We start from the raw sequence: 210,203 nt of genomic DNA, 5'->3' as shown, positions 1-210,203 counted from the left end.
CTTCAGCCTCGCGAAGAATACTGATGATCTGTTCGTCGGAAAAACGCTTCTTCATGGGGATGTCCTCATGTGGCTTATGAAGACATTACTAACATCGTGGTGTATTAATCAACGGGGGGCAGGTCACGTGAACTCTACTTTCGTGTACTCACGGGCGAACAGGGCAACGCCATGCGTGCCGCGCTGGCCATGCAGGGGCAGTTCAGCAAAATTGGCAGGGTCGTTAAGCATATCCACGCCACGTATGCAGAGCCGTTGACCCTGACTCAGCTGGCAGGGGAAGCGGGCATGAGCGTCCCGACCTTTCATCTTCACTTCAAAGCCATTATCAGGATGCCGCCGATGCAGTATGTGAAATCGGTACGCCTGCATCAGGCGCGCATGCTGATGGTACGCCAGCAAATGACCGCTGCCGCGGCAGGCTACGCTGTGGGTTATGAAAGCTCCTCGCAGTTTAATCGTGAATTTAAACGTCTGTTTGGCCTGCCCCCGGCTGAGGAAATAAAGCGTATGCAGCGTCACTTCTCTGTTCCGCCTGTGCAGCAAACGCCGGTATTTGTATCATCACATTAGTCAGGAGAGTGGAATCTGAGGCCATTTTTGGGATAACAAAACGAAAATCCGCTTTGCGCCAGATGTGAGCATAACGATTCCAGGCATCTGATTTTCATCTATTGTTAAAAGTCAAAGTCTGGTGAGAGGGTGTGAAAATTGAGCCGCGATATTGGTGTTTATATAGTTAAAGAAAAATTACCACCGACTGATGTTCTCAGAGATGTCATCATCCGGGCCGGATTCCCGTGCGTACTGGATGATGAATTTGATCCTCTGACGTTCAACGGCTTTTTACTCTGTCCTGTCAATGGGGCTCCTTCAGGCTTCACTTATTTCTCACGCGAGTTAGATGAGAATGAACTTAAAGAGTTAAATGCCGACTTCGTACCGGACTTAGTGATTGTGTTATCCGCGGGGAGATATGAATCTGAATGGATTTCTGCAGCAGCAACAGCGGGCAGTCTCGCGAGTTTTACTGAAGGGCTATTAGTAGATTATTTAACTGGCAGTCAGTTTTTTGCTAACGATGCAGTTAAATGGGCTAAATCTCAGATGCCGATTCGGCAATGATAACCCGGGGAAGCAAGTGATGATTACCCGGGTTATAACAATGCAAAATCTCTTTCTATGTCAGGCTGATTGGTCAGAAACAGGAGTTGACAGAGCCTGCTTTTCGCTTCTGGCGGACCTCATCTACATGGCGGGACTTATGACGTTCATGCCCTTTTCGCCACAATCCGCATTTCCACCAGTGCATTTTCCGGGATGAACTCGGACACGCCTATAGCAGACCATGCCGGATAGGGCGCTTTTATATATTCATCCTTTACATTAGAAAACAGCGCGCTATGTTTTTTCAGGTCAATATGAAACGTCGTCATCTCAAGAATGTTTTCATAGTCTAAACCGGCGGCTTTTAAATAAACGCCCAGCTTATAAAAGGCATCGTGAAATTGTTCCTCTGGATCCTTACTGATAGGTTTATCCTTTCGCGCTGCAGTTACGCCTGACAGATACACCGTGCCATCAGCATCGATGACGGGAGAGAAGTGCCAGTCATCGAAATAATGCTGAAAGTCTTCAGGAACGATCGATTTTATCATGATTACCTCAGGTTGATGATTTCGTCCTATGCCGGTGCTATTCAGCGCCTTCATAACCCGTAAAGCGCCGCTGGCTTACTGGTTTTCTTCTCTTATTTGTCTACCTTAATCTAAACGTACCGCCAGAACTTCTCCTTTTGCGCCTGGAGCACTAGCTGACTAAAGTCATTCAGACTAAACAGAAGATAAGGCAGAGCGGAAAAGTTTTTCTGACGCTCAGGAAGCAGTTGAAAAGAATGAGATTCTTATCGACTATGTTCAGATGACATTCGGGAATGGTATCTGCTTAGTCTCCGTCACTCAGCGACACGATGAGTCAGCTTCCGGGAAACTCTTTGCCATGCCTGACTTTACCAAAGACAGTGTTGATTTCAGCCAGAAGTGATTTCTGGCCTGTTAGAAGCCTGTAAATAATATCAGGCGCATTCGCGCGGGGCTTAATGAATCCATAAAACCTGCACGCCAATAAAAACAGGCTCAGATTAAACAATATTATCAGTCCACTACGAAACAGACTGCAGCGGCATCGAGAAGTTTAGCGTGTGAAAGGTGATACAGGAAGACGATAGTTAATATCAGGGCGACGGTAAGTCAGCTGCATGTTTATACTGTTGCTAACGAGCGCCAGTTGCAGCTTTATATTTAACAGTGTGATACAGGGTGTTATATCTTTAACATACAGCAAGTGATGAGAAAAATAGTATTGCAGGCTAAACATAAAAAATACCGACCACCCCTGACGCAAGATCGATGGCGAATCCTGCACAATATAATGTGCAGGATGCGGAGTGATTAACTTTGTAATTTATCACACAGCAGAGTAATACGAGCGTCTTTGGGAAATGAGAGGGGGATTTTGCTCAAAAAAGCATAACTACACCAGCCTGTATAGGGTCGTTACGGCCAGCTAAACGATTTGCAACTACGGTCGGGCTTTTTATACATAGCGGGTGGGTTTGTTAAAGTTCTTCGTCTAAAATTGCCTCAAAAGCAGAGTGTTAATCTCACTGAGCCTGCGTCATCGCCGACAACGCAGGCGAGGTCATCAGATGTCGGTATCGTCAGGTGTGCGGCCTACTACAATTTCCAGCGTTCTGCGCAACACATCCAGTCTGATCACGTCGGAAGTACATTCCAGTTCGGCAATCAGATAAAGAATTATCGCTTTGTTGGTCACCCGTCCATGATCAGCCACGATGTCACGAATTACTGCGCCCAGCAGTTCTGTTTCCGGTGCCAGCAAATCGCCTTCACTACGAAAATAGTCAATGATGGATAAATCTGATGAAGAGTGTTGCATGATTTTTCTTTCTCTGAGGAAAATTCGTTATACGCAATGGGTGACGTCAAAACGAGTGTAGACGCTGTTTTCGTTTTGCCCAGCCAGCCAATTAAATTTCACTTAAAGGCTGCCGCTTCGCTTATCGTTAGCCGTGTGTAACAGGCACGCAATACCCTTTATCAGTGCTTTTTAGACCCATCTGGTGGGCCATCGCTGTTCATACGATGCGTCGTCTTATCACGTTCAGCACCATCACCCTGCACACGTTTACGCGCGGTGACCATGCCGTTTCGAACTTCAGTGATGGCTTTGCGAATCACAGACACTTTAGTGTCGTCATCGGCATTAGCAGCCATGAGTTCAAGCTGTGCGATTAAGGCGTTACTCGACACCGGTTTGTCTGACTTAAGTAATGTCAGGACGGCCTCACCGATCATGACATCTGTCAGTTTCTCATCTTCACTTCTGTACATACTTGCTTCTCTGATTACGAATCAATGGCCATGCTGCGGGTCCGTATACGTCAGCGGGTGCAACGTAGTGCACCAGATACGGCAAGGCAGTACCGGGCTTCATTCCTGTGGGTAAATCTTCCTGATGTTAGCTAAGAGCAGGCGTCATGAATACTCTCTGAAGCCGTGAGCGAGCATTAATCTTCACGACGGAAAAGCATCGCGATTAATTCATGCAGATGGCTCTCTTCTTCTGGTGTCGCAGCCAGTTCAAGGCGGCGCAACAGTTTACTGCAAATGGCTTTACGGCTAAGGCTATGACCTGCGCGCAGAATTTCAACCACAACCGAACCCAGTGTTTCCTGTTGAGAAGGTGAGCTGGCCTGATTGAAGTAACGGGCAATATCGCTGATCGTTGCCGGGGCTTGTCCGTTCTGACGCATGTTTATTTCCTCAGATGGTGAAAGTGTATAACATTAATGGTGCGCAAGTTATACATCTTTTCAAAACTTGTACAGAATTTTGGATTTTTGGAATAATTTTTTTTGTGCAAAAAGTGCTATAGCTTTAAAAACAGGGTGTTACGAGGAGGTGGTGGAGCGGAGAAAATTGTACCATTATCTTGTACAGGAACAAGCCCTCCGGTGTTCCGACCTGATTATTCAGGCCGGCAGAAGGTAAGCAGTCAGGTTAACGCTTGAAGAGAATATCGTCAGCTGAGGCGCTGGTGGCCGGTTCGATACCCACATTTCTGGATAACCAGGTTGACGGACCCGTGGTACGTGAACCAATTGTTTTAAATCCCGTCAGCCATTGACGTGCAGTTTGCATCTGCTCAAGGCGATACTCATTCACTTCTGAGTCAGCCATAACCTGCAATTCTTTAATCAGCAATTCAACGTTCACTTCCTGACCAGCATTAAACAGGTTCATTGCAGCTTCGCCAATGATGACATTCGCTTTTTCGTCGCTGGAAAAATACAAAATATCCTCCTGGTTGATTGCGGTAAGTAACATTAACTGTAGCAAAAAAATTCACCGGGCTTAATTAATTCGGCCTATCAATAAGATAATTTTAATTGTGAAATTGCAGCGCCTGTTATGAGAGTGTCATCCGGTAATGCGACGTCCTTTTGTCAGTGGCAAAGCGTAGATAAACCCTTTTCTTCATATCAGTCACCCCTTTCCCACTGTGTGTTACTGAAGCAGGCGGTAGCGAAATCCGCCTGTCGCGAAGCCATAAACCTGTTCAATGCCGCGCATCATAAAAAATATTCTTAATTATATCATAGGTTAATCGGGTTGATTTACAAAAGCTGACATCTGGGCCTGAATGCTGAAGAAACTTCACATCTCCCTGCTGGTCGAGAGATATAGCCTATGCTATAAAAAATAGCCTATGCTAATTGTGTTCTGTTTTTAATCATCTCTGGAGCCCGCCCAATGGTCCCGATAAAAAAGATCACCACGCTGTTATTAAGTGCGCTGCTCACAACCCTGATGGTGAGCAGCAGCTATGCAGCAGAAAAATTTAAGATAGTGACGACGTTTACGGTAATAGCTGACATGGCTGAGAACGTGGCTGGCGATGCCGCGGAGGTCACCTCTATTACTAAGCCCGGTGCTGAAATACACGAATATCAGCCCACGCCCGGCGACATCAGGCGGGCGCAGGGTGCGCAGTTAATTATGGCGAACGGGCTTAATCTCGAACGCTGGTTTCAGCGCTTTTATCAGCATCTGGACGGCGTCCCGGAAGTGGTCGTTTCTGCTGGTGTCACGCCGATGGGTATTGGCGAAGGGCCTTATAACGGTAAACCGAATCCCCATGCCTGGATGTCACCGGACAATGCGCTGATCTATGTCGATAACATCCGCGATGCGCTGGTGAAATATGACCCGGTGAACGCAGAGACCTACCGTCAGAACGCTGCCGCTTATAAGCAAAAAATTACCGCTGCACTGGATCCGCTGCGCCAGCAGATTGCCGCTATTCCCGAGCAGAAACGCTGGATGGTGACCAGTGAAGGTGCGTTCTCCTATCTGGCGCGTGACCTGGGCATGAAAGAGCTCTACCTGTGGCCGATCAATGCTGACCAGCAGGGTACGCCGCAGCAGGTGAGAAAGGTGATTGACCTGGTGAAAAAAAATGCCATTCCGGCGGTGTTCAGTGAAAGCACCGTATCAGATAAGCCCGCCCGCCAGGTCGCCCGGGAAACCGGTGCCCATTACGGTGGTGTGCTTTACGTCGACTCCTTAAGTAACGCGCAGGGACCGGTGCCAACCTATCTTGATCTGCTCAAAGTCACGACTGAGACACTGGTGCAGGGCATTAAAGCGGGAGAGAAAGCGCAATGACAGACACCATTGTGGTTTCAGGCGTCACGGTAACCTATCGCAACGGACATACTGCGCTACATGATGCCAGCTTCAGCGTGCCAGGCGGATCGATCGCCGCGCTGGTGGGCGTTAATGGCTCCGGCAAGTCAACCCTGTTCAAAGCGCTAATGGGATTTGTGCGGCTCGCCAGCGGCAGCATCTCGGTGCTGGGGATGCCGACCCGCCAGGCGCTGCGCCAGAGTCTGGTCGCCTATGTGCCACAGTCGGAAGAGGTGGACTGGTCATTTCCGGTGCTGGTGGAGGATGTGGTGATGATGGGGCGCTACGGTCATATGGGTCTGCTGCGCAGGTCAAAGCCGCATGACCAGCAGATTGTCAGTGAGGCACTCGCGCGGGTCGATATGCTGGATTATCGCCATCGTCAGATCGGCGAACTCTCTGGCGGCCAGAAGAAGAGGGTATTTCTGGCACGCGCGATTGCGCAGCAGGGTAGCGTAATCCTGCTGGATGAACCCTTTACGGGCGTAGATGTGCAGACCGAGGCCCGAATCATCAGCCTGCTGGGGGAACTGCGCGATGAAGGTAAAACCATGCTGGTTTCCACCCATAATCTGGGCTCGGTTACGGAATTCTGCGATTACACCGTGATGGTAAAAGGCACGGTTCTGGCCAGCGGCCCGACCCGGACCACTTTTACCACCGCTAATCTTGAGCGCGCGTTTAGCGGGGTATTGCGTCATGTGATGGTGAAGGGGCTGGACGATCAGATCATCACCGATGATGAACGCCCCTTTATTGCACCTCATGCCGCACGGGAAGAGGGGAGCTGAACATGGCGCTGTTACTGGAACCTTTTGGTTATCACTACATGCTTAACGCGATGTGGGTTTCCGCGATGGTAGGCGGACTCTGCGCGTTTCTCTCCTGCTATCTGATGCTCAAGGGCTGGTCGCTGATAGGTGACGCGCTGTCACACTCTATTGTTCCTGGCGTAGCGGGCGCTTATATGCTGGGACTGCCGTTTGCGCTGGGGGCATTTCTCTCCGGCGGGCTGGCAGCGGGCAGTATGCTGTTACTTAATCAGCGCACCCGTTTAAAAGAAGATGCGATTATTGGCCTGATATTTTCCTCTTTCTTTGGTCTGGGTCTGTTTATGGTGTCGCTCAATCCGACTGCCGTGAACATACAGACCATTGTGCTGGGCAACATACTGGCGATTGCACCAGCCGATATTCTCCAGCTGGCGCTGATTGGCGGGCTGTCGATTATCATTCTGCTGTTTAAGTGGAAAGATCTGATGGTCACCTTCTTCGATGAGAACCACGCACGCGCCATTGGTCTGCGGCCTGAACGGCTGAAAATCCTCTTCTTTACTCTGCTCGCAGTTTCAACCGTAGCGGCGCTGCAAACTGTTGGCGCGTTTCTGGTGATCTGTCTGGTGGTGACGCCCGGCGCGACCGCCTGGCTTCTCACCGATCGCTTTCCGCGTCTGCTGATGATTGCTGTCGCGATTGGCAGCATCACCAGTTTTCTGGGTGCCTGGGCGAGTTACTACCTGGATGGCGCAACGGGCGGCATTATCGTGGTGGCGCAGACGCTGCTGTTCCTGCTGGCATTTGTTTTTGCACCGAAACATGGTCTGCTGGCTAACCGGCGTCGTGGCCGCCATCACCCTGAAAAGGAGCCTGGCTGATGTGGATACTGGAACCGTTTCAGTTTGCATTTATTAACAGCGCACTGCTAATCGCGCTGGTCGTGGCGATTCCCTGTGCGCTGCTGTCGGTATTTCTGGTGCTGAAAGGCTGGGCGCTGATGGGCGATGCCATGAGCCATGCGGTTTTCCCGGGCATCGTGCTTGCGTGGATGGCGGGACTGCCGCTGGCGGTGGGCGCGTTTGTTGCAGGGCTGTTCTGTGCCGTCGCCAGTGGTTTCCTGCAGGACAACAGCCGTATTAAGCAGGACACCGTGCTGGGCATTGTCTTCTCCGGCATGTTTGCGGTGGGGCTAATCCTCTACATCGCCGTGAAGCCGGAAGTGCACCTCGATCATATTCTGTTTGGTGACATGCTTGGCATAACCGGCGCAGATATCATTCAGACAGCGATTATCGCATTGATCATCGTTATGGTGATTGTTGTAAAGTGGCGTGATTTTATGCTGTTCAGCTTCGATCCTCAGCAGGCGCAGGTCTCTGGCTTACCCGCCCGTCTGCTGCATTACGGGCTGCTCTGCATGGTCTCGCTGACCATTGTAGCAACGCTAAAGGCGGTGGGGATAATCCTGTCAATCTCCTTGCTGATCGCACCCGGCGCAATTGCGGTGCTGCTCACTCGTCGTTTTTCACATGCGCTGCTGGCGGCGGTTGTTGTGGCGGTAATCGTGTCACTGAGCGGCGTTTATCTTTCGTTCTTTATTGACAGTGCGCCTGCGCCGACGATTGTGGTGTTGTTTGCAGTGGTCTTTATTGTAGCCATGATCATTGCGGGGCGGAAAACCCGGCAGCTGGAACGGTTGAAACATCGTTATAACGAAAAGAGCGTCTGCGTTGATAAAAAATCCTGATGCAATAATAGGGCGTGATGAAATTCAGATTTCAGAGTGGATAGCGTCTCGTCACACTTCTTCTCATGCCTGAAAGTTGATGTTTGAAATGGCGAAAGATTCATCTTGTCGGGTCTGGCAGTGATATCCGCTCTGAGCCCGGAGCGGATAATTTAATCACTCAGTAATTATTAATGGTGGTATCAGCACAGATTCAGAGAGTTATGCGAAAAAACTAAAATAGCGCACCCCCTTAGAAATTTATGATTCCGGCAATGTATGTAGCCGGTTGAACAAAAAACACGCTTAAAAATAATTTGTATCAGAAATGTTTTTTTAACACTAACTAATTTACTGAATTTTATCATTTTAAGTGTTTATTATCATATAGTTATATTTTTATTCAGACGTCATTCTCTCTTTCTCATCTCGTCGTTTCTCCCTCATCGTCTATATATCTTTCCTGTCGCGCCGTTATTAATGGCGCGACCAGATAAAGATTTCATGGTTTTTTATTCAACCTCACTTCTTAACACCAGAGCAACATAGCAATCTCAAAAATATAACGGAAAATAATATGAAAATAGCCACGCGTCTTGTCGCAGGGTATAGCCTGCTGATCATTCTTTTTCTTCTCTGCACCGGGACGGCACTTCAAGCACTCAGGCAGGCCAGGGACGATATGGAAAACGCAGTAAATAACAAAATTTACCGCTATGAACTGATTCAGAACATGCGAAATGCGGCCAGAGACATGGCGATCGCAGTCAGGAATATTGCATTACTGAATGAACAGAATGACAGACAGCCTGAATGGAACAGGATGGTCGCTCAGAAAGCCATCTACATTCAGAACAGGGACAAACTGACTGCCAGTATGTCGCAAAACGTCTCAGCGGAAGGTAAACATGCGCTGGAGAATCTGACCTCAACGGATGAATCCGCACTGAGTTTACTCATGACGGCGGGCAGGAAAGCGATGGCGGCGCCTCAGTCCGAAACCGTTGATTACCTGCTAAAAACCGTAAGGCCAGGTCAGCGAACAATGCTGAATGCCCTCGATCGGCTTTCGACTATTCAGATGCAGGTAAGCAGGAAAACCGTTCTGGATGCCAGGGCGGCCGCTGCGCAAACGGCTACGCTGATGTCGGTGATGGTATTGATTTCTTTCCTCGTCGCTATCGCAGCCTGTTACTCCATCATTCGTATGCTCATGCGTCAGCTGGGCGGAGAGCCTGCACAGGCACAGGCGCTGGCCGCGGCAATTGCGTCGGGTAATCTGACATCGCCTGTCCTGTTACGGCACAACGATACCTCCAGCCTGCTGGCCTCGCTGGATGTTATGCAGGTCAACCTGCGCAGCATGGTAGCGAATATCAGGGATAGATCGGCATCCGTTGCACTGGCCGCGGATGAAATCTCGCAGGGGAATACAGAACTCTCATCCCGAACCGAACAGCAGGCCGCTGCCCTGCAGGAAACGGCAGCAAGCATGGAACAGCTCACCGCTACCGTAAAAAGCAATGCAAGCGGGGCACATGAGACCGCCAACTCAGCCCGTGAAACCGCGCGCCTTACCCACGCCGGGGAAGCGGATGTCAAGCGTATGGCAGAGACGATGCAAGCCATATCAATGAGCGCGACTAAAGTCCGGGACATTACCTCCGTGATTGAAAGTATTGCGTTTCAGACTAACATTCTGGCGCTGAATGCAGCCGTTGAGGCTGCACGAGCAGGAGAAGAAGGACGCGGCTTTGCTGTAGTCGCGGGTGAGGTCAGGACACTGGCGCAGCGCAGTGCTTCTTCCGCCCGGGATATAAAACTGCTGATCGAAGAAGCGGTAACGCAGGTGGAAAGCGGCGTCATGGTCGCCTCGTCAACCGGTGACAGCATGATGAAAATTGTTGGCATGGTGAATGAACTGGCTGTGTCGATGGATGCGATTTCCCTTGCCTCATCAGAGCAGATGCAGGGCATATCTCAGATCAGTGTCGCTGTGACGCAGATGGACGGCGTGACACAGAATAACGCCGCACTGGTGGAAGAATCGTCTTCAGCCTCTCAGTCGCTCTCTGAACAGGCGCACGCGCTGCGCGGCATGGTGGCCGCATTTCAGGTGTGATGATCTCTGTTGATAGCGTTCATCTGCTGAAGCTGCCGCCGGTATCCCCACCTCCGGTGGTCTGCTTTTCCGGCAGATGACGATGGGTAACAGGCATCTGTCTGTCACCCAGCGGTCAGACAACATTCGTCTTTCAGTTTCTGACTACAGGAAAAAGAGCATGAAAGGGAACAGGGGGGAGAGTAAAGATACCCCTGTTGCCTCGTGATTCCACCTGAAGTCAGCCATGCCGCCTTAATGCGCTTTATGGCCCGGCTCGAACTGAATAAGAGTGCCGCAGCCTGAGCTGGGACGCTGAGAAATCTAACTCCCGCGCTAACCATTTTAATCACGCTTCGGGTGGAAGGGCAGATGACAGCATTGTGAATGATTCGCTTAGCGCTAAGCCTGAGCAAAACTGCCTGTACTGTACCCCGCGGCACTGCCGGTTAAGCTAGTGCATAGAACTTTCGACCTGCCGTTAACGCTGGCAGACCTTGCAAAATGTAAAATAGCACCTATGTGCACTGTGCGGGGATGGTCATCGCATCATTTACTGGTGCTAAAAAACCTCACTTCAGAAAACATCTCTTCTTATTGTCGTTATCGTTTCATTTCTCTTTTTCCCCCTAAGGCGGATATTTGCCAGCCGCACCAGTTGCTCGCCTCAAAACAAATTTCTGGCCGGGCAAAAGAGGGGCTGATGACTGACGAACTGCGAAATAACAAAAATAATTAATGTTTTTCAAAAAGTAGCCGATGAAGGAATTTGCCTTAACGGACAAAGCTGCGAGCGAAAAGGGTTAAAAAATCCGCGGCTTCGCATGGGCCGTCGCGCAGGCTTTCGTCAGGGCTTCGGGGCTTGTACCCCCGCAGGTGAGTAGAGAAGCGCAGCAGCCGTGCTACGAAAAGAACGGCGCTGCTGTACAGGGATTATTTTTATGGATATGGAATTGAAATGAAAAAAAGCACCGTTGCAGTGATGATGATGGCGACTCTGTCAGGCGGAGCCTGTGCAGATACAGATCGATTTTCACCGAATTTTTCCCCGGAAAGCTTTACTGTGTCGACGTCAGCCGGGATGCTGAGTGGCAAATCTCATGAGATGGTTTACGACACCGGGACAGGCCGAAAAGTCAGTCAGCTGGACTGGAAAATAAAGAATGTTGCTATTCTTAAAGGCGAGTTATCCTGGGATGCATACTCATTTCTGACGCTGAATGCGCGAGGCTGGACCTCACTGGCTTCTGGTTCGGGTCATATGGACGACTATGACTGGCTCGATGACAACCAGTCTGACTGGACGGACCATTCATCCCATCCTCGCACAGATGTTAATTACGCCAATGAATACGATCTCAATGTAAAAGGCTGGGCGTTACAGGGCGATAACTATAAAGCCGGGCTGACTGCTGGTTATCAGGAAACCCGTCTAAGCTGGACAGCTTTTGGCGGTTCATACAATTACGATAACGGCGCTTCTACGGGTGATTTCCCAAGAGGCGAGCGCGGTATTGGCTATAGCCAGCGTTTTTCCATGCCGTATATTGGCCTTGCGGGCCAGTATCGTATTAACGACTTTGAATTTAACGCCTTATTTAAATTCAGTGACTGGGTGCGGGCACACGATAATGACGAGCATTACATGCGCGATCTTACCTTCCGGGAGAAAGTGACTCATTCGCGGTACTACGGAACATCGGTAGATGCCGGCTATTATGTCACGCCAAATGCCAAAGTGTTTGCCGAATTCACCTACAGCAAATATGAAGAAGGCAAAGGCAGTACTCAGATTATTGACAGATTCTCTGGTGAATCAGCATCCCTTGGTGGAGATGCGGCTGGTATATCAAACAAAAACTATACCATTACAGCCGGTCTGCAATACCGGTTCTGATTCGCCTCTGCATGCCAGTTGATAATGTAACGTAAAGCCCCTTTGGGGCTTTTTAAAAGTTCAGCAAAAAGATAAAAATAGTCATTTCGTATGTAAATTCACAATTAAATTAATATGCTAACTTTTTGAGATGAAATCTCATCCCGGCAGGTCTGCCTCTTTTTTTATCGTGATTGAAAATCTTATTCAGTCGATACATATCGTTAAAAGCTATTGCCGTTTTCTGATAGCGTCCAGCACAACGCATCTTAGGAAGAGAAAATAAATGCCTGTCATCCCGAATGTTATGAGAATTGCTGCGTTTTTCCCCGTTATTTTGCTCACTGGCTGTTCCACGCTGTTACCCCTTAATTACACAGATTACGAAGGTAAAGATGCAGCGACGGTGGTGGCCATCAATCCAGAGGGATTTGTGGGTACATTTTATCTTTCGGTCTATGAGAAGAAAGGCAACTGTTATGACAGGGTTGATCGTCATCAGCTGGAGTCAAATCTTATCCCCTCTGCAGGGCGAGTTATGACCGCAAAGGTCAAGCCTGGCAGGCTCATGGCTTTTCAGCAGCTCAACACGATAATGAGCGATTACGACACACAAGGAAAAAAAACGAGATTCCCGGAAAGCTATTTACTCTCACAGTGGGTTCCATTTATTCCACAACCAGGCAAACGCTACTTTCTTGATACTAAATATGGTCCTCGGGAGATTTCGGCGGATTATTCTATTACTGTTCATTCAGACCCGGCCAGAATTGCGTCTGATTTTAAAACGCTCCCTCAGAATAACTGGGATGCCAGAAATCGTTGTCAGCATCTTATAGGCGGCAGCTGATCATGATTCAACTATCACTGTAATATCGTCACACTGAAGGCATGTTAAAAAATCGGCCAGTATCGCTGACACAGGAAGGGTTTGAGCATTTCTGCCACTCTCGCAGAGGACATGTATAGCCTTTAGAAAAGACTGGCATATCAATCCGCCAGAGACCCTCTTTCTGACCAGACTTCTCATCTGAAACATGTCTGATTAAGCACACCTGAACGCGCCAGTTCTTCTGCAAGAGCTGGCGTCATCAGGTGATCAGCCTTTTCATTCCGCCTGCTATCAGCCTTGCCACTGCGACTGGCGGATGATGTCGGGGCTGCCATTTGTGGAAAAATTAGTGAGGCGGCCACATCAATCCTGTAAGCGATACAGGCTGGAAAAATCAAGTAATATATCCTTTAAATTCAATAAAATGAATTCGCTATAGCTAATGTTATATAGCGCTGCGCTTGCCTTTTTGCCTCGGATAACGCTGACTTTTTCCCGACATGCCCGCCAGATTGCTAAAAAGCTGCTAAACCTTAAGACACAGATACGCGCGTAAAGATTAGGGTTATCACGATTTTCCCCGATTTAACTCCCGTCAGAACAAAACCTATAAAAAACCATCTTTTAGCCTCCAACAAGGGGAAGCAGACAATGTCGGAAAAAATATCGCTAACAATGCAGGTCAATGGTCAGTCGCAACAGATGCAGATCGATCCGCGAGTTACTCTGCTCGACGCCCTGCGCGAGCATCTTAATCTGACCGGCACCAAAAAGGGCTGCGATCAGGGACAGTGCGGTGCCTGCACCGTACTGATTAATGGTCAGCGGGTGCTGAGCTGCCTGACGCTGGCAGCCCAGGCGGATGGTGCTGACGTCACCAGCATTGAAGGACTGGCTTCCACCGAAGGTGAATTGCATCCGGTGCAGCGCTGCTTTATGGAGAAGGATGCCTTCCAGTGCGGTTATTGCACGCCGGGTCAGATCATGTCTGCTGTTGCCTGCATCAAAGAAGGTCATGCCGGTTCTGAAGATGAGATTCGGGAATATATGAGCGGTAATCTTTGCCGTTGTGGCGCTTATCCGCACATCGTCGATGCGATTAAACAGGCCGCTGCTGAGATGGCGAAGGAGTCCGCATGAATGAATTCAGCTGGAAAGTTGCGCAGTCACCTGAAGAGGCTGCCACTCTGAAACAGCAGCCCGGCAGCCAGTTGCTGGCGGGCGGCACGACGCAGCTCGATCTGATGAAGTGCGGCGTCTTCACGCCTCCGCAGTTAATTGGCATCAGCGGGATAACGGCGCTTAAAAACCTGCAATTTGACGACGAAAAAATCACTGCCGGTGCACTGGTGACCATGAGCCAGTTGGCCGACCATCCCGCCTGCCAGCAGAATGCACCTGCCATCTATGGCAGCCTGTGGCAGGCTGCATCCCCGCAGATTCGTAATATGGCGTCATTGGGCGGGAATTTACGCCAGCGCACCCGTTGTAACTACTACCGTGACCCGGCAACGTTCCCGGCCTGCAACAAACGCAATCCCGGTTCCGGTTGCGCCGCCCTGGATGGCGTTAACAGCAATCACGCGATTCTGGGTGCCAGCGACAGCTGCATTGCGGTCTATCCCGGCGATCTGGCGGTTGCGCTGGTGGCGTTTGACGCCATTGTCGTTCTGCAGAATCAGCAGGGCGAAACCCGCCGCATCGCAATTGATGACTTCTTCCTGCTGCCGGGCGACACGCCTGATCGTGAGCACGATCTGCGCGATGACGAGATCATTGTGGCCATTGACGTGCCACAAACTGAGTCACTCCGGCACTCACACTACCTCAAAGTCCGCGACCGCAGCTCCTATGAGTTTGCAGCAGCCAGCGCGGCCGCAGGCTTCACGCTGGAAAACGGCGTGATGCGTGACGTGCATATCGCGCTCGGCGGCGTCGCGACCAAACCCTGGCGCGTCCGATCGGTCGAGCAGGCGCTGGAAGGGCAGCCGTTTAATGAAGAGAGGGTGTTTCAGGCGGCAGAACGGATTATTCAGGAGACGCAGGCGCTGACCCACAACGCGTACAAAGTAAAACTGGCACCGCGAGTCATTGCACGCGCGCTAATGGCAGCAGGAGAAACCGCATGAGTGAAGTAAACGACAAAGCGCGTCCGGATGTGATCAACGCGAACTCAGCGGCAGACACCCGGGTTGAAGGCCTGGGCGCTGCCCGCTCGCGTGGCGATGGTAAAGTGAAAGTTACCGGTGAAGCGCGTTATGCGATTGAACATCAGCCGGAAAATCCACTCTACGGCGTGGTGATCCAGTCTACGGTTGCCAGCGGCCGCATCAGCCGCATGTCGACGGAAAAGGCGCAGCAGGCCGCAGGCGTGCTGGCGGTGTATACCCATCTGAATACGCTGAAGATCAACAAGCCCACGGCGATTGCCGATGGCGGCGCGGCGCAGTCAACCTACACCCCGATTCAGGACGATGTGATTATTCACAACGGTCAGAATATTGGTCTGGTTGTCGCCGAAACGTTTGAGCAGGCGACCTATGCCGCCTCGCTGGTGGAAGTTGAATATGAAACGTCCGATGCACTGATTTTTGCTACCGATGAGGGCGTGGAGCCGAAACCGCTCCCGAAGCAAGATATCGATATCGGCGATGCCGAGTCGGCTATGCAGCAGGCTGAGGTACGCCTGAGCCAGCGTTACACCACTCCGCGTGAATACAACATGCCGATGGAGCCGCACGCCTGTGTGGCGGAGTGGCAGGATGGGCGCATTACCGTCTGGGAGCCAAGCCAGTGGGTAGCCGGCGCGCAGGTGGAAATTGCCGAATGGATGGGCATTGAGGTGGAAAACGTGCGGATCATCTCACCGTATGTCGGCGGTGGATTTGGCTCTAAGCCGGTGCCTTACACCCACGTTGCGCTGGCGACAGTCGCCTCGCGGGCACTGCAGCGCCCAATCAAAGTGTCACTGACCCGCCCGCAGACGTTCACCGGGCTTGGCGGGCGTCCGGCGACCTCGCAGCAGCTGGAGCTGGGCGCATCGCGCGACGGCAAAATCCAGGCGATTATCCAGCGCAGCTTCAGTGAAACGTCACTCATCGACGTCTTTGCCGAGAACTGCAGCAAAGTCACCGCCCGCATGTATGCGGTAGGCAATGTCTCCGCCCGGCATCAGGTCAGGCCAATCAATACCGTGACGCCAGGCTGGATGCGCGCACCAGGTGAAAATCCAAGTGCCTTTGGACTGGAAGTGGCGATGGATGAGATGGCCTATGCCCTGAACATCGATCCGCTGGAGCTGCGTCTGCGCAACTGGGCAGATAAAGATTATCAGCTCGACCTGCCGTGGAGTTCTCGCCGTCTGAAAGAAGCCTATCAGAAAGGCGCAGAAGCCTTTGGCTGGGACAATCGCATCATGACGCCGCGCTCAATGCGCGAAGGGCGTGAACTGATTGGCTGGGGCATGGCCTCCGGCACCTATCCGGTCAACAAACTTCCTGCTGAAGCGAAAATTATCCTGACGCCGCAGGGCAAATTTGTGGTGCAGTGCGGTGGTGCAGATATCGGCACCGGGACCTATACCATTCTGGCGCAGACCGCTGCGGACATTCTGGGTGTCGCCTCTACCACCATTGAAGTAGAGCTGGGTGACACCGAGCTGCCGCGCGCGGGTGTAGCGGGCGGATCGCAGCTGGCGGGTAACGTGACCGCGGCGGTGAACGACACGGCCAAACGGATGCGCGATCAGCTGCTGAAGCTGGCCAGTGAACTGCCACAGTCGCCACTGAAAGGCACGCCTGCGTCTCAGCTCACGCTGAAAGGCAACGGGGTACAGCATAATCAGCGTAGCGATCTCGCCGTTTCCTTTGCTCAGCTGGCGACGCTGGCCCCGGCGGAGAGTCTCACCGTGAAAGGCGGCACCTTCCCGGACGATATGTCAGAAAGCGAGCGCGACAAGATGGTGCGTAATCTTAATGACGGCACCCGCCCCGAAAAATTCTCTGCCCATAGCTGGAGTGCGCAGTTTGTTGAGGTCCGGGTCGATGAAGATTTCGGTACCATTCGGGTTAAACGGATGGTGGCAGCGCTCGACAGCGGTCGTCTCTATAACCCGAAACTGGCGCGCAGCCAGTGGATTGGCGGCATGATCATGGGGGTGGGTCAGGCGCTGATGGAGGAGGGCATCGTCGATCCGCGTAACGGTCGGGTAATCAATAATAACCTCGCAGACTACCTGGTGCCGGTTAATGGCGACATCCCGAGCATTACGACCATCAACGTGGGCGAGCCTGATTTCGAGGCGACCACAATGGGCGGCAAACCGGTGGGTGAACTGGGTATTGTCGGCGTTGCGGCAGCGATCAGTAATGCGGTGTTCCATGCCACCGGCAAGCGCGTGCGCGACCTGCCGATTACGCTCGACAAGCTTATCTGAACCGGTTCCTGACCTGCTGCCAGCAGGCCGGACTGTGGTTATGCGGGCGCGGGCTAAGCCTGCGCCCGTTTTTCACGCATAGCGGAGAAAGAGAGTGAAGATTGCGCTGATTGTACTGGCCGCCGGGCTGAGTCAACGTTTTCGCCAGCAGGCGGGCGGGCATAAGCTGCTGGCTGATCTTGAAGGCAAAGCGGTATTGCAGCGCACGCTGGAGCAGGCCGCTGCCAGCGGGCTTGACCTGTTCGTGGTGACCCGTCCCGACGCACTGGCAATCCAGTCGCTTTGCTCGCGGGCGACTGTCGTGCTGTGCGACAGCGGCGGGCTTGGCGAGTCCATCACGGCGGGCGTGAATGCCAGCCGTGACTACGACGGCTGGCTGATTGCGCTGGGCGATATGCCGTTTGTGACGCCCGAAAGTTACCGCGCCGTCAGTACCGCGCTGGCGCATGCGCCGATCGTCAGGCCATTTATTGAGGGCAAGCCGGGCCATCCGGTGGGTTTTCAGAATCACTATTTCCCAGTACTGAGCACGTTACAGGGCGATGCCGGACGCCAGGCGATAGTGAAGTCACAGGCCGTCCCGCTGGAGCTTCACGATCGCGGTTGCCTCTGTGATATCGATTTCCCTTCTGATCTGCAGCTGATAAAGGAATTTTCATGATAACGCTGGATCAACGCGTGATTAATGCAGCACTGAGCAGTTGCCAGGCGGGCCAGCAGGTCTGGCTCTGCACGGTGCTGCGCACCTATGGCTCTTCGCCGCGCGCACCCGGGACACTTATGACGGTTAACGAAACCGGCGCGTATTGCGGATCGCTGTCAGGCGGTTGCATCGAAGAGGACTTTCTGGCGCAGCTGGCGGCGGGGGCGTATCGCGCCAGCAGTCAGCGGGTACGCTACGGTGAGGGCGGGATGCGTCCTGACGTCAGCCTGCCGTGCGGCGGCAGTCTGGAAATCGTCATTGAGTTTTTGCCGCCCGATGATGCCACGCTGGCGCTGCTGACGGCGATGCAGCGTGCGCTGAGCGGGCAACAGCCGCTGGTAAAAATAATACGGCCAGGCGAGCGCGCGCAGTGGGAGGCGATAGCCGCCGACAGGAGGCTGCCCGCACTGGATGCCAGCGAGCAGCAAATGTTATTGCCGGTAGGCGCGATTCCGGAACTCCTGATCGCGGGCTACTCCAGCGTGGCACATGAGTGCATCCGGCTGGGACAGATGCTGGGCTTTCACGTGCGGGTCTGTGAGCACCGACCGGAAATGCGAACGGAGCTGGAAAGTCACTTCAGCGACGCGGATAACGTGACGCTGGTGTCACAGCATCCGGCGCGCTGGCTGGAGCTGAACGGGGCGCACGCCGCGGTGGCGATTGTGGCACTGACCCACGATCCGCGCATTGATGACCTGACGATGATGGAGGCGATTGCAACCCCCGCATTCTACATCGGCATCATGGGTTCGGCGAAAAACAGTGAGAAACGACGGGCACGTCTGCAACAGTTCGCCGGGATGGATCGGGCCGAGCTGGACCGCATCCATGCGCCCATCGGCCTGCCTATCGGCAGCAAGACCCCGGCGGAGATTGCGGTGTCGGTCATGGCCGATATCGTCCGGGTGAAGAATAACGGGCAGTCAACTGCCTGAGCCCGCCGTCTTCTCAGGGGCCAGCCGATAAAGATAGCTGCCGGAATAAGGGATAGGCAGGAAATTACGAAACAACTGCTGTAACGTCTGCTCGGGATCGACGTCGCGGAACAGCTGCGGATAGAGCGTGGTAGCAAAGAATTCGGTCGCTACGACGTGCCACGGACTCAGGTAAAAGTTGTGCCAGATAGCTCCGGTATGCCCCTCCCGTAGCGCGGTCAGCTGCTTCAGCGCATTCTGCTGACCGGTCAGTGCCAGCAGGCTCTGCCGGGTCTGCAGCGTGGTGACGGCGGGGCCGAGCTTCAGCGCGCTCACCTCATCGGCGCTGCCGGTGCCGGTGGCAAAGTAGTACTCCGGCTGGGCCACAATCACGCTCTCCTCACTCAGCCGTCCGAACACGCCTTTGATCTGCTGGCTGGCGATGTTATTGCCACCAGCAAACGTCAGCAGCTCACCCAGATTGCCATTCACCGAGGTGACGCAGCATTCGCTGCGTCGTCCAAGATGTAACTGTAACAGCACGGACGGTTTCGGGCCGTGATAATCCGCCAGCCGATCGGCAATGCGCTGCATGTGGCTGCGGTAGAAGTGATTAAACTCAGCCGCGCGCTGCGGCTGATTTAGCACCTCACCCAGCAAAGTGATGCTGCGCTCGGTGTTTTTCAGCAGATTAACCCGCAGATCGATCTTCACCACCGGGATATGCGCCGCAGCGAGCATCTTCTCCAGCACGGCGCTGTTTTCACTGTCGCGCGCCAGCTGCGGCAGGATCACCACATCGGGTTTAAGTGCGATGACCTGTTCGGAGTTCATATCGTTAACGCCATCCAGCCCCACCACGGGAATCGTCTCCATTTGCGCAAACTGGCGGGCAAAAATCTGCCAGGTTTGAGGATCGTACTTTTTCAGATCCTGCGGCCAGCCGACAATATGCTGCAGCGGATTACCGGGCGTCAGCAGCGCGACGCTGTAGAGCATCCGGCTTTCACCCAGCACAATGCGCTGCGGATGGTCGGGAATCGTGACCTGGCGACCGGTGATGTCGGTCAGTGTTCGGGCATGTGCGCCAGCACTGAACAGCATCACGGTGATCGTCAGCAGCACTGCGCGTAGCGAGTTAAAATTCAACACGGGCCTGTACCACCAGGTTACGGGTTTCGCCTTCACGGACGCGCAAATTGCCGCCGCTTGAACTGTAGTAGTGCTGGTTAAACAGATTATTGATATTCAGACGCAGCTGGGTTTTTTCACCGAACAGGCGGTTGTTCCATACCACGAAGCTGTCTGCCACTACATAGTCGGGCAGGGTGAAGCTGTTATCAGGATCGCCCGCACGGCTGCCGACATAGCGCGCACCGCCGCCGAGCCTGAACGTGCCGGGCAGGGCGGTGATCTGCATATCATGACTCAGATAGAGCGCACCGGCATGACGCGGCGCATTCTGCAGGCGATTGCCGTTGTTATCCGGATTCACACGGTCGCTGACGATCTCTGCCTGATCATAGCTGTAGTTCGCACTCAAATCCCAGCCGGGTGCGATTTCACCGTTAAGCTCAAATTCAGCGCCGCTCGAACGGGCTTTATCAATCGCTCGCGTGCTGCCATTGATGTTCAGCGACATCGCTTTTTCATCAATCCGGTAGAGCGCCACTGTTGCCAGCAGTGTCGGCGATAGCTGCCATTTGCTGCCGACTTCCCAGCTCGTACCCTGTTCCGGCTTGCCAACATTACCGTCATCATCCACATCGGTGGATGGCGTAAACGATTTGCTGACGCTGGTGTAGAAAGAGAGGTCAGGCGTGAGTTTGTAAATCACCCCGGCCTGCGGCAGAAACTTATTGCCCTCATCGTTCAGAATTTCTGACTGGGGATTAACGCCGCGGGAGGCGCGCTGTTCATAATGCTGATAACGGCCGCCCAGCACCACTATCCAGTCCTGTGTGAGTGAAATACTGTCTTTGGCGTAGAGTGATCGGCTATGAATACGGTTCAGGTTGTTGGCCCCGGTAGTGTTTTCAGTGCTGTCATCTGTAACCGGTGACAGCATGTCATAGTCGGGATTGAAGTAGTTGAACTGGCGGTTGACCTTACCCTGATACTGATGGGCGCGATAAGTCTGATTCATCTCATAATCAGTGCCTGCCACAAGTGCATGTTGCATGCCCAGAATCTCCGGGTTGCCCAGCAGATCCCAGCTCACATATTTGGTTTTGTGGTTAAATCCGCGATTGGCATCGGCGCGACGAGTCACCACGCCCGTGCTGGCATTGACCGCCGTTACGCGCACCTCATTGTTGTCATAGCGCCGTTGATTCCAGCCCAGGGTGAGCCGGGTGCGCCACTCATCATTAAACTGCCAGTCATAGTGGGCATTCAGCGTTTTGTTATGGCCCCAGGCGTGGTTGGCTTTGTCATCCAGACGATCTTTGTAAGCAATATCGATCGGCCTGCCGTCGATAAAGGCCGTGCCGCGGTCGTAGGGAATGTCATAACGGTAGTCGGCATAGCTGATCAGAAAGCTGGCCTGCTCGCCAAACCATTGCAGAGAGGGTGCCAGCAGCGTGTGCTCTTCGCTGCCAAAGTTGCGCCAGTAATCCTGATTCTGCTTTTCGGCGATGAGCCGGAAGGCAAAACCATTGCCCAGCGGGCCGGTGACATCCAGCGTACCTGCACCGCCACCTTCACTGACATAACGTCCGGTAACGCTGGAGTGCCAGCTGTATTGCGGTTTTTTGCTGACCACATTGATAATGCCGCCCGGATTCTGAATGCCATACAGTAGCGAGGAGGAGCCTTTCAGCACCTCAACCCGTTCGGTCGTGGCATCAAAATTGAGCCCCTGACTGCTGCGGATGCCATCCCGGTAGACCGACCCATCAGCGTTACTGCCAAAACCGCGTCGTACAAAGCCATCTTCGGTACCCGCCAGCGTGTTGGCCTCTGAAACGCCGCTGACAAAGCGCATCGCATCCGCCAGTGAGCTGGCCTGGAAATCCTCCAGCTGCTGTTGTGTCACCACGCTGACCGATTGCGCCTCATTGAGTCGCGCCGTCGGCATTTTGCTGGTAACGCTGCTCTCGCTGGCGCTGTAATTTCCCTCTGAGTTAGCATCGGCGGTCACGGTTATATCCGAGGCGCTGTCGGCGGCTGCATTGACCTGCGGCATCATCATGCTTCCGCAAATCGCCACGACCAGAGCGGGGTGCCGGGCCGGATATCGCGAGTCTCTGTTTTTCATTTTTCTTTTCGTGTCTGTTTCTGGCAGTTTCTGAAGCAAATTCGCCCTGATGACTGGCTGTTATACAGGGCTTCCCTGGAGGTGGTCTGCAATATGCAGCGCTATAAGCAGAAGAGAACGGCATTCGGTTTCAGACATCATTATGTTGCCCGGACGACAATGCTTCTCATCTGTAATTGATAATCATTCAAACATTCGGTAGTGTAGTAGTAAATATAATTTGAACAGAATTTACTACATTTTTGCCGTATCGATTTTTAATGGCTCACAGTTCAGGCGACTGATTTATTTTATTGAAAATAATAATTATTATTTCATGTCGAGATGACAGGATATTTTTAAACCCTATCATTTGCAGGTGAAATCCAGCATGGCATCACGCTTTCACTACATTTTTTACTGTGAAATGTCCTCCATTAACCCGATCGGTAATAAGCCTTTCGGACCTGTAACGCGAGCAGCAGGAACAACATGAAACAGAACCGGCCAGGTAAAAACAGGGTGGATGTAATGGCAGAGCGTCTTCGCGCCCGCGAAAAGCAGCTTTCTCCTCGTCTGCTGGCTGTGGCGCGTTATATCGATCAACAGCGTGAAACGGTACTTGAAAGCACGGCGATGGAAATCGCCGTGGCGAATGCTACCTCTGATGCCACCGTGATTCGTGCTATTCAGGCACTGGGATTTAGCGGGCTGCGCGACCTTAAACAGACGCTCAGGAGCTGGTTTGGTGCCTCGCTGACCTCGGAAGATAAGATGATCACCACGGTCAGTGAGGTGACCAGTGACGTAAACAGCGCCATCGACTTTGTACTTGCGGGCCACCGGCATGCCTGTGAGGTGCTGTCGCAGCCGCAGAACCGGGTGGCGATGGCAGACGCCGTGGCGCTACTGAGTGAGGCGCGGGAAGTGGCTATTTTTGGCATTAACGCCTCAGGGATTCTGGCCGACTACAGCGTGCGGTTGCTGAACCGCATCGGCCTGCCCGCCTTTTCGCTTAATCGCGCCGGGATTGCGCTGGCAGAGCAGATGCTGGCGCTACAGCGTGGCGATGTGCTGATAATGATGGCGCAACAGTCGGCGCACCGGGAAGGGACCACCGTAGTGCGAGAGGCGAAACGGCTGGATATCCCGATTATTCTGCTCACCAACGCCACCGACTCTTTTTTTGCACGCGAGGCGGATGTGGTGATCAATGTGCCTCGCGGTGGCGAGAAGGGAAGGATTCCGCTGCACGGCACCATTATGGTCTGTCTGGAGATGCTGATCCTGTCGGTAGCTTCGGCGCTGCCGCAGCGCACGGTTAAAACCATGAAACGGTTACAGGATTTCAACCGCGGGCTAAAACCTGCCAGCAAAAAGTAGCCTGCTTAACTGCGTCATGACCGGAGTTTTCCGGTAAAAACTGGCTCACCTTTAAGTCAAATTTCTCCGCTTTGCGAGCGCGATCGCGTCTTTTCATCAGCCCGTTTATCAGGGCGACTACGCTTACAGCGTGCTGTGCCTCCGGGTGCGGCTTTTACTCTTTCTCACTCACTTTGTTTTGTGCGGAGCTGCTGATGAAACCCCTTCACGCGCAATACCTTTTCTGTTGTGCCACCCTGAGCCTCCTGTCGCCGCTGCCTGCGCTGGCATGGAGCGATCTCACCGTCTTTGGCGACAGCCTGAGCGATGGCGGAAATGTAGGACGCTTTACTTATGATGGTGCGACCCATCCGCTCTATGACGAGATCCTGGCGCAGTCGCTGGGCGACACGCTGCGTCCTTCAACCCAGGGCGGTAACAACTATGCCGAGGGCGGTGCCGTCGCAGTGCCCGCGATCAATCCGCTGTTCAATACGCAGGATCAGCTTGATCGTTACCTTGCAGCGCGCGACGGACGAGCCGATCCGGACGGACTCTATATTCACTGGATTGGCGGCAATGACTTAGCGGCGGCAGCTCTTGCGCCGCTCGCTGCACAGCAGATAGTGGATAACAGCGCCAGCGCGGCGGCCTCACAGGTCAGCCGGTTACTGGATGCCGGAGCCGGCACGGTCATTGTTCCGACGGTGCCGAACGTCGGGGCAACGCCCGCGCTGCTTCAGGCGATTCTGCAGGTGCTGGGTCCGGCCGCGCAGCCTGCCACCGCAGCGCTGTTTCAGTCGCTGAGCACCACCGCCACGCCCGACCGTGCCGCCAGAGAACAGGCGATTGAAACCGCGCTTAATGAGGCAGCTGGTCAGGTCTCATCGATTCCGCTGATCCGCGATGCGCTTGCGCAACAGCTGATCGCCGCCTGGCAGTTGCTGAGTCAGGAGGCGGCGGCGCTCACCGATAGGTACAACCAGGCGGAGGAACAGGGACTGGTAGCGGCACGCGGCAATATCGCGCGGGTGGATATCAATGGCCTGTTTAATGAGGTGATTGATAACCCGCGCCTGTATGGGCTCAGCAACACGGCGGGCATGGCGTGTCCGCCCGGCGTCTCATCCATGGACTGCACCGCCTCGACGCCAGGATTTTCGCAGTCACAGCAATATCTGTTCGCCGACCGGCTACATCCCAGCCCGGCAGTGCATGCGCTGATCGCCGATTATATTCAGTCAGTGCTGAATGCGCCGCTGCAGGTGGCTGCGCTAATTCAGGCACCGTCGATGCTGGTGGGCGATGCGCAGAATACGCTGGATGGACATCTGCAACAGCAGCGTCAGCAGCCCGCCAGCGCTGGAGAGTTTACAGTTTTCGGTGGCTATGCCGGACAGCAGCGAGATTTCCGCGGTGACAGCCTGCTGGATGGGGATGCGACAAGCGCGACCGGCACCGTGGGAGTAGGCTACCAGCTGACCGAACACTGGCAGGCCGGTGCAATGCTCTCTGCCACCTCGCAACGACAGGATCCCTCGTCGCGCTTTGATTATCGTTTACGTGGCAATCTTGTGGCGCTGTGGAGCCAGTTAAATTATCTGGATCGGGGATGGATTAATGCAGATGCCCATTACGCCGATCTTAACTTTGATGATATTGAGCGTAAGGTCAGGCTGGGACCGGCGACCCGCACGGAGAAAGGCAGCAGCGACGGCAACGTGCTGGGAATGCGGGTGCAGACCGGCTGGGATTTACCGCTGGGCCGCTATGTCACTACCGGCCCGATGGCGAGCTATGCGCTCGACTATACCCAGGTGGATGGCTACAGGGAAGAGGGCAACAGCAGTACCTCGATGCGCTTTGGTGACCAGACGCTGCACGCCCAAATCGGCTCGGTGGGCTGGCGTATCGACAGCAAAGATCTCGTGATCAATCCCTGGGCGCAGGTCAGCTACAACCATCAGTTCGGTGACAGCGACGCTGCTGTTACTGCCGGATTGAAATCGACCCGTACCGCTTTTACCCGCAGCAGTGGCTCACGGGATGATAACTGGATTGACATGGCTCTGGGTGCGAGCGTGCCAATTGGCACATCGGTGAACGCGTTTGCCGGCGTTTCAGCGGTGACAGGTAACAGCGACTACCATCAGGTGACCTGGAACGTCGGGCTTAACGCCCGTTTTTGAATAATAAGTTGTATCAAAAAGCCGTGCAGGGATCGTCTGCCGCTGTCTGAAACGTTGCGGCAGACGATGTTGCGCGTTGTTCGTTACGCCGTGGCGACAGAGCGTTGAATTCGCCTGGGGCGCGCGGTTTTCACACTTCGACCAGTGCCGCCTGCGCCTCCAGCTCACGAACGCGCGGTATCACTTCGCGGCCAAAGAACTCAACCTCTTCATGAAAGTGGAGAAACGCCAGCAGCAGCAGATCGACACCGGCCTGCTTCAGTTCGAAAATCCGTTCAGCAATCTGCTGGGGGGTGCCAATCAGATTGGTTTTGAAGCCGTCATTGTACTGCACCAGATCCTCAAACGACGATTTTGCCCAGTTTCCCTCTCCTTCGGGTGAGGCACTGCCTGCATTTTTGACCTCATGCTGGAAGCCTTTCACCGCATCCGGGTTGGCTTTGCTGATGATCTCCTGAAGTACCGCCTGCGCCTGCTGTTCACTTTCACGCGCAATCACAAATCCATTCAGTCCCACTCTGACCTGATGTTGATTGCGTGCCGCTTTTTCACGGATATCCGCGATCTGCAGACGGACGCCGTCCGGCGTATTCCCATTAGTGAAATACCAGTCTGACACCCGGGAAGCCATGTCACGTGCCGCACGTGAGCTGCCGCCCTGGAAAATTTCCGGTAACGGAGACAACGGCTTAGGTTTCATGGCGTAATCGCGAAAGCGATAAAAATCACCTGCAAAAGTAAAGTTCTCTTCGCGCCAGATGCCTTGCAGGCAGCGAATAAACTCTTCTGAGCGCAGATAGCGCTCTTCGTGGTCGAGCCAGGGTTCACCAATCGCTTTGAATTCGCCCCGGAACCAGCCACTGACAATGTTAACGGCGATACGTGGCCCATAGAGATGGCTGATGGTGGCGATCTGCTTTGCCGCTAATACCGGATTCCATGGGCCAGGCAGCAGCGCGGCGATCACTTTCAACCTCGAGGTGTGACTGAGCAGATCCTGTGAGAAGGTGACTGATTCGTGCTGGTTATCTGCACCATATCCGGCCGTAAAGCGGATCTGCGTCAGCGCATAATCAAACCCCGCCTGTTCGGCGATCTGCGCCAGCTTACGATTGTAGGCGGCGTCCCAGCGGGTTCGCTGCTCTATCTGACTGATCACCAATCCGCCTGAGACATTCGGAACCCAGTAGGCGAACTGTAAAGGCTGTGAAGCGGACATAGTCTCTCCTTATATAGCTGAATTAATGTGGTACTCATTTTTTCCAAACTTTCAGATATAACGAAAAGCCAAGCAGTAAACGTGCCATAAAGTAACTTACTGTTTTTATTGCAGTAAACAGCCTGGGGCGAGCCGGTCGTGTTGCAAATGCGGCACGGCTGAGACAACCGGGTTGCCAATGCAGCAGGGATGCCTGGAAGGAGGTGTGAACGGCGAATGCACTCCGTCACGCTATTGACGGCAACAGTGCCAGAATGTCAGTAACGCCGGACATGCTGTGATAACGTAGCGAAGCGCGACACGATTAGAGCCGGAGGGGAAAATGATAGTCAGACAGGCATCACCTGAAGAGGCGCATCGTTTATGGAATATCCGAAATCAGGCACTTCGTTACGGCTGCCAGCAGGTCTATCCACCCGATGTGCTCGCGGCCTGGACGCCGGACCGCATGCCCGCCAGCTTTCCTGCGATGATCCGCGTCAATCCCTTTTTTGTGATTGATGGCCCGGACGGCACGCCGGTGGCTACGGGTTCGCTGGATCTCGCCGCCGCCAGTGTTGAGGCTATTTTTACGCTGCCCGATTTCACTGGACAGGGAATGGCTGGCCTGATCATTGACACCATCAAAGCGGAGGCGCGGCAGCGTGGCTACCACCAGTTGACCCTTGCGTCGACACCGAACGCCGTCAGCTTTTATGAGCAGCATGGCTTCCATTCGCTGGGGGAAAGTCTCTATCCGTCAAAGCTGGCGGGCAGTGCCTTGCGCTGTATGGCGATGGCGATTGAGCTATAAATGCCTGCTGCGGCAAGGCTGGCGAAATGCGGCAAAAGTTTCCCGCGCAAAGACTTCGCAAGCCCACGCCGGTAAGGTATAGTCCGCGTTTTTTGGAGGAATCATGCTGACTGGCTCATCAACACGTCTTAATAAATACATCAGCGAGAGCGGTATCTGCTCCCGTCGTGACGCCGATCGTTACATCGAGCAGGGCAACGTTTTCATTAACGGCAAACGCGCCTCTGTGGGCGCGCAGGTATTTGCAGGCGATGTGGTGAAGGTCAACGGTCAGCTGATTGAACCGCGCGATGAAGACGATCTGGTGCTGATTGCGCTGAATAAGCCGGTGGGCATCATCACCACCATGGAAGAGGGCGAGCGGGATAACATCAGCGACTTCGTCAATCACAGCAAGCGCGTCTTCCCGATTGGTCGCCTCGACAAAGATTCTCAGGGCCTGATCTTCCTCACCAACCATGGCGATCTGGTCAACAAGATCCTGCGCGCCGGTAACAATCACGAAAAAGAGTATGTTGTTACCGTCGACAAGCCGATCACCGATGAGTTTATTGCCGGGATGAGCGCGGGCGTGCCGATGCTGGGCACGGTGACTAAAAAGTGCAAAGTGAAAAAGGAAGCGCCATTTGTCTTCCGTATTACGCTGGTACAGGGTCTGAATCGCCAGATCCGTCGCATGTGTAAGCATTTCGGCTTTGAAGTGACGAAGCTTGAGCGCACCCGCATCATGAACGTCAATCTCAAGGGATTGCCGCTCGGGGAATGGCGCGACCTCACCGATGACGAACTTGTTGAGCTGTTTAAACTGCTGGAGAACTCCTCTTCAGAAGACAAACCCGCGAAGAAAGCCAAAGCTCCGGCTAAAACGTCGACCGCGAGAAAACCGCAGAAGAATGGTGCCAGACCCGCTGAAAAAGCGGATGCGGCTGGTGCCTCGCGCAAGCGCTTTGTCCAGCCGGGACGTAAAAAGAAAGGGCGCTAAACCCAGCCCGATGCAGAGAGCGATATTCTCGCTCTCTGTGCTTTCACGGACGCATCACGGAATAACGCGCGCCGCCCGAAAGCGGGCAAACAGATCGCAGAACATCGCATCCGTCGCGCGATAACCGTGAAAGCCTGCCCGCCGCAGCTTACTGCCGTCGCCAAACATGTCGTAATTCCAGCCGAAAACAAAATCAGCGAAAGCACCGTCACTGAGTGCCAGAATATCCGCTTCAATTAAGGCGTGCTCCACGGCGATTTGCCGCCACAGCAAACGATAATCCTGAAACAACTGCCGGAATGACAGCGAGACCGGCGGCGCAACCTCCAGTTCAAACCACGCTGCAATCACCGGCCACAGCTCACTCCAGCGCCAGAGATCACCATTGTTAATATTGAACGCCTGATTGCGTGCGTCAGGGCTGCGTGAAGCCCAGAGGGTGGCACTGGCCAGCAGTTCAGCATCGGTAAAATCGACCATGCTGTGCCAGGTTTCCGGCGAACCGGGAAAACGGAAAGGCAGTCGCGCTGCGCGACAGATCGATGCGTAGAGCGCCAGGCTCAGCGCCAGATTCATGCTGTTTCCATGCCGGTCACTGCCAACAACACCAGGGCGTACTGCGCTCCAGTGCCAGGCTTTACCCTGCTGTTGTGCGCTCAGCCAGTTCAGCTGTGCGGCGTTGAACTCAGCCCCCGGCACGCCGGGATCGCTTTCCCGCGCCGGGGTTTTGAATCGGCCCAGATGTGCGCCATACACCTTGTATCCCTGCATCAGACTGACATGCTAAAGGGGGGCGACATCCTCCATTTCCTGAACCAGATTCTGCAACATGGTGAGATTCGGTCCCACCATCGCCGCCCAGTCAGCAGCATTCAGCCAGGCGCTGTAGAAGATATGCGTAACGTCGGTGAGTGATGCCAGCCGTTGCTGGCTTTGCAGCCGATCGCGCAGATCCACCGCAATCGTCTCTATGCCGTCTGTGGCAGACCCTGAGCGATGACTCAGCGCGATTACCTGCCACTGGTCTGCGACCAGCGCCTGAGTCAGTTGCTGACCCACAATTCCACTGGCACCCGCTACCAGCGCAACCTGTTTACCCTGTGTTGTTTTCATGATTGTTATCCGATTAATAAAGAAGCCGCATTCTCACCTGCGTTAAATTCTGATTAAATCCCCTAAACCGGATATCACTTATCAGGAAAATCAATAAATGCAGAACAAACTGACTGCGATTCAGACCGTCGTCAGGGTGGCGGAAGCGGGTTCCTTTTCGGCGGCAGCACGACAAAACGGCATGAAGCAGTCGGCTGTCAGCCAGCAGATTGCCGCGCTGGAGGAGGCGCTGGGCGTGGTGCTGCTACATCGCACCACGCGAACCATGGCGTTAACGGAGTCGGGTCAGCATTATCTGCAACAGGTCAGGCAACTGCTTGGTGCGATGGATGAACTGGAGCAGCAATTGCGGCCCGGCTCGCAGCCGCTTCACGGCAGAGTGCATATTCAGTTGCCGAGCGGCATCGGTCAGCGACTGATGCCGCATCTGATCGCTTTCCAGCAGGCGCATCCAGCGCTGCGTCTGAATATAGCGCTGGAGGATCGCCTGTCGGATCTCGTTGCGGAGGGCGTTGATGTGGCCATCCGTCTCAGCGAGTCGCCACCTGCCACGCTGGCTGCCCGTTCGCTGGCCACGGTTGAAACCGTGCTGGTGGCTTCCCCTGAGTGGCTAGCGCGCAACGATCCGCCGCAGACACCCGATGACCTTATGCGCCATCCACATATACGTTTTAGCGGTATAGCGACTGATGCGCCGCTGCAACTGATCTCTGCGACCGCGAAGGTCTCGGTCCCGGTGGAAAGCGTGTTTCGGTCTAATAACAGCGATGCCTTGATGCAGGCCCTTGAAGCCGGCCTCGGGATCGGCGGCTTACAGACGTTGCCTGGCGCAGAGGCGCTGGCCTCCGGCCGACTGGTGCGGGTGTTACCGGACTGGCGACTGCCCGACCGCTATCTTTATGCCGTGTTCCCGGATGCCCGTTTTATTCCTGATAAGGTCCGTAAGCTGGTCGGGCGGTTGAGTGAGGTGGTGCGGGTAGCAGGGCAAAACGTCAGTTGATGGGCGCTGGAAAAAGAACAGACTCTGTTTGAAGTGTCCCCAACTTAAGGATAAAATATCCCCCGCGCGAGGATAGGGAATACACTGTACATGGACGCATTATTCATTGAGCTTTCCAGTTTTCAGAAATACCGGGCTGACTATCTGAGTGATGATCAGTATCGGCGATTTCAAAACATGTTGCTGGCTGACCCTGAAAAGGGTGACGTGATACCGGATACCGGTTGACTGCGTAAGGTTCGTTACAGGGATGAGCGCCGGCACAAGGGTGCCAGAGGTGGCATCAGAGTTATCTATTACTGGATGGACGAACAAGGCCAATTCATCCTGTTTACCATCTACGATAAAGATCAACGCGACGATCTAACGAAGCAACAACGTGATGCCCTGGCGACTGCGTTGAATATGATCAAAAAAGGGTTGAGACATGACTGAACGCGATATTTTCAGTGAACTGATGACGGGTATGCAGGAGCTCAAGGATCATCAGGAGGGCAAAATCACCCTGAAGAGTCATAAGGTTACTAAGCGCGCCCCTATGACCATTGCGCCGCAAGAGCTGCGTGACGTACGTGAAAAACTCAACCTCTCCCAGGCCGTCTTTGCTCATTATCTTCACACTGGCGAGACGACTTATCAGAACTGGGAACAGGGCAGAGCCAGACCTAATGCCCAGGCGGTTTTATTAATTCGCATGGTGCAACAGAACCCGGAAGCGCTTAAAACCCTCGCTAAGCTCTGATATCGACGTCCGGATGCCAGGCGCATTTTTTCACATATGCGCCTGGCATCCGATGTCCGGCGGGCTAACACAGCCTTCTCTTTCGCCTGACCAGACAGCGCTTTTCCCACCATAAGCCAGATTTTGAAAGACCCATATTCAGAGCAACGACACTTTTCACCCTGATCAGGGCGTGGCAGGATATGCGCAATCTATCAAGGAGTGAGCCTGATGTTACTGAAAGGTATGAACGATCCGCTGCTGAAAGCGTATCAGCATCCCAAATCACGGATGATGATCAGCCGTTTCAGGGGGCTGGCGGGCGACAGAAGACTCAGTGACTGGCAGGCGTTCTGTATTCTGGTGACCGGCTTTACCAATTACTGGTATGTGCAGGCTGGTCACTACACCATTAATGTTACGCTGACCAAAACCCGTCAGTTCGACTTCCTGCAGGACTTTCTTCATTTTACAGTTACCCTGGATGGATTGATCGGCGATGAACATTTTCGCAGCCCGGACTTTGTACTGCCACATTACGATGTGCCTTATGAATTCTGCCGCTGGCGCAACAAGCGCGGCTATGACGCGTTAACCACCTATGTCAGTAAGCAGGGAGTGAAATCCCATAAAGGGATGTTTGTCGCCTCGGAAGGCGTATCTCCGGAAGAGCAGGTGATGAAATGGGAGGGGGTGGTCAACGTCTATGACAAAACCTTTTTCAGTATGACTAACTTCAATACTACTCAGGAATTCCTGATTAAAGACATCCGTAAATCCATTCAGGACGGATTACTGAAGCACCTGAGTTTTTACCGCGATCTGTTTCACTACATCTTTCCCACACCGGCAGAGGCACGGTTGCAGGCGCGTGACGACAGGCGCTATCTGGCGAAAAGATAGCGCCCGGTCATCTTTACTCGCAGCCACTGGCATCCGCACTGAATGGTCGCTGAAAGGGAGCTCACTCTGTCGTTAGCGGACCTCTCTGCAGGTTTACCACTTCATCTCGCCGGTATTCACTTTTGCGCTGAGTTCCAGTGAGGCCGGCTCAGCCAGTTTTGGCCAGGCGGTGTTCATGGCGGCAATCACTGCTGCTGAGGTTTTGTGTTCTGACAGCGCCGCTTCAAAACTCTTCAGATAATTCAGCGTGAAATCTACAGCCTGCGAACCGGCTGGACGCGCACCCAGATAGTGTCCCGGAATAACATTTTTCGCGTTGAGCGTCTGCATTTCTGTGAGGATATGTCGCCACTCATTGCGGCTCTTAATGGTCTGAGTGTCAGCCGTCCAGACGTGGATGCCAGAGGAAAGGGCCGTACCGCCCAGAATGGTGCGCACAGAGGGGATCCAGATGTATGCAGCATATTGATCAGGATGACGCAGTTCCAGCGCCTCGCCATCCACGCTGAAGCGGGTCTGATGCGTAACGTCTGGCACAAAGATTTTATCCGGCGCGCCCTGTTTCATCTGAGGGCCCCAGTATTTCAGCTTGGCGTCATGGGTCTGCTGGATATGCTTTACCACTGCAGGTGCGGCAACGACCTTGACGTCCGGCCAGGCTTTAACAATCGGCTCCAGACCGAAGTAAAAATCGGGATCGCCAGAGGTGATCACAATCTCCTTCAACTTTTTACCCCTCTTTTTAATCATCTCTACCAGCTTCTCACCATCCTGGGTGCTGAACTGGGCATCAAACAGAATCGCTTCGGTTGGCCCGGAGACCAGGGTTGAGGAGACGGCAAAAATACCCTTCTCCTGCGGATTATAGGTTTCCAGTTGCAGCGTGGCTGCGCTGGCGGAGGCGGAAGCCAGAACAAGCATCACAGGTAACAGCACAGTTTTCATTGATCATCCTCAGAGATAAATGCCCGACTCAGGCAGGTGTAACGGGCGATGTTCAGAATCAGTAGCGCTATTCTACGCATCTGGCTATCTGTTAGAATTCCCGAAATCAGAGATGCTGAGTTTCATAATCCGAACAGGTGAGCAGAATGGACAGAGTGACGGCAGCTGTCGTTTTTAACCGGATATGCGAACTGGGCAGCCTGAGTGCTGCTTCGCGTGCGCTGGGGATCTCGCGCCCGATGATCAGCCGTTATCTGGAGGAGATGGAAAGGTGGGCGGGAACGCGTCTGTTGCATCGCTCGTCACGCCGGCTGACCCTGACGCCTGCCGGTGAGGCGATTCTGCAAAAGACCCGTCAGCTGGCCCTGCTTTCAGAGGCAATCCAGCAGGAGAACACGCAGGGCGTTCCGGCCGGAACGTTACGCATCGCCTGCGCGCACTTTACAGCACTTCATCTTGTCGGTCCGGTGATCCCCGATTTTCTGGCGCGTTACCCCGCACTGCGCATCGAACTGGAAATTAACAATCAGCCGGTGAGTTTGATTGGAGAGCGCATCGACCTTGCTATTCGCATCACTGATGCGCCAGAGCCGGGCGCTATCGCACGCCGCCTTGGGGAATGTCGCTCGGTACTCTGCGCCTCACCCGGCTATCTCCAGATGCGAGGCACCCCGCAATTGCCTGGCGATCTGACGCAGCACAACTGCCTCTACTACAGTCGTTTTGCCGGACAGAGCTGGCATTTCACCGCGGCAGGTGGAGAGAAAATCTCTGTCGCCGTTAAAGGGAATTTCAGTGCGGGTATCTCGTCACTGTTATGTGACGCAGCGATTGCAGATTGCGGGATAGCGATGGTGCCTGAACTGGAAGCACGCCATGCGCTTGAAGCGGGAAAGCTGGTTGAGTTATTGCCCGGTTTTGAGCCGCAGCGCATTGGCATCTGGGGGCTTTACCTGTCGCGTGAGCACCAGTCTGCCGCGCTGCGTCTGATGCTGGATGAACTGCAAAACAGCATCCAGAGCCGGTGATGAGAGGAAGTCACACGGATACTGATGGAGATGTTTATGAATGATGATCAACAACGGTACTGGAACCCTATGGTGCCAGAACTCACCGTTACTGACTTTGCCATTTCGCTGCATTTTTACACCGTTGTGCTGGGCTTTGACGTGCGGATCCAGCGTCAGAATCCTGACTTCGCATACCTCTGTTATGGTGAGGCGCAATTGATGATTGAACAGTACCACCCGCAGGGCTGGAACACCGCTGAACTGGAGAGGCCACTGGGGCGGGGCATCAATTTCCAGATCGAAGTCGATGACATTGAACCTGTGCTGACGCGTTTACAGCAGTACGTCGTTCCGCTCTATCGGGCGCTACGGGATAATCATTACGAAACTGACGGGACAACCGCCTGCCAGCGGGAGTTTCTGGTACAGGATCCGGACGGTTATCTGCTGCGCTTCAGCCAGTATCTGGAATAAGCCAGAAGCGTTTTCGGTACTATTCGCGTTGATAACGCCATTGTGCCTCAAGTCAATGCGCGCCGTATTTTATTTTGAACGTTCATGCATATTAATTAAAAGATTTTGATACTGACAAACGCTTTTCTGTTGCAAAAGAATGAAAGTCTTTGCGAGTCTCATTTTTTCTCAACTGTTCTGAAGAAATTATTTCAACTATGATTTTTTCTAACGATGAACTACACTCACGTAGCCTCGCTGGATTAGGATAATTCTTAACAATTGTTTCATTGCGGACTTCATTGGGCCAGGTGTTCGAAAATTTACATTTCTTCTCTTACTTAGCACTTAATTTTTGAGGATGTGAGCCGATAACGGATATTACATACTCAGGAGGACAACCAATGAAATTCTTATTAACGACCTGTTTAAGTTTGCTGCTGATGGCCCTGGCTGGTCCAGCGCGTGCAGACTCACAATCAGGCACTATCATCTTCAGGGGAGCCATAACGAACGGTTCGTGTAATATGAATATCGGGCAGAATCCTGTTGTGTTTGACTGCTATGATCCCGCTCGTGGCAAGGCTGTCGTCACGACTGCTGACGTGATGAACCCTGAATCCCTGACTGGCTTGCCTGTAGAAGTAAAAATGCACTGGTTTAACCCTGAGAAATCGAAAGGAATTATTGAGGTAAGCTATCTCTGATTCCCATAACCGATTTTAGTGTTTACCTGAAAAATCCAGCGCGTTGCAGGTCATAACTCGCAGAGAGTGAGGCAAGCATAAAGCCCCTCACATAATAAGGTTTAATCTTCCGTACAGATATTCAGCAAGAAACAATGAGCTGCACCTTGACCAGGAGATTGGAATGAGTGAATTCTACGGTGCAGGCTGATGATACAGGCGATTTATTAAACCTCTTTTATCCTATGTGTTATTAAGCGCTATGCCGGTTCGCGGATGGAAAAAGATAAATGCCCACCTTTATTGCTAAAGGTGGGCATTTTTTAGTTTTACAAAAAACATCCGGGAATCACGAAGGATCAGAAGAACGCTGAGTGAAGTACTTCGTGGTCTGACGCTTTTCCTTTTTACGACGCAGAACCAGACTGGTGGTAATAATCAGCAGCGTTAATCCGCCGGTTGCCAGTAATTCAGCCTGATGCTTCGCGTCAAACAACATGATCACCAGTACGGTCGTGATAAACAGAATCGTTACCCACGTGAGGCCTGGGAATAACCACATCCGGTAATTCAGGATTTCACCCGCCTTTTCGCGCTTTTTACGCAGCACCAGATGCGATACGGCAATCACCAGATAGACCAGCAGCGCAATCGCCCCCGACGTCGCCAGTAAAAACTCAAACACCACACTCGGCGCAAGGTAATTCGCGATGACTGCCAGAAACGCAGCGGCGGTCGAGAGCAACACCGCAACCCACGGCGTGCCGCTGCGATTGGTGCGTGAAGCGGCAGCAGGCGCATCTTTGCGACGAGAGAGAGAGTAGAGCATGCGCGATGAAGTATAGAGTGCAGAGTTAAGACAGCTGCACACCGCCACCAGCACAACCAGATCGACAATCAGTCTGGCATGCGGAATGTTCATCGCCGTCAATACCGTCTGCCATGAACCCTGTTCAACCAGGCCAGGCGTGTTCCACGGCACCAGCGCGACCACAAAGAATATCGACAGCAGATAGAACAGCGCAATGCGCCAGATAACCGAGTTAGTTGCCTGGGTAATCTGCTTGCCAGGATTCTTCGACTCGGCAGCGGCAATGGTGACGATTTCGGTACCCATAAAAGAGAACATCGTGGTCAGGATGGCCGCTACAACCGCACCTATACCGTTCGGCATAAACCCGTGCGTGTCATAAAGATGCGACAGGCCACTGGTGTTGCTGTCAGGCAGCAGACCCAATACTGCCGCACCCGCCACAGCCAGGAACAGGATGATTGCCACAACCTTAAGCAGCGCAAACCAGAACTCAAACTCCCCATAATTTTTAACGCTGAGCAGGTTGGTAATGGTCAGCAGTAACGTGATGGCAAAGGTATATTGCCAGATAGCGACTTCGGGGAACCAGGCGTGCAGAATTGTCCCCGCTGCATTGGCTTCCAGTGGGATCACCAGCACCCAGAACCACCAGTAGAGCCAGCCGATGGTAAAACCGGCCCAGCGGCCCAGCGCTTTATCCGCATAGGTTGAAAATGAGCCAGAATCGGGTGAAGCAACGGCCATCTCAGCCAGCATCCGCATAATCAGCACCACCAGCGCACCGGCAGCCGCATAAGAGATCAGCACCGCAGGACCCGCTTCAGAAATAGCGTGGCCGGAGCCGACAAACAGCCCTGCGCCAATCACACCCGCAATTGAGAGCATACGCACGTGGCGCGGTTTCAGGTTTTGAGCCAGCGAATCTTCATTCGCACTCTGAGTCATCGTCATGTAAACGTCTCCAGGCGACGCCCGGCCTGCGCGGCCGGACGAAAGGGGAACAGGCTTGCGTTAACGCACAGCGAAATCAGGCCGGGACGACGGGATGTCCGGCAGAGGCAACACAGTGATTAATTACTGTGGAGAGAATGGTCAGCGCCTGGCTGAACTGGGCATCAGGAATAGTGAGTGGGTAGAGGAAGCGAATGACGTTGCCTTTAGCTCCACAGGTCAGCAGCAGCAGGCCCTGTTCCATTGCCATCTTCTGAACCGCCTGCGCGGTGCTGGCCTGATAGAACTCCATCGCCACCATTGAACCCAGCGCACGTACGTCAGCAATGTCCGGATGTTTGCGTTGATGTTCCTGCAGTTCAGCTTCAAGCCGGGCACCGAGATCAACGGCGCGCTGGCAGAGCTGCTCCTCTTCAATCACATCCAGCACCGCATGGGCTGAGGCGATAGCCAGTGGGTTACCGGCGTAGGTTCCGCCCAGGCCCCCAGGCGCAGGCGCATCCATGACCTCTGCGCGACCGGCGATAGCGGAAAGCGGCATGCCGCCTGCCAGGCTTTTTGCCATGGTGATAATATCGGCCTTCACGGGATAGTGCTCCATGGCAAACAGTTTGCCGGTCCGGGCAAATCCGCTCTGGACTTCATCCGCAATCAGCAGAATGCCGTGGCGATCAGCCAGCTCCCGTAGCTGCACCATAAACTCTGCCGGTGCGGCATGGAATCCGCCTTCACCCTGCACCGGCTCCAGCACGATCGCGGCTACATCATGGGGGGCAATATCCTGGGTAAAGATTTCGTCGAGGCTGGTCAGTGCCGCCTCAATGCTGATCCCCTGAACCGCGCTGGGGTAGCGTGCATGAAATACCGACGGTGGCATCGGGCCAAAGTCCCGTTTGTAGGGTGCCACTTTACCGGTCATCGCCATCGTCATGAATGTACGACCATGGAACGCGTTACCAAAGGTGATGATGCCGTGACGACGGGTATAAGCACGCGCCACTTTGACCGCATTTTCCACCGCTTCCGCGCCGGTCGTGAAGAAGGCCGTTTTGGCCGCTCCGGCGATGGGCACCCGCTGATTGATGCGCTCGGCCAGGGCGATGTAGCTTTCGTAGGGGGTGATCTGGAACGCAGTATGGGTAAACTTTGTTAACTGATCGGCAATGGCCTGTTCGATACGTGGATGGCGGTGTCCCGTGTTCAGCACCGCGATGCCGCCAGCGAAATCGATCCAGCTGTTACCGGCCTGATCCCATAAGGTGGCGTTTTCTGCCCGGGCAACGTACCAGTCGCACAGCGTACCGATACCTTTAGGGAGAGCCTGTGCTTTGCGCTGCTGCATCAGGTTATTATTTTCGCTCATTTCATCCACCTCGTTAATATGCGTGTTTACAATTCCCGACAAACACGTTTATTTATGCCTGAGGCGTGGTGAGTTGCCAGAGCCAATTCTCAGAGGAAAGGTGGAGCCAATTGCGACTCTTGTACGCAGATCATCTATTAGCACGGTTACAGTTTTTAAGAACCGGCTCATTACATCAGCGGCTGCTGAATTGTATGCAGGCCGCAATCGCGGAAGAGGTGTTTCCCCGCGGAAGCCGTTTGCCGCCAACCCGCGATCTGGCGCGGGAACTTGGCGTGTCGCGAAACACGGTAATGCATGTCTATGAAAGTCTGATGGCGCAAGGGTATGTCACCGCACGTACCGGCAGCGGTACGTGGATTGCCGAGACGCTGCCGGAGAATGCTCTGCAAAGTGATGCGATTGCCGATCTGCAGGCGGTGAGGGCGCAACGACCCGCTACGCTGTCGAAGCGGGGTGCCAGTCTGCTGGGGCATGCCACTGCATCGCCCTGGCAGTGGGGCGCGTTTGTGCCCGGCGCGCCCGATGTCACCGAATTCCCTCACAAGCTGTTCAGCCAGATTCAGGCGCGGCTGAACCGCGAACCTGACGTACATCGCCTGGTCTACAGTAGCGGCGGCGGTTGTCCCGATCTTCGCCATGCGCTGGTGGACTATCTGCGGGTGGCGCGTTCCGTACGGGCCGATGCTGACCAGATCCTGATTACCGAAGGCGTTCATCAGGCGGTTGATCTGGTGACGCGGGTGTTATGTGATCCCGGCGATCGGGTCTGGATGGAGGAACCGGGCTACTGGGGAACACGTAATCTGCTGCGCATGAATGGCCTGAAGATTCGCGCGATGCCGGTGGATGAGCATGGCCTGGTACCGGACAGTGGTCCGGCCCCTAAAATGGTGTTTGTAACGCCTTCTCATCAATATCCACTGGGGGTGCACCTGAGCCTTGCGCGTCGTCAGGCATTGATCGCTCTGGCTCGCCGTCATCAGAGCTGGATTGTTGAAGATGACTACGACAGCGAATTTCGCTTTTCCGGTCAGCCTCATCCCTCACTGCAGGGGCTGGAAACCGATGCACCGGTTATCTACATGGGAACATTCAGCAAGACACTCTATCCCGCTCTGCGTATTGGCTACATGGTGGTGCCGAAACCACTGGCACAGCCGTTGCGCATCGCGGCGGCAGAACTCTATCGCGGCGGCCATCTGCTGATACAGCGGGCGCTGGCGGAGTTTATCCGGCTGGGCCATTACATGGAGCATATTCGCCGGATGCGCCTGCTTTATCGTCAGCGGCGGCAGTTTCTCTGCAGGCTGATTGAGCGCTATCTGGGGCCAGCCTTTTTACCGGCATTCAATCATGAAGCGGGACTGCATCTGGTGATGCCGCTACCAGCGGGCGCGGATGACGTGGCGATAGCTGCGGAGGCGCTGAAACGCGGGGTCAAAGTGCGGCCGCTTTCGCAATACTATATGCATCCGCAGGAGGCGCGCGGATTGCTGCTGGGTTATGCCTGCGTCAATGAGCGGCAGTGTCAGGACGCTTTTGGCACACTCAAAGCCTGTCTTATGTCCGCAGGGATGGTCTTTAGTCCGCCGCGTTAGCGGTTCATGGGGTGTTAAAACGCAGCCGTTTCAGGGCTGGAGCTGTGCTAACACATTGACATTTCATCAGCGTCACCGAGAATACAGCTCTTTGCGTTCCGACCAGAAAATACTGGAGTTTATCATCGCCCTTAATCCCTTTTCTGCACAGGCCAGAGCGGCTATTAAGCGAGGCGCTGCGCTGGCTGCGGCGTTATTGCTGGTCAGTTGCGCATCCGAACCGCCAAAATCGCTGGTGACCCCTTTTCCGCCGGTCACGAAACAGCCATTACCTGTGCCCGGCAAGCCAGCACAGCCTCAGGCTAATCAACCAATGCGGGGCGTCTGGTTAGCCACGGTGTCACGTCTTGACTGGCCACCCGTCGCGTCGGTGAATGGCACGAGTCCGGCGCTGCGTATCCGCATGCAGCAGCAATCCCTGACCGACAAGCTGGATAAGCTGAAAAGTCTGGGTATTAACACGGTATTTTTTCAGGTGAAGCCGGATGCCACGGCGCTCTGGCCCTCAAAAATCCTCCCCTGGTCCGATATGCTGACCGGCAAAATCGGTGAAGACCCGGGATATGATCCGCTGCAGTTTATGCTGGATGAGGCGCACAAGCGCGGCATTAAAGTTCATGCCTGGTTTAATCCCTACCGGGTATCGGTCAATACCAAACCCTCTACCGTCAGCGAACTGAACCGCACGCTTTCACTGCATCCGGCCAGCGTTTTTGTGCTGCACCGCGACTGGATCCGCACCGCAGGGGATCGCTACGTGCTCGATCCGGGCATTCCTGAGGCGCGTGACTGGATCACCAGCATTGTGGCCGAGGTGGTGGCGCATTATCCCATCGACGGTGTGCAGTTCGATGACTACTTCTATGCCGAATCAGCAGGTTCGCTGCTCAACGATAATCAGACCTTCAGTCGCTACGGGCAGGGCTTTGCTGGTAAAGCGGACTGGCGACGTCACAATACTCAGCAACTGATTGAGCAGGTGTCACGGACTATCAAACAGCTGAAGCCAGAGGTTGAATTTGGTGTCAGTCCGGCGGGCGTCTGGCGCAATCTGTCGCACGATCCTGCTGGTTCCGATACCCGAGGCGCCGCGGCGTACGACGAGGCCTTTGCGGATACCCGCCGCTGGGTGCAGCAGGGTCTGCTGGATTACATCGCCCCGCAGCTCTACTGGCCTTTTTCCCGTCAGGCTGCCCGATATGACGTGCTGGCAAACTGGTGGGCAGAGGTGGTGAAACCGACTAAAACCCGGCTCTACATCGGTCTTGCGCTCTACAAAGTCGGCGAGCCATCAAATATTGAACCTGACTGGACGCTTCAGGGTGGCGTGCCTGAACTGAAAAAGCAGCTCGACCTGAATGATTCAAATCCCAATATTGATGGCACCATTCTGTTCAGAGAGAACTATCTGAATCAGCCTCAGACTCAGCAGGCGGTAAGCTATCTTAAAAGCCGCTGGGGAGGCTGACATGCCCGGACAGCATGACCAGTACGGTTAAGTTTTTCCCTGTGACTTACTGCTATTGTTGCGCTATATAACAGGCTCTTTTCCTTATGTTTTCTTTAGGTTCCCAGCTATTCCGGGTATTACCGCGATAGCTGGCGAATCGCCAAAAAAAGCCAGTAACATTTGGGTATACTATTCCTCAATGTTCCTGTGGTTTCCCTTCACTTCCCTTTTTTCGTGTACATACTGGTGTACATAATTCCCAATCTCCTACGAATCTATGGCGCTCTCAGATGCTGCCCTGCGTTCAATGCTGGGCAAGGAAAATGAAAAAGTTCAGGTAAAAACGGATCGTGACGGACTATCTGCCCGGATATCCTGCAAAGGTCGAATCACCTTTCAGTACCGCTACCGCTGGAACGGGCAGGGCGAACGTGTTGATATTGGCACCTATCCCGCTACCAGTTTAAAAGATGCGCGTGAAGAGGCCACCCGACTGCGTGGCGAGCTTGAGCAAAACCGCAATCCTCGTTTACTAAAGCGCATGGCACGCAATGAGGCATATTCTGCGCTGACCGTTGAAGACGTGATCAGGGCATGGCTCGAAAGATATGGCGTCGAAAACAAGAGTGATTATCAGCAGGTATTGCGGTCATTTGAACTGCATCTTTTTCCGCAATTAGGCAGTGTTCCCCATGAGAATGCGCCCATTAGTATGTGGTTAAATTTACTGGAACCACTGGCACGAAAAGTGCCGTTTATTACGGTCCGGCTGTTGAGCAACGCAAAGCAGGCTCATAACTGGGCTGTGCGCCGCCAGTTAATCAAAACCTCACCATTAAGCGATCTGCGTGTTGCTGATTTAGGGATCATACTGACGCAGTGTGATCGTGTTTTATCCAGTGATGAAATCGTGACCATTTTCCGTGCGATGCAGGCCAGCAGGCTGGCGCCAAAATTTAAATTGCTGGTTCAGTTGTGCTTGCTGTTTGGTTGTCGTGGCGGTGAACTATCGTACGCAGAAAAGTACATTTTGATTTTGAAAAAAAGCTCTGGTCAATTCTGCCAACGCATCATAAAACCGGTAAACGCACGCGAAAGCCGCTGGTTAGACCAATCATTCCAGAGGCAAAGGAAATGCTGAAGAAATTATTCGATCACTCTTCCCATAGCCAGTATGCGATTGCAAAGAATCAGCGCGACGTGCCCCCAGGGGCGCGCCACCCCTTCTGATATTCCAGAATTAATAATTAACGCTGGGCGGCGGTACCTGGGCATTGAAATGGAACATTGGACATTACATGATTTGCGCCGAACGGCGCGCACCAATTTTTCCGAACTGACGGAGCCACATATTGCGGAAATAATGCTGGGGCACAAACTGCCGGGGATATGGCAGGTTTATGACAGGCATGACTATATTGAGGAACAGCGGCGCGCCTACTCGTTGTAGTGGGCGCGCGTCACGGCGTGGGTTTATGGGGAGGGTAAAGTGTCTGTGCTGGCGGCGCTATCTTCGCGATAACTCATGATGTCGCAGGTTCGAAACGTCAAACGGCTGCGGCGAACCGGTACCGGGAACGCGGGATTGTGAGGTCGCTTTGTGCGCCCGTTTACGGATACCCACTTGCGTATAGTTTGCGGCGCAACGCGCAATAGCAGGGCGGTTTCAGTCAGATTTAGATACGGCATCTGTAGTAGTGTTGCTATGTCAATTTTTGAATCTTCATGTGTCATTGCCGATTTAACTTTTTTCATTGTTTTTCGCTCTTTCTATTTCCAACCTGAACCAATGCCGTTGCGTCCAGGCTGGTGGCCAATGTAGTATTTCCCGCAATGTGGGCAGCGGTAAACGCTCATTTGCCCGCGATGGCCATATCTCTGATGTAGTTTTCGAATTGCTATCACAGCGCCCGCCACAGTCGTATGGCGGGCCTTTTCTTCACACTGTTTGCGTCTCAAGCGGCGCTTACTTGCCACAGTTAATCCCAGGCCAGTATTTCGGTGTGTACATGGTCTTCGGCGTCCAAATAACACTCCATTAGCTCGTTATCGTTTACAGCGTTAAATGCCGTATATCTGGCTTGCTCGCGGCAAAATGCTTTCCATGCTTTTTTGCTGCGAAAATGCGTATGCCAGCCATAGGTTTTGGTAACGTTGCGCCATGCTTTATTAGCCAGCCAGGCGTAATCCTCGTCGGAGTTGATGAAAACCCAGAAAAATTGATCCAGTCCGGCCACGTCGCAATACATGGCGGCACTCAGGTGGTAATCGCGGCTGATTATTTCGCGGGGCAGCCGCGCTTTAACCTGGTCCTGTTTAACGCCCCACATCGAAATAGTTTTCAGATCCAGACCGATGCGCGCAGTACCAGTATTGATTTCCACATCCGGACGCACGCGCAGTTCTAACCCGGTATCGTCATCAAAACCGAAATATGAGACTTCGCTTTCGCGGTTCGGATGCTGCAGCAGCAGCTCAATCGTAGGGTGTACCAGCAGGGCAGATCTCAGCGCTTTGGCGTGCTGCATTTGCTTCTGCGTAATCAGCGTGCGGCCGTCGTCGCTGCCCTTCCAGGTGGCGTAAATCTCGTCGGCAAACGTGGCGCCTGGGCGGATTTTTTTAACCGTGGCGATCAACTCTTCTTACGTGCCGGACGTGTTCACCAGCTGCGCTCAGTGGCCACCCGTTCCGGATCGATGGTTTCCAGCGTTGCCAGCAATTCGTCGCGGCTGCCTGTTGTTTTGGGCAGTGGCGGCAGCGTGAGCGGGGGCTATTTCTGTCATGAGTCTGATTTTTTCTGATTCGCATTATATCGGCGCCAGTACGATCGCCGGCGGTGGTGTTTTGCCATCAAACGCCCAACAACTGACGCCGGATGATTCCGCCAAAACGCTGACTATCAGCCTGCAGGCCAACGAGATAGATCCGCGCCTGACCTATACCGGGCCGGCGCATTTTTACCGGACCGAATCCGGACATCTGGCGCTCAGTGCTGCGAATGAATGGCCACTTGAATACGTCAACGGCATAGCAGCAGAGCGCCACGAACCAGAACCAGCGGCGACTAATCTGCAGGCATATAGCCGTGGGGCTACTGTCTCGGAGTACCTGGTAAAAAGCGACGATTTCGATCTGGTGATCGACACCACCGGCGCGCCTGATGGCGGCGCGATCGGGCGCATCCCGGTGGCCTGTAATTCCTACATCATTTCACAGGATGTAGATAGCGTTGAACATGTTCATCGGACGCAATATGGCGCATTACCAGATAACTGGCAGCGCAAGACGTTTGCTATTACCGCCACAAAACGATCTCGCCTGAGATTGCGTTACGGGCAGTCATACAGTCAATCAACGCCATCAATCTGGCAAACGCAAAATGCTGATTATGGCCAATGGCCAGCAGCTGGCGATTACGCGATCAGTTGGTTTGTTAAATCGGGTGATGGGGTCACGTTCCCCGCTGGATTTGCCCAGCTGGAGACGGGCGCATTATGTACATCCCCGATCGTAAATGAGACGACAGAGAAAAACAGCCGTGCAGCGTCTGCGGTTACGGTGAATACAGACGGTTATGTCTCAATGCGGATTGCATTCAGCAATGGCGATAGCGAGACGCACGACATTACCGGCGACACGTTTAATTTACCGCTGGCCACTGAGCATTGGGGGCTGCGTTATATCACCACAATTGAGCTAATGAGGTAGTCATGGGAGAGGCAGAAAACATCGCCGTTACAGAAGATTGGGCGGTAGTTTATGAGGGTACCGACGAACGCACGATCGCGGTTGTTTCCGGGCAGGCAGAAATCTGGACAACTGCAGATGTACCGGAAGAGAACGCGATCGGGTTAACCATGGCGACAGGTGGCGCGTCCTGCACGGGCAGTGGTCGAATTCTGGGCCGTGCTGTCTATGGCACACGCCGTGCCGTGTTTATTGTGCTGTGATGGCCATTCGTCGCTGGGCGCTATTTGGCGTCATTTTACTGGCTGCTGGCTGGGGCTGTGGCCAGATGCGCTGTCTGGCCGGCTGGTATGCACATGGAGATAAAATTAACCAACAGGCGCAGGAGAAACGCGAACGCGCGGCCACGACGCTGCAGGCGTCCGAAAATACCGCCGCTGCAGCTATTGCAGAACAGCAAATTGTTTACCGAACCATATACAGAGACGTAATTAAATATGTCAGCAAACCAGATCGTAATAAATGCGATTTTGATCCTGATGCTGTCCGGATGCGTCAGCGTGCCATCGACGCGGCCAACAATATCGCCGGATTTGATGTTACCACCATGCAAAATAAGTAATTCTGCTGTTAATAGCGATGATGATTTACTGGCTGATATTGCAACTGCAGAATGCGCTGCCCGCCTCCGAACGAATATTTACCGCTGGCAGGCGTACTACAAATCCATTTCTCAACAATGAGTTATGACGTTTGATCTGTATCATCGATCAATCTGCCAGAATTGATCGGCACAACCAGTTAGAGCCATTGTAAAACTGCGTATATTTTGATCACAGATACAGGGAGTTAAGTTCATGAAAAGGAGAACGGCGTGGAAGTTTGTAATAACGGGATGTGTGATAGCCTGGGTAATAACAATATGTTTAATAATGAAATTTTATAGAAAGTTTTTGTTTTTAATTTGATCTGCCAACACCAGCCCGGCTATTGCCGGGCTTTTTATTGCCTACGCTGTATGCCTTTCATTCCATGCGTCTGCATGCTGAATATTACCGTCTACAATTTTCCAGGTAATTTTTTCATATTGCATGCTCACACTTTCAACATGATTCATCTTATCATTTCCCGCTAACTTTACATTAGGCACGCCGCAATTGACGCCGGTTATTTTAACATTCTCCATTAAGACACTGTAATAACAAACTTCCTGCCCAGCATCATTTATATGGTAAAATTTAATCTCGGCGCTTTTTAGCGTCTGGCCTGTAGTTGCTGCTTTATAGAGATACGGCGTAGAGCTATCAACCTCTTTTTCAATCATCATAGGAGAGTGCTGCCGCGTACCGGTTATTCTGCCGTTTGCGCTGTCCACTGGCAGGTTAATGCCGTGGCTAAGCCCAATAATTTCGATACTGCCGTCACGGTCTTGTACGTCTACGGATCCTTTAATATCAGCGCCGCCGTCGTCTTTGAGCCACATGTATGGAGGAATTGGCATTTTATTTGCTCCTTAATTTTTTAAATAACTTCATTGTAAAAAAATAAATTGCTGATGTGATTAAAATTACAGTGGCTAAATCAATATAAAAATAAGCATCATACATTGATTCACTATTTACATCGCCACTGATGAACAAGGCTAATTTCTTGACGAGGTTTTGACTGATATATTTATCAGGGACTTTAACCGATAGCATCACTACGCTCATAATAAAAGCAAAAATAATTATTTTTGTAATGTTATGGACAAGTTTGCGTGCCATTAGCCACCACCTCTACCCAGCCTCGCGCCATTAGCGAGCGCATACAGGGAACCTGTATTAATGTTGTGTTCATCAGTGCAGTACGGATCATTGCAAAATCAGAGTTATGCGCAATGGTTATGCAACCTTCAGAGATTGTCCCAGGATGCAACCTAAACAGGCCGCGATATACGCCATCTATCCATGTACCATCGTCAATACTCCAGTCCTCGCGGTATAACGCAAACCATTCATCGCGCCCAAAGGCTGCACCGTGTCGAACCTTATTCCATGTGTCCTGAAATTGTGCTTTTTTTCTGGAGAAAAAGCCTCCTGCCCCACGATCAACAATCCAGTATTTTCCTGGGGGTAACGGCCCATCGCCCTTGATCGCACCACATGCCCCCTTATTACGGTAAATGCCATTACCAGAGAACGCCATGAATACGCCCACACCATAAAGATTGAATGGCGCATAATCAGCGCCGTTGAGAATCATTTTTCCATGAAGTGCCATGCTGAATCCCTTAGCAAAGAAAATGAGAGTACATCACCAACCAGCTAATCCTGTAACTAGCGCCTGTTATGGCAAGGTGATTAGCCATATTAAATGTATGGTCTATTGGTGATTATGTAAACAAGATTCAGGGAACTATCGTGCTGGAAAAAGTCACGACCACGATTGTAGCGGTGTATGAGCCGCTGCGGCCTACAATGTAAATTTGGCAACTTTCGCCATATAATTTTGAAGGTGTACATAGGCGTGTACATAATTAAAGACAGTCACAAAATCCTGCGGTAAAACCCATTAATTACCAAGCGTGTAGAAATAGTACTGTTATAGTTGCGCTTTATATGGGAGGAACCATGAGCGAACTGATTAATATTTTTACAAGTCATAAAAGTGAACGCAGTTTCACTGAGCAACCTGTCGATGAAGCGGTGCTGGATCGGATTATCAGTACTGCATACCGCGCACCGACATCAGTAAACTCACAGCAGGTTTCTGTAGTGATCACGCGTGATGCCGGACGTCGCGCAGAGATCGCCGCCATCGCAGGCGGTCAGCCATGGATCGCCAAAGCACCGGTGTTTATCACCTTTGTGCTGGACATGCATAAATCGGCGGTAGGAATGGCCGCTGTCGATCAGCAGCAGATTGCCCATCAGAGCATTGAGAGCATCGTGTCGGGTTCTACCGATATCGGTATTGCGCTGGGCTCGGTTATGGCCGCTGCGCGTGCAGAAGGTCTGGGCATTGTGCCGATTGGCGGAATTCGCCGCGATCCACAGGCGATGATTTCACTGCTGGAGCTGCCGCCGCTGACCTTCCCGGTTGCGGGAGTGGTCATCGGTCACGTTGATGAACCCGCTCATCAGAAACCACGTCTGCCAATAGCAACCTTCCGCCATGATGAGACCTATCAGACGCAGGGGCTGGAGCAGCAGATTGCAGCTTACAACGACGAGATGGTTCAGCACTGGAAAAACATCGGTCGTCACGACGGTGAGAGCTGGAGCGAAAGCGTCAGCGGTTACTATAAAAACATCTACTTCCCGGCTGTACTGCCCGCCCTGCTGAAACAGGGTTTCGGCACGGATAAATAATCCTTCCCACGCGAAGTGAAAAGTATCAGGCCATTCGTACAGTGTGACGGATGGCCTTTTTCATTTTGTTACTATAACGAAATGTGACTTTCTTCTTTGTAACACATAATTTCCCTGTTAACCGAAGCGCTACTGCCTTTAACACTTACCTTCCAGGGAAATAACATGTCTCAGCGTTCACTCTATGCGCTCTGTTTAATGAGCTTTTTTCTGGCCGATGTCCGCGATGGGTTAGGGCCTTTTCTGGGCATATTTCTGACGGAACGGCACTGGCGTCCTGATGAAATCGGACTGGTGATGACCTGTGGCGGCATCGCCGGACTTCTTGCCACGCTGCCTGCAGGGATAGCTGCCGATGCGACCCGCCATAAAAAAATGATTGTGCTGCTGGGTTGTCTGGTGATCACCGTTGCTACGCTGCTGCTGTGGTACAGCAATCAGACCTGGACGGCGATGGTCTCACAAATTGTGGCGGGAATTGCTGCGGCGTTTATCGGTCCAACCGTGGCGGGGATTACCCTGGGTCTGACCGGTCAGCGCGGCTTCAACCATCAGATGGGACGTAATGAAGCCTTCAATCATGGCGGTAATACCATTGCAGCATTGCTGGCGGGTTTTTCAGCCTGGTACTGGGGCATGGGTGCCGTCTTTATTCTGATGACAGTAATGGCGGTTTTTGCTGCCTTCGCCACCCTGGCGATTCGCGGTGATGAGATTGATAACGAGGTGGCGCGAGGCTATGAACAGAATGAAGAGCGTCAGCCAGCGCTGAGCTTATTGATGCTGATGCGTAAGCCAGCACTGATGATAGCGGGCGTAACGCTGCTGCTGTTTCATCTTGCCAATGCCGCACTGTTACCGATGCTGAGCATGCGCGTCGCCTCGGCAGGCGGACAGTCGGCGGTGAGTCCCGGTCTGTACGCTGCGGCAACGGTGGTGATTTCCCAGCTGGTGATGATCCCGGTCGCGCTGTGGGTCTCTAAACGGGTGGAAACGCACGGCTATCGCCTGTTTATCATGGTCGCCCTGATGATTTTACCGCTGCGCGCGGTGATTGCAGCAGGCTTTGCCGAACCGCTCTTTGTCATTCCGGTTCAGGTTCTGGATGGTATTGCGGCAGGGATTCTTGGCGTGGCGGTGCCGGGCTATATTGTGTCTCTGATGCGGGGGACCGGCCATGTGAATGCCGGGCAGAGCGTCATTATGCTGATGCAGGGCGCAGGTGCTGCGCTAAGCCCGGCCATGACCGGAGCGATCGCCGCACGTTATTCTTACAGCACTGCGTTTGCAGTTCTCGGAGCGATAGCCCTGGCGGCGCTGATTTTATGGTGGCGCACCGGTAGCTCGCCTGCCACCCGTCTTGCCTGATCAGGCACAAAAAAGGCTGCCCACTGGGCAGCCTCTTCTGGCAAATCCATCTGCGACCATCCGTTATTTATACAGTTCTGCGGTCATGTGAACACGGTTATTGGTGTTCGCTTCTGTAATTTTATACTGTGCGCCCTGTTCCTGAGCCTGAGCGGCGATTTTCGATTCTGCGCCATCCAGTGTGGAAGAGGTGACAGAAATGCTTTCGGCAAAGCTGCCAAATGAGATCAGTGAAAGAGTGGCAAGGGCGGCAATTGAGAGTGCTTTTACATTTTTCATGGTCATATTCCTGAGTTATGAATGAGGAGGATATTGGCCTCCGATGGGAATAATAGTAACTCAGGTTATCATATCAATATTAACTATTAGTGCGGCAATGGTGACCGTGCTAACTGTTTATTTGAGGGTCGGCCAGCGCGTGGGCTGTTTCTGCAACTACACCCCTGAACCAGCGATGTGCAGGATCGTCGCGATAGCGCGCATGCCAGCCCATTTCAACCGGAAAAGTGCCGAGGTCAACCGGCGCGGGAACAATTCTGAGCCGCTGATCTCGGGAAAGATGCTGACAGATCAGGCGAGGCAGGGTCGCGCAGTAGTCCGTGACCGCAATCATCTCCGGTACAGCCAGAAAATGTGTCACCGACACGGCAACCTGACGACGCAGGCCACGCTTTTCAAGTGCCTGATATAAACCTGCGCGCATACGGCCAGGCGGCAGGACATTAACGTGTTTGAGCTGCTCATACTGTTCTGCGCTGAGGTTTTCGCCCACCAGCGGATGATCTGCGCGTATCACACAGGCCAGACCTTCATTCATCAGGTGCTGCACAACCAGATTATCAGAAGGTTCAACGATACGACCCAGCACCATATCAGTATTGCCTGAAATTACGCCGGTTTCGGTTACGTCGTTGCCAAAAGGGGTAAGGCGAAGCCTGATACCGGGCGCACAGTCACGAAGACGTGCCACAATGGCAGGCATCATGATGAATTCAACATAGCTGTTAGGTGCGAGGGTAAAGAGTCGGGTGGCGTGCAGCGGATCAAAGTCCTGCTGGCCAAGAATCACCTTATCGATGGATGACAGGGCAGTACCAACCACCTGGGCCAGCTGTTCCGCTTTTGGTGTCGGGCGCATACCGTAGCGCTCGCGGATAAACAGGGGATCGTTGAGCGTTTCCCGCAGCCGGTTTAAGGCATTTGAAAGTGCCGGCTGGGTAATACCCAGCCGCTCTGCGGCGCGAGTGACATTGCGCTCTTCCATCATAACCAGCAAAACCGGCAGTAAATTCAGATCGTATTTCATTGAGTAATAATGCTGTGTGAATATCTAAAATTAAAGAAATAAATTACATAAATATTCTGAAGCGCGCCATGATTAACAGGTCACATGATTAACAGGTCAACAGAGAAGATAGCGGTTTACGCGCTGGTTCTGACTATCCTTAAACCTGAGACCGACTGACTGTTATACGGAGCATAAATGAAGATTTTAATGGTTTTGACCTCGCATGATGAGTTGGGCACCACTGGCAAGAAGACCGGTTTCTGGCTGGAAGAACTTGCGGCACCTTATTATGCATTCCTGGATGCGGGCGCTGAAATTACCCTGGCTTCACCGAAGGGCGGACAGCCTCCACTCGATCCAAAAAGTGACGAGCCCGATTCTCAGACTGATGAAACTCGTCGTTTTCATGCGGACTCTGCCGCTCAGGCCGCGCTGGCTTCGACCGTAAGGCTTGATACGGTTAATCAGGAAACGTTTGATGCCGTTTTCTATCCGGGGGGTCATGGTCCTTTATGGGATCTGGCCAACGATAAACACTCCATTTCGCTGATTGAGCAAACCCTGCAGGCTGGCAAGCCGGTGGCGCTGGTTTGTCACGCGCCAGGTGTTCTGCGCGATGTGAAAAACGCCGATGGCACCCCGCTGGTAAAAGGCAGGAAAGTCACCGGGTTTACTAATAGTGAAGAAGAGGGCGTTGGCCTGACTGACGTTGTGCCTTTCCTGGTGGAAGATGTACTGAAACAGAATGGCGGTCTTTACTCACGTGGTGATGACTGGCAATCCTACACTGTGCAGGACGGGTTGCTGATTACCGGACAGAACCCGGGTTCATCAGCCGAGACAGCCAAAGTTTTACTGGCAAGTCTGGTGAAATAAGCTCTTTAACGTATACAGAGTTCTGAGGGCGCCTGCGGGCGCCTTTCTTTATTGCGGGTATTAAGTGAGAAGATGAATAGTGACGGTATAAATTATTTGTTTTTAATCAATCAGGTTTCTATTTCTCTGCACGTTAATAATAAGCTTTCGGTCTGCTTTCGCGACTTAAATATAAATATTTTTGTTCCACTGAAAATATAAACATGTTTTTAAAACCAGTGTTGACATCATTTTTCATCTCCGTAAAGTAGGACTCATCAGCGGCATGCAGTTGCCCTGATAGACTGAAAAACCAAAGGCGTTATGAGTAAAGGTGCCGACAAATTTTTGAGTTGACGTTGTCGGTGGTTCTGTTAAACATTGTTCTTTGAAACTGTTCGTTAGTTAATGATAACCCTGTTAAATGGAGTCGAAGTAAGTCTTTAAGAAGTCTGTCGTTGGATGTTAGCAGCAAAAAGCATGCAACAGGACGCTTGTCGTATCGCGTCGCGATGATGTAAGGCCTCGTAGTTCTGAACGTTACGTTACGACAGGATACGATTGCGGTTTAAATGTCGTAATGAAAGTAAGGCAACGCATCAAAGAGTATATATCGCGATGGGGGTGTGCAGATTTATACGGGCCTGACCTGTCTTTGTCTCATTTAAGACTATCAGGTGGTTGAAACCGCTAATAATAATGACATTTCTGTATCGTGATCATTATTATCCGCAGGATCTGTTCATAAATAGCAGTACCTATCAATTAAGTTAGTTAATGTTAAATGCTAAATGTGTAGTACCTTAAAAGCCCTGACTATTCCTGTCAGGGCTTTTATCATTTAAGCCTGTCTGTCAGATTTTGCAGTTGGGTCATTATTGATTTTCATTTTCGAATTCTTGCCCGTTAACCACCACCTGCGCATTCGCGTATGCTTTATTTTTTCAGTTCAGGCATCCTCACCTTCGCTCTGCTGAGGGTCGTCATAAGACGTGGCTTTAGCAGGGTCATCTGGAGTGTTGCTGGCATTTACCGTGCGCAACACCCCAAGCGTTGAGATCAGCAATGAACATCACATCGACTCATAACAAGACATATCAGCTAGATGGCAGAGCTGATGCGGTCTGCCGTCTTCATCTGATCAAACGCTATGCGCTGATTAAAATCGGTCGTCATGATGACGAACAGCGAAAAGCACTGGAATAATCAAATGTCTGCCGGGTCGCTTATGGCAAAATCGACAATCTGCGCCATAGTCAGTATTCACCGATTAATTGCGCTTTAGCTTTTATTAAATCCAACGGCGCATAGTTATGCGTTACTTTAACAGAGGTTAAAATGTCTACAGAATCTCCAGAGGATATCTCCAGCGACCTGTCTCAGTTCGTTGGCACACATTTTGTTTATACCTATGATAATGGCTGGAAATATGAGTGGTACGCGCGCAATGAAACGACCTGCGACTACCGTATTCATCAGGGGCTGGTGGGTGGTCGTTGGGTGACTAACCAGAAAATGCACGCAGTGCAGTTTGCACCCGGCATCTATAAAGTAGACTGGCATGAACCCACCGGCACCTGCGTCAGCCTGCTGTTTGACCTGAATCGCACTCTTGTTCACGGCACTATTTTCTTCCCGCAGTGGATCGCCGGTGAAGGCCAGCATCCGGAAAAAACCATCTGCTATCAGAATGACTTCATTGAAGATATGCACCGCTTCCGCGACGAAGGCCCGGCTTATCCTTATGTGATCATTCCTGAGTTTGCGAAAGTGACTTACATGAAAAACGAAGGGCCGGATAACGATGAAGTGATCAATCAGGCACCGGGACAGATGCCTGCTGACTATTTTGATGGTAAGTAACTGATAGCACGACCCGCCGCTATGGGCGGGTCGCTTCGGCCTGGCGTGCCAGCGTGCGGGCCAGTATGGATGAATAGAGTGGTTTTCCCCCCAGAAACTGCGCCAGCAGCGTCGCGCCCAGACAGGTAATGATCATCGGCAGTATCAGCTGATAGTTATCGGTCATCTCCAGCACCAGCACGATCCCGGTTAGCGGTGCCCTTACCGAAGCCGCAAACAGTGCGCCCATCCCGGCAATCGCAAAGGTTCCCGCGTCCAGATGATACAATGGGAACAGGTCCGTCATCGCTACCCCAAAGGCTGTCCCGAGCAGCGTGCCCAGTGCCAGCATCGGCGCAAAGATACCGCCCGGCGCACCTGAGCCAAAACAGAGCAGGGTAGTGAGCAGTCTGACCACGAAGATGAGCAGCAGCAGGGTGAACGGAAATACACCATGAACCGCCTGTGGAATCAGTTCTGAGCCGCCGCCTGCGCCAGGCGCGAACAGCAGCGCCAGAACACCGCAGCCACCACCCAGTATTGCACCCGCCAGCACCACGCGTGCCGTTTTGCCGGCATAAAAGCGTGCAAAGAGGTCTTGCGTAATAAATATCAGGCGGTTAAACAGCACGCCGACCATGCCGATGATCATACCCAGCACCAGATACATCCACAGCGTCTGCACCGGCGCATCAGCCAGTTTGCCAACGGAAATCACCGCCTGTTCACCGTTGAAACAGCGAAACACGATGCTGGCCATAATCACACCGGTAAACACCGCTTTAATCGAAATCAGGTTATAGCGAAACTGCGGGCGCATCTCCTCGATGATAAACAGTATGCCGGCCAGCGGCGCGTTAAACGCGGCGGCCAGGCCCGCAGCCGCGCCCGTTGCCAGCAGCGTATGACGCGCTTCGTTGCTGCGCATCCCCAGAACATCAATCAACATGCGGCCAATGTTGCCGCCCAGCTGCACCGTTGGGCCTTCACGTCCCAGCACCATGCCGGCACCCAGCGTGCCCATGCCGCCAAAAAATTTCACCGGTATCACCCGCCACCAGCGCACAGGTCTCAGCTCTTCCAGCGCCCCTTCAATTTCGGGAATGCCGGAGCCACCCGCTTCGGGCGCAAAACGTCTGACAAGATAATAGCCGACCATCGCCAGCAATGCCGAAATGGTAAAAGCGGCGGCGTAGAGCATCCAGCCCTGAAAATGCGCGGGGATAAGCGTATCGGCGCGCCACTGCTGTATTGCTTCAACGGCCCGGGCAAATGCCACGCCCGCCAGACCGACCAGCGTACCAACCAGCGCGGCGCAAAACAGCATCGCCAGCGGCGTTTTGTCACGATAGAGCAGGGCGCGAAACATCCGGCTGCGCGCCGCCAGGGAACGGGGAACATAAACCGGCTGCGGTGATTCTTCATTCATTGAGAGGCATTCTTGTTCAATCAGACCAGCGTGCCAGTTTACTGAGTGATAAGGTGAAAACAAACGTCAGGATCAATTCCAGCCGGGAAAAGAGTTAATCGGTCTGCGGTGGACAAACCACTTGCGCCATGCGTTCGCGGTAGGCTGGGTTGTCCTGGTTTCTCAGCGCCTGAGCCGCGGCGGTCAGCGTGAGCTGATTCTGTTTCAGGTTCTGCTTGTCATTGAGAAATGTCTGGCGCAGTTTTTCATCTGAGTAGGCTGGAGGTATCTGACACTTCTGGCGCAGATCGTCGGTTATCTGCTGCTGACGCAGTGTAAACTGCAGCGTTTCATAGGGCCCGGCGGCCACAAGCATGGGACAGACTGACAGCAGCATAAACAGCGTATTGCGGATCATGTTCATGATGATCTCCTGACTGCTGAGGACAGGAAAGGCTCTTCGGCAGTTTACAGTTGAGTTTAATCGCATTGAGTGATGAGCCTGAGCAGCACCATCGACCGGGTGCGGCAATGTCGCCACGGTTGACGCAATAATCATAGCAATACTGGCGCGACAGGGAGCTGACATGCAGCCACATTCTACTGAAATTCTTACCGCTGACTGCTGTATCGTCGGCGGTGGCCCGGCCGGGTTGATGCTGGGCTATCTGTTTGCCCGCGCGGGCCTGCGCATCGTCGTCATCGAAAAGCACGCCGACTTTCTTCACGACTTTCGCGGTGACACCATCCACCCTTCGACGCTGGAAATAATGCATCAGCTCGGACTGCTGGAATCCTTCCTGACACTACCGCATCAGCGAGCCGAAAAGCTGGAGGCGGAAATTGCAGGACAAAGCATTACGATGGCTGACTTCTCACGTCTGCCGGTTCAGTGTCGTTTTATTGCCTTCATGCCGCAGTGGGATTTCCTGAACTATATGGCCGGGCAGAGTGCCCACTATCCGGCCTTCAGCCTGCTGCAGTCGACTGCCTTCGAATCGCTGATCGAAGAAAATGGCACGGTCAGCGGCGTGACGGCTTCACGCGGCAATCAGCAGTTGCATATCCGCTGCAAACTGGTGGTCGGTGCTGACGGTCGCCATTCGCGCGTACGTGACGCGGCCGGGCTGATCGGACAGGAATTTGGCGCTGCGCGCGATGTTATCTGGTTCCGCTTAAGTAAGCAGCCGCAGGATCCTGAGCTGGGCATGGGGCATAAAGGGCCGAAGCAGAACTTCATTGTTATCGATCGTGGCGACTACTGGCAGTGCGGTTTGACCATTCCGAAAGGGGAGTTTAAGGCGAAACAGGCCGCCGGTCTTGACGCATTTAAAGCAGAGGTGGCGGCGGTGTCGCCTTTTGAGTCAACGCGTATGACGGAAATCAAGAGCTGGGAGGCGTTTAAGCTGCTGTCGATAAAAATTGACCGGCTGGATACGTGGGCGAAACCTGGCGTGCTCTGCATTGGTGATGCTGCGCATGCCATGTCGCCGATTGGCGGGGTTGGCGTCAATCTGGCTATTCAGGATGCGGTGGCGACGGCGAATCTCCTTACCGCCCCTCTGAAAAGCGGTGAGCTGCAGCTGCGCGATCTGGAAAAAGTGCAGAAGCGCCGTCAGTTCCCCACTGTCGCCACGCAGTTTCTGCAGATTAAGATGAGCCGCAACAAAGCCAGAAGAAAAGCTGCGGGCAGCAGTAAGGTTCCGGCGATTATCCGTCGCCTGCCGTTTCTGCGTTTTGTGCTGGGCCGCCTGATCGGTCTTGGCTTCAGGACGGAGACACCGCAGGTTGCGCGGATGAAAGAAGAGCGTTAAATGATTTCGACAGCGATCAGATATCGTGCGACACTGTTTCGCTGTGAAAGTACTGTCAGGTTGAGCCGCTATTCATCTGATAATTGGGCGCTAATTGAGCATTATTAAGCTAAATTTATTTCGATTTTTGCGCCTGCATAGGAGAGGTTTCAGTGCATAACGAGCAAAATGGCAGCGACGTAAAACGTCTGAGCGCGATTAAGGCACTTCTGTCACCGGATGAAGCCCGGGATAAAGTGCTGGCGAGATTCGTGAATCTCGCCAGTCAGGTGCTGGGTATTTCGGGCAGCTTCATTTCGATTATTGACGATCATAATCAATACATTAAAGCGTCACGGAATTTCGATCTTAAACAATCAACTCGTGATGAGTCTCTCTGCCGCCACGTCGTGGATGGTGAGGGGCACCTGGTAGTGGTTGACACCTTACTGGATGAGCGCTTTGTCACGCACCCGTTTGTAAAAGGCGCTCCGCATATTCGTTTCTATGCGGGCGTTTCGCTGCAGAATATCGACGGCGCGATGCTGGGCACGCTCTGCGTGACCGACACGCAGCCACATCCTTTTGCAGATGAGAAACTCGCCACGCTACGCTCACTGGCGACGCTGGTGACTTCTTTTCTGGATGCCTGGAACAACGCAGGTTTTGCCGATGTCATAACGCACCTGCCAAATCGCCCAAAGCTGATTCGTGATATTCAGCAACTGACCGTTACCGCGCCCCACAGCCGTTTTCGCCTGATCCTGATTGACTGCCTCGATATCATTCGCGCGTATGAGCTTTCCCGCGCGGTGGGCATTGCGCCGATGGAAAAATTGCTCAGACAGATGGCTCAGGATGTGGCACACCGGCTCAATCTGTCTGAGAGCGAGGCGCTCTACTCATTCGCTCCTGGCCGTTTCGCCATTGTTCAGCCTTACTCAGGTCGTTATTCAGCGCATAACATGATCGATCTGTTTAAAGGCATGCGGGCCGACCTGGCGGAAAATATCACGCTCGACCTGGATATCTTTACCGGCGAAACAGAGTTTGTACCTGAACAGATGGATGCCAACGAAACGGTGCGTCAGGCCGTCAGCGCGTTACATGAAGCGATTGATGAGAATATCAGTGCGATGTCGTTTGACGAGAGTTACGACTCTCGGCGCACTGATGACTTTATGATCATGAACGATCTGGCTCAGGCGCTAAAGAAAGATGAAGAGCTCTATCTCGCCTGGCAGCCCAAAGTGTGTCTCAAAACCGGTAAAACGGTCGGGCTGGAGGCGCTGATACGCTGGAATCACCCTGAGCGGGGTGAGCTTTTCCCATCAGAATTTATTCCGTTAGCTGGCAAAACCAACCTGATCTCCGATTTGACCAACTGGGTTATCGATCACGCTGTTGAGCAACTGGCGCGCTGGAATCGTGAGTACGACCTGATTCCGGTCTCGATCAACGTCAGTGAGCGCGACTTTGCCAGGCCCGATTTTGCCGATCAGCTGGTGGCGAAATTAGCGGCAGCGCAGTTACCTAACTCGATTATGGGTATCGAGTGTCTGGAGAATGAGCTGATCACCAAAAGTGATGTGGCGATCAAAGGGCTGGAAGCGCTGAAATCGCACGGCTTTATGATCTCTCTGGATGATTTCGGCACCGGCTACAGCAATATCAGCTACCTGCAGGATATCCCGCTGGATGTGATTAAGATCGACCGATCGCTAATCTCGCGTATGGGCGAGGACGACGCATCTAAAATCATCGTCAGATGCATTATCCAAATGCTCAAAGAGCTGAATTACACCGTGCTGGCCGAAGGTGTGGAAGCAGAAGCCACGCTGGGACTGCTGAAAACCTACGGCTGCGATCAGATTCAGGGCTACTTCTTTTCAAAACCGCTGCCAGCCAGCGACATTGAACACTGGCTTTATCAGAAGTCACGCTAGTCAACCCGCCCGCAGCATCCGCTGCGGGCGCGCTTATCACTCACTGCCGATGGCGTAACGCTCAACCGGCGTAATGTGTTTAATCAGCTTGTTATCAAACAAAAATTGCTCATAAGTCTGATAGCGTGCGCGATCCAGTTTTGCCGGATCGGCGGCGAACAGCGGCAGCGTGGCCTGCCATGCCTGATGATTTAGCGGTGTGTTCAGCTCCGGATGCGCCTGTGCAAATGCCTGCCAGCTCTCTTCAGAATGTGCCTGCAACTCTGCATTTCCCTTCTTCAGTGCCCGCAGAAATTTTTTAATTTTCGCCGAATGCGCCTCATCACGGTTAGCAACGATTATCAGCTCGTCATAGGCCGGCACGCCATAATCCTCGACGTTCCATACCACCGGATCTTTGCCAGCAAGTTTCATTTCCAGTGCTTCGATATTGCGATAGCCGCCAATGACCGCATCAACCTGTCCGGTCATCAGAGCGCTGGTGAGTTGAAAATTGACGTTAACACGCTTTACCTGATCGGCCTTAATGCTGTCATGGCTCAGCATGGTCGCCAGCGTTGCTTCTTCAATGCCGCTGACTGAATAGCCAATGCGTTTTCCTTTTAAATCCGCTGGTTTTTTCACCGCTTTGTCCAGCGTTATCAGCGTATTCAGCGGCGTATTAATCAGCGTGCCCACCCGCACCAGCGGCAGACCCTGGTCGGCGAAGAAATGCAGCTGCGGCTGATACGTTAGCGCTAAGTCCGCCTGCTTAGCGGCCACCAGACGCGGCGGTAGCGCGGGGTCGGAAGGCGGCACAATGTTAACCTCCAGACCCTCAGCGGCAAACGCACCGGTCTGCTGAGCCACCATAATGGGTGCATGATCGGGGTTGATATACCAGTCGAGCACCAGCGTCAGTTTTTCCATCGCCTGAGTCTGCGAGGTTAAGGCAGCGCTGAACAGCAGGACAATCAGGGGCGTTTTAGTCATAGGTTTTCTCATCAGTAGGGTCGTCAGTGTGGCTCGGGAGTCCAGGTAATCAGGCGGCGAAGCAGAAGATCGATAATCAGCCAGAGTGTCAGCGTCATCAGCACCAGAATAAACAGGGCGGCGAAACAGAGGTCGCTCTGCATCCGGGCGTTGGCATTCAGCATCACGTAGCCCAGCCCTTCAGCCGATCCGACCCATTCACCAATGATGGCACCAATCGGCGCGACGGCCGCTGCCATCCGTAAGCCCGAACCCAGGGCAGGCAGTGCGGCTAACAGCCGGACATGACGCAGTTGTGCTATGCGTGAAGCGCCCATCGTGCGAGCCAGATCGAGATAGCCGGGTGTTGCGCGACGCAGGCCATCAAAAAAAGCGGAGGTTACAGGAAAGAAGATCACCAGTACCGCCATCGCGACTTTGGCGCTCATGCCGAAGCCAAACCAGAGGACCAGCAGCGGTGCCAGGGCAAATACCGGTATCGCCTGGCTGGTGATCACCAGCGGCATCATCCAGCGCTGTAACCGCGGCGAAAAGGTCATGCCCAGTGCCAGCATCGCGCCCAGCAGCACGCCGAGCGCCATACCGCTGAGGATTTCAGTCAGGGTAATCAGGCTGTGATGGCTGAGATAGTCAGCGTTGTCCCACAGTGCGCTAGCAACCGCAGCGGGCGAGGGCAGCAGAAAGGCCGGAACGGAAGTGAGTGTGGCGAGCCACCACAGCGCAATCAATCCGGCAGAGAGCATGATTCCACGGCGAAGCGCGGCGAAACGTAATCTCATCCGCCCAGCCTGCTTAGCTGCTTCAGCAAAGTGGCCTGACTCTGGATCACGCTGATGTCGTCTGCTGCCCGTGGTGGCAGGCCCCGGAGTGGCGGGCAGGTATCAATGCCTGCTGCACCCATTACCAGCAGGTGATGACTGAGGCGACAGGCTTCCGCGGCATCATGAGTGATCAGCAGCACGGTATGACCGACCAGCACCTCTGCCGCCAGGGTCTGGATCTGTGTCCGGGTCAGTGCATCCAGCGCGGAGAAAGGCTCATCCATCAGCACAATCGGCTGACGGGTGTAGAGGGTACGCGCCAGCGCTACTCGCTGACGCATCCCGCCCGAAAGCGTCGCGGGTCGCGCACGGGCACAGTGGCTCAGTCCCACCCGTGCCAGCAGATGCTGCGCCAGGTCGCGATCGGCTTTCTTACCTTTCAGACGGCTGGCGAGGCAGACGTTCTGTTCCACCGTCAGCCACGGATAGAGCAAATCCTGTTGCCCCATCCAGGCGATGCGTCCGGCCAGCGGCAGACCATCGCTGCCGTTAATCTGTCCCGAAGTGGGCGGCGTCAGACCGGCAATCACCCGCATCAGGCTGCTTTTACCTACGCCGCTGGCACCCAGCAAAGCGGTAAATGCACCGCCGGCGATATCCAGATTAAGCTCGCTGAACAAGGGCCGCTGATCCAGCGTCAGGCAGAGCTGGCGAACGGAAATACCCGGCGGCACGGCATCATTCAACGGCTTCATGAGCTGACCCGCAGACAGTCAGCGTGATTAAGACCCATCTGCCAGAATGCGGCTTCCAGCCGGGTTGCGGTAGTAAAAATCTCCGACAGTGCGTTGATACGCTGTTCACCGGCGCGCTGCTGGGCCAGGGTTTCAAACAGCAACAGTGAGGAACCTACGCCCGCCAGGTAGGATTCATCGCCGTAATTCTCAATCCATGCGGCGTAAGGATTCCCCTCTAAGCGGGTCGCCGGATCGTCCAGTAGCCTCAGGCCGATTTCTGCATAACCGGCGACGCACGGCATCAGCGCCGTCATCAGCTCCAGCACATCTCCGGTGTGACCCACGTCCAGCACGTAACGGGTATAGTTGATTGTTTCCGTTGCCTCAGGTTCGCCTGCAACCGCCTCTTCGCTGATGCCCCATTGCTGGCAGTAAGCGAGATGCAGCGGCAGTTCGCTGACAATGGCGTTCAGCGATGCCGTCGCGCTGCGTAACGCAGCCGGTTCAGAGAGTTTACTGATCAACAGGCCCCACGCACGGGCGAAGTGCAGCAGGAAAAGATAATCCTGGGTGAGATAGTGGCGGAAAGCGGCGGGTGGCAGCGTACCCTGACCGAGCTGCTGCACAAAATTGTGTCTGACATAATCGTGCCATTGCGTGCCCGCCTGCTGGCGCAGACATCCATAAAAGCCAGTTTTGAAAAGCGGATGTAACATAGGATCTCCAGTAGCAGGGAGATCCGGGCATACGGTCTGGAACAGGGGATAGAGCAGGAGATGAGGCAGAAAAATCTGCCGACCCGTCCCTTCGCTGGCATGACCCAGATCAGGTTCAAAGGGTTCGGCTTGCGCCATCTCAGCCCATTGCAGGACACCCCTCGGAGGCATTCGTTATACGACAATTATTGCCGGAGCACAATGTATGCGTGAGCGTTCAGCTCCGGCACGGCTGATGCGGGACATGTCATTCAGATATGACTTTTATATGACAATGTCACGCAAGATCAGCCCCGTTACTGGCAATCACTTTCTTATACCACCAGAAAGATTTCTTCCGCGTGCGCGCCAGCGTGCCGTTGCCCAGATCGTCGCGGTCAACGTAGACGAAACCGTAGCGCTTGCTCATTTCACCGGTTGAGGCGGCAACCAGATCGATGCAGCCCCAGCTGGTGTAACCCATCACAGGCACGCCATCTTCAATGGCATCGCCCATGGCACGGATATGCTCCCGCAGATAGCTGATGCGATAGTCGTCATTGATCTCGCCATTCGCATCGATTTCATCGCGCGCGCCCAGTCCATTTTCTACCAGGAAAAGCGGCTTCTGATAACGGTCGTACATCATATTCATGGTGATGCGTAAGCCCAGCGGATCGATGCCCCAGCCCCACTCACTGCGTGGCACATGGGGATTGGTCAGGGATTTCACCACATTAGCAGCACTACTGTTCTGCTCGTTCATTTCCGCCGAGGCGCAGCGAGAGGCGTAATAACTGAACGAGACAAAGTCGACGCTATTTTTCAGGATTTCGGCATCGCCGTCAGCGATCTCAAGCGTGACGCCTTTTTCCCGGAACACGCGCGCAGCGTAAGCCGGATAAGCACCGCGTGCCTGCACATCAATGAAAAACAGGTTTTCACGATCCTTCTCCAGCGCTGCCCAGACATCCTCCGGTTTACTGGACCATGGATAGAAGTTGCCCCCTGCAAGCATACAGCCGACCTGATTCGCCGGGTTCACTTCATGCGCGATTCGCGTAACCAGCGCGCTGGCAACCAGCTCATGATGCGCCGCCTGATACTTCACCTGCTCCCTGTTTTCACCCGGCTCGAAGACCAGCCCCGCCCCGGAAAACGGGCTGTGCAGCAGGATGTTAATCTCGTTGAAGGTCAGCCAGTATTTCACCAGGCCATCAAACGCCTCGAAACAGCTGCGGGCATAGCGCGCAAAGAAGTCGACCATTTTGCGATTGCGCCATGAGCCATACTCGGTCACCAGATGCATCGGCACATCGAAATGACAGAGCGTAACCAGCGGTTCGATATTATATTTCCGGCACTCCTCAAAGACCGCGCGGTAAAAAGCGATGCCTTCCGGGTTGGGCGTCAGTTCGTCGCCGTTGGGATAGAGGCGGCTCCAGGCAATGGACGTGCGGAACACGCTGAACCCCATTTCCGCCATTAGTGCGATATCCTCCGGATAGCAGTGATAGAAATCGATGGCATCATGGCTGGGATAAAATTCATCATCACGCAGGGTAAAGCGCTTTTCCAGACCCAGTTTAACCGCCATACGGTGTGGGCCATGCGGGATCATATCGACGGTGGTTAAGCCCTTTCCGCCCTCACGAAAACCGCCTTCACTCTGGTTGGCGGCTAACGCGCCGCCCCATAAAAACCCTTGCGGGAACCTTGACTCAGACATGCAATCCTCTTTTCCGGGTCAGCGTGACCCTTTCCTTTAGTGGCTATTAATCGCGTTGGTGTGTTCAGTAACTGGCGCAGATTGCGCGGCGGTCGCGGATTCGGATTTGGTTTCAGTTTCCGCTTCAGGAATATCGTCAAACCCTAACAGCAGCGTCAGCACAAATGACAGCACGACAGACAACACCATGACGGCACCGACCCAGACGATACTCATGCGATTGCTGGGGTCAAAAAACTGGACGCTGGTAAACAGGCCGGGAGAGGCCATTGAGTGGCTGGCCAGCCCGCCAATGCCCGCGACTGCGCCGCAGATAAAACCGCTGATCAGACAGGCGATCAGCGGACGTTTCAGACGAACCGCCACACCATACAGCGCCGGTTCAGAAATACCGGCGATAATGGCTGAAGCCGCCGCTGCCAGCGCCGTCTGGCGCAGTTCACGGTTTTTTGTGCGAAACGCCACCGCCAGCGACGACCCGCCCAGCGACAGGTTGGCACCAATCTCTGACGGCATGACCATGCCCTCTTTGCCGGTTTCGGCAATGGTCTGGATGATGGTAGGCGTGAACACACGATGCATCCCGGTCATCACCAGCAGCGGCCAGATGGCACCCATAATCGCGACGGAAAGCCAGCCAAGATAGCCATGCACGGTGTAAACCAGCGCCGAAATTCCGCTGCCGATCCAGATGCCGATCGGGCCAATCAGCACAATCGCAATAGGGGCAGCAATCAGCACAATCAGCATCGGTTTCAGGAAGTTTTTCGTAACGGCGGGTGTAATACGGTCTACGCCGCGCTCAATGTGGGAGAGAATCCAGGTCATCACCAGTGCCGGGATCACCGTGTAGGTATATTTCACCGCGGTGACCGGAATGAAGGCGAACTCGACCGGCTGACCCTGCGCCGCTTTTGCCATCAGATCAACAAAATTGGGGTGAACCAGGACACCCGCAATGGCGATTGCCAGCGACATATTGGTTTTGAATTTCAGCGCCGCAGAGGCGGCCACCATAATCGGCAGGAAGAAGAATGCGCCGTCGCCAATCACGTTGAGGATCACCAGCGTTGACGAGCCTTTCTCAAACACGCCAGCCATATCCAGGATCATCGCCAGCAACTTCACCATGGAACCGCCAATAATCGCCGGGATCAGCGGCGACATGGTACCCACCAGCGCATCCAGAATGCCCGCGCCGATGCCTCGCAGGGTAATTTTGCGCTTCACCGGTTCAGTGGTTACCCCACCGGGCGATCCCAGTGCCAGTACCGCCTGATAAGCCTGAGAAACATTATTACCAATGATCACCTGGCACTGCGTGTCGTTGTGTACCACGCCCATGACACCTTTAATCGCTTTGAGGCGAGGATAGTCGACCTGAGTTTCATCTTTCACCACAAACCGCAGACGCGTCATGCAGTGAGTGACAGCTTCAATATTGGTGAGGCCGCCTAGCGCATTGACAATGGCGCGTGACACCTCGGCATAGTTCATGGGCATGATCGTTCTTCTCTGTAGGGTAAATCGGTTAGCATTTTTATGTTTTTAGCGGCTGCTATCAGTTAAATAGGAAACCGGTTTCACAAAATCATGAAGTGCTTTCTGTGAGCCGACAAGGGGATAAATCAGTCAGATTTATTTTTTGTGAACTTCATCACTCAGACGGATCAAGTATCTGCGCCAGCGGACAGGGTAAATATTTCCAACATTGAGAGGCTTAGGTAGACTGCAGAGCGATGCAGCGAGGGAAATTCACCATGGCAACAATTCTGGAAGTGGCAGAAAGAGCAGGCGTCTCAAAAGCGACAGTGTCACGTGTGCTCTCTGGCAACGGCTATGTCGGGCAGGAGAAGCGTGAAAGGGTGTTAAAGGCGATTGCCGAGACCGGCTACCGTCCCAATCTGCTGGCCCGCAATCTGGCAACTAAAACGTCTCAGACTATCGGACTGGTGATCACCAATACGCTCTATAGCGGCAGCTACTTCACTGAGTTGATGGCGCACTCCGCACGCATGATGGAGCAGCAGGGCCGCCAGCTGATTCTGGCAGATGGTAAACACACCGCTGAGCAGGAAGAAGCGGCGATTCAGTTTTTGCTCGACCTGCGGTGTGACGGCATCATTATCTACCCGCGCTTTCTGAGTATCGACGCGCTGGATGCGATTATCTCCCGCCATAAACAGCCGATAATGGTCATCAACCGGCGGCTACGCGTCAACCAGAGCTACTGCATTTACAGCGATCAGCACGCCAGCAGCGCCACAGCGGTAACCCATCTGCTGAATCAGGGGCATCGCGACATCGCCTTTATCACCGGTTCGCTGGATTCCCCGACCGGCGTCGAACGCCTGTCAGGCTATCATGCTGCGCTGGCCGAACAGGGTCTGGAAGCGGATGACCGCCGTATTGTGGCGGGTAAATGGACGGCGCAGAGCGGGATGGTTGCCGTGGACCAGCTGCTGGAACGCAATGTGTCATTCACGGCGCTGGTGGCAAGCAATGATGAGATGGCGATTGGAGCCATCAAGCGGCTGATCGAATGCGGCATCGCGGTGCCCGAGCGGGTGTCGGTGATAGGCTTCGATGATATCCCGCTGGCACCTTATATCACGCCGTCGTTATCCAGCATGAAGCTGCCGGTGACGGAGATGATCGATGAGACGATTACCCGCCTGCTGACCATGCTGGATGGCGGTGACTGGCACAGTCAGGCGTCTTTTACGGCCAGCCTGATGTTGCGCGATTCCGTTACTAAAGGTCCCTGGTCCGCTTAATTCGCTGCGATTTGTATCACCTCAATGGCCTGTTCTCTGAGATACGCGACGGTTCCGGCATCCAGCGTCTCATCGGTAATCACATGGCCGACCTGGTAACCGGATGAGAGCGGATAAGGGTGAATCTGCCCGAATTTAGAGGAATCGGTCAGGGCATAGCTTTCAGCGCCTTTCGCCAGCACGGCATCCACCACATCACAGCGCAGCATATTGCGGCCGGTGAAACCGGTCTCCGGGTGCCAGCCATCCACACCCACAAACGCTCTGTGAAAATGGACCTGCTGAATGGAGTAACGCGTCAGCGGGCCGACCACCGACTCACTGCTTTTCTGCAGCAATCCACCCAGTACAATGACTTCACACGTGGCATCCCGCAGAAGCTGGGCGATATAGTGGCTGACGGTGATCAGCGTCAGATCGGCACGGTCAGCCAGCGCACGTGCCAGCAGCGCATTGGTACTGCCCCCTTCGATGAATACCGATTCACCCGTCTGCACCAGGCTGGCGGCGTGTTGCGCCAGCGCCTGCTTGGTGGGATAGCGGGTATTCATGCGGGTGCCGACATTGTCACTGTCCAGCGCCAGCGCGGAGCCATGCACCCGGCGCAGCAGTCGGTCACGCTCCAGCAGCGTGAGATCCTGACGCACCGTCACTTCAGAAACACCGGTCAGCTGCGCCAGTTCACTGACCGTTACGCTGCCCCGGCTATTAACCAGTTGAATAATCTGATGATGTCGCGGATTCATAATTGGGTTTCGTCAGGGATAAAACGTGCAGTGTATCAGGGAATCCCCCGCGTCGGTGCACAACGCGGGGTCAGGGTCAGGCTAAATCCAGTGAACGACGTCCGTTAATATTCAGATCTTCCGGCTTAAAACGTTGCTCCCATCCGGCCTCATAATCTTCCGGCGGAAAATCACCCGGCGAACGTCCCTGTTCCAGTGCCTGCGCAACCTGGCGGGCGTAGACGCGGTTTTTATCACACATCGGCGCAGCGGGGATATACATCACATTGCCCCAGCCCTGCTGATCGTCCACCGGTGCAACGGAATGGATCACATCACAGTGCCACCACACTGAATCGCCCGCCTCCAGAGCCGGGATTGAACAGAGTCCGGCGATCAGGTGCGGATGCCACTGCGCAGTGACAGGTAACACCCGACCCGGCGCGACGCCACAGAGTTCATCTTCAGGCACATCGGAAAGCAGTGGGCGCAGCAGAATATACGCCATCGCCTGGGGTACCGGCACCACATGCAGCAGACCCTGACCGGGGATCATATCAGAGAGTGCGGTCCAGCCCTGAAACGTGCGGAATACAGAACACTTAGTCGTGCCAGGCAGGTCATACTCATCAACGTCGGTACGGTGTGCCGCATCCCAGGGATCGTAAGCGGCAAAATCACCGTGAAACAGCTTGCTGAAAACCTGCTGGTAAGCGGGCAGTAACCAGCGTTCCAGCGCGCCGGAGTCGGTATGTGCGCCTAATCCTTTCGACGTCGTGCCCGGCAAACGGCGACGGATGCGATCGGGATAGATCACGCTGACATCGGGATCAAACCACTGTTTGCCCTGAGAGTTAAACATCCATAAACGGTTCAGAAACGATTGCGCATCAGCCATCGCCACACTCTGTCGCGCTTCCATCTGCGCATGTGACCAGTAAATCGGGTAGATTTCGGGACGTGAGGCAGCGAGCGTGCCAAAGAAGTCATCACCGGGACCGCGATACTGCGCATCAAAACGGTTGTGATCCAGGTAATTCAGCATTGTCTTATCCCAAGCCAGGGCCTGATCACGCGCGAAGTGCTGCTTGATCACGACACAACCGCGACGTTTAATCAGCGACCGGGTTTCATCCGAAACCTTCCCTTCTGTAATGTCCTGCATCGGCACCACTGGCCAGGCACTGCCGGATCGCGCTTCGTCCGCTTTTGCCTCAGCAATCGCGGCAGTAACGTTCTCGCACACCTGCCCGAAAAGGGCATCGACGTCGCCGATCTGACGGCGTAGCTGCTGTTTCATCTCGCGGATAGCGCTCTTAACGTCATCAGGCAAAGGTGTTGCTCTGGATTCATCACGCATTTCACACTCCTCAAAGTTCGGGGTTGAGTTACGAATGCAATTAAAATAATCTTCATTCGTAATATGCGGCTGAGGTTAACATTCTTTTAACGATTAAAAACGTGCGCTGTAACACAACTTCCCTACCGGAACGCTCTGAAAGCCGTTAGCAAAGTCACTATTTGCATTCTCATTAATCCACACAGCGAGTAAGCTTTATGAATCAAATCAATCAGCCGACAGGACAGAACGGCGAACGTAAAGGGGCAGGCGAAATGGCGGTTAAGATGATTGCGGTGGATATGGATGGCACCTTTCTGGACGATAATAAGCAATACAACGTTCAGCGGTTTTCACGTCAGTATGCGCTGCTGAAGCAGAAGGGCATCCGTTTTGTGGTGGCCAGCGGTAATCAGTATTACCAGCTGCAGCGCTATTTTCCCGACATCAAAGATGAGATCGCTTTCGTGGCAGAAAATGGTGCCTGGGTCTCTGACTGCAATGAAGAGATTTTCTGTGGTGAATTAGCGCAGGAGAAGGTGCATAAGATCCTCGATATTCTGGCGCATGAACCCGACATCGCAGTGGTGGTCTGTGGACGAAAGGGTGCTTATATGCATTCTTCTGCCTCTGACGAGGTGATGGACCAGCTGGCAAACCACTATCACCGTCTGGAAAAGCGCGATGACCTGTATGCCATTGATGACACCATCTTCAAGTTCTCGCTAAAGCTGGAGAATGAAGGGGTGGAAGCACTGCTGCAACGCCTGCATGCGCGTTTGGGCGAGCTGGAAAATATCATGCATCCGGTTTCCAGCGGCTTTGGCTTTATTGACCTCATCATTCCCGGTTGCCATAAAGCCCACGGCATCGCGCTGTTGCAGGAAAAATGGGGCATCAGTGATTGTGAAGTGCTGGCGATTGGCGACAGCGCGAATGATATCGAGATGCTGCGCCAGGCCTGCTTCAGTTTCTCAATGGCCAATGCGGCCGACGCTGTCGCCGCCGTGGCGCGCTACCAGACGCAGAGCAACAATGATGAGGGCGCGCTGAATGTGATTGCGCGCGTGCTGGCGCGCGAATTCCCGTTCGACTAAAACGCGGTAACCTGCATAACGGGCGGCGCTTTATCCGCCACGCTCCTGATGGCTGCGCACATGATTTTCCATTTCATCCAGCGCAGCCTGATTCTCCAGTCCCCACTGATACATCTGCTCAATCGGTTGTGCGAAGGTATGGCCCAGCGCCGTGAGGCTGTATTCCACTTTTGGCGGCACCACCTGCCACACATGGCGTGATACGAGTCCGCGCTGCTCCAGCTCACGCAGCGTCTGAATCAGCATTTTCTTTGAGATGCCCTGCAAGCTGCGCTCCAGTTCGCCCGTACGCGCCCGATTATCCGGCCAGTGAAAAAGCGCATGCAGCACCATTGTGCTCCACTTCACGGAAAACAGTTCCAGCAGGCGGCGTGGCGGTGAGTCCGCATAAAAACAGAGTTTTCCGTCAACCCAGACTGGCATAGTCCCCTTCCCATTTCATCTCATGGTAACCAAAAGGTAACTACTATCAAAAGCGGTTCCGTGTGTCTATAGTGTGCTGCTTTCTTTACGATCATCAGGTAAGAAGAGGCAACAGATGAAAATTAACGCGCTGGTAGCTACTCAGGCAGATCAACCACTCAGGACAGGTCAGGTTGAATTACGCGATCTGCAGGCTGACGATGTAAAAATTGAGATTCTCTACTGCGGCGTCTGCCACTCTGATCTGCATATGGCACGCAATGAATGGGGCGTCAGCCGTTATCCGCTGGTGCCCGGACACGAGATTGTTGGTCGCGTGACTGCAACAGGTGACAACGTCACGAAGTTCTCTGTTGGAGAGACGGTGGGGGTTGGCGTGATGGTCGATTCCTGCCGTGAGTGTCACTTCTGCAAGCAGCACGAAGAGCAATATTGTGAGGCGGGTTTTACGCCGACCTATAACGGCACCGATAAATATACCGGCAACACGACGTTTGGTGGCTATGCGCAGCATGTTATCGCCGACCAGAATTTCGTCGTCACGGTGCCGGATAATCTGGCGCTGAACGCGGTTGCTCCGCTGCTGTGCGCTGGCGTGACCGTCTGGTCACCCTTGCAGCACTTTAATGTCAAAGCAGGCGATCGTGTAGGTGTGATCGGTCTCGGCGGACTGGGCCATATGGCGGTTAAGCTGGCCAGCGCGCTGGGTGCAGAAGTGACTCTGTTTACGACCTCTCCGGCGAAAGGGGCGGATGCGCGTCGGCTGGGTGCCAGTAACGTCGTGATCTCGCGAGATGCAGCCCAGATGGCCGGGTGTCTGGCGTCGCTGGATATCATCCTTGACTGTGTTGCTGCACCTCATGACCTCGATCCTTATCTCAGTACGCTGAAGACCAACGGTCAGCTGGTGCTGGTAGGAATCCCCGATCAACCGCATCCGTCACCGAATGTCACGCCAATGGTGTTCCGCCGCCTGAGTATTACGGGCACCTCAATCGGCAGCATTCAGGAGACGCAGCAGATGCTCGACTTCTGTGGTGAACACAACATCACGGCTGACGTAGAGATGATCACCGGTGAAGAGTTGGAGACTGCCTTTGAACGCATGCTGACCAGCGATGTGAAATATCGTTTCGTTATTGATATGCAGAAAACCCGCTGGTAACTCGCCTGGCCCGCGGTGAAAGCGGGCCTTCAGGCAGCGTTCAGTAAGTTGCAGTGTAAAAGGTGGAGGGTATCTATAGTTACAACATACAATTTGTTGTCAGTTCGCCGTTCCATTCGTCTCGGTGCAGCAAAAGCTTTTTAGCGAAAGCGTCTTTTAGCAGCCAAAAAATACCCGACTCACTGGCCGGGTATCTGCTTTAACGTCAGGGAAGGTCGTTAATCCTGCTCTTTATCCGCGTTACTCTTTTCGGATTCGTCTTTTTCAACCACATGAATAAAAGGCTTGAGCAGCTGAATATCCAGAATGACATAAACCATCGTGCTGATGAAAAGCGAGATGACACTGCCAAACACGCCGCTGGTGGTAAACGTCAGATAGTTATAAATCACCAGCCAGGTCACACAGATAAACAGTGCGAGCGAAATATAAAGATTGGGTACAGAGTAATTGCTGGTACCACCGCCCTGAGTATGGGTGGCTTTAAACAAATTACCGATGGCGTACTTCTCAAGCACCAGAATACTTTTTTCCCAGTTACGCTGCTTACGCGCGCTGGCGCGGGTCAGGAAGAGATAAAGAATGGAGATGAAGAAGCCGGAGAAGGCGATGAGCACCGGAATCGCTTCCAGCGCATACTCGATACTCTTATGCGCCGCGCCTGTGGTGCTGAGATCCAGCGTCAGCGAGGCACCCAGCGCAGCATATAAAAAGAGAAACAGCAGCAGAAAAGTCAGGCTGCGCTTCCAGTCGCTGTCTGCTTCTGCATTTTTCTGCTGAATGGCCAGCTGAAGCGATTGCTGAATATGTTGCGACTGAAGTGAGTCAGTATCAAAGGTATCGCAGGGTGCAGCAAAGAAGTTGTGCATAAACAGCGCATCTTCTTTGTGAATAGTGATTTTCATCAGAAACCTGTGTGCGGGAAATTTTCTCTATTTTAATCAGCACGGCATGAATTAACAGTAACTTCACCCGTAAACCCGCAGCTCCATGCTGACTTAGCGGGATATCAGACCCAGAAGAGAGCTGAACAGCGAATCCGTTGCGAAATTCTGCGCAGCGTTACCCTCATCGTGACGCAACTGCTGATAGCGCAAAAGCGCCGCATCAGCGCTATCGGCATTGACCACGTCCCATACTACCTTATAGCCTTCCGCTGCTAACCGGTCCTGCTGATCCTGGCTTACATGGTTCACGGCCCTGACGGTCTGGTTTTTCTGAAACAGGCGATAATCTGGCATGTTTATTTCTCCGCAGGGTTATCCAGCGCTTTAAACTGCTTAATCGCTTCATTGATATTATTCGTTTCGACAGTCGCGATACAGCGATCGCCATTGAAAACTTCATAACGGGCATTATGCAGCTGAAACAGTAAATCCCTGCCACGAAAGTGTATACGTTTCTGCTTAACGCCAATCCCATGCCGCCGTAATAACGCCTGTGACAGACGATCGGTCTCTTTAATCATTCCTTCAGCTCCTCGGCAGTACGTGGTCACTGCCAGTAAACCTGATGAACATTAGTTTTATATTAAGAGATAACCTTGTTTTTAACAGGGCTAAGGCGCGGCTTTCAGAGAAATTACCTGATAGCAGGGACGTACAGGAACATGGGCCTGTCATTCGCTGCGTTAATGGGCGCTGAATGCGGTACACTTGAGCGGACAATTTGCCACAGGACACGCCGCTATGAACGATAAGAAGATGATTTCCATTGATCAGTTCAATGCTGATGAACGTCTGGCCGTTGAACAAACCTATAAAGGGCTGGCTGAAAAGTACCGTCAGCGAACCGGTAAAGAGCCGGATGGTAAAAAAGAGAAAGAATTCAATAGTGAAGCCCGGCAGATGGTGATGGCCAGTAAGCTGGAGAAGGAGAGAGCGAAGGCCGAAAAGGAGAAGAAAAAACCGCTGCGCAAAAAGAAACCTGAGTCACTTACCGCCAGTGAAGTCAGCGATTTCAACTGGTCTGCCTCGGTTGTCAAAGGCCGCAGATAATTTGCTACCGCGCGCAACAAGGCGCGCGGCATTTTCCGCCACAGCTTCTCTCCGAATAAACATCATTACAGCCTGTTTAATTAACCAACATGCAATAAGAACTTTCTGTAAAAACTTTTATCTTATTTAACTTAATGCCGATAAACTGCGTTATCCGTCACTGCTTCAGTTCACCTATGAATTATTACACTCCCGATGATGTTCAACTGAAGCGCCGCTCGACGCGATTTGTGCGACGTATGTTCATGATGCGCCAGCTCGGCACCGTTCTCTGTTTTCTGCCTATTCTGTCCGTTCTGATGGAGATGGGAAAAAGCATGGAACTTTGTGCTCTTCTCTTTACGAATGCCTTTATCTGGCCATATGCCGCATACAGAATGGCGTTACGGTCACGCGACTCTACCGGTTTTGAGCGTAAGAATCTGACACTGGATGCCGCTTTTGGCGGCGTCTGGGTTGCTGTGATGGCCCTGAGTCCCTTGCCCTCAATTATTATCATGGCAGTGCTGATTTCCGATCGCTATTCGGCAGGTGGCTGGGTCCAGCTGAAATCTGCGCTGAAGGCCTTTCTGTTTGCCTTTGTGCTGGTCTGGTCAGCGGAAAAGGCTCCGCTGGTGCTGACGTTCAGTACCCGAACCGTCTGGCTGACACTGCCGCTGGCCAGCCTGTATCTGCTGGCACTCAGCGTGGTGTCACACAATCTGACGCTGAATCTGCGGCAGAAGAACCGCGAGCTGGAACGGATCGCGCTGATGGATCCGGGCCTGAAAATCCCTAATCGTCGACTGTTTGAGCGCCGGCTGGAAAGTGAGTTTTTGCGTACGCAGCGAGGCGAGGGCAAAGCCTGGTTAATGCTGCTGGATGTCGACCACTTTAAACAGGTTAACGATAACTATGGGCATGAAGCGGGTGACTTTCTGCTTACTGAGATTTCAGCACTGCTGCGTGACAGCGTCGGCCTGAAAGATGTGCCCGCCCGCTTTGGGGGTGATGAGTTATGTGTAATCGTACGGGATGCGGATGAAACCAGCATCCTGCAGCTGGCAGAACAGATCAGACAGGGAATTGCCCTGTTGCGGCTGCCAGCGTCATCCACCTTACAGTGCTCGGTGAGTATCGGGATTGCAGCAGCACGTGATGCCGCATCGATTCATGAGTGGCTGAGATGTGCTGATGAGGCGCTTTATCAGGTGAAGCGCGCAGGTCGCAACAATGTGCAGATATGGCATTCAGACTCGCTGAGCATACTCAGTGCAGTCAGGAGCAAATGAAGAAGTCAGCCTGAGACGCGTTCTCAGGCTGAGTGATCAAATCGCCGGGCAGTCGCCCGTGCCTTCAGGCCACGGTGTCAGCAGATCGAAACCCTTTTCGGTGACGGCGACGGTATGTTCCCACTGCGCCGAGAGCGAGCGATCTTTGGTAACGACCGTCCAGCCATCAGACAGCACGCTGGTTCCGGCTTTACCGGCATTAATCATTGGTTCTATGGTGAAGATCATACCCGCCCTCAGTGGCATCCCTTCGCCCGGCGTGCCGTAATGCAGCACCTGCGGATCGGTGTGATAAATCTCACCCACGCCATGCCCGCAATATTCACGCACTACTGAGAAACCGGCAGCTTCTGCAACACGCTGAATTGCCGCGCCCACATCGCCCAGCGTCGCGCCTGGGCGGACCGTTTTGATTCCCGCCACCATCGATTGATAGGTGATCTCGACCAGACGCTTTGCACGGACTGATGGCGTGCCGACAAAGTACATCCGGCTGGTATCGCCATACCAGCCATCCTTAATAACTGCCACATCGATATTAACGATATCGCCGTCCTTAAGCTTTTTGCTGGCTGGTATACCGTGGCACACAACGTGATTGACCGACGTGCAGGTCGTGCGAGTATAGCCTTGATAGCCGATATTCGCGGGCGTCACCTTGAGTTCATTCACAATGAAGTCGTGACAGATATCATCCAGTTCTTCGGTGGTAATGCCCGGGCGAACGTGCGGTGTAATCATCGCCAGTACCTGAGCCGCAGCTTGCCCGGCTGCTCGCGCCATCTCAATCTCTGCGGCGGTATGAATCTTTACGGTGTTCATGACACGTCTCCTTGTGTGGTGAGGCTCTCTTTATGAAGCATATTGCGGATATCAGCACTGCCGTCCAGTTCAAGCCGAATCAACATCTGCGCCAGCTGGTGTTGGGTCTGCTGCGGATAAAGTTCAGCCAGCATGCCGAGTTTAAGCCAGTGTTCTGCCTGTGCATTAATTGAGCGGCTCATCGCCTGGCTGGCGATGCGCAGATTTTCATGCATCAGGTCGGAGATTTTTACGATACCCATATGAGCCTTATATGAAACGTATATGTTTCGTATATATTAACGCTAACGCAGTAGTTTGAAAAGAGGGGAGAGAATCTTACGCGCAGGAAACGTGGTAAAAATTTTTTAAAAACGATCGCTTATTTCGTTTGAGGATAGGAAATTTACTGTTAATACAGAGATGTGTTCGGCCGGGTAATTGCAGTGCAGGCACCCGACAAACGGTGTCTTCTCTGAAAGATTTGCAGATACTGATTAGATGAAATCAGGATTTTTATCAGGCGGTTGTGGATATTAAGTCTTTAGCATTGATGGTATAAATCCCAGAAAAAACAGGGATGTAATGATGAAAAAATAATTGATTTGACTGCGGCATTAGCAGTTTCCGGATACCACATGAGAAAAAATCACATCCGACAGCAGGGAATCAAGACTCCCGTTACATCAGAGATTAAAAGTCAGTGCGAATCTCAGACATCCAGGCAAATCCAGGAGTGTGAAACCCAGCTCTGGCTCTGCCAGGCTGTTACAGCAAAACAATATCGTTTTTCTGATGCAGATACTTATCGCGGTAAAACATGTGATGCAAGGATCAGGCAGTCGGCCGGCGAGCCTCCGGTAAGCATCGTCGTTCAGGCCGGAGACCCCGCTCTCTGCACTGCTGCTGTTGAATCAATTAAAGAAGCTGTAGATGCCCACTCTTTTCTAATGAGCCCCGCCTTTCTGAAAGACGAAATTCCGATACATTTCGCCCCGCAGTAAGCATATACGGCTATCGAAAGTGTTAAACATCAGATCTACATGCAGTATGCCATCGTCCAGCCAGAACGGATGCTATCAGTATGTCAATTCTGAAGTGCTGCAATCAGATACCTGCCCGTAAAACGTGAGGTACAGTTCTATATCCCGATGCAGCTATCGATTGTCGCCATTGGAATCTAAACGCTTATTCCGGTATGCTCTCCATTCATCCCAGCATTTATCAGGGTTGATATCAAAGTATCCGCGGCATTCCGCCATTGTAAAAGCAATATCGCGCGCCACTTCGATACAGGTGGCACTATCCCTGATACGGCTGACTTCCTCCTCTGTAAGCGGGCTTCCTTTCTCATTCTCTTTGTTCAACAAGAGTGGAATGAGAGCTGGTATATAAACGAGGCTCATTAGCTATTTTCCTGATGATTAAATATCGCGCTGTGACTAATAACCGAAATCACACCACTCCTTAATGACGGGCTGTACATTGCAGTTTCTCAGTAACATCGATTCAACGTCGTTCTTCTTACGACAGGATCGCAATCGATAATTGCTTCCGGGGCAGAGAGGCAAGTTTGTGTAACCTGACTGGCTTGTCAGCAACAAAGGTAAACACGTCGTAGCCCTTTTTATTCGGTTCTCTTCGTATCCTTTACTACATTCTCGACAGCTGGGGCGATATCTTCAGCCAGAAAGTTGATATTTTGATCATGACTTAATCAACACAGGTCTATCCTTAAGCCAGGAGGTGCCTATGTGTGGACGGTTTGCGCAGTACAGTAGCCGAGACGATTACTTTGACTCTCTGGGACTGAAGCCCGATGAAATCATTTATGATCCGGAGCCGATAGGGCGTTTCAACGTTGCGCCAGGCACCAACGTGCTGCTGCTCAATGAGCGGGATGATGAATTTCACCTGGACCCGGTTTACTGGGGTTACGGTCCTGAGTGGTGGAATAAGCAGCCGCTAATCAATGCCCGGAGTGAAACAGCTCCAACCGGCCGTATGTTTAAGCCGCTATGGGAGCAGGGACGTGCCATTGTTCCCGCCGATGGCTGGTACGAGTGGAAGCGTGAGGGTGACAGGAAACAGCCCTATTTTATTCACCATAAAGCGAATCAACCGCTGTTTTTCGCCGCTATCGGCAGGGCACCTTACGGTAAAGACCATGGACATGAGGGATTTGTTATCGTCACTGCGGCGAGCAACAAAGGGATGGTTGATATCCATGACCGCCGTCCACTGGTTTTACGGGCGGACGCGGTATGCGAATGGCTCAGTGTTGAAACCTCATCCCAGCGGGCGCAGGACATTGCCCATGAAGCCGCATTACCCGAAAAGGATTTCACCTGGCATCCTGTTTCAGCCAATGTCGGGAACATCCATAATCAGGGCGAGACGCTTATTAAAGAGATAAATCCTGAAGGCACATGAAGCGCAGGTGCAGATACACAACGCATTCGGCAATGTTGAGCGTTACTGATTGTCATCATCCTGAAAAAATGCTCAGCTTAATGGCATTTGCGATCGCTCATCTTCACACCAAATACACAAAAGCCCAGTAAATCTTTGGCCTCATCTTCTACCCGGGTCACCATGACCAGATCGGACGACCCGTCGGGTAACACAACCTCGTATCGCTCATCTTCACACCAAATACACAAAAGCCCAGTAAATCTTTGGCCTCATCTTCTACCCGGGTCACCATGACCAGATCGGACGACCCGTCGGGTAACACAACCTCGTAAGGTGGATAAGGGAGTCCTTTCAATCTGAATTCCTGCAGCCAGAGTAATTTTTCCGCCTGTGACGGAATAACTTCATAAATATATTTATGGATAAGATCCTGCGGAGCCCAGCCGACGCGTTCGGCAAACGTGTCGCTGGCATCCACGATCACCAATTCCGGATTAAGAAAACATATTGACGTGCCGGGAATGGCATACATGGATGAAATCTGATGTGCTCGCTGATCGAGGGAAAGACGCGCAACCCGTCGCAGAGATCCCTTATGCGGTATCGCATTGAGCATCCGGCAGCTTTCCGCTCCTGAAACAGGCTTCCCGAACAAATAGCCCTGCGCATAGAGGCAACCTATCCCCCGTAGCATTTCAGCCTGTTCTTCGGTTTCAACGCCCTCCGCGATCACATCCATATCAAGACTCCGGCCCAGACCGACGACGCTGGAAATGATTTTGCGACTGTCCTTTTTGTGCAGCATGGAGCGAATAAAACTGCTGTCAATTTTAAGCGTGTTAACCGGTAACTGAATCAGCCAGGCGAGGCTGGAATAGCCTGTTCCAAAATCATCCATTGCGATTGTACAGCCCATACCTGACAGGGCTTCAATCTCTGTCCGGGCGGTATTGATATCATTTAACAGGGCTGTTTCAGTGATCTCAATCTTCAACCTTGCAAGATCGAACTGAAATTCCCTGGCTGTATGTCTTATCGTTTCAGTGAGATACCTGCCATCAAGCTGCGAAGGAGAAACATTCATCGATAAAAACTGCTGTTCAGGCCATGTGGCAGCAATTTTGAAACCCTGCACCATAAGACTGAGCATTAATTCGTCGAGCAGACCACTTCGCTCCATAGCAGGAATGAAGTCAGAAGGAGGCGTAACGATCCCCTCCGGAGATATGTGCCGCGCGAGCATCTCAAACCCCATCACGCGCAAATCCTCCAGAGAAACTATAGGCTGAAAAAACGGGTGAAACTCGCCCAGCTTAATGCGCTGCCGCAAAAGTTCGCGCGTTTCATCATTTTCCACACCTGGTTTCATTTCATTCCCGTCAATACATGATTTTCAGCCTGTTAACAAAAATGTCTCTGCAATTCAGGCTTTATAAGCTCAGCGAACTCTGTCGACAGTCGCCTACTGGTTTAATCTTTTTTTCAGCATAATCATTATGATAACCAGTTTTATAGACGGCTTATCTGAACGCTTTCTTACTGTTTACTTCGGCAATCTTTTATTATATTTACTGTGTGTTCATATAGTATGCTGACGAGTAAGACTACTTACTCACTATCGTTATCGGCGTCGGATTACTTTTCATTACATCGTAATAGCATGACATCGATACGGGTATCGTCCCCCATTCAAAATGGTCGCTTAGCTTATAGCAGATCAATAAGGTTTTAGCAGGAAAAGTTACCCATCATCGTTTTGATCTTAAATCAGGTAAATAACGACACAGGCTGACAATGAATATTAGCAAAGGTAATGAGTTCCAAAGTCGTAAAATTAATAAACGTTTCAATTAATGAAGTTTAAATGTGTGCACAACTGTTAAATAATGAGGTTTCTTAATGACCATTCATATCGTTATTCCAGATGATTATCAGTTTGCCACTCAAAAACTGGATTTTCTCCATAGTGATAACAACTTTCACTGCGCTGCAATGGGCGATCTCAGCAGGGATCCGATGGCAGATGAACAGCTGTCATCGGCTGAAGCATTAATACTTATCCGCGAAAGGACTGTCATTGACGAAGCCTTTTTGCGACGCACGCCAAATCTTAAATTGATCAGTCAGACGGGTAAGCTGGCGAGAAATGTCGACATTGATGCCTGTACACGGGCAGGTGTTGCTCTTGTGGAAGGGAGTGGTTCTCCGGTTGCTCCTGCGGAGTTAACCTGGCTGTTGATCATGGCATCCCGCCGAAAATTTGTCTCGTCGGTGAAAGCAATGGCCGAAGGGCACTGGCAAACAGAAATCGGCTCGGCGGTTCACAATCAGGTCATCGGCATACTGGGATATGGAAAAATTGGTAAGCGTCTTGCGTCCTATGCTGCCGTTTTTGGTATGCAGGTGCAGGTATGGGGAAGTCTGCGAGCCCAGGAAGAGGCGCGTGCTGATGGATGGACGGTGCCCGAAAGCCGCGAGCAATTTTTCGCTACGAGCGATGTAATAACCGTGCATCAGCGGCTGGTGGCTGCGACACAAGGCAACATCACGGCAAACGATCTCGCGCTGATGAAAACGGATGCGTTATTCGTGAATACCAGCCGTGCTGAGCTGGTTTATGACGGCGCGTTGCAGAATGCCCTGAAACAGGGACGACCTGGATTTGCGGCGCTGGATGTTTACGAAGATGAACCGATCTACAACAGCCGGCATCCATACCTGCAGATGCCGAACGTGCTTTGTACGCCGCACCTGGGATATGTTGAAAAGGACAGCTATGCGCTCTATTTCAGAACGGCGTTTGATAATGTAGTGCGTTATTTCAGCGGTGACAGGTCGCATGTGATTAATTTCTGACTCCTTTGAGAGACTTCAGGGTGTAACTTTTTCAGAAGTTGCCAGTTCAGGGCCAGATAAATAAGCAAGTAACAGAATCAAAGGCATAATGCGCCAGAGTGCTATCCTCACACTTTACACACACCTTTTGGGTAAAACTGCATACTTTACCTCGCAAAAAGAGGTGGAAGATCTTTCACGTCTCTGGCGCTCAGTCATACTAAAACTCACTCTCTTATGGCATCCCTCATCTATTGATAGTCCCCTCCCCAGAAATTATTGCGCCTCGCATGCTTCCTGACTGCAATTTCCTTGCTTGCTGCCGATAAAGAGGGAAGGGACCAGCGAGCCACAGGTGTGGAACGTCGGTAATAACTTAATAAATCAGACGTCGGAGCGCTCAGCGATGAGCAATAAAAAAACAAAATTAAGCGTTATGCTCACCGCAGCATTTCTCACTGTCATCTTAGCGGGCGTTTTCGTAACAGGCTTTGCCGGGTTTAAACTTAATACCGCCAGCGAACAGCAGGCATTGACCCGCGCGCGCCTTGGCGATCTTCAGGTGCTTCAGACGTTAAAAGACAACCTGACTCAGCAGGCGCTTCTTTTAGTCACTGCGGCTGCTGGCACGCAGCCACAGACAGAGGAAAAACTTAAAACACAGTTTTTTGCATTACAGACCGCGAATGACAATACCACTGCGCATTTCCGGGGGCTAATCAACGGCGCTAAAAGCATTCCCGGAATTAATCTTGCTGAAGTTGAAGAGGCTTCCACGCAACTCAATAAAATTGAAGTAGCAACAGGTCCGCTTCGTCAGGCAGAGCAGAATCTGTTTACGCAAGATGCTATTGCGTTACAGGATAAGCTCCGGAGCGAACTGATTCCTGCGCTTACTCAATATCGTATCGCAGTGGACGGCATGGTAAATTATCAGGCGCGGGTTACAGGTAAAACGGCGGAAACGTCAACGCAGGCGCTCTCGGGTGTTTATGTAACGCTGGCTGTTCTGACAACTCTGTTTGTAATGTTGGGATTTGTGATGAGTGGCCTGATTACCCGCTGGCTCAAGGTTCAGCTGGGTGGCGAACCTTCTCATGCTCAGGGTCTGGCTGCCGCCATTGCGGCAGGAGATCTGACAACGACGGTGACACTTCGTCAGGGGGATACCGCAAGCATGATGGCGTCCCTGGATAGCATGCAAAATAATCTGCGCAACCTGGTCTCCCATATCAAAGACTCCTCCGCTTCGGTAGCGATGGCTGCTGAAGAAATTTCCCAGGGCAATACAGAGCTTTCCTCCCGTACAGAGCAGCAGGCTGCCGCGTTACAGGAAACTGCTGCCAGTATCGAACAGCTCACCGTCACGGTAAAAAGCAATGCAGCGGGGGCGCAGCAGACTGCTGACTCTGCCCGCGAAACTGCGGCCCTGGCGCGGTCAGGTGAGCAGGATATGCAGCGGATGTCAGAGACGATGAATGATATTTCCAAAAGCGCAGTGAAAGTCCGCGATATTACCGCCGTTATCGAAGGGATAGCCTTTCAGACCAATATTCTTGCGCTTAACGCTGCGGTTGAAGCTGCTCGTGCCGGCGAACAGGGGCGGGGTTTTGCCGTCGTTGCCGGTGAAGTCAGGACGCTTGCTCAGCGCAGCGCTACGGCTGCCAGAGACATCAAACATCTGATTGAAGAAGCGGTAGCACAGGTCGAAAGTGGTGTTGTTGTCGCAACCGGAACAGGCAAGAGCATCCTTGATATCAATGCTATGGTTGGAAAACTGGCCGACGCGATGGACAACATCTCACTTGCCTCAGCAGAGCAGATGCAGGGCATTTCTCAGGTCAGTATTGCAGTCAATGAGATGGATGGCGTCACGCAGAATAATGCTGCACTGGTCGAAGAATCTTCTTCGGCATCACAGTCACTTTCAGCCCAGGCACATTCGTTACGTGAAGCAGTGAATGCCTTTCGTCTGTAAGCGTCATGTATTGCGTTCACACTCATTAAAGCCCTCTATGAGAGGGCTTTTCTTCGGGAGAACATTCAGGACCGCTCAGAGAACTAAGCATCACTGTTAAGTAAAGTTATCATCCCCGACGCGTTTCCGTCAGTCGTCATTGCCTGAAAGCCTTTAGCGCCTTTTGTATCTGCCAGTTTCATCGGGCCTCACTGAACAGAAATTTTTGTTAAGAGAGGCAGATGCAGGCCAGTGCCCGGTTAGCTCGCCACCATCCAGCGCAGACTTTCGCGCCGTACTTGCCCGCTAATGCCCTATCGCCAGATGATTTGCAGCGTTTTTACACTTCCTCAGCCTCTTTTTACGCCATTTTTACGGGCCACCCGGTTTAATTGACGGCACCGGGCGCGTGCGCCTCTCTTCAGGAAAGCCGTAAATGAAATGCCTTAATAAGCCCTGGTCTATATCAGTTTGCCGCGAGGTGGCATTGGCCGATCTTGCTCGGCAGCAGCGCCTTCGCCTTATTTGGTCCCGCAAGTGGTTCCGGGATGCCATTGAGGCCAGTACCGATCCGTCGCTGCTGAACTATCGTCTGATTGCTCAATGGCTGGGCGCAACGATACCCGACAGCCGCGCGCTGATTCTGGCGCTCAACAACAGCCTGTGCTTCGGACTTTATCGAAATGGCCGACAAATCGGTTTTGCCCGGGTCGTCACTGACATGGCTGAAACCTGGGTGATCCGGAATCTGTTTATATCTCCCGAGTATCGCTTTGTCGGGCTTGGATCATGGCTGCTGCACTGCTGTCTTTCTCATCCTGGCACCAGAGGCTGCCGCCATATTGTTGCAATGGGTGAACCCGTGCCGGATTTTTTTGAACGCAACGGCTTTATCGCATGTCCCTCACTGCCCGGCATCTGGGTGACGGCTTCGCATGATGGAATTAATGACCCGATTTGCGCCAGAAGCGCCAGCAGCCATTAAGCCGGCAGGGCGCGCACTCATGAGCGGTTTTCTCCCGTTTATCCTCCGACCTCAGCTTAATAGCCGCAGGCTGCCAGGCTCGACTGCCTGTCCACAGCCTTCACTCAGGGAACACACCATGTCAGGCCTTATTCTTGTTTCACATAATCAATCGCAACGCTCGACGCTTACTGCAGTCTATGACGGGATACTCTCCCGGCAGGGCGGCCTCTGGATTAGCTGGAATGGTGAAAGCACAGTAATCTCTCAGGATGCGTCAAGACCCTGCGATGTGCAGCAGCACGATCAGTATGAAACCGTGACCTTCCCTTACACGCCGGGCGAGCTTAATGAGGGATATCACAATTATATTCATAAAGGTCTCTGGCCTGTTTTCCACCAGCGTCCTGACATGGCCCGTTTTTCCAGCAATGGATTTCAGGAATATAAAAACATTAATAAAGCCTATGCGCGGGCCATTTGCGAAAATTCCACACCAGACGATGTTATCTGGATTCAGGATTATCACCTGCTGGGCTGTGCCAGCTACATCCGCAAAGAGGGCTTGCCCAATTCAGTCGGTATCTTTCTGCATCAGCCTTTCCCGGCAGGCAGAATGTTTGAAACCATACCTGAGTGGCGCTGGTTCACTGACTCGCTGCTGTGTTGTGACCTGATTGGCTTTCAGACCGTGCAGGATATGAATAATTTCCTGGTCTGGCTGGAGAGTGAATTCCGGCTGGAGCAGCTGGAAGCGCACTGCTTCCGTATTCATGGCCGGATTATCAAAGTTGGTGTGTTCCCGGTCGGGATCGATCTCGACGATGTTGAGTCTCTGCGCGAGAGTAACAGTTGCGCCTTTATGGAAATGCAGTGCCGAGAAAGTCTGCCCGAAAATAGCGTACTGAGCGGCGGCCATCTTGATGAGAGTTCAGGACTGCCTTATCGAATCAGCACGATGGAAGTGTTACTGCGGAGGCATGATTGCTACCAGAAAAATATCACGCTGTTGCAGCTTGCGCCGCCGGCAGCCGGACATGCACATGATGCGTCACAACTCAGTCACACTCTGGAAGCGCTATGTGGAGAACTTAATGGTGTGCATGGCACCATGAACTGGTATCCGATGAACTATCTGACTCACGCTTACAGCCGGGAGGAGCAGGCCGGTATCTATCGTGCCTCACGCGTTGCGCTGGTCACGCCGCTGATGGCGGGCATGAGCCTGATGGCCAAAATGTACGTCGCGCTGCAGGACTCTAAAAATCCTGGGGTGCTTATCCTCTCCCAGTTTGCCGGTGCCGCCGGGCAGATGGAGGGTGCCATCATCGTCAATCCTTATGATCCTGATGCAATGGCCAGTGCGGTCCATCGCGCCCTGCAGATGCCGTTACACGAACGGCGGTGTCTGCATGCCCGTTTGATGAAAGGCCTGCATATGCACAATAGCCATTACTGGGCTGCGTCATTTTTGCGGATGCTGAACAATGTGCCTGAAGACCCGGAAGCGTTGCCGCCACCCGGGGCTTTTCTGCACCTGAGCAGTAGTCGGGCGAGGTACTGATTTTTCAGGTTCAGTCAGTACTGTATAAATCGGGTATGCTGGAATTGAAGAGCAGGGCAGATCAAGTTTTTATTCTGCATGTTCAGGTAATGATCTTTTAATCACTTTTTTTAAAAGGTACCTGCTATCCGCCACGAGCAGAAAGCAGGCATCCGATAAGGTCATAACAGCGAAAAAAGTTCTCAGGAGGAAACCAGGCTTGAATTATGTTTATCTGAATAGCGTAAACCGGTTTTAACCTTTAACTAAGGGGGAATTGTGCGCATTCGGCCGTCATCCCGACTCATTATTCTATCGCCTCAAAACCACGTGCTGCTGTTTAAGTTCTGTCATAAAAATGATGCGCTAAAGGGAAAATCATATTGGGCAACGCCAGGTGGAGGTCTTGAGCACAATGAATCCTATGAACAGGCGGCTTTGCGCGAATTATTTGAAGAAACCGGCCTGACAAGAGCCACAGCCGGATCGCAGATAGCGTCCCGGAGTTTCACAATGATGCTGCCAGATGGGGAGACCGTACTGGCTGAAGAACGATACTTTATTATTGATGCCGATAAGAGAGAACCTGACCACTCAGGCTGGAGTCGCAACGAAAAGGACGTTATTCGCGGTCATCATTGGTGGACGCTGGAAGAACTTAGAAGCGCAACAGAAACGATTTTTCCACGCGAACTCATCATTAACATTCTTGAGAACAAACTAACCGCCTCCTCAGCGTTGATCATATCGTGATGAGCTGAACATCTGCACCTGGCTATATCCTGATGCTGAGCATTGATAAGTGAGATCGTCCTCAGCACACAGCGCGAGTGTAAAAGGTGCAGCAACATTCAGGTGTTGTGTAGGGATGCGTGCTGTCAGGCCTGTCACTGACCACTGTAAAAAGCCCGCACCGCACGGACTTTAGCCTGCCTTACAATCCTACCAGCGTAATATGTTTCTTCATCGTCAGCGCTTTATATAGTGCATTCGCCAGGCTGCCTGACGCTATTTCAGGGTGAGCGCCGTCTGAATCGGTCCAGAATGATTTAATACGCAATAAGGTATTAATGCTGGTGACTCGCTCCATCTCAAGCACAGCCAGCACAGGGTGGCGCATTTCGCCGAGTTGCTCTGTGGTATCTGCCTCGATCACTGCGGCGCGGGAGGCCTGACTATCAAAGATAACGTGGCATCGTGCGCCGTTCAGGTTGAGTATGTCGATAACTTCGTAAAGGCACTCAACAGCCTCTGCACTGTAGGTTGCGGGTACGTTAAACATAGCAAATCCCTCTGACGCAAAATGTCGTGAGCAGCCAGCATAGGCGAACTCTAATGAGAGGAGAAGTTACTGTTTTTGCATGAGAAATGTAGAGTTCTAAGGTTACGGTAACGCGCGTTATTTTTACTCTTATTTACGCTGGCACTAAAGTTAAGCGAGGCGCAAGCGGGTCATGGCGGCAGGGCGCGGATTTGACTTAAAGAAACATTCGCGCAGGGCGGGCTAATCGTTCCAGTGCGGAGTGTATTTATGGCGGCACGCAGCGCGTCAGCTGCATGCTTTCGCGATTTTACAGGATGAACATTAGGTTAAGTTTAAGATTTATCGCTGTGTTAAATCATAAACTTCTTATACCCGCAGCGCTGAATGCTAAAGGCGTAATGAACTAAAAAGCCTGATTAGGCTTAGGGATTAACTGGATATTCTTACGCATGAAAATGAGCAGTGGGTCTGCAGGACAAGAGGAAGCGAATGCTGAGCGCCGCAGGCAATATGTCAGCGGCAGGCACCCTTAACCACAGGCTATCTCTGTGGCACGTAGCTGATCCTGCGTTGCGTTTGAGGCAGATTGGTTCTTATCAGCCTGTATAATTAAGCCGTGTTGCCTGTCATAACGCGCTAGTAAACGCCTAATACACATCTAATAATTAACGGGTATAGTGACGCAAAAAAACTCGTGACGGAAGTTTATCTATGCTGAATAAATACCGGGGTTCGCAAATTCTTTTCCACTGGCTGACGGTCTTACTGATTATCGTCGCCTACGCCACCATCGAACTGCGCTGGATGGCAGAGAAGGGAACCTGGCAGCGAAATGCGGTGATGATCACCCACTTTTCCGCAGGTTTCTGCGTCCTGATCCTGATGATAGCGCGCCTCTGGCTGCGTACCCGTTCTGTAACGCCGCCGATTACACCGCCCGTGGCACGCTGGCAGACAGGTCTTTCACATCTGGTTCACACGTTGATTTATGTGCTGTTTGTGGTTTTACCGGTTCTCGGGCTAAGTTCGCGTTACCTGCGTGGAAAAGAGTGGGCCCTGTTTGGGATCAATATGCCTGTGGCGACATCGCCCGATCCCGTCACGGCCAGTATGCTGATTGACTGGCACGAAACGCTGGCCCCGCTCGGATACTGGTTAATTGGTCTGCATGCGCTGGCGGCGCTGTTCCATCACTATTTTCTGAAAGATGACACCCTGCGCAGGATGATGCCGTAACTGCGTCTGCTGAAATCCCGGAGCGGGACGATCGTAAACGCTCCGGCACACAGGTGCCGGATGAACAGGAATATTGAGGACAATCATGCTCTGGCTGATATCAAAATATGCTATCACGGCTTTTATGATCGTGCTGATTTCAGAAGCGGCTAAACGTAGCGATCGCCTGGGTGGCTTACTTGCCGCCTTACCGCTGGTCACCGTGCTGGTGCTTATCTGGATGAAGATAGAAGGGCAGACACAGGCAAAAATCAGTGCTCATGCCTGGTACACCTTCTGGTATGTGGTGCCGACACTGCCCATGTTTATTCTGTTCCCCTTTCTCTATCAACGCACCGGCTTCTGGCTGACGCTGCTCATCTCCTGCGGTATCACTATCCTGCTTTTCGCACTCTGGGCTCTGCTTCTGAAACGTTTTGGTATCGTACTGATGTAGCGCTAAAGCCGCTCAGGTAAGCAAGTCGTCTTTATTCATGATCGCGTGCAATAATAAAACCGCCTCGCCGGGCGGTTAATTTCGTCTTACCGAGCACTACGCGGGCCGGACTCTGGCCTTCGTCGGATGCCCGTCACGCCCGTCATCATGGGTATGGTCCGGGTCAGGCTCAATGATAACAATGTAATCTTTGCCAACTCCGTCGCGCGTTAATGTCACTAAATCGCCGGCAACAGGCTTGGTATCAAAATCATGTTCCTCTTCGACGCCCGTATCTTCAAATATCACACCGAATTTCATATTTCCGTCCTCTTTTTGATGAGTCGCGCCGTTAACCCGGTTTTATGCTGACGCTTACCTGTGTAATTCTAGCCTGGCCTGAAAAAGCCACTTAGCTCAGTGGATTAGCGTGTCACGATCTGGAATGAAAAACGGGCGGGTGTCAGGTGACGCGAGGCCATCGTACGGTCACGTAATGCCGTCATTAATGCCGATGGCTTCGCGATTTTTCGCTGTGGCTAATATCTGGTTTCGCATGCTGCGTACCAATGCGACGGGTATTAAGCGCATTGCTCAACAGCAGGATCAGAGTGCTGCACTGGTGCTGGGCATTGTGATCGTGGCCTGTATCGTCAGCATAGTGGCCATACTAAGTGAACTCCCCACGCTTAAAGGTCTCACCGGCACGCCGAGACTGCTGCATTTGTTGCTGACGGCAATGACACTGATTGCATCCTGGGCCATGTTACCCAGCGCTTTTGCGATGCATTATGCCCATCAGCACTATCTTTACCGGGATAACAGCGTGAGTCCGCTGATCTTTCCGGATAAAACGAAAAATCCTGGCTACTGGGACTTTCTCTACTTTTCATTCACCATCGCGGTTGCGTCGCAAACGGCAGACGTCGCCACCGGAACAACAGAAATGCGTAAGCTGGCGTTATTGCAGTCTGTTATCTCATTTATTTTTAACCTGGCTATTCTGGGTTTATCGGTCAATGTTAGTGCCGGTTTGCTTAATCAGACTGTTTACATCAATCGACAGCGGGCAACGTTTACCCTGCACGAGCTTCTGAAATAATCTGGTCACTTATCGTGATTATAACAATGTGTAATAAGGTGTTATCTGCCTCTTCACCTGCTACCCGCTGCCATGTAAGTTCCGGGGAGTATTACGCTATTGTCCTCCAAATCCCATAAGGAGAAATAGAGTGAAAACCACCGCCATGGTCACCACCAGCCTGTTAATGCTGATGAGCAGTGTTCATGCTGAAGGTCTGACGACATCAGCAGAGGGTAACAAGCTTACCGTCGGCTTTGGTCAGCCCACCATCAAACAGGTTCTGCACTACCGAAAAATGTATGACAAAAAACCCTTTCCGGATGCGGAGATTTATTATTACGACAACGGCACCTATAAGATCATTTCTCAGGGAGAAAACCACTACGGTGTTTACGTCATGCAGGGCAGGTTTGATGATGAAACCTTCACCGTACGCTTTATCTCACTGCCTTCATCCGACTGGGGCAATAAAACGGCCTTTCACCAGTTAACCTTTATCAGAAATGAAAAGCAGAACGTTTTTATTCAGAACGCGATTGTGGATACCGGCGAAGCCATCGCGCAGCAGAACGGCACCTATACGCAGGAAAAAAACAGCGTAACCAATCCGGTTTCTACAAGCTGGGAAAACAAATAAGTCTCGTATAGCAGGTCTGTCACGCTGGTGCCGTTACCGGGCCTGACACGCTTGCTGTTTTGACCGGCTGTAGCCTGTCCGGTTACAGTTGCTCCCAAAAGATGAACAGCCGCAGTGTAATGCCTTATGCTTTCCCTCTTAGCCAGATGTCTCTGATGCGCCATTCCGTTTGCGTTTAAAGGCTGGGAAGTACACTACCGGTTATTAATCCGTGAGCCATAGCACCAGCTTTTTTCAGATACTAAACTCCATCCATTCTGAATTTTGTCAGGCCCCGAGGCGTAATTATGGACAAAGCTTTGCCCCTGCTGGATGCGCAGGATATTACTTTTTCAGTTGGGGACCGCCAGTTACTGCGACCGGTATCTTTGCAGGTCACTCAGGGCGATTACGTGTTACTGACCGGTCCATCCGGCAGCGGAAAAAGCACGTTTCTGAAAATCCTTGCTTCACTTATTACCCCGACTTCCGGACAAATTCTTTTCAGAAACAGAGATATCACCACGCTAAAAGCCGGGTCCTATCGTCAGCAGGTTTCGTACTGTTTTCAGACGCCACAACTGTTTGGCCAGTCGGTTTATGACAATCTTGCGCTGCCCTGGCAGATTCGCCGTCAGAAGCCTCAGCGGGAGACGCTCGTTGCTGCGCTGGAAAGCGTTAATCTTTCTCCGAACATGCTGGATAAACCGGTTGAACAACTTTCAGGCGGAGAAAAGCAGCGTGTGGGACTGCTCCGTAATCTGCAATTTATGCCTGACGTACTGTTACTGGATGAAGTGACCAGCGCTCTTGATGATGAGAACAGGCTGGCCGTACTTGCACTGATTAACCGGATCGTAGCTGAAGAAAAAGTGGCGGTGGTGCGGATCAGTCATGATGTCAGCGATATTCAGCAGGCCGGGCATGTGCTGCGCCTTGAGCCGCCAGAAAAGGAGAGTGAGCGTGAATCAGCATAATATCAGTGACAGCTCGCTGTTGCTGTCGCTGACGCTGGTCGTCATCGCGCTGCTTATCAGCCAGAAAGAAAAACTTGGCATGGGCAAAGATATTGTCTGGAGCGTTTGTCGGGCGATTGTTCAGCTGGTCATTGTGGGCTTTGTGCTGAAATCGATTTTTGATGTCAATAACAGCTGGCTGACAGTATTGATGGTGCTGTTTATCTGTGTGAATGCCGCGATCAACGCCCGCAAACGCGGTCAGAATATTGATAACGCTTTTGCGATAGCATTTGTTTCAGTCTTCAGCAGCACCGTCATAACCCTGACGATTCTGGTATTGAGCGGCGCGATAGCGTTTGTGCCGATGCAGGTCATTCCCATTTCAGGCATGATCGCCGGAAACGCCATGGTTGCCGTAGGGCTCTGTTTCAGCAACCTGAATCAGAGCTTCAGCGACAATCACCAGAAAATTATGGAGATGCTGAGCCTGGGTGCATCGGTGAAGCTTGCCTCAGGCCGGATTATTGCTGACAGCATTCGCACAGCGATGATCCCGACAGTGGATGCAGCCAAAACTGTCGGACTGGTCAGCCTGCCGGGCATGATGTCCGGACTGATTTTCGCCGGAATCGATCCGCTAAAGGCAATTAAGTACCAGATTATGGTGACGTTCATGCTGATAGGCACAGCCAGTCTGTCAACCATCATCGCCGTCTGGTTATCCTATCGTCGTTTCTATAATGCCAGGGCGCAGCTGAAGATATCGGGTGCAAAGCGGGATTAACAGCGCTGATGATGGTGGTAAATAGTGCAGTCATTGAAACCATCATTTTTTAAAATCAGAATTAAACATTTAAGCGTGCGGATGTGATCAGGACTAAGGGAGATATGGGTTGCCTCCGTTTAGTCTATTAAGATTGCTTTTATAAAGAACAGGGATTCTCCCGAAATGCTGAACTCATCGCGATGGGTCAGTCATTGAAATTAGTGACATCATACATGATGCCGTTTTTTCAGGAGCGTTCCAGGCGACATCCTGGCGGCTATATCGCCTGGAAGTAAGTCAGACGTCTGCAAATAGAGTTTAGCAGCCTGCCAAATTTAGTACTGTAGTGAAAATTATCTGGCCCAATTTACCTGCCTGCGGTCGTCTTTTCAGGGCGGGGAATAGGGACGGATTGCGTCTCAATCTTTAAGAACTGAGTTAACAATGGTCATGCCTGCCGCATTGCTACGTTTGGTAACATGAAGCATTCCCCCACCAAAATAATTGCCCGCAGGTTCGCACACTTTAATCCGTCTTTGCAGATCTGGATCGTTAACATCTACGCCAGAACAGTTGTTACGACTGCCAGGCGAAAACTCACTATATGCCGTATAGGTGCTGATGGTACCCGGAAGTAGCCAGACCAGAGTGGTGAGCAGCATGTAACCTAAAAAGAGAACCATCAGAACGGCCCCCGCGAAAAGTTTGATGTTATTCATCATGCCTTTCACTGGCTCCCCTTTACCCCATTTTTTTATGATCAAAAAAACGGACAGTCCCAGAGGGAGAACGGCGCACCATAATGCTTTGAGTACGGGTTGTGCCAGAAAGGTAGTGCGGTCGATTTCATTGCGCCACACAAAAAAAGTAAATATGCAGCCCAAAGCACTGGTGATTATCAGCGCCAGACGAGGTGTCGAACAGGAATTCATCTGTAACTCTCTCCATGAGTCAGTTTTAAGCAGTACGAGTCACGAGATTAATTCTGCGACTGGCACATTGTCTGAACCAGCAGGTAGTGAGGTGGGGCATGGATCAGGCGAAATTATTTTGCGGTTAAAGATTATCATGCTGCTCTTACCATAGACAAAGAACATGGACTTTTTTTATGTTTTAAATCGTTCCACAACATGAGGAGAGCGAAATGATTGTCAGAACATGGCACGGATGCGTACCACTCAGGCATGCAGAGGGCTTTGCGGCTCACCTGCAAAAGACCGGTGTAGAACATTCAGAAGGGACACCAGGCAATCTGGGAGCCCGTGTGCGCAGAGAAACGCAGGGTGAATGGGAGCATTTCTTTCTTGCTACATACTGGGAAGACTTAGAGGCGATTAAAGCTTTTGCTGGCGAAAAGTATCAGATTGCCGTGACATATCCTGATGATGAGCAGTTTGAACTGCTATCCGATCCCTACGTTTTTCAGCACCACGTGCAGAAAGTGACGCCTTTGTAGTTAATTCACCGCTGCCGCCCGGCAGCGGCTTATGTCTGATTCAGCAAATTTTTTCAGAAAACGTATTGACCAGGAATAGGGTGAGAATAAAATCTTTTAATTGTAGATTGGTCGATCTACAATTAATCGTCAACACAGGAGAATCCTATGAAATCATCTGCAGGCAGGCCCAGAGAGTTTGATCCAGACGCATTCCTCAACACAGCACTTGATTGCTTCTGGCAGCATGGCTATCAGGCCACATCTATGGCTGATCTGATGAAAGCTTCAGGACTGGCCAGTGCCAGCATCTATAAGCTTTACCCGGATAAGCGCGCTATCTATCTTGCTGCTTTGCAGCGCTATATGGATGAGGGCACTTCAAGAACAAAAAAGCGAACCGCAGAAATGACGCCAGAAGCCGCATTGCGAGAGATGCTCGACTTTGCTGCTCAATTATCTTCTGCGCCTGCCGGAGAGAGGGGGTGTTTTACAATTGCCGCAGCCAGTGAGCTTTTGCCTGGTGATGAAGAGGTTAAATCTAAAGTTTTTGCAAAATTTGAAAATATAATCGACGAATTAGAGTGCATATTGCTCAGAGGCCAGCAACAAAAGGTCTTTCGCCAGGATGAAGAGGCGAGAGTAATAGCAAAAAGTCTTTTCATGATGATTGAGGGTATGCGGATATATGGAAAGATTCAGCCAGAAATTGAAGATATCAGAAGAAGTAACGATTTTATTATCAGAACATTACTTTTGAATGTTAATAATGGAGCCGGGGATCGCACAGCTAAGGCATCAGCATGATCGCGGCAGGCACTATTGTCCGACGGCGAAAAAGAAGAAAAACAATGATTGTGCTGGAATGTACAAACAGCGTTGTCCTATGTGGTTGGGTCGATAAAGGGCGGTTTTATAAAAGACGTTTCCCTCTCTCTGAACTTAAGATATGTGTCCCTTATTCAAATTTCTGGTCACTGACGTAAAAGTGACATAATGTCTGGTATCCATGATGACAGTTGGTGTTAATTATGCTGGACAGTTTGTATTGCAGGGACATTTCCGGATTAGGGGGGGGGCAGATTAAAAAATCAGTCATGTTTCGTATTTTGACTGCATCAGTCTGGATGAAAGTATTAATACGGCTAGAGAATAAAAATCTTATTAAATGTCGTAATATTCACTAAGCTTCTTACATTGCTCATCGTGATAAACGGGGCTCAATTAAATTGCGGCTAAAATTTAAAATTGGACTATTGCTTAAATTCTGGCGATTGCCGGACAGCACCTTGTCCGGCAATCCGTTATTTAACCTCTGAATCAGCGATTAGCTTAATTGTGCGCCGACTGATTTTTTTCCGCCTCTTTCTGTTTTTTCTTCGCCATATGATGACCGACGGCGCAACCTGCTGCGGCTCCGGCAACGCCATGATGATGAGCAACATGACCTGCCACGCCGCCGACTGCGGCACCTTTCAGACATCCTTCGGCGTTAGCCTGTAAATTCACAGACAAAAACAGACCGGTAGCCATAAAAATAACTGATAATTTTTTCATCTATTATATCCTGATAGTCAGAGTTGCAGGTTGAACTCCGCTGAGCATAGCCAGGCGTTGGACTGTTTCGCTCGTCAGGATACAGGAATCGCGATGTTAGTTACCTGTCGTTACGCTTTTCCCAAAATAAATGGGATGCTGTTTTTTTCAGGAGCACGGCAACCCATGTGTTACCCCAAATGGCGGGTGTGGTGTGCTTTGCAGAGAAGAAGGCTTCATTTTCCTGATGCCTGAAATGTTAGTCCTTCAATGAACTATCTCAAATTCCTGACATGTGTTATCTACTGGCGGATAGAACCAATATGATAATAATCAAACGCCAGCTAAACAACGGTTAAGTATGGTTGGCTAAATCGCCTTCATTTAATCTGTGAATATATTATGACGGGGATGTGGGCTTAATGAATTCTTAATGAAAGTAAGTTATAAATGACTGGCTGTGTTGATTGATAATAAATCAAATAAAAATGAACCAGGATGAGAAAAGTTGTTCATATGTCGCAGGGTGATCAAGCAACGTAAAGCAGCTTATTGCCATACTTTATGAGGAAAAAGTAAACAAAATCTAAATGGACAGATTTGTTGAAATATCTTTAGTGTTGTTGAGCCGGGAGTTAACTTTCAGCCCTATACTGGTCTGGTTAGCTCACTGATGCGTTAGCAACAGGTGATCGCCGGATAGAGCATTAAATCTGATTTTTAGTCTGCTCGCTATACATTATTTATTCATAACAACACATTCATTTATTTGAATGGTTTTCTGTTTGGGAAAACGTTTGTTAATGCTTTCCTTTCTTCAACCAGCGTGAATGGCACTATCATGAAAAATATCCTTATTACCGGTTCAACAGGGTTTTTAGGCGGGGCTGTCGTAGCAAATCTATTGCAGAACAGCGTTCAGGAACGACTGCTGCTGCTGGTCAGAGGCGAGACCGTTGATGAAGGGTTGAAGAGGCTTAAAGCCAACCTGAAGAATTTTGGCTTAAATGAGTCAGTAATCAATACGATAGCACCTGATAATATTATTTTGGGTGATCTGGCATTGACGGATAATTTTATTCATGACGCACGACTTAATGATGTTACCCATGTCATTAACTGCGCCGCCGTCGCCTCATTTGGTAATAATCCCACTATCTGGAAAGTGAACGTTGAGGGTACGTTCCGGTTTGCCGAACGAATGAGCCGTGTTGAAGGGTTGAAGAAATTTATCCACGTTGGAACCGCTATGTCCTGTGCGCCGGAACCTGGCTCACTGGTGACTGAGGGCGGACTCAACTCCAGTCGGGATCAGCATGTCGTTGAATACACATGGAGTAAGGCTTCAATTGAGAAGCTGATGATCGAAAAACTACCGGGTCTGCCATTAGTTATCGCCCGTCCGTCGATTGTGGTGGGTCATTCCGATCAGGGATGCCTGCCTTCAGCCAGCATTTTCTGGGTATTCAGGATGGCACTGGCGTTGGGTAAATTCACCTGCGACCTTGACGATCGTATTGATGTGGTTCCGGTTGATTACTGCGCGGACGCGCTGGTTCTGCTGCTTGACGCAGAAAACGTCATTAATGAAGTCATTCACATTTCTGCCGGAACACACAGCAGTGTTACGTTTGCAGAGATAGATGAGGCGATGGCCAGAGCGTCAGGAAACAAGGCGCTGGGTGTGGATTACCAGAAGGTGTCCTATAAACAGCTGTCAGATAGCAGAAGAACGTTTAAGGATCTGTTCGGACCCTGCAATGAACGCATCATGCTGCGCGCGATGAACCTTTATGGGCACTTCTCAAACCTGAATGTGGTGTTTGATAACTCTAAACTGCTTCAGCCTGGCATGAATAAGCCTTCCAGATTCACCGATTATCTGGATCGCTGTGTGCTGACAACACGTGATTCAACGATTGCCGAATTGATGCAGGTCGATTTTAAGTAGTGGGAAACGAAGTAAGGGAAGAGGGTCGTTTTTCCTGATAAAAAGCGCTTCCGGTTGGAAGCGCTTCGGTTGATTAAAACGTCATGGTCAGACCCGCATAATAAGCACGGCCTGGTTCATTATAGGTCGATGCCCCATCTGCTTCCCGGTAGAGCTGCTTATCCAGCAGGTTATTGATTCCGGCGTTGGCCCGCAGATTTTTAGTAATGTCATAATTGAAATTAACCCCGAATACCGAGTAAGCTCCGACTTCACGATTCGACATTGAGCCATTTTCTGTGCGGGATTCCGCATACTGTCTTGGTTTCTGGCGGCCATACATTGTCCAGTTCAGGTTGGTAGAGAAATCCTGCGTCACCTGCCAGTCCAGCATGGAGTTGATGGTGTATTCCGGAATAATCGACAGAGGATTGCCGGTCTTTTTATCCTTTGACTGGATCATGTAAGTGGCATTAGTCCGCCACTCAAGTTCGTCACTGACCAGCGGTATCGTAACGTTACCTTCCAGACCTTCAACCACCGCTTTGCCGCCGTTGCTCCACTTCAGAATGTTGTTGCCATTAGAGGCGTAACCCAGCACATCGGTCCCGGCGACGATCTTGTTCTTATAATCATTGCGGAACCAGGTAAGACCCGCCACATATCCACTCTGACTGAACTCAATACCCAGCTCTTTATTAACGCTGACTTCAGGATCAAGATTTTGATTACCCAGCAGATAACAGCTGCCGCTCGTCACATTAACAGGGCACCCATTGCCTCGTGTAGCCAGCAAATAGCCCTCGCTGGACTGATAGAGGTTAGGGGCTTTAAATGCACGGGCGATACCGGCTTTCAGAGTAAAACTTTCTCCCAGCGCCTGAGAAATATTCAGCGACGGACTCCAGTTGGCCCCAAAAGTATCGTGATAATCAAAGCGCAGACCCGGGATCACCTCAGTGCTATCGGTCGCGGCGATATTATCTTCGAAATAGAGCGAACTCAGCGCCGCGCTGTTTTTGCTGTTGCGGCTGCCCGCATCACCACTGATACCGTTAATTGAAACGCCTGGCGCACTGGTGCCATTCATGGAGTTTGGATCGTTCAGCTCATCACGGTTCCACTCGGCACCCAGCGTAACGGTCTGTTCACGCAGCAATTCCAGCGGGAAGCTGACTTCGCCTCCCGCCCGGTAACTTTCAAAGCGACTGGTCGAAAACGTATTGCTGTTAATTCGGCCTTCGCCCGAGCCCGCAGTGCCTTCGTTCAGACGGGTATTGTTGGTCTTCTCATAGTTAAAAGTCAGCTTTGACTGTCCCCAGTCCCAGATGCCATTGTGCACGAGGCCCCAGGTCTGACGATAAAGGCGATTAGTTTCCGACCCGTCGAGAGATTCGATAAGCTTATTACCGGCCCCGTTGCTGTACTGGGTATCTCCGGCGTAAATATTGCCCTGACGACTGTAGCCATAGCTGAAATCCAGCACCTGCAATGGCGTAATCTTCCAGGACAACACACTGTTGATGTCTTTGTTGCGAACGCCTTCACGACTGGCCGCGCCGGAGCCGTTATGCGACTGATTGATATCGAAAGCATCACTGTCGGTTTTATTGATGTTGCCATAAAGCCGCATAGTCAGCGCATCACCCGCCAGCGGACCACTCAGGTTAAAGTTTGCGCGTCGGGTTGCCCCTTCTTTATCATCTTCTGGCTGGTTGGTGTAGAGCGACAGCGATCCGCTCCAGTCATTTGTCGGACGTTTGGTAATGATGTTCACCACACCGCCAGCCGCGCCTGAACCGTAACGGGCTGCCGCTGGTCCACGAATAACTTCAATTCGTTCAACCATTTCCGGCGGTACCCAGTTAGAGTCGCCACGGGAATCACGCTCGCCGCGCCAGCTGTAACGCACTGAATTGCGTGAGGTCGTCGGCACGCCGTCGATCAGAATCAACGTATTTTCCGGCCCCATGCCGCGAATATCGATTTGACGATTGTTACCGCGTACACCATTGGCGCTGTTACCGGTGAGATTGACGCCCGGCATTTTACGGATAATGTCGGAGAGGTCGTTGACCGGTGGATTCTTTTCAATGTCCTGTGAGGTAATGACTGAAACGCCGGGCTGCTGTTTTAACTCCTGTTCAGCCGTGACCAGCATCGTTTCATCATCAGCCAGCTTTTCTGTCTCTTCCTGAGTAGCGCCGTTAGCAGAAGTACTCAACAAACCAGCCAGCAGCAGAGCGGCAGGGCGCTTATGGACACGCATGGTTACATTCACTTAGAAAATCTCCCTGAATCGTTAAGGTATGTAAGCAAATGCGTATGATAATGATAATAGTTATCATTGTATATCTCGGTAGGGCACCTTTACATCCCCTGACAGTGGGCTGCTTATTCATCAGCTGCTCGGTCAGATGAGCAAAACAGACCGCAAAAACACTTCTTTGTCATGACCCGAAAATTTTCTCAGAATGGCTCAGAATACGTCATTGTGACTCCAGACTTATTAGGTCTGGAGTCACGGATTGTGAGTGGTTAGAATGACGGCTTAAAGCCGTATAAAGAGAATGTTGTGATAACAGATTTAATAACCCCTGCAGCGCGTTCATCACATGTTGGCCATCATGTCTTAATCTGGCTGGAGCAGGTAAAAGCGGCTTCGCTGAGCGAGCTGGATAATTTTGGCGATGAAGGTACGGTAGAGCAGGTGATGAAGGTCTGGGTAAAACTGTCACTGTTAATCAGCCGGCGGCGTCCTGAGATCGCCATCTCGTCTCTGCTGAAACATGTTTTGCCCAACATCGGATCGCAGCCGCTCAAAACCTTGAACCGTTTGCGCCTTAACCGGCTTTACAACATCCTGATTGCCGACGGTAAAAAGGAGGAGGCGCGTCGGGTTTTCGCGCTGACCAAACAATTCCTCGCCTGGGCCGAGATGCAGGGCTACCTCGATCATTCGCCGATTGCTTCGATGAAAAAACGGGATGTCGCAGGCCGCGCTACGCCACCGCGCAATCGGCAACTGACCGATGCGGAAATCTGGGTTTTCTGGCACGGTCTGGATAACTGGGCATTATCGGAACAGGCGCGCTGGGCGCTGCGTTTATGTCTGGTGAGTGCCCGACGGCCGGATGAGATTGTGCAGGCGCAGAAATCGGAATTCGATCTGCAGTTAGGACTGTGGATGCAGGGCACCCGAAATAAATCACAGCGCGAGCATGTGCTGCCAATTTCACCGCTGATGCGGCAGTGCATCGAAGCGTTACTTAATGCCGCCGATCCGGACTCGCCCTGGCTGGTGCCCGCACCACGCGATCCCCTACAGCCGTTGTCAAAAGGCGCGCTGAATCAGGCACTGCGGCGGATGATCCGCGCACCGCGTGGGCTGGGACTGGAGCCGTTTACCCCGCGCGATCTGCGCCGCACCGCCCGATCAAAACTTTCTGCCCTCGACACGCCTAATGATGTTGCCCGTAAAATCATGAACCATGCGCTGGAGGGGATTGATCGGGTCTATGACACCCATGACTACCTGAGCCAGATGCGCAGCGCAATGAAGATCTTTTCAGAGGCAGTTGAGCAGATTATTGAATGCGAAAGTTATCATCTGCTGCGACATCGCTATGATGGTGAGACCCTCACTCTGAACACTCTCTCCATCATGGCGATGTCACGCTAATGCTGCTGTTTTGGCGATCAGAAGTGGTAGCGCAGCCAGGCAAAATAGACGTTACCGTTATTATGCGTACCCGGTATGTAGGTCATCTGAAAATCGAGATCGCCATAGCCGATGGAAGCCAGCGGCAGCAGCGCAGGCACCGGAATATAGTCCCAATTATGTCGGGCGGTGACGCCAGCTGTGTAACCTGCACCCCAGTGAAAATTCTGGTCAGCCAGCGGACGCCATGTCGCTACCCAGCCATAACCCCCAAAGGGCTCCCATTTATTGAAGGAGTCCTTGAACGCCATTAAATAGATGCCGTTCCAGTTGCCTTTCTCATCGTAGCGGGAGATACCACCGCCTGCGCCCCAGGGTCTTTCATTATATTTATTGATATGTTCCCGATCATACGTGGCACGGTTGTGCCACGTAATCGCGGGCAGATAAAAGTCGATTCCTTCTGGCTGCTGCCATGTTGTGGCAACCTTATCCGTGAAGCTTTCCCACCCTGCGCTGACATTCTGAACCAGCGTGGCGGAGTGAGCTGTAAAAGCGGTGAGAACGGTGGTTGTCATCATCAGCGCTTTAAGAGTTGAAGTTTTGCGCATGTGCGAATACCTGCAAAGTCTGGTGTTAAATAAGGAAATAAAAGCATCAAGGCGGGTATTGTCGCACAAAGAGTGGCAACTTCAGGTCAATGAGCGGCTGAAGCAGGATTTTATAATTAATAAAAGCGAGACGGCATTCCTGCTGCTCTGATCGTTCGCTTATCCATCGGCTATTTTAAGAACCTTTCCTTATTGTCAGGCTTTAAAAACCTGAACGCGCAGACGATATCCTGAAAAAAATCGCATTATTTGTTAACAAAATCTTGCAATGATAATCGCAATGCGTATATTTCTCATTTGCTTTGAAAGTTCATCACACCCGCGCACAGGCGCTTACGGAAAGGGTTTCTGGTTCCTCGAACCCAAAGCAGGGCAGCGATGCCCGCAGGATGCAAGGTCGTGACAGTGGCAACATAAAAACATAAAGATAATTGAGGAATTAATGAACACTTTCGATCTTCATGACCCCAGGGTTACGGGTAAGCCTGCTCTGCAACGCCCATTCCGATTCTCTTTACTGGCCGTCATCGTCGCCTCATCGCTGGCGCATAACGTCGTCCGCGCTGCAGAAACGTCCACATCGGCCGCCAGCGATAGTCAGACATTGACGGTCAGCGCGTCAGCCGATGATGTCGTGACAACGTCACCGGCAACAGATTACAGCGTTCCGGTTACCCGTACCGGTACTAAAATGCTGGGCACCGTACGTGATGTGCCGCAGTCCGTCAGCATCGTCAGTACTCAGCGTATGTCCGATCAGCAACTCCAGTCACTGAATGATGTGCTGTCTAACACCACCGGCATTCATGGTATCAGCGCCGATATGGACCGCACTAACTACTATGCGCGCGGCTTTCTGATCGATAACTACATGATCGACGGCATTCCTACCGCCTTTGCGGAGCGCTGGAATCTGGGCGATGCACAGACCGATATGGCGCTGTATGAGCGCGTTGAAGTGGTACGTGGGGCGACCGGGCTGCTGACCGGGCCGGGCAATCCGTCTGCTGCCATCAACATGGTGCGCAAGCACGCGGACAGTAAAGAGTTCGGTGGCACCGTTTCCGCCAGCTACGGCAGCTGGAACAAGCAACGCTACGTGGCCGATCTTTCCGCGCCACTCAGTGAATCCGGCAATGTTCGTGGCCGCATGGTCGCCGGCTGGCAGGACAACAACAGCTTCATTGAGCGCTACGGTGCAAAAAAACAGTTTATCTATGGCGTGATTGACGCTGATCTGACCGACTCTGCCACGCTGTCGGTGGGTTATGAGTTCAGCCAGGTCAATACAGACTCCACGATGTGGGGCGGCGCACCGCGCTGGTACACCGACGGCACGCAGATTCATACCCGTCGCGGCTACAACACGGCACCAGACTGGGCCTACAACGATAAAGAGAACCGTAAAGTCTTTGTGAACCTGAAGCAGGACTTCGACAACGGCTGGAACCTGACGTTAAACGGCACGCACACCGATATGCGTCTGGACAGTAAGCAGATCTATCTTGATGGCTATTTCGATCGCAACACGGGCGCGGGCGTCTCTTCCTATGCCAACTATCCCGTGGTGGGCGGCACCGGCTATAACACCGGTAAACGCAAAGTAGATGCTGTTGATGCCTTTGCCAGCGGCCCGTATGAACTGCTGGGCCGTCAGCACGAGCTGATGGTAGGCGTCAATTATACCCGCCAGGATAACAAGTACTTCAGCACCTTTGAGAATATTTCCTCTGAGTCGCTGGGTAACTACAACGATTTCAATGGCCAGTACCCGGAATCTGACTGGACGCCACGTCTGCCCGCCAGCGATACACAGCTGGTTCGTCAGAAGTCGACGTACATGGCGACACGCCTGTCGCTTGCCGATCCGCTTCACCTGATCCTCGGCGCACGTTACACCAACTGGAACCGTGAAACGCCCGGCGGGGAAGCGGAGGAAAATAACATTACCCCGTATGGCGGGCTGATTTATGACTTTGCTGAAAACTGGTCTGCTTATGCCAGCTATACCTCGGTGTTCCAGCCTCAGGATTATCGCGATGCCAGTGGCGCTTATCTGTCTCCGGTCATTGGGAAAAACTACGAAGCCGGGCTGAAGTCTGACTGGATGGACAGTCGCCTGACTGCCTCTGTGTCTGTATTCCGCACCGAACTGGATAACGTCGGAGAAGCCACCACTCAGACCATTCAGGGTTCAGGCGATGTGGCCTACATTGGCCGTAAAGGTGTAGTGAGTCGTGGCGTCGAGTTTGAGGTCAATGGCGCATTGACCGACAACTGGCAGATGACCTTTGGCGGCACGCGCTACATAGCGGAAAACCGGGATGGCAGCACCTTTAATCCGCAGTTACCGCAGACCAGTTTTAATCTGTTCAGCAGCTATCGCCTGCCGATGCTGCAGCAGCTTACGCTGGGAGGCGGCGTCAACTGGCAGACACATATCTGGAACGACGTCGGTGGACCGGAAGGCAACGGCACATGGCGCGCCCGTCAGGGCAGCTATGCACTGGTTGATCTGTTTGCCCGCTATCAGGTGAACAAAAATCTGTCGCTGCAGGGCAACCTCAATAACCTGTTCGACAAAGAGTATGACACCAACGTGGCCAGCTCCGTTGTCTACGGTGAACCACGCAACTTCGCGGTAACCGCGAGCTACACTTTCTGATTTATCTGCGCGGGTAAGCCTGTGAAAAACGCCTCGGTTGAGGCGTTTTTTTATCCAGCCATCTAACTCTCGCCGCTGTTGGCACAATTTTTTCAGAAAAAGATTTCAGAGCACAGGCAGGACTATCGTCCACAGCAAAATGCAATGTTGCCTGTGCATTTTGATGATTCGTATCAGCAACCCTTTATCAATTCTCATATTCGTGAAGCCTCTGCCGGCATTTTTACATCAGCTTAAGGCGTATTAAGGACTCGGGAACAAGCGGGTTTCTGCGTTTTCAGCTTGTCAACGCTCAGCCGTTTTGAGAAGATGGTTTCCATAATGGAAACAGTCAGGAGCCAATGGAATGCATGTTATTTCACGCGTGCCGTTTGACGAGGCGGCCAGAAAATATCCCAATGCAGCGGCAGCACTGGATCTGCTTTACCGCCACCTCAGACAGGGCGATTTCAGTGGTCCTGACGATCTCAGGGCGCTTTATGCAAGCCTTGATCGTATGAAGTATCGCGCTAAATGGTGGGTCATTGACGTCAGTGGCAACCATTTGCGCGTGATATTTTTCGCGGATTTTGAGCGCAGCAAAATCTTCATCAAACATATCTGCACTCACGCTGAGTACGACAAGCTTGTTAAGAAATATCGGGAGGTAACCGAATGAATACTGAAGCTATCAGGCTGTCAAATCAGCTGGCAGAAGCGGTGCCGCTGCTGGCCGGCAGCAACCAGCGACATGATTATGAAGGAGCACTGGAACTGGTCGAATACCTTATTGAACATGAGCCGGATAATCCGCTGGTAGATTTGCTTTGTGCCCGCATTGCTCATTATGAAGATAATGATCCTGCGATGGCCGACTTTAATAGCCGCCAGCGTGAAATCAGCACCGGGCCTGGCGTTCTGAGGGTACTGATCGAGCAGCACAACCTCAGCCTGAGTGACTTCGAAAATGAAATTGGCAAAAAGTCGCTGGTCAGCCGAATCCTCAGCGGCGAACGTCAGTTGACCGTGTCACACATACGGGCATTGTGCGCGCGGTTTGGCCTGTCACCATCGTTGTTTTTTTGATTTAAGACGACTTCAAAGGCCGATCGAACGCCAAACGTCATTATGACGTAACACTACAATTGATAAAAAAACGCCTCAGCCGAGGCGTTTTTCATCACATTTCAGGCCCGCACTTCACGTAAAACGCAGGGCCAGATTAAACCCTTCACCTGACTCCACGACAATCGCCTCAGTGTGCTCCTGAAACGCAATCTCACCTGCCTGCAGTGCGTTTCTGACCTGCGCGAGATTCCCGGTCTCGAAACCCAGCGCAACCATCCGGGCGCTGCCATCATAGTCTTCTGGCAGCGGACCAAAGCGACGTTGCGCATACTCTGCTGACGCAAACCGAACTGTGGCGGCACCGGCGCGCAGCACAAAGGCGCCTTCAGGGCAGGCAAGCACTTTTGCGGCACCAAAGAGACGACTATAAACCTGAGCCGAATGCGCCGGATCCTGCGCCACAATGACAAATTCACTGATGTTGCGCACACCATTGGGATGACGTTGCCATGCAGGCTGCCATACCGCGTCAGGCGTCAGATGCTGGCAAAAAAAGCTGCGGCCATTGGGTATCAGCGAAGGGCGCAGCCTGACGGTTCGAAAATGCGCTTCAGTTACCGTACCGTCGGGCAGATCGACAGGACGATGAAAAGAGGCGGGCGGATCGCCATCCAGATCCTGACGTTCCAGATGCTGAAACTCACTGTCGGCGTCACTGCTTTTCCACACCAGGCCACTCAATCCCAGTGGCGATTGCCAGAGATCGGCGCGCTGGTTGCCTTTGCCGGGTTCATAACCAAGCAGCTCAAGATAATTTTCGCCAAAAATGGCCAGATGATTACTCGAACCCAGCGAATGATGACCGCGCTCTGTGAGCTGAAAGCCAAGCCGCCGGAAGCGCGCGCTGGCGCTGTCGAGCTGGTCGGCCACGTTAATCACCGCGTGATCCAGAATCGGTTGAGGAACCGGAACAGACATAGCTGCACTCCTTTTTTTGGTCATCGCGCCGCCACAATCTGCAACGCACGTGGTACCAGCTGCGTGAAGTATTCCACCGCCGGGCCGATCAGCGCTTCATCCGGATCGAAGGCGGCGTGATGCAGGCCAAATTCGCTGGCGCTGCCAATGCTGACAAATGCGCCCGGCACCTGTTGCAGATAGAAGGCAAAATCTTCTCCGCCCATCTGCGGCGACTCAGCATGCTCTGCGAGATAGCCGCTCTGGTGTGCGACTTCCAGCGCCACATCCACCCAGCCTGGCGTGTTAATCAGGGCAGGTGGCCCCGCGAACCACTCCAGCTCAGCAGTCGCGCCAAATCCGGCAGCGATGCCCTGAATCAGCGAGCGTATGCGGTGTGGGATCTGCGTCCGAATCTCAGCATTGTGGGTGCGTACGGTGCCCTCAAGCTCAACGCTTTGCGGCAGCACGTTCCAGGTATTCCCGGCAGTAAAGCGCGTCACGCTCAGCACCACCGTCTCCAGCGAGCTGAATACCCGGCTCGGCAGGGTTTGTAAAGCGGTCACAATATGGCTGGCAATCACAATCGAATCAATGCCCTCCTGGGGTCGTGCCGCATGCGCGCCTTTACCTTCAACGCGGATCACAAAGCGATCAACGTTGGCATAAAACGCGCCCGCCCGACTACGCAGTGTACCGAGCGGCAGGTCGGGCGCATTGTGCAGGCCAAATATTGCCTCTACGCCTTCCAGCGCACCGGCATCCATCAGCTGACGTGCGCCATTAAACGTCTCTTCAGCGGGCTGAAACAGAATCCGCACCCGGCCTGGCAACGTGGCTTCCTGCTGTTTAAGCTGCAGGGCGACGCCCAGCATTACCGCGCTGTGAACGTCGTGACCGCAGGCGTGCATGACGCCCGGCGTCTGTGATCGCCACGGGCGATCGGTGATTTCATCAATCGGCAACGCATCGATATCCGCGCGCAGGGCAATCAGTGATTCACCATGACCGATTTCTGCCACCACGCCGGTTTTCAGTCCCAGCGGCAACAGCCGGATACCCGCCTTTTCAAGCCAGCGGGTAATACGTTCAGTTGTGGCAAATTCATGGTTTGAAAGTTCCGGATGCTGATGCAGCTCGCGACGCCACTGCACCAGTTGTTCAGTTAAAGGCAATGTCATGTTTATCCCTGTTGTTCCGGCAGAAAAGGCTCGCCCAGCGTCAGCATCAGGCGATTGGCCCAGGCAAAGAAGGCGGTGGACTGAATCAGGTCGAGCAGGGCGAGTGTATCCAGACCCTGCTCGCGCAGTGCAGCGATCTGCGACTGGCCAGGTTGCGATGGGGTCAGCGACAGCGCCGCCGAAAAGGCGATGATCGCCTGCCAGCGGGCAGTGTGTCCGTGGGATAACACTGCGCCGGGCGCGACATTCAGCAGTTTCTGTATTGCGTCATCTTGCTTTGAAAGCTGGCTGGCTTTACGCGCATGAACCGAGGCGCAATAAATACAGCCGTTGACCTTACTGACCACGGTGGCGGCCAGCTCACGCTCGGCGCGCGGCAGCCCGCCAGCGGTGTAGAAAATGCCTTTGTCGGTCAGGGTACGCTGCTCCAGCAGCGGCAGGTTACGCCCCAGCAGACGGAAATAGTCGGAGTCGGTGTGACCGAATTTTGCCAGTGTCGCCTGCTCCTCCTCACTGAATTCAGCCAGCGGTCTGGCGGGCAGCCACGGCTCCCAGCCGAGTTCCTGCTGTGTAAACGCGGTCAGCGCCGTTTTGCCGCTGGCGGTTTTTAATGCCTCGTGCCAGTGACCGGCGACGACCGGGGCAGCTTCACCCGCTGCTTCATGGCCCTGCAGGCTGCGCAGGCCTGTGATTAACCGGCTCTGAAAACTGACGAACGCCACCAGCTGTGCCAGCGTGACAATGCCGCGCGGGGTCCATCCCGCCTGCTTCAGCGTCTCCAGATGGGCAGGTGTCGCGGCAACCGGCTCAAAGGTGAGGCGATGCGCGAAGTCCAGCGCGGCGCTGATCCGATCACTATCGGGCACGGGCTGCTGCGGCTGATAGTGCGTCTGCAGCTCCGACCGGGCATGCCAGCCTGCGACTTTTGCGGCCAGAAGACGCCGCTCGGCTAACGGAAAATCGTCATCGCCCTGGTCAAATAACACGTTGTAGCTGCCCTGGGCATGGCGCGTCGCGGCGTGACGCGTCTGCCGCGCGTGGGCCAGTCCGGAATCGGGATCGATATCCGCCAGTGCGGCAATCAAATCGTCAGGTTGACTCATGAAATTCTCCTGTCTGGTTCGCCAGCAGCACGAAGTGCGGGCGCAATATGTCCGGCAATCAGCTCAATCGAGCGCAGCGTGTCGGCATGCGAAGGCTCTGCTGAATGCACCTGGAATGAGATGTCGGTGACGCGAGGCAGCACGCTGTCCTGCGCCAGCGAGCGCGCGACCTGATCGATGCCGCCAACATGGGCATCAAACTGTGCCAGCAGGTCATCAAAGCTCTCCCCGCGGATTTCGCCACGGTGCTGAGCAGCCTGCTTGCGAATGCCAGGTTCAGCGATCTGACGTGCGTAGTGGTCTGAATCCGCGACAAATGCAGTGCGGGAGGCAAGAATACGCGGCTCAGTTCCCGCCGGAAGTGCCGCGAGATAGGCATCAATCAGCGGATTCTGCAGCGCATCGAGCGTAAGTTCTGCCTGGCCTGCTGGCCGTGGCTGGGTGCGCGACAGCATCAGACCGTGTCCGCTCTGGCCGGCACGGATTGCACCCTCAACCGAAAAGGTGGCAATCCACACCCGTCCGGCGAGCTGCGGCGCGGCGGGCCAGAGATGATTGTCCGGATGTCCCAGCGAATCACCGCGCCAGGCACTGAGCAGCGTATGCAGATTGTCTGCAAATGCCGCGCCGCGTTCGGCAAACGTCAAGCCAAAGGGTAAAAACGAGTCCGGCGTGCCGCCCGAACCCAGCCCGATCTCCAGCCGTCCGTCCGACAGCAAATCCAGTACTGCAGCATCTTCTGCGACCCGTAATGCATTTTCCATCGGCAGCGTGATGATGGCAGTGCCGAGCCGGATGGTACGGGTATGGGCGGCGGCGTGCGCCAGAAAAACCAGCGGCGAAGGCAGTCCGCCCTCATCCTTATGAAAGTGATGTTGAGCAATCCATGCCGCATCAAAGCCACAGCGCTCGGCATGCTGAATCTGCTCAATGGCCAGCTGATAACGCTGTTTAGCCGGGACGTTATCCAGCAGTCGGGTAAAAAATCCGAGACGTTGGCTCATGCTGACTCCTTATGCGTTAACGGCACGAGTGGCGGAATCGCACCAATCAGTTCGCGCGTATAGGGATGCTGAGGTGCGCTGAATATAGTGACAACGTCACCTTGTTCCACCGCTTCGCCCACTTTTAAAACGGTTACGCTGTCGGCAATCTGTCGTACCGTCGCCAGATCGTGCGTGATAAAGAGATAGGTCAGCCCCAGTTCGGCCTGAAGCTGCTGCAACAGGTCAAGGATTTGTGCCTGCACCGTGACATCCAGCGCCGACGTCGCCTCGTCCAGCACCAGGATTTCAGGCTCGCAGATTAGCGCCCGCGCCAGGGCTACACGCTGCCGCTGTCCGCCCGAAAGTTCATGTGGCTGACGTGATAACAGGGAAAGTGGCAGTGCCACCCGCGAGGTGATCGCTTCCACCCGTTCACGGCGCTGGCTGCGGTCCAACTTGTCAAAATTACGCAGGGGTTCTTCGATAATGGAATAGAGCGTCTGGCGCGGATCGAGCGAGGCAAACGGGTTCTGATAGACGAACTGGATCTTACGGCGCAGCTGTCGCAATGCCTCGCCGCGCAATCCATTGACCACAATGCCGTCCAGCGTCACTGCGCCACTATCGACGGTTTCAAAGCCCAGAACGATACGTGCCAGCGTCGTTTTGCCGGATCCCGATTCGCCGACCAGCGCATGCGTGGTGCCGCGTGCCACCTGAAAACTGACATTGTTCAGCGCCTGTAATCGCTGCTGTTTACCCAGCGAAAAGCTTTTCATCACGCCGGTTGCCCGAATTGCCGGGGCAGAAAAACGGGCGGCCGCAGGTTTAACGCGGGCGGGGCGCTCCGGCGCAGCATCATTCAGTAACTGACGGGTGTAGGGATGTGATGGCGCGCTGATGACCTGGGCGGTGCGGCCCGACTCCTGGATTTCACCATGGCGAAAAACAATGATGCGATCTGCACGCTGCGCCGCCAGCGCCAGGTCGTGGGTAACGAACAGCACGGCGGTACTGGATTCCTGCCGCAGGTCATCCAGCAGATCGAGAATACGCTTCTGCACCGTGACATCCAGCGCGCTGGTCGGCTCATCCGCAATAATGATCTCCGGTTGCAGGGCGAGGGCGATGGCGATCAAAACACGCTGCTTCATGCCGCCTGACAACTGATGCGGAAACTGCCTGACCCGCTGTTCCGGGTGGCTGAGACCGACGCGGGTCAGCAGATCAATGACCCGCTGCTTGCGCTGTGCTGCCGGTAATCGCAGATGCAGGTGCAGAATCTCCTCCACCTGTTCGCCGACGGTTTTAACCGGATTCAGTGAATTGCCGGGATCCTGCGGTACAAGGCTGATGCGCGCACCGCGCAGCGAGTCAAAACGCTTCTGCGACCACTGGCTGATATCGACGCCGTTGAGTCGGATTTCACCCGCTTCGCGGCGGCCGTTTTCCGCCATCAGGCCCATAATGGCCTGTGCCGTGGTGGTTTTACCTGAACCGGATTCCCCGACCAGTGCCACCATCTCACCAGCGTGCAGTTCGAAGCTGACATTATGCACCACCGGCTGCCACTGGTTGCCGCGGCGATAGCTTAGCGTCAGGTTGTTGACTGCGAGTAACGGCTGAGCGTTCATCGGCGTCCTCCTGAAAGTTGCTGACTGATGCGGTTCGCCGCGAGCACGACAGCCACGACCACCACACCAGGAAATGTGGTCAGCCACCAGGCGGTAGCCAGATAATTACGCCCTTCAGCGATGAGCAGACCCCATTCCGGGACCGGCGGCGGCGTGCCGTAGCCGAGAAAGCTCAGTGTCGACAGCGCCAGAATCGCCTGACCAAACTGCAGGGCGGCATAGGCGATCACCGGCGTCAGCGCATTGGGCAGAATGTGACGCCACAGCACGCTGAAAAACCGGCCGCCGCTGCCGTAAGCGGCTTCGATATACTCGCTATGGCGAATGCGCACCACTTCGGCCCGCGCCAGCCGGGCGAAGCTGGCAATGGAGGCGATGCCCACTGCGAGCGCGGCGTTCAGGGTGCCGAAACCGAGTAGAATCAGCACGCTCAGTGAGAGCAGCAGGGACGGGATCGCCAGCAGCACATCCACGGCGCGCATCACGATCGATTCAGTTTTGCCGCCCGTGGCTCCCGCCAGGACGCCCAGCGCGGTTCCGGTCAACAGGCCGATTGCCACTGACATGACGGCGGCAGAGAGGGAATGTGACGCGCCGTAAACGATGCGGGCAAAGAGATCGCGGCCCAGTTGATCGGTGCCGAGCCAGTGTCCGGCCTGCGGTGCCAGGCGCTGTGCGCCCGCGATGCCTTCCAGCGGGTTGGCCTGGGTAAAAAGGGCCGGGAAAAGGGCCGCCAGCACGGCCAGCAGCATCACGAACAGGGCGAGCCACAGGCCCGGCGCGAAGCGATAACGCTCAGACGAGACGGATTGACGGGCGGCCGCGTAATCTACCAGACTCATGTTGCACCTCTTAAGAGCTGTAAGCGCGGATCAAACAGCGGCATCAGCAGATCGACCAGCAGGTTGATCACCACAAAACCCAGCGCGGAGATCATCACCACCGCCTGCAATACTGCGACATCCTGATTGTTCACCGCCTGCTGCGTCAGCTGACCCAGTCCCCCCAGGCCAAACACCGTTTCGGTAATCAGCGCACCGGCAATCAGTTCCCCAAGCAGCAGACCCGCCACGGTAAGCACCGGCAGCATTGCGTTACGCAGGATGTGCCGCCACAGGACATAGTGCTCGCTCGCACCTTTGGCCCGCGCCACCGCCACGAAAGGCCGGGTGGAAACCTCATCAATGCTGCGCAGCAGAATCTGTGCCAGCGGCGCTGAGATTGGAACCGCGACGGTGATGATGGGCAGAACCAATCCCTGCCACGGCGAGGGATTAATGACCGGAATCCAGCGCAGTTGAAATGAGAAGAGCTGAATCAGGGCAATGCCGAGCCAGAAGGTCGGCACGGAGATAAACAGCGCGGGCAGGGACTGCAGCAGATTACGCAGGAAGCGCAGGGCGGGCAGCCTTGAGAGGGTCGCCAGCACGAAAGCCAGCAGCGTTGCCAGCAGGAATCCGCATAGCGCCAGTCGCAGCGTGCCGGGCAGGTTGCTGGTCAGCAGTTCACTGACCGGCACGCCCGCCTGCACCGAATAGCCGAAGTCGCCATGCAGCATCGCCGCCAGCGTATGCAGATATTGCTGCCACAGCGGGCTGTCTGCGCCATAGGCCTGGCGCATTTCAGCAATCTGCCGGGGACTCAGGCCAAGATCCGGGTTCTGAAATTTAATCAGCACCGCATCACCCGGCAGCACCTGCAACAGCACAAAAGACAAGGTAAACGCAGCCCACAGTACCAGCAGTCCCAGACCGGCGCGTTGCAGCAGATAGTGGCGCATCCTCACCTCCGGTTACTGTTTTTCCAGCCAGGCACCATAGAGCGCCGGACGGCCTACCGCTTCAAAACTGACCCCTTTCAGCCAGGGCGCGCCCGCATAAACCTGCGGTTCTTCAAAGATTGGAATCACATAGGCCTGGTCCAGCAGATAGCGCTGAACATCACCGGTCAGCTGCAGCCGTTTTGCCGGATCCACTTCGGAGGAGACGTCCACCAGCAGCTGATTGAGTTTGTCATCACGGAAGCTTTTTACTTTGTCGCTGGAGCCGCCTTTCTGCAGCAGGCTGTCGCGGTTAGCCGGGTAGAAACTGCTTTTGATCACGTCGGGATCGGCGCGGCCAACTTCCGTGACATTCAGCGGCGTTTTCAGAGGATCCAGGTTATCCAGCGTTTTACTGCCTGCATCACCGGCTTTGACGGTGAGGGCAACCCCCACCTGTCGCCACTGCTGGGCGACCAGTTGCAGGACCTCTTTGTTCTGCGGCTGCGGCAGGGATTCATAGACGGTCAGAGCCAGTCGCTGGCCCGCTTTTTCACGGATGCCATCTGCACCCGGTTTCCAGCCTGCCTGGTCGAGCAAGGTCTTCGCTTTCGCCAGATCAAACGTCAGTTTGTCCGCCAGGTTAACGTAGCCCGCAGCGGTGGTCGCGACGACCGAGGTTGCCTGCGGATAGTTGGGAGAGAAGAGGGTTTCAACCACCTGTTTCGAATTGGTGGCGTGCAGCAGCGCCTGACGCACCCGGATATCACTCACCAGCGGGTTGTCGGGGCGGAAGCTCAGGCTGTCGTTGACGCCCCGGGTCGGTGCGGCATAAACCGGGAAATTCTGATCTTTAGCCTGCTTCTCATCGTATGCCTGCACCTGACGGATCAGGCCCGCCTGTCCCGCCAGCAACGCACCAATACGCACGCTGTCCTCCGGCGTGACAATCACTTTAATCCCATCGAGATTAGCCGGACCCTGCTGCTTTATGTTTTTCGGGCCCCACTGGTACTCTTTGCGCGCCACCAGATCCACTTCACGACCGAGCTTCTCATCACTGACCACAAATGGCCCGGAACCAATGATATGCCGGGCATCACCCAGTTGATCGAAACTGCGTGCCAGAGTACTCAGCGACACCAGGCCGGAACCAATGGTGGCGGTGCCCTGCAAAAAGCCGGGGGAGGGTTTTTTGAAATAAAACTTCACCGTCAGCGGGTCGATCACTTCACTGTGATCATAGTTATTAATCACTTCCGATACCGGCAGGCGCAGCGCTTTATTTCCCAGCCCGTAAGTATCAAAGTTTTTCGCCACCGCGTTAGCATCTAATGGCGTGCCGTCGGAAAAAGTCACACCAGGACGTAATTTAAAGGTGTATTCGGTTTTATCGGCATTGGTGGTCCAGCTTTCCGCAATCCAGGGTTCAACCTGTAATGTTTCAGGATTCTGCCAGGTTAATTTATCGGTGATCTGATTGAGAATGCCGCCATTAGGGTAAAAGCCCCCGGCGGGCGGATAGAGATTGGTATGTGCCTGCTGTTCCAGATAAATCAGCGTGCCGCCTTTAACCGGCGCGGCGGCTGCATTGAAGGTGAGCGTCCCGGCAAGTAACGTAAAAAACAGCGTCTGTGCGCGTGGTTTAAGGGGGAATAACGTCGTCATGATAAATTCCTTTGTTATTAATTGCCTCAGCAGGCGGAATCATCATCGAATGACGCAACACACAGATAAAGTAACGATTTGGTCAAAGCTTATCTGAAAATAATAAATACGGGAGTGGGTGGGAATTTACAGATGTTCAAATTTACGGAATGGCAAATAAACATCTGCCATTCCGCGGGTTTATATTTTCTTAACGACCTGCAGTAGCGTCATTACAATTCGGCACACAACTTACGCTGTCCGGCACGCAGGAACGCACTCACCAGTCCCAGCCACAGCAGGCCGCAGATCAGGTTCACCAGGCTAAAGCCGCCGGTTCCAAAGCTGAAATACGCGATTTTGGCGGCTTCAATGCCCAGCGCAATAATCAGGATGCTCACCATGCCCAGCATTGCCGCCACGCTGCCTTTTCCGGCGCGGCTGGAAAACAGCGTCATGCGATACAGTCCGGCGTTAATCAGCCCGGTGCCGAAGCCATAGAGACTCATTCCGGCAGTGAGCCACAGATAGCTTTGCGGATCCAGCAGAGTAGCGACCACCGCAATGCTCAGTCCGCAGACCACTGGCCAGGCACCAAGCCGTACCGGCTGTTCAATCGGCAGACGGCTGCACAATCGTCCCAGCATCAGGTTGCCCGCAATCATCGCGGCAAAGACCGGCAGCTGAAGCAGGGCATAGTCGATGCGGCTGAGTTGCGCGCCGTGGATCAAAATCACGGGTGAAAGCGCCACCCAGGCGATGCAGGGTACGGTGACCAGGCCGATAGCCAGTGAACCACGCATCACCTGACGATCCTTCAGCAACGCCGCGTAACCGCTGATAATCGATCCCAGCGACAGCGGTTTCTGACGATCGCCCGCCGTTTCAGGCATCGCATACCACAGTCCGGCCAGCGCCAGCGCCGCGACAGCACCAATCAGCCAGAACAGGGTTCGCCACTCTCCCACGGTCAGAAAAGCCGCGCCCGCCAGCGGCCCGGCCAGCGGGGCCAGCAGGGCGACGTTGGCCATCAGCGCCATCATTTTAATGCTGAGCGACTCCGTGAACGCCTCCTGTACCGCCGCATAGCCTACTGCACCGATAAAGCAGAGGCTGATCCCCTGCAGAAACCGCAGCAGGACAAACTGCTCAATGCTTTGTACCCAGTGGGTCGCGATGCAGGAGAGCATAAAAAAAGCCACGCCGCTGAGCAGTACCGGACGCCGCCCGATGCGATCTGAGAGCGGACCCAGCAGCCACTGCAGCAGAATGCCACCGGCCAGATAAGCGGTGAGCGAAGTGGAAACCCACTCCGGCCCGACCTTAAATTCCTGGGTTACCAGCAGCATGCCGGGCTGGATCATGTCATGAGCGATATAGGTGGCGAACTCGAACAACACCAGAGAAAGCGGAAAGATCAGATGTCGTCGGGACAGCTGTGCCAGCGGTTGAAAAGAAGCCATTGAAGATTCCTGCAATAAAACCATTAAAAAAGCGGCCACCAGGGTGACCGCATAATTATCGAGTGACGGTGTAACGCTTAGCGCCAGCGGGCAATCGGGTTGACCAGCGTACCGGCGAACTTAAGGTTCTCGGCGGGATCGGAGAGATTGATCATCTGCTGGTTATTCGCCAGCTGCAGGCGGTTCAGGCAGGAGCGGGTAAACTCGGGCGCGAACATGTCATAGCGCGCGAACTTAGTCGCATGCTCCGGATGCGCCTGCTGATAATCCTTCACGCACTGCGCCACTGCCTGCCAGAAATCCTCTTGCGGCAGCGTCTCTGACTGGTCCAGAATCGCGCTGATAAAGCGGAAGATGCAGTCAAACACATCGGTGAAGATGGAGAGCAACTTAAGTTCTTCCGGCACTTCTACTGCCAGACGCTGCACGCCCTCCGGCAGCATCGCGTCCGGGTTCATCACGGCAATTTCTTCGCCGATATCCTTCATATAGGCGCTGACCGGCACGTTGTTCTCCAGTAGCATGATCAGGTTTTCACCGTGCGGCATAAACACCAGATCGTGCTGATAGAAGCAGTGCAGCAGCGGGCTGAGATAGCAGGTCAGATAGCGTTCGATCCACTGCTTCGCAGGTAAGCCGGAGTCCGCGATCAGTGCGGGCAACAGTGGCTGCTGGTGGTGATCGACGTGCAGGAAAGAGGCCATCGTCATCAGACGCTGGCCCGGTTGCAGGCTGGTGGCAGGATTATCCCGCCACAGCGCCGCAAACATCTTTTTATAGGCGGAGTCGCCTTTGATCGCCTGCTCATAGTAGCGGTTGTGATAGCCAACTGACGCGACTTCACGCAGGATGCGGAAATCACAGCGTTTCAGCCAGGCATCGCCCGCGACCAGCTGTTCCAGCCAGCCGTTTATGGCAGGTGTCGTCGCCATATAGTAGGGCGACAGACCGCGCATAAAGCCCATGTTAAGCACCGACAGCGCAGTTTTCACATACCGTTTTGAGGGCTGGCTGCGGTTAAAGAAGGTACGGATGGACTGCTGCGCCTGGTAAGCATCGTCGCCGGTGCCGAGATAAACAATATCGTGACTGGCAATATCGGCCGCAAACACGGTCAGCAGTTTGTTTTGCCACTGCCACGGATGTACTGGCATCAGGATATAGTCTTCAATCGCCAGCCCTTTGTTCACCAGCTGCGCATTGAACTGTTCCACGGTAGTGTCGCCCAGCTCATCACGCATCAGTTGCTCATAGCTCAACTCGTTGAGGCTGGAGAAATGGGCGTTGCGGCGGTGGACCGCGACCCAGATGAGCTGCACGGGCGCGGCGGCTTCCGGCGCATAGGCCAGATAGTCCTGTGCATCGAAGCCAATACGTCCGTTGTTGGCAACAAAGCAGGGGTGGCCTTCAGTCATCGCCGCTTCTACCGTCTGGAAATCAGCTGCGACCAGCGCCTGGCTGTCGGGATTATTCTTCTGCAGCTTATAAACGCTGCTGCACAGCGTGCTGCTGATCTCTTCCATGTAAGTCGCCAGCAGCGCCTGCGGAATCCCGATCTCACCGTTGAACTCCACGATAAACTTCAGCGCATCCAGCGGCAGCGCGCGACCGTTCTCCTGCTTGCGCAGGGAATCTGCGTCGATCTCCCAGTGATCCAGCGCCAGCCGCGACGCCCGGAAATGGTAAGTCGCTTCTCCGCCCGGCACCGCCAGCTGATAGCTGCCATTGCCCGTTTCCTGCGGCGCAATGATTTTTTCATGCGCGAACTCAGCAATCGCTTTGCGAATCAGCATGCGGTTTGCCTGCGCCCAGTGGTCGCCCGTCAGATGCGTGCCGTCTGTCAGTGATGAGAGGGTGTTCATGGTCTGCGACTCCTGCTGTAACGCGTGTTGATAATCTTCCCGCTGGCAAAAGGCCAGCCAGGCGGTTTTATGACCCATGTCGATGGTGTGCTGGTAGCGGAACCCGGCGCGCTTATTCAGTACGTGAATTTTTTCATTGCGCACGTCCGGCTCGACCACCACGCGCCGCACCTCGGGGCGGCTGAACATATAGTCCATCACCAGCGTGAAGACCTGCCAGCTGAAGGCTTTGATCGGCTTGCTGGCCGGGGCAATCAGAATGTGCATGCCGTAATCATCAGGCGCAGCCGGATAAAACTTGCCAACCTCGTCGTCACACGCGCGGTAGCACTCAATCAGGCAGACGGGCTGATCGTTGCAGCAGCCAATCAGCGCGGCATGAGGATCGGATGCGGTCAACGTCTGGTAGAATGTCGCGACCTGCTCCAGGCTCTGCTGCTGCATGCCCCAGAAGCGGGCGTAATCGCGGGTGACCCAGCTGTGGATTAGCGTCGCATCACTCTCCAGCATGGGTCTCAGGGTGAACGTGCCTGCAGGGCGATCGGCACTGAACAATGGTTGTGATTTCATCTCAGTGCTCCGATTTAGCCGGGAAGGTCTGGAAGGCGATCTGGCGCTCAATCGGGTAGACCTCGCGTCCGGTCAGTTCACGCAGCAGCACAGAGTTACGGTAGCAGGCCATGCCGAGATCCGGCGTGACAAAGCCGTGGGTATGCAGCTCGGCGTTCTGCACGAAGATCTGATTATGATGGTCGATGCTGTAGTTGCGCTGCACGTCGTAGCGGCCTTTTTCATCCCAGCGCAGGCGTGCGGTGATGCCCTCTAAAAACATCGGTGGCTGATAGTGATAGCCGGTCGCCATCACCAGTCCTTCGGTGCGACGGGTGAAGGTGCAATCCTGCTCCTCCTGATGCAGCGTCAACTCGAATTCGCCCTGCGGCAGCCAGCGCATCGCGGTCAGCGCGGAGTGGGTGAAGAGGTTGACGTTGAGATCACCGTCGAGCTGTTTCACATACATCAGGTCATAGATGTCATTGATTAAGCTGCTGTTGATGCCTTTATAGAGATTCTTATGGCGCGCATTCAGCTCATCACGGGTGGTGGCGGGCAGCGCGTGGAAATAGTCGACCCACTCCGGTGAGGTCATCTCCAGCGTGAGCTTGGTGTACTCCAGCGGATAGAAGCGTGGCGCGCGGGTGATCCAGTTGAGCTGATAACCAAAGCGGTCAATATCGGTCAACAGGTCGTAGTAGATTTCTGCGGCGCTCTGGCCGCTGCCCAGCACCGTAATCGAACGTTTCTGCTGCAATTCTGCTTTGTTAGCCAGATAGTGGCTGGAGTGCGTCAGGCGCTGGCGGTGCGGCTGGCTGCACGCTGGCATCCAAGCTTTTGGCCCGGTGCCGAGGACCAGATGACGCGCCTGATAGCGCTGTTTTTCACCACTTCGGGTGTCGGTCACCTGAAGATGATAGATCCCGGCGGGCTCATCATAGCTGACATACTCGACATGGCTGTTCCAGCGCAGATTAGAGAGTTTTGAGCTGGCCCACTGGCAGTACTGGTTATACTCTTTGCGCATCAGGAAGAAGTCTTCACGGATATAAAAAGAGTATAATTTTCCCTTTTCCTTCATGTAGTTGAGCAGACTGTACGGGCTGGTAGGATCGGCAAGCGTCACCAGGTCGGCCATAAACGGCGTCTGCAGATGCGCATTTTCCAGCATCATGCCGGTGTGCCAGTCAAAGCCCGGATTCTCATCCAGAAACAGACCATTCAGCCCCTCAACCGGCTCGCTCAGACAGGCCAGGCTCAGGTTGAACGGGCCGATGCCGATACCAATAAAGTCATAAACGGGATTATTCATTTCACATCTCTCCATGATTCGCCGCGCTCAGCGCAGAGGCACGCACCTGTTCGCGGCCATAGTGCGCAATCAGGCTCAGTACATCTTCAATGTCGGCCGTGGTCGTGGTGGGATTTAATAGGGTGAATTTCAGATACTGACGCCCATTGACTTTGGTGCCCGCAATCACCGCATTACCGGAACGGAACAGCGCTTTACGGATGGCAGCGTTGATCTCGTCAATCTGCGCATCGCTGGCATGTTTGCCGGGAACGTAGCGGAAAATCTGGGTCGTCAGTTCAGGCGCATGCAGCACTTCAATGGCAGGATGCGCAGTTAATCGCTGGTGCGCGGCCTGGGTCAGATCTATCAGCGTGTCGAAGGCGTCACCCAGCGCCGCGGGGCCCATCACGCGCAGTGTCAGCCACATTTTCAGGGCGTCAAAACGGCGTGTGGTCTGAATACTTTTGTTAACCAGATTCGGCGTGCCTTCCTGCTGAGCGCTAAGTGGATTCAGGTAATCTGCATGGTGCGTGACATGCTTCAGGTTTTGGCTGTCGCGCACAAAGAAGGCACCGCAGCTGACGGTCTGGAAGAACGATTTGTGATAATCGACAGTGACGGAGTCAGCACGCTCAATGCCGTTAAGCCGCGCGCGATGATTCTCAGAAACCAGCAGGCCGCAGCCGTAGGCGGCATCAACGTGCATCCAGAGACCATAATCGTCACAGAGACGGGCGATGTCGGGCAGCGGATCGATGCTGCCAAAGTCGGTGGTGCCGCTGGTGGCGACCACGGCAATCGGGATCAGCCCTTCATTGCGGCAGCGTGCGATCTCCTCTTCCAGACATTTTGCGTCCATACGGTAGTGGTCATCGTGATCAACGGCGATAACCGCGTCATAGCCCAGTCCCAGAATCGCCATCGACTTCTGAATACTGAAGTGGCTGAGTTTCGAGGTAAACACCCGCCACTTAGATGCCGTCTCCGGCAGGCCGCGATGCTTAATCAGATGCCCCGGATGATGTTCCGCGCACCAGCTGTCACGCGCCAGCAGCATCGCCATCAGGTTGGACTGGGTGCCGCCACTGGTAAAGATCCCATCCGATCCGGCAGGCAGACCAATACGGCCCAGCGTCCAGTCGATCACCTTCTGTTCAATCAGCGTGCCGCCGGCACTCTGATCCCAGGTATCAACCGAGCTGTTTACCGCCGCCATAATCTGCTCGGCCATCAGAGAAGGCAGCACGACCGGGCAGTTCAGGTGCGCCAGGTATTTAGGATGGTGGAACCAGACAGCGTCACGCAGATAGAGCTGACTCAGCTCTGCCAGCGCGTCATCGTTATTGCCCAGCGGACGATCGAGATCGACCTCGCTGAACTCCGCCGCCAGTTCGTGGGGCAGAATCCCGCTGAAAGGCTTCTCTACGCCAGTAACGGTGCGCGTCATCAGCGCCAGCACCTCCTGAGTCTGCTGCGACCAGGCCGCCAGTTGCTGATCGTTAAAAATAGCCGTTTCGGCTCCGCTGGCATTGGAGGCTGGCGCGAGGTCCAGTGCCGTCTGAGTGGATGAGCGTAAAAGCATTTTCAGTTCCTGTGCGTGAATACCAGTGACCCTGCCGACACAACGTCAGCAGCGTTAGAAATCCGCTCAACAACTCCAGTAAACATAAAACTAACTAACCAGATAAAAACCCTGACCATTACGTGGATTAGTGTTTTCATCCTAAAAAGAGAAAATACCGCATATTATTTGTGGATTTTGCAGCGTTTAACGCTTTGTTATATGCGGATGAGAGTGTAAATGTTAATCATTATCATTCAATTGTTTTGTTGTTAAATTTTATTTATTAGTATGTCTAATGTTGAAAGTGTGATTCAGATCACTTTTTTCGTTCGGAATAGTCCTCTTTTATGAGAAACCAGGACCGGTTTGAATCAGAAATGAGGGGTGCATTAGAGTTGTGCATTACCGTGTGGGTAAAACAAAGGAGGAAAACTGACATTAATCGATATCAGGATGGGCGTACTGCGGTCAGTCACTGTGGGAATACCGGAGGTTCGGCCAAACCGGTCGGTTAGTATTACAGTGCCTCATTACACTTCGTTCGTTTCAGCAGGAACCTTCTTTTTAGCCATTTAGCCATGAAGTTATAAACCACTAGCAGACCAAAAATGCCGCTGATAATCAGGGTGATGGTTCCCTTATTCATAAAGTGCGCCATATTACCGAGCAGGATGCCTGTGACGCCAAAGTCTGTATCCGGGAAAGTGGTGTTGGTCAGTCCAGTCTGTCCGGGTACCGGCGACAGGGCGACAGGGCGACAGGCAGGAAGGTGATCAACAGGCCATGAGCAAAGGCACCACAGATTGCTCCGCGTTTGCCGCCGGTTGCATTACCAAACACGCCAGCTGTCGCACCACAGAAGAAGTGAGGGACCACACCGGGCAGAATCAATACCCAATGCAGCTGACCCAGGACAAACAGTCCGACCAGGCCACCGACAAAGCTGGAGATAAAGCCAACCAGCACCGCATTCGGCGCATAGGGAAAGACAATCGGGCAATCGAGCGCGGGTCTGGCTTCTGGCACCAGTTTTTCTGAAAAGCCGGTAAAAGCCGGTAAAAGCCGGGACAATTTCGGCCAGAATTAAACGCACGCCCTGCAGAATGATAAAGACGCCAGCGGCAAAGGTAATGGCCTGAATGAAGGCGTAAACCAGCTAATCATATTCCAGAGGTTGTCTGACACATAATCTCTGATTAAATCAGACGCCCGCCTGAAAAAACATAAGACGATTTTCTGCATAACTTTGCCACGCGCTGGCTTTAAGCAGATGATCATCAGGTCAAGAAGAGCGTTAAACGCAAAATATCACCCGGATATCCAGCCCTAGCGCCTGATTATCTCCTGTCGACGTCATTATCTCCCCATTATGACGAATTCAATAAAGCATAAAACAATATGATGTTTTACCAATAATCGACTGCGCAGCACACTGGTCCGCAACCGGAATGAACAAGGACCAGGTGAATGGCATATCGACTAAGTCTGTTAGATAAAGCGCCCGTGCTGCAGGGCGAGTCGCCTGCAGCAGCACTGCAGCGCACGCTGCAGCTGGCGCAGTTAGCTGAGGAGTGGGGTTATCACCGCTTCTGGCTGGCGGAACATCACAATACTGCGCAGCTCGCCAGTCCTTCACCGGAAGTGTTGATTGCCTGGATCGTTGCCCAGACCCGCCATATTCGTGTCGGCTCGGGTGGGGTGATGTTGCAGCATTACAGCCCGTATAAAGTGGCGGAAAATTTTAATCTGCTCGCCTCACTGGCACCGGGCCGTATCGATCTCGGTGTGGGCAAAGCGCCGGGCGGACTGCCACTTTCTACCCATGCACTGCAACAGGGTGTCGATGCGGCTAAAAAAGGCAGCTTTGCCGAACAGCTTCAGCTGCTGGATAGCTGGCTTAAACATACACAGGTACAGCCTGATGACGAAGGTTTAGCCGCGACGCCGCTGCCATCACGTCCCGCTAACCGTTTTCTGCTGGGTGCCAGTGAAGAGAGTGCGCGGCTGGCGGCCAGTCTGGGCTGGCAGTTCGTCTTTGCAGCTCATATCAATGGCGACCGCCAGTTGCTGGAGCATGCACTGAGTACCTTCTCTCGCCTCAGTAACGGCCAGCGCGCACTGGTGGCTGTTCAGGTCGTGGTGGCCGACTCGCCCGCCCAGGCTGACCTGCTGGTTTCCACGCTGCGTCATTATCATGTATCGGTGAAAGACGGGCCTGGCGTTAACGTCGCCAGTCTGGAACAGGCTGAGCGCTATGTGCGGCAGGGTGGATATCGCGATTATCAGATTGAGCCGCGCACGCCGTCACTGCTGAAAGGTACCGCAGCACAGGTTCATGCCCAGCTGGATGCGCTGCACCATAATTTCGACATTGATGAGTTCGTTATCGACACGCCGATTACCGAGCCGGTTGCCCGCCTGCAGTCACTGCAGTTGCTGGCTACACAGCATCTGGTTGCAGCCTGAGTCTGAGTGGAGAGTCATCATGAGCAATGCATCACAACTGATTGAATGGCGGCGTGAACTGCACACCTGGCCAGAGCTGTCGGGTCAGGAGTTCGCCACCACCGCCCGACTGCGGGGCTGGTTGCAGGCGGCGGGCATCCGGCTGCTCGACTATCCCCTTGAGACGGGTCTTGTGGCGGAAATTGGCAGTGGAGAGGCCGTCATCGCCCTGCGCGCCGACATCGATGCGCTGCCAATCCATGAGGCGAGCGGGGTGCGTTTTCACTCCCGTCATCCCGGTGTGATGCACGCCTGCGGTCACGACCTCCATAGCGCTGTGATGCTGGGCGCGGCGTTACAGCTTAACGAACAGGCCGATCAGTTGCCTGGTCGGGTGCGCATCCTGTTTCAGCCTGCAGAAGAGATTGCACGCGGAGCACGCCAGTTTATCGAGGCGGGCGTGCTGGATGAGGTGCAGGCTATTTTCGGCATGCACAACGAGCCTTCACTGCCTGTTGGTACGTTTGCTACCCGCTGCGGGGCGTTTTACGCCAATACGGACAAATTTATTATTCGCGTCACCGGCAAAGGCGCACATGCCGCGTATCCGGAGCAGGGCGTGGACAGTATTGTCACCGCCAGCCAGATTATCCAGGCCTTACAGGGACTCACCAGCCGCAGCTTTAGTGCGCTGGACAGTCTGGTGCTGAGCATTACCCGCATCGACGGCGGCAAAAGCTGGAACGTATTGCCGGGCGGCGTGGAGTTTGGCGGCACGGCGAGAACGCACGATTTACAGCTGCGTGCCGAACTGGAACAGCGGGTGCGTACGCTGGTTGAGCACTTTGCTGAGGCCAATGGCGCGCAGGCGACCCTGAGCTGGCATCCCGGTCCGCCAGTGCTAATCAACGATGCGCACTGGGCAACCTTCAGCAGTGATGTCGCGCAGCAGGCAGGCTATCGGGTGCAGTCTGCCGAACTGCATCTGCTGGGTGAGGATTTTGCGTTCTATCTGCAACAGGTGCCGGGTGCGTTTGTCAGCATCGGCAGCGCCAGTGATTTTGGTCTGCACCATGCCAGCTTTACCCCGGATGAGGCGCTGATTGCCCCCGCCGCCGACTACTTCGCCCGACTGGCCCGCCAGGCGCTGCAACACCTCAATGCGCGATGTCGGGAAGCCATTCTGAACTGAATTCATCTGCAGTCCGTTTAAACACGGGGGTTCTGACAACCCTCGTCGGGCATCGCTACGACTAAAAAAGAGAGAGCATCATGACCACAAGACAACTTCGGCTGGGCACTATTCTGCATGGCGCGTCGGGAAACATGTCTGCCTGGCGCCATCCTGCGGCGCAGGCCGATGCCAGTATTAATCTGGAGTACGCCAAAAAAATTGCCCGCAAGGCGGAGCAGGGCAAGCTCGATTTTCTGTTTGTTGCCGACGGGTTGTTTATTAATGAGAAATCGATCCCGCATTTTTTGAATCGTTTTGAACCGCTGACGCTGCTCTCGGCACTGGCGGGCGTCACAGAACATCTGGGGCTGGTCGGCACCGTTTCCACTTCTTACAGCGAGCCGTTCACCGTGGCACGTCAGTTTGCCAGCCTCGATCACCTCAGCGGCGGGCGTGCGGGCTGGAACGTTGTTACCTCGCCGCTGGAGGGTTCCGCCAAAAACTTTTCCCGCGAGAAACACCCGGAACACGCGTTGCGTTACCGCATTGCCGACGAGTATCTGCAGGTAGTGAAAGGCTTATGGGATTCGTGGGAGCAGGATGCCTTTGTACGGGACAAGGAGAGCGGGCAGTTCTTCGATCCGGCGAAGTTGCACACGCTCGATCATCATGGCGACTTCTTCCAGGTGCAGGGACCGCTAAACATCGCCCGCACGCCGCAGGGCCGTCCGATTATCTTCCAGGCAGGTGCGTCCGACGACGGTAAAAAGCTGGCGGCGCGTCATGCTGACGCCATCTTTACCCATCAGCCCACTCGCGAAGAAGCGCAGGTGTTTTATCAGGATGTGAAACAGCAGCTGGTAGCAAACGGTCGTCAGCCAGAGGATCTGCACATCTTCCAGGGTGTCAGCGTGATCGTGGGTGATGATGCGGAAGACGTAGAGCGCCAGTATCAGACCACGGCGGCGCTGGTATCGATTGCCGACGCGCTTAACTACCTCGGTCGTTTCTTTGACCACCACGACTTTTCACAATATCCGCTGGATCAGCCGTTCCCGGACATCGGCGACATTGGTCAGAACAGCTTCCGCAGCACCACCGACGAGATCAAACGCAAAGCACAGCAGCATAGCCATACGCTGCGCCAGGCGGCACTGGAAGCCGCAACGCCGCGTCCGCTGTTTCACGGCACGCCCGAAGAGGTGGCCGATGGCCTGCAGCTCTGGTTCGAAACCCACGCCACAGACGGCTTCATTATCAATGGCGGCACACCTGACACCTTTGAACGTTTTGTCGACCGCGTGGTGCCGATTCTGCAGGCTCGCGGCCTGACGCGCCACGACTACCCGGGCAGTACGCTGCGCGACAGCTTCGCTCTGAAACAACCCGTTAATCAGTTCACCTCACAATAAGAGCCCACGTCATGAAAAAAACATCGCGTCTTCTTGCCCTGCTTATTCTGACCGCCAGCAGCCATGCGCTGGCAGAAGGCACCAGCGTTTCCTATAACGGCCAGCGCGTCAGCCTGGAAGCCAATAAAGCGCCGATTAATACGGTGAAAAATCCTGACGCCATCGCGCAACTGCCCGCGGGGCATCACTTTGTGGTACCGGGTTCCTTTACCGTGGCCGTGGCGGCGCAGAACTCTCCGCCGCTGACGGTATTTTCCGATGACAACAAAACCCTGCTCGGCAGCGAGGTGGATATTGCCCGACTGGTTGCGGATAGCCTGGGATTAAAACTCAATATCGTGCCGACGTCGTGGGAAGGCTGGCCGCTGGGTGTGGCCTCGGGCAAGTATGATGCGGCAATCTCCAACATTACCGTGACTAAAGAGCGCAAAGAAAAGTTCGACTTCGCCACCTACCGCAAAGACTCGCTCGGCTTTTATGTCAAAACCAGCAGCCCGATTAAGTCACTGACCAAAGCGGAAGACATTGCCGGATTGCGGATCATTGTGGGATCCGGCACCAATCAGGAGGCGATTCTGCTGGCGTGGGATAAAGAGAATCAGGCAAAGGGTCTGAAAGGCTTTACTCCGATCTATGCGAAAGATGACGCCGCCCAGACGCTGGCACTGCAAGCGGGGCGGGCCGATGCCTGGTTTGGTCCTAACGTCATTGGTGCCTGGAAAGCGGCACTGACCGGTAAAACCCGGCTGATCGGCAGTGTGGATGGTGGCTGGCCAAAAGCGGCGCACATTGCCGTTACGGTGAAAAAAGGCAGCGGCCTCGCAGAACCGATCAGCACTGCGCTGAATGGCGTCATCAGCAATGGTGATTATCAGAAGGTGCTGAACCGCTGGGGTGAAGGCGTGGAGCATATCGATCGTTCTGAAATCAACCCCGCCGGGCTGGGCGACTAAGGAGCTGAGCATGAGTGAATCGACTTTCCGCGAAGTTTCGCCCGAGGCCCCCGAACTGCAACCGATTCTGGGTGGTCTGTTTGGTGAATATTCGGCACGTTATGGCGACTTTTTCTCCCGCCGTAACGAGCAGGAGCAGGAACTGACCGAATGGTATCTGCCGCCGCAGGGGCTGTTTATTGTGCTGGAACGCGACGGCGAAATCATTGCGATGGGCGCTTATAAACCTTATGACCCACAGACCGCTGAGCTGAAGCGTATCTGGACCCGCAGCGATCTGCGCCGCCAGGGGCTGGCGCTGGTGGTGTTGCAGGAGCTGGAACGGCGTGCGCTGCAGGCGGGCTATCAGCGGCTGTTTCTCACCACCGGCTTTCGCCAGCCGGAGGCGGTGCGGCTTTATACCGGTCACGGCTATCAGCCACAGTTCGATCTGAGCGGCGATCTGGAGCGTTACGGCCAGCCGCCACATGACGGGCGACTGCGTTTTATTAAAGTAATCGGCGTTTATAACGTCGCTGAGGCGAGTTAAGGAGGGACGATGAGCAAACATCAACATCTACAGGTGGTCCCGGCACGTTATCCGGCGCGCACCGCCGGCGCTATTCTGGCGCTGTTTATCCTGGCGGGCGTGATTCAGTCAGTGGCCTTTAACCCTCGCTGGGAGTGGGGCGTGTTTGCCCGCTGGTTTTTTGATCCGGTGATCCTGCACGGCCTGGGTCAGACGCTGCTCCTGACTCTGCTGGGCACTATTTTCAGCCTCTTCTTTGGCGGTCTGCTGGCGCTGGCACGTCTCTCCTCGTCGTGGCTGCTGAGCACCCTGGCGTGGGGCTATATCTGGCTGTTCCGCTCTCTGCCGCTGATTGTGGTGCTGATCATTCTCTATAACTTCTCCTACCTCTACGACACGCTGTCGATTGGTATTCCGTTTACCGGCCTGTCGTGGGGGGCGTTTCAGACGATTAATGTGCTGGGCCAGTTCCCGGCGGCGGTAATTGGTCTGACGCTGGTGCAGGCGGCTTACAGTGCAGAGATTATCCGCGGCGGGATCCTCGGCGTCGATCACGGGCAGGTTGAAGCCGCTTCTGCGCTGGGGCTTTCTGCCTCACGCCGGACCTTCCGCATCATTCTGCCGCAGGCGCTGCGCGCCATTATTCCGACCGCATTCAACGAGATTATCAGTCTGGCAAAAGGTACTTCGATGGTTTACGTGCTGGCGATGCCGGAGCTGTTTTACACCATCCAGATGATTTACAACCGTAATCAGGAAGTGATCCCGCTGCTGATGGTCGGTGCCGCCTGGTATCTGATTATCACCACCGTCCTGTCCGTGATTCAGTATTACGTTGAGCGCTGGCTGGCCCGCAGCGTGAACCGTGAGCCGCAGCCTTCGCGCTGGCAACAATGGCGCAGTCGCGTCACGCCACTTCATCCGACCGAGGAGATCAGCCATGTCCGAAGCCATTGATTACCGCACTTCACACACAACAGGTGCCATTAGTATTACTGGCGTGACCAAGCGTTTTGGTAAACACACAGCACTGGATGATGTTTCGCTGTCGCTGGAGCCTGGATCGGTCACGGTGATCCTGGGGCCATCCGGCTCCGGCAAATCCACGCTGCTGCGCACCATTAATCATCTGGAGCGGGTCGACGAGGGCTTTATTCAGATTGATGGCGACTACATTGGCTATCAGCAGCGCGGCGATAAGCTGTATGAACTCAAAGAGAAGGCGATTCTGCGGCAGCGTATCAACGTCGGCTACGTGTTCCAGAACTTCAATCTCTTTCCGCACCTCAGCGTGCTGGATAACCTGATTGAAGCGCCGATTGCCCATCGTCAGCTGACGAAATCTGAAGCGATAGCGCGGGCGGGCGAACTGCTGGACATTGTCGGTCTGCGCCATAAAGCCGACGCCTGGCCGCGTCATCTGTCGGGCGGGCAGCAGCAGCGTATCGCTATTGCGCGCGCTCTGATGCTCAATCCCCGCGTGATGCTGTTCGATGAGCCGACCTCGGCGCTGGATCCGGAGCTGGTTGGTGAAGTGCTCGACGTCATCAAAAAGCTGGCGCGTTCCGGCACCACGCTGGTAATTGTGACCCATGAGATTGGCTTTGCCCGTGAAGTGGCGGACAAGGTGGTCTTTATGGTGGATGGCCGGATTGTTGAGCAGGGCAGCACCACGCAGGTACTGAACAATCCGCGCCACGAACGTACCCGCCGTTTTCTGGCGCGCGTGCTATGAAGGCGCTGACCTTAACAGCGCTGACGCTGCTCCCAGTGCTGACCTGTAAGGCGGCGGAGAAGCTCGATGTGCTGAAAAATGAGACGCCGATTCATGCCCCGGCGAATCCCCGGGCGATCGCGAAAATCCCGGCTGACTTTCACTTTATCGAACCCGGCACGCTGACGGTAGCAACCGCCGCGACTAACTCTCCACCGCTGTCGCTGCTGGCGTCTGACAACGTCACGCGGATCGGCAGCGATCCGGACATCGCCAGGCTGCTGGCTGACAGTCTGGGGTTAAAGCTGAAGCTGGTTCCGGCCTCGTGGGAGGACTGGCCACTGGGCATCAGTGCCGGACGCTATGATGTCGCCATGTTTAACATTGCCGTTACTGAGGAGCGTAAGAAGAAGTTCGATTTTGCGACCTATCGCGCTGATAACCACGCCTTTGCGGTAAAAAGCGACAGTAAGATCAGCCAGATCAGCAGCCCGCCTGATATTGCCGGTAAGCGGATTATCGTCTCATCGGGCACCAATCAGGAGCGCATATTGCTGAGCTGGGATCAGCAGAACCGGGCCAAAGGTCTGCCTGCGGTGACGCCAGTCTATCTTACCGATGATGCCTCTGCGACGCTGACGCTGCTGTCGGGGCGGGCCGATGCGATCTTTGGCCCGCACTCGATGGCCGCCTGGAAAGTGGCTTCACGCGGCCAGACAAAGCTGGTGGGCAGCGGACCGTTCCGCGCCTGGGTCGCCGTGACCACTAAAAAGGGCAATGGGCTGGCACCGGCTTTACAGGCCGCACTGGATAGCACTATCACGGGTGGGCAGTATCAGCAGGTGCTGGCCCGCTGGGGTGAACAGGATGAAGCTGTGACGCACTCCACAGTGAATCCGCCGGGCATTGTTTACTGAGTCGGCAGAACCGGCTCTCCTGCTGAAGCCGGTTCTGCCATTTAATGACCCCAGAATTGAACTACACTCTCCAGCGTTAGTGATTTATCCTGCCCGCCTGTTTTCGTAAAAAATCCTCACTGCGTGGCGGAGTAATTGACCTGGAAGCCCCATGAAAATCAGATTCCTTTCTGCCAATGAGCAAAAGCTGGCGGAGGTGCGTAAGATACTCGAGCCTGTCGGGGTCGAAGTATTACCCATCGCCCGTCGTATCGAAGAAATTCAGACTGAAAACGAGCTGGACCTGGTGCGTGATAAACTGACCAAAGCCTTTTCGCTGATTGGGCGGCCACTGTTTGTTGAGCATACCGGTCTCTATCTGGATGGCCTCAATGGTCTGCCCGCCGGGCTGACCCGTATCTTCTGGAACCGCCTCGACGCTGAGCGCTTTACCGCACTGGTGCAGGGACTGGACAGCCAGGCTGTGACGGCCAAAACGGTGCTCGGCTACTGCGACGGTCGCAAAATGTATCAGTTCTCGGGTGAACTGCGCGGCACCATCGCCGCTAAACCCGCCGGGACACGCGGCTTCCAGTGGGACTGCGTGTTTATCCCCGAAGGCTATGAGCAGACCTTTGCAGAAATGGGCGAACTCAAGAATGAGATTTCGATGCGGCGCATCGCGCTGGATCGCTTCGCCACCTTTTTAAAAACCTCGCGGGGAGTGGCATGAAACCTGAACTCAAACGCGCCTATGATTCCGGCAAACTGATTCTGTTTGCCGGTGCCGGTATTTCGCGTAATTTTGGCCTCCCCGAGTGGCATGAACTGATTGCTCACCTTGCTAACGAGTTGGGTTACGATCCCAAAATCTTCAATACCTATGGAACGCACCTGTCGCTGGCAGAGTATTACAAGCAAAAGAAAGGCTCGCTAGGCCCGCTGCGCAGCTGGATGGATCGTGAGTGGCACCGGCCGGATATCGATGTCCGGTCTTCTGAAATTCATACCATGATTACCCAGGGTAACTTCTCGCGCATCTACACCACCAATTACGATCGCTGGCTGGAAGCGGCGCACGAGGCGCACGGCGTCCCCTATTACAAAGTGGCGAACGCCGCAGACCTGGTCTCGCTGACTGAAGATAAACGTCACATCATCAAGCTGCACGGTGACTTCGATGATGACACCTCTATCGTGCTCGATGAGAGCAGCTATTTTGAACGCCTCTATTTTGACTCCCCTCTCGACATCAAACTGACCCATGACGTAATGGGCAACTCCGTACTGTTTGTCGGCTACAGCATCAGTGATTTCAACATACGCCTGCTGTTTTATCGTCTTACCAAGATGTGGGGCCGCACCGGGCTGGCGACCGCGCGACCCAAGTCGTATCTGTTCACAAATCGCAACAACCCGGTAGCCAAAGAGGTGCTGGGGCAGTGGGGGATCGAGGTGATCGTGTCCGAAGAGGACGATCCGCGTAAAGCACTGGCGATGTTCCTTGAAGAGCTGCTGGTGTAGTCAGTCTGGTTTCCGGCAGAGAAGCGGCAGGAAAATGAAAAAAACCTGCGCCCGGTTAAAGTTAGCCTGCGCGTAACCGGTAAACTCCATTCTCTGCTGGCAAAGCATAACCGGCATGATATACTGTATGCATACACAGTACCTGAGGGCAAAAAGATGGCTGTTGAAACAAAATTTGTTGTAGTCAGAAAGGGTGAAGAGAAGATGACGTTTGCCAATAAGAAAGAGGCCGATGCCTACGACAAAATGCTCGATATGGCCGAAGCCTTCACTGACTGGCTGTTACAGCATCAACCGGCACTGGACGAATCTCAGGCAGAAACGCTTGGTCTGCTGATTGCGGAGCAGAAAGATGCGGTCCAGCATATTCTGCGCACCAGCAAACTGCCGGACGTAGCCGCAGGCGCGACGAAGCCTGAAGCCGTGGCAGAAGAAGGTGCGGATGAGCAGGCGGAAGCGCCTGCTGCGAAGAAAGTACGTGCCGTTAAAGCTGCGTAACTGCCACAACGCCGGAAGCGACCCTTCCGGCGTTGTTGTTTCTGATTAACGGCTTTATCTGACCTTTTGTCAGGTCATTCAAAATAAATCCGCCTGTGGTTCCTTTATGCTGAGTGCCCGCCTGCAATCATCTCCCTGTAAATCACGCAAATCAGCCAGCTAAAATTTGGAACTCAGCGTTATAGTATCAATCAGGATTCAATAATCTGGATTTTTGATCATTCATTTTTAAGCGTCAGACGCCGTTTGATTATTTTAATTCTACGCATAAATATCAACAGTCTTGATTAAATGAATTAGCAAGTAAACTAATATGATATTCTCCTGGTGATTTCCTTACCTCATTTTAATTATTAATTAACACCAGAGCTGTGAAATAAGAGATATTAATTGTTAATTGGCTCACATTTTCTTGTGAAATAACCCGGCAGTACTATTAAACTTTAAAAATCAGTGTTAGGTTAGAGCCGTTTTCAGCGTAGGGTTGTTACTGGATAACAGGCAAAACCTAAGCGTTCCACAGTCATTACCACTGTGGGGTGCTTAGGTTTTTTTTTGCCTTAAATTTACTCCGATAATGTGTAAGTCATTAATAACACTAGCAATAATTAATCGGCCTGTTCAGGCCAGGGAAGCATGACGTAGATGACAGCAGGTTCAGGGCTCTCCTGCGAACCGTACATCATTAAAATCAAAAACAGGTTGCTAAGATGAAATATAAAAGCATGCTGTGCGCACTCTCATTATTGACCTTTTCACCCTTGTCTGCAGCGCAGGAATGGAGCGGAACAGTATTAGGGTTTGAATCTCCACCTGATCCTGTTCTGGGTGATATGTATGGCCTTCGTAAATTGCTTAACGACAATGGATTTACCTATAACCTGGGTTATCTGAATGAAATTGGCTGGAATGGCGGCGGTGGATACAATCATGCTTCACACGTCGCTTATATCGATCAGTTTGCTTTGACCTTTAATCAGGATTTGTCGCGCTGGACAAATATTCCCGATGCACGTATCGAAGCGAACATTGTTAACCGCAATCATAACGATGATCTGACCACGCGACGCGTGCAGGATCCTCGCGTGAATGTGAACGATCTCACGCAGGAGAGCTGGGGCGGACAATCAATTACCCGACTGGGCTGGCTGACCTTTGCCCGAAGTTTTGATGATCGGCGTATGACATGGCGTATCGGAATGATGAACAAGGTTCAGACCTTCGATCAGATTATACCCTGTGATTTCCAGATGCTTTCACAGTGTGGCGGAAAATCCGCGAACTCACTGACCTGGAATAACTGGAACGTTCATACATGGGGAACCACGCTCGAATACCGGTTAACTCCCGTTGTCACTTTGAAAGGTGGTGTGATGGAGCAGAACCCGGATGCTGCCAGTCGTCATCACGCCTGGAGTGGCTCCACCCGACGCAGCAAAGGTGTCCTGCTGCCGGTAGAAATTGAAGCCCGCCCGATCATTAACGGCCTGCCGGGTGCCTATAACCTGGGGGTGGTTTTTACCAATGCCCCGCAAACTGACCTCTATCGCGGCCGGTCCGGTGGCGCAGGTGCCAGTGATCCCGGCGGTTATGAGAAGCATAACCGGACAGGGTTTCTTTACGCCGGACTTAATCAGCAACTGACGCGACATCAGGATGACGCCAGTCGCGGGTTGAGTACTTCATTCAGTATGAGCCTGGCCGATCAGCGAACTAACTACATGCATTCGGTCTATGCCGCGTCACTCCGCTATCGGGGGCTGTTTGACGCCCGTCCTGAAGACTGGATAGGTTTTGGCCTGACCTGGACGGATATGAGCAATCAGTACGCGCGTAATCAGCGCTACATGAACACGATCAGTGGTATTTCTGACTACAACGATGCGGCTTATCATCCGGTGCCTGGTCATTCGCTGAATGGGGAATTCTATTACCGATTCCGCCCCGTTTCCTGGCTGGAACTTCAACCCGGGCTTCAGTACTGGCATCGTCCGGCGGGGATATCCCATACGCAGGATGCCTGGGTGACGGAACTTAAGACGGTCGTGACTTTTTAAGCTGAAAAAGGTTCTCGATCGCTGTCACGCTTTTTACCCTGACAGATTGAGGTCGCGAATAAAAATGATAGAGTGCCCGGAATGGATTGTTACTGCTTAGGCAGGCAAAACCTGATTTCTGGCCTCTGCCGGATGTCAGGTTTTTTTGTTTCTGGGGTTCCGATGAAAATCGCCAAAATTCTGAATAATAACGTGGTGATGGTTCATGATGAGCAGGGGCGCGAGCAGGTCGTCATGGGGCGAGGGCTGGCCTTTCAGAAACGCGTCGGTGACAGTCTCAACGGCGCGCAAATTGAGAAAGTGTTCGCACCGCAAAGTGATGTGCTGGTTCGTCGGCTGGAGGAGTTGTTACACCAAATCCCGCCTGAAGTAATGACGACCTGCAATAGCATTATTGATCTTGCGATTCAGCGTCTGGGGAAATTGCAGGAGAGTCTTTATATCACATTAACCGACCACTGCTATTTTGCCATTGAAAGGCAGAACAAAGGTCTGGCAATTAAAAATGTATTGCTCTGGGATATCAAACGTCTTTATCCCAAAGAGTTCGAACTGGGGCAGGAGGCCAGGGCAATCATCGCCCGTCGTCTGAATGTCGAACTACCTGAGGATGAAGCCGGGTTTATCGCGCTACATCTGGTGACAGCACAGCTCCATAATGACATGCCGGAAGTGATGGATGTCACCCGGGTCATGCAGGAGATCCTGCAACTGGTGAAGTATCAGTTGCAGCTTGAATATAACGAATCGTCACTGAGTTATCAGCGGTTTGTCACCCATCTGAAGTTTTTCGCGCAGCGGATGCTGACGCGAACCGTGGTCAACGATGACGATGTTTCATTGCATACGGCAGTAAAAGATAACTATCCCAAAGCCTGGAAATGCGCGGTGAAAATCGCGCAGCATTTGCAAAAAAGCTATCAGCGAGAGCTGACGGCGGAAGAGATTATGTTTCTCGCCATTCATATCGAGCGGGTGAGAAAAGAGGGGCAGTAAGCCCCATAAACTGGATTGTTACTGCTTAACGCAGGCAAAACCTGAGCGCGTCCTCTGAAAAGAGGACGCTCTCGGGTTTTTTTATTTTTGGCTCAGTCAACGGATGTCAACGGACATCGGTTTAAGGAAATTGAGATGGAATATCACACGCTGGCGCAGGATATCCTCGGCCATATTGGTGGCAGAGAGAACATCGTAAGTCTGGTTCATTGTGCCACCCGGCTTCGCTTTAAACTGAAAGATAACCACAAAGCCGATGCGGAAGGACTTAAGAAGAATCCGGGTGTCATTATGGTCGTCGAAAGCGGCGGTCAGTTTCAGGTAGTGATTGGCAACCATGTTCATGATGTCTGGCAGGCCGTTCGCGCTGAAGCCGGTCTGGCTGATGAGACTTCAGAAGCAATAAAGGATAATGAGAAGGCAGGTAACCTTTGCAGTCAACTGATCGACATTGTTTCAGGCATTTTCACCCCCTTTATCGGCATTCTTGCCGCCTCCGGTATTCTCAAAGGTCTGCTGGCGCTGGCCGTGGTCTGTGGCTGGCTATCTGTGGAGGGTGGAACCTATAAAATCTGGTTTGCGGCAAGTGATGCGCTGTTTTATTTCTTTCCGCTGATACTGGGCTTTACCGCAGGTAAAAAGTTTGGCGGTAATCCCTTTATCACCATGGCCATCGGCGGTGCACTGATTCATCCGACGATGATTGCTGCCTTCAATGTCAGCCAGCAGTCCGGCGTCTTGACTGATGCGTTTCTCGACATTCCTGTGACCTGGTTTAACTACAGTGCGTCGGTTATACCCATCATTCTCGCCGCGTGGGTGAGTTGCTGGCTGGAAAAACAGAGTACCCGGCTGCTGCCCGCCGCCATGAAAAACTTTTTTGCGCCAGTGATCTGTCTGAGCATCACTGTGCCGCTGACCTTTTTGGTAATTGGCCCACTGGCCACGTGGCTGAGCCAGATGCTGGCGAACGGTTACCAGTGGATTTATGCTCTGGCCCCCTGGCTGGCTGGGGCCGCCATGGGTGCACTGTGGCAGGTTTGTGTAATTTTTGGTTTGCACTGGGGACTGGTGCCGCTGATGATCAACAACCTTGCTGTACTGGGACATGACTCGATGCTGCCCGTACTGTTGCCTGCTGTTATGGGTCAGGTTGGTGCGGCACTAGGGGTTTTACTGCGCAGCCAGGATGCGCGCCAGAAGATGCTGGCGGGTTCATCAGTGACCGCAGGGATCTTTGGTATCACTGAACCGGCTGTCTATGGCGTTAATCTGCCGTTACGCCGTCCCTTCATCTTTGGCTGTGTGGCGGGTGCCATCGGCGGTGGCATTGTCGGCTTCAGCAGTAGCCACGTCTATTCCTTTGGCTTTGCCAACATCTTTACCCTCGCGCAAATGATCCCGCCAGGTGGGGTTGATTCAACCTTATGGGGTGGGATTGCCGGAACACTACTGGCGCTGATCCTGAGCTGTGTCATGACGCTGGTAGCGGGAATACCCCGTAACAGCACGCCAGACGCAGCGATCCCGGTAATGCCCGGCGAAGATGACATCCTCTCACCGATGACCGGCACCGTACTGGCCCTTGATCAGGTGCCGGACGCGACGTTCGCCAGTGGCCTGCTGGGACAGGGTGTGACCATCATTCCTTCAGACAACAAAGTCATTGCGCCCTTCGCAGGTGAGGTTGCCTCGCTGTTTCAGACCCGACACGCCATCGGCCTGTTGAGTGACAGTGGGATTGAGCTGCTGATTCATGTGGGTATCGATACCGTCAGGCTTGAGGGCAAACCTTTCACGGCACACGTAAAAGTGGGCGACGCGGTTAAGCCCGGCGATCTGCTGCTGACGTTTGATCGTCAGGCCATTCTTGATGCCGGATATGACCTTGCAACACCGATCATTATCACTAACAGCGATGCGTATCGTGACGTTTTGACGGTGGCAGGGACAGCTGTCACCGCAGGAACGCCGTTACTCAGCATCATTCATCAGTAAAAGGAGCACAGGATGAAAACTTTCCCGGATACATTTTTATGGGGCGGTGCGGTTGCCGCTAATCAGGTTGAAGGTGCCTGGCGTGAAGAGGGGAAAGGCCTTTCCACCTCTGACCTTCAGCCACAAGGGATTTTTGGCCCGGTAGTCGATCGCGTTGCGGGGAGTAAGAGCCTGAAAGATGTAGCGATCGATTTTTACCATCGCTATCCGGACGATATAAAACTGTTTGCAGAGATGGGATTTAGCTGTCTGCGAGTATCAATCGCCTGGACGCGTATCTTTCCCAATGGTGACGAGCAACAACCCAATGAAGCAGGCCTGGCCTTTTATGACCGATTATTCGATGAGCTGGCAGCACATAACATTACCCCGCTTGTGACACTGTCACATTATGAAATGCCCTGGGGTTTAGTAAAGCAGTATGGCGGCTGGGGAAACCGTCGGGTGATTGGCTTTTTTGAGCATTACGCGCGTACGGTGTTTACCCGCTATCAGAAAAAAGTCAGGTTGTGGCTGACCTTCAATGAAATCAATATGTCTTTACATGCGCCGATGACTGGCGTAGGCCTGCCAGAAACCAGCAGTAAAAGCGAGATTTATCAGGCCATCCATCATCAACTGGTTGCCAGTGCTATGGCGGTAGAAATTTGTCATGACATTAATCCCGATGCAAGAATCGGCAATATGCTGCTGGGAGGTCTGGTTTATCCGCTGAGCTGTAAGCCCGATGATGTCTTTGAAGCGCTGCAGGAGAACCGAAAATGGCAGTTTTTCGGCGATGTACAGTGTCGGGGGGCTTACCCTGGCTATATGTTGCGCTTCTTCCGCGAAAACGATATCCAACTGGATATTACCGATGCCGATCGCCAGATACTCGAGTCGACCGTCGATTTTATCTCTTTCAGCTATTACATGTCCGGCTGCGTCACCGCCGATGAGACACTGAATCAGCAGATGCGCGGTAATATTCTGAGCATGGTACCCAATCCCCACCTGCAGAGTTCTGAATGGGGCTGGCAGATAGATCCGGTGGGCTTACGTACCCTGCTTAATCTGCTGTGGGACCGTTATCAAAAGCCACTGTTCATTGTTGAGAATGGACTGGGCGCGAAAGATATACCGGATGCAACGGGCGTCGTGCAGGATGACTATCGCATCAGCTATCTCAACGATCACCTTGTTCAGGTGCGTGGAGCCATTGAGGATGGTGTAAAAGTTATGGGATATACCAGCTGGGGTCCGATCGATTTGGTCAGCGCATCCAAAGCCGAACTCTCTAAACGTTACGGCTTCATTTATGTGGACCGCGATGATAATGGCGAAGGCTCGCTGGCGCGTAGCCGCAAGAAAAGCTTCTACTGGTATCAGGAGGTGATAGCGACAAACGGAGCCTCACTTAAAGGGTGAGATGACTGCCTGTTAATACCCATCATTGTGGCTCACGACAGGTCGCGATGCCACATTGATGTTTGTCAGCAAAACGATTACGGGATGATGAAATGAAACTGATCGTGACGGATAATTATAATGAAATGAGCCAGATCGCAAGTCACCATATGCTGGGTTATATGACTCAAAACCGACGTGTGAATCTGGCAATTACGGCAGGTCATACGCCTGCTAAATTGTACGAACACCTTGTTTCAGCCATTGGCGGACGTTCCGGCTATTCACATGTTCATTACTATAACTTTGATGAAATTGCGTTCAAAGGTCTACATCGTGAAGGCGTTACGATATCCAATCTGCGTCAGCTTTTCCTGTCACCGGCACAAATTAAAGAAACGAACATTCATAAACTCACCAATGACAATTTTTTGGATTTTGAGCGTCTGTTAAAGGAGGAGGGTGGATTAGATTTAGTGCTGATGGGACTGGGGTCAGATGGCCATTTTTGCGGCAACATCCCTGGCCTGACCCGATTTCATCACACGGTGGTTAAGCATCCGATAGAGGGCGATCTCGCTGAATTCATCGCCCGGACTGAAATGAAGGGTGATTTAAGCTCTGTACCTGATCATTATGTGACTATGGGGCCAATGAGCGTCATGGCAGCAAAAAATCTGTTACTCATTGTCAGCGGCGAAAATAAAGCCTGGGCTTTGGCGCAGGTAATTGAGGGCGCGGTGACGGAGCAGATTCCTGCATCCGTATTGAAATTACATCCTTCTTTGTTGATTATCGCTGACAGGGCTTCTGCCTCTCAATTAAGTCCTGAGTCGCTTGAGCGTTATGTTCAGAGTTAAACTCACCTGGCAGTTAACGTTGCAGAACATCACGTGATTAACGCTATAGCTTCTTAGCATCTGTTACTACCTGGTAGCGGGTGCTTCTGCCGCCGCCCTCCAGCCGGTAAAGGCAGCCTTTTTCAACCAGATCCACCAGATGACGGGTCGCGGTTGCTTTGCTCACTTTAGCCACCTTCTGATACTGGCTGGCGCTGATCCCCAGTTCAAAACCCTGCTCACCGCCGTCTAGCAGCCGGTTCAGCACTTTTACTTGTTCCGCGCTTAATCCCACCTCCTGATGACGCAGCCAGAAACGCGCTTTTATCTGGGTGCGATCGATGACGTCCATCGCCTGCTTCAGGCTCTCATCCAGGATATCAAGAAACCACACCAGCCAGTCTGTGATATCAAGGCCGCCTTTCTGCGTCTGCTCCAGGATGCGGTAATAACCGGCACGCTGCGCCAGGATAGCGGGTGACATGGCATAAAGGCGAATGCTCTGACTGTCGGCCTGCGCCAGTGCCAGATCGGTCAGCGCTCGCGTGATACGGCCATTACCGTCATCAAACGGATGCAGCGTAACAAACCAGAGATGACAGATGGCAGCACGCAGCAGCGGGTCCAGCATTACATCCTGCTGACTGTGGTTGAACCACTCAATAAACTGTGCCAGCTGCGGCTCCAGCCCCTGTCGCGGTGGCGCTTCAAAATGCACCGTGGGGCGATCAATGCGACCAGAGATCACCTGCATGGGCTCACTACCGCGCAGCGTGCCGACGCTCAGGCGCTGCACCGTCCATTCATCGGCCGGGAAAAGCCAGTGATGCCATTGACATAATCGGTCGAGCGTCAATGGCTGGCTGCGATTGTTGATGGCATCCAGCATCATGGCGGCCAGCCCTTCTGAACGATCGGAGACCGGATAAGGCTGTTCTTCTCTGACGCCTAGCCGGCGCGCCAGCGATGAGCGTACTGACTGCACGTTTACCCGCTCCTCTTCAATCGCGGAAGAAGAAAGGATATTACTTAGCAGGGTATCCAGCGTCTGCGAATCACTGTCTGACTGCAGGCTGGCTCGTCCCAGCAGTAAACCGCGCTGCTGCTGCAGATGGCGCAGGCGCGGTAACAGTACGGTATCCTGCCATTGAAAATCGGGCCAGTCCGGCTGCTGCCAGATCCAGTTAACGCTCATAGTTGGCTCACAATAAGAGGCGATGAGCCGAATAGGGTTTACTATTCGGCTCACAGAATGAGTCGATAATAGCGAAGATCCGGCTCACAGGCCAACTATGAGGAATTAAGGGCGAAAAAAAAGGACCCGAAGGTCCTGTTTGCTTAGCGGGAGAACTGCATAAAGGTGTCTGAATAGTAGTGAACGATCCAGGCCACATACGCCAGCCAGACAACCATCCCAATGGCTAATCCTGATTTTCCGATCATTGATCTCTCTCCACAGTGACAAGGGGCTACAGCACCTGTTGACATAAACTGACAGTAAAGGCGGGCAGCAATATTGTTGCAGATCAAAAAAAGTCCGTTCATGCGCTTCGCCATATCCCCTTTGCGATCACTTTCCCTGAATGACTCACAGCCAGACAGGCTGCACGTCAGAATTACGGTGACTAAAGTTCAAAAAAACGCCGCCGATAGATGATCTCAGGAGCAACGTAATCACAAGGAGGGAAAGAAACAGGTACATTCCAGGGGAATCACTATGGCCAGTCAGTTAACACATAAGAAAAGAATGAGTACACGTACGCAGATGCTGATCATGGGTGGTTTGACAATCATGCTGGGATTTACTGTGACTATCGGCGTCCTCAGCTGGCAATCAGGTAAAGAACAGAAGGTGCTCGCAGAAAACTATCTGCAGCAGATTGCACAAAGCCGTGCGCTTCAGGTGCAGCAGGAGCTGGGGCATGCCCGTGATGTTGCCAGTCATCTTGGACAGAGCGTAATCGCCTTACCGCACGCGGGTATTACCGATCGTAAGGTGGTTGATAAGGTCATGGAGTATGCGCTGCGCGACAACCCGGACTATCTGTCTATGTCTGTCACCTTTGAACCTGATGCGTTTGATGGACGCGATGCGGAGTTCGCTACACAGCCGGGTCAGGCCCCACAGGGTCGCTATGCCTGGTTTGTCGATCGCGATACTTCAGGCAACTACGTGATGCATCCGCTGCTCTCCTTCCTTACGCCAGGTGAAGGGGATTACTACCTTGTCCCACAAAAAGCCAAAAAAGACACTCTGATCGAACCTTACAGCTATGCCTATAACGGCGTACCGACCTTGCTCACCTCTGTAGCTGCCGCGATTATCGAGCAGGGCACCTTAAAAGCGATCGTCACCTCTGACATTTCACTGGCCTCACTGCAGCAGAAAGTGAATCAGATCAAACCCTGGCAGGGCAGCGGCTATGCGCTGTTGCTCTCGAATGGCGGAAATGTGGTTTCCTCCCCCGTGAAAGAGGAAGCCGGTAAACCCTGGAAAGGCGAAAAAGATGGTTTTACGACGAAAGTCGTACAGCATTTTGATGCCGTGCTGGGCGAAGATGCATTAATTACCTGGCAGCCGGTGGTGATTGGTAACAGTGACAAGCCCTGGTATCTCGGCGTCGTCGCACCGGTCAGTCAGGTGATGGCTGCTGCCAACCGGCAACTGATGTGGGCGCTGCTGCTGATGGTGGTGAGTATTCTGCTGGTCGGCACCGTACTCGGCATGCTGTTCAGTCGTAAGGTACTGCGTCCGATTGGCGGCGAGCCGATTGAAGCGGCAAATATTGCGCTGGCCGTCGCGGATGGCAAACTGGATAACGCGATTGCTGTGAAAAACGGCGATCGCAGCAGCCTCTTTTTTGCGCTTCATACTATGCAAAGTCAGCTCCGGCAGATTGTCGGGCAGATTAAGGATTCCAGCGAATCGGTAAGACAGGGCGCGGGCGAAATTGCCAGCGGCAACCTCAATCTGGCCTCACGTACCGAAGAGCAGGCCGCCGCGCTGGAGCAGACTGCCGCCAGCATGGAGCAGATCAGCGCCACGATCCGCCTGAATGCCGACAATGCGCAACAGGCGACCAGCCTGACCGAAAACGCGACGCATATTGCCAGTCGCGGTGCCTTGCTGGTGGGTGAGGTGGTGCAGACCATGGCGCAGATTGATGACAGCTCGAAAAAGATTGGCGACATTACCACGATGATCAATAGCATTGCCTTCCAGACTAATATTCTGGCGCTCAACGCAGCGGTAGAAGCAGCCCGTGCCGGTGAGCAGGGCCGTGGTTTTGCGGTGGTCGCTTCGGAAGTGCGAAATCTGGCCCAGCGCAGTGCTAATGCGGTGAAAGAGATTGGCGCACTGATTGAAGAGTCGAGCGTACGGGTTGAGAGTGGCGTCCGGCTGGTGAATGATGCCGGTAAGACCATGCAGGAGATGATGCATGCGGTAAATTCAGTGCAGGGAATTATCGGTGAGATTGTTACCGCATCAAGTGAACAGGCACGTGGCATCAGTCAGGTCACGATTGCGGTCAATGAAATGGATGGCGTCACCCAGCAGAACGCCGCGCTGGTGCAGCAGATGTCGGCGGCCGCCAGTTCACTCGAAGATCAGGCGCAGCAGCTGTCACAGACGGTGGAGCAGTTTCATCTGGCGTAAAGCGTGCTGATACGCCTGAAAAACCGTCGCTGCTGGATAGAGCGGCGGTTCAAATAGCATACGTCCTTCGCAAAGAGATAAGAGCGCCATCCCTTTTCGCTAACACTGATAGGGTGATTAGCGACCACCGGTGAAGCAGAGTACGCCCGTCTTCGTCCTTGTAGCCATTGCCACACTGAAACTTATTTAGCAGCACATGGCCCCAGCGTCACCTTTTATGCCAGCAAATCCAATTCATACTGCATATCTGAAAATAATCCTGATTATTAATTCATCGGGGGATAAATTCCCAAACATAAAAAGCCAATTCTCGGGAAGCTTAATACTTCTGTATTTTCATTATTTAAGTTTGTCTGCACTTTATGGGGAATACAGCCAGTTGCGATAAAGCGTGCAGAGCTATACGTTTCAGCGGAACTTGAGCTGTCAAAGCGATAAGGTCTTGCTACATTGATGCTCTATGTCCATCTTAATCGTCGTGACAGATGTCTGCCGAACGCATATCTGCTCGTGTTGACGCTGCGGGAATTGATGTCAGACATGCGTTTGCTCTGGCGTATTTACTGGCTGCGGCTGTTATATGTAAAACGAATGCCGGGCACAGAAAATGAATACACGGTTCTTCAACGTATTGGCTAAATTTGTCTGATTTGTGGACGCAGAACTCTTCTTTTGTACCAGGAAAGTAAGGGAAATTGCCTGTTCTGAAGAGGTATAACAGGAAAGAAGACAACCTTATCTGATAAATGAAACGTAACTATGTTGAATACCAGGGGCAGTATAGTATTGAAATGACGAATTGACTGAGTTATTTTCAATATCACGGTAAACCACCAGTCTTACTGGCGCGTGCAGTAGAAAGAGTTTTTTAACATTAATGACTAAAAAGGCAAGGCGATGAAGTTCAGATATATAGTCCTGATGGGAGTGGTAACACTTAGTCTGGTCTTCACACTATTACTTCCTGGTGTATTTTCACAGTTAAAAAATACGCCTGAAATTAATTATTATAAAGGTCATGCTGATCTGGCTTATAGTGTATATAGTGGTTGTAAAGATCATCCGGCCAACATTGATGACTGCTATGCGGCATACAGTGCGGCCGTTTATCTGGCAAGCTCAGGAGATTGCACTCCTGCAGGTAAAGAAGTAAAGCGTAGGTTTAAGATCCTTGTTGAAAACATTAGTGAGAAAAATGTTACTGAAGAAATAATATCTGATTGTCAGGTTAAAGATGAGGAGCCTTTCTTTAAAAAAATGATGAAGAAGTTTAGCTGACGTTATTGGCGAAGAAATAGTGATAACATCCAGTGGCACTGCCGTCACTATTTAGATCGACCACCGTTCAGAAAAAATTCATTCGGGCAATCCCGTTCACCCCCTGAAAACGTCTCTAACGACGACTGAGTGCAGCTGAAGTTAGGGGGAGTATTAGTCAATAATTTCGGCGACGGTCAGATGCGAATAAAGCGCATAGCTCTGAAACACCCTGGCAATATCCCGGTCAGCGGGATTGAGATCGTTGGTCTGCTTTTTTATCCAGCAGAATTGCCCCGCCAGAGACGTTATCCAGACCGGCAAACGCTTTCACTGTACAGCGCGCCACTTTAACTCCTTTATTTATCTCTACATCGGCACCGGTCTGGGTGCCGGCATCTTCACGGATGGCCACAGCTATACCGGTCGCGCCCATAATGCGGGCGAGATTGGCCACATTGTGTTGGAGCCGGGCGGACGCGACTGTTACTGCGGTAATCAGGACTGTCTGGAACGTTATGTCTCGTTACAGGCCGCCTGTTAATTCTGCGGGCTCGTTCCGATGCGGGCGCTGCCTGAAGATCTGATGCAGACCGAACCCGCGCTTTTCACTGCCTGGATTGAGAGCGTGATGACTCCGTTACGTCAGGCGATCAATATTCTGGAGTCGGTGTTTGATGCAGAGGCGGTGATCATTGGCGGGATGATGCCTGCGCCATTGCTGGAGCAGATGGTCGCACGCCTGCCGCCGCTTTATCAGTCGGTGCGCAGACGTTACCTGTCAGATATGCGGCTGAAGAGGGGCATGACCGGCAGCGATACCGCTGCACTGGGTGCCGCTGCGTTACCGATCTTTGATGAAATTAATCCGCAGTTTCAGGTGCTGATGAAGTAGAAAAAAGGCGCTGTTGCAGACAACAGCGCCATAAGCATTAACCCGGGTAGATACCGCGATCTTTACGCGCCATCAGGATCCGTTCACACGCCACGATATACGCCGCAGTGCGCAGCGAGCAATCCTTCTCCTTTGACTTCTCCCAGATATGAACCATCGCTTCGGTCATAATCTTATCAGAGCGACGATTGATCTCATCTTCACTCCAGAAGAAGCTGGCCATGTCCTGAACCCATTCGAAGTAGCTGACGGTCACGCCGCCGGCATTACAGACCACATCCGGCACAACGATAATGCCGCGCGTTGCCAGCATATCATCGGCATCCGGATAAGTCGGACCGTTTGCGCCTTCCAGCACGATTTTGCAGCTGAGGATCTCTGCCCGCTCACGGGTAATCTGACCTTCCAGCGCCGCCGGGATCAGGATATCCATCTCAGTGGTCCAGAACGCCTCTTTCTCAATACTTTGTGCGCCCGGGAAACCGGCAATCTGCTTATTGGCGATCTGCCATTCGGTCAGGGCAGCCATATTAATGCCGTCTGCATTAAACAGGGTCGCGGTGTGATCCTGAATCACCACTACACGTGCGCCTGCTTCATCAAACAGGCGTGCCGCTTCGCTGCCGACGTTACCAAAGCCCTGAACCGCCACGCGGGCACCTTCGATTTCAATACCTGAACGACGAGCCACTTCACGGCCGGTAATAAACACCCCACGGCCAGTGGCTTTTTCACGGCCCAGCGAACCACCCAGGTGAATGGGTTTGCCGGTGACCACGCCGGTAATCGTGGTGCCGTGGTTCATGGAGTAGGTGTCCATCATCCACGCCATCACTTTGCTGTTAGTGCCGACGTCCGGTGCCGGAATATCTTTTTGCGGTCCAATGATGATGCCGATCTCGCTGGTATAACGACGGGTCAGCCGTTCAAGTTCACCCTCAGAGAGTTTGAAAGGATCGACCCGGATGCCGCCCTTAGCCCCACCGTAAGGAAGGTTAACCGCCGCACATTTGATGGTCATCCACGCAGAAAGCGCCATGACTTCATTCAGGTCGACAGCCGGATGATAGCGAATACCGCCTTTACCCGGGCCGCGCGAAAGGTTGTGCTGAACGCGATAGCCTTCGAAATGGCGAATTGAGCCATCATCCATCTGGAGAGGAATGTCGACAATCAGCGCACGTTTTGGATGCCGCAAAGTATCTATCCAACGTGAAAGATCGCCCAGATAGGGCGCAACCCGATCAATTTGCTGTAAGTAAGTGGACCAGGCAGATGTGCTGCTTTCAGACGCATAAGATAACTTATCCATAAAAAACCTTTCTTAATGAAGTTATTTATTGTGTGGAGCCGTGGATGGTGAGCGCATTGTATGGCGCGGACATAATCTAACACTTCTGAAACAAATAAGATGGGGTGCCTGCCCTGTAAAAGTGCATTCGCGCCCCATTTTAGGGCGGAATCAGTGAATAGATTTTGCGAGATGCCCCTTAAAGGCGAATAATAATGCGCTCCAGGTGCGTATGGACTGCATATAAGGAAGGATCTCGCTATCTTTCAATTCTTTGAGGGCGTTCAAAAAGTTAAATAATTGGTCTTAACTTTATTGACTTTGGTGCACCAATTAAGTGCATGAGAATAAGTAATTAAAGGATTACCTTAAGTAATGGATTGAGCAGCAAATAAGCAGTCCAATCATCTGTTTACAATGAAAAATGTTGCTGAGGGCGGGGGAAGAGAAATAGCGGGCCAGTATTGAAAAGCTGGCCCGGGAGATTTACTGATGCAAAGCCTGTTCAGCTTCTTTTAGCTCCTCACGCGCTTCTGCCAGCTTATCTTCGCGTTTCTGAATCTTGCTTGCACTGCGTCCTTCCGCTTTTGCTTTTTCCAGCTCCTGTTCACGCTCCTGCACCTTAAACTTTTTCTCTGCCACTTTTTCCTGGCGCTGCTTTAACAGGCTTCCTTCAGTGCAGTTCTGATCAACTTCGCGCAGCGCTTTTTCAAGGCCGGCAACCTGATGGGTGTTATTGTGCTGGCGGGCGAAGGAAATCTGGGTCTCAATCTCCTGCTTTTTGGCGGCACAACCGGTCAGATTAGATGCCGCATGCGCAGCGGTGAAAGTCAGTGGCAACAGGCAAAGGGTCAGTAAAGTCTTTTTCATCGTAGTCTCGTCAATGAGTCAGGTTGAGGCACCAGTATACGCAGATACCTTAAGAGATTCTTAACGGAAAAAATTATTTACTGGCGCAGAAAAAGCGAAGAAATAGAGAAGCTGCCTGCTATCAGGCAGCGCTGGAAGAGGAGGTTTGTGAAAAATGCAGCTTACAATCAGGTCCACTGAGCATGACCGGAAAACCCTTCTGACTCTGTTGTTCAAAATAGTCCTGCATCACCGGACTGATTCCCGCACCACACCACATCACATGATGCTGGTGCTGATGGATGGCACTTTTAATGGCAGGCTGTCCGGTGGCACGTGAGTCAACCGCGACATTAAAGCCCATCGCCGTCAGACGAATAGCCTCCAGCCAGATCTCCGTTTTATCGAGCACGCTCACCGCTTCCAGAAACAGAGGAACAGACGATTTATTGCGCGATGAGATACGCATCACTTTGTCCGCCTGCTGCTTAACAGTTTGCTCAAAACGGTCGAGACGTCGTGACGCGCCCTGACGGTGATCGGCATAGAGCCAGGCACTCAACGGCCGCAACAGATTAATGATGAAATCATCGCCGCTGTAGTTACTGGACATGTTGTGCATCTGACGTGAAAGCGACAGCGGTGTGCCAAATTCAAGCTGCCAGAGCATGTCGCCTTTACGCGCCGCCCAGCCATAGGTCTGGACTGCCGATGCGTCCTGCTGACCCTGCCTGATCTCATTCAGGGTTGCGCCGGTTGCCGTTAAACCAACCAGAGTATGGATTTCGCTGAGATGAGCATTGGTCCACTCGTCTGCATTCTGCGGTGATGTCAGTAATCCCTGCTTCATCCAGCGTTTCAGATTCGCGGGATGCGTGCCGGTTATCGCACAAACAGTATCGGTAGTATGAAATTGCATATCGTGCCCTCTGCTGAGGGAAAGGCCGCCGGGATTAGCCGGGGATGAACACCCACTATGAACCTTATAAAGGTTAATTAACAGGGGTAACGCCTGTTAAAAGCGCAAAACAGCATGCGTTACGCTGCGCTTACCTTGACTGCTGAACAGGTTAAATTCAGGGCGATCAGCAGGTTAAATGCGCTATTACTCATCATAAAAAGACTGTGTATTTATTCAGTAAAGATTCTTTACGTAAATAGTCCGCAAAAGCAGCGCTGTTTTGTCCATTTTAAGAGCATGCTGACTTCCCACCCCCTTACATCCGGCCTGCAAACCGCTAAAATAATCGGTTCTGATGATCAGGAGAAAGAGTGCCCAATGCGTTATCGTTTTACTCTCGCCGTTATGACGGCTGCTGCTGTACTGACCGGTTGTGCAAAACACGCCGCCAGCGATGCACCAGATGAATTTGCTGCTGGTCCGACGCAGATCGACGTCTCCCATATCAAGACACGCGCGGATGATGGCTCCAGTGTATTCCTGACGGTAGATGGCAAAGACGCTGGCAGATTGCCGAATGGTGAAAGCAAACTGCTGCATGTGCCGGCGGGCAAGCATCAGGTCGGGGGGTATGTACCGACGCTGTTTGGTTTAGGCCGTGTCACCATTGCGCCGGTTGAAGTGACCACGTCACCTGAAGATGTCAAAAAAGTGGCCTATACGGTCACCCGCAACAAAGCCACCTTTGTCGAGAACAAGGGCGAGCAAGGCTGAGTTAATAACGGCGGAGAGCCGCGCTCTCCGCTGGAAATGCCTGTTATAAACCCAGCTCGCTCAGCGATGGATGGTCATCCGGTCGGCGACCCTGAGGCCAGTGAAACAACCGCTGTTCTTCGCTGATTTTCAGGTCGTTGATGCTGGCAAAACGCTGCGTCATCAAGCCCTGCTCATCAAATGCCCAGTTCTCGTTACCATAAGAGCGATACCACTGTAGCTGCTCGTCGTGCCATTCATAGGCAAACCGCACCGCAATCCGGTTCTGGTCAAAACTCCACAACTCTTTAATCAGCCGATACTGCTGCTCCCGCTGCCATTTTTGCTGCAGGAACGCGACAATATCTGCCCGGCCTGTCAGAAAGGTATCGCGATTACGCCACCGGCTATCTGCCGAATAGGCCAGCGCGACACGTTCAGCATCCCGACTGTTCCAGCCATCTTCGGCAAGCCGTACTTTTTCCATTGCCTGTTCAGGCCGGGTAAAGGGCGGTAAAGGCGGGCGTAAATTTTCCAACTTTCTCTCCTCGACGGCGCAGATAGATGCGTTATCCGCATCGATTACAGGTTTATCAGAGATCGAGCGCGTGTATCTGGCAGACAGCGCGTGCCGCTTCCTGACCCTTTTTAACGAAGTGCTGGGTATAGAAGTCGATGAACTCTGCCGATGGCTGGAAATTGTGAGGTGTCAGTGACACGGAGAAGACGGGCACGTTAGTGGTCAGCTGCGCCTGCATCAGACCACTCACGACCGCCTGAGCGACGAAATCATGGCGATAGATGCCACCATCCACCACCAGTGCCGCACAGACAATCGCATCGTAATTGCCAGTCTGTGCCAGACGTTGCGCCAGCAGCGGCATTTCAAAAGCGCCAGGAACATCCCATGTTTTAATCTCGTATGAGGCACCGCGACTTTCCAGTTCCTGTTCAAACCCGGTCAGAACCTGAGAAACAATTTCGCTGTGCCAGTTAGCTTTGATAAAGGCGACTTTCAACGGCTGCATGACTTACTCCAGTAATAGATAACATTCAGTGGTAACGGGCCAGACTGAGCCTCAGCACACTGAATCAAAATAGTGAGCATTGCAGGTCAGTAACCTGCTGAGAGCCTTCACTATACTGCAATGTAAAGAGTCTGTGTCCATCATTGTGATTATATGTAAATAACAGATGACGTCATAAGCCTTACTGGCTGCAGGAAATGGACACCGGGCATCGATCTACTCGCCATGAACACGCCTTCCAGACTGGAAAAACGCCTTCTGCTCCCTTGTTTGCGTAACCGGTTCCATTTACGTTACTGCTTAAATAAAATACTGGATATTTGAACAGTTGTTTGTATAATAAATGGACTACCCGCCGGGTATTGGTAGCGTTAGCGAGGGGTGAACCCATGATGATTTCGACTGAAAGCCTCAAATCTCTGGAACAATCGGTCACAATGAGCAGCCGTGAACTGGCTCAGATGACCGGCATTACACACGGAGAAGTGAAGCGGTTAATCAAAAGTCTGGAAACGGCTCAGCGTCTTTCTCAGCCACTCAAAGTGAATGACTACGAGCGGGATGGAGAAGTGCGTCAGGAGTATCGTCTCAGCAAGCGTGACTCACTGCTGGCTGTCGCGCGTCTTTCTCCGGGCTTTACGGCTGAAGTGCTGGACCGCTGGCAGGATCGTGAAAAGACCACGCATCTGCCTGACTTCACCAATCCGGCTGAAGCGGCTCGCGCGTGGGCTGAGCAGTTCGAGCAGCGTCAGGCGGCGGAGCAACAGCTGGCCCTCTCGGCTCCCAAGGCAGCGTTCTTTGATAGCTTCGTAGAAGTTGACGACTCGCTGGGCTTTCGTCAGCTCTGCAAGATGCTGAAAGTGAAAGAGCCAGAATTCCGCCAGTTTCTGCTGGAGCGCAACATCATGTACCGCGCCAAAGGAACACTGACGCCGCAACACTACCATCTGCAGGCGGGCTACTTTACGCTGCATACCGGCACCGGTGAAAACCAGCACGCTTTTTCTCAGGCGCGCTTCACCTCTAAAGGGGTGAAATGGGTGGCGAGTCTGTGGGCGGGGCATCTTTCTGCTCAGCCTAAAGGTGCAGCTGCGTAACTTCCCCTCTGGCTTTCCTGACGGTCGCCTGCACGCAACCGTGCCGACAGACGTGCAGATGAAAAAGCAGATATGAAAAAGGCCGCATCAGAGTGCGGCCTTTTTTGATCGTTCAAAATCCATTACGGGCGATTTACCAGCCTTTAATGGCATCACCTTTATAGACTTCCTCCGCTTTTGCTGCGACCTCCGGCGACTGCAGCGCTGACTTCAGTTTCTGAATTTTGTCACTGTCTTTATTATCTTCACGTGATACCAGCGCATTGACGTAAGGCGACGAGGCACTTTCCATAAATAAGCCATCCCGATGTGCTGATAATCCAGCCTGAGCCGAGAAGTTGGTATTGATGATGGATAAAGAGACGTTCGGATCGTCTAACGTACGGGTAAGCTGTGGCGTATCCACTTCAACCAGCTTCAGATTTTTTGGATTTTCGATGATATCCAGCGAGGTCGGTAAATAACCCACACCGTCTTTCAGTTTAATCAGACCCTGCGCCTGAAGTAACAGCAGGCTGCGTCCCAGCGTGGTCGCCTCGTTAGAGATGGTAACAGTCGCACCATTCTGCAATTCACTGATGTTCTTGATTTTGTGCGAATAGGCCGCAATCGGGAACACGAAAGTCTTACCTACGACCGCAAATTTATAGCCGCGCTCTTTCGACTGGTCTTCAAGATAAGGCAAGCTCTGAAAAGCGTTGGCATCCACCTCTTTGTTATTCAGGGCTTCATTTGGCAGCACATAATCATTGAAATTCAGGACTTCGACATCGAGCTTGTATTTATCTTTGGCAACCTGCTGTACTACCTGCCAGATTGCTTCATCCGGCCCGGTGTTAATTGCTACTTTGACTTTGTTATCGTCGTCTTTAGAGCAGGCGGATAATAATAAAACAGAACTGGCGAGTAATGCCGTAAACAGACCTTTCATTATCAGAAATCCCTCAGATAGTAGATGGCTTCAAAGATAATACAGAACGCACAGGTTGCGTACTGACGGTGGAATATATCTTATAACCGCAGAGCAAATTTCGGACATTAATTAACCATCTACTCTGCTGACCCGGTCATTCCCGCTATTTTTTTGTATTGTCTGCATCAGCGCCATTTTCTTCTACGCTTACTGCTCGGTCACTACTGGCATTCTATTGAGTAACAACAGGGATTAACCATGTCAAAACAGGATAACGAGATTAACGCGGTCGAAGTGATGCGCAGCAGCCAGGCCTGGAACGGTGAGGTAATTAATGCTTATCCCACCGGCGAACCTGAACTGACAGTGATGCGACTGTCACTGCCTGCCCACACGTCATTGCCCTGGCACACCCACCCGATGCCAAATGCGGCGTTTGTTCTTTCCGGCACACTGATTGTTGAGGATAAAGAGAGCGGCGAACAACGCACGTTCACAGCAGGTGAAGCGCTAAATGAAACGGTCAACAGCGCGCATCGTGGTTACACTCTGGATGAACCCGCTGAACTGGTGATCACTTATGCCGGTGTCAAAGGGCAGGAACTAACCGAGCCGCTGCCGGGAGAACCTGAAGAGTTTTAAGTAGTGGCTTTTGTCATAACTCATGACGGCAGTGTTTCCGCTGCCGCTGTTTAACCCTGAAATAAACCCGCCCGGCTTTGATTCGGATCAGTAAACGGTGTGCCTGCACAGACCAGGATGAACGTTCTTTGCTCCATCCATACCCACAATGTAAAAGGATTTTTTCATGGATAAGAACGTTGCCCTGCTGCTCGCGCCCGGTTTTGAAGAAGCTGAAGCCATTATCACGCTCGATATTCTTTCACGTCTTGGCATTCGCGTGACCACTGTGGCCTGTCAGCCTTACAGGGAAGTGACCAGCTACCATCAGGTTAAGGTCGTGGCTGATGAGTTGCTGGAGGAGAATCGCGAGCGGCTGTTTGATGCGGTGATTGTGCCAGGCGGCCCGGACGGCAGCAAAAATCTGTCAGCGAATGCTGCGGTGATTGATTTTATTCGGCGACATGATGAAGCCGGTCGCCTGGTCTGCCCAATCTGTTCCGCAGCGGCCAGAGTACTGGCACCTCACTCACTTTTAAAGGGACGCCGTTATGTGAGTTCCGGCATCTCTTCAGAGGGAGTGACCGATGGCGTTTACGTTAACGCATCCGTTGTGAAAGATGGCAATCTGCTGAGTGGACAGGATCTGGGCGCGGCGTTTGATTTCGCCTTCGCCATCGCTTTTATTCTGACAGGTGAGGGCGACAAAGCCACTGAACAGGCGGAACACATCAGTCATAAGCTTAACGTGGATTTCGCTAAGCTCTGATTCGATTTTTCGCCCCCAAAGCGTCAGGCTGACGGGGCGAAAAGTAATAGCAAGAACGCTTTTTATTCACAACCAAATCCCGCATCCCGCAATACCGCTTTTGCCTGCTCTGAACCTAAGAACGTCGCCAGCCTTTGTGCCTCTGGCGTGATGACCGCACAGGCGTAGCGTGCAACAGGATTAACAGCCACCGGAATATCAACAACCGTCAGCCTGGCAGCCCGACTCAGGGCTGCCCGATAGCTGGCATAGCCGATAAACAGATCCGCCATATCCGCCTGAATAATCCACTCCGCTGCCAGCCTGCCAGCGGGAATTGCTGGTGAGTCTCGCCCGCCCACAAGCGGGAGGGCGCGCTGGCGCACCGCTTCACCGGCATTACCCATCCGGGAGAAAAGAACCTGCGTATAGTCACCCGACGGGTCGGTACCTGGTGTGGACGTGGCGATTCGCAGCGTGTCACGGGTGAGCAATGTGAACCAGTCGTCCCCAGGCAGAAGACAATCGCTGCGCACCGTAATGCAGAGCCGATTGCTGGTAAACGGCATTACTGACAGCGCGTGTCCGGCAGCCAGCAGCGTTTGCGGATGATCCTCACTGGCTGAAGCAAAGAGGTCGCACGACTCACCGGCCTCAATCCGTTCGCGGAGCAGGCCGGCGGGACCAAAATGGGTTTCAACCGGCTCCGGAAAGTACGCCATTAGTGCTGGCCAGACGCCTTTCAGGCTGCCCGCCGCCAGTACCTGCATCACTCTGGCCCCTGATAAGGGGTGCGATAAAAACGCAGATACCAGCGGTTAGCCAGTTTGTTCATGTCGACATCCTGAAATTTCTGCGGGTAGAGTTTTTTTGCCATCCACAGTTCGCCAAGCCCCATCGCTTCCGGCATCGGATAGCCCCAGGCTTTTGCGTAGTCAGGCATCAGATAAACGCGATGATTTTTTACTGCATCAATGGCCTGCCATTGCGGCGAACTGTTGATCTCATTGATGACAGAAGGATAGCGATCCTGGACAAAAATCACCTGCGGGTCCCAGGCGATCACCTGCTCCATCGACACGGTTTTAAATCCTTTCACGGTCGCCGCAGCAACGTTAACCGCTCCCGCATGCTGCATCATCAGACCGGTATATTTCCCGGAACCATAAGTAGTCAGTTGCGGATTGGCCATATAGGCGCGAATACGTTTCTCCGCCGGTATATCTTTCAGACGGTCGCTGACGATTTTGCGACCCTGATCGGTGGCGTCAATCAACGCTTTCGCTTCGGCGGGTTTATTGACGATCTCGCCAATCAGCGTAATGCCTTCGCGCAGACCTTTGTCATAGGCCATTTCCTCATCAGCGAGGGTCGGGTTCATTTTGTCCTGTTCACCCGGCAGGCCATGACGCAGCGAGATAGCCACGACGGGGATCCCCAGCGCGGTAATACTGTCGATCATCTCATGCGGGGCATAGTTGGTGACAAATACCACCTGCGGATGCAGCGCCACCAGCTTCTCCGGATCAACGTGCGTCAGATCCCCAAGCGTAGCCATATGGTTCAGCTCAGGGGCCAGTCGGGCATAGCCGTCGCCGAGCTGCTGCTTCCAGCTCGCCATCACCCCGACGATTTTATCGGTGGCGTTCATCTGCACCAGCAGGTTCAGCGTCTGATGCTGAAGCACAACAATGCGGTCAACGTGGTCAGGAATCGTAACCTGACGGCCAATCTGATCGGTGATCTGGCGTGATGCCTGGGAAGAGAGCGGAAGAAATATCAGTAAGCCGAGTGTGCATACCTGCCAGAAGCGCTTCATTAACTATCCTCGAAAATCGTTATGCATTGGATTATATAGCGATGGGTGATGCGCGTCACGGTCTGGGGCATTATTTTGGGAAAGCAGCAGGTAGAAAAAGAGACTAATTGAGCAAATCGCCCTTATCCCCCCGCAGCACTGATTATGTGCAATGCCCGTTGCTGGTTCACCATCCCGGTGCTTTCTGTGCCAGAACCTGTCTACCTTACTGATATGGCTTGCTTTAATTTCTGGCACGCCATTTGCTGAAGTCTTAGCAGTAAGCAGCGTATGACACATTGATAGCAAATAGCTGGCTAGGGTTCCGGTTCACGCAGGTGAATGTCTGGTCCGAGAGCTGGCGACCTCTGCGAGGTTACACGGCGGGACAAAAGCCCGGGAGACAGCGGCACCATCTGGTGTCCTGCGCTGCTCCCGTTTTTTGTGCCAACCAGAGGTCAACCATGAAGAAATCCCCCCTCCTGACGCTGATTCTTTCGCTGACGCTGCTGGTCAGCGCGCCGTCTTTCGCCGCCGTCAAAAAAGAGTTCAACATCTGCTGGACCATTTACGCGGGCTGGATGCCGTGGGGCACCATCAGCAATGAGAAGATCATTGATAAATGGGCCAGCAAATATGGCATCAAAATTCATATCACCCAGCTCAATGACTACATCGAGTCGATCAACCAGTACACCGCCGGGCAGTTCGACGGCTGCACCATGACCAACATGGATGCTCTGACCATTCCTGCAGCCGGCGGCATTGCTAGCACGGCGCTGATTACCGGCAGCTATTCGGATGGTAACGACGGCGTAGTCCTGAAAGGGGAAAATAAAAAGCTCAGCGATCTGAAAGGGATGTCGGTCTATCTGCCTGCGCTGTCAGTGTCGCACTATCTGCTGGTACGCGGGCTGGAGAAGGCCGGACTGCAGGAAAAAGACGTTAAAGTCGTGAACACCTCCGATGCCGATATCGTCTCAGCGTTCGGCACCAGCAACGTTAAAGCGGCTGTGGCCTGGAACCCGCAGCTTTCGGTCATCAAAAAGACGCCGCAGACGACAGAAGTATTCAGCTCATCGGCCGTGCCGGGCGAGCTGATTGACATGATGGTGGTCAATACCGACACCCTGAAAGATAACCCCGCACTCGGCAAGGCGCTGACCGGTGCCTGGTTTGAGATGATGGCGAAGATGCAGGCCGGTGACACTCAGGCGCTGAGTGCCATGGCGGCCGATTCCGGTACGGACCTCGCCGGTTATAAGGCGCAGCTGAAAACCACCCACCTGTTCTGGACCCCTGCCGAAACCCAGACTTTTGTCTCTTCCCCCGATCTGGCGAAAACCATGCAGCGCGTCGCGGCGTTTTCCTTTGATAAAGGGTTGCTGGGCGAGGGCGCGCAAAGCGCTGACTTCATCGGCATGCGCTTCCCGGGCAACGTCACTGTCGGCGACACCGCAAACATCAAACTGCGCTTTGACGACAGCTATCTGAAGCTGGCCGCTGCGGGCAAGCTGTAATCACCGGACTCAGGAGTTTTTGCCATGCGCCACATCAACCGCTATCCCCGGCAGGGAATGCGCCTGACGCTGATGCTGTTACCGTTTGTGTTGCTGATCGCCGCGTGGTTTATCAGTTCGGCAGTGCGTCTGGAGGCGAATCCCCACGACAAACTGCTGCCCGGCCTGTCGCAGATGATCGCGGCCATCGACCGGATGGCGTTCATGCCTGACAAGCGTAGCGGGGAGTATCTGCTGTGGGCGGATACGTGGATTAGCTTAACCCGTCTGCTGACTGGCCTGGCACTCTCTTCGGTAATTGGCTTGTGCATCGGCATTGCTGCGGGCGTTTTTCCGATGACCCGCGCGGCGCTGTCACCTTTCATGACCGTGGTGTCGATGATCCCGCCGCTGGCGCTACTGCCAATGCTGTTTATCGTCTTCGGCCTGGATGAGCTGTCAAAAGTGATGCTGATCGTCATCGGGATCACGCCGATGCTGGCACGCGATCTGGAGCATCGGGCGCGGGAAATCCCCGTTGAGCTGTTTATCAAAGCGCAGACCCTGGGGGCGAACAGCTGGACGGTGGTGCTTCGGGTTGTGCTGCCGCAGCTCTTATCCCGGCTAATCACCTCGCTGCGTCTGCTGCTGGGATCGGCATGGCTCTTTCTGATCTCCGCCGAAGCTATCTCCGCGACTGCCGGGCTGGGTTATCGCATCTTCCTCGTCCGTCGCTATATGGCGATGGATGTGATCATTCCTTATGTCATCTGGATAACGTTGCTGGCGTGGCTGATGGATCTCGCGCTGCGTCAGCTGCACAAGGCCTGTTTCCCCTGGGCAGAAGGAGGCCGGGAATGAGTTTTATCGATATCAAAAATATCTGGCAGGAGTATGGCGACCACGTGGTGCTGGAACGCATCAATCTGCAGGTAAAAGAGGGCGAGTTCTGCTCGCTGGTAGGCGCATCCGGCTGCGGTAAGTCGACGTTTTTACGTCTTCTGCTCGGTCAGGAAAAGCCAACGCGGGGAACGATCACACTGGATGGCGAGCAGCTGCCCGGCGAGCCGGATCGCAGCCGTGGCGTGGTGTTTCAGCGCTACTCGGTTTTCCCTCATCTCAACGTGCTGGATAACGTCGCTATTGGCCTCGAACTCCCGGCGTCACCCTTTACGGGTCGGCTGTTTGGTGCCCGGAAACGTCAGGCCCGTGAGCAGGCAAAACAGATGCTGGTGAAGGTCGGGCTGGGCCATTCACTCGATAAATATCCGGCGCAGCTTTCCGGCGGAATGCAGCAGCGGCTGGCGATTGCGCAGGCGTTTGTGATGCAGCCACGCGTGCTGCTGCTGGATGAGCCGTTTGGTGCGCTGGATCCCGGTATCCGCAAAGATATGCATGCGTTGCTGCTCCAGCTCTGGAGCGAAACCCGCATGACGGTATTTATGGTCACGCACGACCTTGCCGAAGGCTTCAATCTTGGGACCCGGCTGCTGGTGTTCGATAAGGTGCGCATCGACCCGCAGGCCCCCAATGCGTGGGGCGCGCGTATCACTTACGACATCCCGCTTAATGAGACGCGACTGTCTCAGCTGACGACCGGCAGCAGAAACAACATTTACCCCTTAAAGGAGACCGCTCAATGACAGAACTTTTTCATTCAGCCCCGAGCCTGCGCGAAGAGCCGCTGACCGGTGGCGCGCATACCTCGCTGATTCTGCGTAAAGGGCAGATCCTGCGCCTGACCGACATTGAGGGCGGTGCCAACGTCAGCATGATGATGCTTAATCCGCACGAGAAAAGTGAACGGCTGAATCTGCCGGACACCCTGAAAGGCCAGCATACTGCTCGCCTGACCACCGGTCACTGTTTCTACTCCGATATGGGGCGCGTGATGGCCGCGATCGTTGCGGATAGCTGCGGCTGGCACGATCCGTTTGGCGGCGTACTCAACGCGGCGGAAATACGGGAAAAATACGGTGCCGGGCGCTATCAGGAGTTGCGCAACGGCTTCTATCGCAACGGCGTGGATAATCTGCTGGTTGAGATGGGCAAATGGGATCTGGGTCTGCAAGATCTGTTGATGGTCGTTAACTTTTTCAGCAAGGTCACGGTTGATGAGCAGGGCCGCTTCGGGTTCAACGCAGGTAATAGCCAGGCGGGTGATTTCGTAGAGCTGTACGCGCCCATGGACGTGCTGATGGTGCTGACCGCACTGCCACATCCGCAGGATCCCGCCACGGACTATCTCCCGCGTCCGGTTCAGCTGAGCTGGTATCAGGCCGACGATATGCAGGTTGTCAGCGATGCGATGATCACTCGTAGTGAAAATCAGCGTGCGTTTCACAACACTCAACTTTTTGCCCTGTAAGGAGGCTGCGATGACCCTTATCCACTCTGATCGTCGTCCTGAAGATGCTGTCTATCGCCACGTAATCCCGGCAGGCGAGCCGTGGCTGTTCGAAGTCAAAAAAGGGCAAACGCTGCGCCTGCTCGACCTCGAAGGCAATCAGGCGATTGATACCCTGTTTTACAATACTGAAAACCCGCGTGAACGCTACGATCCTCAGCGCACGCTGCGTCGTCAGGGCAAGGTATATCTGACCACCGGCAGCGTGCTCTATTCGAATCTCGGCAATCCGTTGCTGACGATCGTCGCCGACACCTGCGGTCGCCACGATACCCTGGGCGGTGCCTGCTCCCAGGAGAGCAATACCGTGCGCTATGCCCACGATAAACGCTACATGCACAGCTGTCGGGATAACTTTCTTTGCGCCTGCCTGCATGATGGCCGTCTGCACAAGCGGGATATCGGCGCCAACATCAACTTTTTCATGAACGTTCCCGTCACGCCCGAAGGCGGTCTGACCTTTGAGGACGGCTTATCTGCGCCCGGCAAATATGTCGACCTGGTGGCCGAATTCAACGTAATGGTGCTGATCTCCAACTGTCCGCAGCTGAATAACCCCTGTAATGGCTGGAACCCGACGCCCGCCGAAGTGCTGGTGTGGAACTGAGTCAGCCCGCTTAACCTCTCCGGCCACCTTTTTTTGCCGGTCAGCCCCGGGGACGGCCCCAGGGAATATCGTATTTTGCGGGACGACCCGCATCCCTGAGAGTTCGCCTATGTTTGATACCTTACTGATTGCTAATCGCGGTGCGATCGCCTGTCGTATTCTGCGCACGCTGCGTGCCATGCAGGTGAAAGGCGTCGCCGTTTACTCCGAAGCCGACCTGAGCAGCTTACATATTCGCGAGGCGGATGACGCGCTAAGCCTTGGCGAAGGCCCGGCCGCACAAACCTATCTGGTGACGGAAAAAATCATCGCCGCCGCGCAGCAGAGCGGGGCAAAAGCGATCCATCCTGGCTACGGTTTTCTTTCCGAAAACGCCGCCTTTGCGGAAGCGTGCGAGGCCGCCGGTCTGATTTTTGTCGGTCCCACGCCGCAGCAGTTACGGACCTTTGGCCTGAAACATACAGCCCGCGCGCTGGCGAAGGCCGAAGGCGTGCCGTTGCTGGAGGGCAGTGAGCTGCTGGCGGATGTCAGCGAGGCCCGCCGCGCCGCAGAGCGGGTCGGCTATCCGGTGATGCTGAAAAGCACGGCGGGCGGTGGCGGTATAGGGATGCGCGTCTGTGGTGATGCGAATGAACTGTCAGACGCGTTTGAAACCGTCCAGCGCCTCGGCCAGAACAACTTCAGCGACGCCGGGGTGTTTCTCGAAAAATATATCGAACGCGCCCGTCATCTCGAAGTGCAGATTTTCGGTGACGGGATGGGCGAAATTATCGCACTGGGCGTCCGCGACTGCTCGGTTCAGCGACGTAATCAGAAAGTGATCGAAGAGACGCCTGCGCCGAATCTGCCAGCAGGCATGGCCGACGCACTCTGCTCGGCGGCTATCGCCCTGGGGAAAGCGGTGAACTATCGCAGCGCGGGAACGGTTGAGTTTGTTTATGACAGCGCAGCGCAGCAGTTCTATTTCCTTGAAGTGAATACTCGCCTGCAGGTTGAACATGGCGTGACAGAACAGGTCTGGGGCGTAGATCTGGTGCAGTGGATGATTGAGCTGGCGGCAGGCGATCTTCCACCGCTAAGCGCATTAGCCGCCACGCTGAATCCACAAGGTCATGCTGTACAGGCGCGTATCTATGCAGAAGATCCGGGTCGGCAGTTCCAGCCTTCGCCCGGACTGTTAACTGAAGTCCATTTCCCGGCAGCCGACGGCAAAAACCTGCGCATTGACCGCTGGGTGGAAGCCGGATGCGAAGTCCCGCCATTCTTTGACCCGATGCTGGCCAAAGTGATTGCCTGGCATCCCACACGCGAAGACGCTATCGCCACACTGGCTCAGGCGCTGGCAGAAACCCGTTTGTATGGCGTTGAAAACAATCGCCACTATCTCCAGCAGATTTTAGCCTTTGCGCCCTTTACAGCGGGTGAACCCTGGACCCGCTGCCTGGCGCTGCTCAGCTATCAGGCGGCAACCGTTGAGGTGCTGAGTGCCGGCACCCAGACCAGCGTGCAGGACTATCCCGGACGTCTGGGATACTGGGCGGTGGGTGTGCCGCCATCAGGGCCGATGGACGATCGCGCCCTGCGTCTCGGTAACCGTCTGCTGGGCAATGACGAGGGTGACGCAGCGCTGGAAATCACGCTAAACGGACCCACGCTGAAATTTAACACAGAGATTCAGGCGGTGGTTTGTGGCGCGCCGCTCAGTGTCACGCTCGACGGCGTTGAACAGGCGATGGACGCTGTGTTTACCCTCCCTGCGGGCTCCACGCTGAAGCTGGGCGCGATGCGTGGCTCGGGCGTCAGAAGCTATCTCTGCCTGAGCGGGGGTATTCAGGTGCCGGACTATCTAGGCAGCAAAAGCACTTTTACGCTCGGTCAGTTTGGTGGCCACGCCGGGCGAGCCCTGCGAAGCGGTGATGTGCTGCATCTCGCGCCGCGGACTGCGAACACAGCCGGAACAGAACTTCCCGCTGCGCTGCGCACCGGTCTCGCGCCGGTTCGCACGCTGCGCGTGATTTACGGTCCCCACGGCGCGCCGGAGTTCTTCGCGCCTGACTATATGACGACGTTCTTTGCCACAGAATGGGAAGTGCACTTTAACTCCAGCCGCACAGGCGTGCGCCTGATTGGGCCAAAGCCGATCTGGACCCGCGACAGCGGCGGCGAAGCGGGACTGCACCCCTCGAATATTCATGACAACCCTTACGCCATCGGTGCGGTCGATTTTACCGGCGATATGCCGGTGATCCTGGGACCCGATGGTCCGAGTCTCGGCGGATTTGTCTGCCCGGTGACGGTCATCGAAGCGGATCTCTGGCAGCTGGGCCAGCTCAAAGCCGGTGACAAAGTACAGTTTGTGGCGGTGGATATTCCGACGGCCCGGCGGCTGGCTGAAGGCCGACGCACCGAACTGACCACACTCCAGCCACAGGACATTTACTGGCAGCCTGCGCCGCTGACTTCACCCATCGTGATGACCTGCGGTGAAGCGGATAAACGTCTGGTCGCACGGCTTTCAGGCGATACGCATCTGCTGCTGGAGGCAGGCGAGCCGGAGCTGGATCTGATACTGCGTTTTCGGATTCACGCCCTGATGCAGGCGCTGGAAGCGCAATCACGCAACGGCATTATTGATATCACGCCGGGCATACGCTCGCTGCAAATTCATTTCCAGCCGGAGACACTGAAGCCAGACGTGCTGCTGGCGTGGGTGCGCGCTGAATGGGAGACGGTCTGCATGAGTGATGACCTTCAGGTACCCACACGCGTGGTGCATCTGCCGCTCTCCTGGGACGATCCTGCCTGTCAGCAGGCGATCGAAAAGTATATGACCACCGTGCGCCCGGACGCGCCCTGGTGCCCGAGCAATCTTGAGTTTATCCGTCGGATAAACGATCTGCCTGATGAGCAGGCCGTCTGGAACACGGTGTTTAAGGCCAGTTATCTGGTCATGGGACTGGGCGATGTCTATCTTGGCGCGCCGGTTGCCACGCCGCTGGATCCGCGTCATCGGCTGGTGACGACGAAATATAATCCGGCCCGCACCTGGACGGCGGAAAACTCGGTTGGCATAGGCGGCGCTTATCTGTGTGTTTATGGTATGGAGGGGCCAGGCGGCTATCAGTTTGTGGGCCGCACGCTGCAGATGTGGAACCGATATCGCGAAGTGGCCGATTTCGGCGGAAAGCCCTGGCTGCTGCGCTTTTTTGATCAGATCCGTTTTTATCCGGTCTCTGCTGAGGAACTGCTGCAGATTCGTCGCGATTTTCCACTCGGTCGTTATCCGCTACGCATTGAGCACAGTACGCTGCGGCTGGCGGCATATCAGGATTTCCTCATCCGTGAAGCGGAGAGTATCGGCGAGTTTCGGGATCATCAGCAAACCGCGTTTAATGCAGAACGTGACCGCTGGATAGCCAGTGGTCAGGCCCATTTCGACAGTCAGGAAAACGTAGCGGATGAAGGCGGCGACGCACCGCTGCAACCGGGCGAGCAGGGGGTTGAAAGTCCGGTATCCGGCAATCTCTGGCAGGTGCAGGCGACCGCAGGCAGTCGGGTGCGGGAAGGGGATATCCTTGTGGTGCTGGAGTCGATGAAGATGGAGATCCCACTTCTGGCCCCGTGCAATGGCATAATTCAGCAGGTCAGCGTCCAGCCAGGCAGCGCAGTACGTGCAGGGCAACGCGTGGCGGTAATCGTTGAAGATAATGCGTAACGACGATCACAACCGACCAGCCGGATAAGATCATGCTGAATGCCGCTGCGCCCGTCAGCGGCAACATGCTGGCGGGCGCAGGCAACATGCATCACAGCAGCCGGATATCAGCACCGCGCGCCCAGTTCTTTTAGCCAGCCGATCATCGCTTCACTGCCAGGCTGACTCAGCGTGCGTTGCGGCCACGCCAGGAAATAGGGTTTGCTCAGAGGCAGGCAAAGATCATCCACCACCACCAGATCGCCACGCGCCAGCTCTGGCGCGATAAGGCGTCGCTGTCCCAGCAGCAGTCCCATTCCCGCAACAGCCGCATCGATCGCCAGTGAGGTCAGGTTAAAGCTGAATGCAGGTTGAGGCAGCGGTTCATCCATGCCTTTTGCCTGAAACCAGCTTTGCCAGTCCGGCAGGAATCGTCCTTCATTACCCCAGTCGAGGTGGATCAGCGGGGCCTGACTTAAGATCGATTCCGGCATGACGCGTTGTAATAGCGCCGGACTGGCCACCGGCAGCACGTCATCCTGAAATAATCTGATCTTATCCAGCTGCGGGTAACGATCTTCACCAAAGCAGATCACAAAATCGGCGGGCATCGCCGTGAAATCGACCGGTGAATGGGTGCCGTTTAACGAGATAGCGATATCCGGACAACGGTCTCGCCAGCTCGCCAGTTCTGGCAGCAGCCATTTCGACGCCAGCGCCGGTAGTGCGTAAATCGTAAGTTTTGGGGCGCTGGCCGCATGGCGGATATTTTGCTGGCCGAGGTGCAAAATATCAAAAGCTTCGGTGACGTAGCGCAGATACTCTTTGCCGGTTTCGGTCAACATCACGCCGCTTTGCGTGCGCAGAAACAGCGCGCTGCCGAGTTGTTCCTCCAGCTGGCGGATCTGCTGGCTGACCGCCGCCGGGGTTAAGGCCAGCTGGGCGGCGGCTTTTGCCAGGCTGCCCAGTTCGGCAGCCACTTTAAAGGACTGTATGACGCTGATTTTGGGCAACCTTGGCAATTGAGCGGGCATTAATTCTTCCTTATCAGGGCAGTAAGTTTTTATCGTTACGCAGCGTGGCAGGCGACAGGTAGAGTAACATCACACCTGCCCATCATGAGAAATGTTGCTATGTCTGGATCCCTCGTTCGTCTCGATCTTCATCCGCTGGCCGATCATGACTGGCGTCAGCGCTGTCGTGAGCAGTTAAACCACTCCGGTGCGCTGGTACTGCGTCAGTTTTTACAACCTCACGCTCTGGAGGCGGTTATTGAAGAGGGCAATGCCCGGCGTCATCTGGCCTATCACACCCGCAGCAAACACAATGTCTACCTGATGAAGCCGGATGAGGCGTTCAGCGCGGATCACCCGCGTAACCGGGATGTGCTCAGCACCAAAGGATGCATTACAGATGATGTTATTGGTGCCGACTCACCGCTGCGCCAGCTTTATAACGATGACCTGTTTAAACATTTCCTTTGCGATGTGCTGGGAGAGGAAGCGCTCTATCCTTATGCCGATCCGCTTTCGTCGATTAACCTGCACTATGCGCCTCACGGCCAGGAGTTGGGCTGGCACTTCGACAACTCCTCATTTGCTATCACCTTACTGGTCCAGAAACCGCTGGTGGGCGGCGTGTTTGAGTATGTGAAGGATTTGCGGGATGCCGATGCCGGTGAGATGAACTTCGACGGCGTTGACGCGGTACTGGACGCGCGCCAGCCGGTTAACGCGCTGGAGATCGATGCCGGCGATCTGGTGCTGTTTCGTGGCCGTAACTCCCTGCATCGCGTGACACCCACCGAAGGCGAGGTCACGCGGATGCTAGCGGTGCTGGCTTACAACACGCAGCCTGACATCGCGCTGTCAGAAACAGCCCGAATGACCTTTTACGGCAGACTATAAAATCAGGGCGTGTCTGTGAGGGCACGCCAGCCGCGCTGAAAGATTTGCTGCATGCGGAAAGCCACTAACGCACGCCAGTCCGCATCTTCGGGCCAGAATCCCTCGACCAGTTGCTGTTTCAATGCCCGACCAGCCGTACTATTCAGTGTGCAGGTCTTCACACCAGAGGCCGGGTTTTGAAGACATTATCGGATTAGAGTTACCGATCAGACACGCCTGGATTAAGGCAGATAATGGCTTTCTGACCCGACAAAATATAATGCGCACAATCTATCTTATGTTAAATGTAATATCTGACTAGCCGCTAACCTTCGTTATCCTGTCCCCTCTGGTTCTGATGTCTGCTGTGAACCAGAGATCAAAGACCTCTCACCAGTAAGGCTGTACTGACACTCTTCAAACTCAAGCTACCCTGACACTGCTCTGAGACCATGCCCCGCAAGAGCAATGTCTGGGTTTAAAGCAAATAAAAGTCATACGACTTTGTAAATGTCCAGTTTTACCCCTGTCTGCGTTCTTTCTGCTGCACAGACGAAAATGGAGGTCGTTAACCAATTAAGTTCCGGGGAGTCGACTTCAAATACTGGCACTGTCCTGAAATAGATTTGTGAGGGTAATAGTTCATCGAAGAAGCGCATGTCATTACCAAAGAGCTGAGCTCTATATTCTTCGGGGATAATGCGAATACCGTTGTTTTCAACGTAGACAGTGCCTTGCTCGACCTGTAAAGCGTAACGAGCAGAAAGCCGACAAACGCCTGCTGAATCTACAAACTGGCTGTCAACACCACCTGGCATGACGTGCCCCTTCAGTTCGCCATAAACAGATCCTGACAGAATAGGAATAAGCTGTCTTTTACCCTGTGAATTGCGGTTAGAAACAACAACGGGCTTATCAACTTTTATCTCAATGGTAAAGCTGTGTTTAAGAGCGGGCAACATACAACCTCCTGTTATCAATCCCGCCAGTTTAAGAACTCATCACGGATAGGATAGTACTAATCATGCGGCGTCCGATTTCTGGCTTTCTTTGAGGATAAAAAATCCCGACACCAGAGTGCCGGGATTTTTTTATGGCCAGTTACTCCTTCGCTATCGGCGTCTCGCTAACGTCAATCTTCGTGTCGCCCTGAATGCCCTTAATGCGTTTCTCAACGTCATTCACCTGCTCGCTGCTGTGCAGCAAGGTGTACGTCAGATCAAATGCCGTGCTCGCGCCCGGTTGCAGTTGCTTCACGCGCTTTTGCTCACGTTCAATGGTGACCGGATAGGCGTAACTGGTGCCTGGCTCGATGCCGGTTACGTAACCCTGTTTCAGGGTGTCGGTGTTTTTCCATAAGGTCAGCATCGGGAGCTGACGGGTATCAAACTGAATCGATGCGCCGCTGTTTCCGACCTTGTTAATCACTGCAGCGACGGTCTGATGATTGCTGTCGGAAAGTGGTTTGATGTTGAAAACCATCTCATCGAAGTCTTTGGTCGGACCTTTGTAGGTCTGCCACTCCTTTAACCCGGCTTTTGCATAATCATTGAACGGGCTGATGCCGGACATCGGGGCAAGGAAACGTGCGCCCTCTTCCAGGATTGGCTGGCCGAAGTTGCTGTGATAGATAATCTGATAATCGTGCGGATAGTCAGCATGATTGGTTAACACATCATGCAGGCTGAAACTATTACTGCCTGGCACATAGCGCAGCTCAGTCATGGTCTGCAAATCCGTCTTCTTAAAGGTGCTCTCTTTAACCAGACCGCGAATACGGATCTCATGCGGTGCCGCATCAGCCACTTCAACTTCGAGCTGCGAAACCGGCGTGTTACCCGCTTTACCGTGTAGCGTGTAAATGCGGCCCTGATCGGTCACCGGATGTCCGGTCCACTCATAGCCACAGCGCACCATCATCTCATTGAAACCGTCCAGCCAGCCCAGACCGTTGCGGCTTTCCAGATTGATATAAGCGGGATTAACCACCTCTTTCACCGGAGAATCCCAGCCCATACGCGTGCCAAAGCCCTCAACGCGCAGTAAGTTCATGCCGCGTGTCGGACTGAGTGTGATGGTGAGACCATCCTGACTGCGGATGGTGACAATTTTACTGCCTTCCTGCTTGCCGCCATGAAGCACTTTTTGCTCGATGCTGAACGGCTTACCCTGCAACTTCAGCTCACTGCTGGAAATCTGCCAGTTTCCCTGCTCAGTGCCCTGTTCTGCACTTGTCAGCACCCAGGTTTTCGCCGCTGCTGAACCTGAAACCAGAACCGCCAGTACTGTTAATGCCAGTTTAATCTTCATCATCCGCCTCATTTGCTGAATCGTTTTTTCATTCCATAAATGGAATCTACTGTCTGAAGCCGATCAGAAACGTGACGATGCTCACCTGCCAGAAAACCGGCGCTTTTCAGCAACATTATTGCGGGTCAAATCACATAAATTTTGCTTACAAAGGAATAAGCACGACGCAATCTGTGAGTCACTGAGGGACGAGGTGAACTCGATTCAGCATCCCGATGCAATGAAAATCAGAAACCGGGATTAATGTCCTCCTAAATAAATCGTTAAAAAATTTCAAAACCGCGCAACTTTTTCCCGTTTTAAACGAACCTTAGAAAAGAGACGTCAGACAACCCCGTCTGCTCGTTAATGGAGAGAGTCACGCCAATGAAAAACACCCTGAAAACCCTGGCCGTCGCTACGCTGCTGGCACTGAGTGTTCCGGCAACATCCGCATTTGCGGCGTTACAGGTCGGTGAAAAAGCACCGGATTTTAAACTCGACGCTGCGCTGGCGGGTAAATCGACCACCTTCTCATTACAGCAGGCGCTGAAGAAAGGCCCGGTTGTGCTTTACTTCTTCCCGGCAGCGTTCAGCGCGGGTTGTACGCTTGAAGCGCATGACTTTGCTGAAGCGACCGATGAATTCAAAAAACAGGGTGCGACCGTCATTGGTGTCACCGCCGGAAATACCGATCAGATTGCTAAATTCTCGCAGCTTGAGTGTCGAGACAAATTTACCGTAGCCGCCGATCCGGGTGCCAAAGTTGCCGAAGAATATAAGAGCACCATGGAGATGAAGGGCCAGAAAGTCTCAGACCGCACCTCGTATGTGATTGCGCCGGACGGCAAAATCCTGCTGAGCTTCACTGATAAAAATCCTGATACGCATATCCAGAAAGCGATGGATGCCGTTAAAAAATATCGTCAGGCCAATCCGGCATAACTTCATCATCTGAGCAGGTACACCATGCTGACTGCGATTGCAGCCGCCTTCCTGGGCGGCATTATTCTGAACCTCATGCCCTGCGTGTTTCCGGTGATCTCACTGAAAGCACTGAGCCTGATCCGCCACCACGAATCCCCCTCCCACGCACGTGCTGAAGGCCTGGCCTTTTTGCTCGGCGTCGTGGTGACGATGGTTGCCCTGACCGCCGTATTGCTGCTGGCCAGGGCGGGCGGAGCGTCGGTAGGCTGGGGATTTCAGCTGCAATCGCCGCTGGTCATCGCTGCACTGATTCTGGTGATGCTGGGTTCAGCACTGAATTTGCTCGGTCTGTTTGAAGTCGGACTGTCAATACAGCGGGTTGGCGAAGTGGGAGGCGATCGCGGTGGTCTGGTTGGTTCAGCCCTGACCGGCGCACTGGCTATCATTGTCGCCACCCCCTGCAGTGCGCCGTTTATGGCCAGCGCGGTAGGCTATGCGCTGACCCAGCCTCCACTGGTCAGCCTGGTGATCTTTATATCGCTGGCGCTGGGCTTTGCTGCGCCCTTTACCCTGATCTCATTCTTCCCGGTTCTGGCGAGAATATTGCCAAAACCGGGTGCCTGGATGATCACCTTAAAACAGGGTCTGGCGTTTCCAATGCTGGGTGCGGTGGGCTGGCTGATCTGGGTACTTGAACGTCAGGCGGGATCGGCGGCGCTGGCCGCGATTCTGGCCTGCTGTTTACTGTTGAGTTTTGCTGCCTGGCTGTATGGCATGGCGCAGAAACGCCGTATGATGGGGCAGCGTCATGTGGTGATGCATGTTGCAACCGCGTTCTTTCTGGCGCTGGTTGTAGTGCCGTTATTGAATCTGAATAGCGTAGCCAGGGCACCGGCTGAGACGGAAAGCGCCTCACAGCCTGCCGCCACGGTGGCCTGGTCGCCCCAGAACGTTGATGCCATCAAAGGCCAGGGCAAACCCATCCTGGTGAACTTTACTGCGTCATGGTGTATTACCTGCCAGGTTAACGATCGCACGTCGCTGTCGACACAGGCAGTAAAAGCGGCAATGGCGCGTACCAGCACCATTTACATGGTCGCGGATTCGACTAAATACAATCCCGATGTTGAACAGGCGCTGAGCGATTTCGGACGCGGTGGATTACCCCTCTACGTGGTCTATCCGGCTGACGGCGGCAAACCGGTGGTACTCCCACAGGTGCTGACGCCGGGCATCGTGATTTCAGCGCTGGATCAGGCAACGGAAAAAGGAAAGAAAACCTGAGACGATTGATGAAACAATTTTCTGCTCCGGTATCAGCACACAAAGACAGTGTGCTGATCTGCTGATGACTGATGTCAGACACTGATCAACGCGCACAGCACTGGCCAGCCTTAATGGCCCGGGCACAGGCGGGCGACAAAGCAGCCTACAACCAGGTACTCAAAGCGATGGTTCCGGCCATCCGGGCACTGGTGTGCAGAAAAATCAGTGATGAGGTGCTGGTTGAGGATGTGATTCAGGAGACGTTGCTGGCAATCCATCGGGTGAGGCATACCTACGATCCGCAGCGCCCGATATTGCCGTGGGTAGCCGCTATCGCCTCTGCCCGAACGCTTGATGCGCTGCGCCAGCATGGTCGTCGTCAGGAAGTCCAGGATGATGAGGCGCTGCAGCAACGGTCCGTTGAAAGTGCAGAAGCCACAGCCGATCCCGCTATCCTCTCAGGCTATCTCGATACCCTTCCGCTACGTCAGCGAGAGATCGTCGAATCCGTGCATCTGCGTGAGCAGAGCCTGGCGCAGGCAGCCGCTGAAACCAATCAGTCTCTCTCTGCCGTTAAATCCCTGTTGCATCGCGCAATGGTCAACCTTCGAAAATATGGACGGGGTCATCATGAGAAATCATGACCAGTTAATCGATCAGCTCAGCGACTCTGCCCAGCCGGTGCAGCGCGTCTGGCCTACTGGCTGGCGCGTTGCGGGCTGGATCGCGCTCGCCCTGCCTTGTGGCGCACTGACCAGCTGGGCGTTTCACAGCAGGTTTACTGACTGGAGTCAGCCTGGCGCATGGCTGGCGCTAGTTGCCGTACTGCTCTCTCTTGTCATCGCGAGCAGCACGCTGGCGGCAGCCTTTACGTTAAGTATTGCAGGCAGAAAACCAATCAGCCTGCGCTGGCCGCTGCTGCTGGCGGTAATGTGGCTGGGGCTGAACCTGATCAACATGTCATCTGAAACCGCGCCTGCGGGCGCGAGCCGCTTTGGTGAAGGGATACATTGCTATCTGTTTATGCTGTCGGCCAGCGTGCCGATGATGCTGATGTCCGTGATCGCCCTGAAACGCACCCGTTCACTCTATCCCGCGCGCAGTCTGGCGCTGAGCGGCTGTGGCAGTGCGTTTACCTCATCGATGTTGCTGTCGCTGTGCCATGACACCCATCTGCATATGCTCGATTTTTCCATGCATCTGGCGGCGGGCATCACCATTGTGGTGCTGACGGTGGTGGCCGGACGCCGCTGGGTCCGATTAGGACATTAAAGATAAAAAGCTCGCTCTTACCCCTTCCGCTGCTCTGGTCAGCGGATAGCGCGCAGTAGCGAGCCTGCTTCAGATCAAAGATATTTTGCAAACCACGCCGTCTGCACCTTGATGACTGACGCGAAGTGCTGACCGCTGTAGATATCGTAATGACGGGCCTCATCGGCCACAAAGAGCTGTTTGTCCTTCGCAGCGACAGCCTCAAACAGTGCGCGCCCCTGCTCGGGCGGGTTCACGCTATCCTGACCCGCAACCACGACCAGTGTCGGGCAACTGACCTTTGCAGCATTCACGGCGGGCTTGTAGAGCAGGGTTTCTCTGACGGTTAAAAACGGAATTTTGATGTCCATTTTCGGGTGTTGATGCCGGTTTTCCTCGAAGAACGCTTTCGATTCGTCATCATTCAGCACGCGCGTGATAGCAACAAACATCTCCTTGCCACTCTCCTGCCGCTTTTGATCCATTTTCTCCAGCGTGGCAATAAAGCCTGCTTTTTCTGTCGCGTCCATTTTCCCGGTAACGATTGCTTCGCCATCCGCAAAAGCCAGCTGACTGACAACACATTTCACATCCGGGTTGTTGGCTGCCGCACCAAAGACGTGACAACCACCAAAAGAAGTCCCCCATAAGCCGATCCTGTCCGGGTCCAGCGCCGGTTGCTGTTTAGCCCACGCGATGACTGTGAGAATGTCATCAATCTGCATTGACGGCACCAGACGGCCTCGCTCGCCTTCACTGTCACCGAAACCACGATAGTCAAACGTTACGGTGGTGAAACCTGCCTGCGTAAACGCCTCTGCGAAAGAAGGCAACAAAATCTCACGAATTCCGCAAAAGCCGTGACAAAGAATAATCACAGGAGATTTAGTGGCCGTTACGGGCTGACGCAGCGTCAGCACCATGCCTTCGGGCAGGTGGTGGGTTGATGACTCCATCATTTTTAATGCTCCTTGTTAAGCGGTTAAGGGTATGAAAAGTCAGCCCGCACCCTTTCATAAAAGCACCATTTTTACTCCGATCCAGATCAGATAGATGATACTTACCGCCTCAATTGTCGACGCCGCCTTGCTGGATGCTGCCAAACCTCCGACTTTGGCGTAGGCTGAAAGCTGGCGGATTAAACGACACAGGCGATCACGATGCAGAATGAAATAACAGCACAATGCCACTGTGGCGCGGTGGCATACCGGGTAACGCTGAAGGATGGATTTAACACGGTGCGCCGCTGCAACTGCTCGTTTAGTCGGATGCGCGGCGCGGTAGTGGTATTCGCAACAAAAGTTGAGTTGACCCAGGGTAAAGCGCAGCTCACGGAATATCGCTTCAACAGCAAAGAGGTAGGGCACTATTTCTGCTCTATTTGTGGTATCTACACCTTTCACCAGAGCCGCTCGCAACCCGATCAGTTTGGGGTTAACGTTGCCTGTCTTGAGGGAATTTCACCCTTCGATTTTACCGACGTGCCGGTTTCCGATGGCATCAATCACCCTAAAGATGGCGGCGCAGGCGGTGTAGCCGGTCATCTGATCTACACCCCCTCGCAGTCCTGAACTATTCCCGGCTGGCTTTGCCACTGAAACGGGTAATCGGTTTCTGCTCTTCGCGGTCAATCTGTTGTGAGAAGACTTCAAGCGCGGCGAAGATCGGGCGCAGTCCACGCCACAGATCTTCATCATTGAGCAACCGGATAATGCCGCGAATGCCTGGCGCGGCTTTCTCCTGACGTGCCTCATCGCGCGCCGGTTTAACCGCCATTGCGGCATCACGAACCGCCAGCAGCAGATGATTAAAACGCTCTGGCGGCACGCTGCCCAGCGTCATCATCAGCAGCGAAAGGTTTTGCAACGCGTTCTGGGTGCCGGGCTGATTAAGGCCCGAGACCAGAATTTTCCCCACCTCACTGTTTGACTTAACCAGATCGTTCGCCAGCCGCAGAAAGCCATGCTGGTGAAGATTTTCAAGCAGATCATCCATCTCCTCGCGGGCGGTCGGCTCGGTGCGTGTTGGCGTGACCTGATATTTCATCCGTTCTGCCATTAAAATTTCTCCGGTTTGTCTACGTGTTCAGGCGGTTCACGGTAGCCTGCCTGCTGCCATTTTTGTTCAATCGGCAGATGGTCCAGCGGGGTCCGACTACCGTAGCGGAAGTTATGCAGCGGCAACGGATTGGGCTGCGTCCGCCGTTCGATCCGCTTCATGTTCACGGCAAGCTCTTTATAAGCCGGTGTGTTGACATCGGGGTCGTGATGTTCGCCGGTCAGTGCGTTGACGCCATCCTTACCATGATGAATTGGCATAAACAGCACGTTACCCGCCACGCGCTCGGTGATGACAACCGGGACATCCATCGAGCCGCGCCTTGAGGTAATGCGCACCCACTCTCCCTCAGTCAGTGCGCGCGAGGCAGCCAGTTCAGGTGAGATCTCAACAAAGGCATTAGGTGACAGTGACATCATGCGGCCACCCTGCCCGGTCTGGTTCATCGACTGGAAATGCTCCAGCATCCTGCCGTTATTCAGCAGCAGATTGTACTCTGCATCCTCCTGCTCGGCGGGCGGCTGCCAGCTCAGCGGATAAAGGCGCGCTTTACCATCCGGGAAATTAAACCGTTCCGTGTAGAGACGCGGCGTGCTTTCACCTGCGGCGCTGACCGGCCAGAGTTGCGACTGCCAGCCGACCAGTTGCTCATAGCTTACGCCTGCGAAAATCTCCGCAATACTCGCCGCTTCCGCCATAATCGCGCCCGGGTTCGGGTAGTGCCATGGGTGACCGAGACGGGCGGCGAGTTCGGTGAAAATCTGCCAGTCGGGACGACAGTCGCCCAATGGCTTCATGGCGGGGGAAAAGTGCTGAATGCGCCGCTCGGTGTTCACAAACGATCCTTCTTTCTCCACGCTGGGCGCACCGGGTAACACCACATCGGCAAACTCAGCCGTGCGCGACATGAAAATGTCCTGAACCACCATAAATTCCAGTTTGCTGAAGGCAGCATGCACGTTATCTGAGTCAGCATCGGCAAACGCAGTCTCTTCGCCGGTGATGTACATCGCGCGGATTTTGCCTTCACCCGCCTCCTGTACCATTCTGAAGTTATCCGCGCCGGGCTGGTCAGAGAGTGCCTCAGGCGCGACGCCCCAGGCGCGCGCCCATTTCTCCCGCACCGCAGCGTCTGTGACTTTTTCATAGCCGGGATAGAGGTTGCTCAGGCAGCCGAAGTCGCTGGCACCCTGCACGTTATTGTGCCCGCGCATCGGATAGCCGCCAGTCCCAGGCCGGCCATAGTTGCCCGTGACCAGCAGCAGGTTCGACAGCGCCGTGCTGGTGTCGGCCCCGTGGCTATGCTGGGTAATCCCCATCGCCCACAAGATACAGGCGCTGCCCGCCTGGCCGATCATCTCCGCCGCCTCTGTGAGTTCAGCTTCGCTCAGGCCACAGATCTCGCTGGCATAGTCGAGTGTAAAAGCACCGAGCGAGGCGCGGTACTCTTCAACCTGATTAACCCGCTGTGACAGAAACGCGTCATCGGCATAACCGTGATCGAACATATATTTCGCCATCGCCGAGGCCCAGACAATATCGGTGCCAGGCCGGATGCGCAGATAGCAGTCAGCCCGCTCCGCCATTTCGTGACGGCGCGGATCGACAACCAGCAGTTTCTGACCGCGATGTTTATGACTCTGTTTGATGTGTGAAGCGATAACCGGATGGTTCTCGGAGAGGTTGCTGCCGACGAGCACAATCAAATCGGTCTGCTGCAGATCATCAATCGTTCCGGCGTCGCCGCCGTAACCCACGGTGCGGAACAGCCCTTCTGTGGCCGGGTTCTGACAATAGCGTGAAGAGTTATCGACATTGTTTGTGCCGAAGATTAAGCGGGCGATTTTCTGGGTCAGATAGGCTTCTTCATTACTCGCCTTGCTGGAGCCGATAAAACCTATTGCGTCACCGCCATAGTTCTGGGCAACGCCACGTAATCCATCAGCAACCCGCTGTAATGCCTCATCCCAGCTGGCAGGCCGGAAGCGGCCATTCTCGCGAATCAGCGGCGTTGTCAGGCGTTCCGGGCTGTTGACGAAATCCCAGCCAAATTTGCCTTTAACACAGGTGGAGATGCCATTGGCTGGCGCGTCGGCAACCGGCTGTACTTTCAGGATATGACGATCGCGGGTCCAGATCTCAAAGCTGCAGCCCACACCACAGTAGGTGCAGACTGTTTTGGTGCGTTTGATCTCAGACTGGCGCAGCGCCACGTCAATTTTTGACACGCCGGTAATCGGCTCCATGCCGATACTGTTTTCCAGCGTTTTCACAAAGTCGATAAGCGGGCGCTTCAGCCCTTCATCCATGGCGGTAAACGGGCCAGCATCGGGCTGCATGGTTTTTTCCAGCAGTGCATTGCACGGGCAGACCGTAACGCAGTGTCCACAGCTGACGCAGCTGGAACCGGCGATTTCTGTGCCGCCATCCCACAACACGCGTGGGTGCGCCTGGGTGTAGTCAATGGAGAGCGTCTCGTTGACCTCGACATTCTGGCACGCCTCGACACAGCGACCGCACAAGATGCACTGGTCAGGGTCGTAGGTGTAAAACGGATTGGAGTGATCTTTCGCGTAAGGCTTGGGCTGATGAGGATAGTACTGAATCGGAATGTGCATATCCGCCACGGCGTTATGAAGCGTACAGTCACCGGTGTTATGTTCGCAGACGGTGCAATAAAGCTCATGACGATTAAGCAGCCTATCCATGCCCTCCTGCTGCGCGGCTTTCAGCACACTGCCCTCACTCCGAACCGACAGACCCTCTTCAGTACGAAGCGTACAACCGCGAACCCGCTCGCCATTCGCATCTACCCAGCAGACATCACAGCTTTGCAGCGGCGTTAACGCCGGGTGATAACAGACATGAGGCAGTTTTTTCCCGTGAGTATCCAGAAAATCGATAAGCGGTTGATCAGCTAATCCTTCTAACCGTTCACCATTGAAAAGAATGGTGCAGTAATTTTCACTCATATGAGCCTCATGACGACATGGCGAATAGCGCTGGCTGGAAAAATATTCCCGAAATTAAAGGGTTGCTTCACAAGCTTAGTGAGGATTATCAGCCGCGCCATGAATACCGCTACGCTTATTGAGGTTACTCGCTGACAGGTAAGGCTTTTTTAAAATGTAATGACTTCTTACCGGATGAAATCGGGGGTTTTTATGACAAAAACTTTCATGGTAATGACATAGAGAACCTGAATGCTGCCTGGCAATGATCACTCTGTTGCCTGACCTTTGATAACTAATCTTATTATTTGTATGTTGTAACTACAGAGTGTTTTTTTGATGTGTATCGTATGAATCGTCGCGCTATTCAGTCAGAAGTAAGTTAACCACTCATTGTCGGTTACCGTGTCGCTTATTCCAGAGATGAATGACGCGCTGGCACGAACTTATTACAGCATTAAAAATGCCTGGAATATTTAATCCAGTGAGTAATTTTATGGACTATTTCAGCGTATGGCGATCACTATTCAGCTGGCCGCAAGGAAACGCTCTGTTGAATGCAGAAATATGGCGCTCAGATTACAGACCAATACCCATCAGATCGGAATGACGACGCTCAGCCCACAGAATAACGCTCACGATTTAATCATATCTATCAGTAATTTATCTGATTTTTAACATGCTGTTAATTATAAGATGATAATGATAACTGTTATGGTAACATCCTGTTGACCCTGCCGGATGCTCACTGTTCAGGGCCTCTTTACACATCATGTTTAATTAAATTATCAGTAAATCCCTGGCTGGATTGAGGTCCCTATGAATCCCATCGTATATATTGTTGACGACGACGCTGCTGTGACTTCAGCATTGCGTAATCTGCTCAGCGCCGACGATTACACGGTTATCTCTTTTTCATCGGCTGATGATTTTCTGGCTCATGTAATGCCTCCCCTCCCCTGTTGCCTGATTCTCGATATTAATCTGCCCGGCGCAGATGGATTCGATGTCGCACAGGCGTTGCTTGATCGCGGTTACACGATCCCCACTATCTTTTTAACCGGCTTCGGCACCATTCCGGTCACAGTGCGGGCGATGAAAACCGGCGCTTATGAGTTTCTGACTAAACCGGTAGATCCCGATCGTATGTTGCAGGCGGTAGCGGAAGCGTTGCGCATCGCTGAAGAGAATATGGCCTCCTCTGAGGAGCGGCGGGAAATATTCCAGCGACACCAGACCCTTACGCCGCGTGAAAGCGAGGTGATGCTGCTGGCGATTAGTGGCCTGCTGAATAAGCAGATTGCCGCCGAAATGGGCGTCAGTGAAATTACGGCTAAAGTCCACAAGCGGCGGGTGATGGAGAAGATGAATGCGCGCTCTCTGACCGATCTGGTGCGTGCGGCTGAGCGGCTCAATATAGATCATACCCGCCGTCGCTAAGGCCAGCTTCTAAAGCTGGCCCGCACGCTTATTCCAGTGGCAGCGTAAACCAGAAACGGCTGCCGCCTTCCGGCCGGTTCTCTGCGCCTAACTCTCCGCAGTGCTTTTTGATGATCCCTTTGCTGATGGTTAATCCCATGCCCATGCCGCTTTTTTTGGTGGTGTAGAACGACTCAAAGATTCGTTTACGCACTCCATCAGGCAATCCGCAACCGCTATCCAGCACCTCAAATCGCAGCGTATCATCCGTGGGATTCTCTGAGGTGAGGCGAAGCACGGCAGCACGCGGTAGATCATCGGACATAGCATCGATAGCATTGATGACCAGATTAAGGAGCACCTGCTGAATCTGAACGCGGTCGCAGAAAATATCTGCCCTGGCCGCCTTAAGTTTCAGTTCCAGGGATATGCCCCGCCGTTCCAGCTCGATCCGGGAGAGCGCCAGAATATCACGGGCAATCAGATGCAGATTTTCCTGGGCAAAACGTGGTTCATGATTGCGGGTCAGCGCCTGCAGACCGCGAATAATCTCTCCGGCACGTTTACCCTCTTTGATGATCTCGTTCAGACTGCTGCTGGCATTTTCCAGCATCAAGGGGTCACGCTTTAACCAGCGCAGGCTGGCACCCGCGTTAGCCACGATTGACATCAGCGGCTGATTAATCTCATGGGCGATGGAAGCCGTAAGCTGCCCGACGGTGGTGGCGCGGCTGACCCGAGCCAGGTCTGCCTGCGCCAAACGCGCGCTATCTTCTGCCTGGCGCTGTAAGGTGATATCCGAAATGGTGCCGAAATACTCTTTCACCTCCGGGAAATTGTCCACCGGTTCTCCGATGCCTTTAATATAGCGGCATTCTCCATCCGGCCTGAGCACACGGAACTCAGCCTGCATACTGCGCCCCTGGCTGACGCTAAGCGTGACCAGTTCACTGATGCACGCATGATCATCGGGATGAACGCGGGTGAGAAAGTCAGCCATCGACAGCCCTTTTTGTTCCGCTGGCAGGCCAAGAATGCGGCCATATTCTTCAGAGACCATCATCATGTCCTCTGTCACTTCCCAGCGCCAGGTGCCGGTATGACTGATCTTCTCGCCAAGCATCAGCGAGGTTTTACTGGCTCGCAACTGCTTCTCAACCCGCCGCCGATGCGTGTTCTCCTCCAGCAGCTCTGCGTAGAGCCGTGCGTTTTCCAGCGAAACAGCCGCCTGCGCACTCAGGGTTTTCACGATGTGGGAGTGCTCAGCAGTAAACGCATCGGGCATCAGGCGGTTCTCCAGGTAGAGCACCCCGACCAGGTTGGCCTGTCTGAACATCGGGACACACAACACCGCTGCGCCCGAAGCCACCAGATAGGGATCCTGGCTGAAGGGACTGAACGCCTCCGGTTTGCCGGTGCGTATCTCCTGGCCGGTTCGGATCACCGCTGACAGCACGGATAAAGGCAGGTCGGTCGCGAGAGGTCGCTCTTTGACAATCTGCACCCGCACCCCCTCTGCCCTGCTCTCTGCCCAGGCCTGCGTCTCCGGCAGATTGCCATCCAGAATCCGGATGAGCCGACAGCGCTGAGCACCGGCGCGCTCCAGCAGCATGCGCATCAGGGTATGTATCAACCGATCAAGGTTGATCTCCTCCGTCAGGGCGCGCACGGCAGTCAGCACGCTCTCCATGTCATAGAATGCGGCATCCTGGGTAAACGGAATCGTCGCCAGTGCGCTGTTTTGCAGTGGCGCGGACAGATGCGGATAGCGCTGCTCCAGCTGGCGCACCATCGCCTGCGCACCCCAGTTTTCCCAGCTTGCCATTGCCGCTTTAATCCAGGCATCTGCCGCGGTATCAAGCTGCAAAGCCTTACAGCAGCGGCCTGCCAGCTGATTCGCCAGCGCATGAATGTGCAGATAGCCCGCCTGTCTGGAGAGACGAATAGCCAGTTCATACTGCTGCAAAGCTTCGCCCGTGTTGCCATCAAGACGCGCACACTCGGCCCTGAGCAGAGCATATTTGTCTGCAAACAGACCGGGGTTGAGGTCAGCCCAGTCAGCAAACTTGTCGAGATGGCCGCGCAGGGCGTTGCTGTCAGCCGCTTCAGGCTGGTGACTCAGTGACAATGCGCGGTAAAAATGAAAATCCATCAGATAGATATAAGCGGGCACTGCGCTAATCAGCGGACGAACCTCCTCAAAACAGCGCAACGCCGCCCGGTATTCAGCCGCAAAAAAATAGGCCATTCCCCGATACAGACCGGCCCAGAACCGCACCATCGCTTTAGGGCCAGATATCGGCCCCGGCTCACTGCCCGCAATCAGCGGCAAAGAGGTGATGCGATCCTCTGCCCTGAATCCGTTACTGTTACGCAGTTGCATCACCAGTTGCTTCTGCATAACCAGAACGTTCTCGACATCGGGATAATATGATTTGCGGGTAAACGCGAGTCCACGCTCAATGGAGGTCAGCACCGACTCAAGATGGTCGCCGCGTGTCAGCGTGTTCATGATCTGATGACGCAGCGAGAGGCAGGCAAAAGAGCGGTCGCCATGCATCACAGCCACGCGAAAACTTTCACGGGCACACTCCACGGCGACATCCAGCGGCTGTGTCCAGATCCCGACCTGATCGAGTGGCAGCAGCGTGCGTGCTTTATAGCGGATAAAGTTATGCTTTTCCACCAGCTCACGCGCCACCCGGCCACAGGCATAGCTAAACTGCCAGGCCTGATAGCGGTCGCCAGTCAGCACGCTGAACCAGGCAAGGCCAAACGCAGAAGCCCCTGTCATGCCCTGGTCCAGCGTCATCTCCAGCATCCGGCAGACCAGCATCAGATGCAGCTGCGGGCAATCATAGGCGGAAACAAAAATCGTGCTGGCCATCAGGTTCAGCACCGACTCCGTTTCGGCATTGTTGTTCAGCGGCAGTCGTGAAAAAGCGGCCTGCGGGGAGTCGCCAATCCGCGTTCTGAGCGACAGCCAGGCGGCGTCGATCTCCGCCTCATCCGGATTACGGTTGAAATGCTCACCAAATACCGCCAGCCAGGCGAGTGCGGTTTCCAGCGCCAGATGATTGTCAGACTGGCGCATATGAATTTCAGCTGAGAGACAGGCAGCCCTCGATTTTTCACTGAGCGTTCCCGGCTCACGCAGCAGTCGGGTACAGAGCGATTGTGCGTTGCTGAGATTACCGTGCAGAAACTCGCACTCTGCTTCATCAAGAGCCAGCATAAAGTCATTGCCGGTCACCATCCGCTGGCTAAGCCGCTGGGCGGTGCGCAGATAGCGCAGCGCCGAGAGATAGTCTCCCGCACGCTTTGCTGCCTGTGCAGCGCGCAGACAGAGCGGATAATAATGTTCCCGCTCTGCGACACTCAGCGGCAGTTCAGCAATCATGCCAATGTGATAAACCGCGCGGAACAGTGTTTCACTGTTATCCACCGTCATCACCGCGTCTGACAGCCAGGCCGCCGCCTGCTGGTGAAGATGCTGTTGCTGCCGGCGGTCTGGCAGTAAAAATGCCGCGTTGTGAACCCGATCGTGGGTAAAAGCGTAGTTGCCGCCCGTCAGGGTGATAAATCGACTGCTGACTGCCGGTTCAAGCTGCTGCTGAAGCCGTGTAACAGACGTTCCACTGATATGACTTATCAGCGACAGTTCGCCACTGGCACCCAGGCAGGCCAGATCGCCCAGTAGCTGCCGCGTTATCTCCGGCATCCGTACCAGCTGATTCAGCACCAGCGTTGCCACGTTGTCGGTGTACTGACGCGCAATCAGTGCCTGGCTGTCGTAATGCCATTTCAGCGCGTTCTGACGAAAGTAAATGACCCCATCTTCCACCGCCTGACGAAAGAACTCCTGCACAGAGAGCGGATTACCGCCGGTTTTGTCGAAAATAATCTGGGCCAGTTCGCGATGGCCGCCGGGACGGGTATGCAGCCTCCCCGCCAGCCAGCGACCGACCCTTTTCACGCTGAGCGGCTGTGGCGTCAACGCCACGACCCGCGCCGAAGATTCTCTGATCCGCAGCAGAAAACCGGCAATCATCGGACAGGGCATCGATTCGCCCTCCCGGAAAGCGAGCACCAGCATAAAAGGCAGATGTTCACTACGACTAATCAGCGTTTCCAGCAGTTGCAGCGTGGCATTATCTGCCCAGTGAACATCATCAATCAGCATCACCAGCGGGCGACCCGGCGTGGCAAAAGCCTCAATCAGCGCACACGCCATCTGGTTAAACTGCTCGCGGGCGTCCGGGGCATGGCGCACCACGGGCGGCAGTGCCCGGATATTCAGCAGCTGTTTTAATTCGGGCACCAGTTCAATGGCTAAATCGGTATAACCGCCCAGTAACCGCAGCAGTCGCCCCCGCCATTTGCTGACTTCCGGGGCGGACAAACCCAGCAGATAGAGCGTGACCGTGCGAAACGCGGAAGCGATTGCGGCATAAGGGGCGGCTGGCGAATGCTGATCGGCCTTGCTGGCGGCCAGCAGAATCTGTCGGTGCTGCAGGTTTTTCAGTGCGGAGGCGAGAATGGCAGATTTCCCCGAGCCGGGCGCACCGCTCAGCATCATCAGGCTCTGCGTACCGCTGCGGTTAACGGCCTCCAGTGTGGTCAGTAACAGACGCGCCTGCGGATGCTGCGTGAACAGCGTTTCGGGCCGGAAACTGCTGCTGAACCGCTCCTGCAGACCAGGCGTGAATGGCGCAATGGTGTTTTCCGCTGTGAGGGTTGCCTGACAACGCCGCAGATCGGCCATCAGTCCCTGCACGGTCTGATATCCCTCTGCGGGCGACTTTGCCAGCAGGCGCAGCAGAATCACCGAGAGCATTGGCGGCACATCCTCTCTGACCTCATCGGCGGGCCGGGGTGCGGTCGCAATGTGATGATGAATCCACTCAGCTTCACCCGCGTCGAGTGATCCAAACGGCAGTCTGCCGGTCAGGTACTCGTACAGCACCACACCCAGGCTGTAGAGATCGCTGAGGCTGCTGACCGGATGCGGCGTGCGGCCGGTATGCTCAGGAGACATATAGGCCAGTGTACCGCCTGAGGCGCGCAGACAGGTTTTGTCCGCCGATTGTGCTGCCAGCGAGGCCAGTCCAAACCCACCCAGGCGGAAGCACCCATCGTCAGTGACAAAAAAGTGACCCGGCTTGATATCCCCATGCACGATGCCCTGATGATGCGCCTGACCGAGCGTGTGGCAGAGCTGCAACGCCACCTGCAGGTAGTCGGCGATGTGTTCAGGTGGCGTGGCGAGATTGTGAGCCAGAGTACGAAACGGAAACGAAGGGTAAATCAGGGCGTAACGATTGTGATATCGGGTGGTGCCGGTGGCGGTGATTGCCCAGCGCGGTGAAAGATAGCCTGCCAGGGCACGCTCATTTTTGAGCCGCTGCGTCGCCTGAAAAGTGACATCGTCACTTTGACCGGTGGCGATAATCAGAGATTCACCTGAGTGGCAGCGCGCCAGTATCCAGAGCAGGCAGCCATCCTGCGCCAGCGGCGTCAGCGTATCGAAATGGTCAATCGCGATCCCTGCGTCGTCACTTTCCTGGACATTAACCGAAAGCATGCTCATCAGCGGGCTTCTCCCCTGGATAACTCACAACGGATCAGTGTCAGCAGCGTATCAACATCAATGGGCTTTCGCAAAAACGTGACCGCACCCAGGGCGATGGCATACCACAGTGTTGTTTCTTCCGGATCGGCTGAGATAAAGATGACCGGGGGCAGCGCTGTCTGCTGTTTCAGGAGGACAAAAAGCTCAAAGCCGGACATGCCCTTGAGTCCGACATCAATAATCAGCATGCCCGCCTCGGAAAGGGCATCGTCATCGCTCAGGAGCGCCTCACCGGACTCATATAAACGCGTCGGGTAACCGTCTGAGTGCAACAGATTGCTCAGTCCACTGCGGACCGCGTGTTCATCATCAACAATGATAATACGCTGTGACAGCGCCATGCAGTTATTCTCCGGAACGCCTCACTGTGCGGTACACGAGGGCTTAAGGGGTGTTATCGCCATCGGGTGGCGGTGTCCCACTGATTTTTGGCACACACTCATGGCGAAACCACTTCAGCGTCACCGGCTGACGGCGAAGCAGACGCTTAGTCAGAGGAATGATCTGTTCCCCCACCAGCATGCCGAATAGCCCCAGCAGAGCAATAATCGGCGGTGCCGGAGAGTTAACGTTAATCAGCGCATAGATTACCCCGGCAAGCAGGCCCACCGCGAGAGAAATGATGTACGATTTCAACATGTTCAGCTTGTCCGCAACAGGTTTATTTCAGGCTGAGCGCTGAGCGGCTGAGGGAGGGTCGCATGCGCTGCTGGAATAACCGCCTGCATCAGCGCCCCGCCCAGTAACATTCCCAACAGGCCCACCAGCGCAATCGCGGGCGGAGCGGGTGAACGGACGTTAAGCAGGCCATAAAACAGACCAATCAACACCCCTGCCGACAGGGAAAGAAGTAAAGGATTCATGACCGGGCTCCTGTGATGCCTGTCTGCTGACCGGCAGCGCGTGCCGACCAGCAGAGTGACGCTTAGCGTACCGGCGCGTGAACCGGTGCCAGAGTACGGTGTTCGCTTTTCTGACGTGATGGCGCTTTATGCACCATGGTGTAAGCGTAATCCACACCAATGCCATAGGCTCCTGAATGCTCTTTAGCAATATTCATCACCGCATCGTAAGTATCACGATTGGCCCAGTCACGCTGCCACTCCAGCATCACCTGTTGCCAGGTCACCGGCACGACACCCGCCTGAATCATGCGCTGCATTGCGTAGTCGTGCGCTTCTTTGGTCGTGCCGCCTGACGCATCGGCCACCATATAGATTTCGTAGTCGCCTTCCAGCATCGCGCAGAGCGCAAAGCTGTTGTTACACACTTCCGTCCAGAGGCCGGACACCACCACTTTTTTCCTGCCGTTTGCCGCCAGCGCATCACGCACTTTCTGGTCATCCCAGGAGTTCATTGAGCTGCGCTCCAGAATGTCCTGTCCAGGAAAGACATCCAGCAGTTCCGGATAGGTGTGACCCGAGAAGCTTTCGGTTTCTACCGTGGTGATGATGGTCGGGATGTTGAAGACTTTTGCCGCCTTCGCCAGCGCAACGGTGTTGTTTTTCAGCACCTGGCGGTCAATCGACTGCACGCCAAAGGCCATCTGCGGCTGCTGGTCGATGAAGATAATCTGGCTGTTATGAGGCGTGAGGACTTCAAGCTTAGCGTTGGACATGCGTTCACCCATAGAGGTTAAGTAACGGAATTTCCGCCAACTGGCGCGGAGCAAAAAGACGGGCAGGACAGGTTTATTTTCCTGCTGCTGCCTTGTCTGGTCGCAGTGTAGGGCGACGTGCCACGGCAAACTATTATCTCTGCGTATAACTATACGAAGGTATAGGTATCCCTCTGTATAACTAGACGGCCCCTCAGCCCGCTCACCATAATCCGGCTTATTCGTGCCCTGCTTATTGCGGCACTTCCTGTCCCGCGCTGAGTCGGACAACCCCGTTGAGGAGGATCTATGGTTACGCTGGGTAAAGCTGAACTGATACTGACCCATGGCAAATTTCATACTGTTGACCGCAGCAATCCGGTCGCAGAAGCCGTGGCAATTCGTGATGGCAAATTTGTTGCGGTAGGTACGCTGGCAGAGGCGATGGAGTATCACTGTGACGGCACCAAAGTGATCGATCTCAAAGGCCACACCGCTGTGCCAGGCCTGAACGATTCACACCTCCATCTGATCCGCGGCGGGCTGAACTATAACCTTGAGCTGCGCTGGGAAGGTGTACCGTCTGTGGCCGATGCGCTGCGGATGCTGAAAGCACAGGCGCTGCGTACCCCGTCACCGCAGTGGGTACGTGTCGTCGGCGGCTGGACCGAGTTCCAGTTTGCCGAGCGCCGGATGCCGACGCTGGATGAGATCAACGAAGCGGCCCCTGACACACCGGTTTTCCTGCTGCACCTTTATGACCGCGCCCTGCTCAACCGCGCCGCACTGAAAGTGGTTGGCTACACCAGAGAGACGCCGAACCCGCCGGGTGGTGAAATCCAGCGCGACAGTAACGGTAATCCCACCGGTCTGTTGATCGCCCGTCCCAATGCGATGATCCTCTACGCCACCCTGGCGAAAGGCCCGAAGCTGCCGCTGGAACAGCAGATCAACTCCACTCGTCAGTTTATGCGCGAGCTGAACCGTCTGGGCCTGACCAGCGCGATTGATGCCGGCGGCGGCTTCCAGAACTATCCCGAAGATTACGAAGTGATCGCTGAGCTGCATCAGAAAAAGCAGATGACGCTGCGTATCGCCTATAACCTCTTCACGCAGCGTCCGGGGCATGAACTGGAAGATTTTGAGAAGTGGACGGACATGCTGACGCCGGGTCAGGGCAGCGACTATTTCCGTCACAACGGCGCAGGCGAAATGCTGGTCTTCTCAGCTGCTGACTTCGAAGATTTCCTGGAGCCGCGTCCTGACCTGGCACCCGGTATGGAAGATGAACTGGAGCGCGTGGTGCGTCATCTGGTGGAGCATCGCTGGCCATTCCGTCTGCATGCGACCTATGACGAGTCGATCAGCCGGATGCTGGATGTGTTCGAGAAGGTCAACCGCGATATTCCGTTCAATGGTCTGCACTGGTTCTTTGACCACGCGGAAACGATCACCCAGCGCAATATCGATCGTATTAAAGAGCTGGGCGGTGGTATTGCGGTGCAGCATCGCATGGCGTTCCAGGGTGAATACTTTGCTGAGCGCTACGGCATTGAAGCGACCCGCCACACCCCGCCGGTACAGAAAATGCTGGAGACCGGCGTTCCGGTCGGACTTGGCACCGATGCAACCCGCGTCGCCAGCTACAACCCCTGGACTGCGCTCTACTGGCTGGTTTCCGGCCGCACCGTGGGCGGCATGCAGATGTATGACGTCAGTGCCCGCCTTGACCGTGAAACGGCGCTGATGCTCTGGACCCAGGGCAGCGCCTGGTTCTCCAGTGAACAGGGTAAAAAAGGCCAGATCAAAATCGGGCAACTGGCAGATCTTGCCGTGCTGAGCAAGGACTTCTTCAGCGTGCCGGAAGAAGAAATCAAAGACATTGAGTCAGTGCTGACCGTGGTGGATGGCAATATTGTCTATGCCGCCGGTTCGTTCAGCGCGGATGCACCGCCCGCGATTCCGGTCCTGCCTGAGTGGTCGCCAGTGGTCAACGTGCCGGGTCACTATCGTAGCGCCCCGCCGGTTGCGCAGAATCGTGCAGGCCTGATGCCCGCCGTCCACCACTGCAGCGGTCCGTGCGGGGTTCATCAGCACTCGCATGAGATCGCCCGGCGTTCCAGTGTGCCAGTCGCCGAAGATAACGCCTTCTGGGGCGCGCTCGGCTGCAGCTGCTTTGCGTTTTAATCATGAATAACGCTATGGCTCTGTCGCCCCGTATCAATGCGGGGCTGTTCTTCCTGCGCCTGACCGGCAGCCTGCTGCTGTTGCAGGTGCATGGGCTGCCGAAAATGCTGCATTTCAGCGAAGAACTGACGCGTATCGAAGATCCGTTCGGGCTGGGACCGATGATGAGCCTGCTGCCGGCAATCGCCGCGGAAGTCATCTGCCCGATTTTTATTATCATCGGCTGGGGAACCCGGATTGCCTGTCTGCCAGTCATCGCGGTGCTGCTGGTGGCGATGCTGGTGGTTCACCCTGGCTGGTCTCTGGCTGAAGGCCAGTTCGGCTGGCTGCTGCTGATTATCTTTACCACACTGGCGCTGACCGGGCCTGGTGACTGGCGAATCGGCGCGGCAAAACATCATAAGGTGCGACATGGCGCAGGTTAATGATATCCACCAGCTCGATCAGGAACCGCCTGAGACAACTTCAGGTGAGGTTTCACCGCTACAGCCGCTGCGCCAGCCGGTGTTCCGCATGCTCTGGATCGCCACCGTGGTCTCCAATATCGGATCCTGGATGAACGACGTGGGCGTGAACTGGAGCATGCTGACGCTGAGTGCCGACCCGCTGGCCGTGGCGCTGGTGCAGGCGGCCAGCAGCCTGCCGATGTTTCTGTTCGCGCTGCCCTCAGGCGTGATGGCGGATATCGTTGACCGCCGCAAATATCTGCTGTTTTCCCAGCTCTGGACCTTTATCGCCGCGGCCGGGCTGACGGTGCTGGCCTGGACCGGCAATGTGACACCTGAAGTGCTGCTGGGCGCTGCCTTTTTGCTGAGCGCAGGTGCCGCCATGAGTTCGCCGCCCTTTCAGGCGATCGTGCCGGATCTGGTGACTAAACAGGAACTTGGTCCAGCCATTGCTCTTAACTCGCTCGGCATTAATATCAGTCGCGCCATCGGTCCGGCGCTGGGCGGCCTGATCCTTTCATTCACCGGACCCTGGATGGTTTTCCTGCTCAATGCGTTGTCCGTGCTGGGCGTTGCCTGGGTGCTCTGGCGCTGGAAAGCGGAGCCGAGCGTGCAGCGCCTCCCGCCGGAGCACTTCTTCCCGGCGGTGCGTGCCGGTCTGCGCTATGTGCATGCGGCACCGGTGTTGCGTAACGTGCTGGTGAGGACCTTCGCGTTCTTTCTATTTGGCAGCGCAGGCTGGGCGTTGCTGCCACTGGTGGCGCGTCGTGAACTCGGCCTCGGACCTGGCGGCTACGGCATTATGCTGGCCTGCATCGGTGTCGGCGCGATAACCGGTGCCGTCCTGCTGCCGCATCTGCGTCGTCGCATGAGTGCCGATCGTCTGATGGTGCTCGCCAGTCTGATCTTTGCCCTGACTATGCTGGCGCTGGCCTTTGTGCGGCACTTCTGGCTGCTGAATGCGTTTGAGTTCTTCACCGGCTTTGCCTGGATCGCGGTGCTCTCGACGCTGAATCTCGGCGCACAGCGTAGCGCTGCGAAATGGGTAAAAGCGCGTGCGCTGGCGGTTTATCTGACGGTGTTCTTTGGTTCGATGACCGCAGGCAGCGCCCTCTGGGGACAGCTCGCGTCTCACTTCAGCATTCCGTTGTCACTCTGTATCGCTGCACTAGGTATGGTGCTGGCCAGCAGTACCGTCTGGCGCTGGCGGCTCGATCAGGATCCCGATCTCAATCTCGATATGATTGGTGACGGCGTCAATGCGCCTGCGCTGGATATTCGTCACGAACGCGGGCCGGTTATGGTGAATTACGAATACCGGATTACTATTGATGATGCACACGCGTTTACCCTCTGCATGCAGGATATGCGGCGGGTCAGACGCCGGGGTGGCGCCATCAACTGGTCACTGTATGAAGATATTCTTCAGCCCAGCATTTTCGTTGAAACGTTCGTGGTCGGTTCCTGGGTCGAACATCTGCGTCAGAAAGAGCGCTACACCATCAACGACAAAAAAATAGAGCGGCGGGTTTTTGCTTTTCATCAAGGCGAGAACTCACCCGAGGTTCGCTATCTGGTGGCACCAGTATAACTGGCGCACTACCAACATCTTATCTATCACGTCATACAGAGGGCAATACTATGAGCACCTTTAAAACGACCGACGGCACACAGATTTACTTCAAAGACTGGGGAACCGGTAAGCCTGTATTATTCAGCCACGGCTGGCCGCTGGATGCCGACATGTGGGACAGCCAGATGAATTTCCTGGCCGGTAACGGCTATCGGGTGATTGCGTTTGACCGTCGTGGCTTTGGTCGTTCCGATCAGCCCTGGACCGGTAACGACTACGATACCTTCGCCTCGGATATTAATGACCTGATCACCCATCTTGACCTGCAGAACGTGACGCTGGTGGGCTTCTCCATGGGTGGCGGCGACGTTACGCGCTACATCGGCAGTTACGGCACCGATCGCGTCGCGGCGCTGGTGCTGCTCGGTGCCGTTACGCCTATCTTTGGCAAAACGGCAGACTACCCGCAAGGTGTCGATATGTCGGTGTTCGAGGGGATTCGTGATGGCCTGCTCAAAGATCGCGCGCAGTTTATCAAAGAGTTTGCCACGCCGTTCTACGGCACCAACGCCGGACAGACCGTTTCAGATGGCGTGATGACGCAGACGCTGAATATCGCGCTGCTGGCCTCGCTAAAAAGTACCGTGGACTGCGTTACCGCGTTTGCGGAAACCGATTTCCGTGCCGACGTAGCGAAAGTTAATGTGCCAACGCTGGTGATTCATGGCAGCAACGACCAGATTGTGCCGTTTGAATCCACCGGTAAAGTAGCGGCGGAGATGATTGAGGGTGCTGAACTCAAGGTCTATGACAATGCGCCGCATGGTTTCGCGGTGACGCATCAGGATCAGCTGAATCAGGATCTGCTGGCGTTTCTTAACGCGCAGTGATGAAAAAAAACTGCGCGGTGAAAGCCGCGCAGTTTTTGTTTTAACGGGTTGGATGATTCACTTCATTCGGACGCAGATCGAATAACAGCACTTCCGCTCCGTCACCGTGACTGAACGACAGCGTTTTTTCATCACGCACCCGCGCGCCGTCTCCGGCATGAAACTGCAGGCCATTGACCCGGACACTGCCCCGCGCCACATGAATATAGGCGTAGCGATCGTCCGGCAGCGTGAGCGTCTGCTGCTCATCGCCCTGGAACAGTCCCGCATAGATGCGAATATCCTGACGCACCCGTAAAGCGCCGTTTTCACCCTCTGGCGAGATAATCAGTCGCAGATTACCGCGTTTATCCGCTTCGCTGACAGAGATCTGCTGGTAGCCTGGCGGCGTGTTCTTCTCAGCAGGCACCACCCAAATCTGCAGGAAATGCACGCCCTCAGTATCTGAGTGGTTGAACTCACTGTGGGTCACCCCACTGCCCGCACTCATCAGCTGCACATCGCCGGGAACAATCACCGATCCGGTGCCCATTGAGTCTTTGTGCTCCAGCGCGCCTTCCAGCACATAAGAGATGATCTCCATATTGCTGTGCGGATGAGCGCCAAAACCACGCCCTTTAGCGACACGGTCATCATTGATTACCAGCAGATCGGAGAAGCCCGCCTGTTTTGGGTCCCAGTAGTTTGCAAAAGAGAAGGTGTGACGTGAATTCAGCCAGCCGTGATCGCCCACGCCGCGTTGCTCTGACAATCTTTGCTCAATCATATTCTGCCCCTTCGTTGATTCGGGAAGTGCGAATGCCCTTCGATGGAAACAGGATATAAGTAAACCAGATAGTCACACAATGGCGCGCATTGGCAATTACTGTCGCTTTTTAGTGGACAATAGAAGCGTCGTTTAATGGGGATAGGCTGGCGGGTTACGCTTTCAGCCGCTGCCCCGCAACACCAGCTCGCCCTGCATGATCACGCATTGTGAAGGGGCATCGGGCCGGGCAATTTTCTGCAACACCAGTTCACAGGCCCGACGACCTATCTCGTTTGAGGGCTGCGCCAGAGTGGTCAGTGGCGGCGAGACCATTTCACCCAGTTCGCTGCCGTCAAACCCTACTACGGCGATATCGTCAGGTATCCGTAACCCCGCCTGCTGAATTGCCGTCATGGCACCAGCAGCAAGCGTATCAGACACGGCAAACACCGCATCAGGAACGGTTTCGTCCGCCAGCAACTGCTCCATCGCCGCTTTTCCGGCGCTGAAGCTTAACTCACTGGCACAGGCAATCGCCTGCCAGGTCAGGTGCTGTTCTTTGAGCTGGCGGGTGTAGCCCTGCTGACGCAGACGGGCATATCGGTAGCGGAGGTCGTGATTGATTAACGCGATGCGCTGACGTCCCCGCGCCGCAAGGTACTGCACCACTGACTGCGCAGCGACGTCATCATCAATACCGACGCAGGAGATCTGGCCGGTGTCATCGTGTTCGGCGCACTGAACCCAGGGGGCCGCGCCTATCAGTTGGCTCAGCTCCGGCAGCTTGCTGAAGGCATCCATCGTAATGATGCCATCCACCATTTTGCCGGAGAGCAGTTGCAGGCTGGATCGCGAACGTTCTATCTCTGCGCCCGAGTTGCACAGCAGGATGCGATAGCCATTTTTCTCGGCGTGCGCCTCGATGCCTTTAACTACCTCGGCGCAGAACGGGTTGGAGATATCTGAAACCAGTACCAGAATCATTGAGCTGCGCGCCGTGCGAAGCTGGCGTGCCAGCATATTAGGCTGATAATGACTTTCTTCAATGGCTGCCAGGACTTTCTGGCGATTAGCTGGTTTTACGCTGTCGCTGTTATTCAGCACCCGGGAAACTGTGGCAACTGAAACACCCGCCATCCGGGCGATTTTCTGAACAGACATAAAGATCCCTCTGGTTTAATTCGTGTAAAGCTGACCCACCGCCCATCCGCTGAATTCAGACCACACCTCAGACATCGCGATCCAGACCCAACTGGTGGCGTATCGATGGGGCGTTCTCTGCTAAAGCAAAATCATCAAACGCGCGGTCAGCCACGGGAATAATATGGCGACGGATAAACGCTGCACCTTCACGCGCCCCGGTTTCGCCCTCCTTCAGGCAGCACTCCCACTCCAGTACCGCCCAGCCGTCATAATCATACTGCGCCAGCTTGCTGAAGATACGACTGAAGTCGATCTGCCCGTCGCCCGGCGAGCGAAAGCGTCCGGCACGTGCCAGCCAGGGCTGATACCCGCCATAGACGCCGCTGCGTCCGTTAAGCTGGTATTCAGCATCCTTAACGTGAAAGGCTTTGATACGCGGATGGTAGAGGTCGATGAACTGCAGATAGTCGATGTGTTGCAGCAGCAGATGGCTGGGGTCAAACAGAATATTGCAACGCGGATGGTGATTCACCTCCGCCAGAAAACGCTCAAACGTGACACCGTCATGCAGGTCTTCGCCGGGATGAATCTCATAGCAGAGGTCAACGCCGTGCTGGTCAAACACATCCAGTACCGGCAGCCAGCGCCGGGCAAGCTCGGTAAATGCCTCGTCGAACAGCGCTTCATGGTGCGGCGGCCAGGGATAGAACCAGGGCCAGGCGAGCGAGCCGGAAAAAGTCGCGTGTGCGCGCAGACCGAGTTTTTCCGAGGCCGCCGCCGCCCGCTTCAGGGTCGCGATCGCCCACCCGGTGCGCCGGGCGGGATCGCCCCGCAGTGTTGCTGGCGCAAAATTATCAAATGCGCGGTCGTATGCCGGGTTCACCGCCACCAGCTGCCCTTCAAGATGCGTAGACAGCTCGCTGATCTCCAGCCCAAAACCGGCCAGCATGCCCCGGACATCATCGCAATAGGTCTGGCTGACCGCTGCCTGTTCAAGGTCGAAAATAGCGGGCTGGTGACAGGGGATCTGCAGCGCCCGGTATCCCAACCCGGCGGCCCACTCCGCCAGACCCGCCAGCGAATTAAATGGCGGCTGCGAGGTGATAAACTGCGACAGGAAAATGCCTGGGCCTTTAACTGTTTTCATCAGTAGCTCCTGTTAATCGCTACCGCCTAATCACGGTATTTAAACGAGAAGAAGAAGATAATCGCGATCAGCGCGGCGGCAATGGCGGGGATCCACCAGAACATCGCCCAGCTCTGCGCGCTGGCGTGACCTGCAACCAGATGATTGTAAAGCGCGCCGGAGATTTGCGACCCCAGCAGCATACCAATGCCGTAGGTGAACATGACCACCATGCTCTGCGCCTGCCCTTTCACCTTTTCACCGGCAATCCGATCGGTGTAGATGAAGCCCACCACAAAGAAGAAGTCATAGCAGATGCCATGTAGCAGAATGCCGAGGTAGATCAGCGTGCGCGTCTCATCACTCATGCCCAGCGCAAACAGGGCATAGCGGACAAACCACGCCGTCATTCCAATCAGCAGCATGTACTTCACACCCAGGCGACGAAACAGCAGTGGGATGATCAGCATGAAGGCGATTTCAGACATCTGGCCCAGCGACATCAGCGTGCTGACTTCGCGGATACCGGCATCGGCCAGCCAGGAGGCGGTAAAGGCGTAGTAGGTGCCAAGCGGAATGGAGATCAGGGTGGCACACAGCGCAAAAACCATGAAATGACGCAGGCGCAGCAAGGCGAAGGCATCAGCGCAGAAGAGATCGCGGACTTTTAACGGCATACCTTTAGCCGGTGCCGGTGTGTGGGGCAGCGTCAGGCTATAAATGGCCAGCAGGACCGAACAGAGTGCCGCCAGCTGGAACACCGCCACGCTGTCTGCAATGCCGGTCACGCCGATAAAGATGCCCGCGACGATCCAGCCGATGGTGCCGAAGACCCTGACAATAGGAAAACTCTTCTCACTGCTGGCAAGGCTGTGAAAGGCAATGTTATTCGAGAGTGCCAGCGTCGGCATAAAGCAGAGCGTGTAGCCAAATAACAATGCGATCAGCAACGCGCCATTCTCTGCAATCAGTGCCTGCGGTACGAACCAGAGAATTGCTGCGCCCGCCAGATTCATCACGGCCATCACTTTCTGCGAGGGAAAGAAGCGATCCACAAGCATACCGAGCACAAACGGCGAAAGTATCGACGCGATAGGCCCGGCTGAAAACGCATCTCCAATCAGCAACGGCATATTGTGACGGGTCATCACCAGCCCCAGCGTTACCGACCAGCTGCCCCAGATAAAGAATTGCATAAACATCATCAGAGAAAGGCGCGGCACCAGCAGCCTGTGCTGCATCCGCTGACCTGCACTCACCTGCACCGTTGCAATCATGAGAACCTCACGAATAAGTAATCGATTACTTTCTGCCGGATTTAAAAGTAATCGATTACAACCGTACATTCTTTCGCCGCGATCACAAATTTGTAACAGTACGTTATCATCCTTTCGTTATTCAGCATTCTGATGTGACATCAGCTCAGGTCGTGATATCCGCTACCCGCGCTTTACGAAAACGGTAGCGCTCATAAAGCACTGAATAGAGGCCGCCGCACACCACCAGAACCGCACCGATGACCGTGGTGGTAGTTGGCAGGTTACCCAGTAACAGATATCCCACCGCGACAGACCAGATCAGCGTGGTGTAATCGAACGGTGCCAGCAGGGAGGCTTCGGCGTAACGCAGGCTCAGGGTCATCAGAATCTGCGTGATTCCGCCCAACAGCCCGCAGCCTATCAGTAGCGCCACCTGATTACCGTGCGGCACTTTCCAGCCCCCCGGTAGCGTGACGAGCGACGTTAACGCTGTGGTGACGGCAAACCAGAAGGCAATGGCACCCGGCTTCTCTTTGCCGTTAAGAAACCGAATCTGGACCAGCGCGCAGGCGGTACAAAAAGCAGCCATCAGCGCCAGCAGAATGCCCGCCGACGCGGAGAGCGAGAATGACGCCGACTGCGTCAGCGAAAGATGCCCGGAGAACATCACCAGAATGCCGCTGAAACCGGTAAAGACCGCCACGCAGCGATGGTGCCGCACTTTTTCATGCAGCAACAGCGCCGCCAGCAGTACGGTAAACAGCGGCGCGGCATAGTTAATCGCGGTGGCATCGGTCAGGGAAATGTAGAGCAGCGACAGATAGCTGAAATAGAGACCGCCAGTTCCGGCCAGCCCGCGCACAAAATGCCCGCGAATATTACGGGTGCGGATGCCCTCCAGCACGCTGCCCTGAACGCGCAGCCAGATGAGCAGCGGGACCAGTGCCAGCAGCGAGCGGAAAAATATCACTTCGCCGACCGGGATTGCGCCATCCAGTCCTTTAACACAGGCCAGCATCAGCGTGGAGCTCAACGCAGCTGTGATCTTCATCGCTATGCCAGCGGACGTGTTCATTCGGTTTAAGATCTCAGTGGGGAAAATAAACAGGAAAATCAGCAGACTCAGACAACATACTGGCATTGTGATTTCAGGAAATTAAAATTCAATAAATATCGTCCAGGAGCACCGTTTATTTACGGATGGACAACCACTTATCAGCACACATTTTCGAACTTAGCCGAATTTCAGTGATTCTTATTGCCCCATGGGTGCCCCATAAATTTTATGTAGGTTCAGTGCACAGGCCAGCGGCAAAACTCCCTATCTCACGCAACCACCCCGGATGGACAAAATTCATGTATAAATCCACACTAACTTATACGCTTAAGCTCAGGTTAAGATCGGCAAAATCGACTTTAGATTTAAGGTATAAGGTACGTTATGAAAGTTACTATCCTGATTGCTTCCACAGCATTACTGGCTGCCTGCTCGACCGAGAACGATAAACCTCAACAGCTAGGCATGGCCAATCCTGCCTCAGTGTATTGTGAAAAAATCGGCGGCAAACTGGACATTGTGAAGGGTCCGGATGGTGAGTCAGGTTACTGCACCCTGCCGAGCGGAGAACGTATCGGGGAGTGGGCGCTGTACCGAAGAGATAATCAGTAGGATCAGTGGCCAGTAACTGCAAGGTGCTGGGCGTTGCGATCGAGACGAAGATGAAGCTGGTCTAAGACTCAGTGTCCGGAAGAGACGTTTTGGTGAGTTTACATGTGCTTCATAAAGTTAAATCAGCTCAGGACGATAATGATTTAAGGATTTTCCCCCTGAATTAAATAGAAGGAACGGTTATGATAGGTGTAACAGGACAGAATTCAGCGCAAGGCGGTGATGACACTATGAAATCATATGCAATCTGGAACAATAAAGGTGGTGTCGGTAAAACCTATCTTTCATTTGCCATGGCTACCGAATATGCTCGCCAGAATCCAGAAAAGCGCGTGATTTTCGCAGATATGTGCCCACAGGCAAACCTATCTGAAATTTTGCTCGGTGGCAATGGAACTGGTGCGGCTAGGCTTGCAACGCTTATACAGCAGAGGAAAACTGTAGGTGGCTACTTTGATAGAAGAACTCGCAGCCCTCATATGCTGACCGGTTCGGAAACGAGCTTTCTGATACCAGTTCACGAGACTAATTCGCGCATTCCTGGTAATGTCTTCTTGATTGCTGGCGATCCAAGCTTGGAGGTACAAGCTCAAGTTATAAACCAATTGAGCAGCGTTAACCTGCCGGTAGATTCTTGGAAAAGCATTCATCTCTGGCTTAGAGATCTCCTTGTTGCTTGCGCCCAACAGCAAGGCATCGAAGATACTGTATGTTTTATTGACTGCAACCCAAGCTTTTCAGCCTACACAGAGCTATCACTAATCGCAGCTAACGCTATAATCGTTCCTTGCTCCAGTGATGGTTCATCAGCAAGGGCTGTTGATAATTTAAGTCAGCTTGTTTATGGAGTTGGTGTTCAGAACGATTATCGGTCGGTTAACTTTTACGACCGATGCTTGCAATTCGGTCTAGCAGTGCCTGTCATTCACTCATTGGTGTTCAACAGATCAACTGAGTATGACAAAAGAGCAAGTAAAGCATTTTCAGCAATGTTTGATGAGATTTTGGCAAGGGCCGAAAATCTGAGGAAAACCAAATCTAATGCTTTCCAAGGTGGTGATCTCAAAACCTTTACAGTGCCAGACAACCATTCTGTGGCTATAGTTTCATCACATCTAGGCAGGCCTCTTTTTGATATAAAGCCTGGAAGATACCAGATCCATGACACCGAGCCTCAAATCAACAATGAGCCTTTGGAAAGATACGGGCAAGCTATTGAAACGTTAGTACATAGCTTATAATGATATCCAGCCCCGGCCACCGCGCCGGGTTTTTTATGCCTGCCGCCAGGCTCTCGTCTGGTGATCAACTATCCCATCGACCAGCAACCTGCTGAGATGGGCACGGCACATGTCTGCCCCGCCCGCCTATTTTTAGAAAACAAAGTTAATCTGCAGATTTCGTGGCTCTTTGTTTGGTCCGCGTAAAATCCCCGTAATTCTGCCAGCTTTAAACTCAGATACCGTATTGCCTGCAAGGTATTCGATCTCATACTGCGTCGGACAGCCATCCTAACAGCCTATGTCCATTCCATAACTCATCGATCGTTAACAACGATCAATCTTGTGTAATTGATAGTTAAGAATAACTTTAGTGATGTTGATCATTTTTACGGCTGCGCTTACGTTCCATTATTTATCGGCAGGTCGTAACTGAAAGGAGTTTGCCGATGGAAACGAGATTGCTCACAGAAAGGATTCAGAGGGAGATACTTACTGCACTGGCTATTGCTTATCCCGATCCGCTTACGGGAAGGCAGTATTTTGCGGCTTTTGGACGGTATAGCGAATCCGTGATGATGATACATATCGGGGCGCTGGTAAAACGCGGGCTGATCCGAAAGACGGCGGTTCGCAGTTGTGGAGGCGTTAGTTTCCTGAAACTGGCTGAACTAACGTTATCCTTCGAGGAATTTCTGGCAGATGGCAGTAGGCGCTGCAGGCCGCATCAGAGGTACTGAACGCGCCTTATTCATTCCCGGGAAGGGGAATCTCAGGGTGTCGAATTCATTACCGTGCATCAGATTACTATTCTGCTTTCAGGAGGTGTTTAATCAATGAGTAACAAGCTTTTGTCTGTAAAACTACAGAGCGATATTCTCAGGGCATTATCCGTTTTTCATCCTCACCCAATGACTACCAGGCAGTATCAGAGCTGCTTCGATGATGTCGATGAGTTCAGGATGCTTGCTAATATTGAAGAACTCATACACCAGGGTTTAGTTCATCAGGAAGCCATAAGATGTTGTGATGGGGAGCAGTTTTTATGCCTTAACCGATTAAGGCTTGAGAGTGGAGGATATGCTTTAGCATCTGCCTAGCAATTTTACTGACCATTTATCTAAGGCTGTTTAGCTTAAAATAATTTACTCCCAAAAATGGAGACGTTAATATGAGAACAGAAATGGAAAAATTATCTAACTTTCTAAAAAACACTGAAATCCGCGATTATTCTTTTAGAGACGGCACCGACCTGTCACAGTACAATTTAATTAGCGCCGATGGTAACGCTGCCATTAAAAATGATATTTTAATTGTAAAAAAATGGGACAGGCTAACCATTACTAATCTAACTCCAGATTCAATAGTTATACTTACACTCAGAAACGCAAAGTGTTCAGGTCACTGCTTCGTTAATCCAAACTCAGTACAATTCATAACATTCGGTCCGGTGGATGATGAAGACGTAACATTAGTTGTTCCTGTCAATTCTGCCGGTCATATAAATATTGATGTCCCTCCAGTGTCTGATTTAGAATTCTCCGGTTATCGTTTAGTAATTAATGAGATAGCCAACAAGAAGCCGTTCACAAAACTCGAAGTTAATAAATTACAACAACTACTAAGTAAAGTAATTGTATAAAATTCTTTGAGTGCTGGTTAACCGGAATATATTATGATGATGCTCAATTTTCGTTCATGGCTTCCGGTTAACAGCTCCCATAGCTTGACTTGTCATCAGTCAACTTTTTTCGCCTTCGCCTCTCCGCTTAAGCCTTGATTTAAAATTCATTTAATCATTTGAGTTTATATTTTTATCGCTGCGGTGAATCCCCCTATGCGGCGGGGCTTAAGCTGAAAGTGCAGAATACTAAGCGGGTCGGTCTGGCTTTGCCGATCTACCGGGAGGCACCCGGCACCGCAGCATCCGGCCCCTTAGCTCAGTGGTCAGAGCGCGCGACTCATAATCGCCCGGTCGCTGGTTCAAATCCAGCAGGGGCCACCATGCCGATTTAGCTCAGATGGCAGAGCAGCTGATTCGTAATCAGCAGGTCACCGGTTCAATTCCGGTAATCGGCACCATTTCGCGGCCATCGTATAATGGCATTACTTCAGATTCCCAAGCTGATGATGCGGGTTCGATTCCCGCTGGCCGCTCCATCAGAGCCAATCTATTAACCACATTCCTACACAACCAATGCTCAACACTCGCCTTCTCAATGTGCGTCATTGACTAACTGTTGCTTTCAAATGATCTAAAATCCGCAAAAAAGTGATTTCACATGGAGTGGCAATGAAAACCAGTTTTTCTGACAAATCCCAGTGGGGTATTCTCGAATATCTTTTCCGTATTTATCCGCGGACGATGAGTGAAGATGAAGTCCGCAAAGAATTCGGCAATCCTCATAACAAAGGTCTGGTCTCTAACGTCAGGCAATTAATCTCAGAAGGCAGCATAGAAAAGACTGCGATAGTTAAAATCATGGGAAGGGATGCTGTTTCAGCTACAGGGCTCAGAATCACCCGTGATGGCACAAGACTGGTCAGAAAATCTCTGAACAATAACTGACCAAAATCCTATATTTTACTTCATAAATAAATCGAGCGAAGATATGAAATGGTTTAACGTGATGACCTGTCTGGTCATGCTTACTGCCTGTAGTTCCGCCCCTATGAAATATGAAAGCTCTGCAGACCGTTACTGCCATCTACAGGGCGGAACCCTGTCTTATGAAAAACGACTTTTTGGTAGAACCGGATACTGCATCCTGCCTGATGGCACTAAGATTGAGCACCGGCGTTTATACCTTAAAAATCGTGTACTGCCTTGAGGTTAGACATTACCACAGCATAAGAGCAATCTGATGATAGATTGCATAAAGCAACACTATATAAAGGCAAAACCACCCTGCCGCCAACATTTTGAACGAGCTTTTTTTCATGAGTTAAACCTACGAAAACATGCAGTCTGCATACCATGCGAAGAAAAACCATATGAATATGCAATAGGTCATAACGCACAGAGTCAGTGTTAACATTATCCTATTTAGCCTGAGCGCTTATCAACACAATTAAAACAGCATTGCAATTTTTTCCAGCCAAACAGGAATTTTTAACTCCCGTTTCAAATACTGAGCATAAATTGATATTTATCAAAAAATAAAAATCATAAAACTTATTCGTTTATCCATGGTTGCACTTCCATAAACCATAATCCCTTTCGTGAGAGCGACCTCACGACACATCTGTATAAGTTCAATGCTAATTGCATCGGTATTCGGTGACGCCCATTATTCCGGGCGTTTTTTTTCAAGTTTGTATGCTGTCTCGTGATGTTGTGTTGCTTTGAGGCAATTCCTGTTTATCCTCGTGCTGACCATGCCTCAGTGGCTGCCAACGATTTAAAGCGCTTCGTTGGTAGCCTTCTTTTATTTCTCCCTTCGAACCACATAAAGGACTATCTGTAATGAATGAGCCAAGGCTTTTTCAATACAGGAAACTCCGCAAAGGATTGAGCCATGCCTGAAAACACCAACAAACTCGAATCTATCCAGGCTCTTCGTGGCCTTGCCGCCATGCTGGTGGTTATGTTTCATTTTAGAACAGATTTAGCATCATATTTTCCTCTGGCTAGCTGGATTTTTGCTCAGGGTGCAATCGGGGTTGACCTGTTTTTTATGATAAGTGGATTTATTGTTTATTATGTTACGGTAAACGAAAGTGGCGGACTTAAATCCTCAACTGTTTTTTTCACAAAGAGACTTTGCCGTATTGTTCCACCATATGTCATTGCGACAATTTTTATAGCAGGTAACTCATGGGATAAATGGTATTTAGCTCTGCATGCCTTCACTTTCCTTCCTGCTGACATTACGCAACCCGCCCCCTTTTTCGGTTACCCGCGACTATTTGTTGGCTGGTCGCTTAACTATGAATTCGTTTTTTATAGCATCTGTTCTTTCTCCTTGATTTTTCGAAAGTATAAGTACTTTATTATCACATTAATTATTTCTTGCTCTGTCTTATTTCCTTTCATCACCCATGGTTATGGCTTTTTATTGCCGAAAATTAACTATGGCTATCACGGATACCTAGCATTAATAACTAACGGGATGATGTTAGAGTTTTTAGCAGGTCTGATTGTCGGATACATTGCAATCAACTTCAGACTATATTACTCAAGAATAGTTGGCAGGGCAGCTGTATCACTAGCCGCCCTATATTTTACATATATTGCTTTAAGCTTCGGCAGCAATCCAGGAAACGGTAATTATGATTTCTTTTCAGCCTCTTTTTTCTTAATACTTACACTTACCAGTTATGAATATCAGTATGGAATCAAAGCTCCTAAACTTTTAATCTCGATTGGCACTTTATCGTTTTCTGTTTATTTGATGCATCCACACGGCTTATCAATAGCCAGAAAAATTATAGCCCGCCACTATCACGGTTTACATTCAGGCCTGATAGCATTTTTGTTAGCACTGACCCTTACGGTTTTATTTTCGCTTATATTCTATAAACTCTTTGAAACTAATCTTTGCAACCTCATAAGAAATAAACTCATTGCCAAATGTAACAAGCAAGCACTTTTATAAGATAAGTTAGGCCGTTAGAAATGGCGGCAACTTTAAGTTACGGGCTTGCTCGGCCACGCGATCAGGCCCAATGATCCTTCGTCACTAATGTTGCTGAGGTCTAGTGATTTCAGCGCTTTAGTGTAGGCCATCCACTCAATCAGGCTTGCTTTGTCCTCGTCGCTGATCATGCCCAGTTGTAATTCTGTTCGCCAATCGGCTGTTACCTCACTGGCAGTGGTTAGCAAGTTCTGGCGCTGTTGCTCACCCCTCGCCTGCCAGTTAATCGCGGGTTCTGTTAAAACAGGTCTGCCACTGTCATCTGCTGCGATAATTTTACCACTAGCCTGCCCGTCAAAAAGTGTTTTATATTCATCAACCGAAACCATAACCGCATCTGTGGGCCACCCGTTTGCAGATGCCTCATAAATATCCCGATCGCATTCACGATAAAAACCGCCAGTCAGGGCACTATAATAATATAGCTCGTCCATTTAATTAAACTCCGTAGGCAATGTAACGAACATACTGCGTTCGATCCATATTTCGTGAGGCGTTGGTGTCCACCAGAACGTGCGCGCCAGCGGTAGATAGGTTTTGGAATGCAGCGCAGGCAACATATCCAGCCGATGACGCCTGGTCTGCAGCGTTGCCAGTAATAGACACAACACCGTTTGGAAATGTCAGTGGAAATGAAAACGAGGCACTGCCTGTACTGCCCGAAACAGGCACAGCAACCGTTCCTGCCTGAATTATCAATCCTGTTGCTGAGTCCTTCCACCATCCACCGCCAGGACTGCCTGTATTTTTTAGCTGAAAATTCGGCAGCACCCATCCGCTATTATTGTTATTAATACCTGCCGAAATCTGACCCGCAATCCAGTTATTCAGGAACCCGCCCCACACCGAGCCGTAAATGTTGCCATCAGTCGCAATATACGCTCCACCGGCATAAACCGAGCCGGGCGATCTGATTGTGCCGTCATTACGGAACTGGAATGACTGTATGCTGCTGTAACCGTCAAAAAGGATTTCAGCAAAGGCATAATTACTGACGACCTCGACTATCCTGAAGGCAACAGAGCCACCATCTTTAAAGTCACCGTCTCCGCCCCGGCCCTTCATGCAGGAGCGAAAAAGCGGCCCGTAAAGCGACTGGCCTGAAGCACCGTCTTTTACTGAAGAGATGACTGATAGACTGGCTTCTTCATTAAGTGCGCCACCGCTCATTGGAACGGCACCAGCCTGGGCTGCAGTGGGTGGATTCTGAGTGGTAAAAAACTCGCCTACATCTGTCGAGTCCACTGTACCGTGAAATTTAGAATCACCACCCCAGTCAATATAAATGTGGTGATTACCGGATGAGTGCAGCCCGCCATTGGCCTGAACTGCATTCCAGTTACCGACCTTATCGAGCGAAAGGGCTTTCCGGGCTTTAGCAGTGTCGGTCAGATCGGACAGGTTTTTATCCGCATTCAGATAACGCTTGTCCAGATTTGCCACCGGAAACAGCGCCAGCCAGTCGCCGGCATCGGCTGCCGGTTCGGTGGCGGTTTCCTTCTGTGCCCGCCAGACGACGCCGCCGTTAACCACCACTGCGCCCGCCGGCCACGTGCCCGCCGCCCAGTCGGGTAGTGCGTTTTGCAGCAGCCACTGGATAGCCTCATCGGTGCGTTTCTGCAGGGCGTTAAACCACTCCATCGGCGGGATGCCGTTCGTCGGGTCGGTCACTTTATTGCCGCTCCCGTCCTTACCGTCGGTCGTTACCCCCCAGCCGCGTGATATTGCCGGGAAGTCCAGCACCTCGCCCTCATTTGCTCCTGAGGCGAATACTTCCCCGTCGGGTCGTTTTCCTGTTGCCATACTTTTATTTCTCCACAAAGGTGTAATTCATGCCTGACGCGCGTGGCAGCACGTCCAGCGATTTCGCGCAGAACAGCACAAAGGCCTCCGTACCGGTGGTGGTTATCTGCCAGTGACACGGCCCCATCACATCAACCTGACAGCGCTCAGCGCCAAACAGCAGTTCGCAGGCGCGCTCCAGGTCGTCCAGCGTGCAGCCTGAGAAGTTTTTGATGCATCTCGCCCGGATGAGCGTGCGCATTTCGGTGTCAGTCAGCGTGGCAGATGCGCTGGTGGTGTCACCGTGACGGTACCAGGGCGAACCACCCGCATTACCAGTCTGAAAGCCCCGCGTATCCGGATATCCTTTAAAGGCAAAAAATTCCCGCGCCACCGCGCCGTTAAGCACGCGGTCCTGCCCCGTTATTTTCCCGATGATGCCGAGGTTCACCCCGCCGGCATGCTCAATGTCGAGCATGTCCGGGACCGACAGCGCCCCGGTGAATGACCGCGCCATGTCATCGGCCAGCGCCTGAATGGTGGCCCGGGCTTTCGGTTTCGTGACGTACTGTGAAATGAGGAGGTCTGCATAGCCTGTCATGAGCTGGTGTCCTCAATAACCTGCACGGTGATGCCCGTCGTCAGAAACCGGGCCTTTTCACGGGCACCGATCGCGACCGACAGTACGTCCGCCGGCGTATTGCCGTAGCGCGCCAGCAGCACCTCGCGCACGAAGACGCCGGTGACGCTACCCGCCGCCGCGCTCACGTCTGACCGGTAAACCCAGTCACCCGTTTTATACGCCAGCCCCACGATAGCCGCCTTCACGGTGTCTTCATCCACGTGCGTGAAGTTTTCGCGGCGTCCGATTTTGATGATGGCGGATATATCTACCGCCGCGGGCCGGTCAAAGGCTATCGGCACGGTTTTACCGCTGCGGCGGGTCACGTCCACCGATACCGCGCCCTGCAGGCCCGTTCCCGGCCAGTTATCATAGATGGCCTTTGCCACGGCTGCGTTGTCCCCGCCCTCGACGATATAGTTCACCGTATGCGGTGCCACGCCGTCGGCGTCGGTCTCATCGGTCCGGTTCTCCAGCGCCACCGCGTCGGTAACGCCCGTCAGTCCCGCGATGTCACCCAGCGTGCCGTCAACGCAGTTCGACGAGGCCCGCGCGCGCGACTTATAAAACCGCGCCAGCAGCTCCGGATCGGTCTCTTCATTTTCGCCCGGCGTGGCCGCCACGGTCGTCGTGGCCGAGTCCCAGCCGGCAGTCACCGTCACGATGGAGAGCTTAGTTCCGGCGTCCACGCTGAACTGGCCTGCCTCAGTTGAGCGGAAGTCCGCTTTTACCGTGCCGTCCGCCCCGAACGTGGTATCCGTCTGCGTTACCCACTGCGTGCCGCCCCCGCTCACCGTCGCCCCGGCCGGTACCCTTTTTCCGGCAGTGCCGCCAAGCAGCACATCCTGAATGACTGAATAAGACGCGCCGCGCCGCGTCAGCCCGGCAAAGGCCACCTTCTGCTCCAGCCAGGTGCCGGTGGCGTTATCCGGATCGTTCGCCTGCACCACCGTCTCGATGACGCCCTCAATGTCCGCGCGCATCTGGGCAAAAATGCCGATCATCTGCCCGTCCGGATCGTCAGGGTCCGTCAGGATGTCGTCGCCATAGATGCTCTTAAACTTCGTCACAAGGCCGGAAAAAATGTCGTCGAGCCGGTCGGCGATATACCCCTGGTCCGTCAGCGTTCCCATCAGATTGTTACCTCGCTTTCTGTCCCGTAAATATCGGTAAACGTCGCCGCCACGGTCAGCTTTCTCGTCGCCGGCACGTACTGCGAATCAAACGCCGTCAGCGCCTTCACCCCGTCAGTCTGCAGAATGCAGCTGCGGATATCAGACTCCAGCTTCACGCGCGTGCCCCGCCGTGCCATGCTGCCGGACCAGTCCAGGCCGTGCTCCAGATCCAGAAACCAGTCCTGCTTCAGCGACAGCAGCCGGGTTTTCACCTTCTGCCGCACGCACTCAGACTTGCTGGCGTAGGATGCGCGGCCCCGCCCGAACGTCCAGTCACCCTCTCCGTCAGTCCGTCGTGTCCTCATGCCTGCGCCTCCGAGGTCTGCCCGTTCTGGCTGTCGGTGTGGTGGTGTGATTTGCTGCCGATGCCGTCAACCGTCACGTCACCGCCGGTGACTTCAACCGATCCGGTAATCTTCGCCGCGGCCCCGCTGCCGCCACTGGCCGACAGGCCGCCGTTCATCGCAGCGGCCCCGGTCACCGTCAGCGTGTCATCTATCGTGACGGGCTTCATAAATTCGGCTTCGCAGTGAACCGTCAGCTTTGCGCCATCGATGTCAACGTTGCCGCCGGTGTCGATGGACACATATCCGGTGCCCTCAAGCTGACGCATCACGATGGCGTCGTTGCGGAAACTGCCGATAGCCCGTGTGAGGCTGGAAAAACCGGGCAGAAATCCGCCGTCGCCCCAGTCGTGCTGGCGGTGCTCGGCCGCCTGGCTCACCTGCCCGCTGCTGAACCAGTTATCGATACAGCGATCGGCAAACAGCACCCAGCCCTCATCGCCGGGCTTCACGGGGAAGGTGAAGGCGAAGCCCCCGCCACGCGGAAACTTGACCGGCACGTCGGCCAGCACCGTCGGCGTGATGGCATCGCCGTTCTCATCCGTGCCGGCAATGGCCGGCTGCAGCGTCACCGTCTGACGTTTATCATCAAACGCCGTCACGATGGCGGGCATGGCCACGCGCAGGCGAGCGGATAAATCATCCGCCGCCGCTGCCATGACCGAATCCAGCGAGGCCGTGTCCCGGCTAAGCGTGCTCATCTTTTTTCTTCCTCTTTTTCAGCTTCTTCGCCTGCTTAAATTTCCCGTTCACCAGCGTCAGCCGTGATCCCCAGCGGGACGCGTGCGTGTCGCCCTCTGATTTCACCGCCACCACCTTGTAGTCGCCGTTGTAGTCCGCCACGATCGACTCAACCCGCACCAGCGAGCCCACGGTGATTTCCGGGCGCAGCAGGCAGGACACCTCCAGACCGCGATCGGTGGGTTTCGGGCTGCCCAGCATGCCGCCGGATTCGTTCAGCAGCGCTCCCTCACCCGGCAGGCAGTAATCCGGGTGCAGCACGTGCAGTTCCCCGTTCTGGATCATCCAGTCCGCTCCGTAATGGTTCGCCACCTGCGTCATCACGTGCCGGGCCGGGCCGTAACAGACCTTCGCACGCGTAAACGTCACGTCAGCCGGCAGGCCGATATTTCCCGGCGTGATGCCGGTCATTTCCCCCGCGCAGTGTGCAATCGCATCCTCATGCGTGCTGCCCGCCGCCAGCGTCACGTTCACAAACGCATCCCGGTACGCGGTAGCACCGTCGTCGCAGGTCAGCTCAAGAATAAAGTCCAGCCCCTCGCGGACAACCGCAGGCTTCGTGATCTGCCCGGCGTACAGCACCCGGCAGTTCTCCAGTGACCCGTAGCCGACCGCCAGCGCGACCTGCTTAAACTCGCCGCCGGTCACCTGATGCCGGTGTGAAGGGGTCAGGTTCCAGACGCGGAGCGTGGCCTTGTTGGGCGTTTTGTCGTGGGTGTGGGAAATGCTGAAGGCGATGCGGAGGTTGTTAATCTGAATGGATTCTTTACTGTTGCCGATCGTCAGAATGTACTGACGGCCATACTGCTTAATCGCTGTCATTGCTCCTGTCCATCAGGTAAAGAATGCAGCGGCTGCCCATGTCGCTGCCGCCGTAAGGGTTCAGCGCATTGCCGCTGCTGTCGTACAGGTAAAGCCAGAACGGCAGGCGGGTGCGCTTCAGCACCGGCACGCCGCAGACCAGGGCATAGCCGCTGATGAGGGCCTTATTAGTACCGGCGTCAGAAATATCCACCAGCCACTGCCCGCCAGGCGGTACCGGGTTATAACGCAGGCTCAGCTGATACCTGGTGCTGCCGACCGTGACCTTCAGGGTCTGGTACGGATCGCTGCTGACCGCGAGTCTGTAAAATGTTGCCATGCCCGTTCTCCGGCTCACATGAAAAAAGCCCGCACTGCGTAAACAGTCGGGACTTTGTTTTTTGCAAATTGCTTCAACGCTTAATCGGTGGCGTATGTCCGCCGGCAGGTTTCCCCTAATTTTCAATACCCAACGCGGCGGCCTGCTCCTTCAGTTCCGGCGGCAGGTCTGCCTGCTGAAGCTGCTGATTACCTTTATCCACCGCCTTTGCGGCCTGTTTTGCGGTGCGCCCGCCGGTTTTACCCTGTGAGGGAATCTTTAAACCTCTGGCCGTCTGCGTGGTCGTGATAAATATCTCACGACATTTCAGACTGAATACTGCTGATCCGGTGCGGGTGAACTTTACGTCCACATTCAGCAGCAGGCACTGATCGTAGCTCGCCGTCTGCGTGGTAATGGCGATCGGGGTAGCGGACTGCTGCATGCTGCGCAGTGCCTTCAGCGCATCGGCAACACGCTGATCGCTGGTCGCCAGGTCCGCTGAATCCGTGTCCAGCAGGGACGGCAGCCAGGGTGCCAGCGCCCGCTGGCCGGATGAACCACCCACCAGCGAACTGGCCGCAGACGCCACCTGGTCCAGCACCCGGTTTGCCAGGCTGACGCCCTGCGCGGTAAGGCTTTTGATTTCGCCCGGGATGGGCAGGTCGTCGATAAAATCCGGCTCACGGACATAATTATCCTCCGCCAGCTGATTAAACAGCGTGTCCGTCGGATCGAAGTCCACCATGATGCCGGTGATTTCAAAAGGTCGTGGCGTCAGTATCGCGTGATCGGAAATCTGCGAGCCGGACTCGACCGGGTTATCTGTGACTTTAAGCTCAGAGTGGTGGCTTTCCTCCGTCACCACGTCGAAAACAAAGGTGCCGATTCTGGTTGTGACCGCTGCGTCGCTCAATATCGCCTTCCTCCGGTACCGTGATTTTCCATTGATGAGGCCAGCCCGCTGTTTGCCTCACGCAGCCCCGCCGCAAAACCGGCAGCGTCCTGGGTATAAACGTTGACCGGGCCGTGAATGTTCACAGAGTGATCGTCTTTATGCTCAACCGGCGTGGTTTTCTCTCCCGGTTTATCAGTGGCGGCAGAGTCATGAGTACTGAACTTTTTACCTGCAGCACAGGATGCCGCTGTGGCCGGATCGGCTTTTACCGGGCCGGATGGCAGGGTGAAATAATCACGGTAGGCTGCCGGGCGATTCGCCTTCGTCCACTGCGCAATCTGCCCCAGCGTCCAGTCGGGATGCGCGGCCTTCAGCGTTTTAAGGTAATCACCGCTGCCCTGCCGGTGCTTCTGAGCGGCATCATCTTTTGCCACCTCATCATCCATGTATCTGCCGACACCGCCCTGATGCGCCTTCTGCTTGTCGGCAAGTTCTTTCTTTTCTGCGTCCGACAGTTCAGGGGCAAGACCAATAGAGGACAGCGCCTGGCGTCCTTTCAAAGTGCCGATGTCCATATAGTCCAGCCAGTAGCGGAACCAGGCCATCATGCGGGTAATGCCATGCTCAAAGGCGCTGAAAAAATCGTTCAGATATCCTTTATCCAGAATGCCGAGCTTAAACTCGTCCCACTTTTTAATCAGGGAGGCAATGCCCGCGATCGCCCCGACGACGCCCACCGCTATCAGCCCCGGCAGCAGGGCCAGCGGATCAATCAGCGCGGTCAGTGCCGCCACAACGGCTTCGCCGTCGCGGACCAGCTCAAGTGCCGCCGCCACATCACGGAATCCGCCGGCAAGTTTTGCCACCAGGCCGATGATGGTTGTCCATTTCGACACGAGAAAAATGCTGGCGAGAAGGAATTCAACGCTGTGCACACTGCCAAACCACTGACTGAATTTTTCAGCCACCAGCCCGGTCAGCCGGATAGCCTCCGCCACGATTTTCACAATCAGCGTCAGGATCTGACTGATGCCCGCCAGCATCTCGTGCGCATCGGGTGATTTCGCCCAGGCTTCCCACTGGGTGATCATACTGAATAGCTCATCTTCCAGCGCGGCAAATACGTGGTTGTCCATCACCTGCATCTGGAAGGTCTGCCAGTCGTTGCCCCAGCGTGCAATCAAGCCCGTCATGGTTTTAGCGTGTTTATCCATGGTACCGCCGAAGCGGTCGTCAAGAATTTTAGTCAGCTGCTCAATAGTTTTATTCGCATCGCTGATATCCAGCTTGATGGGTATTGTCTGGCCTTCCCTGTTGATGTAGGAGCCGTGATAGGACGTTTCGCCGCCTTTACTGCTCCTGTGCAGCTTGATCCCGGCCTGGGCAATCGCACCGCCCATGGCATAGCGGCCTTCCAGCAGTTCGCCGACGTCTTTACCCAGCATGTAGCCGATCCCCGGCATGGCGGCCATGGTATCGCCCATTGCCTTCATGGCGGCAACAGTCGGCTCAACGCCGTTATTTTTCAGCGACAGGAAGGCCTCTTTCGCTGCGTCCAGCCCCATTACCGGGTTGACGCGTGCAAAATTAACCAGCCAGTGAAACTTCTGCTCACCCTCTGCCGCCGTGGTGTAAAGCGACTCGAAGGTGACCTTCATGTCCTCCATTTCTTTCGCTGTGCGGATAAATTCACCGCCGACCTCTTTTGCCATCTCCGCCCCCTTTTCCAGCGCGTGGGAGAGCAGGTTGGCCGCCGTGATGGTGCTGAGCAGGGAATGGCGGGTGCTTTCACCGTGGTCGCCGATACGCTGCAGCTGCTCGTCAAACGCCTGGCCGCCGCGCAGGTCGGCCTGAAAACCCAGCGCATAGAGAAATTCGTCGATAAGGGCCATATTAGTTCCAGAAGTAAAAATCCGCCTTCATAGAAGGCGGCTTTGTTTTCCGCCCCATAGGGGCGTACTAAGTTCGGACTCTTAGAGCCCTCTCTTCACACCTCATGAAGCGACAGTTGTTTATCTTCAACTTCATGCT

The 210,203-nt window shown here is 53.6% G+C and carries 192 protein-coding genes, 3 tRNA genes, 8 pseudogenes and 2 riboswitches; of the genes and pseudogenes, 111 read left to right on the top strand and 92 right to left on the bottom strand.

Annotated features, from left to right (window positions below):
* Positions 1-120: 120 nt before the first annotated feature.
* Both F3I44_RS15280 and F3I44_RS15275 read left to right on the top strand, forming a co-directional pair.
* Positions 121-573, top strand: a pseudogene (locus F3I44_RS15280) (helix-turn-helix transcriptional regulator); the annotation flags it as partial.
* 138 nt (positions 574-711) lie between these two features.
* Complete coding sequence (locus F3I44_RS15275) at positions 712-1,125, top strand: hypothetical protein (RefSeq protein WP_150011763.1); 414 nt, start codon at positions 712-714, stop codon at positions 1,123-1,125.
* A gap of 146 nt (positions 1,126-1,271) precedes the next feature.
* Here the strand turns inward: F3I44_RS15275 and F3I44_RS15270 are convergent, their stop codons facing one another.
* From F3I44_RS15270 to F3I44_RS15250, 5 genes are all read right to left on the bottom strand, one after another.
* Positions 1,272-1,658 (bottom strand): Rid family hydrolase, encoded by a 387-nt coding sequence (locus F3I44_RS15270; protein WP_150011785.1) that lies wholly within the window; start codon positions 1,656-1,658, stop codon positions 1,272-1,274.
* Positions 1,659-2,703: 1,045 nt separating this feature from the next.
* Entirely contained in the window at positions 2,704-2,958 is a 255-nt protein-coding gene (locus F3I44_RS15265) for a biofilm/acid-resistance regulator YmgB/AriR (RefSeq protein ID WP_150011761.1), read from the bottom strand.
* A 161-nt stretch (positions 2,959-3,119) separates the two neighbouring features.
* Entirely contained in the window at positions 3,120-3,413 is a 294-nt protein-coding gene (locus tag F3I44_RS15260) for a hypothetical protein (RefSeq protein WP_150011759.1), read from the bottom strand.
* Between the two features lie 176 nt (positions 3,414-3,589).
* A complete protein-coding gene (gene ycgZ, locus F3I44_RS15255; RefSeq protein ID WP_150011757.1) occupies positions 3,590-3,835 on the bottom strand; it encodes a regulatory protein YcgZ in 246 nt (81 codons plus the stop codon).
* A 247-nt stretch (positions 3,836-4,082) separates the two neighbouring features.
* A complete protein-coding gene (locus tag F3I44_RS15250) occupies positions 4,083-4,421 on the bottom strand; it encodes a hypothetical protein (protein ID WP_223811676.1) in 339 nt (112 codons plus the stop codon).
* 414 nt (positions 4,422-4,835) lie between these two features.
* On the opposite strand from F3I44_RS15250, the gene F3I44_RS15245 reads away from it, so the two are divergent.
* The 13 genes and pseudogenes from F3I44_RS15245 (at position 4,836) to F3I44_RS15185 (ending at position 19,158) form a co-directional block, all read left to right on the top strand.
* Complete coding sequence (locus tag F3I44_RS15245) at positions 4,836-5,750, top strand: metal ABC transporter substrate-binding protein (protein WP_150011753.1); 915 nt, start codon at positions 4,836-4,838, stop codon at positions 5,748-5,750.
* The gene (locus tag F3I44_RS15240) at positions 5,747-6,562 is read left to right on the top strand and encodes a manganese/iron ABC transporter ATP-binding protein (protein ID WP_150011751.1); all 816 of its coding nucleotides are present in this window, start codon (positions 5,747-5,749) and stop codon (positions 6,560-6,562) included. The genes F3I44_RS15245 and F3I44_RS15240 overlap by 4 nt, the downstream gene beginning before the upstream one ends.
* A gap of 2 nt (positions 6,563-6,564) precedes the next feature.
* Positions 6,565-7,425: an iron/manganese ABC transporter permease subunit SitC gene (sitC, locus tag F3I44_RS15235; protein WP_150011749.1), complete on the top strand. Its 861-nt coding sequence runs from the start codon at positions 6,565-6,567 to the stop codon at positions 7,423-7,425.
* Entirely contained in the window at positions 7,425-8,294 is an 870-nt protein-coding gene (locus F3I44_RS15230; protein WP_150011747.1) for a metal ABC transporter permease, read from the top strand. The genes sitC and F3I44_RS15230 overlap by 1 nt, the downstream gene beginning before the upstream one ends.
* A 556-nt stretch (positions 8,295-8,850) precedes the next feature.
* On the top strand, positions 8,851-10,395 hold the full coding sequence (locus tag F3I44_RS15225; RefSeq protein WP_150011745.1) for a methyl-accepting chemotaxis protein: 1,545 nt from the start codon (positions 8,851-8,853) through the stop codon (positions 10,393-10,395).
* 231 nt (positions 10,396-10,626) lie between these two features.
* Positions 10,627-10,832, top strand: a pseudogene (locus F3I44_RS23935) (hypothetical protein); the annotation flags it as partial.
* A gap of 500 nt (positions 10,833-11,332) precedes the next feature.
* The gene (locus F3I44_RS15215) at positions 11,333-12,271 is read left to right on the top strand and encodes an omptin family outer membrane protease (RefSeq protein ID WP_150019469.1); all 939 of its coding nucleotides are present in this window, start codon (positions 11,333-11,335) and stop codon (positions 12,269-12,271) included.
* Between the two features lie 265 nt (positions 12,272-12,536).
* Entirely contained in the window at positions 12,537-13,100 is a 564-nt protein-coding gene (locus tag F3I44_RS15210; protein ID WP_150011741.1) for a hypothetical protein, read from the top strand.
* A 657-nt stretch (positions 13,101-13,757) separates the two neighbouring features.
* Entirely contained in the window at positions 13,758-14,222 is a 465-nt protein-coding gene (locus F3I44_RS15205; RefSeq protein WP_150011783.1) for a (2Fe-2S)-binding protein, read from the top strand.
* A complete protein-coding gene (locus F3I44_RS15200) occupies positions 14,219-15,211 on the top strand; it encodes a xanthine dehydrogenase family protein subunit M (protein WP_150019468.1) in 993 nt (330 codons plus the stop codon). Before F3I44_RS15205 ends, F3I44_RS15200 begins: the two co-directional genes overlap by 4 nt.
* Positions 15,208-17,517, top strand: a complete 2,310-nt coding sequence (locus tag F3I44_RS15195) for a xanthine dehydrogenase family protein molybdopterin-binding subunit (protein WP_150011737.1) — start codon at positions 15,208-15,210, stop codon at positions 17,515-17,517. Before F3I44_RS15200 ends, F3I44_RS15195 begins: the two co-directional genes overlap by 4 nt.
* Positions 17,518-17,611: 94 nt before the next feature.
* Entirely contained in the window at positions 17,612-18,178 is a 567-nt protein-coding gene (locus F3I44_RS15190; protein WP_150011735.1) for an NTP transferase domain-containing protein, read from the top strand.
* Positions 18,175-19,158 carry an XdhC family protein gene (locus F3I44_RS15185; protein WP_150011733.1) on the top strand — a complete coding sequence of 328 codons (984 nt, stop codon included), beginning with the start codon at positions 18,175-18,177 and terminating at the stop codon, positions 19,156-19,158. Before F3I44_RS15190 ends, F3I44_RS15185 begins: the two co-directional genes overlap by 4 nt.
* On the opposite strand, the gene F3I44_RS15180 is transcribed toward F3I44_RS15185, so the two are convergent.
* Positions 19,147-20,241, bottom strand: a complete 1,095-nt coding sequence (locus tag F3I44_RS15180; protein ID WP_223811681.1) for an ABC transporter substrate-binding protein — start codon at positions 20,239-20,241, stop codon at positions 19,147-19,149. The two genes, F3I44_RS15185 and F3I44_RS15180, sit on opposite strands and share 12 nt — an antisense overlap.
* Before the next feature lie 34 nt (positions 20,242-20,275).
* A complete protein-coding gene (locus F3I44_RS15175) occupies positions 20,276-22,396 on the bottom strand; it encodes a TonB-dependent siderophore receptor (RefSeq protein WP_150011729.1) in 2,121 nt (706 codons plus the stop codon).
* A gap of 471 nt (positions 22,397-22,867) precedes the next feature.
* On the opposite strand from F3I44_RS15175, the gene F3I44_RS15170 reads away from it, so the two are divergent.
* Entirely contained in the window at positions 22,868-23,758 is an 891-nt protein-coding gene (locus tag F3I44_RS15170) for a MurR/RpiR family transcriptional regulator (protein ID WP_150011727.1), read from the top strand.
* Between the two features lie 194 nt (positions 23,759-23,952).
* Positions 23,953-25,926, top strand: a complete 1,974-nt coding sequence (locus F3I44_RS15165; protein WP_150011725.1) for an autotransporter outer membrane beta-barrel domain-containing protein — start codon at positions 23,953-23,955, stop codon at positions 25,924-25,926.
* Between the two features lie 130 nt (positions 25,927-26,056).
* Here the strand turns inward: F3I44_RS15165 and sfnG are convergent, their stop codons facing one another.
* The gene (gene sfnG / locus F3I44_RS15160; protein ID WP_150011723.1) at positions 26,057-27,145 is read right to left on the bottom strand and encodes a dimethylsulfone monooxygenase SfnG; all 1,089 of its coding nucleotides are present in this window, start codon (positions 27,143-27,145) and stop codon (positions 26,057-26,059) included.
* Between the two features lie 322 nt (positions 27,146-27,467).
* Here sfnG and F3I44_RS15155 point away from each other — a divergent pair, with 322 nt between their 5' ends.
* Together F3I44_RS15155 and rluF are read left to right on the top strand one after the other, a co-directional pair.
* Positions 27,468-27,938 carry a GNAT family N-acetyltransferase gene (locus tag F3I44_RS15155; protein WP_150011721.1) on the top strand — a complete coding sequence of 157 codons (471 nt, stop codon included), beginning with the start codon at positions 27,468-27,470 and terminating at the stop codon, positions 27,936-27,938.
* A gap of 103 nt (positions 27,939-28,041) precedes the next feature.
* Positions 28,042-28,920, top strand: a complete 879-nt coding sequence (rluF, locus tag F3I44_RS15150; RefSeq protein ID WP_150011719.1) for a 23S rRNA pseudouridine(2604) synthase RluF — start codon at positions 28,042-28,044, stop codon at positions 28,918-28,920.
* Positions 28,921-28,974: 54 nt separating this feature from the next.
* Here the strand turns inward: rluF and F3I44_RS15145 are convergent.
* Positions 28,975-30,033: pseudogene (locus tag F3I44_RS15145) on the bottom strand (SDR family oxidoreductase).
* 97 nt (positions 30,034-30,130) lie between these two features.
* On the opposite strand from F3I44_RS15145, the gene F3I44_RS15140 reads away from it, so the two are divergent.
* The 3 genes from F3I44_RS15140 to F3I44_RS15125 all read left to right on the top strand — a co-directional run bounded on the left by F3I44_RS15140 (position 30,131) and on the right by F3I44_RS15125 (position 32,657).
* Entirely contained in the window at positions 30,131-31,033 is a 903-nt protein-coding gene (locus F3I44_RS15140; protein ID WP_150019467.1) for a LysR family transcriptional regulator, read from the top strand.
* A 427-nt stretch (positions 31,034-31,460) separates the two neighbouring features.
* The gene (locus tag F3I44_RS15130) at positions 31,461-31,775 is read left to right on the top strand and encodes a DNA-binding transcriptional regulator (RefSeq protein ID WP_150011715.1); all 315 of its coding nucleotides are present in this window, start codon (positions 31,461-31,463) and stop codon (positions 31,773-31,775) included.
* A gap of 210 nt (positions 31,776-31,985) precedes the next feature.
* Complete coding sequence (locus F3I44_RS15125; RefSeq protein ID WP_150011713.1) at positions 31,986-32,657, top strand: hypothetical protein; 672 nt, start codon at positions 31,986-31,988, stop codon at positions 32,655-32,657.
* A gap of 93 nt (positions 32,658-32,750) precedes the next feature.
* On the opposite strand, the gene F3I44_RS15120 is transcribed toward F3I44_RS15125, so the two are convergent.
* The gene (locus F3I44_RS15120) at positions 32,751-33,602 is read right to left on the bottom strand and encodes a Vmh family MBL fold metallo-hydrolase (RefSeq protein WP_150011711.1); all 852 of its coding nucleotides are present in this window, start codon (positions 33,600-33,602) and stop codon (positions 32,751-32,753) included.
* A gap of 146 nt (positions 33,603-33,748) precedes the next feature.
* Here F3I44_RS15120 and F3I44_RS15115 point away from each other — a divergent pair, with 146 nt between their 5' ends.
* The 3 genes from F3I44_RS15115 (at position 33,749) to F3I44_RS15105 (ending at position 35,772) form a co-directional block, all read left to right on the top strand.
* Complete coding sequence (locus tag F3I44_RS15115) at positions 33,749-34,630, top strand: LysR family transcriptional regulator (protein WP_150011709.1); 882 nt, start codon at positions 33,749-33,751, stop codon at positions 34,628-34,630.
* Positions 34,631-34,666: 36 nt separating this feature from the next.
* Complete coding sequence (locus tag F3I44_RS15110; protein ID WP_150011707.1) at positions 34,667-35,086, top strand: VOC family protein; 420 nt, start codon at positions 34,667-34,669, stop codon at positions 35,084-35,086.
* 383 nt (positions 35,087-35,469) lie between these two features.
* Positions 35,470-35,772 (top strand): type 1 fimbrial protein, encoded by a 303-nt coding sequence (locus F3I44_RS15105; protein ID WP_150011705.1) that lies wholly within the window; start codon positions 35,470-35,472, stop codon positions 35,770-35,772.
* 328 nt (positions 35,773-36,100) lie between these two features.
* Here F3I44_RS15105 and gabP read toward each other — a convergent pair whose 3' ends face one another.
* Together gabP and gabT are read right to left on the bottom strand one after the other, a co-directional pair.
* Positions 36,101-37,510: a GABA permease gene (gene gabP, locus F3I44_RS15100; protein ID WP_370452844.1), complete on the bottom strand. Its 1,410-nt coding sequence runs from the start codon at positions 37,508-37,510 to the stop codon at positions 36,101-36,103.
* Positions 37,511-37,592: 82 nt separating this feature from the next.
* Positions 37,593-38,879, bottom strand: coding sequence for a 4-aminobutyrate--2-oxoglutarate transaminase (gene gabT, locus F3I44_RS15095; protein ID WP_150011701.1), 1,287 nt, complete (start codon positions 38,877-38,879; stop codon positions 37,593-37,595).
* Positions 38,880-38,989: 110 nt separating this feature from the next.
* Here gabT and F3I44_RS15090 point away from each other — a divergent pair, with 110 nt between their 5' ends.
* The 3 genes and pseudogenes from F3I44_RS15090 (at position 38,990) to F3I44_RS15080 (ending at position 43,380) form a co-directional block, all read left to right on the top strand.
* Positions 38,990-40,480 (top strand): PLP-dependent aminotransferase family protein, encoded by a 1,491-nt coding sequence (locus F3I44_RS15090; RefSeq protein WP_190285927.1) that lies wholly within the window; start codon positions 38,990-38,992, stop codon positions 40,478-40,480.
* 91 nt (positions 40,481-40,571) lie between these two features.
* Complete coding sequence (locus tag F3I44_RS15085) at positions 40,572-41,948, top strand: glycoside hydrolase family 10 protein (RefSeq protein WP_150011697.1); 1,377 nt, start codon at positions 40,572-40,574, stop codon at positions 41,946-41,948.
* Positions 41,949-42,207: 259 nt separating this feature from the next.
* Positions 42,208-43,380 (top strand): annotated as a pseudogene (locus tag F3I44_RS15080) (tyrosine-type recombinase/integrase).
* A 529-nt stretch (positions 43,381-43,909) separates the two neighbouring features.
* Here the strand turns inward: F3I44_RS15080 and F3I44_RS15070 are convergent.
* Positions 43,910-44,566, bottom strand: coding sequence for a PD-(D/E)XK nuclease-like domain-containing protein (locus tag F3I44_RS15070; RefSeq protein WP_150011693.1), 657 nt, complete (start codon positions 44,564-44,566; stop codon positions 43,910-43,912).
* Between the two features lie 145 nt (positions 44,567-44,711).
* Between F3I44_RS15070 and F3I44_RS15065 the strand changes: the two genes are divergently transcribed.
* Genes F3I44_RS15065 through F3I44_RS15055 form a run of 3 tightly spaced genes read left to right on the top strand, consistent with a single transcriptional unit; the run spans position 44,712 to position 46,239 of the window.
* Positions 44,712-45,638: a hypothetical protein gene (locus F3I44_RS15065; protein WP_150011691.1), complete on the top strand. Its 927-nt coding sequence runs from the start codon at positions 44,712-44,714 to the stop codon at positions 45,636-45,638.
* 2 nt (positions 45,639-45,640) lie between these two features.
* Positions 45,641-45,880, top strand: a complete 240-nt coding sequence (locus F3I44_RS15060) for a hypothetical protein (protein ID WP_150011689.1) — start codon at positions 45,641-45,643, stop codon at positions 45,878-45,880.
* A complete protein-coding gene (locus tag F3I44_RS15055; protein WP_150011687.1) occupies positions 45,880-46,239 on the top strand; it encodes a hypothetical protein in 360 nt (119 codons plus the stop codon). The genes F3I44_RS15060 and F3I44_RS15055 overlap by 1 nt, the downstream gene beginning before the upstream one ends.
* 387 nt (positions 46,240-46,626) lie before the next feature.
* Here the strand turns inward: F3I44_RS15055 and F3I44_RS15050 are convergent, their stop codons facing one another.
* The 3 genes from F3I44_RS15050 to F3I44_RS15040 are packed head-to-tail and all read right to left on the bottom strand — an operon-like array spanning position 46,627 to position 47,879.
* Positions 46,627-47,118 (bottom strand): type VI secretion system tube protein TssD, encoded by a 492-nt coding sequence (locus F3I44_RS15050; RefSeq protein WP_150019466.1) that lies wholly within the window; start codon positions 47,116-47,118, stop codon positions 46,627-46,629.
* A 1-nt stretch (position 47,119) separates the two neighbouring features.
* Positions 47,120-47,383 carry a hypothetical protein gene (locus tag F3I44_RS15045; protein WP_223811675.1) on the bottom strand — a complete coding sequence of 88 codons (264 nt, stop codon included), beginning with the start codon at positions 47,381-47,383 and terminating at the stop codon, positions 47,120-47,122.
* Positions 47,361-47,879 (bottom strand): DUF2778 domain-containing protein, encoded by a 519-nt coding sequence (locus F3I44_RS15040; protein WP_150011685.1) that lies wholly within the window; start codon positions 47,877-47,879, stop codon positions 47,361-47,363. Before F3I44_RS15040 ends, F3I44_RS15045 begins: the two co-directional genes overlap by 23 nt.
* Positions 47,880-48,229: 350 nt before the next feature.
* On the opposite strand from F3I44_RS15040, the gene F3I44_RS15035 reads away from it, so the two are divergent.
* Both F3I44_RS15035 and F3I44_RS15030 read left to right on the top strand, forming a co-directional pair.
* On the top strand, positions 48,230-48,970 hold the full coding sequence (locus F3I44_RS15035; RefSeq protein WP_150011683.1) for a nitroreductase family protein: 741 nt from the start codon (positions 48,230-48,232) through the stop codon (positions 48,968-48,970).
* A gap of 165 nt (positions 48,971-49,135) precedes the next feature.
* The gene (locus F3I44_RS15030) at positions 49,136-50,338 is read left to right on the top strand and encodes an MFS transporter (protein WP_150011681.1); all 1,203 of its coding nucleotides are present in this window, start codon (positions 49,136-49,138) and stop codon (positions 50,336-50,338) included.
* A gap of 63 nt (positions 50,339-50,401) precedes the next feature.
* On the opposite strand, the gene F3I44_RS15025 is transcribed toward F3I44_RS15030, so the two are convergent.
* Together F3I44_RS15025 and F3I44_RS15020 are read right to left on the bottom strand one after the other, a co-directional pair.
* Positions 50,402-50,617 (bottom strand): YdgH/BhsA/McbA-like domain containing protein, encoded by a 216-nt coding sequence (locus tag F3I44_RS15025; protein ID WP_150011679.1) that lies wholly within the window; start codon positions 50,615-50,617, stop codon positions 50,402-50,404.
* Positions 50,618-50,726: 109 nt separating this feature from the next.
* Positions 50,727-51,644, bottom strand: a complete 918-nt coding sequence (locus F3I44_RS15020; protein WP_150011677.1) for a LysR substrate-binding domain-containing protein — start codon at positions 51,642-51,644, stop codon at positions 50,727-50,729.
* Positions 51,645-51,821: 177 nt separating this feature from the next.
* Between F3I44_RS15020 and F3I44_RS15015 the strand changes: the two genes are divergently transcribed.
* On the top strand, positions 51,822-52,502 hold the full coding sequence (locus F3I44_RS15015) for a type 1 glutamine amidotransferase domain-containing protein (protein ID WP_150011675.1): 681 nt from the start codon (positions 51,822-51,824) through the stop codon (positions 52,500-52,502).
* Positions 52,503-53,819: 1,317 nt separating this feature from the next.
* On the top strand, positions 53,820-54,344 hold the full coding sequence (locus F3I44_RS15010; RefSeq protein WP_150011673.1) for a phenolic acid decarboxylase: 525 nt from the start codon (positions 53,820-53,822) through the stop codon (positions 54,342-54,344).
* A gap of 19 nt (positions 54,345-54,363) precedes the next feature.
* Here the strand turns inward: F3I44_RS15010 and clcA are convergent, their stop codons facing one another.
* Positions 54,364-55,752 (bottom strand): H(+)/Cl(-) exchange transporter ClcA, encoded by a 1,389-nt coding sequence (gene clcA, locus F3I44_RS15005; protein WP_150011671.1) that lies wholly within the window; start codon positions 55,750-55,752, stop codon positions 54,364-54,366.
* 94 nt (positions 55,753-55,846) lie between these two features.
* Positions 55,847-56,155, bottom strand: a complete 309-nt coding sequence (locus F3I44_RS15000) for a YicS family protein (RefSeq protein WP_150011669.1) — start codon at positions 56,153-56,155, stop codon at positions 55,847-55,849.
* 163 nt (positions 56,156-56,318) lie between these two features.
* Here F3I44_RS15000 and F3I44_RS14995 point away from each other — a divergent pair, with 163 nt between their 5' ends.
* Together F3I44_RS14995 and F3I44_RS14990 are read left to right on the top strand one after the other, a co-directional pair.
* Positions 56,319-57,545: an FAD-dependent oxidoreductase gene (locus tag F3I44_RS14995; protein WP_150011667.1), complete on the top strand. Its 1,227-nt coding sequence runs from the start codon at positions 56,319-56,321 to the stop codon at positions 57,543-57,545.
* Positions 57,546-57,697: 152 nt separating this feature from the next.
* Positions 57,698-59,470 (top strand): EAL domain-containing protein, encoded by a 1,773-nt coding sequence (locus F3I44_RS14990; RefSeq protein WP_150011665.1) that lies wholly within the window; start codon positions 57,698-57,700, stop codon positions 59,468-59,470.
* Positions 59,471-59,506: 36 nt separating this feature from the next.
* Here the strand turns inward: F3I44_RS14990 and F3I44_RS14985 are convergent, their stop codons facing one another.
* The 6 genes from F3I44_RS14985 to ascF all read right to left on the bottom strand — a co-directional run bounded on the left by F3I44_RS14985 (position 59,507) and on the right by ascF (position 65,867).
* On the bottom strand, positions 59,507-60,442 hold the full coding sequence (locus F3I44_RS14985; RefSeq protein WP_150011663.1) for an ABC transporter substrate-binding protein: 936 nt from the start codon (positions 60,440-60,442) through the stop codon (positions 59,507-59,509).
* A gap of 23 nt (positions 60,443-60,465) precedes the next feature.
* Positions 60,466-61,221 (bottom strand): ABC transporter permease, encoded by a 756-nt coding sequence (locus tag F3I44_RS14980; RefSeq protein ID WP_150011661.1) that lies wholly within the window; start codon positions 61,219-61,221, stop codon positions 60,466-60,468.
* Positions 61,218-61,958: an ABC transporter ATP-binding protein gene (locus F3I44_RS14975; protein ID WP_150011659.1), complete on the bottom strand. Its 741-nt coding sequence runs from the start codon at positions 61,956-61,958 to the stop codon at positions 61,218-61,220. Before F3I44_RS14975 ends, F3I44_RS14980 begins: the two co-directional genes overlap by 4 nt.
* A complete protein-coding gene (gene tenA, locus F3I44_RS14970; RefSeq protein WP_150011657.1) occupies positions 61,955-62,656 on the bottom strand; it encodes a thiaminase II in 702 nt (233 codons plus the stop codon). The genes F3I44_RS14975 and tenA overlap by 4 nt, the downstream gene beginning before the upstream one ends.
* 69 nt (positions 62,657-62,725) lie before the next feature.
* A riboswitch (TPP riboswitch) is annotated at positions 62,726-62,828 on the bottom strand.
* Between the two features lie 105 nt (positions 62,829-62,933).
* A complete protein-coding gene (locus tag F3I44_RS14965) occupies positions 62,934-64,364 on the bottom strand; it encodes a 6-phospho-beta-glucosidase (protein ID WP_150011655.1) in 1,431 nt (476 codons plus the stop codon).
* A gap of 36 nt (positions 64,365-64,400) precedes the next feature.
* On the bottom strand, positions 64,401-65,867 hold the full coding sequence (ascF, locus tag F3I44_RS14960; protein ID WP_150011653.1) for a PTS cellobiose/arbutin/salicin transporter subunit IIBC: 1,467 nt from the start codon (positions 65,865-65,867) through the stop codon (positions 64,401-64,403).
* Between the two features lie 257 nt (positions 65,868-66,124).
* Here ascF and F3I44_RS14955 point away from each other — a divergent pair, with 257 nt between their 5' ends.
* A complete protein-coding gene (locus F3I44_RS14955) occupies positions 66,125-67,141 on the top strand; it encodes a LacI family DNA-binding transcriptional regulator (protein WP_150011651.1) in 1,017 nt (338 codons plus the stop codon).
* On the opposite strand, the gene F3I44_RS14950 is transcribed toward F3I44_RS14955, so the two are convergent.
* Positions 67,138-67,887, bottom strand: a complete 750-nt coding sequence (locus F3I44_RS14950; protein WP_150011649.1) for a DNA-binding transcriptional regulator YciT — start codon at positions 67,885-67,887, stop codon at positions 67,138-67,140. The two genes, F3I44_RS14955 and F3I44_RS14950, sit on opposite strands and share 4 nt — an antisense overlap.
* Positions 67,888-67,963: 76 nt before the next feature.
* Positions 67,964-69,226: a DUF1479 domain-containing protein gene (locus F3I44_RS14945; RefSeq protein WP_150011647.1), complete on the bottom strand. Its 1,263-nt coding sequence runs from the start codon at positions 69,224-69,226 to the stop codon at positions 67,964-67,966.
* Between the two features lie 254 nt (positions 69,227-69,480).
* On the opposite strand from F3I44_RS14945, the gene F3I44_RS14940 reads away from it, so the two are divergent.
* On the top strand, positions 69,481-70,302 hold the full coding sequence (locus F3I44_RS14940) for a Cof-type HAD-IIB family hydrolase (RefSeq protein ID WP_150011779.1): 822 nt from the start codon (positions 69,481-69,483) through the stop codon (positions 70,300-70,302).
* A gap of 30 nt (positions 70,303-70,332) precedes the next feature.
* Here the strand turns inward: F3I44_RS14940 and F3I44_RS14935 are convergent, their stop codons facing one another.
* Complete coding sequence (locus F3I44_RS14935) at positions 70,333-70,725, bottom strand: helix-turn-helix domain-containing protein (protein WP_150011645.1); 393 nt, start codon at positions 70,723-70,725, stop codon at positions 70,333-70,335.
* Between the two features lie 115 nt (positions 70,726-70,840).
* Between F3I44_RS14935 and F3I44_RS14930 the strand changes: the two genes are divergently transcribed.
* The gene (locus F3I44_RS14930; RefSeq protein WP_150019465.1) at positions 70,841-71,890 is read left to right on the top strand and encodes an NAD(P)-dependent alcohol dehydrogenase; all 1,050 of its coding nucleotides are present in this window, start codon (positions 70,841-70,843) and stop codon (positions 71,888-71,890) included.
* A gap of 218 nt (positions 71,891-72,108) precedes the next feature.
* Here the strand turns inward: F3I44_RS14930 and F3I44_RS14925 are convergent, their stop codons facing one another.
* The 3 genes from F3I44_RS14925 to F3I44_RS14915 form a co-directional block, all read right to left on the bottom strand.
* On the bottom strand, positions 72,109-72,795 hold the full coding sequence (locus tag F3I44_RS14925) for a hypothetical protein (protein WP_150011641.1): 687 nt from the start codon (positions 72,793-72,795) through the stop codon (positions 72,109-72,111).
* Between the two features lie 93 nt (positions 72,796-72,888).
* Complete coding sequence (locus F3I44_RS14920; RefSeq protein WP_150011639.1) at positions 72,889-73,131, bottom strand: hypothetical protein; 243 nt, start codon at positions 73,129-73,131, stop codon at positions 72,889-72,891.
* A gap of 2 nt (positions 73,132-73,133) precedes the next feature.
* The gene (locus F3I44_RS14915) at positions 73,134-73,358 is read right to left on the bottom strand and encodes a hypothetical protein (RefSeq protein ID WP_013196395.1); all 225 of its coding nucleotides are present in this window, start codon (positions 73,356-73,358) and stop codon (positions 73,134-73,136) included.
* Positions 73,359-73,578: 220 nt separating this feature from the next.
* Here F3I44_RS14915 and F3I44_RS14910 point away from each other — a divergent pair, with 220 nt between their 5' ends.
* Together F3I44_RS14910 and F3I44_RS14905 are read left to right on the top strand one after the other, a co-directional pair.
* On the top strand, positions 73,579-73,887 hold the full coding sequence (locus F3I44_RS14910; protein WP_150019464.1) for a hypothetical protein: 309 nt from the start codon (positions 73,579-73,581) through the stop codon (positions 73,885-73,887).
* Positions 73,888-74,063: 176 nt separating this feature from the next.
* Positions 74,064-75,158, top strand: coding sequence for a sensor domain-containing diguanylate cyclase (locus tag F3I44_RS14905; protein WP_150011635.1), 1,095 nt, complete (start codon positions 74,064-74,066; stop codon positions 75,156-75,158).
* Positions 75,159-75,194: 36 nt separating this feature from the next.
* Here the strand turns inward: F3I44_RS14905 and map are convergent, their stop codons facing one another.
* Both map and F3I44_RS14895 read right to left on the bottom strand, forming a co-directional pair.
* Positions 75,195-75,980, bottom strand: a complete 786-nt coding sequence (gene map, locus F3I44_RS14900; RefSeq protein WP_150011633.1) for a type I methionyl aminopeptidase — start codon at positions 75,978-75,980, stop codon at positions 75,195-75,197.
* A complete protein-coding gene (locus tag F3I44_RS14895) occupies positions 75,977-76,222 on the bottom strand; it encodes a ParD-like family protein (RefSeq protein WP_013196391.1) in 246 nt (81 codons plus the stop codon). The genes map and F3I44_RS14895 overlap by 4 nt, the downstream gene beginning before the upstream one ends.
* A gap of 375 nt (positions 76,223-76,597) precedes the next feature.
* On the opposite strand from F3I44_RS14895, the gene F3I44_RS14890 reads away from it, so the two are divergent.
* Positions 76,598-76,963, top strand: a complete 366-nt coding sequence (locus F3I44_RS14890) for a cell envelope integrity TolA C-terminal domain-containing protein (protein ID WP_150011631.1) — start codon at positions 76,598-76,600, stop codon at positions 76,961-76,963.
* Between the two features lie 153 nt (positions 76,964-77,116).
* Here the strand turns inward: F3I44_RS14890 and F3I44_RS14885 are convergent, their stop codons facing one another.
* A complete protein-coding gene (locus F3I44_RS14885) occupies positions 77,117-77,365 on the bottom strand; it encodes a hypothetical protein (RefSeq protein ID WP_150011629.1) in 249 nt (82 codons plus the stop codon).
* A gap of 346 nt (positions 77,366-77,711) precedes the next feature.
* Here F3I44_RS14885 and F3I44_RS14880 point away from each other — a divergent pair, with 346 nt between their 5' ends.
* The gene (locus F3I44_RS14880) at positions 77,712-78,392 is read left to right on the top strand and encodes an SOS response-associated peptidase family protein (RefSeq protein WP_150011627.1); all 681 of its coding nucleotides are present in this window, start codon (positions 77,712-77,714) and stop codon (positions 78,390-78,392) included.
* Positions 78,393-78,549: 157 nt separating this feature from the next.
* On the opposite strand, the gene F3I44_RS14875 is transcribed toward F3I44_RS14880, so the two are convergent.
* On the bottom strand, positions 78,550-79,743 hold the full coding sequence (locus F3I44_RS14875) for an EAL domain-containing protein (protein ID WP_150019463.1): 1,194 nt from the start codon (positions 79,741-79,743) through the stop codon (positions 78,550-78,552).
* Between the two features lie 530 nt (positions 79,744-80,273).
* On the opposite strand from F3I44_RS14875, the gene F3I44_RS14870 reads away from it, so the two are divergent.
* The 5 genes from F3I44_RS14870 (at position 80,274) to F3I44_RS14850 (ending at position 86,426) form a co-directional block, all read left to right on the top strand.
* Complete coding sequence (locus tag F3I44_RS14870; RefSeq protein WP_150011623.1) at positions 80,274-81,230, top strand: D-2-hydroxyacid dehydrogenase family protein; 957 nt, start codon at positions 80,274-80,276, stop codon at positions 81,228-81,230.
* A 385-nt stretch (positions 81,231-81,615) separates the two neighbouring features.
* Positions 81,616-83,187, top strand: coding sequence for a methyl-accepting chemotaxis protein (locus tag F3I44_RS14865; RefSeq protein WP_150011621.1), 1,572 nt, complete (start codon positions 81,616-81,618; stop codon positions 83,185-83,187).
* A 415-nt stretch (positions 83,188-83,602) separates the two neighbouring features.
* Entirely contained in the window at positions 83,603-84,151 is a 549-nt protein-coding gene (locus tag F3I44_RS14860; protein ID WP_150011619.1) for a GNAT family N-acetyltransferase, read from the top strand.
* A gap of 118 nt (positions 84,152-84,269) precedes the next feature.
* Positions 84,270-85,694, top strand: coding sequence for a trehalose-6-phosphate synthase (locus F3I44_RS14855; RefSeq protein ID WP_150011617.1), 1,425 nt, complete (start codon positions 84,270-84,272; stop codon positions 85,692-85,694).
* Positions 85,695-85,952: 258 nt separating this feature from the next.
* Complete coding sequence (locus F3I44_RS14850; RefSeq protein WP_150011615.1) at positions 85,953-86,426, top strand: NUDIX hydrolase; 474 nt, start codon at positions 85,953-85,955, stop codon at positions 86,424-86,426.
* Between the two features lie 181 nt (positions 86,427-86,607).
* Here F3I44_RS14850 and F3I44_RS14845 read toward each other — a convergent pair whose 3' ends face one another.
* Positions 86,608-86,955 (bottom strand): hypothetical protein, encoded by a 348-nt coding sequence (locus tag F3I44_RS14845; RefSeq protein WP_150011613.1) that lies wholly within the window; start codon positions 86,953-86,955, stop codon positions 86,608-86,610.
* A gap of 693 nt (positions 86,956-87,648) precedes the next feature.
* On the opposite strand from F3I44_RS14845, the gene cybB reads away from it, so the two are divergent.
* Positions 87,649-88,173 carry a cytochrome b561 gene (gene cybB / locus F3I44_RS14840; protein ID WP_150011611.1) on the top strand — a complete coding sequence of 175 codons (525 nt, stop codon included), beginning with the start codon at positions 87,649-87,651 and terminating at the stop codon, positions 88,171-88,173.
* Positions 88,174-88,258: 85 nt separating this feature from the next.
* The gene (locus tag F3I44_RS14835) at positions 88,259-88,609 is read left to right on the top strand and encodes a DUF3147 family protein (RefSeq protein WP_150011609.1); all 351 of its coding nucleotides are present in this window, start codon (positions 88,259-88,261) and stop codon (positions 88,607-88,609) included.
* A gap of 96 nt (positions 88,610-88,705) precedes the next feature.
* On the opposite strand, the gene F3I44_RS14830 is transcribed toward F3I44_RS14835, so the two are convergent.
* Positions 88,706-88,909: a hypothetical protein gene (locus tag F3I44_RS14830; protein ID WP_150011607.1), complete on the bottom strand. Its 204-nt coding sequence runs from the start codon at positions 88,907-88,909 to the stop codon at positions 88,706-88,708.
* Between the two features lie 214 nt (positions 88,910-89,123).
* Between F3I44_RS14830 and F3I44_RS14825 the strand changes: the two genes are divergently transcribed.
* The 4 genes from F3I44_RS14825 to fetB all read left to right on the top strand — a co-directional run bounded on the left by F3I44_RS14825 (position 89,124) and on the right by fetB (position 92,031).
* Complete coding sequence (locus F3I44_RS14825; protein ID WP_255467305.1) at positions 89,124-89,690, top strand: DUF1345 domain-containing protein; 567 nt, start codon at positions 89,124-89,126, stop codon at positions 89,688-89,690.
* 145 nt (positions 89,691-89,835) lie between these two features.
* Positions 89,836-90,309: a hypothetical protein gene (locus tag F3I44_RS14820; RefSeq protein WP_190285929.1), complete on the top strand. Its 474-nt coding sequence runs from the start codon at positions 89,836-89,838 to the stop codon at positions 90,307-90,309.
* A 287-nt stretch (positions 90,310-90,596) separates the two neighbouring features.
* Positions 90,597-91,265 carry an ATP-binding cassette domain-containing protein gene (locus tag F3I44_RS14815; RefSeq protein WP_150011603.1) on the top strand — a complete coding sequence of 223 codons (669 nt, stop codon included), beginning with the start codon at positions 90,597-90,599 and terminating at the stop codon, positions 91,263-91,265.
* Positions 91,252-92,031, top strand: coding sequence for an iron export ABC transporter permease subunit FetB (fetB, locus tag F3I44_RS14810; RefSeq protein WP_150011601.1), 780 nt, complete (start codon positions 91,252-91,254; stop codon positions 92,029-92,031). Before F3I44_RS14815 ends, fetB begins: the two co-directional genes overlap by 14 nt.
* Positions 92,032-92,432: 401 nt before the next feature.
* Here the strand turns inward: fetB and F3I44_RS14805 are convergent, their stop codons facing one another.
* Positions 92,433-92,945, bottom strand: a complete 513-nt coding sequence (locus tag F3I44_RS14805) for a hypothetical protein (protein WP_150011599.1) — start codon at positions 92,943-92,945, stop codon at positions 92,433-92,435.
* 212 nt (positions 92,946-93,157) lie between these two features.
* Here F3I44_RS14805 and F3I44_RS14800 point away from each other — a divergent pair, with 212 nt between their 5' ends.
* Positions 93,158-93,469: an antibiotic biosynthesis monooxygenase gene (locus F3I44_RS14800; protein ID WP_150011597.1), complete on the top strand. Its 312-nt coding sequence runs from the start codon at positions 93,158-93,160 to the stop codon at positions 93,467-93,469.
* Between the two features lie 147 nt (positions 93,470-93,616).
* The gene (locus F3I44_RS14795) at positions 93,617-94,255 is read left to right on the top strand and encodes a TetR/AcrR family transcriptional regulator (protein WP_150011595.1); all 639 of its coding nucleotides are present in this window, start codon (positions 93,617-93,619) and stop codon (positions 94,253-94,255) included.
* A 525-nt stretch (positions 94,256-94,780) separates the two neighbouring features.
* Here F3I44_RS14795 and F3I44_RS14785 read toward each other — a convergent pair.
* The gene (locus F3I44_RS14785) at positions 94,781-95,005 is read right to left on the bottom strand and encodes a hypothetical protein (RefSeq protein WP_150011591.1); all 225 of its coding nucleotides are present in this window, start codon (positions 95,003-95,005) and stop codon (positions 94,781-94,783) included.
* Between the two features lie 820 nt (positions 95,006-95,825).
* Here F3I44_RS14785 and F3I44_RS14780 point away from each other — a divergent pair.
* Positions 95,826-96,935, top strand: coding sequence for an SDR family oxidoreductase (locus tag F3I44_RS14780; protein WP_150011777.1), 1,110 nt, complete (start codon positions 95,826-95,828; stop codon positions 96,933-96,935).
* Positions 96,936-97,008: 73 nt separating this feature from the next.
* Here F3I44_RS14780 and F3I44_RS14775 read toward each other — a convergent pair whose 3' ends face one another.
* Positions 97,009-99,183 (bottom strand): TonB-dependent siderophore receptor, encoded by a 2,175-nt coding sequence (locus F3I44_RS14775; RefSeq protein WP_150019462.1) that lies wholly within the window; start codon positions 99,181-99,183, stop codon positions 97,009-97,011.
* 306 nt (positions 99,184-99,489) lie between these two features.
* Here F3I44_RS14775 and F3I44_RS14770 point away from each other — a divergent pair, with 306 nt between their 5' ends.
* Complete coding sequence (locus F3I44_RS14770; protein WP_370461292.1) at positions 99,490-100,596, top strand: tyrosine-type recombinase/integrase; 1,107 nt, start codon at positions 99,490-99,492, stop codon at positions 100,594-100,596.
* A 17-nt stretch (positions 100,597-100,613) separates the two neighbouring features.
* Here the strand turns inward: F3I44_RS14770 and pagP are convergent, their stop codons facing one another.
* The gene (pagP, locus tag F3I44_RS14765; protein ID WP_150011587.1) at positions 100,614-101,186 is read right to left on the bottom strand and encodes a lipid IV(A) palmitoyltransferase PagP; all 573 of its coding nucleotides are present in this window, start codon (positions 101,184-101,186) and stop codon (positions 100,614-100,616) included.
* 442 nt (positions 101,187-101,628) lie between these two features.
* Between pagP and fhuE the strand changes: the two genes are divergently transcribed.
* The 3 genes from fhuE to F3I44_RS14745 all read left to right on the top strand — a co-directional run bounded on the left by fhuE (position 101,629) and on the right by F3I44_RS14745 (position 104,916).
* Positions 101,629-103,851 carry a ferric-rhodotorulic acid/ferric-coprogen receptor FhuE gene (fhuE, locus tag F3I44_RS14755; protein ID WP_150011583.1) on the top strand — a complete coding sequence of 741 codons (2,223 nt, stop codon included), beginning with the start codon at positions 101,629-101,631 and terminating at the stop codon, positions 103,849-103,851.
* 346 nt (positions 103,852-104,197) lie between these two features.
* Entirely contained in the window at positions 104,198-104,509 is a 312-nt protein-coding gene (locus F3I44_RS14750) for a type II toxin-antitoxin system HigB family toxin (protein ID WP_150011581.1), read from the top strand.
* On the top strand, positions 104,506-104,916 hold the full coding sequence (locus tag F3I44_RS14745; RefSeq protein ID WP_150011579.1) for a type II toxin-antitoxin system HigA family antitoxin: 411 nt from the start codon (positions 104,506-104,508) through the stop codon (positions 104,914-104,916). Before F3I44_RS14750 ends, F3I44_RS14745 begins: the two co-directional genes overlap by 4 nt.
* 114 nt (positions 104,917-105,030) lie before the next feature.
* On the opposite strand, the gene F3I44_RS14740 is transcribed toward F3I44_RS14745, so the two are convergent.
* From F3I44_RS14740 to F3I44_RS14680, 13 genes and pseudogenes are all read right to left on the bottom strand, one after another.
* Complete coding sequence (locus F3I44_RS14740) at positions 105,031-105,876, bottom strand: VOC family protein (protein WP_150011577.1); 846 nt, start codon at positions 105,874-105,876, stop codon at positions 105,031-105,033.
* A 20-nt stretch (positions 105,877-105,896) separates the two neighbouring features.
* Positions 105,897-107,036 carry an amidohydrolase gene (locus tag F3I44_RS14735; protein ID WP_150011575.1) on the bottom strand — a complete coding sequence of 380 codons (1,140 nt, stop codon included), beginning with the start codon at positions 107,034-107,036 and terminating at the stop codon, positions 105,897-105,899.
* Between the two features lie 2 nt (positions 107,037-107,038).
* Positions 107,039-108,139 carry an alkylhydroperoxidase domain protein gene (locus F3I44_RS14730; protein WP_150011573.1) on the bottom strand — a complete coding sequence of 367 codons (1,101 nt, stop codon included), beginning with the start codon at positions 108,137-108,139 and terminating at the stop codon, positions 107,039-107,041.
* Positions 108,136-109,143, bottom strand: a complete 1,008-nt coding sequence (locus tag F3I44_RS14725; RefSeq protein ID WP_150011571.1) for a putative FMN-dependent luciferase-like monooxygenase — start codon at positions 109,141-109,143, stop codon at positions 108,136-108,138. Before F3I44_RS14725 ends, F3I44_RS14730 begins: the two co-directional genes overlap by 4 nt.
* The gene (locus tag F3I44_RS14720) at positions 109,140-110,759 is read right to left on the bottom strand and encodes an ABC transporter ATP-binding protein (protein ID WP_150011569.1); all 1,620 of its coding nucleotides are present in this window, start codon (positions 110,757-110,759) and stop codon (positions 109,140-109,142) included. The genes F3I44_RS14725 and F3I44_RS14720 overlap by 4 nt, the downstream gene beginning before the upstream one ends.
* Entirely contained in the window at positions 110,756-111,601 is an 846-nt protein-coding gene (locus F3I44_RS14715; RefSeq protein WP_150011567.1) for an ABC transporter permease, read from the bottom strand. Before F3I44_RS14715 ends, F3I44_RS14720 begins: the two co-directional genes overlap by 4 nt.
* Positions 111,598-112,539 (bottom strand): ABC transporter permease, encoded by a 942-nt coding sequence (locus F3I44_RS14710; RefSeq protein WP_150011565.1) that lies wholly within the window; start codon positions 112,537-112,539, stop codon positions 111,598-111,600. Before F3I44_RS14710 ends, F3I44_RS14715 begins: the two co-directional genes overlap by 4 nt.
* Before the next feature lie 12 nt (positions 112,540-112,551).
* The gene (locus tag F3I44_RS14705; RefSeq protein ID WP_150011563.1) at positions 112,552-114,186 is read right to left on the bottom strand and encodes a TIGR04028 family ABC transporter substrate-binding protein; all 1,635 of its coding nucleotides are present in this window, start codon (positions 114,184-114,186) and stop codon (positions 112,552-112,554) included.
* 212 nt (positions 114,187-114,398) lie between these two features.
* A complete protein-coding gene (locus tag F3I44_RS14700; protein ID WP_150011561.1) occupies positions 114,399-115,628 on the bottom strand; it encodes an MFS transporter in 1,230 nt (409 codons plus the stop codon).
* Positions 115,629-115,705: 77 nt separating this feature from the next.
* On the bottom strand, positions 115,706-118,060 hold the full coding sequence (locus tag F3I44_RS14695; protein WP_150011559.1) for a GNAT family N-acetyltransferase: 2,355 nt from the start codon (positions 118,058-118,060) through the stop codon (positions 115,706-115,708).
* A 1-nt stretch (position 118,061) separates the two neighbouring features.
* The gene (locus F3I44_RS14690; RefSeq protein WP_150011557.1) at positions 118,062-119,354 is read right to left on the bottom strand and encodes a lysine N(6)-hydroxylase/L-ornithine N(5)-oxygenase family protein; all 1,293 of its coding nucleotides are present in this window, start codon (positions 119,352-119,354) and stop codon (positions 118,062-118,064) included.
* A 1-nt stretch (position 119,355) separates the two neighbouring features.
* A complete protein-coding gene (locus tag F3I44_RS14685) occupies positions 119,356-120,918 on the bottom strand; it encodes an aspartate aminotransferase family protein (RefSeq protein WP_150011555.1) in 1,563 nt (520 codons plus the stop codon).
* A 499-nt stretch (positions 120,919-121,417) separates the two neighbouring features.
* Positions 121,418-122,056, bottom strand: a pseudogene (locus F3I44_RS14680) (PTS transporter subunit IIC); the annotation flags it as partial.
* A gap of 311 nt (positions 122,057-122,367) precedes the next feature.
* Here F3I44_RS14680 and F3I44_RS14675 point away from each other — a divergent pair.
* From F3I44_RS14675 to F3I44_RS14600, 16 genes are all read left to right on the top strand, one after another.
* On the top strand, positions 122,368-123,366 hold the full coding sequence (locus F3I44_RS14675) for an MsnO8 family LLM class oxidoreductase (RefSeq protein ID WP_150011553.1): 999 nt from the start codon (positions 122,368-122,370) through the stop codon (positions 123,364-123,366).
* 19 nt (positions 123,367-123,385) lie between these two features.
* A complete protein-coding gene (locus F3I44_RS14670; RefSeq protein WP_150011551.1) occupies positions 123,386-124,537 on the top strand; it encodes an amidohydrolase in 1,152 nt (383 codons plus the stop codon).
* Positions 124,538-124,617: 80 nt separating this feature from the next.
* Positions 124,618-125,931, top strand: a complete 1,314-nt coding sequence (locus tag F3I44_RS14665) for an LLM class flavin-dependent oxidoreductase (protein ID WP_150011549.1) — start codon at positions 124,618-124,620, stop codon at positions 125,929-125,931.
* A gap of 11 nt (positions 125,932-125,942) precedes the next feature.
* Positions 125,943-126,884: an ABC transporter substrate-binding protein gene (locus F3I44_RS14660; RefSeq protein ID WP_150011547.1), complete on the top strand. Its 942-nt coding sequence runs from the start codon at positions 125,943-125,945 to the stop codon at positions 126,882-126,884.
* A gap of 10 nt (positions 126,885-126,894) precedes the next feature.
* Positions 126,895-127,413: a GNAT family N-acetyltransferase gene (locus F3I44_RS14655; protein ID WP_098050091.1), complete on the top strand. Its 519-nt coding sequence runs from the start codon at positions 126,895-126,897 to the stop codon at positions 127,411-127,413.
* A 9-nt stretch (positions 127,414-127,422) separates the two neighbouring features.
* A complete protein-coding gene (locus tag F3I44_RS14650) occupies positions 127,423-128,349 on the top strand; it encodes an amino acid ABC transporter permease (protein ID WP_150019461.1) in 927 nt (308 codons plus the stop codon).
* A complete protein-coding gene (locus F3I44_RS14645; RefSeq protein ID WP_150011543.1) occupies positions 128,333-129,127 on the top strand; it encodes an amino acid ABC transporter ATP-binding protein in 795 nt (264 codons plus the stop codon). The genes F3I44_RS14650 and F3I44_RS14645 overlap by 17 nt, the downstream gene beginning before the upstream one ends.
* Positions 129,124-130,023 (top strand): ABC transporter substrate-binding protein, encoded by a 900-nt coding sequence (locus tag F3I44_RS14640; protein WP_150011541.1) that lies wholly within the window; start codon positions 129,124-129,126, stop codon positions 130,021-130,023. Before F3I44_RS14645 ends, F3I44_RS14640 begins: the two co-directional genes overlap by 4 nt.
* Before the next feature lie 151 nt (positions 130,024-130,174).
* Complete coding sequence (locus F3I44_RS14635) at positions 130,175-130,735, top strand: non-canonical purine NTP pyrophosphatase (RefSeq protein WP_033735745.1); 561 nt, start codon at positions 130,175-130,177, stop codon at positions 130,733-130,735.
* A complete protein-coding gene (locus F3I44_RS14630) occupies positions 130,732-131,526 on the top strand; it encodes an SIR2 family protein (RefSeq protein WP_010247078.1) in 795 nt (264 codons plus the stop codon). The genes F3I44_RS14635 and F3I44_RS14630 overlap by 4 nt, the downstream gene beginning before the upstream one ends.
* 156 nt (positions 131,527-131,682) lie before the next feature.
* Positions 131,683-132,024: a YebG family protein gene (locus tag F3I44_RS14625; protein ID WP_150011539.1), complete on the top strand. Its 342-nt coding sequence runs from the start codon at positions 131,683-131,685 to the stop codon at positions 132,022-132,024.
* Positions 132,025-132,749: 725 nt separating this feature from the next.
* Positions 132,750-134,081, top strand: a complete 1,332-nt coding sequence (locus F3I44_RS14620; RefSeq protein ID WP_223811678.1) for a carbohydrate porin — start codon at positions 132,750-132,752, stop codon at positions 134,079-134,081.
* Between the two features lie 162 nt (positions 134,082-134,243).
* Entirely contained in the window at positions 134,244-135,077 is an 834-nt protein-coding gene (gene licT, locus F3I44_RS14615; RefSeq protein WP_150011535.1) for a BglG family transcription antiterminator LicT, read from the top strand.
* A gap of 135 nt (positions 135,078-135,212) precedes the next feature.
* Positions 135,213-137,075 carry a PTS beta-glucoside transporter subunit IIABC gene (gene bglF, locus F3I44_RS14610; protein ID WP_150011533.1) on the top strand — a complete coding sequence of 621 codons (1,863 nt, stop codon included), beginning with the start codon at positions 135,213-135,215 and terminating at the stop codon, positions 137,073-137,075.
* 12 nt (positions 137,076-137,087) lie between these two features.
* Positions 137,088-138,482 carry a glycoside hydrolase family 1 protein gene (locus F3I44_RS14605; protein WP_150019460.1) on the top strand — a complete coding sequence of 465 codons (1,395 nt, stop codon included), beginning with the start codon at positions 137,088-137,090 and terminating at the stop codon, positions 138,480-138,482.
* Positions 138,483-138,574: 92 nt separating this feature from the next.
* On the top strand, positions 138,575-139,321 hold the full coding sequence (locus tag F3I44_RS14600; RefSeq protein WP_150011529.1) for a glucosamine-6-phosphate deaminase: 747 nt from the start codon (positions 138,575-138,577) through the stop codon (positions 139,319-139,321).
* Between the two features lie 43 nt (positions 139,322-139,364).
* Here the strand turns inward: F3I44_RS14600 and F3I44_RS14595 are convergent, their stop codons facing one another.
* The gene (locus tag F3I44_RS14595) at positions 139,365-140,495 is read right to left on the bottom strand and encodes a Fic family protein (RefSeq protein ID WP_150011527.1); all 1,131 of its coding nucleotides are present in this window, start codon (positions 140,493-140,495) and stop codon (positions 139,365-139,367) included.
* A 522-nt stretch (positions 140,496-141,017) separates the two neighbouring features.
* Between F3I44_RS14595 and F3I44_RS14590 the strand changes: the two genes are divergently transcribed.
* Both F3I44_RS14590 and F3I44_RS14585 read left to right on the top strand, forming a co-directional pair.
* The gene (locus F3I44_RS14590) at positions 141,018-142,958 is read left to right on the top strand and encodes a methyl-accepting chemotaxis protein (protein WP_150019459.1); all 1,941 of its coding nucleotides are present in this window, start codon (positions 141,018-141,020) and stop codon (positions 142,956-142,958) included.
* 897 nt (positions 142,959-143,855) lie between these two features.
* Positions 143,856-144,236 (top strand): hypothetical protein, encoded by a 381-nt coding sequence (locus F3I44_RS14585; RefSeq protein WP_150011523.1) that lies wholly within the window; start codon positions 143,856-143,858, stop codon positions 144,234-144,236.
* A 165-nt stretch (positions 144,237-144,401) separates the two neighbouring features.
* On the opposite strand, the pseudogene F3I44_RS23930 reads toward F3I44_RS14585, so the two are convergent.
* Positions 144,402-144,549: pseudogene (locus F3I44_RS23930) on the bottom strand (ABC transporter); the annotation flags it as partial.
* On the opposite strand from F3I44_RS23930, the pseudogene F3I44_RS14575 reads away from it, so the two are divergent.
* Positions 144,523-145,110: pseudogene (locus F3I44_RS14575) on the top strand (ROK family protein); the annotation flags it as partial. The pseudogenes F3I44_RS23930 and F3I44_RS14575 overlap by 27 nt on opposite strands.
* Positions 145,111-145,147: 37 nt before the next feature.
* Here the strand turns inward: F3I44_RS14575 and F3I44_RS14570 are convergent.
* From F3I44_RS14570 to F3I44_RS14560, 3 genes are all read right to left on the bottom strand, one after another.
* Complete coding sequence (locus F3I44_RS14570) at positions 145,148-146,422, bottom strand: Glu/Leu/Phe/Val dehydrogenase (protein ID WP_150011521.1); 1,275 nt, start codon at positions 146,420-146,422, stop codon at positions 145,148-145,150.
* 465 nt (positions 146,423-146,887) lie between these two features.
* Entirely contained in the window at positions 146,888-147,271 is a 384-nt protein-coding gene (locus tag F3I44_RS14565) for a DUF1090 domain-containing protein (RefSeq protein WP_150011519.1), read from the bottom strand.
* Between the two features lie 121 nt (positions 147,272-147,392).
* On the bottom strand, positions 147,393-148,169 hold the full coding sequence (locus F3I44_RS14560; protein ID WP_150011517.1) for a MerR family transcriptional regulator: 777 nt from the start codon (positions 148,167-148,169) through the stop codon (positions 147,393-147,395).
* A 360-nt stretch (positions 148,170-148,529) separates the two neighbouring features.
* On the opposite strand from F3I44_RS14560, the gene F3I44_RS14555 reads away from it, so the two are divergent.
* Complete coding sequence (locus tag F3I44_RS14555) at positions 148,530-148,925, top strand: hypothetical protein (protein ID WP_150011515.1); 396 nt, start codon at positions 148,530-148,532, stop codon at positions 148,923-148,925.
* Positions 148,926-148,968: 43 nt separating this feature from the next.
* Here F3I44_RS14555 and F3I44_RS14550 read toward each other — a convergent pair whose 3' ends face one another.
* Both F3I44_RS14550 and F3I44_RS14545 read right to left on the bottom strand, forming a co-directional pair.
* Complete coding sequence (locus tag F3I44_RS14550; protein WP_147788855.1) at positions 148,969-149,442, bottom strand: nuclear transport factor 2 family protein; 474 nt, start codon at positions 149,440-149,442, stop codon at positions 148,969-148,971.
* Between the two features lie 55 nt (positions 149,443-149,497).
* Positions 149,498-149,932: a 6,7-dimethyl-8-ribityllumazine synthase gene (locus tag F3I44_RS14545; RefSeq protein ID WP_033735722.1), complete on the bottom strand. Its 435-nt coding sequence runs from the start codon at positions 149,930-149,932 to the stop codon at positions 149,498-149,500.
* Between the two features lie 389 nt (positions 149,933-150,321).
* Between F3I44_RS14545 and F3I44_RS14540 the strand changes: the two genes are divergently transcribed.
* Entirely contained in the window at positions 150,322-151,029 is a 708-nt protein-coding gene (locus F3I44_RS14540; RefSeq protein WP_013196273.1) for a phage antirepressor KilAC domain-containing protein, read from the top strand.
* Positions 151,030-151,162: 133 nt separating this feature from the next.
* On the opposite strand, the gene F3I44_RS14535 is transcribed toward F3I44_RS14540, so the two are convergent.
* A complete protein-coding gene (locus F3I44_RS14535) occupies positions 151,163-151,960 on the bottom strand; it encodes a MetQ/NlpA family ABC transporter substrate-binding protein (protein WP_013196271.1) in 798 nt (265 codons plus the stop codon).
* 240 nt (positions 151,961-152,200) lie between these two features.
* Between F3I44_RS14535 and F3I44_RS14530 the strand changes: the two genes are divergently transcribed.
* Together F3I44_RS14530 and F3I44_RS14525 are read left to right on the top strand one after the other, a co-directional pair.
* Entirely contained in the window at positions 152,201-152,584 is a 384-nt protein-coding gene (locus F3I44_RS14530) for a cupin domain-containing protein (RefSeq protein WP_150011513.1), read from the top strand.
* A gap of 166 nt (positions 152,585-152,750) precedes the next feature.
* Positions 152,751-153,332, top strand: a complete 582-nt coding sequence (locus F3I44_RS14525) for a DJ-1/PfpI family protein (RefSeq protein ID WP_150011511.1) — start codon at positions 152,751-152,753, stop codon at positions 153,330-153,332.
* 62 nt (positions 153,333-153,394) lie between these two features.
* Here the strand turns inward: F3I44_RS14525 and F3I44_RS14520 are convergent, their stop codons facing one another.
* Together F3I44_RS14520 and F3I44_RS14515 are read right to left on the bottom strand one after the other, a co-directional pair.
* Positions 153,395-154,081 (bottom strand): molybdate ABC transporter substrate-binding protein, encoded by a 687-nt coding sequence (locus tag F3I44_RS14520; RefSeq protein ID WP_150011773.1) that lies wholly within the window; start codon positions 154,079-154,081, stop codon positions 153,395-153,397.
* The gene (locus tag F3I44_RS14515; RefSeq protein ID WP_150011509.1) at positions 154,081-155,130 is read right to left on the bottom strand and encodes an ABC transporter substrate-binding protein; all 1,050 of its coding nucleotides are present in this window, start codon (positions 155,128-155,130) and stop codon (positions 154,081-154,083) included. Before F3I44_RS14515 ends, F3I44_RS14520 begins: the two co-directional genes overlap by 1 nt.
* A 285-nt stretch (positions 155,131-155,415) precedes the next feature.
* Positions 155,416-155,514: riboswitch (guanidine-I (ykkC/yxkD leader) on the top strand.
* Between the two features lie 59 nt (positions 155,515-155,573).
* On the opposite strand from F3I44_RS14515, the gene F3I44_RS14510 reads away from it, so the two are divergent.
* From F3I44_RS14510 to uca, 6 genes are all read left to right on the top strand, one after another.
* Positions 155,574-156,629 (top strand): putative urea ABC transporter substrate-binding protein, encoded by a 1,056-nt coding sequence (locus tag F3I44_RS14510; RefSeq protein WP_150011507.1) that lies wholly within the window; start codon positions 155,574-155,576, stop codon positions 156,627-156,629.
* 24 nt (positions 156,630-156,653) lie between these two features.
* On the top strand, positions 156,654-157,469 hold the full coding sequence (locus tag F3I44_RS14505; protein WP_150011505.1) for an ABC transporter permease: 816 nt from the start codon (positions 156,654-156,656) through the stop codon (positions 157,467-157,469).
* Positions 157,466-158,251 (top strand): ABC transporter ATP-binding protein, encoded by a 786-nt coding sequence (locus F3I44_RS14500; protein WP_150011503.1) that lies wholly within the window; start codon positions 157,466-157,468, stop codon positions 158,249-158,251. The genes F3I44_RS14505 and F3I44_RS14500 overlap by 4 nt, the downstream gene beginning before the upstream one ends.
* The gene (locus tag F3I44_RS14495) at positions 158,248-158,976 is read left to right on the top strand and encodes an urea amidolyase associated protein UAAP1 (protein WP_150011501.1); all 729 of its coding nucleotides are present in this window, start codon (positions 158,248-158,250) and stop codon (positions 158,974-158,976) included. The genes F3I44_RS14500 and F3I44_RS14495 overlap by 4 nt, the downstream gene beginning before the upstream one ends.
* A 10-nt stretch (positions 158,977-158,986) precedes the next feature.
* Entirely contained in the window at positions 158,987-159,622 is a 636-nt protein-coding gene (locus F3I44_RS14490; RefSeq protein ID WP_150011499.1) for an urea amidolyase associated protein UAAP2, read from the top strand.
* A 109-nt stretch (positions 159,623-159,731) separates the two neighbouring features.
* The gene (gene uca / locus F3I44_RS14485) at positions 159,732-163,337 is read left to right on the top strand and encodes an urea carboxylase (protein WP_150011497.1); all 3,606 of its coding nucleotides are present in this window, start codon (positions 159,732-159,734) and stop codon (positions 163,335-163,337) included.
* A gap of 107 nt (positions 163,338-163,444) precedes the next feature.
* Here the strand turns inward: uca and F3I44_RS14480 are convergent, their stop codons facing one another.
* On the bottom strand, positions 163,445-164,350 hold the full coding sequence (locus F3I44_RS14480) for a LysR substrate-binding domain-containing protein (protein WP_150019458.1): 906 nt from the start codon (positions 164,348-164,350) through the stop codon (positions 163,445-163,447).
* Positions 164,351-164,449: 99 nt separating this feature from the next.
* On the opposite strand from F3I44_RS14480, the gene F3I44_RS14475 reads away from it, so the two are divergent.
* On the top strand, positions 164,450-165,223 hold the full coding sequence (locus F3I44_RS14475; RefSeq protein WP_150011493.1) for a 2OG-Fe(II) oxygenase family protein: 774 nt from the start codon (positions 164,450-164,452) through the stop codon (positions 165,221-165,223).
* A gap of 2 nt (positions 165,224-165,225) precedes the next feature.
* Here F3I44_RS14475 and F3I44_RS23925 read toward each other — a convergent pair.
* From F3I44_RS23925 to F3I44_RS14460, 3 genes and pseudogenes are all read right to left on the bottom strand, one after another.
* Positions 165,226-165,363: pseudogene (locus F3I44_RS23925) on the bottom strand (DUF2817 domain-containing protein); the annotation flags it as partial.
* 333 nt (positions 165,364-165,696) lie between these two features.
* Positions 165,697-166,164 carry a DUF3237 family protein gene (locus tag F3I44_RS14465; protein ID WP_150011491.1) on the bottom strand — a complete coding sequence of 156 codons (468 nt, stop codon included), beginning with the start codon at positions 166,162-166,164 and terminating at the stop codon, positions 165,697-165,699.
* 139 nt (positions 166,165-166,303) lie between these two features.
* The gene (locus F3I44_RS14460) at positions 166,304-167,512 is read right to left on the bottom strand and encodes an aldose 1-epimerase family protein (RefSeq protein ID WP_150011771.1); all 1,209 of its coding nucleotides are present in this window, start codon (positions 167,510-167,512) and stop codon (positions 166,304-166,306) included.
* A gap of 366 nt (positions 167,513-167,878) precedes the next feature.
* Here F3I44_RS14460 and F3I44_RS14455 point away from each other — a divergent pair, with 366 nt between their 5' ends.
* From F3I44_RS14455 to F3I44_RS14440, 4 genes are all read left to right on the top strand, one after another.
* Positions 167,879-168,436 carry a peroxiredoxin gene (locus F3I44_RS14455; protein ID WP_033735696.1) on the top strand — a complete coding sequence of 186 codons (558 nt, stop codon included), beginning with the start codon at positions 167,879-167,881 and terminating at the stop codon, positions 168,434-168,436.
* A 24-nt stretch (positions 168,437-168,460) separates the two neighbouring features.
* Positions 168,461-169,702, top strand: a complete 1,242-nt coding sequence (locus F3I44_RS14450) for a protein-disulfide reductase DsbD (protein WP_150011489.1) — start codon at positions 168,461-168,463, stop codon at positions 169,700-169,702.
* 71 nt (positions 169,703-169,773) lie between these two features.
* Entirely contained in the window at positions 169,774-170,328 is a 555-nt protein-coding gene (locus F3I44_RS14445) for a sigma-70 family RNA polymerase sigma factor (RefSeq protein WP_150011487.1), read from the top strand.
* Entirely contained in the window at positions 170,315-170,956 is a 642-nt protein-coding gene (locus F3I44_RS14440) for an NrsF family protein (RefSeq protein WP_150011485.1), read from the top strand. The genes F3I44_RS14445 and F3I44_RS14440 overlap by 14 nt, the downstream gene beginning before the upstream one ends.
* A gap of 74 nt (positions 170,957-171,030) precedes the next feature.
* On the opposite strand, the gene F3I44_RS14435 is transcribed toward F3I44_RS14440, so the two are convergent.
* Positions 171,031-171,891 carry an alpha/beta hydrolase gene (locus tag F3I44_RS14435; protein ID WP_150011769.1) on the bottom strand — a complete coding sequence of 287 codons (861 nt, stop codon included), beginning with the start codon at positions 171,889-171,891 and terminating at the stop codon, positions 171,031-171,033.
* 204 nt (positions 171,892-172,095) lie between these two features.
* On the opposite strand from F3I44_RS14435, the gene F3I44_RS14430 reads away from it, so the two are divergent.
* Positions 172,096-172,506, top strand: a complete 411-nt coding sequence (locus tag F3I44_RS14430; protein ID WP_150011483.1) for a GFA family protein — start codon at positions 172,096-172,098, stop codon at positions 172,504-172,506.
* A gap of 1 nt (position 172,507) precedes the next feature.
* Here the strand turns inward: F3I44_RS14430 and F3I44_RS14425 are convergent, their stop codons facing one another.
* Positions 172,508-172,993 carry a DUF1641 domain-containing protein gene (locus F3I44_RS14425; RefSeq protein ID WP_150011481.1) on the bottom strand — a complete coding sequence of 162 codons (486 nt, stop codon included), beginning with the start codon at positions 172,991-172,993 and terminating at the stop codon, positions 172,508-172,510.
* Positions 172,993-175,965, bottom strand: coding sequence for a formate dehydrogenase subunit alpha (fdhF, locus tag F3I44_RS14420; protein WP_150011479.1), 2,973 nt, complete (start codon positions 175,963-175,965; stop codon positions 172,993-172,995). Before fdhF ends, F3I44_RS14425 begins: the two co-directional genes overlap by 1 nt.
* A 798-nt stretch (positions 175,966-176,763) precedes the next feature.
* On the opposite strand from fdhF, the gene F3I44_RS14415 reads away from it, so the two are divergent.
* A complete protein-coding gene (locus tag F3I44_RS14415) occupies positions 176,764-177,384 on the top strand; it encodes a response regulator transcription factor (protein ID WP_150011477.1) in 621 nt (206 codons plus the stop codon).
* A 28-nt stretch (positions 177,385-177,412) separates the two neighbouring features.
* Here the strand turns inward: F3I44_RS14415 and F3I44_RS14410 are convergent, their stop codons facing one another.
* From F3I44_RS14410 to F3I44_RS14390, 5 genes are all read right to left on the bottom strand, one after another.
* Complete coding sequence (locus tag F3I44_RS14410; protein ID WP_150011475.1) at positions 177,413-182,953, bottom strand: AAA family ATPase; 5,541 nt, start codon at positions 182,951-182,953, stop codon at positions 177,413-177,415.
* Complete coding sequence (locus F3I44_RS14405; RefSeq protein WP_150011473.1) at positions 182,953-183,336, bottom strand: response regulator transcription factor; 384 nt, start codon at positions 183,334-183,336, stop codon at positions 182,953-182,955. The genes F3I44_RS14410 and F3I44_RS14405 overlap by 1 nt, the downstream gene beginning before the upstream one ends.
* Positions 183,337-183,379: 43 nt before the next feature.
* Entirely contained in the window at positions 183,380-183,634 is a 255-nt protein-coding gene (locus tag F3I44_RS14400) for a XapX domain-containing protein (RefSeq protein ID WP_150011471.1), read from the bottom strand.
* Positions 183,635-183,636: 2 nt separating this feature from the next.
* Positions 183,637-183,858: a DUF1427 family protein gene (locus F3I44_RS14395; protein ID WP_150011469.1), complete on the bottom strand. Its 222-nt coding sequence runs from the start codon at positions 183,856-183,858 to the stop codon at positions 183,637-183,639.
* 62 nt (positions 183,859-183,920) lie between these two features.
* Complete coding sequence (locus tag F3I44_RS14390; protein WP_013196231.1) at positions 183,921-184,613, bottom strand: hydrolase; 693 nt, start codon at positions 184,611-184,613, stop codon at positions 183,921-183,923.
* Positions 184,614-184,901: 288 nt separating this feature from the next.
* Between F3I44_RS14390 and F3I44_RS14385 the strand changes: the two genes are divergently transcribed.
* Genes F3I44_RS14385 through F3I44_RS14370 form a run of 4 tightly spaced genes read left to right on the top strand, consistent with a single transcriptional unit; the run spans position 184,902 to position 189,688 of the window.
* Positions 184,902-186,779, top strand: a complete 1,878-nt coding sequence (locus F3I44_RS14385) for an amidohydrolase (protein ID WP_150011467.1) — start codon at positions 184,902-184,904, stop codon at positions 186,777-186,779.
* 2 nt (positions 186,780-186,781) lie between these two features.
* Positions 186,782-187,204 (top strand): DoxX family protein, encoded by a 423-nt coding sequence (locus F3I44_RS14380; RefSeq protein ID WP_150011465.1) that lies wholly within the window; start codon positions 186,782-186,784, stop codon positions 187,202-187,204.
* The gene (locus F3I44_RS14375; RefSeq protein WP_150011463.1) at positions 187,191-188,816 is read left to right on the top strand and encodes an MFS transporter; all 1,626 of its coding nucleotides are present in this window, start codon (positions 187,191-187,193) and stop codon (positions 188,814-188,816) included. The genes F3I44_RS14380 and F3I44_RS14375 overlap by 14 nt, the downstream gene beginning before the upstream one ends.
* A 50-nt stretch (positions 188,817-188,866) precedes the next feature.
* Complete coding sequence (locus F3I44_RS14370; protein ID WP_150019457.1) at positions 188,867-189,688, top strand: alpha/beta fold hydrolase; 822 nt, start codon at positions 188,867-188,869, stop codon at positions 189,686-189,688.
* A 40-nt stretch (positions 189,689-189,728) separates the two neighbouring features.
* On the opposite strand, the gene F3I44_RS14365 is transcribed toward F3I44_RS14370, so the two are convergent.
* From F3I44_RS14365 to F3I44_RS14345, 5 genes are all read right to left on the bottom strand, one after another.
* Entirely contained in the window at positions 189,729-190,454 is a 726-nt protein-coding gene (locus F3I44_RS14365) for a pirin family protein (protein ID WP_150011459.1), read from the bottom strand.
* Between the two features lie 162 nt (positions 190,455-190,616).
* Positions 190,617-191,597, bottom strand: coding sequence for a LacI family DNA-binding transcriptional regulator (locus F3I44_RS14360; protein ID WP_150011457.1), 981 nt, complete (start codon positions 191,595-191,597; stop codon positions 190,617-190,619).
* Positions 191,598-191,664: 67 nt separating this feature from the next.
* A complete protein-coding gene (locus tag F3I44_RS14355; RefSeq protein ID WP_150011455.1) occupies positions 191,665-192,726 on the bottom strand; it encodes a sugar phosphate isomerase/epimerase in 1,062 nt (353 codons plus the stop codon).
* A 26-nt stretch (positions 192,727-192,752) separates the two neighbouring features.
* On the bottom strand, positions 192,753-193,982 hold the full coding sequence (locus F3I44_RS14350; RefSeq protein WP_150011453.1) for an MFS transporter: 1,230 nt from the start codon (positions 193,980-193,982) through the stop codon (positions 192,753-192,755).
* Between the two features lie 145 nt (positions 193,983-194,127).
* Entirely contained in the window at positions 194,128-195,039 is a 912-nt protein-coding gene (locus F3I44_RS14345) for a DMT family transporter (protein WP_150011451.1), read from the bottom strand.
* Between the two features lie 366 nt (positions 195,040-195,405).
* Between F3I44_RS14345 and F3I44_RS14340 the strand changes: the two genes are divergently transcribed.
* From F3I44_RS14340 to F3I44_RS14300, 9 genes are all read left to right on the top strand, one after another.
* Positions 195,406-195,633, top strand: a complete 228-nt coding sequence (locus tag F3I44_RS14340) for a DUF333 domain-containing protein (RefSeq protein ID WP_150019456.1) — start codon at positions 195,406-195,408, stop codon at positions 195,631-195,633.
* A 182-nt stretch (positions 195,634-195,815) separates the two neighbouring features.
* Positions 195,816-196,874: a ParA family protein gene (locus F3I44_RS14335; protein WP_150019455.1), complete on the top strand. Its 1,059-nt coding sequence runs from the start codon at positions 195,816-195,818 to the stop codon at positions 196,872-196,874.
* A 1,150-nt stretch (positions 196,875-198,024) separates the two neighbouring features.
* Positions 198,025-198,495, top strand: coding sequence for a hypothetical protein (locus F3I44_RS14330; RefSeq protein ID WP_150019454.1), 471 nt, complete (start codon positions 198,025-198,027; stop codon positions 198,493-198,495).
* A gap of 287 nt (positions 198,496-198,782) precedes the next feature.
* Positions 198,783-198,858, top strand: a tRNA-Ile gene (locus F3I44_RS14325).
* 1 nt (position 198,859) lies between these two features.
* Positions 198,860-198,935: transfer RNA gene (locus tag F3I44_RS14320), tRNA-Thr, on the top strand.
* Between the two features lie 4 nt (positions 198,936-198,939).
* Positions 198,940-199,013 (top strand) — tRNA-Gly (locus tag F3I44_RS14315).
* Between the two features lie 133 nt (positions 199,014-199,146).
* Positions 199,147-199,422, top strand: coding sequence for a hypothetical protein (locus F3I44_RS14310; RefSeq protein ID WP_150019453.1), 276 nt, complete (start codon positions 199,147-199,149; stop codon positions 199,420-199,422).
* A 43-nt stretch (positions 199,423-199,465) separates the two neighbouring features.
* Entirely contained in the window at positions 199,466-199,684 is a 219-nt protein-coding gene (locus tag F3I44_RS24270) for a DUF333 domain-containing protein (RefSeq protein WP_150016064.1), read from the top strand.
* A gap of 687 nt (positions 199,685-200,371) precedes the next feature.
* Positions 200,372-201,451, top strand: coding sequence for an acyltransferase (locus tag F3I44_RS14300; RefSeq protein WP_150016063.1), 1,080 nt, complete (start codon positions 200,372-200,374; stop codon positions 201,449-201,451).
* Between the two features lie 32 nt (positions 201,452-201,483).
* Here F3I44_RS14300 and F3I44_RS14295 read toward each other — a convergent pair whose 3' ends face one another.
* The 10 genes from F3I44_RS14295 to F3I44_RS14250 all read right to left on the bottom strand — a co-directional run bounded on the left by F3I44_RS14295 (position 201,484) and on the right by F3I44_RS14250 (position 210,064).
* On the bottom strand, positions 201,484-201,924 hold the full coding sequence (locus F3I44_RS14295) for a tail fiber assembly protein (protein WP_150016062.1): 441 nt from the start codon (positions 201,922-201,924) through the stop codon (positions 201,484-201,486).
* Positions 201,925-201,928: 4 nt separating this feature from the next.
* Positions 201,929-203,293 carry a hypothetical protein gene (locus F3I44_RS14290; protein ID WP_150019452.1) on the bottom strand — a complete coding sequence of 455 codons (1,365 nt, stop codon included), beginning with the start codon at positions 203,291-203,293 and terminating at the stop codon, positions 201,929-201,931.
* Positions 203,294-203,297: 4 nt separating this feature from the next.
* Positions 203,298-203,873 carry a DUF2612 domain-containing protein gene (locus F3I44_RS14285; protein WP_150019451.1) on the bottom strand — a complete coding sequence of 192 codons (576 nt, stop codon included), beginning with the start codon at positions 203,871-203,873 and terminating at the stop codon, positions 203,298-203,300.
* Positions 203,870-205,027, bottom strand: a complete 1,158-nt coding sequence (locus tag F3I44_RS14280) for a baseplate J/gp47 family protein (protein ID WP_150016028.1) — start codon at positions 205,025-205,027, stop codon at positions 203,870-203,872. Before F3I44_RS14280 ends, F3I44_RS14285 begins: the two co-directional genes overlap by 4 nt.
* Positions 205,027-205,374 (bottom strand): hypothetical protein, encoded by a 348-nt coding sequence (locus F3I44_RS14275; RefSeq protein WP_150019450.1) that lies wholly within the window; start codon positions 205,372-205,374, stop codon positions 205,027-205,029. The genes F3I44_RS14280 and F3I44_RS14275 overlap by 1 nt, the downstream gene beginning before the upstream one ends.
* Entirely contained in the window at positions 205,371-206,114 is a 744-nt protein-coding gene (locus F3I44_RS14270; RefSeq protein ID WP_150019449.1) for a Gp138 family membrane-puncturing spike protein, read from the bottom strand. Before F3I44_RS14270 ends, F3I44_RS14275 begins: the two co-directional genes overlap by 4 nt.
* A complete protein-coding gene (locus tag F3I44_RS14265) occupies positions 206,101-206,976 on the bottom strand; it encodes a hypothetical protein (protein ID WP_150019448.1) in 876 nt (291 codons plus the stop codon). The genes F3I44_RS14270 and F3I44_RS14265 overlap by 14 nt, the downstream gene beginning before the upstream one ends.
* Positions 206,963-207,295 carry a hypothetical protein gene (locus tag F3I44_RS14260; protein WP_150016032.1) on the bottom strand — a complete coding sequence of 111 codons (333 nt, stop codon included), beginning with the start codon at positions 207,293-207,295 and terminating at the stop codon, positions 206,963-206,965. Before F3I44_RS14260 ends, F3I44_RS14265 begins: the two co-directional genes overlap by 14 nt.
* A 115-nt stretch (positions 207,296-207,410) precedes the next feature.
* Positions 207,411-208,190, bottom strand: coding sequence for a phage baseplate protein (locus tag F3I44_RS14255; RefSeq protein WP_150016033.1), 780 nt, complete (start codon positions 208,188-208,190; stop codon positions 207,411-207,413).
* Positions 208,187-210,064, bottom strand: a complete 1,878-nt coding sequence (locus F3I44_RS14250; RefSeq protein ID WP_150019447.1) for a hypothetical protein — start codon at positions 210,062-210,064, stop codon at positions 208,187-208,189. The genes F3I44_RS14255 and F3I44_RS14250 overlap by 4 nt, the downstream gene beginning before the upstream one ends.
* Between the last annotated feature and the right edge of the window lie 139 nt (positions 210,065-210,203).

The organism is Pantoea sp. F_5, assembly GCF_008631595.1.
In the GTDB taxonomy this organism is placed as follows: domain Bacteria; phylum Pseudomonadota; class Gammaproteobacteria; order Enterobacterales; family Enterobacteriaceae; genus Pantoea; species Pantoea gossypiicola.
The sequence above is the reverse complement of the archived record's forward strand: the minus strand, read 5'-3'. Positions and strand labels throughout refer to the sequence as shown.

Excerpts from the sequence above, each read along its gene's own strand:
- F3I44_RS14300 (WP_150016063.1), top strand. The coding sequence starts at position 200,372 with ATGCCTGAAAACACCAACAAACTCGAATCTATCCAGGCTCTTCGTGGC.
- F3I44_RS14650 (WP_150019461.1), top strand. The coding sequence starts at position 127,423 with ATGAGCAAACATCAACATCTACAGGTGGTCCCGGCACGTTATCCGGCG.
- F3I44_RS14915 (WP_013196395.1), bottom strand. The coding sequence starts at position 73,358 with ATGATTAAAGAGACCGATCGTCTGTCACAGGCGTTATTACGGCGGCAT.
- F3I44_RS14445 (WP_150011487.1), top strand. The coding sequence starts at position 169,774 with ATGTCAGACACTGATCAACGCGCACAGCACTGGCCAGCCTTAATGGCC.
- F3I44_RS14260 (WP_150016032.1), bottom strand. The coding sequence starts at position 207,295 with ATGGCAACATTTTACAGACTCGCGGTCAGCAGCGATCCGTACCAGACC.
- gabT (WP_150011701.1), bottom strand. The coding sequence starts at position 38,879 with ATGAGCGAAAATAATAACCTGATGCAGCAGCGCAAAGCACAGGCTCTC.
- F3I44_RS14590 (WP_150019459.1), top strand. The coding sequence starts at position 141,018 with ATGGCCAGTCAGTTAACACATAAGAAAAGAATGAGTACACGTACGCAG.
- F3I44_RS15215 (WP_150019469.1), top strand. The coding sequence starts at position 11,333 with ATGAAAAAAAGCACCGTTGCAGTGATGATGATGGCGACTCTGTCAGGC.
- F3I44_RS14435 (WP_150011769.1), bottom strand. The coding sequence starts at position 171,891 with ATGGAGTCATCAACCCACCACCTGCCCGAAGGCATGGTGCTGACGCTG.
- F3I44_RS14380 (WP_150011465.1), top strand. The coding sequence starts at position 186,782 with ATGAATAACGCTATGGCTCTGTCGCCCCGTATCAATGCGGGGCTGTTC.
- bglF (WP_150011533.1), top strand. The coding sequence starts at position 135,213 with ATGGAATATCACACGCTGGCGCAGGATATCCTCGGCCATATTGGTGGC.
- F3I44_RS14945 (WP_150011647.1), bottom strand. The coding sequence starts at position 69,226 with ATGCGTGATGAATCCAGAGCAACACCTTTGCCTGATGACGTTAAGAGC.
- F3I44_RS14600 (WP_150011529.1), top strand. The coding sequence starts at position 138,575 with ATGAAACTGATCGTGACGGATAATTATAATGAAATGAGCCAGATCGCA.
- F3I44_RS14880 (WP_150011627.1), top strand. The coding sequence starts at position 77,712 with ATGTGTGGACGGTTTGCGCAGTACAGTAGCCGAGACGATTACTTTGAC.
- F3I44_RS15015 (WP_150011675.1), top strand. The coding sequence starts at position 51,822 with ATGAAGATTTTAATGGTTTTGACCTCGCATGATGAGTTGGGCACCACT.
- F3I44_RS15225 (WP_150011745.1), top strand. The coding sequence starts at position 8,851 with ATGAAAATAGCCACGCGTCTTGTCGCAGGGTATAGCCTGCTGATCATT.
- F3I44_RS15130 (WP_150011715.1), top strand. The coding sequence starts at position 31,461 with ATGACTGAACGCGATATTTTCAGTGAACTGATGACGGGTATGCAGGAG.
- F3I44_RS14385 (WP_150011467.1), top strand. The coding sequence starts at position 184,902 with ATGGTTACGCTGGGTAAAGCTGAACTGATACTGACCCATGGCAAATTT.
- F3I44_RS14710 (WP_150011565.1), bottom strand. The coding sequence starts at position 112,539 with ATGCGCCACTATCTGCTGCAACGCGCCGGTCTGGGACTGCTGGTACTG.
- F3I44_RS14930 (WP_150019465.1), top strand. The coding sequence starts at position 70,841 with ATGAAAATTAACGCGCTGGTAGCTACTCAGGCAGATCAACCACTCAGG.
- clcA (WP_150011671.1), bottom strand. The coding sequence starts at position 55,752 with ATGAATGAAGAATCACCGCAGCCGGTTTATGTTCCCCGTTCCCTGGCG.
- F3I44_RS14950 (WP_150011649.1), bottom strand. The coding sequence starts at position 67,887 with ATGAATCCGCGACATCATCAGATTATTCAACTGGTTAATAGCCGGGGC.
- rluF (WP_150011719.1), top strand. The coding sequence starts at position 28,042 with ATGCTGACTGGCTCATCAACACGTCTTAATAAATACATCAGCGAGAGC.
- F3I44_RS14785 (WP_150011591.1), bottom strand. The coding sequence starts at position 95,005 with ATGAAAAAATTATCAGTTATTTTTATGGCTACCGGTCTGTTTTTGTCT.
- F3I44_RS15140 (WP_150019467.1), top strand. The coding sequence starts at position 30,131 with ATGCAGAACAAACTGACTGCGATTCAGACCGTCGTCAGGGTGGCGGAA.
- F3I44_RS15110 (WP_150011707.1), top strand. The coding sequence starts at position 34,667 with ATGAATGATGATCAACAACGGTACTGGAACCCTATGGTGCCAGAACTC.
- F3I44_RS14500 (WP_150011503.1), top strand. The coding sequence starts at position 157,466 with ATGAGTTTTATCGATATCAAAAATATCTGGCAGGAGTATGGCGACCAC.
- F3I44_RS14735 (WP_150011575.1), bottom strand. The coding sequence starts at position 107,036 with ATGACATTGCCTTTAACTGAACAACTGGTGCAGTGGCGTCGCGAGCTG.
- F3I44_RS14630 (WP_010247078.1), top strand. The coding sequence starts at position 130,732 with ATGAAACCTGAACTCAAACGCGCCTATGATTCCGGCAAACTGATTCTG.
- F3I44_RS15170 (WP_150011727.1), top strand. The coding sequence starts at position 22,868 with ATGAAACAGAACCGGCCAGGTAAAAACAGGGTGGATGTAATGGCAGAG.
- F3I44_RS14415 (WP_150011477.1), top strand. The coding sequence starts at position 176,764 with ATGAATCCCATCGTATATATTGTTGACGACGACGCTGCTGTGACTTCA.
- F3I44_RS14820 (WP_190285929.1), top strand. The coding sequence starts at position 89,836 with ATGGTCACCACCAGCCTGTTAATGCTGATGAGCAGTGTTCATGCTGAA.
- F3I44_RS14740 (WP_150011577.1), bottom strand. The coding sequence starts at position 105,876 with ATGTCTGTTCCGGTTCCTCAACCGATTCTGGATCACGCGGTGATTAAC.
- F3I44_RS14370 (WP_150019457.1), top strand. The coding sequence starts at position 188,867 with ATGAGCACCTTTAAAACGACCGACGGCACACAGATTTACTTCAAAGAC.
- F3I44_RS15105 (WP_150011705.1), top strand. The coding sequence starts at position 35,470 with ATGAAATTCTTATTAACGACCTGTTTAAGTTTGCTGCTGATGGCCCTG.
- F3I44_RS15270 (WP_150011785.1), bottom strand. The coding sequence starts at position 1,658 with ATGATAAAATCGATCGTTCCTGAAGACTTTCAGCATTATTTCGATGAC.
- F3I44_RS14660 (WP_150011547.1), top strand. The coding sequence starts at position 125,943 with ATGAAAAAAACATCGCGTCTTCTTGCCCTGCTTATTCTGACCGCCAGC.
- F3I44_RS14705 (WP_150011563.1), bottom strand. The coding sequence starts at position 114,186 with ATGACGACGTTATTCCCCCTTAAACCACGCGCACAGACGCTGTTTTTT.
- F3I44_RS14280 (WP_150016028.1), bottom strand. The coding sequence starts at position 205,027 with ATGGGAACGCTGACGGACCAGGGGTATATCGCCGACCGGCTCGACGAC.
- F3I44_RS14685 (WP_150011555.1), bottom strand. The coding sequence starts at position 120,918 with ATGCTTTTACGCTCATCCACTCAGACGGCACTGGACCTCGCGCCAGCC.
- F3I44_RS15180 (WP_223811681.1), bottom strand. The coding sequence starts at position 20,241 with ATGCTGTTCAGTGCTGGCGCACATGCCCGAACACTGACCGACATCACC.
- F3I44_RS14720 (WP_150011569.1), bottom strand. The coding sequence starts at position 110,759 with ATGAACGCTCAGCCGTTACTCGCAGTCAACAACCTGACGCTAAGCTAT.
- F3I44_RS14540 (WP_013196273.1), top strand. The coding sequence starts at position 150,322 with ATGATGATTTCGACTGAAAGCCTCAAATCTCTGGAACAATCGGTCACA.
- F3I44_RS15185 (WP_150011733.1), top strand. The coding sequence starts at position 18,175 with ATGATAACGCTGGATCAACGCGTGATTAATGCAGCACTGAGCAGTTGC.
- F3I44_RS14440 (WP_150011485.1), top strand. The coding sequence starts at position 170,315 with ATGAGAAATCATGACCAGTTAATCGATCAGCTCAGCGACTCTGCCCAG.
- F3I44_RS14620 (WP_223811678.1), top strand. The coding sequence starts at position 132,750 with ATGCTGTGCGCACTCTCATTATTGACCTTTTCACCCTTGTCTGCAGCG.
- F3I44_RS14570 (WP_150011521.1), bottom strand. The coding sequence starts at position 146,422 with ATGGATAAGTTATCTTATGCGTCTGAAAGCAGCACATCTGCCTGGTCC.
- F3I44_RS14935 (WP_150011645.1), bottom strand. The coding sequence starts at position 70,725 with ATGCCAGTCTGGGTTGACGGAAAACTCTGTTTTTATGCGGACTCACCG.
- F3I44_RS14290 (WP_150019452.1), bottom strand. The coding sequence starts at position 203,293 with ATGGCAACAGGAAAACGACCCGACGGGGAAGTATTCGCCTCAGGAGCA.
- uca (WP_150011497.1), top strand. The coding sequence starts at position 159,732 with ATGTTTGATACCTTACTGATTGCTAATCGCGGTGCGATCGCCTGTCGT.
- F3I44_RS14875 (WP_150019463.1), bottom strand. The coding sequence starts at position 79,743 with ATGAAACCAGGTGTGGAAAATGATGAAACGCGCGAACTTTTGCGGCAG.
- F3I44_RS14890 (WP_150011631.1), top strand. The coding sequence starts at position 76,598 with ATGAGAAAAAATCACATCCGACAGCAGGGAATCAAGACTCCCGTTACA.
- F3I44_RS14670 (WP_150011551.1), top strand. The coding sequence starts at position 123,386 with ATGAGCAATGCATCACAACTGATTGAATGGCGGCGTGAACTGCACACC.
- F3I44_RS15035 (WP_150011683.1), top strand. The coding sequence starts at position 48,230 with ATGAGCGAACTGATTAATATTTTTACAAGTCATAAAAGTGAACGCAGT.
- F3I44_RS15205 (WP_150011783.1), top strand. The coding sequence starts at position 13,758 with ATGCAGGTCAATGGTCAGTCGCAACAGATGCAGATCGATCCGCGAGTT.
- F3I44_RS14390 (WP_013196231.1), bottom strand. The coding sequence starts at position 184,613 with ATGTCCAACGCTAAGCTTGAAGTCCTCACGCCTCATAACAGCCAGATT.
- F3I44_RS14795 (WP_150011595.1), top strand. The coding sequence starts at position 93,617 with ATGAAATCATCTGCAGGCAGGCCCAGAGAGTTTGATCCAGACGCATTC.
- F3I44_RS14955 (WP_150011651.1), top strand. The coding sequence starts at position 66,125 with ATGGCAACAATTCTGGAAGTGGCAGAAAGAGCAGGCGTCTCAAAAGCG.
- F3I44_RS14595 (WP_150011527.1), bottom strand. The coding sequence starts at position 140,495 with ATGAGCGTTAACTGGATCTGGCAGCAGCCGGACTGGCCCGATTTTCAA.
- F3I44_RS14975 (WP_150011659.1), bottom strand. The coding sequence starts at position 61,958 with ATGAAGCCGTTGAATGATGCCGTGCCGCCGGGTATTTCCGTTCGCCAG.
- F3I44_RS15010 (WP_150011673.1), top strand. The coding sequence starts at position 53,820 with ATGTCTACAGAATCTCCAGAGGATATCTCCAGCGACCTGTCTCAGTTC.
- F3I44_RS14460 (WP_150011771.1), bottom strand. The coding sequence starts at position 167,512 with ATGAAGATTAAACTGGCATTAACAGTACTGGCGGTTCTGGTTTCAGGT.
- F3I44_RS14555 (WP_150011515.1), top strand. The coding sequence starts at position 148,530 with ATGCGTTATCGTTTTACTCTCGCCGTTATGACGGCTGCTGCTGTACTG.
- F3I44_RS14830 (WP_150011607.1), bottom strand. The coding sequence starts at position 88,909 with ATGAAATTCGGTGTGATATTTGAAGATACGGGCGTCGAAGAGGAACAT.
- F3I44_RS14845 (WP_150011613.1), bottom strand. The coding sequence starts at position 86,955 with ATGTTTAACGTACCCGCAACCTACAGTGCAGAGGCTGTTGAGTGCCTT.
- F3I44_RS14635 (WP_033735745.1), top strand. The coding sequence starts at position 130,175 with ATGAAAATCAGATTCCTTTCTGCCAATGAGCAAAAGCTGGCGGAGGTG.
- F3I44_RS15260 (WP_150011759.1), bottom strand. The coding sequence starts at position 3,413 with ATGTACAGAAGTGAAGATGAGAAACTGACAGATGTCATGATCGGTGAG.
- F3I44_RS14800 (WP_150011597.1), top strand. The coding sequence starts at position 93,158 with ATGATTGTCAGAACATGGCACGGATGCGTACCACTCAGGCATGCAGAG.
- F3I44_RS14430 (WP_150011483.1), top strand. The coding sequence starts at position 172,096 with ATGCAGAATGAAATAACAGCACAATGCCACTGTGGCGCGGTGGCATAC.
- F3I44_RS14520 (WP_150011773.1), bottom strand. The coding sequence starts at position 154,081 with ATGCAGGTACTGGCGGCGGGCAGCCTGAAAGGCGTCTGGCCAGCACTA.
- F3I44_RS14885 (WP_150011629.1), bottom strand. The coding sequence starts at position 77,365 with ATGAGCCTCGTTTATATACCAGCTCTCATTCCACTCTTGTTGAACAAA.
- F3I44_RS14905 (WP_150011635.1), top strand. The coding sequence starts at position 74,064 with ATGAATTATTACACTCCCGATGATGTTCAACTGAAGCGCCGCTCGACG.
- F3I44_RS15065 (WP_150011691.1), top strand. The coding sequence starts at position 44,712 with ATGAGTCTGATTTTTTCTGATTCGCATTATATCGGCGCCAGTACGATC.
- F3I44_RS14625 (WP_150011539.1), top strand. The coding sequence starts at position 131,683 with ATGGCTGTTGAAACAAAATTTGTTGTAGTCAGAAAGGGTGAAGAGAAG.
- ascF (WP_150011653.1), bottom strand. The coding sequence starts at position 65,867 with ATGCCCATGAACTATGCCGAGGTGTCACGCGCCATTGTCAATGCGCTA.
- F3I44_RS14920 (WP_150011639.1), bottom strand. The coding sequence starts at position 73,131 with ATGCCAGATTATCGCCTGTTTCAGAAAAACCAGACCGTCAGGGCCGTG.
- F3I44_RS15200 (WP_150019468.1), top strand. The coding sequence starts at position 14,219 with ATGAATGAATTCAGCTGGAAAGTTGCGCAGTCACCTGAAGAGGCTGCC.
- F3I44_RS14585 (WP_150011523.1), top strand. The coding sequence starts at position 143,856 with ATGAAGTTCAGATATATAGTCCTGATGGGAGTGGTAACACTTAGTCTG.
- F3I44_RS14855 (WP_150011617.1), top strand. The coding sequence starts at position 84,270 with ATGTCAGGCCTTATTCTTGTTTCACATAATCAATCGCAACGCTCGACG.
- F3I44_RS14265 (WP_150019448.1), bottom strand. The coding sequence starts at position 206,976 with ATGACAGCGATTAAGCAGTATGGCCGTCAGTACATTCTGACGATCGGC.
- F3I44_RS15175 (WP_150011729.1), bottom strand. The coding sequence starts at position 22,396 with ATGAAAAACAGAGACTCGCGATATCCGGCCCGGCACCCCGCTCTGGTC.
- F3I44_RS14395 (WP_150011469.1), bottom strand. The coding sequence starts at position 183,858 with ATGAATCCTTTACTTCTTTCCCTGTCGGCAGGGGTGTTGATTGGTCTG.
- F3I44_RS14480 (WP_150019458.1), bottom strand. The coding sequence starts at position 164,350 with ATGCCCGCTCAATTGCCAAGGTTGCCCAAAATCAGCGTCATACAGTCC.
- pagP (WP_150011587.1), bottom strand. The coding sequence starts at position 101,186 with ATGCGCAAAACTTCAACTCTTAAAGCGCTGATGATGACAACCACCGTT.
- F3I44_RS14665 (WP_150011549.1), top strand. The coding sequence starts at position 124,618 with ATGACCACAAGACAACTTCGGCTGGGCACTATTCTGCATGGCGCGTCG.
- F3I44_RS14510 (WP_150011507.1), top strand. The coding sequence starts at position 155,574 with ATGAAGAAATCCCCCCTCCTGACGCTGATTCTTTCGCTGACGCTGCTG.
- F3I44_RS14545 (WP_033735722.1), bottom strand. The coding sequence starts at position 149,932 with ATGCAGCCGTTGAAAGTCGCCTTTATCAAAGCTAACTGGCACAGCGAA.
- F3I44_RS14335 (WP_150019455.1), top strand. The coding sequence starts at position 195,816 with ATGATAGGTGTAACAGGACAGAATTCAGCGCAAGGCGGTGATGACACT.
- F3I44_RS14405 (WP_150011473.1), bottom strand. The coding sequence starts at position 183,336 with ATGGCGCTGTCACAGCGTATTATCATTGTTGATGATGAACACGCGGTC.
- F3I44_RS15210 (WP_150011741.1), top strand. The coding sequence starts at position 12,537 with ATGCCTGTCATCCCGAATGTTATGAGAATTGCTGCGTTTTTCCCCGTT.
- F3I44_RS14285 (WP_150019451.1), bottom strand. The coding sequence starts at position 203,873 with ATGACAGGCTATGCAGACCTCCTCATTTCACAGTACGTCACGAAACCG.
- F3I44_RS14775 (WP_150019462.1), bottom strand. The coding sequence starts at position 99,183 with ATGCGTGTCCATAAGCGCCCTGCCGCTCTGCTGCTGGCTGGTTTGTTG.
- F3I44_RS14505 (WP_150011505.1), top strand. The coding sequence starts at position 156,654 with ATGCGCCACATCAACCGCTATCCCCGGCAGGGAATGCGCCTGACGCTG.
- F3I44_RS14715 (WP_150011567.1), bottom strand. The coding sequence starts at position 111,601 with ATGAGTCTGGTAGATTACGCGGCCGCCCGTCAATCCGTCTCGTCTGAG.
- F3I44_RS14360 (WP_150011457.1), bottom strand. The coding sequence starts at position 191,597 with ATGTCTGTTCAGAAAATCGCCCGGATGGCGGGTGTTTCAGTTGCCACA.
- F3I44_RS14350 (WP_150011453.1), bottom strand. The coding sequence starts at position 193,982 with ATGATTGCAACGGTGCAGGTGAGTGCAGGTCAGCGGATGCAGCACAGG.
- F3I44_RS14645 (WP_150011543.1), top strand. The coding sequence starts at position 128,333 with ATGTCCGAAGCCATTGATTACCGCACTTCACACACAACAGGTGCCATT.
- F3I44_RS14410 (WP_150011475.1), bottom strand. The coding sequence starts at position 182,953 with ATGAGCATGCTTTCGGTTAATGTCCAGGAAAGTGACGACGCAGGGATC.
- F3I44_RS14730 (WP_150011573.1), bottom strand. The coding sequence starts at position 108,139 with ATGAGTCAACCTGACGATTTGATTGCCGCACTGGCGGATATCGATCCC.
- F3I44_RS14980 (WP_150011661.1), bottom strand. The coding sequence starts at position 61,221 with ATGAGATTACGTTTCGCCGCGCTTCGCCGTGGAATCATGCTCTCTGCC.
- F3I44_RS14805 (WP_150011599.1), bottom strand. The coding sequence starts at position 92,945 with ATGAATTCCTGTTCGACACCTCGTCTGGCGCTGATAATCACCAGTGCT.
- F3I44_RS15000 (WP_150011669.1), bottom strand. The coding sequence starts at position 56,155 with ATGAACATGATCCGCAATACGCTGTTTATGCTGCTGTCAGTCTGTCCC.
- F3I44_RS14330 (WP_150019454.1), top strand. The coding sequence starts at position 198,025 with ATGAGAACAGAAATGGAAAAATTATCTAACTTTCTAAAAAACACTGAA.
- F3I44_RS14690 (WP_150011557.1), bottom strand. The coding sequence starts at position 119,354 with ATGAATAATCCCGTTTATGACTTTATTGGTATCGGCATCGGCCCGTTC.
- F3I44_RS14295 (WP_150016062.1), bottom strand. The coding sequence starts at position 201,924 with ATGGACGAGCTATATTATTATAGTGCCCTGACTGGCGGTTTTTATCGT.
- tenA (WP_150011657.1), bottom strand. The coding sequence starts at position 62,656 with ATGTTACATCCGCTTTTCAAAACTGGCTTTTATGGATGTCTGCGCCAG.
- F3I44_RS15245 (WP_150011753.1), top strand. The coding sequence starts at position 4,836 with ATGGTCCCGATAAAAAAGATCACCACGCTGTTATTAAGTGCGCTGCTC.
- F3I44_RS14695 (WP_150011559.1), bottom strand. The coding sequence starts at position 118,060 with ATGAAATCACAACCATTGTTCAGTGCCGATCGCCCTGCAGGCACGTTC.
- F3I44_RS14655 (WP_098050091.1), top strand. The coding sequence starts at position 126,895 with ATGAGTGAATCGACTTTCCGCGAAGTTTCGCCCGAGGCCCCCGAACTG.
- F3I44_RS14910 (WP_150019464.1), top strand. The coding sequence starts at position 73,579 with ATGAACGATAAGAAGATGATTTCCATTGATCAGTTCAATGCTGATGAA.
- F3I44_RS14565 (WP_150011519.1), bottom strand. The coding sequence starts at position 147,271 with ATGAAAAAGACTTTACTGACCCTTTGCCTGTTGCCACTGACTTTCACC.
- F3I44_RS14355 (WP_150011455.1), bottom strand. The coding sequence starts at position 192,726 with ATGAAAACAGTTAAAGGCCCAGGCATTTTCCTGTCGCAGTTTATCACC.
- F3I44_RS14860 (WP_150011619.1), top strand. The coding sequence starts at position 83,603 with ATGAAATGCCTTAATAAGCCCTGGTCTATATCAGTTTGCCGCGAGGTG.
- F3I44_RS15020 (WP_150011677.1), bottom strand. The coding sequence starts at position 51,644 with ATGAAATACGATCTGAATTTACTGCCGGTTTTGCTGGTTATGATGGAA.
- fhuE (WP_150011583.1), top strand. The coding sequence starts at position 101,629 with ATGAACACTTTCGATCTTCATGACCCCAGGGTTACGGGTAAGCCTGCT.
- F3I44_RS14870 (WP_150011623.1), top strand. The coding sequence starts at position 80,274 with ATGACCATTCATATCGTTATTCCAGATGATTATCAGTTTGCCACTCAA.
- F3I44_RS14750 (WP_150011581.1), top strand. The coding sequence starts at position 104,198 with ATGCATGTTATTTCACGCGTGCCGTTTGACGAGGCGGCCAGAAAATAT.
- F3I44_RS15195 (WP_150011737.1), top strand. The coding sequence starts at position 15,208 with ATGAGTGAAGTAAACGACAAAGCGCGTCCGGATGTGATCAACGCGAAC.
- F3I44_RS14340 (WP_150019456.1), top strand. The coding sequence starts at position 195,406 with ATGAAAGTTACTATCCTGATTGCTTCCACAGCATTACTGGCTGCCTGC.
- F3I44_RS14535 (WP_013196271.1), bottom strand. The coding sequence starts at position 151,960 with ATGAAAGGTCTGTTTACGGCATTACTCGCCAGTTCTGTTTTATTATTA.
- gabP (WP_370452844.1), bottom strand. The coding sequence starts at position 37,510 with ATGACTCAGAGTGCGAATGAAGATTCGCTGGCTCAAAACCTGAAACCG.
- F3I44_RS15050 (WP_150019466.1), bottom strand. The coding sequence starts at position 47,118 with ATGCCAATTCCTCCATACATGTGGCTCAAAGACGACGGCGGCGCTGAT.
- F3I44_RS14530 (WP_150011513.1), top strand. The coding sequence starts at position 152,201 with ATGTCAAAACAGGATAACGAGATTAACGCGGTCGAAGTGATGCGCAGC.
- F3I44_RS14605 (WP_150019460.1), top strand. The coding sequence starts at position 137,088 with ATGAAAACTTTCCCGGATACATTTTTATGGGGCGGTGCGGTTGCCGCT.
- F3I44_RS15060 (WP_150011689.1), top strand. The coding sequence starts at position 45,641 with ATGGGAGAGGCAGAAAACATCGCCGTTACAGAAGATTGGGCGGTAGTT.
- F3I44_RS24270 (WP_150016064.1), top strand. The coding sequence starts at position 199,466 with ATGAAATGGTTTAACGTGATGACCTGTCTGGTCATGCTTACTGCCTGT.
- F3I44_RS14250 (WP_150019447.1), bottom strand. The coding sequence starts at position 210,064 with ATGGCCCTTATCGACGAATTTCTCTATGCGCTGGGTTTTCAGGCCGAC.
- F3I44_RS14465 (WP_150011491.1), bottom strand. The coding sequence starts at position 166,164 with ATGTTGCCCGCTCTTAAACACAGCTTTACCATTGAGATAAAAGTTGAT.
- F3I44_RS14780 (WP_150011777.1), top strand. The coding sequence starts at position 95,826 with ATGAAAAATATCCTTATTACCGGTTCAACAGGGTTTTTAGGCGGGGCT.
- F3I44_RS14725 (WP_150011571.1), bottom strand. The coding sequence starts at position 109,143 with ATGAGCCAACGTCTCGGATTTTTTACCCGACTGCTGGATAACGTCCCG.
- F3I44_RS15025 (WP_150011679.1), bottom strand. The coding sequence starts at position 50,617 with ATGAAAAATGTAAAAGCACTCTCAATTGCCGCCCTTGCCACTCTTTCA.
- F3I44_RS14515 (WP_150011509.1), bottom strand. The coding sequence starts at position 155,130 with ATGAAGCGCTTCTGGCAGGTATGCACACTCGGCTTACTGATATTTCTT.
- F3I44_RS14475 (WP_150011493.1), top strand. The coding sequence starts at position 164,450 with ATGTCTGGATCCCTCGTTCGTCTCGATCTTCATCCGCTGGCCGATCAT.
- fdhF (WP_150011479.1), bottom strand. The coding sequence starts at position 175,965 with ATGAGTGAAAATTACTGCACCATTCTTTTCAATGGTGAACGGTTAGAA.
- F3I44_RS14925 (WP_150011641.1), bottom strand. The coding sequence starts at position 72,795 with ATGAAAATCACTATTCACAAAGAAGATGCGCTGTTTATGCACAACTTC.
- F3I44_RS14940 (WP_150011779.1), top strand. The coding sequence starts at position 69,481 with ATGGCGGTTAAGATGATTGCGGTGGATATGGATGGCACCTTTCTGGAC.
- F3I44_RS14700 (WP_150011561.1), bottom strand. The coding sequence starts at position 115,628 with ATGGCTTCTTTTCAACCGCTGGCACAGCTGTCCCGACGACATCTGATC.
- F3I44_RS14985 (WP_150011663.1), bottom strand. The coding sequence starts at position 60,442 with ATGACTAAAACGCCCCTGATTGTCCTGCTGTTCAGCGCTGCCTTAACC.
- F3I44_RS14375 (WP_150011463.1), top strand. The coding sequence starts at position 187,191 with ATGGCGCAGGTTAATGATATCCACCAGCTCGATCAGGAACCGCCTGAG.
- F3I44_RS15045 (WP_223811675.1), bottom strand. The coding sequence starts at position 47,383 with ATGGCACGCAAACTTGTCCATAACATTACAAAAATAATTATTTTTGCT.
- F3I44_RS15165 (WP_150011725.1), top strand. The coding sequence starts at position 23,953 with ATGAAACCCCTTCACGCGCAATACCTTTTCTGTTGTGCCACCCTGAGC.
- F3I44_RS15120 (WP_150011711.1), bottom strand. The coding sequence starts at position 33,602 with ATGAAAACTGTGCTGTTACCTGTGATGCTTGTTCTGGCTTCCGCCTCC.
- F3I44_RS14455 (WP_033735696.1), top strand. The coding sequence starts at position 167,879 with ATGAAAAACACCCTGAAAACCCTGGCCGTCGCTACGCTGCTGGCACTG.
- F3I44_RS15155 (WP_150011721.1), top strand. The coding sequence starts at position 27,468 with ATGATAGTCAGACAGGCATCACCTGAAGAGGCGCATCGTTTATGGAAT.
- F3I44_RS14450 (WP_150011489.1), top strand. The coding sequence starts at position 168,461 with ATGCTGACTGCGATTGCAGCCGCCTTCCTGGGCGGCATTATTCTGAAC.
- F3I44_RS15125 (WP_150011713.1), top strand. The coding sequence starts at position 31,986 with ATGTTACTGAAAGGTATGAACGATCCGCTGCTGAAAGCGTATCAGCAT.
- F3I44_RS15240 (WP_150011751.1), top strand. The coding sequence starts at position 5,747 with ATGACAGACACCATTGTGGTTTCAGGCGTCACGGTAACCTATCGCAAC.
- F3I44_RS15230 (WP_150011747.1), top strand. The coding sequence starts at position 7,425 with ATGTGGATACTGGAACCGTTTCAGTTTGCATTTATTAACAGCGCACTG.
- F3I44_RS15265 (WP_150011761.1), bottom strand. The coding sequence starts at position 2,958 with ATGCAACACTCTTCATCAGATTTATCCATCATTGACTATTTTCGTAGT.
- F3I44_RS15055 (WP_150011687.1), top strand. The coding sequence starts at position 45,880 with ATGGCCATTCGTCGCTGGGCGCTATTTGGCGTCATTTTACTGGCTGCT.
- F3I44_RS14275 (WP_150019450.1), bottom strand. The coding sequence starts at position 205,374 with ATGAGGACACGACGGACTGACGGAGAGGGTGACTGGACGTTCGGGCGG.
- F3I44_RS14310 (WP_150019453.1), top strand. The coding sequence starts at position 199,147 with ATGAAAACCAGTTTTTCTGACAAATCCCAGTGGGGTATTCTCGAATAT.
- F3I44_RS14865 (WP_150011621.1), top strand. The coding sequence starts at position 81,616 with ATGAGCAATAAAAAAACAAAATTAAGCGTTATGCTCACCGCAGCATTT.
- F3I44_RS14495 (WP_150011501.1), top strand. The coding sequence starts at position 158,248 with ATGACAGAACTTTTTCATTCAGCCCCGAGCCTGCGCGAAGAGCCGCTG.
- sitC (WP_150011749.1), top strand. The coding sequence starts at position 6,565 with ATGGCGCTGTTACTGGAACCTTTTGGTTATCACTACATGCTTAACGCG.
- F3I44_RS15040 (WP_150011685.1), bottom strand. The coding sequence starts at position 47,879 with ATGGCACTTCATGGAAAAATGATTCTCAACGGCGCTGATTATGCGCCA.
- licT (WP_150011535.1), top strand. The coding sequence starts at position 134,244 with ATGAAAATCGCCAAAATTCTGAATAATAACGTGGTGATGGTTCATGAT.
- F3I44_RS14525 (WP_150011511.1), top strand. The coding sequence starts at position 152,751 with ATGGATAAGAACGTTGCCCTGCTGCTCGCGCCCGGTTTTGAAGAAGCT.
- F3I44_RS14895 (WP_013196391.1), bottom strand. The coding sequence starts at position 76,222 with ATGGGTATCGTAAAAATCTCCGACCTGATGCATGAAAATCTGCGCATC.
- F3I44_RS14365 (WP_150011459.1), bottom strand. The coding sequence starts at position 190,454 with ATGATTGAGCAAAGATTGTCAGAGCAACGCGGCGTGGGCGATCACGGC.
- ycgZ (WP_150011757.1), bottom strand. The coding sequence starts at position 3,835 with ATGCGTCAGAACGGACAAGCCCCGGCAACGATCAGCGATATTGCCCGT.
- F3I44_RS14560 (WP_150011517.1), bottom strand. The coding sequence starts at position 148,169 with ATGCAATTTCATACTACCGATACTGTTTGTGCGATAACCGGCACGCAT.
- F3I44_RS14425 (WP_150011481.1), bottom strand. The coding sequence starts at position 172,993 with ATGGCAGAACGGATGAAATATCAGGTCACGCCAACACGCACCGAGCCG.
- map (WP_150011633.1), bottom strand. The coding sequence starts at position 75,980 with ATGAACACCGTAAAGATTCATACCGCCGCAGAGATTGAGATGGCGCGA.
- F3I44_RS14400 (WP_150011471.1), bottom strand. The coding sequence starts at position 183,634 with ATGTTGAAATCGTACATCATTTCTCTCGCGGTGGGCCTGCTTGCCGGG.
- F3I44_RS14815 (WP_150011603.1), top strand. The coding sequence starts at position 90,597 with ATGGACAAAGCTTTGCCCCTGCTGGATGCGCAGGATATTACTTTTTCA.
- F3I44_RS14965 (WP_150011655.1), bottom strand. The coding sequence starts at position 64,364 with ATGTCTGAGTCAAGGTTCCCGCAAGGGTTTTTATGGGGCGGCGCGTTA.
- F3I44_RS14640 (WP_150011541.1), top strand. The coding sequence starts at position 129,124 with ATGAAGGCGCTGACCTTAACAGCGCTGACGCTGCTCCCAGTGCTGACC.
- F3I44_RS14745 (WP_150011579.1), top strand. The coding sequence starts at position 104,506 with ATGAATACTGAAGCTATCAGGCTGTCAAATCAGCTGGCAGAAGCGGTG.
- F3I44_RS14490 (WP_150011499.1), top strand. The coding sequence starts at position 158,987 with ATGACCCTTATCCACTCTGATCGTCGTCCTGAAGATGCTGTCTATCGC.
- F3I44_RS15115 (WP_150011709.1), top strand. The coding sequence starts at position 33,749 with ATGGACAGAGTGACGGCAGCTGTCGTTTTTAACCGGATATGCGAACTG.
- F3I44_RS14345 (WP_150011451.1), bottom strand. The coding sequence starts at position 195,039 with ATGAACACGTCCGCTGGCATAGCGATGAAGATCACAGCTGCGTTGAGC.
- F3I44_RS14270 (WP_150019449.1), bottom strand. The coding sequence starts at position 206,114 with ATGAGCACGCTTAGCCGGGACACGGCCTCGCTGGATTCGGTCATGGCA.
- cybB (WP_150011611.1), top strand. The coding sequence starts at position 87,649 with ATGCTGAATAAATACCGGGGTTCGCAAATTCTTTTCCACTGGCTGACG.
- F3I44_RS14995 (WP_150011667.1), top strand. The coding sequence starts at position 56,319 with ATGCAGCCACATTCTACTGAAATTCTTACCGCTGACTGCTGTATCGTC.
- F3I44_RS15030 (WP_150011681.1), top strand. The coding sequence starts at position 49,136 with ATGTCTCAGCGTTCACTCTATGCGCTCTGTTTAATGAGCTTTTTTCTG.
- sfnG (WP_150011723.1), bottom strand. The coding sequence starts at position 27,145 with ATGTCCGCTTCACAGCCTTTACAGTTCGCCTACTGGGTTCCGAATGTC.
- F3I44_RS14675 (WP_150011553.1), top strand. The coding sequence starts at position 122,368 with ATGGCATATCGACTAAGTCTGTTAGATAAAGCGCCCGTGCTGCAGGGC.
- F3I44_RS14835 (WP_150011609.1), top strand. The coding sequence starts at position 88,259 with ATGCTCTGGCTGATATCAAAATATGCTATCACGGCTTTTATGATCGTG.